At 57.5% G+C, this 224,242-nt stretch carries 221 protein-coding genes, 3 tRNA genes, 1 other RNA gene, 3 pseudogenes and 1 other annotated feature (2 of these 229 only partly in view); of the genes and pseudogenes, 109 read left to right on the top strand and 119 right to left on the bottom strand.

Annotated elements, in window-relative coordinates:
* Positions 1 to 487: the 3' portion of a Sir2 family NAD+-dependent deacetylase gene (gene cobB, locus ABVR31_RS11420; protein WP_372772801.1), read on the top strand. The gene continues 347 nt to the left of window position 1, outside the view; the window shows 487 of its 834 coding nt (coding positions 348–834); its start codon lies off the left edge, out of view; its stop codon occupies positions 485 to 487.
* Between the two features lie 224 nt (positions 488 to 711).
* Here cobB and potD read toward each other — a convergent pair whose 3' ends face one another.
* The 4 genes from potD to potA are packed head-to-tail and all read right to left on the bottom strand — an operon-like array spanning position 712 to position 4,495.
* Positions 712 to 1,755, bottom strand: coding sequence for a spermidine/putrescine ABC transporter substrate-binding protein PotD (potD, locus tag ABVR31_RS11415; protein ID WP_136547106.1), 1,044 nt, complete (start codon positions 1,753 to 1,755; stop codon positions 712 to 714).
* A 10-nt stretch (positions 1,756 to 1,765) separates the two neighbouring features.
* Complete coding sequence (potC, locus tag ABVR31_RS11410) at positions 1,766 to 2,539, bottom strand: spermidine/putrescine ABC transporter permease PotC (protein WP_152391106.1); 774 nt, start codon at positions 2,537 to 2,539, stop codon at positions 1,766 to 1,768.
* Positions 2,536 to 3,387 carry a spermidine/putrescine ABC transporter permease PotB gene (gene potB, locus ABVR31_RS11405; protein ID WP_150058565.1) on the bottom strand — a complete coding sequence of 284 codons (852 nt, stop codon included), beginning with the start codon at positions 3,385 to 3,387 and terminating at the stop codon, positions 2,536 to 2,538. Before potB ends, potC begins: the two co-directional genes overlap by 4 nt.
* Positions 3,380 to 4,495, bottom strand: coding sequence for a spermidine/putrescine ABC transporter ATP-binding protein PotA (gene potA, locus ABVR31_RS11400; protein ID WP_372772798.1), 1,116 nt, complete (start codon positions 4,493 to 4,495; stop codon positions 3,380 to 3,382). The genes potB and potA overlap by 8 nt, the downstream gene beginning before the upstream one ends.
* A gap of 300 nt (positions 4,496 to 4,795) precedes the next feature.
* Here potA and pepT point away from each other — a divergent pair, with 300 nt between their 5' ends.
* Positions 4,796 to 6,022, top strand: coding sequence for a peptidase T (gene pepT, locus ABVR31_RS11395; protein ID WP_372772796.1), 1,227 nt, complete (start codon positions 4,796 to 4,798; stop codon positions 6,020 to 6,022).
* Positions 6,023 to 6,249: 227 nt separating this feature from the next.
* On the opposite strand, the gene ABVR31_RS11390 is transcribed toward pepT, so the two are convergent.
* From ABVR31_RS11390 to rluE, 8 genes are all read right to left on the bottom strand, one after another.
* Positions 6,250 to 7,371: a cupin domain-containing protein gene (locus tag ABVR31_RS11390; RefSeq protein WP_058757604.1), complete on the bottom strand. Its 1,122-nt coding sequence runs from the start codon at positions 7,369 to 7,371 to the stop codon at positions 6,250 to 6,252.
* 57 nt (positions 7,372 to 7,428) lie between these two features.
* Positions 7,429 to 8,889 (bottom strand): two-component system sensor histidine kinase PhoQ, encoded by a 1,461-nt coding sequence (phoQ, locus tag ABVR31_RS11385; RefSeq protein WP_021506378.1) that lies wholly within the window; start codon positions 8,887 to 8,889, stop codon positions 7,429 to 7,431.
* Between the two features lie 3 nt (positions 8,890 to 8,892).
* A complete protein-coding gene (gene phoP / locus ABVR31_RS11380; RefSeq protein ID WP_010617222.1) occupies positions 8,893 to 9,561 on the bottom strand; it encodes a two-component system response regulator PhoP in 669 nt (222 codons plus the stop codon).
* Positions 9,562 to 9,734: 173 nt separating this feature from the next.
* Positions 9,735 to 11,105, bottom strand: a complete 1,371-nt coding sequence (gene purB, locus ABVR31_RS11375) for an adenylosuccinate lyase (protein WP_088517708.1) — start codon at positions 11,103 to 11,105, stop codon at positions 9,735 to 9,737.
* A 44-nt stretch (positions 11,106 to 11,149) separates the two neighbouring features.
* Positions 11,150 to 11,791 (bottom strand): high frequency lysogenization protein HflD, encoded by a 642-nt coding sequence (hflD, locus tag ABVR31_RS11370; RefSeq protein ID WP_021506376.1) that lies wholly within the window; start codon positions 11,789 to 11,791, stop codon positions 11,150 to 11,152.
* A 34-nt stretch (positions 11,792 to 11,825) separates the two neighbouring features.
* Complete coding sequence (gene mnmA / locus ABVR31_RS11365) at positions 11,826 to 12,938, bottom strand: tRNA 2-thiouridine(34) synthase MnmA (protein WP_021506375.1); 1,113 nt, start codon at positions 12,936 to 12,938, stop codon at positions 11,826 to 11,828.
* A 41-nt stretch (positions 12,939 to 12,979) separates the two neighbouring features.
* Positions 12,980 to 13,453: an NUDIX domain-containing protein gene (locus tag ABVR31_RS11360; protein WP_372772792.1), complete on the bottom strand. Its 474-nt coding sequence runs from the start codon at positions 13,451 to 13,453 to the stop codon at positions 12,980 to 12,982.
* A gap of 44 nt (positions 13,454 to 13,497) precedes the next feature.
* The gene (rluE, locus tag ABVR31_RS11355) at positions 13,498 to 14,166 is read right to left on the bottom strand and encodes a 23S rRNA pseudouridine(2457) synthase RluE (RefSeq protein ID WP_150058306.1); all 669 of its coding nucleotides are present in this window, start codon (positions 14,164 to 14,166) and stop codon (positions 13,498 to 13,500) included.
* Positions 14,167 to 14,267: 101 nt separating this feature from the next.
* On the opposite strand from rluE, the gene icd reads away from it, so the two are divergent.
* Positions 14,268 to 15,518, top strand: a complete 1,251-nt coding sequence (gene icd / locus ABVR31_RS11350; protein ID WP_010617214.1) for an NADP-dependent isocitrate dehydrogenase — start codon at positions 14,268 to 14,270, stop codon at positions 15,516 to 15,518.
* 122 nt (positions 15,519 to 15,640) lie between these two features.
* Here the strand turns inward: icd and ABVR31_RS11345 are convergent.
* The 3 genes and pseudogenes from ABVR31_RS11345 to ABVR31_RS11335 all read right to left on the bottom strand — a co-directional run bounded on the left by ABVR31_RS11345 (position 15,641) and on the right by ABVR31_RS11335 (position 17,595).
* Positions 15,641 to 16,896: pseudogene (locus ABVR31_RS11345) on the bottom strand (mechanosensitive ion channel family protein).
* Positions 16,897 to 16,980: 84 nt separating this feature from the next.
* Positions 16,981 to 17,373 (bottom strand): type II toxin-antitoxin system HicB family antitoxin, encoded by a 393-nt coding sequence (locus ABVR31_RS11340; protein ID WP_022548759.1) that lies wholly within the window; start codon positions 17,371 to 17,373, stop codon positions 16,981 to 16,983.
* Positions 17,374 to 17,412: 39 nt separating this feature from the next.
* The gene (locus tag ABVR31_RS11335) at positions 17,413 to 17,595 is read right to left on the bottom strand and encodes a type II toxin-antitoxin system HicA family toxin (RefSeq protein ID WP_059010332.1); all 183 of its coding nucleotides are present in this window, start codon (positions 17,593 to 17,595) and stop codon (positions 17,413 to 17,415) included.
* Positions 17,596 to 17,863: 268 nt separating this feature from the next.
* On the opposite strand from ABVR31_RS11335, the gene ABVR31_RS11330 reads away from it, so the two are divergent.
* Positions 17,864 to 18,061 (top strand): DUF6404 family protein, encoded by a 198-nt coding sequence (locus ABVR31_RS11330; RefSeq protein WP_021506369.1) that lies wholly within the window; start codon positions 17,864 to 17,866, stop codon positions 18,059 to 18,061.
* A 332-nt stretch (positions 18,062 to 18,393) separates the two neighbouring features.
* On the opposite strand, the gene ABVR31_RS11325 is transcribed toward ABVR31_RS11330, so the two are convergent.
* Positions 18,394 to 18,642, bottom strand: a complete 249-nt coding sequence (locus ABVR31_RS11325) for a DUF883 family protein (RefSeq protein WP_021506368.1) — start codon at positions 18,640 to 18,642, stop codon at positions 18,394 to 18,396.
* A gap of 180 nt (positions 18,643 to 18,822) precedes the next feature.
* On the opposite strand from ABVR31_RS11325, the gene ABVR31_RS11320 reads away from it, so the two are divergent.
* A complete protein-coding gene (locus ABVR31_RS11320) occupies positions 18,823 to 19,029 on the top strand; it encodes a DUF2767 family protein (protein WP_021506367.1) in 207 nt (68 codons plus the stop codon).
* 24 nt (positions 19,030 to 19,053) lie between these two features.
* On the opposite strand, the gene ABVR31_RS11315 is transcribed toward ABVR31_RS11320, so the two are convergent.
* Positions 19,054 to 19,602, bottom strand: coding sequence for a hypothetical protein (locus tag ABVR31_RS11315; RefSeq protein ID WP_058757703.1), 549 nt, complete (start codon positions 19,600 to 19,602; stop codon positions 19,054 to 19,056).
* Positions 19,603 to 19,663: 61 nt separating this feature from the next.
* On the bottom strand, positions 19,664 to 19,993 hold the full coding sequence (locus ABVR31_RS11310; RefSeq protein ID WP_021506365.1) for a hypothetical protein: 330 nt from the start codon (positions 19,991 to 19,993) through the stop codon (positions 19,664 to 19,666).
* Between the two features lie 203 nt (positions 19,994 to 20,196).
* On the opposite strand from ABVR31_RS11310, the gene ABVR31_RS11305 reads away from it, so the two are divergent.
* On the top strand, positions 20,197 to 20,376 hold the full coding sequence (locus tag ABVR31_RS11305) for a hypothetical protein (protein WP_031279245.1): 180 nt from the start codon (positions 20,197 to 20,199) through the stop codon (positions 20,374 to 20,376).
* 18 nt (positions 20,377 to 20,394) lie between these two features.
* Here the strand turns inward: ABVR31_RS11305 and ABVR31_RS11300 are convergent, their stop codons facing one another.
* Complete coding sequence (locus tag ABVR31_RS11300) at positions 20,395 to 20,751, bottom strand: DUF4186 domain-containing protein (protein WP_372772787.1); 357 nt, start codon at positions 20,749 to 20,751, stop codon at positions 20,395 to 20,397.
* A 217-nt stretch (positions 20,752 to 20,968) separates the two neighbouring features.
* Between ABVR31_RS11300 and ABVR31_RS11295 the strand changes: the two genes are divergently transcribed.
* Positions 20,969 to 21,352, top strand: a complete 384-nt coding sequence (locus tag ABVR31_RS11295) for a hypothetical protein (RefSeq protein WP_058757612.1) — start codon at positions 20,969 to 20,971, stop codon at positions 21,350 to 21,352.
* Positions 21,353 to 21,373: 21 nt separating this feature from the next.
* Positions 21,374 to 21,787, top strand: coding sequence for a GNAT family N-acetyltransferase (locus ABVR31_RS11290; protein ID WP_058757613.1), 414 nt, complete (start codon positions 21,374 to 21,376; stop codon positions 21,785 to 21,787).
* Here ABVR31_RS11290 and ABVR31_RS11285 read toward each other — a convergent pair whose 3' ends face one another.
* A complete protein-coding gene (locus ABVR31_RS11285) occupies positions 21,788 to 22,450 on the bottom strand; it encodes an MBL fold metallo-hydrolase (RefSeq protein ID WP_021506360.1) in 663 nt (220 codons plus the stop codon).
* A gap of 23 nt (positions 22,451 to 22,473) precedes the next feature.
* Complete coding sequence (gene ldcA, locus ABVR31_RS11280; RefSeq protein ID WP_372772784.1) at positions 22,474 to 23,397, bottom strand: muramoyltetrapeptide carboxypeptidase; 924 nt, start codon at positions 23,395 to 23,397, stop codon at positions 22,474 to 22,476.
* Positions 23,398 to 23,560: 163 nt separating this feature from the next.
* Here ldcA and emtA point away from each other — a divergent pair, with 163 nt between their 5' ends.
* On the top strand, positions 23,561 to 24,190 hold the full coding sequence (gene emtA / locus ABVR31_RS11275; RefSeq protein ID WP_072208977.1) for a membrane-bound lytic murein transglycosylase EmtA: 630 nt from the start codon (positions 23,561 to 23,563) through the stop codon (positions 24,188 to 24,190).
* A gap of 15 nt (positions 24,191 to 24,205) precedes the next feature.
* Here the strand turns inward: emtA and ABVR31_RS11270 are convergent, their stop codons facing one another.
* Both ABVR31_RS11270 and ABVR31_RS11265 read right to left on the bottom strand, forming a co-directional pair.
* Complete coding sequence (locus ABVR31_RS11270) at positions 24,206 to 25,333, bottom strand: mechanosensitive ion channel family protein (RefSeq protein ID WP_141495547.1); 1,128 nt, start codon at positions 25,331 to 25,333, stop codon at positions 24,206 to 24,208.
* 89 nt (positions 25,334 to 25,422) lie between these two features.
* On the bottom strand, positions 25,423 to 26,157 hold the full coding sequence (locus ABVR31_RS11265; RefSeq protein ID WP_058757616.1) for a flagellar brake protein: 735 nt from the start codon (positions 26,155 to 26,157) through the stop codon (positions 25,423 to 25,425).
* Between the two features lie 184 nt (positions 26,158 to 26,341).
* Here ABVR31_RS11265 and ABVR31_RS11260 point away from each other — a divergent pair, with 184 nt between their 5' ends.
* Positions 26,342 to 26,590, top strand: coding sequence for a GlsB/YeaQ/YmgE family stress response membrane protein (locus ABVR31_RS11260; protein WP_021506355.1), 249 nt, complete (start codon positions 26,342 to 26,344; stop codon positions 26,588 to 26,590).
* A gap of 62 nt (positions 26,591 to 26,652) precedes the next feature.
* On the opposite strand, the gene ABVR31_RS11255 is transcribed toward ABVR31_RS11260, so the two are convergent.
* On the bottom strand, positions 26,653 to 28,749 hold the full coding sequence (locus ABVR31_RS11255) for a TonB-dependent siderophore receptor (RefSeq protein WP_222951036.1): 2,097 nt from the start codon (positions 28,747 to 28,749) through the stop codon (positions 26,653 to 26,655).
* 243 nt (positions 28,750 to 28,992) lie between these two features.
* The gene (gene treA / locus ABVR31_RS11250; protein ID WP_058780730.1) at positions 28,993 to 30,669 is read right to left on the bottom strand and encodes an alpha,alpha-trehalase TreA; all 1,677 of its coding nucleotides are present in this window, start codon (positions 30,667 to 30,669) and stop codon (positions 28,993 to 28,995) included.
* A gap of 206 nt (positions 30,670 to 30,875) precedes the next feature.
* Between treA and ghrA the strand changes: the two genes are divergently transcribed.
* From ghrA to ABVR31_RS11235, 3 genes are read left to right on the top strand one after another with little or no spacing between them, the layout of a single operon-like run.
* On the top strand, positions 30,876 to 31,814 hold the full coding sequence (ghrA, locus tag ABVR31_RS11245) for a glyoxylate/hydroxypyruvate reductase GhrA (protein WP_315658397.1): 939 nt from the start codon (positions 30,876 to 30,878) through the stop codon (positions 31,812 to 31,814).
* 19 nt (positions 31,815 to 31,833) lie between these two features.
* Positions 31,834 to 32,571 carry a phosphatase gene (locus ABVR31_RS11240; protein WP_282954174.1) on the top strand — a complete coding sequence of 246 codons (738 nt, stop codon included), beginning with the start codon at positions 31,834 to 31,836 and terminating at the stop codon, positions 32,569 to 32,571.
* 27 nt (positions 32,572 to 32,598) lie between these two features.
* Positions 32,599 to 33,156, top strand: coding sequence for a molecular chaperone (locus tag ABVR31_RS11235; RefSeq protein ID WP_211725091.1), 558 nt, complete (start codon positions 32,599 to 32,601; stop codon positions 33,154 to 33,156).
* Positions 33,157 to 33,160: 4 nt separating this feature from the next.
* Here the strand turns inward: ABVR31_RS11235 and ABVR31_RS11230 are convergent, their stop codons facing one another.
* On the bottom strand, positions 33,161 to 34,522 hold the full coding sequence (locus ABVR31_RS11230; RefSeq protein ID WP_372772780.1) for a CoA transferase: 1,362 nt from the start codon (positions 34,520 to 34,522) through the stop codon (positions 33,161 to 33,163).
* Between the two features lie 46 nt (positions 34,523 to 34,568).
* Positions 34,569 to 35,453, bottom strand: a complete 885-nt coding sequence (locus ABVR31_RS11225) for a DMT family transporter (protein WP_372774028.1) — start codon at positions 35,451 to 35,453, stop codon at positions 34,569 to 34,571.
* Between the two features lie 186 nt (positions 35,454 to 35,639).
* On the opposite strand from ABVR31_RS11225, the gene ABVR31_RS11220 reads away from it, so the two are divergent.
* A complete protein-coding gene (locus ABVR31_RS11220) occupies positions 35,640 to 36,353 on the top strand; it encodes a glutamine amidotransferase (protein ID WP_141495542.1) in 714 nt (237 codons plus the stop codon).
* On the opposite strand, the gene ABVR31_RS11215 is transcribed toward ABVR31_RS11220, so the two are convergent.
* Entirely contained in the window at positions 36,341 to 36,904 is a 564-nt protein-coding gene (locus ABVR31_RS11215) for a class I SAM-dependent methyltransferase (RefSeq protein WP_372772778.1), read from the bottom strand. The two genes, ABVR31_RS11220 and ABVR31_RS11215, sit on opposite strands and share 13 nt — an antisense overlap.
* 272 nt (positions 36,905 to 37,176) lie before the next feature.
* Here ABVR31_RS11215 and ABVR31_RS11210 point away from each other — a divergent pair, with 272 nt between their 5' ends.
* Both ABVR31_RS11210 and ABVR31_RS11205 read left to right on the top strand, forming a co-directional pair.
* The gene (locus ABVR31_RS11210) at positions 37,177 to 38,697 is read left to right on the top strand and encodes an aldehyde dehydrogenase family protein (protein ID WP_021506345.1); all 1,521 of its coding nucleotides are present in this window, start codon (positions 37,177 to 37,179) and stop codon (positions 38,695 to 38,697) included.
* Positions 38,698 to 38,864: 167 nt separating this feature from the next.
* Complete coding sequence (locus ABVR31_RS11205; protein WP_021506344.1) at positions 38,865 to 39,029, top strand: hypothetical protein; 165 nt, start codon at positions 38,865 to 38,867, stop codon at positions 39,027 to 39,029.
* A gap of 70 nt (positions 39,030 to 39,099) precedes the next feature.
* Here the strand turns inward: ABVR31_RS11205 and fumA are convergent, their stop codons facing one another.
* Both fumA and ABVR31_RS11195 read right to left on the bottom strand, forming a co-directional pair.
* The gene (gene fumA / locus ABVR31_RS11200) at positions 39,100 to 40,743 is read right to left on the bottom strand and encodes a class I fumarate hydratase FumA (protein WP_058769655.1); all 1,644 of its coding nucleotides are present in this window, start codon (positions 40,741 to 40,743) and stop codon (positions 39,100 to 39,102) included.
* Positions 40,744 to 40,907: 164 nt separating this feature from the next.
* Complete coding sequence (locus tag ABVR31_RS11195; RefSeq protein WP_372772775.1) at positions 40,908 to 42,419, bottom strand: anion permease; 1,512 nt, start codon at positions 42,417 to 42,419, stop codon at positions 40,908 to 40,910.
* Positions 42,420 to 43,024: 605 nt separating this feature from the next.
* Here ABVR31_RS11195 and ABVR31_RS11190 point away from each other — a divergent pair.
* Positions 43,025 to 45,805, top strand: a complete 2,781-nt coding sequence (locus ABVR31_RS11190) for a flavocytochrome c (RefSeq protein ID WP_372772773.1) — start codon at positions 43,025 to 43,027, stop codon at positions 45,803 to 45,805.
* Positions 45,806 to 45,855: 50 nt separating this feature from the next.
* Complete coding sequence (locus ABVR31_RS11185) at positions 45,856 to 46,821, top strand: FAD:protein FMN transferase (protein ID WP_058776504.1); 966 nt, start codon at positions 45,856 to 45,858, stop codon at positions 46,819 to 46,821.
* On the opposite strand, the gene dcuR is transcribed toward ABVR31_RS11185, so the two are convergent.
* The 10 genes from dcuR to ABVR31_RS11135 form a co-directional block, all read right to left on the bottom strand.
* A complete protein-coding gene (dcuR, locus tag ABVR31_RS11180; RefSeq protein WP_021506339.1) occupies positions 46,815 to 47,534 on the bottom strand; it encodes a two-component system response regulator DcuR in 720 nt (239 codons plus the stop codon). The two genes, ABVR31_RS11185 and dcuR, sit on opposite strands and share 7 nt — an antisense overlap.
* Entirely contained in the window at positions 47,527 to 49,161 is a 1,635-nt protein-coding gene (locus ABVR31_RS11175; RefSeq protein WP_371220953.1) for a sensor histidine kinase, read from the bottom strand. The genes dcuR and ABVR31_RS11175 overlap by 8 nt, the downstream gene beginning before the upstream one ends.
* A gap of 114 nt (positions 49,162 to 49,275) precedes the next feature.
* Positions 49,276 to 49,812: a peptide-methionine (S)-S-oxide reductase MsrA gene (gene msrA / locus ABVR31_RS11170; RefSeq protein ID WP_059010355.1), complete on the bottom strand. Its 537-nt coding sequence runs from the start codon at positions 49,810 to 49,812 to the stop codon at positions 49,276 to 49,278.
* 347 nt (positions 49,813 to 50,159) lie between these two features.
* Positions 50,160 to 50,585 (bottom strand): hypothetical protein, encoded by a 426-nt coding sequence (locus ABVR31_RS11165; RefSeq protein ID WP_223815622.1) that lies wholly within the window; start codon positions 50,583 to 50,585, stop codon positions 50,160 to 50,162.
* Positions 50,586 to 50,973: 388 nt separating this feature from the next.
* A complete protein-coding gene (gene umuC, locus ABVR31_RS11160; protein ID WP_058757630.1) occupies positions 50,974 to 52,242 on the bottom strand; it encodes a translesion error-prone DNA polymerase V subunit UmuC in 1,269 nt (422 codons plus the stop codon).
* Positions 52,243 to 52,467: 225 nt separating this feature from the next.
* Complete coding sequence (locus ABVR31_RS11155; protein WP_371220954.1) at positions 52,468 to 53,337, bottom strand: manganese catalase family protein; 870 nt, start codon at positions 53,335 to 53,337, stop codon at positions 52,468 to 52,470.
* A 36-nt stretch (positions 53,338 to 53,373) separates the two neighbouring features.
* On the bottom strand, positions 53,374 to 53,889 hold the full coding sequence (locus ABVR31_RS11150; RefSeq protein WP_021506332.1) for a ferritin-like domain-containing protein: 516 nt from the start codon (positions 53,887 to 53,889) through the stop codon (positions 53,374 to 53,376).
* A 27-nt stretch (positions 53,890 to 53,916) separates the two neighbouring features.
* A complete protein-coding gene (locus ABVR31_RS11145) occupies positions 53,917 to 54,390 on the bottom strand; it encodes a ferritin-like domain-containing protein (RefSeq protein ID WP_021506331.1) in 474 nt (157 codons plus the stop codon).
* 156 nt (positions 54,391 to 54,546) lie between these two features.
* A complete protein-coding gene (locus ABVR31_RS11140) occupies positions 54,547 to 54,714 on the bottom strand; it encodes a general stress protein (protein ID WP_021506330.1) in 168 nt (55 codons plus the stop codon).
* 317 nt (positions 54,715 to 55,031) lie between these two features.
* Positions 55,032 to 55,523 carry a nicotinamide-nucleotide amidohydrolase family protein gene (locus ABVR31_RS11135; RefSeq protein WP_372772769.1) on the bottom strand — a complete coding sequence of 164 codons (492 nt, stop codon included), beginning with the start codon at positions 55,521 to 55,523 and terminating at the stop codon, positions 55,032 to 55,034.
* A 232-nt stretch (positions 55,524 to 55,755) separates the two neighbouring features.
* Here ABVR31_RS11135 and ABVR31_RS11130 point away from each other — a divergent pair, with 232 nt between their 5' ends.
* The 6 genes from ABVR31_RS11130 (at position 55,756) to ABVR31_RS11105 (ending at position 58,693) form a co-directional block, all read left to right on the top strand.
* On the top strand, positions 55,756 to 56,262 hold the full coding sequence (locus ABVR31_RS11130; protein ID WP_058757634.1) for a hypothetical protein: 507 nt from the start codon (positions 55,756 to 55,758) through the stop codon (positions 56,260 to 56,262).
* Between the two features lie 12 nt (positions 56,263 to 56,274).
* Positions 56,275 to 56,736 (top strand): DUF421 domain-containing protein, encoded by a 462-nt coding sequence (locus ABVR31_RS11125; RefSeq protein ID WP_058757635.1) that lies wholly within the window; start codon positions 56,275 to 56,277, stop codon positions 56,734 to 56,736.
* A gap of 276 nt (positions 56,737 to 57,012) precedes the next feature.
* The gene (locus ABVR31_RS11120) at positions 57,013 to 57,198 is read left to right on the top strand and encodes a general stress protein (RefSeq protein ID WP_072209941.1); all 186 of its coding nucleotides are present in this window, start codon (positions 57,013 to 57,015) and stop codon (positions 57,196 to 57,198) included.
* 474 nt (positions 57,199 to 57,672) lie between these two features.
* Positions 57,673 to 57,918 carry a regulatory protein YcgZ gene (gene ycgZ, locus ABVR31_RS11115; RefSeq protein ID WP_021506325.1) on the top strand — a complete coding sequence of 82 codons (246 nt, stop codon included), beginning with the start codon at positions 57,673 to 57,675 and terminating at the stop codon, positions 57,916 to 57,918.
* Between the two features lie 164 nt (positions 57,919 to 58,082).
* Positions 58,083 to 58,373, top strand: coding sequence for a hypothetical protein (locus tag ABVR31_RS11110; protein WP_058757636.1), 291 nt, complete (start codon positions 58,083 to 58,085; stop codon positions 58,371 to 58,373).
* A gap of 53 nt (positions 58,374 to 58,426) precedes the next feature.
* Positions 58,427 to 58,693, top strand: coding sequence for a biofilm development regulator YmgB/AriR family protein (locus tag ABVR31_RS11105; RefSeq protein ID WP_058757637.1), 267 nt, complete (start codon positions 58,427 to 58,429; stop codon positions 58,691 to 58,693).
* 31 nt (positions 58,694 to 58,724) lie between these two features.
* Here ABVR31_RS11105 and ABVR31_RS11100 read toward each other — a convergent pair whose 3' ends face one another.
* Both ABVR31_RS11100 and ABVR31_RS11095 read right to left on the bottom strand, forming a co-directional pair.
* Complete coding sequence (locus ABVR31_RS11100) at positions 58,725 to 58,925, bottom strand: hypothetical protein (RefSeq protein ID WP_088515891.1); 201 nt, start codon at positions 58,923 to 58,925, stop codon at positions 58,725 to 58,727.
* 193 nt (positions 58,926 to 59,118) lie between these two features.
* Positions 59,119 to 59,418 carry a hypothetical protein gene (locus ABVR31_RS11095; RefSeq protein WP_072208616.1) on the bottom strand — a complete coding sequence of 100 codons (300 nt, stop codon included), beginning with the start codon at positions 59,416 to 59,418 and terminating at the stop codon, positions 59,119 to 59,121.
* A gap of 282 nt (positions 59,419 to 59,700) precedes the next feature.
* Between ABVR31_RS11095 and ABVR31_RS11090 the strand changes: the two genes are divergently transcribed.
* Positions 59,701 to 62,052, top strand: coding sequence for a phosphoketolase (locus tag ABVR31_RS11090; protein ID WP_372772765.1), 2,352 nt, complete (start codon positions 59,701 to 59,703; stop codon positions 62,050 to 62,052).
* A 48-nt stretch (positions 62,053 to 62,100) separates the two neighbouring features.
* Here ABVR31_RS11090 and ABVR31_RS11085 read toward each other — a convergent pair whose 3' ends face one another.
* The 6 genes from ABVR31_RS11085 to ABVR31_RS11060 form a co-directional block, all read right to left on the bottom strand.
* A complete protein-coding gene (locus ABVR31_RS11085; RefSeq protein ID WP_255412066.1) occupies positions 62,101 to 62,223 on the bottom strand; it encodes a hypothetical protein in 123 nt (40 codons plus the stop codon).
* A gap of 78 nt (positions 62,224 to 62,301) precedes the next feature.
* Positions 62,302 to 63,087, bottom strand: a complete 786-nt coding sequence (locus ABVR31_RS11080) for a hypothetical protein (RefSeq protein ID WP_104092842.1) — start codon at positions 63,085 to 63,087, stop codon at positions 62,302 to 62,304.
* Positions 63,087 to 63,284 carry a hypothetical protein gene (locus ABVR31_RS11075; RefSeq protein WP_031279223.1) on the bottom strand — a complete coding sequence of 66 codons (198 nt, stop codon included), beginning with the start codon at positions 63,282 to 63,284 and terminating at the stop codon, positions 63,087 to 63,089. The genes ABVR31_RS11080 and ABVR31_RS11075 overlap by 1 nt, the downstream gene beginning before the upstream one ends.
* Before the next feature lie 186 nt (positions 63,285 to 63,470).
* A complete protein-coding gene (locus ABVR31_RS11070) occupies positions 63,471 to 63,638 on the bottom strand; it encodes a general stress protein (RefSeq protein WP_021506316.1) in 168 nt (55 codons plus the stop codon).
* A gap of 275 nt (positions 63,639 to 63,913) precedes the next feature.
* The gene (locus ABVR31_RS11065) at positions 63,914 to 64,426 is read right to left on the bottom strand and encodes a GNAT family N-acetyltransferase (RefSeq protein ID WP_021506315.1); all 513 of its coding nucleotides are present in this window, start codon (positions 64,424 to 64,426) and stop codon (positions 63,914 to 63,916) included.
* Positions 64,427 to 64,655: 229 nt separating this feature from the next.
* On the bottom strand, positions 64,656 to 65,237 hold the full coding sequence (locus tag ABVR31_RS11060) for a LuxR C-terminal-related transcriptional regulator (RefSeq protein ID WP_372772762.1): 582 nt from the start codon (positions 65,235 to 65,237) through the stop codon (positions 64,656 to 64,658).
* A gap of 287 nt (positions 65,238 to 65,524) precedes the next feature.
* On the opposite strand from ABVR31_RS11060, the gene ABVR31_RS11055 reads away from it, so the two are divergent.
* The gene (locus ABVR31_RS11055; RefSeq protein ID WP_372772760.1) at positions 65,525 to 66,886 is read left to right on the top strand and encodes an esterase-like activity of phytase family protein; all 1,362 of its coding nucleotides are present in this window, start codon (positions 65,525 to 65,527) and stop codon (positions 66,884 to 66,886) included.
* Between the two features lie 288 nt (positions 66,887 to 67,174).
* On the opposite strand, the pseudogene ABVR31_RS11050 reads toward ABVR31_RS11055, so the two are convergent.
* Positions 67,175 to 67,948, bottom strand: a pseudogene (locus tag ABVR31_RS11050) (helix-turn-helix transcriptional regulator).
* Between the two features lie 118 nt (positions 67,949 to 68,066).
* Here ABVR31_RS11050 and ABVR31_RS11045 point away from each other — a divergent pair.
* Positions 68,067 to 68,786, top strand: a complete 720-nt coding sequence (locus tag ABVR31_RS11045) for a type 1 glutamine amidotransferase (RefSeq protein WP_372772758.1) — start codon at positions 68,067 to 68,069, stop codon at positions 68,784 to 68,786.
* 141 nt (positions 68,787 to 68,927) lie between these two features.
* On the opposite strand, the gene ABVR31_RS11040 is transcribed toward ABVR31_RS11045, so the two are convergent.
* Together ABVR31_RS11040 and ABVR31_RS11035 are read right to left on the bottom strand one after the other, a co-directional pair.
* Entirely contained in the window at positions 68,928 to 69,821 is an 894-nt protein-coding gene (locus tag ABVR31_RS11040) for a dihydrodipicolinate synthase family protein (RefSeq protein ID WP_372772756.1), read from the bottom strand.
* 29 nt (positions 69,822 to 69,850) lie between these two features.
* Complete coding sequence (locus ABVR31_RS11035; protein ID WP_372774025.1) at positions 69,851 to 70,537, bottom strand: B3/4 domain-containing protein; 687 nt, start codon at positions 70,535 to 70,537, stop codon at positions 69,851 to 69,853.
* Between the two features lie 43 nt (positions 70,538 to 70,580).
* On the opposite strand from ABVR31_RS11035, the gene ABVR31_RS11030 reads away from it, so the two are divergent.
* Positions 70,581 to 71,183 carry a helix-turn-helix transcriptional regulator gene (locus tag ABVR31_RS11030; RefSeq protein ID WP_058757649.1) on the top strand — a complete coding sequence of 201 codons (603 nt, stop codon included), beginning with the start codon at positions 70,581 to 70,583 and terminating at the stop codon, positions 71,181 to 71,183.
* Positions 71,184 to 71,449: 266 nt separating this feature from the next.
* Here the strand turns inward: ABVR31_RS11030 and ABVR31_RS11025 are convergent, their stop codons facing one another.
* Positions 71,450 to 72,229: an SDR family oxidoreductase gene (locus ABVR31_RS11025; RefSeq protein WP_371220962.1), complete on the bottom strand. Its 780-nt coding sequence runs from the start codon at positions 72,227 to 72,229 to the stop codon at positions 71,450 to 71,452.
* A 205-nt stretch (positions 72,230 to 72,434) separates the two neighbouring features.
* Here ABVR31_RS11025 and ABVR31_RS11020 point away from each other — a divergent pair, with 205 nt between their 5' ends.
* Positions 72,435 to 72,761, top strand: a complete 327-nt coding sequence (locus ABVR31_RS11020) for a helix-turn-helix domain-containing protein (protein ID WP_058757707.1) — start codon at positions 72,435 to 72,437, stop codon at positions 72,759 to 72,761.
* Positions 72,762 to 72,953: 192 nt separating this feature from the next.
* Entirely contained in the window at positions 72,954 to 73,484 is a 531-nt protein-coding gene (locus ABVR31_RS11015; protein ID WP_136547191.1) for a GNAT family N-acetyltransferase, read from the top strand.
* 87 nt (positions 73,485 to 73,571) lie between these two features.
* On the opposite strand, the gene ABVR31_RS11010 is transcribed toward ABVR31_RS11015, so the two are convergent.
* The 4 genes and pseudogenes from ABVR31_RS11010 to ABVR31_RS10995 all read right to left on the bottom strand — a co-directional run bounded on the left by ABVR31_RS11010 (position 73,572) and on the right by ABVR31_RS10995 (position 76,347).
* Positions 73,572 to 74,048: a glutathione peroxidase gene (locus tag ABVR31_RS11010; RefSeq protein WP_372772753.1), complete on the bottom strand. Its 477-nt coding sequence runs from the start codon at positions 74,046 to 74,048 to the stop codon at positions 73,572 to 73,574.
* Positions 74,049 to 74,224: 176 nt separating this feature from the next.
* A pseudogene (locus tag ABVR31_RS11005) lies at positions 74,225 to 74,320 on the bottom strand (glutathione transferase GstA); the annotation flags it as partial.
* A gap of 213 nt (positions 74,321 to 74,533) precedes the next feature.
* Positions 74,534 to 75,337, bottom strand: coding sequence for a class D beta-lactamase (gene blaOXA, locus ABVR31_RS11000; protein ID WP_372772751.1), 804 nt, complete (start codon positions 75,335 to 75,337; stop codon positions 74,534 to 74,536).
* A gap of 719 nt (positions 75,338 to 76,056) precedes the next feature.
* Positions 76,057 to 76,347: a hypothetical protein gene (locus ABVR31_RS10995; protein WP_031279201.1), complete on the bottom strand. Its 291-nt coding sequence runs from the start codon at positions 76,345 to 76,347 to the stop codon at positions 76,057 to 76,059.
* 374 nt (positions 76,348 to 76,721) lie between these two features.
* On the opposite strand from ABVR31_RS10995, the gene ABVR31_RS10990 reads away from it, so the two are divergent.
* Positions 76,722 to 77,375 (top strand): hypothetical protein, encoded by a 654-nt coding sequence (locus ABVR31_RS10990; protein WP_058769674.1) that lies wholly within the window; start codon positions 76,722 to 76,724, stop codon positions 77,373 to 77,375.
* A 105-nt stretch (positions 77,376 to 77,480) separates the two neighbouring features.
* Here ABVR31_RS10990 and ABVR31_RS10985 read toward each other — a convergent pair whose 3' ends face one another.
* On the bottom strand, positions 77,481 to 78,257 hold the full coding sequence (locus ABVR31_RS10985) for a DeoR/GlpR family DNA-binding transcription regulator (protein WP_372772748.1): 777 nt from the start codon (positions 78,255 to 78,257) through the stop codon (positions 77,481 to 77,483).
* Positions 78,258 to 78,389: 132 nt separating this feature from the next.
* Here ABVR31_RS10985 and ABVR31_RS10980 point away from each other — a divergent pair, with 132 nt between their 5' ends.
* Positions 78,390 to 79,295, top strand: a complete 906-nt coding sequence (locus tag ABVR31_RS10980) for a LysR family transcriptional regulator (protein WP_372772746.1) — start codon at positions 78,390 to 78,392, stop codon at positions 79,293 to 79,295.
* Here the strand turns inward: ABVR31_RS10980 and umuD are convergent.
* Positions 79,292 to 79,723, bottom strand: a complete 432-nt coding sequence (gene umuD, locus ABVR31_RS10975) for a translesion error-prone DNA polymerase V autoproteolytic subunit (RefSeq protein WP_058757656.1) — start codon at positions 79,721 to 79,723, stop codon at positions 79,292 to 79,294. The two genes, ABVR31_RS10980 and umuD, sit on opposite strands and share 4 nt — an antisense overlap.
* A 354-nt stretch (positions 79,724 to 80,077) precedes the next feature.
* On the opposite strand from umuD, the gene otsB reads away from it, so the two are divergent.
* From otsB to ABVR31_RS10895, 16 genes are all read left to right on the top strand, one after another.
* Positions 80,078 to 80,866, top strand: coding sequence for a trehalose-phosphatase (otsB, locus tag ABVR31_RS10970; protein ID WP_021506285.1), 789 nt, complete (start codon positions 80,078 to 80,080; stop codon positions 80,864 to 80,866).
* Positions 80,863 to 82,299: an alpha,alpha-trehalose-phosphate synthase gene (gene otsA / locus ABVR31_RS10965; RefSeq protein ID WP_088515882.1), complete on the top strand. Its 1,437-nt coding sequence runs from the start codon at positions 80,863 to 80,865 to the stop codon at positions 82,297 to 82,299. The genes otsB and otsA overlap by 4 nt, the downstream gene beginning before the upstream one ends.
* Before the next feature lie 1,028 nt (positions 82,300 to 83,327).
* Positions 83,328 to 83,678 carry a flagellar transcriptional regulator FlhD gene (flhD, locus tag ABVR31_RS10960; RefSeq protein WP_021506283.1) on the top strand — a complete coding sequence of 117 codons (351 nt, stop codon included), beginning with the start codon at positions 83,328 to 83,330 and terminating at the stop codon, positions 83,676 to 83,678.
* The gene (gene flhC / locus ABVR31_RS10955; protein ID WP_021506282.1) at positions 83,678 to 84,256 is read left to right on the top strand and encodes a flagellar transcriptional regulator FlhC; all 579 of its coding nucleotides are present in this window, start codon (positions 83,678 to 83,680) and stop codon (positions 84,254 to 84,256) included. The genes flhD and flhC overlap by 1 nt, the downstream gene beginning before the upstream one ends.
* A gap of 133 nt (positions 84,257 to 84,389) precedes the next feature.
* Positions 84,390 to 85,277, top strand: coding sequence for a flagellar motor stator protein MotA (gene motA, locus ABVR31_RS10950; protein WP_021506281.1), 888 nt, complete (start codon positions 84,390 to 84,392; stop codon positions 85,275 to 85,277).
* Positions 85,274 to 86,305 (top strand): flagellar motor protein MotB, encoded by a 1,032-nt coding sequence (gene motB / locus ABVR31_RS10945; protein WP_021506280.1) that lies wholly within the window; start codon positions 85,274 to 85,276, stop codon positions 86,303 to 86,305. Before motA ends, motB begins: the two co-directional genes overlap by 4 nt.
* 10 nt (positions 86,306 to 86,315) lie before the next feature.
* Positions 86,316 to 88,307 carry a chemotaxis protein CheA gene (cheA, locus tag ABVR31_RS10940; RefSeq protein WP_372774022.1) on the top strand — a complete coding sequence of 664 codons (1,992 nt, stop codon included), beginning with the start codon at positions 86,316 to 86,318 and terminating at the stop codon, positions 88,305 to 88,307.
* 22 nt (positions 88,308 to 88,329) lie between these two features.
* Complete coding sequence (gene cheW / locus ABVR31_RS10935) at positions 88,330 to 88,827, top strand: chemotaxis protein CheW (RefSeq protein ID WP_021506278.1); 498 nt, start codon at positions 88,330 to 88,332, stop codon at positions 88,825 to 88,827.
* Positions 88,828 to 88,999: 172 nt separating this feature from the next.
* Positions 89,000 to 90,673: a methyl-accepting chemotaxis protein gene (locus tag ABVR31_RS10930; RefSeq protein ID WP_346303309.1), complete on the top strand. Its 1,674-nt coding sequence runs from the start codon at positions 89,000 to 89,002 to the stop codon at positions 90,671 to 90,673.
* A gap of 173 nt (positions 90,674 to 90,846) precedes the next feature.
* A complete protein-coding gene (locus tag ABVR31_RS10925; protein WP_372772742.1) occupies positions 90,847 to 92,508 on the top strand; it encodes a methyl-accepting chemotaxis protein in 1,662 nt (553 codons plus the stop codon).
* A gap of 153 nt (positions 92,509 to 92,661) precedes the next feature.
* Positions 92,662 to 94,341: a methyl-accepting chemotaxis protein gene (locus ABVR31_RS10920; protein ID WP_372772740.1), complete on the top strand. Its 1,680-nt coding sequence runs from the start codon at positions 92,662 to 92,664 to the stop codon at positions 94,339 to 94,341.
* 104 nt (positions 94,342 to 94,445) lie between these two features.
* Positions 94,446 to 95,321 (top strand): protein-glutamate O-methyltransferase CheR, encoded by an 876-nt coding sequence (gene cheR / locus ABVR31_RS10915; protein WP_031279190.1) that lies wholly within the window; start codon positions 94,446 to 94,448, stop codon positions 95,319 to 95,321.
* On the top strand, positions 95,318 to 96,367 hold the full coding sequence (locus ABVR31_RS10910) for a chemotaxis response regulator protein-glutamate methylesterase (protein ID WP_021506273.1): 1,050 nt from the start codon (positions 95,318 to 95,320) through the stop codon (positions 96,365 to 96,367). The genes cheR and ABVR31_RS10910 overlap by 4 nt, the downstream gene beginning before the upstream one ends.
* 39 nt (positions 96,368 to 96,406) lie before the next feature.
* A complete protein-coding gene (gene cheY, locus ABVR31_RS10905) occupies positions 96,407 to 96,796 on the top strand; it encodes a chemotaxis response regulator CheY (protein ID WP_021506272.1) in 390 nt (129 codons plus the stop codon).
* Between the two features lie 9 nt (positions 96,797 to 96,805).
* The gene (gene cheZ, locus ABVR31_RS10900) at positions 96,806 to 97,447 is read left to right on the top strand and encodes a protein phosphatase CheZ (protein WP_058757663.1); all 642 of its coding nucleotides are present in this window, start codon (positions 96,806 to 96,808) and stop codon (positions 97,445 to 97,447) included.
* A 220-nt stretch (positions 97,448 to 97,667) separates the two neighbouring features.
* Positions 97,668 to 99,107, top strand: coding sequence for a YchO/YchP family invasin (locus ABVR31_RS10895; protein ID WP_372772737.1), 1,440 nt, complete (start codon positions 97,668 to 97,670; stop codon positions 99,105 to 99,107).
* Between the two features lie 93 nt (positions 99,108 to 99,200).
* Here ABVR31_RS10895 and ABVR31_RS10890 read toward each other — a convergent pair whose 3' ends face one another.
* Complete coding sequence (locus ABVR31_RS10890; protein ID WP_031279188.1) at positions 99,201 to 100,289, bottom strand: porin; 1,089 nt, start codon at positions 100,287 to 100,289, stop codon at positions 99,201 to 99,203.
* Between the two features lie 870 nt (positions 100,290 to 101,159).
* On the opposite strand from ABVR31_RS10890, the gene ABVR31_RS10885 reads away from it, so the two are divergent.
* The 6 genes from ABVR31_RS10885 (at position 101,160) to spy (ending at position 108,070) form a co-directional block, all read left to right on the top strand.
* Entirely contained in the window at positions 101,160 to 102,380 is a 1,221-nt protein-coding gene (locus tag ABVR31_RS10885) for an aspartate aminotransferase family protein (RefSeq protein WP_215480233.1), read from the top strand.
* Positions 102,377 to 103,408 (top strand): arginine N-succinyltransferase, encoded by a 1,032-nt coding sequence (gene astA, locus ABVR31_RS10880; protein ID WP_021506267.1) that lies wholly within the window; start codon positions 102,377 to 102,379, stop codon positions 103,406 to 103,408. Before ABVR31_RS10885 ends, astA begins: the two co-directional genes overlap by 4 nt.
* Complete coding sequence (astD, locus tag ABVR31_RS10875) at positions 103,405 to 104,874, top strand: succinylglutamate-semialdehyde dehydrogenase (protein WP_372772735.1); 1,470 nt, start codon at positions 103,405 to 103,407, stop codon at positions 104,872 to 104,874. The genes astA and astD overlap by 4 nt, the downstream gene beginning before the upstream one ends.
* Positions 104,871 to 106,199, top strand: a complete 1,329-nt coding sequence (gene astB, locus ABVR31_RS10870; protein ID WP_288422552.1) for an N-succinylarginine dihydrolase — start codon at positions 104,871 to 104,873, stop codon at positions 106,197 to 106,199. The genes astD and astB overlap by 4 nt, the downstream gene beginning before the upstream one ends.
* 45 nt (positions 106,200 to 106,244) lie before the next feature.
* Positions 106,245 to 107,240, top strand: coding sequence for a succinylglutamate desuccinylase (astE, locus tag ABVR31_RS10865; RefSeq protein ID WP_058757667.1), 996 nt, complete (start codon positions 106,245 to 106,247; stop codon positions 107,238 to 107,240).
* Between the two features lie 335 nt (positions 107,241 to 107,575).
* Positions 107,576 to 108,070, top strand: coding sequence for an ATP-independent periplasmic protein-refolding chaperone Spy (gene spy / locus ABVR31_RS10860; protein WP_288422553.1), 495 nt, complete (start codon positions 107,576 to 107,578; stop codon positions 108,068 to 108,070).
* A gap of 78 nt (positions 108,071 to 108,148) precedes the next feature.
* Here spy and cho read toward each other — a convergent pair whose 3' ends face one another.
* The 3 genes from cho to ABVR31_RS10845 form a co-directional block, all read right to left on the bottom strand.
* Positions 108,149 to 109,009 carry an excinuclease Cho gene (gene cho, locus ABVR31_RS10855; protein ID WP_058757668.1) on the bottom strand — a complete coding sequence of 287 codons (861 nt, stop codon included), beginning with the start codon at positions 109,007 to 109,009 and terminating at the stop codon, positions 108,149 to 108,151.
* Between the two features lie 111 nt (positions 109,010 to 109,120).
* On the bottom strand, positions 109,121 to 109,948 hold the full coding sequence (gene nadE / locus ABVR31_RS10850) for an ammonia-dependent NAD(+) synthetase (RefSeq protein WP_021506261.1): 828 nt from the start codon (positions 109,946 to 109,948) through the stop codon (positions 109,121 to 109,123).
* A gap of 117 nt (positions 109,949 to 110,065) precedes the next feature.
* Entirely contained in the window at positions 110,066 to 111,256 is a 1,191-nt protein-coding gene (locus tag ABVR31_RS10845) for a multidrug effflux MFS transporter (protein ID WP_278426496.1), read from the bottom strand.
* Between the two features lie 192 nt (positions 111,257 to 111,448).
* On the opposite strand from ABVR31_RS10845, the gene osmE reads away from it, so the two are divergent.
* Complete coding sequence (gene osmE / locus ABVR31_RS10840) at positions 111,449 to 111,784, top strand: osmotically-inducible lipoprotein OsmE (protein ID WP_021506259.1); 336 nt, start codon at positions 111,449 to 111,451, stop codon at positions 111,782 to 111,784.
* 54 nt (positions 111,785 to 111,838) lie between these two features.
* Here the strand turns inward: osmE and ABVR31_RS10835 are convergent, their stop codons facing one another.
* The 4 genes from ABVR31_RS10835 to hxpB form a co-directional block, all read right to left on the bottom strand.
* Complete coding sequence (locus ABVR31_RS10835; protein ID WP_372772731.1) at positions 111,839 to 112,225, bottom strand: DUF6515 family protein; 387 nt, start codon at positions 112,223 to 112,225, stop codon at positions 111,839 to 111,841.
* Between the two features lie 196 nt (positions 112,226 to 112,421).
* The gene (locus ABVR31_RS10830; protein WP_021506257.1) at positions 112,422 to 113,813 is read right to left on the bottom strand and encodes an L-cystine transporter; all 1,392 of its coding nucleotides are present in this window, start codon (positions 113,811 to 113,813) and stop codon (positions 112,422 to 112,424) included.
* 186 nt (positions 113,814 to 113,999) lie between these two features.
* On the bottom strand, positions 114,000 to 114,587 hold the full coding sequence (locus ABVR31_RS10825) for a metal-dependent hydrolase (RefSeq protein WP_104186796.1): 588 nt from the start codon (positions 114,585 to 114,587) through the stop codon (positions 114,000 to 114,002).
* A 201-nt stretch (positions 114,588 to 114,788) separates the two neighbouring features.
* Positions 114,789 to 115,457, bottom strand: a complete 669-nt coding sequence (gene hxpB / locus ABVR31_RS10820; RefSeq protein ID WP_127833963.1) for a hexitol phosphatase HxpB — start codon at positions 115,455 to 115,457, stop codon at positions 114,789 to 114,791.
* 144 nt (positions 115,458 to 115,601) lie between these two features.
* On the opposite strand from hxpB, the gene ABVR31_RS10815 reads away from it, so the two are divergent.
* The gene (locus tag ABVR31_RS10815) at positions 115,602 to 116,138 is read left to right on the top strand and encodes a YniB family protein (RefSeq protein ID WP_021506254.1); all 537 of its coding nucleotides are present in this window, start codon (positions 115,602 to 115,604) and stop codon (positions 116,136 to 116,138) included.
* 4 nt (positions 116,139 to 116,142) lie between these two features.
* Here the strand turns inward: ABVR31_RS10815 and ABVR31_RS10810 are convergent, their stop codons facing one another.
* Together ABVR31_RS10810 and ghoS are read right to left on the bottom strand one after the other, a co-directional pair.
* Positions 116,143 to 117,036: a fructosamine kinase family protein gene (locus tag ABVR31_RS10810; RefSeq protein ID WP_058757671.1), complete on the bottom strand. Its 894-nt coding sequence runs from the start codon at positions 117,034 to 117,036 to the stop codon at positions 116,143 to 116,145.
* 90 nt (positions 117,037 to 117,126) lie between these two features.
* Complete coding sequence (gene ghoS / locus ABVR31_RS10805; RefSeq protein ID WP_058757672.1) at positions 117,127 to 117,417, bottom strand: type V toxin-antitoxin system endoribonuclease antitoxin GhoS; 291 nt, start codon at positions 117,415 to 117,417, stop codon at positions 117,127 to 117,129.
* Between the two features lie 332 nt (positions 117,418 to 117,749).
* Between ghoS and ABVR31_RS10800 the strand changes: the two genes are divergently transcribed.
* The 15 genes from ABVR31_RS10800 to ABVR31_RS10730 all read left to right on the top strand — a co-directional run bounded on the left by ABVR31_RS10800 (position 117,750) and on the right by ABVR31_RS10730 (position 131,628).
* A complete protein-coding gene (locus ABVR31_RS10800) occupies positions 117,750 to 118,511 on the top strand; it encodes a YdiY family protein (protein ID WP_031279185.1) in 762 nt (253 codons plus the stop codon).
* 246 nt (positions 118,512 to 118,757) lie between these two features.
* Positions 118,758 to 120,686 carry a threonine--tRNA ligase gene (thrS, locus tag ABVR31_RS10795; RefSeq protein WP_372772726.1) on the top strand — a complete coding sequence of 643 codons (1,929 nt, stop codon included), beginning with the start codon at positions 118,758 to 118,760 and terminating at the stop codon, positions 120,684 to 120,686.
* Between the two features lie 4 nt (positions 120,687 to 120,690).
* Positions 120,691 to 121,233 carry a translation initiation factor IF-3 gene (gene infC, locus ABVR31_RS10790; protein ID WP_058757673.1) on the top strand — a complete coding sequence of 181 codons (543 nt, stop codon included), beginning with the start codon at positions 120,691 to 120,693 and terminating at the stop codon, positions 121,231 to 121,233.
* Positions 121,234 to 121,332: 99 nt separating this feature from the next.
* Positions 121,333 to 121,530, top strand: a complete 198-nt coding sequence (gene rpmI / locus ABVR31_RS10785; RefSeq protein WP_006118955.1) for a 50S ribosomal protein L35 — start codon at positions 121,333 to 121,335, stop codon at positions 121,528 to 121,530.
* A gap of 168 nt (positions 121,531 to 121,698) precedes the next feature.
* A complete protein-coding gene (rplT, locus tag ABVR31_RS10780; RefSeq protein ID WP_010616241.1) occupies positions 121,699 to 122,055 on the top strand; it encodes a 50S ribosomal protein L20 in 357 nt (118 codons plus the stop codon).
* A 115-nt stretch (positions 122,056 to 122,170) separates the two neighbouring features.
* Positions 122,171 to 122,296: a sequence feature (Phe leader region), on the top strand.
* Positions 122,176 to 122,220 (top strand): pheST operon leader peptide PheM, encoded by a 45-nt coding sequence (gene pheM / locus ABVR31_RS10775; protein WP_121626058.1) that lies wholly within the window; start codon positions 122,176 to 122,178, stop codon positions 122,218 to 122,220. It overlaps the preceding feature by 45 nt.
* Before the next feature lie 71 nt (positions 122,297 to 122,367).
* The gene (gene pheS / locus ABVR31_RS10770) at positions 122,368 to 123,351 is read left to right on the top strand and encodes a phenylalanine--tRNA ligase subunit alpha (protein WP_021506248.1); all 984 of its coding nucleotides are present in this window, start codon (positions 122,368 to 122,370) and stop codon (positions 123,349 to 123,351) included.
* A gap of 14 nt (positions 123,352 to 123,365) precedes the next feature.
* Positions 123,366 to 125,753 (top strand): phenylalanine--tRNA ligase subunit beta, encoded by a 2,388-nt coding sequence (gene pheT, locus ABVR31_RS10765; protein WP_372772721.1) that lies wholly within the window; start codon positions 123,366 to 123,368, stop codon positions 125,751 to 125,753.
* A 4-nt stretch (positions 125,754 to 125,757) separates the two neighbouring features.
* On the top strand, positions 125,758 to 126,060 hold the full coding sequence (ihfA, locus tag ABVR31_RS10760; protein WP_021506246.1) for an integration host factor subunit alpha: 303 nt from the start codon (positions 125,758 to 125,760) through the stop codon (positions 126,058 to 126,060).
* Between the two features lie 133 nt (positions 126,061 to 126,193).
* The gene (btuC, locus tag ABVR31_RS10755; protein WP_021506244.1) at positions 126,194 to 127,177 is read left to right on the top strand and encodes a vitamin B12 ABC transporter permease BtuC; all 984 of its coding nucleotides are present in this window, start codon (positions 126,194 to 126,196) and stop codon (positions 127,175 to 127,177) included.
* Positions 127,178 to 127,216: 39 nt separating this feature from the next.
* Entirely contained in the window at positions 127,217 to 127,762 is a 546-nt protein-coding gene (locus ABVR31_RS10750) for a glutathione peroxidase (protein ID WP_021506243.1), read from the top strand.
* Positions 127,762 to 128,508 carry a vitamin B12 ABC transporter ATP-binding protein BtuD gene (gene btuD / locus ABVR31_RS10745; protein ID WP_372772718.1) on the top strand — a complete coding sequence of 249 codons (747 nt, stop codon included), beginning with the start codon at positions 127,762 to 127,764 and terminating at the stop codon, positions 128,506 to 128,508. The genes ABVR31_RS10750 and btuD overlap by 1 nt, the downstream gene beginning before the upstream one ends.
* A gap of 64 nt (positions 128,509 to 128,572) precedes the next feature.
* Positions 128,573 to 129,031: an NlpC/P60 family protein gene (locus ABVR31_RS10740; protein ID WP_021506241.1), complete on the top strand. Its 459-nt coding sequence runs from the start codon at positions 128,573 to 128,575 to the stop codon at positions 129,029 to 129,031.
* Positions 129,032 to 129,347: 316 nt separating this feature from the next.
* Positions 129,348 to 130,091, top strand: coding sequence for an EAL domain-containing protein (locus ABVR31_RS10735; RefSeq protein WP_372772716.1), 744 nt, complete (start codon positions 129,348 to 129,350; stop codon positions 130,089 to 130,091).
* A 97-nt stretch (positions 130,092 to 130,188) separates the two neighbouring features.
* A complete protein-coding gene (locus ABVR31_RS10730) occupies positions 130,189 to 131,628 on the top strand; it encodes a YdiU family protein (RefSeq protein ID WP_166718737.1) in 1,440 nt (479 codons plus the stop codon).
* Between the two features lie 6 nt (positions 131,629 to 131,634).
* On the opposite strand, the gene ABVR31_RS10725 is transcribed toward ABVR31_RS10730, so the two are convergent.
* Together ABVR31_RS10725 and ABVR31_RS10720 are read right to left on the bottom strand one after the other, a co-directional pair.
* Positions 131,635 to 132,681: a 3-deoxy-7-phosphoheptulonate synthase gene (locus ABVR31_RS10725; protein WP_336698751.1), complete on the bottom strand. Its 1,047-nt coding sequence runs from the start codon at positions 132,679 to 132,681 to the stop codon at positions 131,635 to 131,637.
* A gap of 150 nt (positions 132,682 to 132,831) precedes the next feature.
* Positions 132,832 to 133,659, bottom strand: coding sequence for a pyruvate, water dikinase regulatory protein (locus tag ABVR31_RS10720; RefSeq protein WP_021506237.1), 828 nt, complete (start codon positions 133,657 to 133,659; stop codon positions 132,832 to 132,834).
* A 448-nt stretch (positions 133,660 to 134,107) separates the two neighbouring features.
* Between ABVR31_RS10720 and ppsA the strand changes: the two genes are divergently transcribed.
* A complete protein-coding gene (gene ppsA / locus ABVR31_RS10715) occupies positions 134,108 to 136,495 on the top strand; it encodes a phosphoenolpyruvate synthase (RefSeq protein ID WP_372772713.1) in 2,388 nt (795 codons plus the stop codon).
* A gap of 140 nt (positions 136,496 to 136,635) precedes the next feature.
* Here ppsA and rprA read toward each other — a convergent pair.
* Positions 136,636 to 136,743: antisense sRNA RprA (rprA, locus tag ABVR31_RS10710), an RNA gene on the bottom strand.
* Between the two features lie 330 nt (positions 136,744 to 137,073).
* Positions 137,074 to 138,186 carry an AI-2E family transporter YdiK gene (gene ydiK / locus ABVR31_RS10705; RefSeq protein WP_021506235.1) on the bottom strand — a complete coding sequence of 371 codons (1,113 nt, stop codon included), beginning with the start codon at positions 138,184 to 138,186 and terminating at the stop codon, positions 137,074 to 137,076.
* Positions 138,187 to 138,390: 204 nt separating this feature from the next.
* Here ydiK and ABVR31_RS10700 point away from each other — a divergent pair, with 204 nt between their 5' ends.
* Positions 138,391 to 141,444, top strand: coding sequence for an FAD-binding and (Fe-S)-binding domain-containing protein (locus tag ABVR31_RS10700; RefSeq protein WP_372772711.1), 3,054 nt, complete (start codon positions 138,391 to 138,393; stop codon positions 141,442 to 141,444).
* Between the two features lie 30 nt (positions 141,445 to 141,474).
* Here the strand turns inward: ABVR31_RS10700 and ABVR31_RS10695 are convergent, their stop codons facing one another.
* On the bottom strand, positions 141,475 to 141,879 hold the full coding sequence (locus tag ABVR31_RS10695) for a hypothetical protein (protein ID WP_021506233.1): 405 nt from the start codon (positions 141,877 to 141,879) through the stop codon (positions 141,475 to 141,477).
* 390 nt (positions 141,880 to 142,269) lie between these two features.
* Here ABVR31_RS10695 and sufA point away from each other — a divergent pair, with 390 nt between their 5' ends.
* The 7 genes from sufA to ABVR31_RS10660 all read left to right on the top strand — a co-directional run bounded on the left by sufA (position 142,270) and on the right by ABVR31_RS10660 (position 148,939).
* Positions 142,270 to 142,644: a Fe-S cluster assembly scaffold SufA gene (sufA, locus tag ABVR31_RS10690; RefSeq protein ID WP_058776260.1), complete on the top strand. Its 375-nt coding sequence runs from the start codon at positions 142,270 to 142,272 to the stop codon at positions 142,642 to 142,644.
* Positions 142,645 to 142,651: 7 nt separating this feature from the next.
* Positions 142,652 to 144,145 carry a Fe-S cluster assembly protein SufB gene (gene sufB / locus ABVR31_RS10685; protein WP_021506232.1) on the top strand — a complete coding sequence of 498 codons (1,494 nt, stop codon included), beginning with the start codon at positions 142,652 to 142,654 and terminating at the stop codon, positions 144,143 to 144,145.
* 39 nt (positions 144,146 to 144,184) lie between these two features.
* The gene (gene sufC, locus ABVR31_RS10680) at positions 144,185 to 144,931 is read left to right on the top strand and encodes a Fe-S cluster assembly ATPase SufC (protein ID WP_021506231.1); all 747 of its coding nucleotides are present in this window, start codon (positions 144,185 to 144,187) and stop codon (positions 144,929 to 144,931) included.
* Positions 144,906 to 146,183 carry a Fe-S cluster assembly protein SufD gene (gene sufD, locus ABVR31_RS10675; protein ID WP_021506230.1) on the top strand — a complete coding sequence of 426 codons (1,278 nt, stop codon included), beginning with the start codon at positions 144,906 to 144,908 and terminating at the stop codon, positions 146,181 to 146,183. The genes sufC and sufD overlap by 26 nt, the downstream gene beginning before the upstream one ends.
* Complete coding sequence (gene sufS / locus ABVR31_RS10670; RefSeq protein ID WP_372772707.1) at positions 146,180 to 147,403, top strand: cysteine desulfurase SufS; 1,224 nt, start codon at positions 146,180 to 146,182, stop codon at positions 147,401 to 147,403. Before sufD ends, sufS begins: the two co-directional genes overlap by 4 nt.
* A 20-nt stretch (positions 147,404 to 147,423) precedes the next feature.
* On the top strand, positions 147,424 to 147,840 hold the full coding sequence (gene sufE / locus ABVR31_RS10665; protein ID WP_021506228.1) for a cysteine desulfuration protein SufE: 417 nt from the start codon (positions 147,424 to 147,426) through the stop codon (positions 147,838 to 147,840).
* A 61-nt stretch (positions 147,841 to 147,901) separates the two neighbouring features.
* Positions 147,902 to 148,939, top strand: coding sequence for a L,D-transpeptidase family protein (locus tag ABVR31_RS10660; RefSeq protein ID WP_372772705.1), 1,038 nt, complete (start codon positions 147,902 to 147,904; stop codon positions 148,937 to 148,939).
* Positions 148,940 to 149,014: 75 nt separating this feature from the next.
* On the opposite strand, the gene ABVR31_RS10655 is transcribed toward ABVR31_RS10660, so the two are convergent.
* From ABVR31_RS10655 to ABVR31_RS10630, 6 genes are all read right to left on the bottom strand, one after another.
* Positions 149,015 to 149,251: a major outer membrane lipoprotein gene (locus tag ABVR31_RS10655; RefSeq protein ID WP_007374746.1), complete on the bottom strand. Its 237-nt coding sequence runs from the start codon at positions 149,249 to 149,251 to the stop codon at positions 149,015 to 149,017.
* A gap of 306 nt (positions 149,252 to 149,557) precedes the next feature.
* Complete coding sequence (gene pykF, locus ABVR31_RS10650) at positions 149,558 to 150,970, bottom strand: pyruvate kinase PykF (protein ID WP_021506226.1); 1,413 nt, start codon at positions 150,968 to 150,970, stop codon at positions 149,558 to 149,560.
* Between the two features lie 344 nt (positions 150,971 to 151,314).
* A tRNA-Val gene (locus ABVR31_RS10645) sits at positions 151,315 to 151,391 on the bottom strand.
* Positions 151,392 to 151,403: 12 nt separating this feature from the next.
* A tRNA-Val gene (locus tag ABVR31_RS10640) sits at positions 151,404 to 151,480 on the bottom strand.
* Positions 151,481 to 151,483: 3 nt separating this feature from the next.
* Positions 151,484 to 151,560: transfer RNA gene (locus ABVR31_RS10635), tRNA-Val, on the bottom strand.
* Positions 151,561 to 151,713: 153 nt separating this feature from the next.
* Complete coding sequence (locus ABVR31_RS10630) at positions 151,714 to 153,087, bottom strand: MATE family efflux transporter (protein ID WP_372772697.1); 1,374 nt, start codon at positions 153,085 to 153,087, stop codon at positions 151,714 to 151,716.
* 198 nt (positions 153,088 to 153,285) lie between these two features.
* On the opposite strand from ABVR31_RS10630, the gene ABVR31_RS10625 reads away from it, so the two are divergent.
* Complete coding sequence (locus ABVR31_RS10625) at positions 153,286 to 153,939, top strand: riboflavin synthase subunit alpha (protein ID WP_127833971.1); 654 nt, start codon at positions 153,286 to 153,288, stop codon at positions 153,937 to 153,939.
* A 48-nt stretch (positions 153,940 to 153,987) separates the two neighbouring features.
* Here ABVR31_RS10625 and cfa read toward each other — a convergent pair whose 3' ends face one another.
* Both cfa and punC read right to left on the bottom strand, forming a co-directional pair.
* Positions 153,988 to 155,136, bottom strand: coding sequence for a cyclopropane fatty acyl phospholipid synthase (gene cfa / locus ABVR31_RS10620; RefSeq protein ID WP_021506223.1), 1,149 nt, complete (start codon positions 155,134 to 155,136; stop codon positions 153,988 to 153,990).
* Positions 155,137 to 155,446: 310 nt separating this feature from the next.
* Positions 155,447 to 156,649: a purine nucleoside transporter PunC gene (gene punC, locus ABVR31_RS10615; protein ID WP_372772695.1), complete on the bottom strand. Its 1,203-nt coding sequence runs from the start codon at positions 156,647 to 156,649 to the stop codon at positions 155,447 to 155,449.
* Positions 156,650 to 156,758: 109 nt separating this feature from the next.
* On the opposite strand from punC, the gene punR reads away from it, so the two are divergent.
* Positions 156,759 to 157,670: a DNA-binding transcriptional activator PunR gene (gene punR / locus ABVR31_RS10610; protein ID WP_059011034.1), complete on the top strand. Its 912-nt coding sequence runs from the start codon at positions 156,759 to 156,761 to the stop codon at positions 157,668 to 157,670.
* Here punR and purR read toward each other — a convergent pair.
* Positions 157,667 to 158,692 (bottom strand): HTH-type transcriptional repressor PurR, encoded by a 1,026-nt coding sequence (gene purR / locus ABVR31_RS10605; protein ID WP_021506220.1) that lies wholly within the window; start codon positions 158,690 to 158,692, stop codon positions 157,667 to 157,669. The two genes, punR and purR, sit on opposite strands and share 4 nt — an antisense overlap.
* Before the next feature lie 272 nt (positions 158,693 to 158,964).
* Here purR and ABVR31_RS10600 point away from each other — a divergent pair, with 272 nt between their 5' ends.
* Entirely contained in the window at positions 158,965 to 159,054 is a 90-nt protein-coding gene (locus tag ABVR31_RS10600; protein ID WP_021506219.1) for a YnhF family membrane protein, read from the top strand.
* A 56-nt stretch (positions 159,055 to 159,110) separates the two neighbouring features.
* Here the strand turns inward: ABVR31_RS10600 and ABVR31_RS10595 are convergent, their stop codons facing one another.
* Positions 159,111 to 159,902: a C40 family peptidase gene (locus tag ABVR31_RS10595; RefSeq protein WP_058757687.1), complete on the bottom strand. Its 792-nt coding sequence runs from the start codon at positions 159,900 to 159,902 to the stop codon at positions 159,111 to 159,113.
* Between the two features lie 366 nt (positions 159,903 to 160,268).
* Between ABVR31_RS10595 and ABVR31_RS10590 the strand changes: the two genes are divergently transcribed.
* The gene (locus ABVR31_RS10590; protein ID WP_021506217.1) at positions 160,269 to 160,601 is read left to right on the top strand and encodes a Grx4 family monothiol glutaredoxin; all 333 of its coding nucleotides are present in this window, start codon (positions 160,269 to 160,271) and stop codon (positions 160,599 to 160,601) included.
* A 52-nt stretch (positions 160,602 to 160,653) separates the two neighbouring features.
* On the opposite strand, the gene rnt is transcribed toward ABVR31_RS10590, so the two are convergent.
* The 5 genes from rnt to eptA form a co-directional block, all read right to left on the bottom strand.
* Positions 160,654 to 161,322: a ribonuclease T gene (gene rnt, locus ABVR31_RS10585; protein ID WP_021506216.1), complete on the bottom strand. Its 669-nt coding sequence runs from the start codon at positions 161,320 to 161,322 to the stop codon at positions 160,654 to 160,656.
* A 108-nt stretch (positions 161,323 to 161,430) separates the two neighbouring features.
* Complete coding sequence (gene gloA / locus ABVR31_RS10580; protein WP_021314698.1) at positions 161,431 to 161,838, bottom strand: lactoylglutathione lyase; 408 nt, start codon at positions 161,836 to 161,838, stop codon at positions 161,431 to 161,433.
* 101 nt (positions 161,839 to 161,939) lie between these two features.
* Entirely contained in the window at positions 161,940 to 163,037 is a 1,098-nt protein-coding gene (locus tag ABVR31_RS10575) for an alkene reductase (RefSeq protein WP_058776267.1), read from the bottom strand.
* Positions 163,038 to 163,086: 49 nt separating this feature from the next.
* Entirely contained in the window at positions 163,087 to 163,683 is a 597-nt protein-coding gene (locus ABVR31_RS10570) for a TetR/AcrR family transcriptional regulator (protein WP_031279165.1), read from the bottom strand.
* A 39-nt stretch (positions 163,684 to 163,722) separates the two neighbouring features.
* Positions 163,723 to 165,360 carry a phosphoethanolamine transferase EptA gene (gene eptA / locus ABVR31_RS10565; RefSeq protein WP_372772691.1) on the bottom strand — a complete coding sequence of 546 codons (1,638 nt, stop codon included), beginning with the start codon at positions 165,358 to 165,360 and terminating at the stop codon, positions 163,723 to 163,725.
* A 220-nt stretch (positions 165,361 to 165,580) separates the two neighbouring features.
* Here eptA and ABVR31_RS10560 point away from each other — a divergent pair, with 220 nt between their 5' ends.
* The 4 genes from ABVR31_RS10560 to ABVR31_RS10545 all read left to right on the top strand — a co-directional run bounded on the left by ABVR31_RS10560 (position 165,581) and on the right by ABVR31_RS10545 (position 167,978).
* Positions 165,581 to 165,820: a DUF1289 domain-containing protein gene (locus ABVR31_RS10560; RefSeq protein WP_021506211.1), complete on the top strand. Its 240-nt coding sequence runs from the start codon at positions 165,581 to 165,583 to the stop codon at positions 165,818 to 165,820.
* Positions 165,821 to 165,885: 65 nt separating this feature from the next.
* A complete protein-coding gene (locus tag ABVR31_RS10555; protein ID WP_104092875.1) occupies positions 165,886 to 166,782 on the top strand; it encodes an aldo/keto reductase family oxidoreductase in 897 nt (298 codons plus the stop codon).
* Between the two features lie 81 nt (positions 166,783 to 166,863).
* Positions 166,864 to 167,382: a superoxide dismutase family protein gene (gene sodC, locus ABVR31_RS10550; RefSeq protein ID WP_021506209.1), complete on the top strand. Its 519-nt coding sequence runs from the start codon at positions 166,864 to 166,866 to the stop codon at positions 167,380 to 167,382.
* A 128-nt stretch (positions 167,383 to 167,510) separates the two neighbouring features.
* The gene (locus tag ABVR31_RS10545) at positions 167,511 to 167,978 is read left to right on the top strand and encodes a hypothetical protein (protein ID WP_372772688.1); all 468 of its coding nucleotides are present in this window, start codon (positions 167,511 to 167,513) and stop codon (positions 167,976 to 167,978) included.
* Here the strand turns inward: ABVR31_RS10545 and ABVR31_RS10540 are convergent, their stop codons facing one another.
* The 3 genes from ABVR31_RS10540 to ABVR31_RS10530 are packed head-to-tail and all read right to left on the bottom strand — an operon-like array spanning position 167,979 to position 171,087.
* A complete protein-coding gene (locus tag ABVR31_RS10540) occupies positions 167,979 to 169,979 on the bottom strand; it encodes an FUSC family protein (protein ID WP_372772686.1) in 2,001 nt (666 codons plus the stop codon). It lies immediately after the preceding gene.
* A gap of 7 nt (positions 169,980 to 169,986) precedes the next feature.
* The gene (locus tag ABVR31_RS10535; RefSeq protein WP_288422578.1) at positions 169,987 to 170,844 is read right to left on the bottom strand and encodes an HlyD family secretion protein; all 858 of its coding nucleotides are present in this window, start codon (positions 170,842 to 170,844) and stop codon (positions 169,987 to 169,989) included.
* A gap of 6 nt (positions 170,845 to 170,850) precedes the next feature.
* A complete protein-coding gene (locus tag ABVR31_RS10530) occupies positions 170,851 to 171,087 on the bottom strand; it encodes a DUF1656 domain-containing protein (RefSeq protein ID WP_021506205.1) in 237 nt (78 codons plus the stop codon).
* Between the two features lie 150 nt (positions 171,088 to 171,237).
* On the opposite strand from ABVR31_RS10530, the gene slyA reads away from it, so the two are divergent.
* Positions 171,238 to 171,675, top strand: a complete 438-nt coding sequence (gene slyA / locus ABVR31_RS10525; RefSeq protein WP_010618966.1) for a transcriptional regulator SlyA — start codon at positions 171,238 to 171,240, stop codon at positions 171,673 to 171,675.
* Positions 171,676 to 171,716: 41 nt separating this feature from the next.
* Here slyA and slyB read toward each other — a convergent pair whose 3' ends face one another.
* Positions 171,717 to 172,184, bottom strand: a complete 468-nt coding sequence (gene slyB / locus ABVR31_RS10520; protein WP_021506204.1) for an outer membrane lipoprotein SlyB — start codon at positions 172,182 to 172,184, stop codon at positions 171,717 to 171,719.
* Positions 172,185 to 172,469: 285 nt separating this feature from the next.
* Here slyB and anmK point away from each other — a divergent pair, with 285 nt between their 5' ends.
* From anmK to pdxY, 5 genes are all read left to right on the top strand, one after another.
* Positions 172,470 to 173,591, top strand: coding sequence for an anhydro-N-acetylmuramic acid kinase (gene anmK / locus ABVR31_RS10515; RefSeq protein ID WP_088515851.1), 1,122 nt, complete (start codon positions 172,470 to 172,472; stop codon positions 173,589 to 173,591).
* Positions 173,592 to 173,600: 9 nt separating this feature from the next.
* Positions 173,601 to 173,930, top strand: a complete 330-nt coding sequence (locus tag ABVR31_RS10510) for an MliC family protein (protein WP_021506202.1) — start codon at positions 173,601 to 173,603, stop codon at positions 173,928 to 173,930.
* A 20-nt stretch (positions 173,931 to 173,950) separates the two neighbouring features.
* The gene (pdxH, locus tag ABVR31_RS10505) at positions 173,951 to 174,607 is read left to right on the top strand and encodes a pyridoxamine 5'-phosphate oxidase (RefSeq protein WP_021506201.1); all 657 of its coding nucleotides are present in this window, start codon (positions 173,951 to 173,953) and stop codon (positions 174,605 to 174,607) included.
* Between the two features lie 139 nt (positions 174,608 to 174,746).
* The gene (gene tyrS / locus ABVR31_RS10500) at positions 174,747 to 176,021 is read left to right on the top strand and encodes a tyrosine--tRNA ligase (protein WP_059011053.1); all 1,275 of its coding nucleotides are present in this window, start codon (positions 174,747 to 174,749) and stop codon (positions 176,019 to 176,021) included.
* Positions 176,022 to 176,074: 53 nt separating this feature from the next.
* Entirely contained in the window at positions 176,075 to 176,935 is an 861-nt protein-coding gene (gene pdxY / locus ABVR31_RS10495) for a pyridoxal kinase PdxY (protein ID WP_222950998.1), read from the top strand.
* Between the two features lie 43 nt (positions 176,936 to 176,978).
* Here pdxY and gstA read toward each other — a convergent pair whose 3' ends face one another.
* The 3 genes from gstA to dtpA all read right to left on the bottom strand — a co-directional run bounded on the left by gstA (position 176,979) and on the right by dtpA (position 180,194).
* Positions 176,979 to 177,584, bottom strand: coding sequence for a glutathione transferase GstA (gene gstA, locus ABVR31_RS10490; RefSeq protein ID WP_031279159.1), 606 nt, complete (start codon positions 177,582 to 177,584; stop codon positions 176,979 to 176,981).
* 73 nt (positions 177,585 to 177,657) lie between these two features.
* Positions 177,658 to 178,566: a LysR family transcriptional regulator gene (locus ABVR31_RS10485; RefSeq protein WP_372772682.1), complete on the bottom strand. Its 909-nt coding sequence runs from the start codon at positions 178,564 to 178,566 to the stop codon at positions 177,658 to 177,660.
* 122 nt (positions 178,567 to 178,688) lie between these two features.
* A complete protein-coding gene (gene dtpA / locus ABVR31_RS10480) occupies positions 178,689 to 180,194 on the bottom strand; it encodes a dipeptide/tripeptide permease DtpA (RefSeq protein ID WP_058757699.1) in 1,506 nt (501 codons plus the stop codon).
* 664 nt (positions 180,195 to 180,858) lie between these two features.
* On the opposite strand from dtpA, the gene ABVR31_RS10475 reads away from it, so the two are divergent.
* A complete protein-coding gene (locus ABVR31_RS10475; protein WP_127834031.1) occupies positions 180,859 to 181,545 on the top strand; it encodes a CTP synthase in 687 nt (228 codons plus the stop codon).
* 45 nt (positions 181,546 to 181,590) lie between these two features.
* Here ABVR31_RS10475 and nth read toward each other — a convergent pair whose 3' ends face one another.
* The 9 genes from nth to ydgT all read right to left on the bottom strand — a co-directional run bounded on the left by nth (position 181,591) and on the right by ydgT (position 188,952).
* A complete protein-coding gene (gene nth / locus ABVR31_RS10470) occupies positions 181,591 to 182,223 on the bottom strand; it encodes an endonuclease III (RefSeq protein ID WP_021506194.1) in 633 nt (210 codons plus the stop codon).
* Positions 182,220 to 182,921, bottom strand: a complete 702-nt coding sequence (locus ABVR31_RS10465) for an electron transport complex subunit E (RefSeq protein WP_058757701.1) — start codon at positions 182,919 to 182,921, stop codon at positions 182,220 to 182,222. Before ABVR31_RS10465 ends, nth begins: the two co-directional genes overlap by 4 nt.
* Positions 182,918 to 183,550: an electron transport complex subunit RsxG gene (rsxG, locus tag ABVR31_RS10460; protein WP_372774019.1), complete on the bottom strand. Its 633-nt coding sequence runs from the start codon at positions 183,548 to 183,550 to the stop codon at positions 182,918 to 182,920. The genes ABVR31_RS10465 and rsxG overlap by 4 nt, the downstream gene beginning before the upstream one ends.
* 2 nt (positions 183,551 to 183,552) lie before the next feature.
* Positions 183,553 to 184,611: an electron transport complex subunit RsxD gene (rsxD, locus tag ABVR31_RS10455; protein ID WP_372772679.1), complete on the bottom strand. Its 1,059-nt coding sequence runs from the start codon at positions 184,609 to 184,611 to the stop codon at positions 183,553 to 183,555.
* On the bottom strand, positions 184,612 to 186,906 hold the full coding sequence (rsxC, locus tag ABVR31_RS10450; RefSeq protein WP_372772677.1) for an electron transport complex subunit RsxC: 2,295 nt from the start codon (positions 186,904 to 186,906) through the stop codon (positions 184,612 to 184,614).
* On the bottom strand, positions 186,899 to 187,477 hold the full coding sequence (gene rsxB / locus ABVR31_RS10445; RefSeq protein ID WP_021506189.1) for an electron transport complex subunit RsxB: 579 nt from the start codon (positions 187,475 to 187,477) through the stop codon (positions 186,899 to 186,901). The genes rsxC and rsxB overlap by 8 nt, the downstream gene beginning before the upstream one ends.
* 1 nt (position 187,478) lies before the next feature.
* Positions 187,479 to 188,060 (bottom strand): electron transport complex subunit RsxA, encoded by a 582-nt coding sequence (gene rsxA, locus ABVR31_RS10440; RefSeq protein ID WP_010618951.1) that lies wholly within the window; start codon positions 188,058 to 188,060, stop codon positions 187,479 to 187,481.
* 123 nt (positions 188,061 to 188,183) lie between these two features.
* Entirely contained in the window at positions 188,184 to 188,627 is a 444-nt protein-coding gene (locus ABVR31_RS10435; RefSeq protein WP_058758460.1) for a DUF2569 domain-containing protein, read from the bottom strand.
* Positions 188,628 to 188,736: 109 nt separating this feature from the next.
* Entirely contained in the window at positions 188,737 to 188,952 is a 216-nt protein-coding gene (ydgT, locus tag ABVR31_RS10430; protein ID WP_010618950.1) for a transcription modulator YdgT, read from the bottom strand.
* A gap of 674 nt (positions 188,953 to 189,626) precedes the next feature.
* Between ydgT and ytfQ the strand changes: the two genes are divergently transcribed.
* The 4 genes from ytfQ to yjfF are packed head-to-tail and all read left to right on the top strand — an operon-like array spanning position 189,627 to position 194,150.
* Positions 189,627 to 190,583, top strand: coding sequence for a galactofuranose ABC transporter, galactofuranose-binding protein YtfQ (ytfQ, locus tag ABVR31_RS10425; RefSeq protein ID WP_021506185.1), 957 nt, complete (start codon positions 189,627 to 189,629; stop codon positions 190,581 to 190,583).
* Between the two features lie 54 nt (positions 190,584 to 190,637).
* Entirely contained in the window at positions 190,638 to 192,158 is a 1,521-nt protein-coding gene (locus tag ABVR31_RS10420) for a sugar ABC transporter ATP-binding protein (RefSeq protein ID WP_021506184.1), read from the top strand.
* The gene (gene ytfT, locus ABVR31_RS10415) at positions 192,151 to 193,167 is read left to right on the top strand and encodes a galactofuranose ABC transporter, ATP-binding protein YtfT (RefSeq protein WP_058758461.1); all 1,017 of its coding nucleotides are present in this window, start codon (positions 192,151 to 192,153) and stop codon (positions 193,165 to 193,167) included. The genes ABVR31_RS10420 and ytfT overlap by 8 nt, the downstream gene beginning before the upstream one ends.
* Positions 193,164 to 194,150 carry a galactofuranose ABC transporter, permease protein YjfF gene (yjfF, locus tag ABVR31_RS10410; protein ID WP_021506182.1) on the top strand — a complete coding sequence of 329 codons (987 nt, stop codon included), beginning with the start codon at positions 193,164 to 193,166 and terminating at the stop codon, positions 194,148 to 194,150. The genes ytfT and yjfF overlap by 4 nt, the downstream gene beginning before the upstream one ends.
* Positions 194,151 to 194,647: 497 nt before the next feature.
* On the opposite strand, the gene araA is transcribed toward yjfF, so the two are convergent.
* Positions 194,648 to 196,138 (bottom strand): L-arabinose isomerase, encoded by a 1,491-nt coding sequence (gene araA, locus ABVR31_RS10405; RefSeq protein ID WP_372772673.1) that lies wholly within the window; start codon positions 196,136 to 196,138, stop codon positions 194,648 to 194,650.
* 11 nt (positions 196,139 to 196,149) lie between these two features.
* Positions 196,150 to 197,835 (bottom strand): ribulokinase, encoded by a 1,686-nt coding sequence (locus tag ABVR31_RS10400; RefSeq protein ID WP_372772671.1) that lies wholly within the window; start codon positions 197,833 to 197,835, stop codon positions 196,150 to 196,152.
* A gap of 366 nt (positions 197,836 to 198,201) precedes the next feature.
* On the opposite strand from ABVR31_RS10400, the gene ABVR31_RS10395 reads away from it, so the two are divergent.
* The 5 genes from ABVR31_RS10395 to ABVR31_RS10375 all read left to right on the top strand — a co-directional run bounded on the left by ABVR31_RS10395 (position 198,202) and on the right by ABVR31_RS10375 (position 203,977).
* The gene (locus tag ABVR31_RS10395; RefSeq protein WP_372772669.1) at positions 198,202 to 199,185 is read left to right on the top strand and encodes an arabinose ABC transporter substrate-binding protein; all 984 of its coding nucleotides are present in this window, start codon (positions 198,202 to 198,204) and stop codon (positions 199,183 to 199,185) included.
* Between the two features lie 174 nt (positions 199,186 to 199,359).
* Positions 199,360 to 200,880: an L-arabinose ABC transporter ATP-binding protein AraG gene (araG, locus tag ABVR31_RS10390; RefSeq protein ID WP_141495492.1), complete on the top strand. Its 1,521-nt coding sequence runs from the start codon at positions 199,360 to 199,362 to the stop codon at positions 200,878 to 200,880.
* A gap of 17 nt (positions 200,881 to 200,897) precedes the next feature.
* Entirely contained in the window at positions 200,898 to 201,884 is a 987-nt protein-coding gene (araH, locus tag ABVR31_RS10385; protein ID WP_021506177.1) for an L-arabinose ABC transporter permease AraH, read from the top strand.
* Between the two features lie 57 nt (positions 201,885 to 201,941).
* Positions 201,942 to 202,859 (top strand): arabinose operon transcriptional regulator AraC, encoded by a 918-nt coding sequence (gene araC / locus ABVR31_RS10380; protein WP_021506176.1) that lies wholly within the window; start codon positions 201,942 to 201,944, stop codon positions 202,857 to 202,859.
* Positions 202,860 to 202,936: 77 nt separating this feature from the next.
* Complete coding sequence (locus ABVR31_RS10375) at positions 202,937 to 203,977, top strand: oxidoreductase (RefSeq protein ID WP_021506175.1); 1,041 nt, start codon at positions 202,937 to 202,939, stop codon at positions 203,975 to 203,977.
* Between the two features lie 62 nt (positions 203,978 to 204,039).
* Here ABVR31_RS10375 and add read toward each other — a convergent pair whose 3' ends face one another.
* The 3 genes from add to malX form a co-directional block, all read right to left on the bottom strand.
* Entirely contained in the window at positions 204,040 to 205,038 is a 999-nt protein-coding gene (add, locus tag ABVR31_RS10370; RefSeq protein ID WP_127834039.1) for an adenosine deaminase, read from the bottom strand.
* 118 nt (positions 205,039 to 205,156) lie between these two features.
* Positions 205,157 to 206,332: a MalY/PatB family protein gene (locus ABVR31_RS10365; protein WP_264239681.1), complete on the bottom strand. Its 1,176-nt coding sequence runs from the start codon at positions 206,330 to 206,332 to the stop codon at positions 205,157 to 205,159.
* A 2-nt stretch (positions 206,333 to 206,334) separates the two neighbouring features.
* Positions 206,335 to 207,921, bottom strand: a complete 1,587-nt coding sequence (gene malX / locus ABVR31_RS10360; protein WP_372772666.1) for a maltose/glucose-specific PTS transporter subunit IIBC — start codon at positions 207,919 to 207,921, stop codon at positions 206,335 to 206,337.
* 177 nt (positions 207,922 to 208,098) lie between these two features.
* Between malX and malI the strand changes: the two genes are divergently transcribed.
* Positions 208,099 to 209,124, top strand: coding sequence for a Mal regulon transcriptional regulator MalI (gene malI, locus ABVR31_RS10355; protein WP_031279152.1), 1,026 nt, complete (start codon positions 208,099 to 208,101; stop codon positions 209,122 to 209,124).
* 276 nt (positions 209,125 to 209,400) lie between these two features.
* Positions 209,401 to 210,726, top strand: coding sequence for a glycosyltransferase (locus ABVR31_RS10350; protein WP_372772664.1), 1,326 nt, complete (start codon positions 209,401 to 209,403; stop codon positions 210,724 to 210,726).
* A 73-nt stretch (positions 210,727 to 210,799) separates the two neighbouring features.
* Here ABVR31_RS10350 and ABVR31_RS10345 read toward each other — a convergent pair whose 3' ends face one another.
* The 7 genes from ABVR31_RS10345 to manA all read right to left on the bottom strand — a co-directional run bounded on the left by ABVR31_RS10345 (position 210,800) and on the right by manA (position 217,677).
* On the bottom strand, positions 210,800 to 211,036 hold the full coding sequence (locus tag ABVR31_RS10345) for a hypothetical protein (RefSeq protein ID WP_058769724.1): 237 nt from the start codon (positions 211,034 to 211,036) through the stop codon (positions 210,800 to 210,802).
* A 62-nt stretch (positions 211,037 to 211,098) separates the two neighbouring features.
* On the bottom strand, positions 211,099 to 212,541 hold the full coding sequence (locus tag ABVR31_RS10340; protein ID WP_372772662.1) for a methyl-accepting chemotaxis protein: 1,443 nt from the start codon (positions 212,539 to 212,541) through the stop codon (positions 211,099 to 211,101).
* Between the two features lie 392 nt (positions 212,542 to 212,933).
* On the bottom strand, positions 212,934 to 213,581 hold the full coding sequence (locus tag ABVR31_RS10335) for an anti-sigma factor domain-containing protein (RefSeq protein WP_372772660.1): 648 nt from the start codon (positions 213,579 to 213,581) through the stop codon (positions 212,934 to 212,936).
* A complete protein-coding gene (locus ABVR31_RS10330; protein WP_372772658.1) occupies positions 213,578 to 214,132 on the bottom strand; it encodes a sigma-70 family RNA polymerase sigma factor in 555 nt (184 codons plus the stop codon). Before ABVR31_RS10330 ends, ABVR31_RS10335 begins: the two co-directional genes overlap by 4 nt.
* Before the next feature lie 43 nt (positions 214,133 to 214,175).
* Positions 214,176 to 214,739 (bottom strand): fasciclin domain-containing protein, encoded by a 564-nt coding sequence (locus ABVR31_RS10325; protein ID WP_372774017.1) that lies wholly within the window; start codon positions 214,737 to 214,739, stop codon positions 214,176 to 214,178.
* A 133-nt stretch (positions 214,740 to 214,872) separates the two neighbouring features.
* Positions 214,873 to 216,372, bottom strand: coding sequence for a YdgA family protein (locus ABVR31_RS10320; protein WP_058769727.1), 1,500 nt, complete (start codon positions 216,370 to 216,372; stop codon positions 214,873 to 214,875).
* Between the two features lie 129 nt (positions 216,373 to 216,501).
* Positions 216,502 to 217,677 carry a mannose-6-phosphate isomerase gene (gene manA, locus ABVR31_RS10315; RefSeq protein ID WP_325923668.1) on the bottom strand — a complete coding sequence of 392 codons (1,176 nt, stop codon included), beginning with the start codon at positions 217,675 to 217,677 and terminating at the stop codon, positions 216,502 to 216,504.
* 197 nt (positions 217,678 to 217,874) lie between these two features.
* Here manA and fumC point away from each other — a divergent pair, with 197 nt between their 5' ends.
* Positions 217,875 to 219,272 carry a class II fumarate hydratase gene (gene fumC, locus ABVR31_RS10310; RefSeq protein ID WP_021506162.1) on the top strand — a complete coding sequence of 466 codons (1,398 nt, stop codon included), beginning with the start codon at positions 217,875 to 217,877 and terminating at the stop codon, positions 219,270 to 219,272.
* A gap of 48 nt (positions 219,273 to 219,320) precedes the next feature.
* Here fumC and tus read toward each other — a convergent pair whose 3' ends face one another.
* The gene (gene tus, locus ABVR31_RS10305) at positions 219,321 to 220,247 is read right to left on the bottom strand and encodes a DNA replication terminus site-binding protein (RefSeq protein WP_372772655.1); all 927 of its coding nucleotides are present in this window, start codon (positions 220,245 to 220,247) and stop codon (positions 219,321 to 219,323) included.
* A 210-nt stretch (positions 220,248 to 220,457) separates the two neighbouring features.
* Between tus and ABVR31_RS10300 the strand changes: the two genes are divergently transcribed.
* A complete protein-coding gene (locus tag ABVR31_RS10300) occupies positions 220,458 to 221,645 on the top strand; it encodes an MFS transporter (RefSeq protein WP_372772653.1) in 1,188 nt (395 codons plus the stop codon).
* A gap of 45 nt (positions 221,646 to 221,690) precedes the next feature.
* On the opposite strand, the gene ABVR31_RS10295 is transcribed toward ABVR31_RS10300, so the two are convergent.
* Positions 221,691 to 221,903: a hypothetical protein gene (locus tag ABVR31_RS10295; protein WP_150058171.1), complete on the bottom strand. Its 213-nt coding sequence runs from the start codon at positions 221,901 to 221,903 to the stop codon at positions 221,691 to 221,693.
* Between the two features lie 520 nt (positions 221,904 to 222,423).
* Between ABVR31_RS10295 and ABVR31_RS10290 the strand changes: the two genes are divergently transcribed.
* Positions 222,424 to 222,909: an Rrf2 family transcriptional regulator gene (locus ABVR31_RS10290; RefSeq protein WP_031279147.1), complete on the top strand. Its 486-nt coding sequence runs from the start codon at positions 222,424 to 222,426 to the stop codon at positions 222,907 to 222,909.
* Positions 222,910 to 223,101: 192 nt separating this feature from the next.
* Here the strand turns inward: ABVR31_RS10290 and oqxB are convergent, their stop codons facing one another.
* Positions 223,102 to 224,242: the 3' portion of a multidrug efflux RND transporter permease subunit OqxB gene (oqxB, locus tag ABVR31_RS10285; protein WP_058758475.1), read on the bottom strand. 2,015 nt of this gene lie beyond the right edge of the window; only the last 1,141 of its 3,156 coding nucleotides appear in the window; its start codon lies beyond the right edge, outside the window; its stop codon occupies positions 223,102 to 223,104.

Here is a 224,242-nt window from a genome sequence, read left to right as displayed (position 1 = left end):
CGAACTGGAGCAGGTGCTGGGCGATAATTTCCTGCTGGTGACACAGAATATCGATAACCTGCACGAGCGCGCCGGCAGCCAGCGTGTGCTGCATATGCACGGTGAATTGCTGAAGGTGCGCTGTGAGCACAGCGGTCAGGTGCTGGCGTGGACAGAGGACGTCGGTCCGGACGATCGCTGTACCTGCTGCCAGTTCCCGTCGCGGCTGCGTCCGCACGTGGTGTGGTTTGGTGAAATGCCGCTCGGCATGGAGGAGATTTATCAGGCGCTGGAACAGGCCGATCTGTTTATTGCCATCGGCACTTCAGGCCACGTCTATCCGGCGGCAGGCTTTGTGCATGAGGCGAAACTGCAGGGTGCGCATACTGTGGAGTTGAATCTGGCGCCCAGTCAGGTCGGTAACGAATTCGCTGAAGCGCATTACGGCTTAGCCAGCGAAGTGGTGCCCGAATTCGTGCATACTTTTTTGCGCGGCTTGTATAAATAGTCAGCGTTCTGCGCGTTTCCCCTCATCCCGGCCTTCTCCCGGCGGGAGAAGGGGAAAAACGTGCTGGATTGAAACTCAGGCTAAATCCAGTAGGGTCGTTCCCACAAGCCGAATCCAGCACGAATGAACCCTCACCCAATGCCGAATCCAGCACGTATGAACCCTCTCCCTCTGGGAGAGGGCAGGGTGAGGGCCAGGCCGCACCGAATCCCCACCCCAGAACCTCACCGCCCCGCTTTCAGCTTCTGGAACAGCGTTTCGTACTGCACGCTGGCGGCACCGACATCGTTCTGCCACTCGCCGTTTTTGATCACGTCAGCCGGCGGATAGAGTGACGGATCGCTGGCCACCTCGGGCGGCAGCAGCTTTCTTGCCGCCAGGTTGGGCGTCGGATAACCGATGGTTTCCGCCACTTTAGCCGCCACATCCGGGCGCAGCAGGAAGTTAATCAGCTTCAGCGCGCCCGCTTTATTTTTCGCATTCGCCGGGATCGCCAGGTTATCCATCCAGAAAATTCCGCCCTCTTTCGGCCAGATAATCTGCAGCGGCGTGCCAGCCTGGCGCGCCACCCAGGCGGAGCCATTCCAGATCATGCCGACGTTGACTTCGCCTTCCATAAACGGATTACCGGGATTATCCGAGTTGAACGCCAGCACGTTCGGCATCAGCTTTTTCAGCTCTTCATAGGCGGCTTCAATCTGTTTTGGATCCTGCGTATTACCGGAGTAGCCGAGCTTGCGCAGCGCCATCTGGAACACTTCACGCGCGTCATCGGTCAGCAGCAGGCTCTGCTTATACTGTGGTTTCCACAGATCGGCCCATTGGGTCAGGGTTTTCGCATCCACCTCGTCGGTGTTTACGCCAATGGCGGTTGCGCCCCAGATATAGGGAATGGAATAGTCGTTGTTCGGATCAAACGGCTTGTTCAGCAGGTCGGGATCGAGGTTGCGGAAGTTGCTCAGCTGTGACTTGTCGATCTTCTGCAGCATGCCCTCGTTGCGCATTTTGGCGATGAAGTAGGTCGACGGCACCACCAGATCGTAAGCGCCTGCTTTCCAGGTTTTCAGCTTGGCGTACATGCTTTCATTGGATTCATAGGTGGAATAAATCACTTTGATGCCGGTCTCTTTGGTGAACTGCTCCAGCAGCCCGGGCGGCACGTATTCGGTCCAGTTATAGAAGTAAAGCGTGTTGTTGTCATCCGCCTGAGCGCTTTGCATACCCAGTGCCAGCGCCCCAGCCGCCAGCCAGTGAGACCACTTTTTCATCGGTTATCCTCTATTTGGTTTTATCACGCAGCAACAGCTGACTGGCTGCCACCAGCAGCAGCGACAGCAGCATCAAAATGGTAGCCAGCGCGTTCACCTCCGGCGACACGCCCACTTTCACCATGGAATAAATTTTCAGCGGCAAAATTTCGAAGCCGGGACCGGTGACAAATGACGACACCACCACATCATCCATCGACAGGGTGAAACTCAGCAGCCAGCCCGCGGCCACTGCCGGCAGCGCCAGCGGCAGCAAAATCTTGCGCAGAATAGTCACTTCGCTGGCGCCGAGATCTTTTGCCGCCTCCAGCATGCGCACGTCAAAGCCTTTCAGGCGCGAATAGACGGTAATCACCACAAACGGCAGGCAGAAAGTGATGTGGGAAAACAGCAGCGACCAGAAGCCGAGCGAAATCCCCAGCAGCATAAACAGCACCAGTAGCGAAATCGCCATCACGATATCCGGCGACATCATCACCACAAATAGCATACCGCTGACAAACGGCTTGCCGCGAAAACGGTAGCGGTACAGCGCCACGGCGGTGAGCGAGCCGATCAGCGTCGCGCAGCTGGCCGACAGCACGCCCATGATCAGCGAATGCTGCGCCGCCTGAATCAGGCTGTCGTTATTGACCAGCAGGCGATACCACTGGGTGCTGAAGCCCTGCCAGTTGATGCCGAAGCGCGAGGCATTGAAGGAGTTGACGATCAGGATGATGATCGGAATGTAGAACCAGGCATAAATCACGGCTATGAAGCCGTAGCGTAATCCGCGCGCCATCATTGCAACGCCGCCTTGTGATTCAGTAGACGCGCTGCGCGCCAGTAAACCAGCAGCATCAGCCCCATCAGCAGCGTCATGACAATGCTGGTGGCGGCACCAAACGGCCAGTCACGAATATTGAGGAACTGGCTTTTGATTACGTTACCGATCAACAGGTTCTTTGCTCCGCCCATTAAATCCGCTACGTAGAACAACCCCATCGCCGGGATAAATACCAGTAGCGCGCCGGCAACGATACCGGGCAGGGTCAGCGGCAAAATGATATGGATGAAGGTCTGTAGCCTGCTGGCGCCAAGATCGCGCGCCGCTTCAAGGCAGGATTTGTCCAGCTTCTCAAGGCTGGAGTAGAGCGGCAGTACCATAAATGGCAGCAGAATATAGATCAGCCCAAGGATCACCGCTTCCGGGGTGAACATGATGCGAAACGGCTTGTCGATGACGCCGAGCCACAGCAGAAATTCATTGAGCCAGCCGCGCGTGCTGAGAAAAATTTTCAGACCATATATGCGAATCAGCGAGTTGGTCCAGAACGGCACAATCAGCAGAAACAGCATCAGCGGACGCAGACGCGCCGGCAGTCTGGTCAGGCACCAGGCAAAAGGGTAGCCGAGCAGCAGGCAGCACAGCGTGGCGATGCAGGCCATGTTGAGCGAGTGCAGCAGCACGTCGGCATACAGCGGATCGAGGAGCCGGCCGTAGTTGTTCAGGGTGAACACCATGCTGACAAAGTGCGCGTCGTCGCGCGTCAGAAAGCTGGTGGCGAAGATCATCAGATTCGGCAGCAACACGAACAGCGTCAGCCAGCCGACGATCAGCGCCACAATGGCTTTCTGCAGACGATTACGCATCCGTTTCATACGGCAGCACCACCTCCCAGTTTGGCACCCAGCTGACCGCCATTTTCTGGTTCAGCGAGTGGTCAAAATCCGGATCGTCCTCATTAAAGAACTCGCTGACGGTGAGCAGCTTGCCGTTCTCCAGTTCGACGGTGGATTCCAGCGTCATGCCTTTATAGTTGCGTTCGCGCACATAGCCGATCAGGTTTTCGCTGCGGCTGTCGTGATCGATCTCCTCGACGCGCAAATCTTCCGGTCGCAGCAGCACATGCAGCCGATCGCCGGGTTTGACCGGGAACGGGCAGTGAATATCACACTCGCGGCCTTCGAGGCGAGCCCGTACCTGCGGCGCGTGCGCGCTGCCGATCACTTCCGCATCAAACACATTGATTTCGCCAATGAAGCGCGCCACAAACAGGTTCGCGGGCTCTTCGTAGATCTCGCGCGGCGTGCCGTCCTGCTCGATGCGCCCGTCGCGCATCACCACGATGCGATCGGACATGGTCAGCGCTTCTTCCTGATCGTGCGTGACAAACACAAACGTGATGCCCAGCTTGCGCTGCAGCGCTTTCAGCTCGTTTTGCATCTGGCGGCGCAGTTTGTAATCCAGCGCGGAGAGCGACTCATCAAGCAGCAGCACTTTGGGCCGGTTGACTACTGCCCGCGCAATCGCCACGCGCTGCTGCTGGCCGCCAGAGAGCTGGTGCGGCCGGCGCGCGGCAAAGCTTTCCAGCTGCACCATCGCCAGCGCCTCGTTGACGCGCTGCGTCAGCTCTGGCGTCGGGGTTTTCTGCATGCGCAGGCCAAACGCGACGTTTTCAAACACCGACATGTGCGGAAACAGCGCGTAGCTCTGAAACACGGTATTGATATGGCGATGCTCGGCGGGCGTTTCAGTGATGTCGCTCTCATCCAGATGGATACGTCCGCTGTCGGCGTTTTCCAGCCCGGCGATCAGGCGCAGAATCGTGGTCTTACCGCAGCCGGAGGGGCCAAGCAGGGTGATAAATTCGCCATGACCGATGGTCAGGTCAAAATCCGGGATGATGGTTTTGCCATCGAAAGCTTTACTGATGCCAGAAAGCGTAACCAGCGCCTGCTGCGCGCGTGTTTGCGTCATTTTAGTCACTCAGTCTGATGAGAATCAGGTTACAGCATAGCCGCCGGCGACAGCTTGCCGTGATGAAGGGCGCGATAATACCTGAAAAATGCGCCATTGCCATGTTCAGACACGGAATAACCTTGAAAAGTCTGCAAATTGCTGGAGTATGCTCATCGGGCCAGCCGGACGGGTGGCTGGCAGGGCGAATTTCAGCGCACGATTGGGCTGAGAGGGCTAACCTGAAGGATAATGATTTGACGCAACATGGCGATAATCAGGCCCCATGATAATAATGCAGGTTCTTTAGAGGGATGACAGATGGATCAATTACTTGAGCGTTTTCTCAGTTATGTGTCAGTAGAAACCCAGGCAAAACCTCAGGCGCGGCAGGTGCCGAGCAGCGAAGGGCAGTGGACGCTGGCGCGTCAGTTACAGGAAGAGCTTATTGCGCTGGGTTTTGTGGACGTCACCTTAAGCGATCATTGCTGTGTGATGGGTACCCTGCCGGCAAACGTCGATTGGCCGACGCCGGTGATCGGTTTTATTTCCCACATGGATACCTCGCCGGATTTCACCGCGAAAAATGTCAATCCGCAGATCATTGAAAACTATCGTGGCGGCGACATCGCGCTGGGCAACGGGGATGAAGTGCTCTCACCGGTGATGTTCCCGGTGCTGCACAAGCTGACCGGGCATACGCTGATCACCACCGACGGTAAAACGCTGCTGGGCGCTGATGATAAAGCCGGTATCGCTGAGATCATGACGGCAATGGCCGAGCTGGCCAAAGGAGATGTGCCGCACGGCGCCATTCGCGTGGCCTTTACTCCGGATGAAGAGATCGGTCGCGGCACGTCGCACTTCGACGTTGAGGGGTTTGCGGCTGACTGGGCTTATACGGTTGACGGCAGCGATCTTGGCGAGTTTGAGTTCGAGAACTTTAATGCCGCGACGGCGCTGGTCAAAATCACCGGCAACAACGTGCATCCCGGCAGTGCGAAAAACGTGATGGTGAACGCGCTGGACCTGGCGATGCGTTTCCACGCCGAACTGCCTGCCAAAGAGAAGCCGCAGTTTACCGACGGCTACGAAGGCTTTTTCCACCTGCACACTATTAAGGGATCGGTAGAGCATGCCGAGCTGATGTACCTGATTCGCGATTTTGATGCCGACAGCTACGAACAGCGTAAGCAGCTACTGCAGGAGATTGGTCGCCGCGTCAGTAAAGGTCTGCAGGCTGAGTGCTCCATCAAGGTGGAGATCAGCGACAGCTATCGCAATATGCGGGAGAAGGTGGAACCGCATCCGCATATCATTGAGCTGGCGCTGCAGGCGATGCGCGACTGCGGTATTGAGCCGAACGTGAAGCCAATCCGCGGCGGCACCGACGGATCGGCGCTGTCATGGAAAGGACTGCCATGTCCGAATCTGTTTACCGGCGGCTACAACTATCACGGCAAGCATGAGTTTGCGTCGCTGAATGTGATGGCGAAGTCGGTTGAGGTGATTGTGCGCCTGGCCGCGCTCGCGGCGGAGAAGAAGTAGGGGCTGAGAAGGGCTTGCCCTCACCCTAACCCTCTCCCGCCCGCGGGAGAGGGGACCGACCGAGCGGGAATCAGGTTTTGTTTATTGCCTTAACTCCTGTTTGTGCCCCTATTTTCTTACGCATCTTGTTGCCGGCGCTTTACTGCAATCGTCGCGCGGTTTTCTCCCTCTCCCGCGGGCGGGAGAGGGCCGGGGTGAGGGAAACGGGCGCAGAGAACCTGCCAGACTCAATCAGCAAAAAACCAGTACCCGCTGTTCACCAGTGCCGCCAGTTGAGCCAGCAGCGAAGGATCGTCCAGCGCATCGCCGAAATCTTCCAGCGTCAATACGTGTTTGTGTGCCAGCGCAGCCAGTACCGACGGATGCGCGCACTCAACGCGCTCACCGTTGACGTACACCGCGTCGCCCAGCGTCAGCACGCGCAGGCCGCCGAGGCGCGTCAGTGCATCACCCTGCTGCAGCGCGTCATAAATCTCATCTGGCTGATACGGCGGTTCCGGCGGAGCCACATCCAGCTCGTGACGTGACTGGGAAATAAATTCGCCAAACCACTGGTTAAACTGCTCCGGCTGATTAATCACATCCAGCATCACCTTGCGGATCCCTTCTACTTCTGACGGCAGAATCTGCGATGGACAATCGCGCGCCGGCACATCCGGATCGCTGAAGCGGTAGCTGCCCAGCTCATGCGCCAGCATGTAATCCGCAAAGCCGCTGATCAACTCGCGTCCGTTGGGCGCGCGGAAGCCGACTGAATAGTTGAGCGCGTTCTCCAGCGAATAGCCTTCATGCGGGAAACCCGGTGGAATATAGAGAATGTCGCCTGGTTCCAGCTCTTCATCGATGATGGCGTCGAACGGTTCAACCTGCAGCAGATCCGGATGCGGGCAGTGCTGTTTCATCGGCACTTTTTCGCCCACGCGCCAGCGACGGCGGCCAGTGCCCTGAATAATAAACACGTCGTATTGATCAAAGTGCGGGCCAACGCCGCCGCCCGGTGTGGCGAACGAGATCATCAGGTCGTCAATACGCCAGTCGGGCAGAAAGCGGAACGGGCGCATCAGCGCAGCAGAAGGTTCATGCCAGTGGTTCACTGCCTGTACCAGCAGCGACCAGTTGCTTTCACCCAGGTGATCGTAGCTTTCAAACGGACCATGGCTGACCTGCCACTTGCCGTTGTTGTGGCTGACGAGGCGGCTGTCCACCTCGTTTTCCATTGCCAGACCGGCCAGCTCATCCGGAGAAATCGGATCAATGAAGTTTTTGAAACCCCGTTTCAGCACCACCGGGCGTTTTTGCCAGTAGCGCTGAATAAAGTCGGGCCAGTTGATGTCGAGCTGATAGTCCATGCGAGGATTCCGGTTAGGGCCATAATTGCTGCCAAGTATAACAGCCCGCGCCCGGTTCTACTCGCGGTGATGTTCAACTTCCTGCCGCTGAAAAATCACCTCCATGCGTGCGCCGCCGAGCGGGCTGGTCGTGGCGATTACCTGACCGGCATACTGCTCGAGAATATCACGCACTACCGCCAGTCCCAGTCCCTGACCGGGACGCAGCGTATCGGCACGCTGGCCGCGCACAAAGATCAGATCGCGCTTGCTTTCGGGAATGCCGGGGCCGTCGTCGTCAATGAACAGATGCAGCGCGTTTTCCGTCTGGCGCGCGCTGACCTCAATAAATTCGAGGCAGTATTTGCAGGCGTTATCCAGCACGTTGCCCAACACTTCCATAAAGTCATTTTGATCGCCGATAAAGGTCAGCTCCGGCGAAATATCCAGCGTGATCTCAACGCCCTTGCGCTGATACACCTTATTGAGCGCGGAACACAGGCTATCCAGCAGGGCCGAGACCGAGTGCAGATCGCGCTGCAGCGGGTTGTGATCCGCCTGCATACTGGCGCGATGCAGGTAGTAGCCAATCTGCTGCGAGATGCGGCTGATCTGCTCGAGCATGACCGGCTCAGCCTGTTCGATGGTCAGCTCTTTGCCACCGCGCAGCGAGCGCAGCGTGCTTTGCAGCACCGCCAGCGGCGTTTTCAGGCTGTGCGTCAAATCCGACAGCGTGGTGCGATAGCGCGTGTAGCGCTGCCGTTCGTTGGTGAGCAACAGATTGAGATTGCGCACCAGGCTGCGCAGCTCCTGCGGCGGGTTGTCATCGAGATTTTCCCGGTGACCGGTTTCCAGCTCGCGCACCTGCGAAGTCAGGTGGCCAATCGGGCGCAGGCTCCAGTGTGCCGCCAGCCACAGCAGCGGAATCACCAGCAGCAGATTGGCTGCCAGCACATAGCTAAACCACGACCACACCACGTCTGAGTGCTGCAGCTCCTGCGGGATCGAGTCCACCACCACAATGGTCAGCGCCGGCAAATTGGTGGTCGCGTCGTAGCGGTTCACTGCCACCGAGTGGGTGAAGGTGTCGTTGCTGTCACTGTCCAGCGCGTGCAGCCGCTGCTGTGCCTGCGGATTGTTACCCATCGCCGCCATACTGGTGCGATTGCTGGTATCGATCTCGTAAAAGTCTGGCTTCATCAGCCAGTCGCGGCGAATGTTTTTGCGGATTTCCGGCACGTCGCGCTGTTGCCACAGCAGCTTACCGCGCTCGTCATAGATGAACACCAGCGTCGGGAAATTGAGCGTCATGCGTTCCGGCTGGGCGATGGTGAGCTTGTTGTCTTTCCACTGCGCGAGGGTGAAAAACAAATTGCTCTCGCCGCGCATCACGCGATAGGTATTTTTATCAAAGCTGACGACATAGCCAATGACCGCCACCATGCCATACGACAGCGACAAAAACAGCACGATCGCCGCCGTCGCCAGCAGGAAACGCGCGCGTAAGGAGAAAGGGCGCTGACGGCGGAGCAGCTTCATAAATCAGAGATCAAAGCGGTATCCCTGGCCACGCACGGTGTTGATCACTTCGGTCGGGTGCAGCGCGAGAATTTTTTTGCGCAGCCGGCCCATCAGTACATCAATGGTGTGGCTTTCGCGCAGTTCCGCATCGGGATACAGCTGCAGCATCAGCGAGTCTTTGCTGACCACTTTACCGGCATTGCGGATCAGTGTTTCAACAATGGTGTACTCAAACGCGGTCAGCTTGACCGGCGCGTCGTTCACCGTAAGCTCGCGGCGCGACAGGTCAACCTGGAACGGCGGCATGGAGATAATTTGCGAGGCGTGTCCGCTGTTGCGACGCATCAGCGCCTGTAAGCGGGCGGCGACCTCTTCAATGTGGAACGGCTTGGTCACGTAGTCATCGGCACCCGCTTCCAGCGCTTCAACTTTCGCCTGCCAGCCTTCGCGCGCGGTCAGCACCAGAATCGGCTGACGAATGGCATCGCCACGCCAGCGGCGAATCAGCGACATGCCGTCTTCGTCGGGCAGGCCGAGATCGACCAGCGCGATATCGGGAATGTGTTCCTGCAGGAAATAGTCGGCTTCTTTGGCGTCTTCGGCGGCATCCACCTGATGACCCATGTCACGTAACTGGACTGCGAGGTGATGGCGCAGCAGGGCATTATCTTCCACAACCAGAACACGCATAGAATTTCCTTACCTTCAACTCAGTGATGATGGCGAAAAGTATACGCTACGCCAGCTAAACCGCAGATTAACACTCCGCTGTGATGCACTGGCAGGGGAACCTCAGCCACCACGTGACGTGCGTGACTGAGGTAACACCAACTTGCCATAGCCTGAGTTTTCAGAGCAAGGAATTACTTCAGGTCGTCAACCATCTGAATCGCGCGGCCGAGGTAGTTGGCTGGCGTCATCTGCTTCAGGCGCACTTTCTCTGCTTCCGGCAGCTCCAGGCTGTCGATAAACGCCTGCATACCGGCCGCGTCCACGCGCTTGCCGCGCGTCAGCTCTTTCAGCTTCTCGTACGGCTTTTCAATGCCGTAGCGGCGCATCACGGTCTGGATCGGCTCAGCCAGGACTTCCCAGTTGTGATCCAGCTCGTCCAGCAGGCGATCGCGGTTCACTTCCAGCTTGGAGATACCTTTCAGCGTGGCCTGATAGGCGATCAAGGCATAGCCGACGCCGACGCCGAGGTTACGCAGCACGGTAGAATCGGTCAGATCGCGCTGCCAGCGTGATACCGGCAGTTTGCTGGCCAGGTGCTGCATCACCGCGTTGGCCAGCCCCAGATTCCCTTCGGAGTTTTCGAAGTCGATAGGGTTAACCTTGTGCGGCATGGTTGAAGAGCCAATTTCGCCAGCAATGGTTTTCTGTTTGAAATGGTTCAGGGCGATGTAACCCCAGATGTCGCGGTCAAAATCAATCAGGATGGTATTGAAGCGCGCGATGCAGTCAAACAGCTCGGCGATGTAATCATGCGGCTCGATCTGCGTGGTGTACGGGTTCCAGCTGATGCCCAGCGAGGTCACAAACTGCTCGCTCAGCTGATGCCAGTCCACTTCCGGATACGCGGCGATGTGCGCATTGTAGTTGCCCACCGCGCCGTTGATTTTGCCCAGCACTTCCACCTTGCTCAGCTGACGCAGCTGGCGTTCCATGCGGTAGGCCACGTTGGCCATCTCTTTGCCCATGGTGGAGGGCGTTGCCGGCTGACCGTGGGTGCGCGACAGCAGCGGAATGTCGCGGTACTCCTGCGCCAGGCCCTTCACGGCGGTGATGATCTGGTTCCAGAACGGCACGATCACGTCGCGGCGTGCGGTTTCCAGCATCAGCGCGTGTGACAGGTTATTGATATCTTCGGAGGTGCAGGCGAAATGGATAAACTCAGACACCGCGTGCAGCGCCGGCACGTTCGCTACTTTCTCTTTCAGAAAGTACTCGACGGCTTTCACGTCATGGTTGGTGGTGCGCTCAATGGTTTTGATGCGCGCCGCATCTTCTTCGCTGAAACCGGCGACAATTGCATCAAGGAAAGCGTTTGCGTCGGCATCAAATGCAGGAACTTCCTTGATCTCTGCGGTCGCGGCCAGTTTCTGTAACCAGCGAACTTCAACCTCAACGCGGAATTTCAGCAAACCGAACTCGCTGAAAATCGCACGCAGCGGGCTGACTTTATCGCCGTAACGACCATCGACAGGTGAGACGGCGGTCAGAGAGGATAATTCCATCAGTGCAACTCCTGAATCGTTAACAATATAGGGCAGGGCGGCGCTTAATACGCCGGACCCAGCCGGGATAAAAGGGTTTTCGCTTCGCGCAGCAGACGCTGGCGCGCAAACATCAGCTGCAGACGACCGCCGCCGACCTGCTGCCACAGCACCGCCGCGCGGATACCGGCCAGCAGCGCAGCGCGAACTTTGCTCTGCACCTGCGAATTCTGCAGCACCTGCGGTGAGCCGGTCACCTGAATGCGCGGGCCGAGCGGGCTAATCACATCAACGTAAATGCCGGCCATGGCGCTGGTGATAGTGTCTGATTCCAGTTCGTAATGCGCCAGCTGACGATCAAGCTGGCCGATGCGCTGCGCCAGGGTGTTTAGCGCGGTTTTGTTACCGTGCAGTTTACGCTCCAGCACCATCAGGCTCAGGGTATAACGCGTCAAATCGGCGCTGGCACCCTGCCGGCTGCCGCTGTTCAGCACCGCCATCAGCGCTTCCAGCCCGGGGCGCAGGTTGGCTTCATCATTGCCAAACACCGCCAGCGTTGAACCTGGGTTCAAATCCAGCAGGCTGCGCAGCGACACCTGCAGCGCCGCGTTGTTGCAGTGCCCCTGGTGTGCCAGCTGCTGCACCAGATGGGCTGCCTGGCAAACGCCGGCCAGCGCCAGCGTTATCTCATAATAGTTTTTAGCCACGCTTCACTCCTGTAGACGCGTCGGCAGTGCCGACTCAGGCCTCTGTCAGCGGCAGACGCTGTTCAATAATACCGCCACCAAGGCACACGTCACCGAGGTAAAATACCGCGGACTGGCCCGGGGTGACGGCCGCGACCGGCTCATCGAAACGCACTTCAATGCGATCGTCGCCGTGCGGAATGATCTCGCAGGGAATGTCGCTCTGACGATAGCGGGTTTTCACCGTGCAGCGTAGCGCAGCGGTCACTGGCTGGCGATCGACCCAGTGCAACTGCTGTGCTATCAGGCCCACCGACATCAGGCGTGGATGATCGCCGCCCTGTGCGACAATCAGCGTATTGCGCGCGACATCTTTGTCGACCACATACCACGGATCGTCATTGCTCTCTTTGCGTCCGCCGATGCCCAGCCCTTTACGCTGACCCAGGGTGTGATACATCAGCCCCTGGTGTTCACCGACCACTTCACCGTCAACGGTTTCGATGACGCCCGGCTGAGCCGGCAGGTAACGACCGAGGAAGTCGCGGAATTTACGCTCGCCGATAAAGCAAATACCGGTGGAGTCTTTTTTCTTCGCCGTAATCAGATCGAGCTGTTCGGCGATGCGGCGCACCTCAGGCTTCTCCAGTTCGCCGACCGGGAACAGGCTCTGTGCAATCTGCTGGTGGCTGAGCGTGTAGAGGAAATAGCTCTGATCTTTGTTGCCGTCGAGACCGCGCAGCAGCTGGCTGGTGCCGTTGACATCGGCACGGCGGACATAGTGGCCGGTGGCAATGTAGTCTGCGCCGAGATCGTCTGCAGCGAATTCGAGAAACGCTTTGAACTTAATCTCTTTGTTACACAGAATATCCGGGTTCGGCGTGCGTCCGGCCTTGTACTCTTCCAGAAAGTGCTCGAATACATTGTCCCAGTACTCAGCGGCAAAATTAATTTTGTGCAGTTTGATGCCGAGCTTGTCACACACGGCCTGTGCGTCGGCCAGATCGTCAGCGGCGGTGCAATACTCCTCGCCATCGTCTTCCTCCCAGTTCTTCATGAACAGGCCTTCAACCTGATAGCCCTGCTGCTGCAGTAACCAGGCGGAAACGGAAGAATCGACGCCGCCGGACATCCCGACGATCACTTTTTTCTGGCTGTTGTCAGACATGACGCACTCTTGATTACGATAAAAACAGGCGGCGCATTCTATCACGCGGAAGCGTTGTGCGCACCCTCATGAAACAGCCACTGATACGGGGCTATCAGCTGCAGCGGATAGCGGGCCCCCTGCTGCCACAGCCGCACGCTTTCGGCCACCAGCGGCGAACGCAGCGTCTCTGCGCTGAGAATCTGCGCGGGCGACAGCCACCAGCAGCAGTCAATATCGCTGTCGTGTGGCGTGGTGGTCACGGTGGCAGGCAGATCGAGGCCAAACAGAAAACGCACAAAAGGTGTATGGTCCGGGGCGATCCACTGCTGCACGCCGAGAAAATAGTCGGGCTGCGCGCTGATGCCGGTCTCTTCGTACAGCTCACGTTGCGCGGCTTCCAGCAGCGTTTCATCGGCCTCAAGATGGCCGGCCGGCTGATTCCAGGTAACGCGGCCGTCAACGCGCTCTTCCACAACCAGTAATTTGCCCTGCGCGTGCACCATACAGGCGACGGTTACATGAGGTTTAAACATCGTTCCTCCCAAATAGTTAACCTGACGTTATCGAAATGTATAAACTACGTCCGGTCGCTGATGTCGCGCCATTCGCCCGGTGCCAAATCCTGCAGCTGGTAATCACCCATGGCAAAACGGATCAGGCGTAACGTTGGAAAGCCAATGTGCGCCGTCATCCTTCGGACCTGGCGATTGCGCCCTTCATACAGCGTGATTTTCAGCCAGCAGGTGGGGATAGCTTTGCGCTCGCGAATCGGCGGGGTGCGCGGCCACAGCCACGCGGGTTCAGGCACCACTTCTGCGCCCGCCGGCAACGCTGGACCATCGTTGAGGGTGATGCCACTGCGCAGGCGGGATAAATCTGATTCCTGCGGCACGCCTTCCACCTGAACGTAATAGATTTTGCCGGTGCGCTTGCCCGGCTGCGTCAGCTGCGCCTGCAATGCGCCATCGTTGGTCAGAATCATCAACCCTTCGCTGTCGCGGTCGAGACGGCCTGCGGCATACACCTCGCTCACCGGCACAAAATCTTTCAGCGTGCGGCGGCCAGCCTCATCGCTGAACTGCGGCAGAACATCGAAAGGTTTGTTAAAGAGTATGACGCGACGCGGACCTTTTGGCCGCGTGTCACGCCGCGCGGGCTGGCGCGCCGGGGCAGCAGGGCGCTTATGCTGGTGAATTCGTTGAGAAGTTTTTCGCATGGGCTTTGCAGTTGGTAACAATCGGCGCATTATAGCGCGAAACTGCGGTGATTGGCGTGGCGGAAATATTCAAGTAGTATTGACGCGCATCTTACAAATCATTAACAAAAAATCGCTCGAAGGAGAGGTTAATGGAAAGCAAAGTAGTTGTTCCGGCGGAAGGTCAAAAAATCACCCTGGATCAGGGCAAACTGAATGTCCCGAATAACCCGATCATCCCCTACATTGAAGGTGACGGTATTGGGGTTGACGTTTCCCCGGTGATGCTGAAAGTGGTTGATGCCGCTGTGAAGAAAGCCTACAACGGCGAGCGAAAAATTTCCTGGATGGAAATTTACACCGGCGAAAAATCCGTCGAACTCTATGGCCAGGATGTCTGGCTGCCGCAGGAAACCCTCGATTTAATCAAAGAGTACCGCGTAGCCATTAAAGGCCCACTGACTACCCCGGTAGGTGGCGGTATTCGTTCCCTGAACGTGGCACTGCGCCAGGAACTGGATCTGTACGTGTGTCTGCGTCCGGTACGTTACTACAAAGGCACGCCAAGCCCGGTTAAACGTCCTGAAGATACCGACATGGTGATCTTCCGCGAAAACTCCGAAGATATCTATGCCGGTATCGAGTGGAAAGCCGGTACGCCGGAAGCGGACAAAGTGATCAAATTCCTGCGTGAAGAAATGGGCGTGAAGAAAATTCGCTTCCCGCAGCAGTGTGGTATTGGCGTGAAGCCGTGTTCAGAAGAGGGCACGAAACGTCTGGTGCGTGCCGCGGTTGAATACACCATCACCAATGACCGTGATTCCCTGACGCTGGTGCACAAAGGCAACATCATGAAGTTCACCGAAGGCTCTTTCAAAGACTGGGGCTACCAGCTGGTGAAAGAAGAGTTCGGCGGCGAGCTGATCGATGGCGGTCCGTGGATGAAGTTCAAAAACCCGAACACCGGTAAAGAGATCATCGTTAAAGATGTGATCGCCGACGCCTTCCTGCAGCAGATCCTGCTGCGTCCAGCCGAGTATGACGTTATCGCCTGTATGAACCTGAACGGTGACTACATTTCTGATGCCCTGGCGGCACAGGTAGGCGGCATTGGTATCGCACCGGGCGCCAACATCGGTGACGAGTGCGCACTGTTCGAAGCTACCCACGGTACGGCACCGAAGTATGCGGGCCAGGATAAAGTGAACCCAGGTTCCGTGATCCTGTCTGCAGAAATGATGCTGCGTCACCTGGAGTGGTTCGAGGCGGCTGACCTGATCGTTAAAGGCATGGAAGGCGCAATCGCTGCCAAAACCGTGACCTACGACTTTGAGCGTCTGATGGACGGCGCTAAACTGCTGAAATGTTCAGAGTTTGGTGACGCGATCATCGCGAATATGTAATTTGCCCTGAGCAAATGCAACATGAAAGGGAGCCGCAGGGCTCCCTTTTTTTATGCTGGCAGCGGGAAGGACGTCATGTCATCACCGGTTTGCCATGCATGACGACCGTGCGATGCGTGGCTTTATTCCGCCGGAGGCTGTAACTGAGCGATCTGGCTATCGCGCGCCTGCGACAAACGCCAGAAATCATTGCCGGCAGGATGCTGGTAAATCCGCAGCGAAAACTGACCGACAATGGCGTAGATGAATTCAAATATCGCCGACTGGGAATTCTCGTAATCAACCCACAGCACCGAGGAGGTAAAGCAATAAACCTCTACCGGCAATCCCTCCGGTGAGGGTTTCATCGCGCGCACCACGATATACATATCTTTTTTAATATCGTCGCGCTGTGCCAGCCAGGCGGTGAGATAGTGACGGAACACCGTGAGGTTGGTAATGCCGTTTTCGGCAAACCAGCGGTCACCGACCACGCTGCTATCGCGGCCATCCATCAGGATTGAAAGCTGCTCACTGACGCCGCGAATCTGGCTCATCTGCTGCACCATTTGCTGATCGAGAAAGCGAATCGAGGTCTGGTCGAGATGAAAGCTGCGCATGATACGCCGTGCGCCGGAGGAGAACATCGCCTGCCAGTTGGTGTAGGTTTCGGTCAGGAAATTTTTGGTCGGGATCCGCGACAGCGTATTGTCCCAGTTGCGGATGGTAATGGTATGCAGAGCGATATCAATCACTTCACCGCTGATGCCGTTATCCGGCATTTCAATCCAGTCGCCAAGCTGCAGCACATCGTTCGATGACACCTGAATATTGGCCACCAGCGACAACAGGGTGTGCTGAAACACTAACATCAATACCGCCGCGACCGCACCCAGACTGGAGATGATAATCACCGGCGATTTGTTCGACATGATAGCCAGAATCATGATGGCGGAAATGATGTGCACCAGGATCTTACCGATCTGGATATAGCCTTTTATCGAGTGGTTCTTACGCTTCGACTTACGCGAATAGGAGTTATTAACGATCTCCAGCACTTCGTTAAAGAACAGCGACAGATAAACAAAAAACAGAATGCCGCAGATGGTTTTCACCGCGATCAGCAGATGCTCGGGCAGGTCCGGCATAAACTGCAGCAGGTAATAGACGGTGATCACCGGAATAAAATTCGACAGCTTTTCTGAGAGCCGGACGTCTTTATCCAGCGGCACCTGGTTTTTATGCGTGCTAAAGAACACGCGGCGCACCACTTTTACCACGAAGAATTGCAGATCAGATGGGTGACCATGCCGGCAACCAGTAACAGCAGCAGGCTGAAGGTGGCGGAGAGCACCGTATTGCCTTCAATAAACGTTTGTATGTCGCGTAAGTAATTCATTTTAACCACATGCCGGCCGGTTGAGGCGGGAATTCAAACATAAAGCGGCCACGGACGATAAGCGACGCGTGCGCAATAGTGTTGCTACGAGACCAGCGCTTTGCGCGCCGCCTCGGCAAGAAAATGGCTGCGGCTGCTGTAGCGCGCATTATTACTGACCATCTTATCGATCTTCTCAATCAGCAGATGCGGCATAGTGATATTGATGCGCTCGGATTTGCCCAGATAGCGGGTGACATCAATATCAACGTAGATCCACACGCCAGGCTGGCTAAATTCCTGCTGCCAGTGCTGCGCCGGCTCGGGAATCAATAAGCCTTTCTCCGCCATCAGTTCAAAGTGGGCATGCAGCGCAGATTGCGCATCCTGCAGCGTTTGCTCGGGCGTATCACCGGCAAAATAACAGCCGGTGACATCCGGGAAATAACCACTGGCCGAGCCGTCAGCGTCAATCTCTACCAAAGCGGGAAACAGCATCATGTCACCTCTGAGCAAGCGGAATAAAACCAGCATGGATCAATCCAGCCTGGCGTCTTTCAGAATCTGCATCAGCGTGCCTGTCTTCATATCCTTCTGCGGATGCGGCACGGTGATCAGATGAGCTAAATCCGGATGTGAGAACTGATGATGACTGCCGCGTATGCGCTCCAGCTTCCAGCCATTCTTTTGCAGCAGTTTAATCAGCGTCGCGCTCTTCATCGGACTTCCTGTAGGTGAAATTATACACACAATACACACTTATGCAAGGCGGTCTCTGCCATCACATCGGCGGGTCATGGCCAAACTAACCGGGACGGCCGTGACAGGCACCCGTTGATGCTGCGTTCTGCGTGCTGTTTTCCACGGCTTTTTCCCGCTGCGATAGTGGTTTGCGTAAAACTTTGAAACAGTTAACATCCCGGCACCGGCGCGCGTGCCATTTGCTGGCTGAACCGCTATCTTCAGCCTTCATCAATCCGGAGGTGCTATGCAAGGTGTGATCAAGTTTGTAAAAGGCTGGCTGATTTTTTCCCTGCTATGGGGCATTTTCATGTGGTTTGTATCCTGGCAGGCACAGGGCAAAACGCCGGGCATGATGATTGTCATGAGCCTGTATGCTGGTTTGATTTATCAGGCATTAATGACCATGGTGGCGCGTTACAAAGCGCGGCGCGCACAGGCCTGATTATTCACAACTGCCGACATAGCTTTGCGTCGCGCTGACGCTAATTTGCATGACATCCGGCAAGCTGAGCGCTCACTAATCAGCGTATAAGGCGGGCAGGATGGGAAGAACGTTACTGACGGGATGGTTTTTATTGCTGCTATCACTGGCGGCCAGTGCACAATTACCGGTAGGGCCTGTGGTGATAGCGGGGCAGCATGGGCGCCACCTGGCCGGGCACAGCAGTACGGCAGATGTCGCCGAGACGCCGGATGAACATATTCAGGAACGACGGGACGGCGTGCCGCAGCGGCATTGAGTATCGGGGCCGCACGGGCCCCGATCGCCGGGGATTATTTACGGCCCAGCAGGAAGCCAACAATCACGCCGATGCTGGCGGCAACGGCCAGCCCGGTCGCCGGGTTGTCGCGTACCGATCTCACCACGCAGTCTGCTGCATCCTGCACTGCATAACTGGCCTGCGCCGGATAGCGTCGCGCGGCACCGCGTGCCTGATGGCGGCGTGAACCGGTGAACTCGCCAAATTTTTCCTGTACGGCACCCGCCGCTTCATTCAATTTTGCTTCCGCTTTATCGGTCATATTGACTCCCTGAGAGTGGTGAATGTCTCTTTCAGAGTAGACAGAGAAGTGCAGACCAGCAACCTGGTGGCTTTTCAGGATGTAACAGTGGTTTGCAGGAATCGGCATTGCTGTCCATACCTGGTAAGGACCACGTTAAGCTGCACCAACCTCACGCAGCGCTCACTGAACGGAGGAGAAATGAAACGCGATATCCTGAATGAAGACGATTACGATGAAGTTTGCCGGGTGATTGGCGATGCGGTGATTGTCCTTTCCGAGTGCGGTCATGAAACCAGACGGGAGGAGATTGCCCGTTTGCTGCAGCGTACGCGCCACGATCGCGCCCACGACGAACGCGATGAACAGCGTATGCTGGAGCACGCGATTCGTCTGGTACGACCGTAGGCGCAGGGCGTCACGCGGACGCCCTCACTGCTGGTCGCGATACGCCGGGTACCAGCTCACCAGGAAGTGGCGCAGATGATCAAAACACCATTCGGCATCGTCCGCCTGCTGGCAGTAATAGCGAATGGTGACCTTCTCATAGCGACGATGGCGCTGCTGCAGCGGCGACCAGCTCCAGTCCAGCACCGCGCGCGCATAGTTGACCAGCGCGTCACGCGGCATGCTGTGCTGCTGCTCCTGGCGGCGCAGATACATCTCAAAGAACTGATCGAGGCTCTGTGTCTCTTCGCTGCTACAGTCCAGCGTGGGGCGGAACGCCACATCGAGAAAGCCGCACACGCCATCTGCGCGCTGCTGCCAGTCACAGGCCAGCGTCATAAACAGGCCATCCTGCAGATTGACCTCTTCCAGCAGACGACGCAAATTCTCAGAATGTTTACCAGCGGCGATCTCATCAATGCGATCGGTTTCCAGCGTCAGGTCAAAACCGCACGGGTTGACCGAGCCATCCGCGTCTCGGGTGGCCGGAAAGGGGAAATCGATATAACCGTTATTGTCCAGACTCTTTTCCATAATGCAGGTCCGCAGCATGACAAACGCTGACAATAAACCATCTGCGCGCGCCACGCACGGCTTATGGACACGTCCAGGTAATCATGGTGTTACGCGCCGGATTGATCAGGCGGAACTGCTTGTCGCTCAGCCGCTGTGCATAAAAGCCTTCCGGCGTCACGGCAGAAGGGACATAGCGGAAACGGTCGGTGGAGTGCAGTGCGCCGCTGCTCAGCGTTACGCCATCGCGCGCCACCGAAAACGAATTCACCAAATCGAAAATGCGCCCTTCGGTGTGGCCCAGCGACTGACCATAGAGCGTTGCGACCTCGCCGGGGCAATCGACGCCTTTCGGCGTGGAGCTGCAGCCAGCCAGCAGGATAAGTGTGAGTAGAAAACTGAGTCTTAACATGGTCCTGTTCCTGGTGCATTCCCTGATTTATGCTGGCCTGACGATGCGCGCCACTGATCCGATCATAGCATGTCTGATGCCACTGCCCATTTGCCATTTGTTTAATCGTTAAGCGGTAAGCATGTAAAGGGGTGACTTTGCTAGCAGATAAACGTTATTCTTGCCAGCGTTGCGCACCAGGTAAGCAAAACAAGGGTAAATCCATGAGAGAAGAAGAAGCCAGTTTAATGATTCTTCAGCACGCGATTGATAAGTTAGACGCCGACAAAAAACAGCAGGTGATGAACTGCGTGACGGCGATCCATGAAGTTATGCAGCGTTTCGATCCAGACGATGCCGGACTGGCGCTGATGCTGGTGGCCGCGCAGGTCGCGGCAGAGTAGTTCCATCCCATCCCGGTCTTAACCATTTATTTCACCCACCAGCCAGCGGTGAATCACCCGCACCATATATTGCTGCTGCTCTGCCGTTAACGGCTGATGCGCAGCAATGCCGTGCCATTTTGCCAGACAGCCGCGGCAGCAGGTTGCCGTGGCGTGCTGGGCGATAAACACCGGATGGCCGCGCATTGGCGTCTGTTTGCCATCATTCTTTAGTTCGGCTGCGGCCAGTCTTTGCTGGATAAAATCGGCCGCGTGTTGGTCGATCACCGCCGGGCCTTTCTCAATACAGTACTGTCGCTCTTTCGCGCCTAAATGGAAGCGGCGGCGAAACGGCGATTGCGCCAGCCGCGCGAATAATGCCTGTTCATCTCGCATAACATCCTCCTGACGCGATCTTAGCGCATTTTACTTAACTCGTTACAAAGATATCCCGATCGCATAAAACCTCACAAAATCAGCGATGTGGAGGCGTTCTTCCTGCCCGCAGTGGCTGACCCGCGGTCGCAGATTACCGCACCGGCGGCGGTTGTATGTTACCCTCTGGCCAATTAAATTCCTGTAAAATCATGATCTAACCTCAGTGGAGAACCCCATGAAGGCGATAACCCTTGCCGCGCTCCTGATGGCTTGCCAGATTGCCCCCGCGTGGAGCGAAAGCGAATTCCAGATTACCTGCCCGGGCCGCCCCACCATGACGGTATCGCGTGCCGCCTACGGGCTCAGCACGCTGATGTGGCCAACCCGGCATTTCCAGATTGCCGCCGGGCAGCAGCGCACGCGTCTGCAGGACGGCGATAAGGTCGCCATCACCCGTTTCCGCAATGGCGATCAGCTGATCGTGAATAAAAACAGCGGCGAAACCTTTTTCGTCTACGCCGACAGCGATAAGCTGTTGCCCTGCAACCGCACGGAAAAACGCGATGCTGATATTCTGTCGCTGGAGCGCTACGACGACCGCCAGCACCCCTCTTCATAATGCCGCCACAAGGAGCCGACCATGCAATTAAGCGTTACGGATAGCGTCACGCATCAGGATCTGGATGAAATGCGCCTCGGCCTGAACGCCTTCAACAGCCGCTTTATTGACATCAATGAGATGAAAGCCATTGGTGTGTTCATTAAAGACGGCGCCGGGAAAAAGCTGGCGGGGCTGACGGGCTCAACCTATGGCAACTGGTTACGCATTGATATGCTGTGGGTCAGCGATGGATTACGCGGGCAGGGCGCCGGCAGCCAGCTGATTCAGGCTGCCGAACAGGAAGCCCGCGCACGCGGCTGCCGTTACGCGCAGGTGGATACCGCCAGCTTTCAGGCGCGGCCGTTTTATGAAAAGCTTGGCTATACGCTACGTTTTAGCCTTGATCACTATCCGCGCGAACATCAGCGTCACTATCTAAGCAAGACGCTGTAATCACAGCAGTGGCTGCTGGCGCAGGTCCAGCGGCGACTGTTCCGCTTCATCAATCGCGGCCAGCCAGCTCTGTAAATCGACCTTCGCCCAGGAGAGATGCCCGCGCGTGGTGCTCATCAGCACCACATCCGGACGCAGCGAGCGGTACAGCTCCAGCGACTGCTGCAGCTCCGCAGGATTACTGTCCGGCACCAGCACGCTAATCCAGCGATGGTAATCCCGCGTCAGGGTGTCGCCGACAAACAGGTAGGTCTGGCCGAGCGGTGAGTGATACAGGTAGCTGCAGCTGCCCGGCGTGTGGCCCGGCGTGGGCAGCAGGTGAAAGTCGCCAAAGTGCACGTCCTGATGCGTGAAGGTTTCGTCCGGCTCAATCACCAGGCTCACCGGGCCGAGCGAGCGACTGTGGCAATACAGCGCACTATTGAAGCGCTGCTGAATGGCCCGCGCGCCCGGCGCGGCTTCGTGCCAGTGGGTAAAATAGTGGCGAATCACGCCGCCCGCGTCCGCGAGCACTTCATGATCCAGCAGCTGCTCAACGCGGCCAATCAACAGGTTGCCGCGCGGATGGCGCAGCATAAACCCGTGCATCATTAAATCATTAGCCGTCTCTTCGGCGGGAAATTCCGGCGTGGAGATCCACAAGTCTTCGTACAGCGGCTTCAATAGCGGTCTCCTGCGGCAACACGTCAGCGCAACGTCGGATGGCCGGTAAAGGCTAACCGCGCGGCGCCCTGGTCAATCTCAAGCGTGGCGCTGGCGCCGAGCGGCAGCGTCACGGTATCGGCATCATGGCCAAACGGCAGATCGCTGATCACCGCAATCTGGTACTCGTCACGCAACCGCTGCCACACCGTGGCGAAATCAAAGCCGTTGTCATAATCGGACAGGGCGGTGCTGGTAAAGCTGCCGGTGACAATGGCGCGCTGGCGCGCCAGAATACCGCTCTGCTGCAGCTGAATCAGCATACGCTCAATGCGGAACGGATGCTCATTCACATCCTCGATCACCAGAATGCCGTCTTCAATCTGCGGCAGCCACGGCGTGCCAATCAGGGAGCAGATCATCGCCAGATTGCCGCCCCACAGCGTGCCCTGCCAGCGGCCGCGATCCGGACTGGCGCTGCGCCACGCCAGATTGACTGTAGGAGATGTTAGCGCCTGCCAAAAGTGGCTGACGGTAAATTCAGATAAAGCCTCCGCGCCAAAATTGCCGGCCAGCATCGGTCCGCTGAAGGTGATCAGCCCGGTTTGCGCCAGCAGCGCCAGCTGAATAGCGGTGAAATCACTGTGGCCGCACAGCGCGACAGGCTGATTAAGCAGGCGACGCTGCAGCGCCACATAGTCGAGGTGATCGAGCAGGCGTGAGGCACCATAGCCGCCGCGCACCGCCAGTACGATATCCGGCAGCGACGCCAGCGACGCCAGCGCATTCACATCCTGCAGGCGCTGCGCGTCATCACCGGCAAAACGCTGCCAGCGGCGCGTAATGGCTTCCGGGTTTTGCAGTTGATGGCCTTCCGCCTGCAGGCGCTCCACCGCGCGGCGGGCGGCATCCTGATTGTGGCAATAACCGGAAGGGGCGATGAGGCGTATTGAACGAGGGGCGAGCATAACTTCCATCCTGCTGTCTGTTGGCCTGCCGATGATGACGAAATGCGTTACCGAAGTCACGGTAGCACAAGGTTTTTTACGTATTTAGGATAAACGGTAATTTTACCTTTTACCGTCATGGTTATGATAGCTTGCGCCAATCCTATAGCGGAACCAAAAATCAGTGAAAATTCGACTACTTATGCTGTCTGCTTTGCTGCTGGCTGGCTGTGCCAGCGAGCCGGAAAAACCGGTGACGCCGGAGAAGAATACGCCATTAACCCAGGCGCCGCCGTCGAAAGTGAATGATGCATGGTCACTGTTTACCGAAGATGCCGCCAGTCATTATGGCGTTGATGAGAAGCTGATCAGCGCCATTATTAGTGTCGAATCCGGGGGCAACCCAACCGTGGTAAGCCGTTCTAACGCGGTCGGGCTGATGCAGATCAAAGCCGCCACCGCCGGGCGCGAAGTGTATCGCGCACAGGGACGCCACGGCCAGCCGAGTAACTCCGAACTGCGCGACCCGGCGAAAAATATTGATATCGGCGCGGCCTATATCCGGATTCTGCAGGATTCCGCACTGGCGGGCATTCGCGATCCGCTGACGCTGCGCTATGCCACCATTGTTTCCTATGCCAACGGCGCCGGCGCGCTGCTGCGCACCTTCTCGCGCGACCGCGATCGCGCCATTGCTATGATCAACGCCATGACGCCGGATGAGTTCTACCAGCACGTGCAGAACAAGCATCCGGCCGCCCAGGCGCCGCGCTACCTGTGGAAAGTCACCACCGCCTATCGCACCATCGGCTAATGCCGCTGGCGGGGCTCAGTGCTGTGCGCGCTCAGCCGCAGCCTCATTTGAGGCATCGCTGAGGCTAATGCGCGGCAGCACGCCGCCAGTGAACTCCACGCGGCGCATCGGGAAGGCGAAACGAATCTGTTTCTGCTCCAGCTGCGCCATCAGTTGCAGGTTAATCTCCTGCTGAATGTCCATGTATTTGTTGTAATCGGCGCTCAGCACGAAATAGACCACCTCAAACGTCAGCTGCGATTCGTCAAACGACAGGAAATGGGCGCGATCAAAACGCGTGTCCGGCACGCCTTCAATGATGCGTTGCACCATGCCGCCAATCTGCCGCACTTTCTCCGCCGGCGTGCCGTAATTAATCCCGAACTTAAACACGATGCGTCGCTGCTGCATGCGTTTGTAGTTGTGGATGGTTTGCTGCAGCAGAATAGTGTTGGAGCAGACAATCTGTTCGCCGCCGAGACTGCGCAGCCGGGTGGTTTTCAGGCCAATGTGCTCAATGGAGCCAGCGATGTCGCCGAACACAATAAAGTCGCCGTGCTCAAAGGGCTTATCGAAGCCAATCGCCAGCGAAGCGAACACATCGCTCAGCACCGTCTGAATCGCCAGCGCGATGGCGATACCGCCGACGCCGAGGCTGGCCACCAGCGCGGTGATATTGATCCCCATATTGGAGAGGATCGCCAGCAGCATCATCACCCACACCACGACGCGCAGCAGAATGCCGAGGATCACCGTGGTGACCGGATTGCGCACGTGCAGCGGATCGCGCAGCAACGAGTGCAGCCACAGGCGAATGCCGCCGTCGATCCACAGCGTGAGCTGCAGAATCAGCGCCAGGAACCAGCCGTGGGCGATGGCGACGCTCCAGCTGTCCGGCAGATCGACAAATTTCAGCGTGATTAGCAGCGAGAAGATCAGCAGCAGCAGCTGACTGGTGCTGCGCAGAATCTCCACCAGAATGCCGGTGAAGCGCACGTGGCGCTGTTCGCTGTAGTGGGCGATACGGTTAGAGACAAAGCGAATGACGGTGCGCAGCAGCCAGTAAACAATCAGCGTGCCGAACACAATGATGGCGCTATTAATCCAGAAGTTTTGATTGAGAAAGATAAGTTGCAAATGGTGGGCAGAAAGCCAGTTTTCCATTGGGGAGCATCTCCTTGCTGGGAGCCGGTGAAAAGAAAGTGCAAGGAGAAAGCATAGACTACGCTGGCGTCGCGCGGGACGCCGGCGGTTTACTGGAAGCGATTGGCCTTGTCGCGCGCCAGCCGCTCCAGCGCAAAAATCACCTGCTGCAGCTGACGCTCCTGCACCGGTTCGATGGCGGTAAAACGGAAGCTGAGCCGCGGCGTGATGCGGGTTTCGTTCTTGCTGGTCACGGTGCTGCGCTCGCCGATGTGCAGCAGCTGTGCGGTCACTTCGAACTGGCCATATTCGCCCAGCTCAACGCGCAGCTTTTTGAAGGTATCGCCACGGTTAAGACCTTCCGGCAGCGCCTCATCCAGCAACACGCCGACGCCGCCAAGCGACAGATCCTGCAGGCGAAAGCGCGCGGTGCTGCCGTCCGGCCACTGGCTGTGGCAGTAGAATACTGGTTCGAGCGGCGCGTTGACGCGAAAGAACTCCCGGCGCTGAATCTGCCACACCAGGTCGGGCAGCGCGGCGGCAAAGGCGGGCAGGCCGTCATAATCGATGCGGGTTAATCCCTGCAGCCCAAACTCCACTTTGGCACCGTGGGTTTCGGCCGCAATATTCACTTCGCCACCCTGCAGTGCCAAATCATTGTCCAGCGCGTTGCTGCCGAGATCAAAAATCACCCGATCTTCATCCGCGGCCAGCAGCCGGCTGATGAACTGACCACGGGAGAAATTGACCATCAGCAGGGTTTGATAACGCAACAAATCCTTCATCACGTTCAACACCGCTAGCGTACCGCGCTTGAGATATTGTTCTTTATCGGCGTCTTTCACGTCCTGCTCCACCTGTCCGATTGCTATTTTACGAGTGCCACTGCTCTTCGTCGGTTATCGACCGGGGCGGTAAAAGCTTTAGCCGGCGTGAACGAATTCATCATGATGTTGATGTAGCAGAGAAAAAATTCCCGGCTATACTTAGCGCGATGAACACCTTGATTCATAACGTAAGGAGCAGCAAATGGGTATTCTTTCATGGATTATTTTTGGTCTGATTGCCGGGATTATCGCTAAATGGATCATGCCAGGTAAAGATGGCGGCGGATTTATTTTGACCGTGGTACTCGGGATTGTCGGTGCGGTGGTGGGCGGCTGGATCAGTACCCTGTTCGGCTTTGGCCGGGTTGACGGCTTCAACTTTGGCAGCTTCGTGGTCGCGGTGATCGGTGCCATTGTGGTGCTGTGGATCTACCGTAAAGTCCGCAGCTGACGCCAAATCACGATTCAACAAGATCCGCAGTCCCGTCCGGGGCTGCGGATTTTTTTATGTCGTCAGAAATCGTAGCCGATTGTGGCGGTCAGCGTCCGCTCCGCGCCGCGATAGCAGTAACCGGTGCCGTAGCAGGCTGCCAGATACTTTTTATCCGTCAGATTGCGGGCATTCAGCTGCAGCCAGGCACCTTTCAGATTCGGCTGCCACGCGCCTAGATCGGCGCGCAGCGAGGCGTCAAACAGGGTCACCGACGGCAAACGGGTGGTGTTTTCGTTATCGGCCCACTGGCGGCCAATATAGCGCACCCCGGCACCCGCGCTCAGGCCGTAATCAAACTGATAATGCCCCCACAGCGACGCCATGCTATTTGGCGTGACGTACGGCGTATGGCCATCGTTGCCGTCCACGGAATCCTTAAAGCGCAGATGGTTGAGCGTATAACCGGCAATGGTGCTGAACCGTTCGGTCAGCTGGCTGCGCGCCTCCAGTTCAATGCCCTGTGCATGCACTTTGCCGGACGGGGTGTAGGTGCCGTCCTGCACGTTACGGTTGGCCACATCGTTCTGTGTCAGATCGTACAGGGCCACGCTGTAGAGATCGCGCGTGCCGTTCGGCTGGTATTTCACCCCGGCTTCATACTGTTCTGAGGTGGTCGGTTTTAGCTGATTTCCGTCGGGATCGGTCAGCGAAGCCGGGGTAATCGCCTGGCTCCAGCTGACGTACGGCGACACGCCGTTATCAAAGGCGTACAGCAGCGCGGCGCGGCCGCTGACGTGATCGTCCTGACGACGACTATTGCCATTCTCTGACACGATGCGGTCATAGCGACCAGACAGATCCAGATGCCAGCGCTGCCACGCCAACTCATCCTGCAGATAGAGGCCGCTCTGATAGTAGCGGCGCGTCTGCGCTGTCCAGAGGTAATCCGGCTGGCTGCCGATGGCCTCGCCGCTCCAGGCATTCAGCGGTGAGGCAGCGCCGCTGGCGTCGCTCAGATCATTTTTGTAGCGGTGATACTCCGCGCCGAGCGTGACGCGATGCTGCAGCGCACCGCTGGCAAACTCCGCCTGCAGCTGATTATCAGTCGCCCATGCGCTGAGCGAAGAGCGCTCACCGGAGTAGTAGCGGTTGAGCAGGTCCGGATTGTCGCTGTTCCAGCCAATCTGGTACACCTGGTCGAGCGCCACGCTGGAATGGCTGTAGCTGCCGGTGCTGTGCACCGACCATACCTCATCGAAACGGTGCGAGAAGTCGTAGCCGTAAATCTGCTCATGACGTTTGAACTGATCCAGCGCGCTGTCGCCCTCATAAAAACCGTCGCTCAGCCAGCGGCCATTGTGGCTGTACAGCGTGCCTTCCGCCGGCACCGAGCCGTGATAGCCGCCTGAGGGATCTTTTTGCAGATAAGCACGCAGCAGCAGGCTGGTGTCTTCATCCGGCTGCCATAGCAGCTGGGGTGACAGCGCGTATTTCTCTTCGCGCGTGTGGTCGTACTGGGTATCGCTGTTGCGCGTGATGCCGGTCAGGCGGTACGCCCATTGATCGTTAATCGCGTCGGTGTAATCAAAGGCGGCGCTGTTACTGGCATTGCTGCCGGTGGCGAAGCGTAAATGGCCCTGCGAAGCAAACTGCGGCCGCTTCGTGACCATGTTCACCAGCCCGCCCGGCACCGTCTGACCATAAAGGGCAGAAGAGGGGCCTTTAATTACGTCGATGCGGTCAAGGAACCAGTTATCCACCTGCAGGATGTTGAAGCTGCCGCCGTCGCTCATCACGCGCAGACCGTCAAGGAAGGTGTTGTCGACGTCACCGCCGTGGAAACCGCGCAGCGAAATGGTGTCGTAACGCGTGGCCGCGCCACCAAAGTTGGTGAAAACCCCCGGGGTATAGCCCAGCGCCTGGTTCAGATCCTGCGCGCCCTGATCGTCAATCTGCTGACGCGTCACCACGGAAATGGACTGCGGCGTGGTGACGAGTGGACGATCGCTTTTCGTGGCGCCGCTGCGGGTGGCGAGATAGCCCGCCGTGGGCGAGGTGGCGCTCTCCTGCGGCTGTGCGGTGACCACCAGAGAGGGTTCGGCTACGCCGAGTGCCGGAAACGCCAGCGCCAGCGCGCACAGCAGCCGGCCACGGTTGAGGGGGAACAGCGCGGTCATAATGATTCCTTTGGCAGAGAATAAAAGCCGCACCACACCAGCGCGGCGGTTAATAATGAGAAAAATAGTCATTTTAAGATTGAGAATTATTATCTTTTAGTGAGGGGTGTTTCAAGATGTAAAAGATAAGTAATGGAAAAGTGTGATGCGCAGGGGATGCCGCAGCGCCGGGCATGGTCATCGCCTGGCTGTGGCATCGGGCCTGAGAAGCAGGTGCGCACGGCGACGCACCTGACGTCAGGGTTATTTCGCCGCGTTTAGCGTCGGCATTGAGGGGATGTCGCGCGTGCTATTACAGGTTTTATCTTTCGGACAATACTTATCCAGCAGCTTCAGCGTTACGCCGTTGGTCCAGCCAAAACCGTCCTGCAGCGGATACTCACCGCCGCCACCACCGCCCAGTTGGGCACCGTCGACCACATACTTCTCAACCAGCTTGTGTTCGCGATCGTAAGTTTGCTGCACATTTTGCAGGAAGCGCTGACCGATCTGCTGCGCCAGCTGGTTCTGCTTGTAGTGCTCCAGACCTTCGACCGCTACCCACTGCAGCGGGGCCCAGCCGTTAGGCGCATCCCACTGCTGGCCGTTGTTAACCGTCGTGGTGACCAGCCCGCCCGGTTTCAGCAGCTGTTTTTCCACGGCGGCGGCGGTGCGTTCCGCCTGTTTGTCGCCCGCCAGCTGCATATACAGCGGGAACAGCGTGGCGGCGGTGAGCTGATTGTGCACCTGCTTTTTCTGGAAATCGTAGTCGGCATACCAGCCCTGTTTGTCATCCCACAGGTAACGATTGATCGCCGCCTGGCGCTTCTCTGCATCCGCCGCAAACTGCTGCGCTTTGTCATTCTGCTTTGCCAGCTTCGCGGCTTTCGCCAGCGTCTGCTCCAGGTGGAACAGCAGGCTGTTGAGGTCCACCGGGGCCAGCTGGGTGGTGCGAATCGAGGCCAGATTGTGCGCATCGGTGAACCAGCGTGAGCTGAAGTCCCAGCCCGAGGCGGCGCCCGCGCGCAGATCGCGATACACCTGCTGTTTATTGCGCTCAGGCGCTTTTTTCGCGGTGTTGACATCGTCCAGCCAGGATTCGGTGCGCGGCACGTCACGGTCATCCCAGTAGCGATTGAGCAGGGTGCCGTCGCTCAGCTTCACCACGCGCTTGCTCGCCTGGCCGGCAGCCACCTTGTCGCTGTCCGCCATCCAGTAGTCATACTCTTTTTGCAGCTGTGGCAGATACTGGCGGTAGACATCATCTCCCTTGTGGCTGGCCAGCAAATCCACCATCAGGCTGAAGAACGGCGGCTGCGAGCGGCTGAGATAGTAGCTGCGGTTGCCGTTGGGGATGTGGCCGTACTTGTCCAGCTCGCTGGCGAAGTTGTCCACCATATCCTGCACCCGATCCCAGTGGCCGCTCTCTGCCAGCCCGAGCATGGTGAAGTAGCTGTCCCAGTAATAGACTTCGCGGAAACGCCCGCCTGGCACCACGTACGGTTTCGGCAGTGGCAGCAGCGAATCGTACTGGCTGGCCGTTGGCGTGCTGCGCGTCAGCACCGGCCACAGGCCATTAATGTGCGCGCGCAGGCTCTGGCCGGCGGGCGGCACGTATTTATCCTGCGCTTTGGGCAGGATGAAGTTGGTGTCCACGAAGCGCCTGAGATCGAAATTACGCTGATTTTTCTGCATCTGCCAGTCGGCGAGAATCGACGCCGGGTCATATTTGGGGACCGCATCGGCAAAGGTTTTCTGGTCCGGATAAAATCTGGCCTGCTGCACGGCACTGAATAGTGGGCCGAGTCGCACATCCGGCGGCTGCGGCTGGGCGCTGAGCATGCGGCTGTTATCCTCAGCGTGCACAGCAGACGCGCTCAGCAGCGCCGCGCTGAGCAACAGGGTAAGACGCGCAGGCGTAAACACTACATTTTTTATCATCGGTTTTTCTCCTTGTCCGAAAAGGTGGTGCGCTAACGCATTGACCACCCGAACAACTTTAGACGTTAACGCGCCGCTTAGCCTTTTGCAGCGGCGGAAATGTGAAGCCTTCGCGATTAATCGCCGGAAAATTGCGGTGCGGCGCGGGTTTTTACTTGCCCTGCGCCGCTATTTGACTGAGGCTGAAAGAAAAAAAGGAGAGCAGTATGGAAATCATCTGGTATCACCCGTCACTGAATCCGCAGCCGTGGCTGGACGGCATGCGCCAGCGCCTGCCGGCGGTGCGCATCCGCCAGTGGCAGCCGGGCGACAGTGCGCCCGCCGACTACGCCATTGTGCGATCGCCGCCGGTGGAGATGCTGGCGGGACGGGCGTTGCGTGGCGTATTCGCCATGGGGGCCGGCGTGGACGAAATTTTGCGACAGCTGCGCACGCACCCTGAGATGCTGGCTGACGCGGTGCCGCTCTACCGGCTGGAAGACACCGGCATGGCACGCCAGATGCAGGAGTATGCGAACTGGTGCGTGCTGGGCTGGTTCCGCCGCTTCGCCGACTATCACCAGCAGCAGCGACAGGCGCTATGGCAGCCGCTGCCGGACCGCGAACGTGCTACTTTTACCATTGGCGTGCTGGGGGCGGGCGTGCTCGGCCTCAGCGTACTGGAGAGCCTGCAGCAGTGGGGCTTCCCGCTGCGCTGCTGGAGCCGCTCGCCGAAGCAGATTGCCGGTGTCACCACCTTTCACGGTCGCGACCAGCTGGCGGATTTTCTCGCTGACAGTCAGGTATTAATTGATTTGCTGCCCGCCACGCCGGAAACCAGCAACCTGATCGATAGCGCGTTTCTTAGCGCGCTACCGCGCGGCGCCTGTTTCCTCAATCTCGCGCGCGGTGCGCACGTGGTGGAGGCCGATCTGCTGGCGGCGCTGGAGAGCGGTCAGCTGGCCGCCGCCGCGCTGGACGTATTCCAGGTGGAACCGCTGCCAGCCGCGAGTCCGCTGTGGTCTCATCCGCGTGTCATGATTACCCCGCATAATGCCGCCACCACCTTGCCGCATGAAGCGATGGACTATATCGCCGGTGCCATCACGGCACTGGAGCAGGGCCAACAGCCGCGCGGTCTGGTCGATCGCCAGCGTGGCTATTAATTCAGCAAAGGAGAAGAGGATGTATCCCGTCGATTTACATATGCACACCGTGGCCAGCACCCATGCTTACAGCACGCTGCACGATTACGTCGCGCAGGCGAAACGGAACGGCCTGAAGCTGTTCGCCATTACCGATCACGGTCCGGACATGGCCGATGCGCCGCACTACTGGCATTTTGTGAATATGCGCATCTGGCCGCGCGTGATTGACGGCGTCGGCGTGCTGCGCGGCATTGAAGCCAACATCAAAAATCAGCAGGGTGAGATTGATTGCAGCGGGCCGATGCTGGATGCGCTGGATCTGATCGTCGCTGGCTTCCATGAGCCGGTCTATGCGCCGCGCGACAAGGCTCACCACACCGAAGCGATGATCGCCACCATGGCCAGCGGACTGGTGCACATCATCAGCCATCCGGGCAACCCTAAATTCCCGGTGGATATTCGCGCCATCGCGGAAGCCGCCGCGCACTACGATGTGGCGCTGGAGATCAACAACTCGTCGTTCACCCATTCGCGCCCGGGCAGTGAACCTAACTGCCGCGCGATTGCGGAAGCGGTGCGTGACGCCGGTGGCCGGCTGGCGTTTGGCTCCGATTCGCACACCGCCTTTACGCTCGGCGATTTCGAGCACTGCCTGCGTATTACGCGCGAAGTGGATTTTCCGCAGGATCGCGTGTTAAATGTCACGCCGCGTCGCCTGCTCGACTTTCTCGAACAGCGCACCGGCAAACACATTGCGGAATTTGCCGACTTTTAACTTTTTTGCCTCAAGGAATTCTGTTGCATGAATGAGTTTTCCATTCTCTGCCGCGTCATCGGCTCGCTGTTTAATCGCCAGCCGCAGGACCCGCTGCTGGTGCCGCTGTTCACCCTGCTGCGCGAAGGCAAACTGAAAGATCAGTGGCCGCTGGAGCAGGATGAACTGCTGACCCGGCTGCAGCAGAATAGCGATCCGCAGGCGCTGGCGGCGGATTACAACGCGCTGTTCGTCGGCAGCGACTGCAGCGTGCCGCCGTACGCCTCACAGTGGCCGAACGGACCGCAGGAAGCCGGGGTGCGGGCGTTTTTAACCTCACGCGGTATGCCACTGAGCGAGTCGCCGGCCGATCACTTTGGCGTGCTGCTGCTGGCGGCCTCCTGGCTGGAAGATCAGTCTGCGGAAGATGAGGCGGCGGCCCAGCTGGCGCTGTTCGATGACTACCTGCTGCCGTGGTGCGGCGCCTTCCTCGGTAAAGTGGAAGCCCACGCTACCACCGCGTTTTATCGCACGCTGGCGGCGCTGAGCCGTGAGGCGATTCAGGCGATGTATGACGAACTGCGTGAAGAGGGCGACGACGCCTGAGTCGTCACCAGCAGGGATGGCTGCTGCCGGGCAGCTGCGCCGGTGCCGCGCACAGCATCGGCGTACCGGGCAGATAAGCCGCGGCGCGCAGGCGCTCGCCAATCCCCCAGCGATTGATCTCCAGCGCGCTCAGCGCATCGTGCGGCTGCGGCGTAATGCCACGCTGTTCGCCTTGTGGCGCTGCGCCGTGCTGCTGAAGCAGCAGCGCGGTACGCGCCAGCGACAAACGCGCCTGCCAGCCGGTGCCGTTAACGCGGCGCTGGCGTAATCCTTCCAGCACCGCAGCCGCCATCATATAGCCGGTGGCGTGATCCAGCGCCTGCACCGGCAGCGGCGTCGGTTTAACGCCTGCCTGCCAGCGCATACCCTGTTCGGCGATGCCGCAGGCCATCTGCACCAGGCTGTCAAAACCGCGCCGGTTGCGCCACGGCCCGTTCCAGCCCCAGGCGTTGAGGCTGACATCCACCAGCCCCGGCGCCAGCCGCTGACGGCTCTCCGCATCCAGCCCCAGCTTTTCCAGTGCGTCCGCGCGGTAGCCGTGCACCAGCACATCCGCATGCTGTAGCAGCGTAATCAGCCGATCGCGCCCGGCGCGGGTTTTGATATCCAGCTGCGCGCAGCGTTTGCCGCAGTTGATCTCCTCTTCCAGCGTCGGTTCACGCCAGCCGGGCGGATCGATGCGCAGTACCTGCGCGCCGAGGCTGGCCAGAAAGCGGGTCGCTACCGGTCCGGCAATGATGCGCGTCAGATCTAGCACCCGCACGCCCAGCAGCGGCCGCGCCGGCAGCAGCGCCCAGCCCGTCGTGGGCGCTTCGCCGGTTGCCCGTTGGGCAATCAGCGCTTCTTCGCTTACCGCCAGTCCCTGCGCGTGCTGCTGCCACTGCTGTGCGCTGCGCATCCAGGCGGCACAGCCGCCGGCGTCGACCACGGCCTGCTCCAGCGCGTGTCCCTGCCAGCGTGCCACCATCGCCGCCAGCGATGACCGATCGGCGTGCTCGCCCAGCACGCGCGCCATGGCGGCGCGATGGTGTGGTGCGTTGGTGTGCAGGCGGATCCAGCCATCCTCGCACGCATAGTCACCGGCCAGCGCATCCCACTGGGCGGCTGGCGGACGGTTCAGCGGCGTCAGGCTGTGCTGAAACCAGCGCGAGGCCAGCCGGACGTTGACGCTGACCGGGGCCGGACGCTCCAGCAGATCGCTCAGCGCCTGGCTGGCGAGGCCGATGCTGGTGGCGGCGAGTTCGCTAACGGCAAAAGCCGAGGGGAAGCTGTCGGTCTGAAGAAAGTGGATCGTCGGCGCGTGTTCCGCACCCCGCAATCCCTGCCACAGTTGCTGCCACAATGCGGCAGCGCGTTGAGAATCCATGCTAAACCTCCGGAAAACACGCAAGCTTCAAGCATAGCAGAGTGGATCAGCGGCGGCGCAGGCGCGGAAAGCGGGCATGCATGCGCAGGTTACGCAGGTTAATCACCGCAATCGCCGTCCCCAGCACCACCAGCGACGCACCCAGAATTTTGAAGCTGTTCATGCTGTCGCCCAGCACCAGCACGCCCATCAGTACCGCCAGCACCGGCGTCAGCAGCGAGTAGGGCATGATCAGGTTGACGTTATATTTTTTCAGCAGCGCGTACCACAGCGTATAGGCGACAATCGATGAGGCGAGGGCGCTGTACAGGATGCCAAACCAGCCGCGCCAGCCGGCGTGGCTCAGCGCGGTAAACTGCTGCGATTCAGTCAGCCACGAGGCCGCGCCGACAATCGGCACCGCAAGGAAGGAGATCCAGCCGGTAAGCGTCAGCGGTTTAATCGGCGGTGACTTTTTCACAATCATGTTGCTCACCGCCCAGCCGGTGGCGCTGCACAGCAGAATACACAGCACCCACCACGCCGGAATTGTCGGGCTGCCGGAGAGCACCGCCACCCCGGCCAGCGAGATGGCGATACCGCACAGCTGCACCAGCCGCAGTTTCTCCTTCAGCACCACCATCGCCAGCAGCATGGCAATCGGTGTGCCCAGCTGGACCACAATGGCCCCGGTGCCGGCATCGGTATAGCGCATGCCGACAAACAGCAGCGAAAAGTGCATGAAGCCAAAGGTAAACGCCAGCGTCAGCAGCCACGGCAGCTGGGCGCGCGTGATGCGGCAAAACGGCACCAGTACGATAGCCACCACCACAAAGCGCATCCAGGTCAGAAACAGCGGCGGAAGCTCCAGCAATCCCCACTTTATCGCCACGTTATTAAACGCCCAGATGCACACCACCATCAGAACCAGAAAAAAATGCCGCACCGCCACGCTGCTGTCCTTTGTTTTATCGATGTTGTCACCGTCTAATGATGGCACGAAGGCGATCGGTTGGCGCACGCGGGCGACGCTTTTTTTCGTAATGGCATTAGCTTATGCCGAAAAATCCAGGACAGAGAGCAAATTTACTGTCAGAGTGGATGTCCGAAACACGATCATTTGAGGACCGTATTCGGCATGACACAGATCCGCACCTTACCCCTTGCTCTGATTCAACTCGAAACGCCGCCGCCGCAGGTGGTGGCAAAAATTGGTGAACAACCACAGTGGTTTATTGAAGCCCTGGCGCTACAGCCGGATGATTATGTCATTGTGCGGCCGCATCTCGGGGAAGAGCTGCCGGCTTTCTCTGGCATCAGCGGTGCGATTTTCAGCGGTTCGTGGGCGATGGTGACCGATCACGCCGACTGGAGCGAGCGCACCGCCGCCTGGATTCGTGCGGCCATCGACGCGCAACTGCCGCTGCTCGGCGTTTGCTATGGTCATCAGCTGATGGCCTATGCGCTGGGCGGTAAAGTGGGCGATAACCCGAACGGCTGGGAGCGCGGACTGAAAACCCTGACGCGCACTCCGCACCGCGATCCGTGGCTGGCACAGTTGCCGGAGGCCTTCCCGGCGTGGTTGTCGCACCGCCAGTCGGTGCTGGTACCGCCGCCGCAGGCGCAGGTGCTGGCGCGTTCAGCGCTGGATGGTTGTCAGATCCTGCGCTATTCGCCGCAGGCGCTGTCGGTGCAGTTCCATCCGGAGTTCGACCATAACATCATGACCGCCTGTCTGCCTTCCGGCGTTAGCGATGATGGCGCGCAGCTGTCAGGCGAAGACTGGGCGCGCGAGCTGCTGCAGCGTTTCTGGCAGCAAACGCGCCCGCAGGCGCAGGCTCAGGGCGCGTAATGCCGCGTGCAGCGATAAACCCAGGCGGGTGGCATATTTTTCAGCACCCGCTGGCGCTGCCAGGTGAAGTAGCGTGACAGGCTGGGCTGCGTCAGCGAGGTGTACTGAAACTGGACAAACACGCCGCGCGGCCCCAGTCCTTCATGCACTGCGCTGAGAATGGCGTCGCGCGTTACGGGCGGCAGCGACAGCAGCGGCAGGCCGGAAAAAATCACGTCGTACTCCCCGGACAGATACTCTGCGGAGCAGGCGCGCACCTGCATGCGCGCATCGTTCCAGCGACGTAACCCTTTCACCAGCTCGGGACTGATTTCAAACACATCCAGCTGCGCCTGCGGTGCCATATGTGCCAGCAGATGACGGGTCAGCACGCCGTCGCCGGCGCCCAGCTCGGCAATGCGCAGGCTGTGCTCCCAGTTGACCGTTTCACACATGGCGCGACACAGGGCGGCTGAGGAGGGCGTGATGCTGCCCATTTTGCGCGGATTGCGGATAAATTGCTGAACGAAGTTCGCTTTGGCGCGCATTGCCATCAGGGCTGAAGCCAGCATCTTGTTCTCCTGTTCACGGGTCTGCTTCATATTGACCGCACAAATCGCACATGTTCCGCTTTTCATCACGCTTATGGCCAAACTCGGAATTATCTGTCTGCGACAGGCGCAGGTTATGGCGTGACGGCAGGGCAGTTTCTTAATGCCCTCTTTTCCTTCGATGCGGTCACAGTTTCCCGCTGAGCGATCTGACAGGCTGGCATTGTTCGCTCAATGTTAATAACAAGTTTAAATGTTGTTAATCGCCACTCTGTCCCGCAAGGAGAAACACCATGCGTTACGCTGCTCCGGGAGAAACCGGTTCTCTCATCCACCTGCAATCGCGTTATGGCAACTTCATCAACGGCGAATTTGTTCCGCCGGTAAACGGTAACTATTTTGTTAACACCACGCCGATCAACGGCTCGACCATCGGCGAATTCCCGCGCTCGGATAAACAGGATATCGACAACGCCGTCGCCGCCGCACAGGCTGCTGCGGACGCATGGGGCAAAACCTCGCCGCAGGCGCGTTCGCTGCTGCTGCTGAAAATTGCCGACCGGCTGGAAGCCAATCTGGAAGCCATCGCGGTCAATGAAACCTGGGATAACGGTAAGCCGGTGCGTGAAACCCTGGCGGCTGATTTACCGCTGGCGGTTGACCACTTCCGCTACTTTGCCGGCTGCGTGCGCGCCCAGGAAGGCACCGCGGCAGAGATTGACGAGTTCACCGCCGCCTACCACTTTCATGAGCCGCTTGGGGTCGTCGGACAAATTATCCCGTGGAACTTCCCGCTGCTGATGGCGGCGTGGAAACTGGCGCCGGCGCTGGGTGCCGGTAACTGCGTGGTGCTGAAGCCCGCTGAACAGACGCCGCTCTCCATTACCCTGTTGATGGAGCTGATTAAAGACCTGGTGCCGCCGGGCGTGATTAACGTGGTGCACGGCTACGGCAAAGAGGCCGGCGAGGCGCTGGCTTCGCATCCGGGTATCGCCAAAATCGCCTTTACCGGATCGACCGCCACCGGCGGCCACATTCTTGAGCTGGCGGCAAAAAGCCTGATCCCGTCCACCGTCGAGCTGGGCGGCAAGTCGCCCAACATTTTCTTCGAAGACATCATGCAGGCGGAGGAGAGCTTCATCGAAAAAGCGGCCGAAGGCGTGGTGCTGGGCTTCCTTAATCAGGGCGAAGTCTGTACCTGCCCGTCACGCGCGCTGGTGCAGGAGTCGATTTTTGAGCCGTTTATGGCGGCGGTGATGAAGCGCATTCAGACCATTAAGCGTGGCGATCCGCTCGACACTGAGACCATGATCGGCGCGCAGGCGTCGCAGCAGCAGTTCGACAAAATTCTCTCTTACCTGGAGATTGCTCAGCAGGAGGGCGCGCAGGTGCTGCACGGCGGCGGGGTGGAGAAAATCGGTGAGGCGTTTGCCAGCGGTTACTACATACAGCCGACGCTGCTGAAAGGTGATAACAGCATGCGCGTCTTCCAGGAGGAGATTTTCGGACCGGTGGTCGGCGTGCTGACCTTTAAAGACGAAGCGGAAGCGATTGCCATCGCCAACGATTCGATTTACGGCCTCGGTGCGGGCGTGTGGACGCGCGATATTAACCGTGCTTACCGCGTAGGTCGCGCGATCAAAGCCGGTCGCGTCTGGACCAACTGCTATCACCTCTATCCGGCGCACGCCGCGTTTGGCGGCTATAAAAAATCCGGTATTGGCCGTGAAACCCACAAAATGATGCTCGATCACTATCAGCAGACCAAAAATTTGCTGGTCAGCTACAGCACGCAACCTCTCGGCTTTTTCTGATTTAACCGGCAGCGGTGCGCGCCGCTGCCGCCTTCATGGCAACGTCACACAGCCCTGTCACAGTGCTGACAGAAAAAACAGATTATTCCCCCTGTTATTAAGACGCGTCTTGTCGATATTAAGAGACGTGAGTTTATACAGTAACGCACCGTTTTTAAGGAGAGAAGATGAACACCCTGTACCACTTTCAGGAGCAGCACGACGAAGTGCTGGATGCGGTCGAAGAGAATATCATTACCGTAAATCTGCCGGGCCGCCAGGCGATCTACGTGATTGGCCAGAACGACGACGATGCCGATCTGTTGCTGGACGTGCAGCTGCGCGGTGTGTGAGCGCCGCAGGGGCTGGCAGACAAAAAAATCCGCAGCTTTTACGCCGCGGATTTTTTTATTGCAGGCCGGCTTATTTCACGCAGGCAGCACACTGGTTGTGGATTTGCTGGAAGAAGTCATTGCCTTTGTCATCCACCAGGATGAACGCCGGGAAGTTCTCCACTTCAATTTTCCAGATCGCTTCCATGCCCAGTTCGGCATACTCCACGCACTCCAGACTCTTAATGCTTTGCTGCGCCAGCACCGCCGCCGGGCCGCCAATACTGCCCAGATAGAAGCCGCCGTGTTTATGGCAGGCATCGGTGACCTGCTGGCTGCGGTTACCTTTGGCCAGCATCACCATGCTGCCGCCGTTAGCCTGCAGCAGATCGACGTAGGAGTCCATGCGGCCGGCGGTGGTCGGACCGAGTGAACCGGACGCGTAACCTTCCGGCGTTTTCGCCGGGCCTGCATAGTACACCGGGTGATCTTTGATGTACTGCGGCAGACCTTCGCCGTTGTCGATGCGCTCTTTCAGTTTGGCGTGCGCAATATCACGCGCCACGATGATGGTGCCGTTCAGCGACAGACGCGTTGCCACCGGGTAAGCGGAGAGCTGGGCGAGGATCTCGCTCATCGGGCGATTGAGATCGACGCTGACCACTTCGCCTTCGCCCTGCTGACGCAGCGCTTCCGGGATATAGCGACCTGGGTTGTCTTCCAGCTTCTCGATCCAGATGCCTTCGCGGTTAATTTTGGCTTTGATGTTGCGGTCAGCCGAGCAGGAAACGCCCATGCCTACCGGGCAGGATGCGCCGTGACGCGGCAGACGCACCACGCGGATATCGTGAGCAAAATATTTACCGCCAAACTGCGCGCCGAGGCCGAGTTTCTGCGAGGCTTCCAGCAGTTCCTGTTCCAGCTGCACGTCGCGGAACGCCTGACCGTGTTCGTTACCTTCGGTCGGCAGCGAATCGTAATAGTGGGTTGACGCCAGCTTCACGGTTTTCAGCGTGCTCTCAGCGGAAGTGCCGCCGATGACAAATGCAATGTGGTACGGCGGACAGGCCGCCGTGCCGAGCGACATCATTTTATCGATCAGGTAGTTTTTCAGCTTCGCTGGTGTGATCAGCGCTTTGGTTTCCTGATACAGATAAGTTTTGTTAGCAGAACCGCCACCTTTGGCGATGCACAGGAATTTGTATTCGTCGCCGTCAACGCTGTAGAGATCGATCTGCGCCGGCAGGTTGGTGCCGGTGTTGACCTCTTTGTACATATCGAGCGGCGCATTCTGCGAGTAGCGCAGGTTATCTTCGATAAAGGTGTTGTAAACGCCCTGAGACAGCGCGGCTTCATCGCCGCCACCGGTCCAGACGCGCTGGCCTTTTTTACCCATGATGATGGCGGTACCGGTGTCCTGGCAGGTCGGCAGCACGCCCTTAGCGGCGATTTCCGAGTTGCGCAGGAACTGCAGCGCCACGTATTTGTCGTTCTGGCTGGCTTCATCGTCCGCCAGAATTGACGCCACCTGCTGCTGATGTGAGGCGCGCAGCATAAAAGAGGCATCGTGGAACGCCTGCTGCGCCAGCAGCGTCAGCGCTTTCGGGTCGACTTTCAGGACTTCTTCGCCGTCAAAGTTGGCCACCGAAACATGGTCGCGGCTCAGCAGATAGTACTCGGTATCATCTTTGGCGAGAGGAAAGGGATTCTGGTAGTAGAAGGGTTTGTTCGACATGTTGGCTCACTTAGCTTCGTGTTGCCCGCCAGCATGACGGGCGACAAATTAGGCGATCTGTTATTCGATTTTCTCTCGCCAGTCCGCGGCAAGAGCTGACTGGCGAGTATCATACCACTTTAACGTTGTTACGCGGCTGCGTTTTTAACATCAAAGCAACATCATCAGAACATCATCACCATCCACGGGTAGGCAATGACCATCAGCGCCACTAGGAACAGGGCACCAAAGATGGTACCGAGACGCCAGTAGTCTTTGGTTGGCAGGTAGCCGCTACCGTAGTAAATCGGGCTTGGGCCCGTGCCGTACGGGGTGATAATGCCCATCACACCCAGTGAGGTACACATCATCAGGCAGAACACCGGCATGTTGATGCCCGGAATCGAGGCGGCAATGGTCAGCATGGCAGGCAGCAGGGCGGTGGTGTGCGCCGTGGTGCTGGCGAACAGATAGTGCAGCAGGTAGAAGGCGACCAGCAGTACCACCGCAGACACCTGCGGGTCGTAGCCGTGCAGCAGCAGCGCCCCCTCTTTACCCAGCCAGGCGATGAAGCCGACGCGCGCCAGTCCATCAGCCAGCGCGACCAGCGTGGCAAACCAGGCAAAGGTGTTCCAGGCGGCTTTGTTGCTGGTGATGTCGTTCCAGCTCAGCACGCCGGTCCACAGCATCAGCACGATAACCAGCAGGGCGGCCATCGCCGGTTCAATCCACGCAGTGGCGAAGATCCACATCATCAGCGCAGCGACCACGAACACCAGCAGCAGAATTTCATTGCGCGACAGCGGACCCAGTTTCTCCAGCTCGGCTTTAGCCCAGCGTGGCACTTCGTCATTCACTTTTACTTCTGGTGGATAGAGCCAGTAAGCCAGCAGCGGCATGGTCAGAATCAGCAGGATACCCAGCGGCAGGAAGGCGAGGAACCACATGCCCCACGAGATATCAAAGCCAACCACGCTTTTTACCAGCGCCAGCGCCAGCAGGTTAGGGGCCAGCGCGGAGAGGAACATTGAGCTGGTGATACAGGCGGCGGTGATAGCAACCCACATCAGGTAAGAACCAATTTTGCGCGCGCTTGGGTCGTTAGGTTTAGAACCGTACAGCGGCGGCAGGTTGGCAATGATGGGGTAGATCGTCCCGCCGCTGCGCGCGGTGTTGGACGGCGTAAACGGTGCCAGCAGCAGGTCGGCAAAGGTGATGGCATAGCCGAGCGTCAGGCTGCGACGGCCGAGATATTTCACCAGAATCAGCGCCAGGCGGCGACCAAACTGGGTTTTATCGTAGCCGGCGGCAAACATGAAGGCGCCGAAAATCAGCCACACGGTGGAGTTGCCGAAGCCGCTCACCGCCCATTTAAACGCCTGTCCGGCCGTTTTGAACTTCGGATCGGCCAGTTCTGCCGGACTGAACAGCACGTATTGGCTGAACAGCGCGATGACCACCACGCCGGTCAGGCCGATGACCGCGCCCGGCAGCGGTTCGAAGATCAGGCCGACAATCACCCCGACGAAGATGGCGAAGAAGTGCCATGCATACGGCTCCAGCCCGGCAGGGGTAGGTACCAGCAGCAACAGCACGGCAACCACGATCGGCAGGCACAACATGACTAGCCGGTTCTTTTTCCCCGGTGCGGCAGGTGGCGCCTTTAGGGGTTCACTCTGGGTTGTTTGTGTATTCATAGTTTTGGTCTGCAAGTTATGGGAATGCGATTGACGGCCCGGTCGGGTTGATTTTTTTAGTTACGAAACGCTTGTAGCAGATCAACCGGGACGTTTTAAAGTGTCTTTTACATGAATCTTCGTTATTGCAATTTTGCTTCGCGAATTATCAATTGAATGACGCTATGATGCGATTAATTAAAATATCTATTTTGATCTGGATCAATAAAATTATTAGCGGGTTTTTTGTTTTAACGTTTTGCGCCGTAATAAATGAACCAACAGGTGTAAAATATGTGTTAAAAGTGAACGGAACGGCAAAAATACCGCCAGAATCGGGCGAAGGGTTCCTTTTATCTCTTTGATATTACTTTATTTGTTTTAAATGTAAGGAAAAAGTTGATTTTTGTCAAGTCTTGGTTAAAACTTAGCGGAGCGCGGATTTCAGCAATGAGCAATAAAAAGTATTTTCACGCGTAAAACTTATATAACTAACATTCTGGGTTATGTAACTAAATAAAATGGTATATTTATACCATGAAGTCGGACCACTTAAATTAATTATAAAGACCTCCGAACTGCCAAAGAATTGAATACACGATTTCTTAATTCTGGAGTTGCTCATCATGAATACGCTCACCCCGATTCTTAATCCGCTGACATTACCGAAAGGGGCGGTGCTGAAAAACCGCCTGGTGATGGCCCCGATGACCACCTGTACCGGCTATTACGACGGCGGCGTGACCAGCGATCTCGTTGAGTATTATCGCGTGCGTGCCGGCAGCATCGGCACCGTGATCGTCGAGTGCGCCTTTATCGATAACCGCGGTCCGGCGTTCCCGGGCGCTATCGGCATCGACAGCGACAACAAAATCTCTGGCCTGGCCAGAATCGCGCACGCCATCAAGTCCCAGGGTTCCAAAGCCATTCTGCAGATTTACCACGGCGGCCGCATGGTTGAGCCCGCGCTGATCGGCGGGAAAACCCCGGTCGCGCCCAGCGCTATCGCCGCGCCGCGTGAAGGTGCCAGTACCCCGCAGGCGCTGACGGCGGAAGAAGTGGAAGTGATGATCACCAAGTTTGGTGATGCGGTTAACCGCGCCATCAAAGCCGGCTTCGACGGCGTGGAGATCCACGGCGCTAACACCTACCTGATTCAGCAGTTCTACTCGCCTAACTCTAACCAGCGCGACGACAAATGGGGTGGCAGCCGCGACAACCGCGCGCGCTTCCCGCTGGAAGTGCTGGAAATCACCCACAAAATGGCGGAGCGCTTCGCCGCAGCGGATTTCATCATCGGCTATCGTTTCTCGCCGGAAGAGCTGGAAGTGCCCGGTATCCGCTGGGACGACACGCTGTACCTGCTGGAAAAACTGGCGGCGCGCGGGCTGGATTACGTGCACTTCTCCGTCGGCCAGCTGCTGCGTCCGTCGATTGTCGACACCCAGGATCCGACGCCGTTAATCAGCAAATACATTGAACAGCGCTCGGCGACGCTGGCGAAAGTGCCGGTGATTGGCGTTGGCGGCGTGGTGAACAAAGAGGATGCCGAACTGGCGCTGGCCTCGGGCTTCGATCTGGTGGCGATTGGTAAAGCCTGTATTGCCTATCCGGACTGGGCCGATCGCATCATCAAAAACGAGCACATGGATCTGTACATCGACAGCACCAAACGCGAAGCGCTGACCATTCCGGAACCGCTGTGGCGCTTCTCGCTGGTGGATGCGATGATCCGTGACGTCAGCGATGGCCATCGTAAGTACAAAGCCGGCGTTTACCAGGCGAAAGTAGAAGCCGAAGCGCTGAAGCTGAAAATCAACGTGACGCTCGACACCGACCGTATCACCGATATCTCGCTGGTGCCGGATCCTAACCTCGACGTCGATTTCACCAGCACCTTTGAAAGCCTGCGTGAACGTATTCTGGTGGCGAACAGTCCGCACGTCGATGCCATCACCGGTGCTACTACGCAGAGTGAGGCGCTGAAGAAAGCAGTATCGCGCGCGCTCACTACCTCCAGCAAAGAGTATGTGATTGAAGAGGGCGGTAACCCGAATGCGCCGGTCAATTACGATGTAGTGGTGGTGGGTACCGGCGGGGCCGGTCTGGCGGCGGCGATTCAGGCGCACGATGACGGCGCGCGCGTGGTGATCATTGAGAAGATGCCCACCATTGGCGGTAACACCATCAAAGCGTCGGTGGGGATGAACGCGGCGGAAACCCGTTATCAGAAACTGAAAGGCATTGAAGACAGCAAAGAGCTGTTCTACGAGGAAACGCTGAAAGGCGGCAAATTCAAAAACAACCCGGTGCTGCTGCGTGAGTTCGTTGAGCGTGCGCCAGAAGCCATTGAGTGGCTGGCGGCGAAAGACATTGAGCTGAGTGATATCACCATCACCGGCGGCATGAGCATTGACCGTACGCACCGTCCGGAAGATCGCTCGGCGGTGGGCGGCTTCCTGATTAGCGGCCTGGTGAAAAACGTCAATCAGCGCAACATCGAAGTGCTGCTGGAAACCTCGGTGGCCGAGATCCTGTTTGAAAACGGTGCGGTGACCGGCGTGAAAGTGGTTGATGAGTACAACGACAGCCGCATCCTGAATGCGAAAAGCGTGATTGTGGCCACCGGTGGTTTTAGCGCCAACCGCGAGATGGTGGTGAAATACCGTCCGGAGCTGGATGGTTTCGTTACCACCAACCACAAAGGCGCCACCGGCAGCGGTATTGCCATGCTGCAGAAAATTGGCGCCGAGACCGTCGACATGGGTGAAATCCAGATTCACCCAACCGTTGAGCAGACCACCTCGTACCTGATTTCCGAAGCGATGCGCGGTGGCGGGGCGATTCTGGTCAGCCAGGCCGGTAAGCGTTTCTACAATGAAATGGAAACCCGTGACAAAGTTTCTGCCGAGATTATCGCGCTGCCGGAAAAAAGCGCGTGGATCGTGTTCGATGAGCAGGTACGTGCCAACAACAAAGCGGCGGACGAATACATCGCCAAAGGCTTTGTGATTAGCGCGCCAACGCCACACGAGCTGGCGGTGAAACTCAACATGGATCAGGAAACGCTGCAAAGCACGCTGGGCCGTTACAATGAGTTTGTGATTAACCAGAAAGACGAAGACTTTGGCCGTGCCACCGCGCTGCGTCATCCGCTCAATCAGGGGCCGTTCTTCGCGATTCGTATCGCTCCGGGCGTGCACCACACCATGGGCGGCGTGACCATTAACACCGAGACCGCGGTGCTTGACGCGCAGAAACAGGTGATTGCTGGTGCCTGGGCGGCGGGTGAAGTGGTCGGCGGCATCCACGGTGCGAACCGCATTGGCGGTAACGCCGTCGCCGATATCATTATCTTTGGTATCAAAGCGGGTCGTAATGCCGCTAAACTGGCGTTAGGTAACTAAGCTATCACGATGCCCGCGCCCTGCGGGCATCGTTCTCTTGCGGGGCCACAATGACAAGCGACGCTGGCGTCCATTCCTATTCTGCCGTCCTCATGGGTTCGCCCATTCTGCTTAAACTATTCGAAGACAATCCCACGCTGGCCAGCCAGGTCTTTCGCCTGATCAAACAGCAGGAAAACCTGTTTACCGTCAACCGCGCCGAATCTGAAGTGATGGCCATTAATCAGGCAGCCGGACGCCATCCGGTGGTGGTGAGCGCGCCGGTTTTTGCGCTGATTAGCGTGGCGCATGCGGTGAGCATCCTGCCGGACAGCGCGTTTAACTTCACCATCGGTCCGGTGGTGAAACGCTGGAAGATTGGTTTTCAGGGGCGTGAAGTGCCGCCTGCAGCGGAGATTGAGGCGCTGCTGCGCCTGACCGATCCACATCAGGTGGTACTGGATGCCGAACAGCACTCGGTGTTTCTGCCGCTGCCGGGCATGGAGATCGATCTGGGCGCCATTGCGAAAGGCTACATCGCCGATGTGGTGCAGGCATTTCTGCGTCAGCAGGGTGTTGCGCAGGCGCTGATTAATCTCGGTGGCAATGTGCAGACGCTCGGCAGCCCGCCGCATCAGCCGCAGGGCTGGGGTATCGGGCTCAAAAAACCGTTTGGCCGGGACGATGAGCTGCTGGGTACGCTGCAGGTGCAGGGCAAATCGGTGGTGACGTCCGGGATTTATGAGCGCTACTTTGAACGCGACGGCCGCTGCTGGCATCACATCTTTGATCCGCGCACCGGCTATCCGCTGGACAATGCGTTATTGAGCGTGACGGTGATTGCCGATCGCTCGCTGGATGGCGATATCTATACCACGCTGCTGTACGGCATGGGCGTAGAGCAGGGGCTGGCGTATCTCGCCGGCCAGCCTGATATCGACGCGGTGTTTGTCACCCGCGATCGGCAGATTATCTGCTCGCCGGCGCGCCATTTCCGCTTCAGCCAGCTGGATTTCAGCTGGCAGCTGCGTCACTGACAGTACTGCTGTAGCAGCGAATGGTACTCCGGCTGCAGGCGATAGCGATACACCGGACGGCCGGTGGCACCGTAGTGAATGCTGGTGAACAGAATATTAATCTGCGCCAGCCAGATCAGGTATTTGCGACATGAAACGCGCGAAATGTTCACTTCGGCCGCCAGCTCGTCGGTGGAAAACTCATGGCCGGGATGGGCGTCAATCCACTGACACAGCGTGCGCAGCGTCTGCGGCGTTAAGCCTTTCGGCAGCCGTTTGTTGTCGTGCTGGGTGGCCGGGCTGCCGTGCATCAGCAGATCGAGGTCCGACTGCTGATAATAGTGCTGGTTGTCCATCAGCGATTTTTTCTGCCGCCAGCCGGTCAGCGCCTCTTCAAAACGCGGGAACTGGAACGGTTTGATCAGGTAGTCGACCACGCCGTAGTGCAGCGAGGTTTTGATGTTCTCCGCGTCGGCCGCTGACGAAATAATGATCACTTCCACTGAGCTCTGCGCCTGGCGCAACTCCGGCAGCAGATCGAGCCCGTTCTCCTGCTGCATATAGATATCCAGCAGCACCAGGTCGATCGGCGTTTCGCTATTAAACAGGAACTCGCGCGCCTGCTGCAGCGTCGCGGCGGTACCCACGCAGTGAAAGCCCGGCACCTGGCCGATAAAGCTGCGGTTCAGCTCGGCCACCATGGCGTCATCGTCGACCACTAACACGTTAATCATGCGGTTTGGTTCCTCCATCCCACGGAAGTTGGACTAAAAATTGGGTAAACACGCCGGGCTCGGACTCCACGCTGACGCTGCCGCCGAGGTGCTCCGTCTGCTGTTTCAGCAGGAACAGGCCGACCCCGCGATCCTCGCCTTTGGTGGAGAAGCCCTTGTCGAACACGGTTGCCAGATGCTGCGGCGCAATACCCGGTCCGTCATCGCTCACTTCACAGGTCAGCCAGCCGTTCTGGTAGTGCAGCATGACGTGGATTTCGCCCTCGGTCTGCTCGCTCATCGCATCCAGCGCATTCTCCACCAGGTTGCCGACCACGGTGATCAGCGCCGCCATCTGCTGCTCGTTGCCGCTATCCGGCAGGTAACTGGCATCGCTGATGGTCAGGCGATGGCCGCAATCAGAGGCGCGGTTAATTTTGCTGAGCAGAAAACCGGCAATCACCGGTGATTTGATCTTCTCCAGCAGGAAGCCGATTTCCGTCTGATAGTTATTGGCGGTCTTCAGAATATAGGCTTCTACCTGCGCATAATTTTTCATGTGCAGCAGGCCGAGGATCACGTGCAGCTTATTCATGAACTCGTGCGAGCGCTCACGCAGGGCATCAACATAGTTTACCATGCCGGTCAGGCGCTGCATCAGCTGGCTGATTTCGGTCTTGTCCCTGAAGGTGCAGACCGCGCCGATAATGCGTCCCTGACTGCGCACCGGCACGGTGTTGCTCAGCAGCAGTCGGCCATTGACGTTGAGCTCCTCATCGCGCCGTGCGCGACCGCCGTTGAGCACTTCCTGCAGATGCTGGTCGATCACCGAGGCATCATAAATGCGCGCGGTACTCACTACGCTGCTGCCCATTTTATCGCTCAGCAGCTGGCGCGCCGCCTGATTGACCAGTGTCACCTCGCCCTGATCGTCCATCGCCACCACGCCTTCCTTGACGGAGTTAAGGATCGCCTGGCGCTGCTCAAACAGGGTGGAAATTTCGTATGGCTCGAGGCCGAACAGGATACGCTTCAGCACGCGCACCAGAATGAAGGTACCAACCGCGCCGGCAAAAGTACCGATCAGAATGGTCCACAGAATGCTCCAGCGACTCTGGTTGATCTGGTCGGTGACCGCTTCCAGCGAGATGCCAATGGCCACCACGCCAATCTGCCGCTGCTGGGCGTCATAAACCGGGGTAAACACGCGCAGCGATTTGGCCAGCGAGCCCTGATTCACGGAGACATTCTCGTTGCCGCGCAGCGCCGGTTCGATGTCCGGGCCGATAAAGTGTTTGCCCACCAGCTCCGGATTACGGTGTGAGTAGCGGATGCCATCCATGTTGGTGATGCTGATAAACAGCAGGTTGTTGCTCTCTTCCACCGCTTTGGCGATGGGCTGGATAGCGGCCCGGTCGGGCGGCAGGCGCAGCGCCTGCTGAATTTCGGGTGATTTCGCCAGCGTGCGCGCCACCGCCATGGCTTTATCCTCCAGCTGGCTGCGCGTCGCGGCGCCAATCTGGAAGAAATAAAACATGTGTACGCTCAGCAGCACCAGCACAATCACCGCGCTGAGCATCAGCGTTACCAGGGTGTTGAGCTTCATCGGTCGCCTGCGCACCGGCGTGGCTTGCTGTGGTGAGATCATGGTCGTGCTCTGCGGAAAACGGGGGGCTATTATGACGGATAATCCGCAGCGGGTCGCGCTAAATGCAGGAAGGCCGTCAGCGATGACGACCTTCCGTGGGGGAGAGCGGGCGGGTTAGGCCTGTTTCACCCGGTTCGCGAAGCTTTTACGCAGTTTCTGCAGCTTCGGCGGGATCACCGCCAGGCAGTAACCGTTGCGCTGACCCGCGCCATCCCAGTAATCCTGATGATAATCTTCTGCCGGGTACCAGGCTTTCAGCGGCTCGATGGTGGTCACCACCGGCTCGCTGTGATCTTCCTGCGCGCGGGCAATCGCCGCAATCGCTTCGGCTTCCTGCTCCGCGTTAGCCGGGAAAATCGCCGAACGGTACTGGGTGCCGACATCATTACCCTGACGGTTCAGCTGGGTAGGATCGTGGGTGGCAAAGCTGATGTCCAGCAGATCGCCGTAGCTCACTTTCTCCGGATCGAAGCCTACGCGAATCGCTTCGGCGTGGCCGGTCGCGCCGCTGCACACCTGCTCGTAGGTGGGATTAGGACGTTCACCGCCGGTGTAACCACTTTCGACTGACTCGACGCCAATCACATCTTTGAATACTGCTTCGGTGCACCAGAAACAGCCACCCGCGATAATCGCATATTCGGTTGCCATTGTTTTACTCCTGTCAGGGCGAAAGCGTTAGAGTGGGGGTTCAGCACGCTGAATTCAAGCCGCTTTCTGTTAACATTTCTGGCGCAACCTGGCGCGGCTTAGCCCGTAGCGGCTTGCCATTGCGCGCAGACGATCTGCGCCGCACGGGTGCAGCATTGATGCAAACGCCAGCCGATCTGCCAGCGGCGCTTTTACCTGCGCGATAAAACGTTATTCAGCGGTGAAATGTCGTGGTTTATTTTGCGCGTAATAGCCCGGCGGATCCGAAGCAGATAATATTCTTGTTTAAATAGAATAACGCGGCTCAGCTGAGCCGCATCAGGTAAATGACTTTCTGTCGGTGCGGATTAACGGATACTCCAGTAGTCTACAATATCGCTATTATTAAAAGTGATATAGAGTCTATTACCGTGTATTTCGGTATTTCCACTACGTTTATCTGCCATTTTGCCTGCCGTAGAGGATACTTCACTTGCTGAGTTTGCCATACCTAACGCGCCGGATACGGCTCCCGCTCCCGGGATGTAGCCCAGCAGCGAAGAGGCGCTGCTGTAATCCGCATTTTTCTCGTAAATCCAGGTGGTGCCCTGAGAGGATTTTTGATTATCATCCGGGACACCATAAAGCTGCTGCACTTCCGCCTTGGTGGTTTTCCCTTCTTTAATGTGTGACTGAACGTAGGTCGCGCTGTATTTATCCTCACCCCCCGTCGACGAACATCCACTTAACAGGATAACGAGCATCACCATCAAACCCATAAGGTTAATTTTCATTTTTCCCTCTTTGTAAGTTTATTGTAAAGTCCAGATTTAAATATCACGGCATTAATGGTTGCGCAATATTATAATGGTGCGCTTTATCTCATTTTGCTGATGCGGCAATTTTAATTATGGCTAACCTTTTGATATGGATTTGTTTTTGTTGTGATGCGCCGGCAATAAATTTTCAGTGATTTAAAAATAGCGCCGGCTATTCAGGGTAGTGAAGTTTAAGCATTAAGTGCTGTATTCGTTAGCGCCCGATATTGATCAATTATCTGTAAATTAATTTCATCATTAATCGCGTATCGATTGGTGTGAATTATCAATTTTCTCTCCCGCCGCCTTGCGATTATTCCGCGCAGCGTGACAGGTTCAGGGTTGTCGCAGGGGAGAGGTTAAGTCACTTTGCCTTCACGCGCGGCACGTCACTAATACGCGTGGTGTAAGCCGGAGACAGCATGTCGCGTTTCATCGCCCAGGGTTTCTGGATGCCCTGACCGGCAAACCACAAGGCACCGCGCTGGTGAGCGTTGATCTTATCCATCAGCGCCATCAGCTGATCGCTGTTACGGCGCGGCTGATAGTCAGCAAACAGATCAAGCTGCGCCACCCCGTCGCTGAAGAAGTCTCCCAGCATCACGCCGCCTTTCAGGTAGCGCTTGCCGGGGATCCAGATGCGATCCAGGCAGTTGAGCGTGGCCTGAATGATGTCGCGGCTGTCGGCGGTAGGGGTAATCAGCGTCTGGCTGGCGGCATTGGCATAGTAGGGCTGATGCGGATCGTGCGGGCTGGTGCGGATAAAGGTGCCGATGTAGCGGCAATACTGGCGCTCGCTGCGCAGTTTCTCCGCTGCGCGTGCCGCATAGCTGGCGATGGCTTCGCGCATATCCTGATAATCGGTAATGCGATCGCCAAACGAGCGCGAGCAGAGGATATTTTGCCGGTGCGGAATCACCTCTTCAAACGCCAGGCAGGGTTCGCCGCGCAACTCGCGCACGGTGCGCTCCAGCACCACACCGAAATGCTTGCGGATCAGCGCAGTGGGCGTCTCCGCCAGCTGCAGGGCGGTTTGAATGCCCATCAGGTTCAGCTTGTTCGATAAACGGCGGCCGACGCCCCACACTTCCTCTACGCCTACCCGCTGCATCAGGCCGCGCTGGCGTGCCGGATCAGAGAGGTCCATGACGTTTTCGGCTTTGGTCCAGCGTTTGGCCGCCCAGTTAGCCAGCTTGGCGAGGGTTTTTGTTGGCGCGATGCCGACGCCCACTTTCAGGTGCGTCTCTTTCCACAGGCAGTCACGTACCTGCTCTCCAAAGCGCGTCAGCGAGGTGTAGCCTTCAATTCCGCTGACATCAAGAAAGGCCTCGTCAATCGAATAGACGTCTACGCGCGGCGCCAGCCGGTCGAGCGTCTCCATCACGCGCGCCGACATGTTGCCGTACAGCGCATAGTTAGATGAAAACACCACCACCTGATGACGCATCAGCTCGTCGCGATGTTTAAACCAGGGCGCACCCATTTTGATGCCGAGCGCCTTCGCTTCGCGGCTCAGCGAGATAATGCAGCCATCATTGTTTGACAGCACCACGATCGGCCTGCCGCGCAGATCCGGGCGAAACACGGTTTCGCAGCTGGCGTAGAAAGAGTTTACGTCGACCAATGCATACATCATCGGCACCCTGAAAATACTGTATATAAAAACAGTATAGGTCAGATGCAGTAAAAATGAGAAGCAGAAATCGATCTGTCCGGCCAGGTTGCTGGTGGGGAAAAGAACAGGGTGGTTACAGATAGCAGGACGAAAAAAACGGCGTTCCCGTCAGGGAAACGCCGTGGGCCAGGGGCCAGTTACTGCGCGAGAAAAAAACGTGTCACTGCCTGGCCTGACTGAACGTCAGGGCGCCTTCTTGCTGCCCGCTTCTGCCCCGGTGATCGGATCGATCAGCGGATCGGACGCGGTGCGTGCGGCCAGCGCATCGATGTCGCGCTGCTCATCCGGCGACAGTGTCACGCAGGGCAGACCATCGCCGCCATCCACCGCCGGTTGCGGATCGGCCACATAATCGAAGTTGTCATCGGAGTTCCAGCTACCACGCACGTCATCACCTTCTGACATGTTGTAGTAGTTGTGCGCATACTGCTCAATTGGCGGCAGCTTGCCCGGTGGGAAGTTGTCGCGAATGGAGTAAAGCGCTTTCTCAAATGAAAGCTGGTGCGCGGCTTCACGCGTCATCAGGAAGCCTAACGCATCCTTCACGCCGACATCGTCAGTGACGTTGATCAGGCGTTCATAGATGATTTTGGCGCGCGCTTCGGCGGCGATATTTGAACGCAGATCGGCCGTCACTTCCCCGATAGTATCCACGTAAGCCGCGGTCCATGGCACGCCGCCGGAGTTGGTCAGCGGCGGACCACCGCCATAAAGAATCGAAGTCAGATGGCTATCGTTACCGGCACCCGTGATTGAGCGATACAGTTCGCCTTCCTCTTCAGTGCCTTCGGCCAGCTTGCCTTTGGCGCCTTTATTGAGCATGCCAACCAGCGAGCCGATAATCTCAAGATGGCTGAGCTCCTCGGTAGCGATATCCATCAGCAGGTCGCGACGTCCTAAATCCTCATCGCCGAGGCCCTGGGTAAAATAGCGCATGGCCGCAGCCAGTTCGCCCTGCGGACCGCCAAACTGCTCTAACAGCAGATTGGCCAGGCCCGGATTCGGCGCACTGACGCGCACCGTGTACTGCAGTTTCTTAACGTGTCGAAACATAGCTCACCTCAAAAAGTCTCTTACGAAAAGAGAAAATCAGCGTTTCGCTTTCGCGTCCGGGTCTTCGCTGCGCAGCAGGAACTGATCGGTCAGTTCAGGCATGTGCGTTAACATCCAGTCCGCCATCGCGATCTCCTGCTCACAGATCTGTTTGAGAATGGCCACGCTCTCCTGATCCCCGGCACGCGTGGCGGCGCTGATCAAGCTGGTGTAGCTGCCAATCTCGGCATTCTCGAACACGTAGCCGCTGATAGCGCCTTTCACCACTTCGTCTTCCGCGAAGGTACCGCCGAAGGCCTGGCCCATGGCAGCCATTTTCCCCATGACGTCTTTCACGCTGGAGTGGGAGATGCCGTGACGGTCGAGAATGGATTCCAGCAAAGACTGCTGCTGACGGGTTTCTTCGATGTGCTGCTCAATGCGTGCACGCAGCTGCGGGTAGTTTTCCAGGCGTTTTGCCATCTGCTCAAGCATGGTTTCGGCCTGTTTTTCCATGGCGTGAGCGTCGCGCAGCCAGTCGTGATAATGCGAAAGTGCGGATGTGGTCGTCATATCTACCTCCGTTGTACGGCAGTCGCGTTACTGCTTTTCCGCGATATCCGTGAGTTTTTCATCGGTGGATTTTTCTTCGGCTAATGTGGCGGCCAGCAACTCTGCAGCCTGGTTAAGCTCCAGCTTTTTCGCCATGGCCACCAGCGTGCCGTAAGTGGCGATTTCATAGTGCTCAACCTTCTGCGCCGCGCCGATCAGGCCAGCATCGCGCACCGGGCCGGCTTCGGTGGATTCAATCAGCTCCTGCGCTTCTTCTACCAGGCCTTCCAGTGCATGGCACTTCATACGCATGATGCGCAGCTCATCGTGGCTCTCTACGACCTGATCGAGGCGCTCAATTTGTCCCTGGGTCTCTTCCAGATGTTGCTGAAAAGCGTTTTTTAAACTTTCATCGGAGGCTGCCCGGACCAGTTTGGGTAACGCACGGGTGATCTGTTTCTCCGCGCTGTAAACGTCCGAAAGATCGTGAATAAAAAGATCAAGTAGCGATTTAACTTTCATGGAATATTCTCCGAATCGGTGATTAACGGGAGGCTGAAGCCATTAAGTGATAACGCGATTAAGAGAGGGAATGAAACGAAGCAATAAATCCCTGTATCCTGTTGATGACGGAGCATTCCCTGCTCCGAGACATTCCTTACTCTGCGTTACAGCGCATCAGGAATCGCGATGGCTATTCTGTCCGCCTTTTTTGCCGGCTTCGGACGCTTTCTCACGGTCGTTTTTGAAATTACCGCCGCTGTTTTGTCCGCCTTTTTTACCCGCTTCAGATGCTTTTTCTTTGTCTTCTGCGAAATTACCTGAACCGCCTCTATGCTCTGTCATACTATTACCTCGTGATGAGTAATAAATAACATGACGCATCTGCCGCCATGCATGTTTTGCACACTTAATACTAATGCAGACTGCCTCACTGACAAGCGCGACGGTTATATTTTTCACGCCTCGCTAACGCTATATTAATGAGAAGGCTGGAGATTGTGGTGTAAAATAACCACGCTATTTTTAGCGAGCCGGTCCATATTACGGTCTCGCTTTTAACCCGCCTGATGATTATTTATGCTCAACACATTTTCCTCCGGTGGGAATTTTATCCGCCCGGCTTATTTATTTACGTTTAATCATTGAACGGCGAAGCGGCGCTAAATAGCGTCGAGCAGACGGTTCAATTCCGCCAGACTAAAAAGGGTTGCTTTGCGCACCACTTCTTCACCTTCACCTGAAAACCACTGCCGGCTGGTGTGCACGCTGCCATCTGCCAGACACCATGCAAACCACACGGTGCCGGCTGGCGTGCCGTCCTCACCGCCGTCCGGGCCGGCATAGCCACTGACGGCAAGAGCCAGCGTATCCCCGGAGAGCTTTTTCGCGCCGCAGGCCATCTCCCGTACCGCGGCTTCACTGACGGCGGTATCACGCGCCAGCGTCTCTGCGCTGACGCCCAGCACGCGCTGCTTCGCCTGATTGGTGTAAGTAATAAAGCCGCTGCTGTAAAAGCGGCTACTGTCGCTGGCGGCCGCCAGCGCGGAACCGACCCAGCCAGAGGTGCAGGATTCGGCGGTGGTGACGCTCAGGCCGGCGGCCAGTAATTTATTACCCACTTCGGTCGCTAAATTAACCAGTTCTTCATCCATATTCTGTATCCCTTGTCAGAGTGAAATTAATAAACGCCGTCTCTGCCGCTGCTCATATGCATTGCCAGCGGCGTGCATCCGAATTATAGGAGTAATTTCTGCACCGCTGCTCAGCCGAATTAAACTGTTACCGAAGCTCCCGGCGTTTACCGCTAAGCTTAAAACTCAGAACGAAGAGGGAATAACCGGAGCGACATGATGTCAGCTAATTAACTGCAAGAGGAATAACACCATGAAGAAAGATGAGTTAGCCAGCCGTGATTATCCGGTGCAGGAGGATATGCGCTGGCAACGCAGGGAGAGTGTTATACAGCGTATCGGTGAATACGTGCTGATGGTGATTGTGATCCTGGGTGCCTGCGGGCTGTTTTCCAAAGGCATATTAAGTGACGGGCAGGCGCAGTCGGCTGATGGTTCCGTCAGCCTGCGCTATGAACGTTTTGGTCGCATCAACAGCAATATGAACCTGCGGATTCGCGTGGCACCGCAGAGCGGCGAACGTTTCACCGTCACGCTGGGCAGCGGCGCGTTAGACGATTTGCAGATCCAGACGCTACAGCCACAGCCACAACAGGCCATCACGCGGGATAACACGTTGCAGCTGACTTACGCCGGCGAGGCGGCAGAAGGCCATGTGATCTGGCTGGGAATCCAGCCGCAGGCGGCGGGGCGGGTGGCGCTGAGCGTGCACGTCAATCATCAGGTACCGGTAAAGGTATCGCAGTGGATTTACCCGTAAAAGGAGAACGTTATGGAAACGGTATTACGCGCAGCCGCCATTTATCTGTTGTTAATGGCGGTATTTAAAATTGCCGGTCGACGCACGCTGCTGCAAATGACCTCATTCGATTTGATTCTGCTGCTGATTATTAGCGAAGCCACACAGCAGGCGTTGCTGGGTGATGACTTTTCCGTTACCGGTGCCAGCCTCACCATCATTACCTTAATCACCATTGATATTGTGCTGGGCAAACTCAAAGCGCGCTTTCCGCTATTCGAACAAATGGCGGAGGGAGGGCCGCTGATTCTGGTGGAACATGGCCGGATATTAACGCAGCGGCTAAAAATGTCGGGCATCAGTCGGGAAGATATCCTCGAAGCCGCCCGTTCAGGGCAGGGGCTGGAACGCATCGATCAAATTAAATACGCGGTGCTGGAAGTGAGCGGTCATATTTCCATCATCCCGGAAAATTCAGATAAAACTGAAAAATAGCAAGAATCTCTCAATACTTGTTTGTGATGTGGATCACATTTTTGTTAATTAATTGATTTTATACCACTAAAATTATTTTGTACAAGTTTGAGAAAAAAATCTTTACAAGCAACCCGCTATAAGCGCAGCGGTGAAAATAACCATTTGCGCATGGCTTTTTGTCAGCGCAAATATGCATATTAAATGTTGTTTTATCTCCAATCCCATCCATATTGTTTCTGTGTGGAGATATTCTGTCGTTTAACTGCTTAATTATTTTAATCAATGGGGTGACATATGACACAACGACGTGGTGGTGCAGGTAATTTTGCAGAAAATACCGAGCGTGCTCGCGAAGCGGGTAAAAAAGGCGGCAGCGTCAGCAGCGGGAATTTTAAAAATTGTCCTGAAAGGGCAGTAGAAGCGGGCAGGCGCGGTGGAAAAGTGAGTCGCCGCGGCAAAACCGCAACGGCGGAAGCTTAAACCGCCTTCTTTAAGGTAAATGCAGTCAGCGTAATCCTTAAGCTGCCATGCAGGCAGTCTTAATCGCTAACGCAGCGGCGCAATTCAGGGAGTGAACCATTGCGCCGCACGCATTTTATATTATCAGCGGCCGCGCCGCAGGGTACTAAAGAATGACATGCGGCAGTGCATATTAAGCGCAACGGCTGCAACCACCAGTAACGATTATCAGCGCGAGAGGAAATAAGCGAAAGGCAGATTTGGTAGCACTGATAATGACGAAATACGCCAGCGACTCATTATTTGTGTGGACCTGATCGGGCAGCGGCGATGTTAAAAAATTTCACTTTATGCTCGGTTTAATAACTTTTCGGTAGCACTTTTTGCAACAAAAATCCCTCATTCAGTTGTTTATCCTCTTGTACAGATTTTGAAAAACTTGTACAACTTAGCCAGAACATTTTTCTGACAACTTAATGTTAACGGGAGTCACTTATGCGCCAGAACGGATACACTCCGAACTCAGTCGAGGCGATTGCCAACTATTTTAGCAAAGCCACGCTGCCTTCGCAGCAGGAGACGCTGGGCCAGGTCGTGGTCGAAATCCTGCGTGAAGGCCGTAATCTGAACCGTAAATCGCTGTGTACTAAGCTGCTGCGTCGTCTGGAGCTCGCTTCTACTACGGAAGAAGAGCACCACTATCACCAGCTGATTGGCCTGCTGTTTGAGCGCGAAAGCTGAGAGCGAAGCGTAAGCGTCCAGGTTGTACACACGAAAACGCCATTCTGATAACGTATCACTGCATGTATGACTTGTGACGGGCTGTATCGCGCCGCAGGATAGCGGCGCTGTTTTTCTGTCGCGTTCCCGGTCGGGGCAGGCAGCATGCAGAGATTTATTATGATATGAACAGAAGCGAATACCAGACTCTTATTGATGAGATCATCGGCGAAGCGGCGTTAACGCTGCTGCAGCGTTCCGGGCCAGTCACCACCCAGGCGTTGCTGGATGAGCTCCATATTATGCAGCAGCAGGCCAGCGATGATGCGCAGGCGGCTGCGATTCGCACGGCAATCGATGAAGTCCGGTCGAGCATGACGGCTGGACAAAAGCGGCGTGGCGAACAACCGGACCGCGATAACGTGCATCCGCTGTTTGGCCACAACGGTCAGGCTGGCGGCAGCCGCAAGCATTAACTGACCGTTAAATTATAATCTGACTGTATTGCTCACAGTACGGGAAAAGAACGATGTCGGAGAATCACTCTCTCTATTCTGCGCTGCCGGACACGGAACTGGCGGCGCATTTTCGCGATGCCGGAGTGGCATTGAGTGAAGAAGCTGCGGTACTGAATGATATCATTCGTAGCGTGCTGGCCAGCGAAGGCCGCGTCAGTAACAAATCCATCATTCTTTGTCTGATTATGGCGCTGGAAGCGACACAGGATGAAGCGCAGGCAAGTGTGCTGCGCAGAACGCTGGAAATTGTGGTGGGTTATACGCCAGACGACGCCTGACGCAGAGGTCCCCGCGCAGGCGGGGATCGGTTCAGTGCATAAGATCTGCCAGTAGCCTTATTGCGGCATCGCAGCGATGCCGGAAATCCTCATCACGCGCGTCTGCTTTCATCGTATGCAGCACCTGCGTCACGTCATGTATCCTGAACACCCTACCTTCCCTGATAAATTCCGTCACCGCGATGCCTATCAGCGCATACAGATCCGGTGCAGGACGGTTAACTTGTTTCACGTCACCTCCGGGACTTGTATATCCGTACAGTGTTACACAGGTGATAACAACCCAACACCTTTTTCTGCTGTCAGTGAGAATGGCACTGGTTATTCGTCAGACACATTGCCAGGTGTTATCACGCTGCGCGAATAGTAATACGCTGCTGTAGCAGATTCATGCAACTAAAAAATGGTTGAGCGTGCCGATAACTCTATTTTAGCGCTGCGCTTATTGCGCCCGGAACATTCACCGACACGCTGCGCGGCGGGCGGGAATTATCGCGCCTGCTGCGACCGAGATTGAATTTATGCAGCCAGCTGCGGTACTGTCTGATTAATTCCTGTGCATTTTTTTCGTCACTGGCGCGACAAATAAACAGCTGGCTCATGGTCTGGTGCTCAGCCGCCGTGGCGTAGATCTCGCAGGTCATCTCGCGTTGCTGCAGTTCAATCGCCGTAAAATGTAACTGCGGCCACTGCTGCAGTCGGTTAGCGAACATTTTATAGTCCATTTTAGGATCCTTTTATTTTTCTATTTTCTACTGGTATTACCTGTAAAAGGCACAATAGACCAAAAGTGAAAAAGCGCCAGTTTTGCGGGTCACGACCCATTAAATAGTGCACAAAATGAAAAAAATATTTACGTGTACAGCTTTTACCGCTGCGCTTATATTTGCGTGAAAGATTGAATAAGCGCAGCGGCTAATAGCGACAGTGCAGAAATACCGTCTGGCTCGCAGCATCGCCTATCCTCTATTAGGGTTAACTGATGGCTAACCAAAGGAGAAGAGGGCATGACCAATCCGAGTGCCGCCGATGAACTGGCGCTGATCGATCGCTACTGGCGCGCCGCCAATTATCTGTCCGTCGGGCAAATCTACCTGATGGCCAACCCGCTGTTACGCGAACCGTTGCAGCCCGGGCATATCAAGCCGCGACTGCTTGGCCACTGGGGCACGACGCCCGGCCTGAACTTTATCTATGCGCACCTCAACCGCATCATCCGCCAGCGCGAGGTGGATCTGCTGTACGTCTGCGGTCCGGGGCACGGCGGACCGGGCATGGTGGCGAATAGCTGGCTCGAAGGCAGTTACAGCGAAATCTATCCGCACGTCAGTGAAGATGCTGCAGGCATGCAGCGCCTGTTTAAGCAGTTTTCATTTCCTGGCGGCATTCCCAGCCATGCGGCACCGGAAACGCCGGGCTCGATTAATGAAGGCGGCGAGCTGGGCTATTCGCTGTCGCACGCGTTTGGCGCGGTTTTCGATCATCCGCAGCTGATCGTACCCTGCGTGATTGGTGACGGCGAAGCCGAAACCGGGCCGCTTGCCGCCAGCTGGCACGGCATCAAATTCCTCAATCCGCAGCGTGATGGTGCAGTGCTACCCATTCTGCATCTGAACGGCTACAAAATTGCCAACCCGACGCTGCTGGGGCGCAGCAGTGATGACGATCTGCAGCAGCTGTTCAGCGGTTACGGTTATGAGCCGCTGTTTGTCTGCGGGCACGAGCCGGCCGACATGCATCAGCAGATGGCGGCAGCGCTGGATAACGCGTTTGATAAAATTGCCGCTTATCAGCAGCAGGCGCGCAGCGGCCAGACAGAGCAGGCGATCCCGCGCTGGCCGATGATTGTGCTGCGCAGTCCGAAGGGCTGGACCGGCCCGAAAGAGGTGGACGGTAAAAAGGTGGAAGATTTCTGGCGTGCGCATCAGGTGCCGGTGGCGGCATGTCGCGAAGACGCGTCGCATCGGCAGGTGTTAGAGCAGTGGCTGCGCAGCTATCAGCCGGACGATCTGTTTGACGAGGCGGGTAAACTCAGGCCGGAACTGCGTGCGCTGGCGCCGCAGGGGGATAAACGCATGAGTGCCTCACCCTATGCCAACGGCGGACGGCTGCGCCGCACGCTCAACACGCCGGACATCCGCGAGTTTGCGCTCGACACGGGCGCGCCGGGCAGCCAGCGCGGCGAAGCCACTAAGCAGTTCGGCCACTACCTCAGCGCGATTTTTCAGCGCAACGCCGATAACTTCCGTCTGTTCGGGCCAGATGAGACCGCCTCGAATCGCCTGACGCCGGTCTTTGACGTCACCAGCCGCAGCTGGATGGCAGACATCGAACCGTATGATGAGCAGCTGGCGCGTGACGGTCGGGTGATGGAAATTCTCAGCGAGCATCAGTGTCAGGGCTGGCTGGAGGGCTATCTCCTCACCGGACGACACGGGCTGTTCAACTGCTATGAAGCCTTTATTCATATCATCGATTCGATGTTCAATCAGCACGCCAAATGGCTGAAGGTGACGCGCAAGCTGGGCTGGCGCCAGCCGATCTCCTCGCTCAACTATCTGTTGTCTTCACATGTCTGGCGCCAGGATCACAACGGTTACAGCCATCAGGATCCCGGTTTTATCGATCACGTGGCGAACAAAAAGGCGGATATCGTGCGCATCTATCTGCCACCGGACGCGAACACCCTGCTGTGGGTGGGCGATCACTGTCTGCGCACCTGGGATCGCATCAACGTGATTGTCGCTGGCAAGCAGCCGTCACCGCAGTGGCTGGACATCGACAGCGCCATTGCCCACTGCGAGGCGGGTATGGGCGAATGGCGCTGGGCGAGCGATGACGGCGAGCCGGACGTAGTGATGGCCTGCGCCGGCGATGTGCCCACCATGGAGACGCTGGCGGCGGTGGATCTGCTGCGAAACTACCTGCCCACGCTGCGCATTCGCGTAGTCAACGTGGTGGATCTGCTGGCGCTGCAGACGCAGCAGCAGCACCCGCACGGCAAGTCGGAAGAGGATTTCGATGCGCTGTTTACCCGCGACAAACCGGTAATTTTCGCCTTTCATGGCTATCCCAGCCTGATTCATCGTCTGACCTATCAGCGCAGCAATCACGCCAATTTCCACGTGCACGGATTCAACGAAGAGGGCACCACCACCACGCCGTTTGATATGACGGTGCTCAACGAACTGGACCGCTATCATCTGGCGCAGGCGGCGATTTTGCACGTGCCGGGCCTGGCCGATCGCCATCCTGAATTGCTCGACGACCTACAGCAGCGCATCGCGGAGCACCATCGCTATGTGCGCGAATACGGTGAAGACGTGCCGGAAGTGCGTGACTGGCTGTGGCCGGGCTAACCCCGACCCGGGCGCGAAAAAAAACCGCCTGAGAAGGCGGTTTATGGTTTATTCGGCCTGTTTATCCCCGGATTCAGGCGCGCTGGTTTCGTCATCTTTCGGCTTCTGGTCGGGGCTGTTTTTACGCGGATCGTAATCCGGCTGGTCGCCGTGAACGGGACGATCGGTCATTGTATACTCCTTAACGGTTACCATGTGAACCCGCGCCACCGTTGCCAGCTGCGCGGATGTAAAGGGTGGCTGCGCGGCTCAGCCCGGAACATTCTGCCGCTTCTCTGTGTGCTGAGGTTTCCCCATAGCCAGTGCGCTGGCGCTGGCCGGATCGAACAGCGACAGGCTTTCAATCTGGTCGACCATCAGCACCTTACGGAACTCCAGCGCGCTTTTGGGTTTGGAGACAAAGCTAATCTCGTGCTGGTGATACCAGCGACTGTAGTTATGCTCAATCGCCAGATTCAGCGTGCGCGAATCGCGGTAGCCGCTGAGCATCGGAATCAGCACGATATTGGCGGTGCTGGGATATTCAAAGGTGGCAGCGTGAATCATGCCGATGTAGATACGGCGCGATTTCAGCGTGACCCATGCCAGTTCGCCTTCTTCCATGCAGTGCAGCAGCAGTTGTTCAATACCGTTAGAGCGGGACAGGCGCTGATATAGCTCTTTGCGACTGCCGGCGGTCAGCCGCGCGCTGCCGGAATTGGAACGATACACACAAAACAGCACGGCAAACGCCAGCATGATCACCACCGGTGCCTGAATGCCGAGAAAACTCCATGTCATGAAATCGACGTGCCAGCGCGCATGGAGATCGGCAGACAGCGCCAGGCTGTTATTGATGGCCGAGGCCGCCAGCAGTAGCAGCCAGACCAGGCCGGTGGCGACCACGCCCTGAACGACAAAAATGCAGCCGTACAGCGCAATGAGAAAATAGACGTCCCAGCCAAAGGAGCGTTTTATTTTCAGGCGGCTGGACATATCGCGACTGGTGTACCAGTAGCCGCAGACCATCAGCACCATAAATATCGCGGTTCCCATCAGATATCCTTTAAGCGCTTAATATGATCGGCGAAGTCCTGCTGTACCTGCGGACTGAGGGGATTAACCGAAGCGTTACCGTCTTCGTCAATAATAATTCGGTCACCTTCCTGAATGGATTCACGAATATCCTGGCGGCTCATCACCTGCAGTAATGATTCCGGACTGGAAAAAAGAGAGGTAAAATAGCGCAATATCACGTCAGGCTGTTCCTGTAAGGCAATAAATAGTTAATTGATCATATAACGTTTTCTGCCAGATTCAGGCGGTTTCAGAGTTATCTGTTAAACGTGAGGAAAGTCAGCGCAGGGTAAGACAATAATCCGGGGGGTAACGGCGCGCTCCCTGCGCCATGGCCGCCTCATCCTGTGCTGGCCGGCTAATCACGAGCCGCGATTGCTGCTCTGACCGCCTTTTTTACCGGCTTCGGACGCTTTTTCGCGGTCGTTTTTAAAGTTGCCGCCGCTGTGCTGTCCGCCTTTTTTACCGGCTTCTGATGCTTTCTGTTTATCTTCTGCGAAATTACCTGAACCGCCTCGATGCTGAGTCATAATATATCCTCTTCATGAGTAATAAATAACATGACGTTGTTGCGCTGTCATGTGCGTGTTGCGTATTTAATACTAATCGCTGGTGCTATTTCTGCAAGCGTGACGGCGCATAAAAAGGGCGTTTTTATTTTTTATCTTAGTTTGTTGAAATAACAATAATTCTGCGCTGTCGCTGCGCTTATTTAAAACTTTTGCGGCGGTGAAGTAATAAAATGAAACACTCCAGTGCACCCAACCGGCCGGGCCAGACAGTTGACCCGGCGCCGTGAGCCACGCTAAATAACCATGCCTAAAATCTGCAGGATGCTCTGCTGCGAAGCAGTAATAAAAGGAATGTCTTTGATGTGCTGCATGCCAAAGGCTTCATAGAATTTGCGTGCGCGCACGTTCTCGCCCATCACTTCCAGCCACAGATAGCCTTCCTGCTTATCGCGCGCGGCGTGGATAATGCTTTCGAACATGCGCCGGCCATAGTTTTTACCGGTTTCCTGCGGGTTGAGGTAGAGCTTATTCAACTGGGCACCACTCATGCCGGAGTCCGGTACCGGCGTGTTCCAGGTCACTTTGGCAAAGCCGATGGGTTTGTTGGTTTCGGCAATCAGCCAGCTCTCGTTGGGCGCCACCAGGCTGCTGCGCAGTTCGGCCAGGCCGTACTCTTTATCGATGAATTCATCCAGCTCGGCTTCGGATACCCACATATGTTTGAAGTGGGCGCTGTAGGTCATGCGCCCCAGCTGATGCAGCAGTTCGGCATCATCAGGCTGCGCGTTGCGTATGGTGAATTCCATGCCAGTCTTCCTTCAGTTTTTATGTTTTATCCTGCGTTACGGCAGAGTGGGGGGTGTCAGCGGGCATCCTGCCCGTACAGGTGACCCGTCATTATGCGCGAATCAAACCGGGTGTCATCCCTTTTGCGGTAAGGATGTTGGCTGAATGTCTTGATTTTTTAACAGGAAAGGAGGCAGGCGCAGGATGTCCAGCGGGCTGAACATCCTGAATTGAGGCGGGAGGCGCGAATCAAAAGCCGTAGCTGGTGAGGCGATGGTAAAAATCCATGTGGTTTTTACAGCCCAGCTTGCGTGAGATGGTGTTCTTGTAGTGGCTGATGGTCTTATTGCTGAGGTGCAGCGCATGTCCTATCTCCGTCATGCGGCGCGGACCCGCCAGCCAGCGCAGCAGCGTGAACTCGCGCTCGGTCAGCACATCGGCGTTGCCGTGCGGTGCGGCGACGGCGGCAACGTTTTCCGGCGTCAGCACCGCACTGACCAGTGTCGCCAGCGGGCATTTTTTACTCAGCATCCGCGCTTTTTTCAGGTGGCGGGCCACGTAATTCAGCACGGCTTCATCGCTGATGTCGGTGAGAATCACCAGCTCGACGCCCGGTGTTTTGAGCTGTATCAGCAGCAGACTACGCAGCGTCTCTTCCAGATTTTTACTGGCAAAATGCAGTTCGCTGATCACCACGTTACGCCCGCGTCCGGTAGGGATCGGGTCATCCGGCGAGGTGAGCGTCAGGCAGCTTATCATCTGCCCGGAAAAGTAGAGGCGCAGACCTTCCGTAATCCAGCGGTCGCTATCCATAGTGAAGATGTTCAGCATTGTTTCCTCCTGTACTCGCGGTTAACCCATTTGAACGGAAACCGCGCTGAGCCGATATCAGACGGCCTGCGTCAGGTTGTAGGAAAAGGCTGAGAAATGTCTGGGATGGCTGAGCTGCAGGGGGACAACAGGCAAGCCGGTTCCTGATGAATGAAGCAAAACCGGTACGGTGGCGAACCGGGGAGATCGCCCGGGATGATGTCAGCTGCCACTGTTGCTCTGCCATTTCATTTTCCTGTCATTTTTAGTCTTTACGGTGTCAGCTCCTCTGTATGGACATGAATAATATGAAAAGAAAAACGCTTCCCCTGGTTCTCGGTTGTACCCTCTCGTTATCCACGCTGGCGGCGCAGCCGCCAACCGAACGCTATAGCGTCACTTTTCCTCAGGGGACGCGCGTCAGCTACAGCGGTGCGTTCGCCAGCGCGTTTCCGGAGGGTTTGCCGGTAGGCATCGGTTCCGGTTTGCTGTTTACCGGCAGGCAGGGAGATACGCTCAACTTTGTGACCGTCACCGATCGCGGACCGAACGCCGACTCGCCTGACATGGGTAAACAGGAGTCGAAAATTTTCGTCACGCCGGACTTCGCGCCACTGCTGATGAATATCCAGGTGAAGAACGGCAAAGCCCAGGCGACGGACGCCCGACCGCTGCACGACGCAAAGGGCAATATTAACGGCCTGCCGCTGCAGAATGGCGTCATCGGGTCAACCAATGAAATCGCGCTAAGCGATAAGTTGCACGTGCTGCAGGGCGATAACCGGGGTCTGGATACGGAAGGCATTACGCTGGACGGGAAGGGCGGATACTGGCTGTGCGATGAGTATGGTCCGTTCCTGATTAACGTTGATAAGCAGGGCAGGATTCTGGCGATTCACGGGCCGCAGGCCATGGAAGGGGAAAAATCGATCGCAGGTGGCCTGCCGAACGTTCTTAAATGGCGCCAGCCAAATCGTGGCTTTGAAGGGATCACGCGCATGCCGGATGGACGCATCATCGCCGCGGTGCAGAGTACGCTGGATATCAACGGGAAAAGTAAAAAGCAGGCACGCTTTACCCGCCTGGTGAGCTTCGATCCGGCCACCGGGAAAACCGCGATGTATGGTTACCCTATCGACAGTGAGGCGTACAGTAAAAACAGCGACGCGAAAATTGGCGATATCGTGGCGATCGATAATCAGCACATCCTGCTGATTGAGCAGGGCAGCGACAAAGACGACGCGATGCGTAACCTTATCTATAAGGTGGATCTCAGTCAGGCCACCGATCTGGCCACATTCGATAAGGCCGGTGACTACCCGGAGTTTGACGACGCAAAAACGCTGGCGCAGCGCGGCATCGTGCTGGCAACGAAAACGCGGGTGGTGGATCTGCGTCAACTCGGCTGGCAGCAGGAGAAGGCCGAAGGGCTGGCGCTGATCGACAGCAACACGCTGGCGGTCATCAATGACAATGACTTCGGCGTCAAAATGGTGCTGCAAAATCCGGTGGAAGGTAAGAAGCGCAAGCATTATCGGGTCAACGACCAGGGGAAGCTGACCGTAGATGATAAGCCGGTTGCCACCACCATCAGCGTGAAGCCGCTGGATAAAGCCAGCTCGGACAGTGAGTTGTTTATCATAACGCTGGCGGAACCGCTGCAACCGTAGAGGCTGCCGTGCTGGCGCTGAACACCGGTGCCAGCCCGAAAATGCTAAAGGCTGAATGCCCCCCCGTTGTGTCATCGGGGAGGTCATCGCGGCCTCGTGTTTAACAGGATGTGGAAACTCAGGGTGGCTATTGCTCAGGTGATTAAGAGACATCGCCTGATAAATTTACCCTGACACAGCGCGCAGCCATTAAATGGCCTGAAACGGCAGCGTCAGTTCCTGGGATAAGGCAGACTGACTCACAGGAAAATGTCTGTCTGGAGTGAGAAGCAGGCATTGATTCATAGATTAAGGCAAATAATCGCGCGGCGTTGCATTCAGGATGGAACGAAAAGCAGCGGTATAGGCAGCCGGACATGAAAAACCGAGCTTATAAGCGACCTGTTTGATAGGGATGTTATTCGCAAGGAGATCTAACGAAGCATAAATTCTTGCTCTTTGCTTCCAGGTTCTGAAACTAAAACCCGTATCCTTAATAAACAATCGCGAAAAAGTACGTTCAGACATTGACGCGATAAAAGCCAGATCGCTCAGTGGTATTTCCCAGCGATGATTTACCACAAGTTCTCTGGCCGCAGAGAATAATCGCTCATCACGTGGCATTGGAAGTTCCGCAGTAAGAGAAGGCGCTTCGCTGAGTATTTCCAGAAGCAACAGTGCCATTTTCCGCTGGCTCGGTCTGTTGTAGTTATCACTGAACAGACCGGTTATCAGTTCTTTCACCAGTGGCGTAGCCGTAATGACATGCACCTAGTCACTCTTCGCAAAATTTGTACATTCCGCGATAAGGCTGCCACTGAAATAGACGGCCCTGAGATCTGTGTGAGACAGCAGATTGTAACTATGTATCTGCAGAGGCGGTAGCCACAATGCACGCTGAGGGGGGATAACCCAGCGGTTGTTTTCCGTTTCGACCAGCATAACGCCTCTGGTTGCATAGAGGAGTTGCCCTTCAAGGTGATGATGAGGAGGATCGGTTTCTCCTCGCTGATAGCTAATCGCTGTGCCGGACCAGCCAGTGGATGCTTCATGTCTTGGCGCTTTATCTATACTACCTGGCATTTCAGATTAGGGTCCTGCAACTATGATGCTGCCTCGAAACCATCCGGTGTACCAACTCACTGGATGAGTGTGTCGTTTATCGGTCAGATTATCACAGGTATAACAGGAGCCTATCCTTATGCGGGTACACTTTATCGTACATGAAAGTTTTGAAGCGCCAGGGGCTTATGAAACATGGGCCAGAAATCAAGGTCATAAGGTGACTTACTCGCGTGTATACGCAGGCGATGAGCTACCCGTGGACGCCGAAGGTATTGATTTCCTGATCGTGATGGGCGGTCCGCAGGACCCGTCCACGACCCAGAGAGAGTGTCCGCACTTCGATGCGAAAGGCGAGCAGGCGCTGATTGCTGCTGCTGTTAAAACCGGTAAAGCCGTTATCGGTATCTGCCTTGGCTCACAGCTGATCGGTGAGGCGCTGGGCGCGCCGTTTGCTCACAGCCCTGAAAAAGAGATTGGTAAGTTCCCGATCACGCTAACTGAAGAGGCTCGCGAGGATGCGTTGTTTTCTCACTTTGCGAAGTCGCTTGAGGTCGGTCACTGGCATAACGACATGCCGGGCCTGACCGCGGATGCAAAAATCATCGCCTACAGCGAAGGCTGTCCCCGCCAGATCGTTTCCTATTCAGATCGCGTCTTTGGTTTTCAGTGCCACATGGAACTGACGCTGGATGTTGTAGAACGGCTCATCGCTTATTCGCAGCAAGACCTGAGCCGAGCCGCAGAGTATCGCTTTGTTCATACGCCAGAAGAACTTCGTGCGCACGATTACAGCGAAATGAATCAGGTACTTTTTGGCTTCATGGATAAGCTCGAAGCGCGTTACAAATCAGCTTAAACACCGCTTTATGCCCGGAGATGTTTATCTCCGGGCATTCTTTATCAGAAGCTGATACATGCAGGCACCATGACCTTTTGTGCACCCTTCAAACCCTACTTTCTATCAACGTCCTGGTGCAGGACCGATTCCGCCGGCGCGTTACTTCAGGTCCAGAGCGGCTATCACTGCTGCTACTTCTGCCACCTCTGCGGCCGATAAGGGTAACAGGGGGCGAGGCAGACAGTCTGCTTCGGTCAGCCGCAGTATGCCTGCTGCCGCTGCGATCACGCGGAGACTTCCGCCATGCTTACGGAACAGATCCCATAAAGGTTTAAGGCGGTGAGTTAAGGCAGTAACGCGTTCAGCGTCGTTAATGGCTGCGGCCTGCGTAATTTGTTTAGCGGTTTCCGGGAAGATACCGCCGCAAACGGAATACCAGACTTCGCAACCGGCGTTCAGCCCCAGCCCGGCACTGGCGTCACCACTAATACCCAGGGTCACGCCAGGACGAAGATGTTGTCGTAATGCAGCAACGCGTTCAGCTGCAGCGATGGGGGTATCCGGTACTCCCGGAATTTTAATTGAGCGAATCCCTTTCAGTGACGACAGCTGCCCGAGCAGTTCATCGGTAAAACGGAAATGCGTGGTTCCGGGGTTGTCATAAACACAAACCGGTACTGAAGCATGGCGGGTAACCGTCTCAAAGAGGGCATGCACCTCTTCATTACGCAGCGGCTGGTAACTCATCGCCGGCAGCAGCAGCGCATCCGCGCCTGCGGACTGCGCATCTTCAGCCAGATGCAGTACGGCATCGGTGCTTATAGCACCCACGCAAACCATCACGGGAATCTCCCCGGCAACCTGACGGGCCAGCGTTGCGCTGCGTTTGCGCTGTTCCCTGCTCAGGTAAGCATAGCTGCCGGTTGAACCCAGAACACCCAAAGAATCGACACGGGCTGCCGTCAGGCGAGCCAGGATCTTCGTGAATCCCTGTTCATCGACACCACGCGCGGTGACAGGCGTTAACGGGAAAGCAGACAAGCCGGTGAACATGCAGAGTCTCCAGAACTGAGTTAAAGGTGTTAGTCGCCGATGAGGGTGACGTTACACTGCCGTCCGGGCATCATTTCTTCCAGGCCGTTGGTCAGCATCTTTCCTGCTTCATGCAGCTGCTCAGGCGGCATCTGCGGCAGACTTTCCAGAATAAACCACATGTGTTGCGCTTCAACGCTTAAGCGAGTCCTGATTCCCTGCCGCCAGTTCCAGCGACGGCAGGTTACGCCGGCATCATCACACCAGACGACTTCGCCAGGCGCAGGATACTCCACCGCCAGAACTCCTTCTTTCATGGTATCAAAGGGTTCCGTGCCTGTTGCCACCGTCAGGCGAGGTGCACCCTGGTACGTGGCAATATTTTCTCCCCCTACGGGCACGGCATAACGCAGACTGACAGCGTTATAAAGATCAACGACCGGATCAAGCGCGGGCAGGGTGCCATCGCGAAGCACGCGTTTGCGTAGCGCCTCAGCAGAACAGGGCGTGCGTTTGGGTTTGGCACCAAATCTCTGAAACACATCGGCCCATGCAGCCAGATGAGATTCAGCCCAGGCGGGGGAATCTGACAGCACCGCCTCACAGGCCGCCTTCAGTGCCGTTACCCCGGCGTGCGGATTCACCACAGGCGCTGCCTGTACACTGATGCTGAGCGCCCGAAAACCGGGGGCGATTTGATAGACTTCAGGGGAAATTGACGGGGAAACGATTAACACGCGATAATCCTGTAATGACCATTTTATCTCATAATAGCGACCAATGACCAAAAAAGTCAATTTAGTGACCTTCGCCGGCGCAGATGTCAACACGGTTAATGAAGCCGTATCCCTGCGGATTAAGCAGTTTCGTAAACAAAGAAAAATTTCTCTCGATGAGTTATCCCGCAAAGCCAGTGTCAGTAAGGGGATGCTGGTTGAGATAGAAGGGTGCAAGGCTAATCCCAGCATTGCGCTGTTATGCCGGCTTGCTGCTGCCATGGGCGTGTCCGTGGCGGATTTTGTTGATGTCAGCGCCAGGCCTGATGTGCACATCATCGCTGATACGGACATCCCCGAACTCTGGACAGGAGACAAAGGGGGAAGCGCCAGGCTGCTGGCCGGCTCAGGTGGACCCGATATGCTTGAGCTGTGGCTGTGGGAAATGCGGCCAGGCGAAAAGTTTGAATCACCCGGGCATACCTCAGGCACGCTGGAGCTACTGCACGTAAAATCCGGAACCCTCACGCTTGGCGTGAAAGAGAGCGTATTTCAGGTAACGGCGGGATCCTCCGTTACAGCCAAAACCGATGTTCCACATTTCTACGCAAACCAGGGAGAAAACACGCTGAACTTTATCATGACGGTAAATGAAAAAGCGTCATAAACGTTTTTCAATGGACGGCCAAAGAAGCCCTGATTTGTGCGCAAATAATTATCCTTTGTTTTCGCTATTCATGTCCGTTTCTGCCACCAGGCGGACTGTGTATTCGCCATGAGCGAGGAGCGAATATTAGCGACAAAGAGTCGGGGGAATATCACACAGCGGCCAGGTCGATATCGCACATGGCTTGATCTAATAGCCGCTGGCGCCTTATTAAGGTATATAAAATATCCGGATCGCTACCCGAATGGATCGATGAGGATATCTGACTACACCGTTGGAATAGTACCGCCATCAATGACAAATTCAGTACCGGTGATCGCGGCAGCATAAGATGATGCGAGGAAGACAATGAGATTAGCTACCTCAATGGGTTGGGAAGGGCGTCCCAGCGGAATACCGCCAAGTGCCTTCATGATGATCTGCTTACCACCTTCGTAATCTGTTCCTGCCTGCTGCGCCAGCCGTTCCGCCATGGCCACGGAAGCTTCGGTTTCGATCCAGCCGGGTGCCACGCGAACCACCCGAACCCCCTGCGACGCAACCTCTTTCGACAGGCTTTTACTGTAGGCTGACAGCGCCGCTTTCGCTGCTGCATAACCCGTGGTTGATTCTGGTAAGGGCAGTTCTCGCTGGATAGAAGTGACATGGATGATCACTCCGCCCTCCTGCTGCAGCATGGCAGGCAACAGCGCACGATCTAAACGTACCGCGGGCAAAAGATTAAGATTGAGCTCCTGTTGCCACTCCTCTTCACCCAATGCTGCAAAGCCACCACCGGGTGCGGTAGAACCGCCGGCCACATGAACAATGATATCGACGCCTCCCAGATGTGTCTGAACGGCTTCCGCGACTGAGTTACACCCTGTAACCGTGGTCAGGTCTGCCGTTACGAAGGCGTCTGCCCTACATTCTGCGGATGCGTGGCGTGCGGTTGTTAATACTGTTGCACCCAGCTGTTTGAATAGCCCAACTACCGCTTTACCCACACCTTTGGTACCCGCAGTGACCAATATGCGTTTACCGTGGAAATCGAGATCACATGGCATTGGAGAATCTCCGGTCTGTTGATGTGGCAGTACAATAATCAGTAATGCTGGCAATATCGCCACCCTTGCTGAGCGCGAAGTCGTCATAAATAGCAAGCCGTAATGTGAATGGCATAGACCTGTACTCCCTTTGTTTACAGTACGGTCATATTCCACATAGACTGTTAAATTGACAAGTACGCACAAAAAAGTGAGTTACTGAATGATGAGTAAGTTATACAGTCCGGAATCAGCCGCAAGCGGAGTGGAGCAGGTTATTCAACTGCTGGAAGGGCGCTGGAAATTAATCATCCTTTTTCATCTGTTCGACGGCAAAGTACAGCGCTATTCAGATTTTGAAAAATTAATTCCCGGTATTTCGCAGAAGATGCTGGCGCAACAACTGAGACAGCTGGAAGCCGACGATATAGTGTCGCGGATGGTGTATCCTCAGGTGCCACCCAAAGTGGAATATCGACTCACTGAATGGGGACAGGCACTTTGTCCTGCTCTTGATGCCATGCTGAAATGGGCGGAAAAACGCCCGACTTAACCAGCCAGGACGCTGAGCCTGATCAAATTTAACCTGTTCAGGCTGGTGTTTAGGGTATAAAGCGTGCTTTTATTCGTCGTGACTGAGAATTTCATAAAATTAAATTTAACGTCCCTGTTATGAACCCGGGATTGCCCCGCGATAAAATAGTAAGAAAACGTGGCTTATAAACGGTAAGTTCAGGAGGTTTCTTTGCAGGCAGATACGACACGACTTCATCTACGAACGGTAATTGAATCTGACGCTGATGATCTTTTCAGAATTTATGGCGACCCTGCTACAAATACCTTCAATCCCGCAGGTCCGTATCCCGATATTGATTATGCACGTCAGGTGTTGGCTCGCTGGCTTCAGCACTGGGAAACGTACGGTTTCGGTAATTGGGCGATCGCGTTGACGGACAATCCGGGGAGAGTCATTGGTTTTGGCGGACTCAGCATCAGGAGCTATGCCGATTTATCAATCAATAACCTTGGATATCGCTTCTCTACAGAGGCATGGGGAAAAGGGCTGGCGACAGAGTTTGCTAAGTATACGGTCGACTATGGTTTTGGTGAAATAAAGTTGGCTGAAATATCTGCTGTAGTACGGGCAAATCATCTGGCCTCGCAAAAAGTTCTAACCAGGGCAGGATTGCAGTACTTACGAGAAATTCATGATGTGAAAAGTGCGCCCCCAAGCTTGCTTTTCACCTTGACTCAGGACAAGTGGAATAAAAAATAAATATGCGGGGCACACTGTCTCCCGCCGGATACCATTAATTTCCGCTGTGCTCTAAAATTAATGCTGCGAATCCGGTAACGCTCCACCTTAAAGTGCAGCGAGTATCGCGGCTTCCATTTTCTCCGGGGACGTGATCGGTGCAAAGCGTTTCAGCGGCTGGCCGTCGCGTCCGATGAGAAACTTGGTGAAATTCCACTTAATCCGTCCGCCCAGCACGCCGGGGAGTTCCGCTTTCAGATAGCGAAATAGCGGGTGCACTGCGCTGCCGTTAACCTCGACTTTGCCGAACATCGGGAAGCTCACCCCGTAATTAACATGACAGGTTTGTGAGATGTCATCAGCGTTTCCCGGTTCCTGCTTACCGAATTGATTGCAGGGATAGCCAAGCACCACCAGACCCTGTGCGGCATATTTCTGATAGAGCGCTTCAAGGCCGGCGTACTGGGGCGTGAAGCCGCAATGACTGGCGGTATTCACCACCAGAACCACTTTGCCAGCGTAGTCGGCCATAGAGATAGGTTGACCGGTCAGGCTGGTGGCCGAAAACTGATAAAAAGGGGGCATGTCAGTGTCCTCAAAACAGCACAGGTTCGATGTTGATGTTGCCACGCGGGCCCAATAGCGGGCTGCATAGCCTGGCGCGCACAGCATAACTTTCTGCGCGCCGTTGTCACAATAACACTGACATCTAACCTTGCAGACAGAGCCTGATCGCCGGCACAAAACTCTGTCTGCCAGTCTCACTCAGACGCCTCTGCCAGCAACGCCGTCTGCACAGCAGGGCGCGCATTGATCCGTGCCATATACGCCAGTAGCGCAGGCCAGCGATTCACCGTCAGTTTGGACTGGTGTGTTCGCCATCCGGTCAATCTTCTGTTGCTGCGCAGTCACTGCTGACGACGCTGCGTAAAGAAAGATAAGCGGCGGTCCGGAGGTCAATTTATTTGCTGGCTAACCGTCAGTTTCATAATGAAGGGCCTCGCCGCAATCTGTCAGCCGCATGAAAACCGGGAGGTTAATAAAATCCGTGACATCCATGTGTTATGCCATCACGGCGCAATGACCGCCGACATCTGCTTCAACACTTCGTCACGTGCTCTCAGGCCAGCATTCGGCGTTAACACCTGTTCATCCTGAATCAGTTTGGCAAAAACAATTTTTTTCCTGTCTTTGGTCGCCCAGCCGACATACCAGCCATAGGCATGGTGCGGATCGTATTGATTATTTTTCCCCGGTGAGCCGGTTCCTGTTTTGCCGTGCACCGTCCAGCCCTTAACGCTGACGTCGTAGCGGGTAATATTATCTGTCATGTCATAGGCATGCTTGTTTACGCGCAGCTCACGGTTAACGACTTTCCTTAAAAAGCCAATCTGCTGAACCGGTGAGATCTGCAGGGATGACATAACCCACACCCCATTCTGACCGGGGGCGCTGACGTCAACGGCGGAAACATCTTCGTTTCCGTAAGCAAACGCCTTTACATAGTCTTCAAAGCGATGTTGCCCGATTTTTTTAACAACCTGCTGCGAATACCAGAAGACCGAATATTTTAGCCATGCCGTGGGATCGATTTTATTCATCCAGTTTTTACCGCCCCAGTCCGGGTATCCTTGTTGGTAATCCCAGGCGGGTTCCTTTTCATTTTTCAGCACGCCGGCATCAAATCCCATCAGGCTGATGGCTATTTTAAAGGTGGATACGGGTGTGACTTCTCTACTGCAGTCGTTGCCACTCTCCAGCAGGACTTTGCCTGACTCAGCGTCAACAATCAGGGTGCACAGGTTTTTGGCGAATGCCTGCTGTGAAAATAATATCGCAGCAACAGAGGCCATAACGGCCAGACGGGTTTTCATTGATGATTGGATCCAAAGTTAAATGCTAACGTAATTTACACCCTGAGAAAGGGCACTGAACGCGGTCTGGCCGTGCATCAAGAGACTGGTCACGCCACATCCCTTTATCATCTGCAAATTATCGCGTCCGGTGTGCTTATTAATAACCCTGAGCGGGGATAAATAAAAACGATTTAATCTGCGCCTGTTTTTTAGGAAAACTAAACGATGCGAAACCGTATTTCCGGATGACAAACGGCGCGAAAAAGACGCTATTGCGATCTGCACACCTGCGGCATTTTTCGTCTCGACGGCGATATAAGCGGTAATTAATGGGATGTAGTCCTGCGCCTACACAATCGGTAAGCACATCCGATGGTCAGGGATATTAATACGTGACAAGCTTATCCTCAGTTCACGGCAATCCTCTGCCAGGCATAATGAGAATGTATTTTCAGGAGTGGTTATGCAGCCGGTTAAACGTTGGCAACGCGATATCTGTCATTTAAATACCCGGGCATTAACCTGGGTGGCGGCGGGCGCATTTTGCGCGGGCTGCTGGTTATTGATCAGCGTGCTGGTGCTAACCCTGTAACGCGTAGCCAGTGTGAAGAGAATTAGCGCCAGCCGGAAGGGAATCCGCACCAGGGCGTCAGGGATGAAATTTTTGTAGTGGTTGGGGGCGCGTTGCCCCCTTTTTTGCCTGCAGACAGGGGTAATGCCATGCGCAGCCCGTGCGATTACGGCCCGAGACGCAGCGTTTCGGCGCGTTTTGCTGTCTCGTAAACGTATTGCAGCATCGGTTCTAAATCGGCATCCGGTCCGGCGCTGATAATTTTGCCGCGCAGCCATTCAATTTCACTGGTGATATCAGGATGAAAGATGGTGTTGTTTTGCGCGTTGCGTAACCACTTCAGCAAAAAGTTATTTTTCCCGCGTACGCCGCCGGACTTCTTGCTGTTCACATAGAGTTTTAACGCAACCAGAATGCAGTAATAGAAATGGACGCGCTGACTATAATTCTGCAACATCTCTTGGCTCTTCATCTGCCGTTTTTCACGCCCGCCAGTGTGCATTGATGTGAAAAGCAGGTCAAACACAATTGGCCGCGCGCCTGTCACAATTGCGAGCGCAACCAACATTTTAAGAATTTCTTTAGCAGCTGATAAATTGCGCCCGCCAGCAGCTGGATGCTTTGCCGGGCAGAATAGCCTGTGATTATTTGTTAATAATCACAAAAAAGCACAGCCGTATCTGATAATTAGATAGATCCGATTCTCTAAATGAATTTCCCCTCCGTATCGCCATCTGCAACTCTGTTCTCCGCGCTGGCCACCCTTGCGTTTTACCGGCCGGTAAAATTTTTATTTGCATCAACATGGCTGTCATAAACAGGAGGTGAATTATGACAAAACCTGCTCTGGCGTTCGCTGCGGCCTTACTGGCGCTCAATGCCACCGCATCCGTTGCGGCTCAGCCGCATCACGTTTATACCAATAAAGATTTCTATAAAAATGGCGTCTTCCAGAAAGAGGTGGCGAAAGATGCAATAGCGCAACTGCTCGCTTCTTACGGTCATACGCTGACGCCGGCCATGCGCCAGCAGCTGTGGGTCAATGATTTCGGGCTGGGCGATTATCAGCATGTTGGCCTGGCCAGCATCACCTGGGTCAATAATCTGGATTACGGTTATTACGCCATGACCATGTATCTGCTGCCGAATCAGATGATTCCGGAGCATCGACACATGCCGATTAGCGCGCCGCCGGCACGTCCGGCAAAACATGAATCGTGGCGCGTCCTCGATGGCTGGGTATATAACTTCTCAGAGATTGGCGCCGCATCAGCGGATATTCCGCCGACGCCGAAAAGTTTTGGTCCGGTGCAAAGCCACAATGTCGTCATTCAGCATCAGGGCGAAACGCTGTCGCTGAAAAAACTGGAGAGCTATCATTTCCTGATGGCCAACAGTAAAGGGGCGATTGTTGATGAATATGGCAACTGGCAGGATCGCCGCGGCTGGTTCAGCTCCAATCCTAAAGTCGCCCCTACGCCGTAAACCGTGCCCCATAATAAATAGTTGATGTGATTTCCCTGTAGCCACCGGAGGCATTCGCGCCTCCTTTTTAATTAATGCTATTTACCGGGATGCGCAAAGAGCCGCTCAGCCGCGGCGATTTACCCGGTGCAGACGAATACCACGCTGTTTCATCTCCTCAACGGCAGCACAGGGGCAATCGTCATCGGTGATCACACCGTCCAGCTGCTGCAGCTTACACACGGAATACACGCTGTAACGACCATATTTGCTGCTGTCAGCCACCAGATAACGCTGCGCTGAGGCGGCCAGCACCGCCTGATTCACCAGCAAGGTGTCTTCGTCGGGTGTCGAGAGGCCGTGCGTGACATCCCACGCGCTGGCGCTGAGGAAGGCCAGATCAATATTGAACGCGGCAAGGGCGGTCGCTGCCATGGCACCCACGCTGGCAATATGCCGTTTATCGACTTTGCCACCCGTATGAAATAGCGTGATGTGGCTGTGACGCATCAGCCAGGCGGCAATCGTAAAGTCGTTAGTCAGCACGGTGAGACTTGCCTGATCGCCTAACGCACGCGCAATTTCATAGCTGGTGGTACCGGCATCGAGGTAGACAACCTGGCCATCCTGTACCAGCGATGCGGCATAACGGCCAAGGCTTTGTTTGGCGTGCACGTTCAGCTGTGCCTTCTCCACATACGGCAATGCCTGATGGACCACGGCAGGCAGCCTGGCGCCGCCGTGTATGCCGACCACCAGGCCGGCGTCCTGCAGGAATTTAATATCGCGGCGGATGGTCATCGCCGACACCGCCATCAGCGTGGCCAGTTCGTGAATGGTGGCCGATCGTTTCGCAAACAGGTAGCGATAAATAGCGTCTTTTCGGTCTTCGGGCAGCATCATGAGCTCGGGGTTAAAAGTGACGTTTTGCCTGCCGTGCCACGCGTGCATAGCGTCCGGTACGGCAGCTTCGCTATGATAGCTCATCTAAAGTTGAATCAGATTCAACGAGGCAATGAGTCAGGAGACACGAAAATGCCCGCCCTGCAACGTAATGAACTGGCCGATCTGAATGTTTTTCTGCTGATTTGCCGGCGCAAGAGCTTCCGCCTCGCCGCGCTGGAACTGGGGGTCACCACGTCGGCCATCAGCCACACGTTGCGCAGTCTTGAAGCGCGTCTTGGCGTACGCCTGCTCAACCGCACCAGCCGGGCGGTGGTGCCGACGGACGCCGGTGCCGCTTTTTTGCGCCATCTGGAAACCGGCTTTGCGCAGATTGAGCTGGCGCTGAACGATCTGCACCTGTACCGCGAATCACCCAGCGGCCGTCTGCGGCTGAACATCCCGCGTGATGCCGGGCAGCTGCTGTTTCGGCCGATCCTGGCGCGCTTTATGGCGACCTATCCGGAGCTCAGTCTGGAAATTACGGTGGATAACAATCTGGTGGATATCATCGGCAGCGGCTATGACGCCGGGATCCGCTACGGCGCCAGCGTACCGAAAGATATGATCGCCATGCCGCTGACGCCCAAACTGCACTGGATCGTGGTGGCGTCACCCGATTATCTGCGCGACGCGCCGCCGCTGCAGCATCCGGACGATCTGCGCAACCATCGCTGTATTCGCATGCGCCTTGGCAATGGCACGCTGTATAAGTGGCCGCTGGCGCAGGGCAAGGTGGCGTATGAGGTCGATGTGCCGGGCACGCTGACGCTCAATGAGAGCGACATGATTATTGATGCGGTCGCCGGCGGTTACGGTCTCGGCTACTGCCCGGAGCGCTACGTACAGGCACAGCTGGCGAGCGGGCAGCTGGTGCGCGGGCTGACGGACTGGTGCAGTGAAGACGAACCGCTGGTGATGTATTACCCCGACCGACGCCAGCTGCACCCGGGTTTACGCCGGCTGATTGAGATGATCCGTGCCGAAACGATGCGCTAACGCTGGATGCGTGCGGCGTAAATAATAAACGTCACCACGCCAAAAATTTCCAGCTCCTCCTCTTCACGCAGCCGGATGGGCTGATAGCGCGGATTCATCGGCATCAGCTGTACGCAGGGATGCGTCTGCAGCCGCTTGACGGTGAACTCGCCGTTGATGGCGGCGATCACGATGTCGTCGTGCCGGGCATTGAGTGAGCTGTCGACCACCAGCAGGTCGCCTTCGCGGATATTGGCATCGCGCATCGAGTCGCCTTCGACGCGCACAAAATAGGTGGCGCTCGGGCGGGTCACCAGCAGCTCATTGAGATCAATCTGGCGCTCGATGTAGTCCTGAGCGGGCGAGGGGAAACCGCCGTGCACCGCGTCAAGGAATAGCGGGCGGGAGCGCGAAGGCGGTGAAAGCTGTGGCAAAAAGAAACGCGTCATAGCGAATATTCCATAGATACTGTTTTTATATACAGTATCAGGCGATTTTTGCTATGATCAAGTCTGCCTGCGGTAAAAAAAGCGAAGCGTATGAAAAACAGCAGAATTCAGTTTTTTGCCGCGCAAACCGCTGAAAAGTGCACTCTTCGCTAAGCACTCTGTGCGCCCGTCTGGCGAAACTTCAATTGTTGTCTACACTTAATGTTGCCGATGTTCGTAGTGCGGTTGCAGTGTTGATGAAAATTTCGTTTAGTTCTGGAGCGTTACCCTTTCGATTCCCGTGTTTACGGAAAAACCTCCTCACTTCCTGCCTGCGAACAGACTGCCCGTTTACGTTCAGATACAGGAGGAGACGTGACCCCTGCGGTTAATGAGAACAGCACCCTGCCGTCGCTAAGTGGCGGACTTTACGCCTTCTTTTTTGATGTTGACGGCACGCTGGCCGCGCTTCAGTCGCAGCCCGAGTCGGTTTCCATCCCCGCATCGGTGCGCCAGCATCTGCAACAAATTTCTAATTTAAGTCACGGCGCGCTGGCGCTGGTTTCCGGCCGTCCGATCAGCCAGCTGGATGAGCTGGTCGCGCCGCTGGAAGCCCCGGCGGCGGGCGTGCACGGCGCTGAGCGCCGCGATGCCAGCGGACATCTGCATCGTCAGTCGCTGCCCGATGAGGTGGCGCAAACGCTGCAGGTTGAACTGCAGCAGACCCTTGACCAGTGGCCCGGTACGCTGCTGGAAGTGAAAGGCATGGCCTTTGCGCTGCACTACCGCAACGCGCCAGAGTATGAAAACGCCATCATGCAGCTGGCCGAAGAGGCGGTAACCCGCTTTCCGGCGCTGGCGCTGCAGCCAGGTAAATGCGTGGTGGAACTGAAACCGCAGGGCATCGATAAAGGTGCTGCGGTACGCGAATTTATGCAGGAAGCGCCATTTACCGGTCGCATTCCGGTATTTGTGGGCGACGATCTGACCGATGAGAAAGGCTTTCTTGCAGTCAATGCCATGCACGGCATCTCGGTCAAGGTCGGTGAAGGTCCAAGCCAGGCGCGCTATCGTCTGCCCGATGTGGCAGCGGTCTGGCACTGGCTGGAACAACTATTATTACAACTAGAACATGACAACGTCGGTAAGGAGTTTAGGTTATGAGTCGTTTAGTCGTCGTATCTAACCGTATCGCTATTCCTGATGGAAGCAAAACCAACGCAGGCGGTCTCGCCGTCGGCATTCTGGATGCGCTGCAGACCACCGGAGGATTGTGGTTTGGCTGGAACGGAGAGATCAGTGAGTTTTCCGGTGAAGAAGATGAGGAACTTACCCAGATCGAACAAGACGGCATTACCTATGCCTCATTCCCCCTCAATCAAAACGATTACGATCAGTACTACTGCCAGTTTTCGAATACGGTGATCTGGCCCGCGTTCCATTATCGCCTCGATCTGGTGCAGTACCAGCGTGAAGCCTGGGAAGGCTACTGCCGCGTGAATACCCTGCTGGCGCAGCGGCTGAAACCGCTGATCAAGCCGGACGATATCCTGTGGATCCACGATTACCACCTGCTGCCGTTTGCCGCTGAACTGCGTAAACAGGGCATCAATAACCGAATCGGATTCTTTCTGCATATCCCGTTCCCGACGCCGGAAATTTTCAATGCGCTGCCGCCGCATCAGGAACTGCTGGAAATGCTGTGTGAATACGATCTGCTGGGTTTCCAGACAGAATCCGATCGCGTGGCGTTTCTCGACAGCCTGAGCCAGCTGACGCAGCTGCAGAATAAAGGCGAGAAGAAGCATCGCGCCTTTGGCAATACCTTTATGACCGAGGTTTACCCTATCGGTATCGAGCCGGACAGCATTAAAGAGATGGCGGAAGGGCCGCTGCCACCGAAGATGGCCGCGATGAAGCGTGAGCTGGGCGATTTGCAGAACATTATCGCCTGTGAGCGTCTCGACTATTCCAAAGGCTTGCCGGAGCGTTTCCTTGCCTATGAAGCGCTGCTGGAAAACTTCCCGCAGCACCGCGGCAAAATCCGCTACTCACAGATTGCGCCGACCTCGCGCGGCGACGTGCAGGCCTATCAGGATATTCGTCACCAGCTGGAAACAGAAGCGGGGCGCATTAACGGTAAATACGGCACGCTGGGCTGGACGCCGCTCTTCTATCTCAACCAGCATTTTGATCGCCGCCTGCTGATGAAGATTTTCCGCCTGACCGACGTGGGGCTGGTTACGCCGCTGCGTGACGGCATGAACCTGGTGGCGAAAGAGTATGTCGCGGCGCAGGATCCGGACGATCCGGGCGTGCTGGTGCTGTCGCGCTTTGCCGGAGCGGCTAACGAGCTAACTTCTGCGCTAATCGTTAACCCGTACGATCGTGATGATGTGGCGGCGGCGCTGGACCGCGCGCTGACCATGCCGCGCACCGAGCGTATCTCGCGCTATAACGACATGATGGCCGTGCTGCGTAAGCAGGACATTTCGCACTGGCGCGAAAGCTTCCTGAACGATCTGAACACGCTGCCGGCACGCAGCGCCAGCCACGGTAGCGATAACAAGGTCGCGACGTTTCAGAAGCTGGCGTAATTAGCTCCGCAAGGCGCGATTTTCCCCTCAGGCAATGCCTCTCCCGTACGCGGGAGAGGTATCCGTCAGACGACGCAGGCAGGACCGTGCTGCGTAGCGTTTTCACGCGATATCCTCACCGAATGAAATCGATTTCATTTTGTTAAGCGCTAACCCGCTGACCCGGCACCAAAAAACGCACGAATTGGTTAAAATTAAGCCAGTTAAGCACTGAAACGCTGAATTTTTCCTTCCGACCCTAAAGATTTGGCTGGCCAGGCCGATAGTTCTAATACATCAGTGTGTTAGTTAGTCAATTCATTCATATCGCTAATGTAACGTGCTGTTACATCCCTTGTGACTCGCTAAACCCTCCCTACAAACTCTTTACACACCACAAGCGCGCTGCATCCACTCTTCACGCTTCGCTAGCACAGCGCCATTAGTCCTGCTTGGCAATATTCCCTGTAAGTGATTAATTTAAAAGCGAATAATTACGGCGATTTTTGGTGTTTTATGCTGCCTTTTTGGTTTATTTCGGGGCCTTGTCTTTGCCTAAAGCCAACGTAGCAGATAAAAGATCGTCCCATGGCGGCGATCTGCGACACACTTCAAAATTCAGACTTTTCCTGTGAAATATTAGCGAAACGTTTCAAAATCGCTCAAAAAAAGAACAACAGAAAAGCATTACTGAAGCTTCACTTGAAAAATTTGCCTTAAAAGTGTGACGCAGATCACACTTTATCTAAAATTTCATACCAATCACGTTGTATGTCGAAATCAGACGATATAGATTTGCCTTGTTTTCGGATTAGTCTTAAAAAACTGTAAGCAGACGTCACGGAAGATGGTTACAACTCAAGAAAAGATTGGCCTGGAGTTTTGACTACTACTGATCAATATCCCGGTGGGAAGTGAAACAGTTCAGTACGCGTTGGCTTATGCCTGATTATTTTTTGCCATCTTTAGATTTACCAACCAGCAACCCGAACCATAGAACACATAATTCTGTGGCCGTATATATGTCGCGTCTATCAGGATGGAAAAAAATGGGTACATCAGAATTACTAAAACACATATATGACATCAATCTGTCATATTTATTGCTTGCACAGCGTTTGATAAACCAGGAAAAAGCTTCAGCAATGTTTCGTTTAGGTATCGATGAGCCAATGGCGGATGCATTGCAGCAATTGACTTTACCTGAGATGGTAAAATTAGCGGAAACCAATCAACTTGTTTGCCAGTTCCGCTTTACCGATCACAATCTTATTAACCGTTTAACGCAGGAATCACGTGTGGATGATTTGCAGCAAATCCACACCGGTATTTTATTATCCAGCCGTTTATTGCGCAGCGCATCGAAAGATGATGTCTCTGCTAAAAAGAGGGCGGTGTAATGACCGAAAAAAGTATTGTTCAGGAAGCGCGTGATATTCAGCTGGCAATGGAGCTGATTACCCTGGGCGCACGACTGCAGATGCTGGAAAGTGAAACCCAGCTGAGCCGCGGTCGCCTGATTAAACTGTACAAAGAGCTGCGTGGGGCACCACCACCGAAAGGCATGCTGCCATTCTCTACCGACTGGTTCATGACCTGGGAACAAAATATTCATGCGTCGATGTTCTGCAACGCCTGGCAGTTTCTGCTGAAAACCCGGCTGAGCAGTGGCGTAGAGGCGGTTATCAAAGCGTATCGCCTGTATCTTGAGCAGTGTCCGCAATCGGACGAGGGCCCGCTGTTGGCGCTGACCCGCGCCTGGACCCTGGTGCGATTTGTTGAAAGTGGCATGCTGGAATTGTCTGACTGTAAATGCTGTGGCGGAAGCTTCATCAACCACGCGCATCAGCCGCCGGGCAGCTTTGTTTGCAGCCTGTGCCAGCCGCCATCACGTGCCGTAAAAAGACGTAAACTTTCTGCAGATTCTGCCGATACCTTTCCACAACTGCTGGATGAACAGGTTAAACGCGCCGTTTAAGTTTGTTCGCATCGTGGAAAGCATCCAGCAGCGGTTAATACCGCTGCTTTTTTTTTGCCCACACCCTGTGAATAACACCTGCGGCTCTCTGGCTTAACTTCCACCAACACGTTACGGACGTAAGGATGTTTTTGTGCTGATTATTGTGGGTTATATCGTAGTCCTCGGTTCCGTGCTGGGCGGTTACATGATGGTAGGCGGCCATCTGGGCGCGCTTTACCAGCCGTCGGAGTTGCTGATTATTGGCGGCGCCGGCATAGGTGCGTTTCTGGTGGGCAACAACGGCAAATCGATTAAAAAGACGCTAAAAGCGCTGCCCTTGTTAATGCGCGGCTCAAAATATAACAAAGCCGTATACATGGATTTAATGGCGCTGCTGTATCGCCTGATGGCGAAATCACGTCAGCAGGGCATGCTGTCGCTGGAACGCGATATTGAAGATCCCAGCCAGAGCGAAATTTTCGCTAACTATCCGCGTATTTTGTCCGATAAACCTTTAGTGGATTTTATTACCGACTATTTACGGCTGATGGTGAGCGGAAATATGAATGCTTTCGAGATCGAAGCCCTGATGGATGAAGAGATCGAAACCTATGAACACGAGTGCGAAGTACCAGCACAAAGCTTAGCGGCAGTCGGTGATGGCCTGCCGGCGTTTGGTATCGTCGCCGCGGTAATGGGCGTGGTGCACGCGCTGGCCTCAGCGGACCGCCCGGCGGCAGAACTGGGCGCGCTGATTGCGCACGCCATGGTGGGAACCTTCCTCGGTATTCTGCTGGCTTACGGCTTCATTTCGCCGCTGGCATCCGTGCTGCGCCAGAAGTGCGCGGAAACCACCAAGATGATGCAGTGCGTCAAAGTCACGCTGCTCTCCAGCCTGAACGGTTATGCGCCGCAGATCGCCGTCGAGTTTGGTCGTAAAACCCTGTATTCCACCGAGCGTCCGTCCTTTACCGAGCTGGAAGAGCACGTGCGTAACGCGAAAAACCCGGCTAAGCAGACTTCGGATACGCCTTCATGAAGCACGGTAATCGCCCGATTGTGCTGGTCAAACGGCGCAAACATAAAAAGCATGAAGGCAGCCATGGCTCATGGAAGATTGCCTATGCCGACTTTATGACGGCGATGATGGCGTTCTTCATGGTGATGTGGCTGATCTCGATCGCCAATCCGCAGGAGCTGGTGCAGATTGCCGAATATTTTAAAACGCCGCTCAAGGTCGCCCTGACCGGCGGTCAGCGTAGCAGCGACAGCGAAAGTCCGATTCCCGGCGGCGGCGATGATCCGACGCAGAAGAAAGGCGAAGTGCAAAAACAGGTCGATATGGATGCGCAAAAGCGCCAGCTGGATGACATTCGCCTGAACCGGCTGCGTGAAAAACTCGACCAGCTGATTGAGGCCGATCCGCGCCTGAAAGCGCTGCGTCCGCATCTGATCATCAACATGGTGGAAGAGGGGCTGCGCATTCAGATTATCGATAGCCAGAACCGCCCGATGTTTAAAACCGGCAGCGCCGAAGTAGAGCCGTACATGCGCGATATCCTGCGCGCCATTGCGCCGCTGCTGAATGATATTCCTAACAAAATCAGTTTGTCCGGCCATACCGATGACTTCCAGTACGCCAGCGGCGATCGCGGCTACAGCAACTGGGAACTGTCGGCGGATCGTGCCAATGCCTCACGCCGTGAGCTGGTGGCGGGCGGGCTGGACGGCGGCAAAATGCTGCGCGTGGTCGGCATGGCCGACACCATGAAACTGAAAAACCGCGGCGCCAACGACGCGGTGAACCGTCGTATCAGCCTGCTGGTGTTGAACCATGACACCGAAGCGGCGATTGAAAAAGAGAATGCCGAGAGCGATGCCGTTCAGGTGAGTGACCCGGCGCAGATTTTACCTAGCATTACCGCACCGGCTGGTCCGGCGGCGCCAACTGCCCCCACGGGTTCTACCGCAGCACCGGCCACACCGGCAGCCGCGGCGAATCCGCCGGCAGCGGCACCGCCCGCCGCCAGCGCGGTGACACCAGACCAACCCTCACAGCCGAGGTGATCCCGTGAGCATGGACATCAGCGATTTTTACCAGACGTTTTTTGATGAAGCCGATGAGCTGTTAGCGGATATGGAGCAACACCTGTTGGGACTGGATCCCCAGGAGCCCGATTCCGAGCAGTTGAATGCCATCTTCCGCGCCGCCCACTCCATTAAGGGCGGAGCCGGTACGTTTGGCTTTACGGTTTTACAGGAAACCACCCACATCCTGGAAAACATTCTGGATGGTGCGCGCCGTGGCGAAATGCAGCTCAGCACCGACATCATCAACCTGTTTTTGGAAACCAAAGATATTATGCAGGAACAGCTCGATGCCTATAAAACCGCGCAGGAGCCAAACGCAGAAAGCTTTAACTACATCTGTGAAGCCCTGCGCCAGCTGGCGCTGGAAGCCAAAGGAATAGCCCCGCAAGCCGCCGCACCGGTGGTGGCGCTCGCCGACGTGGCAGCACCTGCCGCGCCCGCCAGCAGCGGCCTGCGCCTGCAGCTGATCAATCTGAAAGAGAAAGAGCCGGATCTGCTGCTGGAAGAGCTGGGCAACCTCGGCACCCTGACCGATGTGGTGAAAGGCACCAGCTCGCTGGAAGCCACCATCGACGGTGTCGGCAAAGACGATATCGTGGCGGTGCTGTGTTTCGTGATTGATGAAGCGCAGATTCAGTTCCCGCAGGACGCCGCACCCGCCGCCGTTGCCGCCGCGCCAGTCGCAGAAGCCGAAGCCGCAGCGCCAGTGCAGCAAACGGCGACCGTCACCGACATTACCCCGGCGGTGAAGCGTGAGAGCAAGCGTGCCGCCGCGCCCGCCAAAAGCAGCGAATCCAGCAGTATTCGCGTGGCGGTGGAAAAAGTTGACCAGCTGATCAACCTGGTTGGCGAGCTGGTGATTACCCAGTCAATGCTGGCGCAGCGCTCCGGTGCGCTGGATCCGGTGGCACATGGTGACCTGCTCAACAGCATGGGTCAGCTGGAGCGTAACGCCCGCGACCTGCAGGAATCGGTGATGTCGATTCGTATGATGCCGATGGAGTATGTGTTCAGCCGCTTCCCGCGTCTGGTGCGCGATCTGGCCAGCAAGCTGGGCAAAGAGGTGGAACTGACGCTGCTCGGCAGCTCAACCGAACTGGATAAGAGCCTGATTGAACGCATCATCGATCCGTTAACGCACCTGGTGCGTAACAGCCTCGACCACGGCATCGAAACGCCGGAAAAACGGCTGGCCGCCAGCAAAACGGCGGTCGGCAATCTGACGCTGTCCGCGGAACACCAGGGCGGCAACATCTGCATCGAAGTGATCGATGACGGTGCCGGCCTCAACCGTGAACGTATCCTGGCGAAAGCGCTCTCGTCCGGCCTGCCGGTCAGCGACAGCATGAGCGATGAAGAAGTCGGCATGCTGATCTTCGCGCCAGGCTTCTCGACCGCCGAACAGGTGACCGACGTATCAGGCCGCGGCGTCGGCATGGACGTGGTGAAACGTAATATCCAGGAGATGGGCGGTCACGTCGAAATCTCCTCGAAGCAGGGCAAAGGCACCACCATTCGCATTCTGCTGCCGCTGACGCTGGCGATCCTCGACGGGATGTCGGTGCGCGTGGCAGACGAAGTATTCATCCTGCCGCTGAACGCGGTGATGGAGTCACTGCAGCCCACGGCTGAAGAGCTGAAACCGCTGGCCGGGGGCGAGCGCGTACTGGAAGTGCGCGGCGAGTACCTGCCACTGGTTGAGCTGTGGAACGTGTTTGACGTGCAGAACGCCAAAACCGACGCCACGCAGGGCATCGTGGTGATCCTGCAGAGCGCAGGACGTCGCTATGCGCTGCTGGTTGATCAGCTGATTGGTCAGCATCAGGTGGTGGTGAAGAACCTGGAAAGCAACTACCGCAAAGTGCCGGGCATTTCCGCCGCCACCATCCTCGGCGATGGCAGCGTTGCGCTGATTGTCGACGTATCGGCACTGCAATCATTGAACCGTGAGAAGCGTGTGGCCGGTGCCGCAGCGTAACAGATAACGAAAGGGTAAAAAAATGACTGACATGGCAACCGTGACGAAAATCGCCGGCGAAACCGTCGGCCAGGAGTTCCTGGTTTTCACCCTCGGTGACGAAGAGTACGGCATCGATATCCTTAAAGTGCAGGAGATTCGTGGTTACGATCAGGTAACGCGAATCGCTAACACGCCGGAGTTCATCAAGGGCGTGACTAACCTGCGTGGCGTGATTGTGCCGATTATCGACCTGCGCGTGAAGTTCTCGCAGCCGGACGTGGAGTACAACGAAAACACCGTGGTGATCGTGCTGAATCTTGAGCATCGCGTGGTCGGCATCGTGGTGGATGGCGTGTCTGACGTGCTGTCGCTGACGCAGGATCAGATCCGTCCGGCACCGGAATTTGCCGTCACCATGTCGACCGAGTACCTCACCGGTCTCGGTGCGCTGGGCGAGCGTATGCTGATTCTGGTCGACATCGAAAAACTGCTGAGCAGTGAAGAGATGGCGCTGGTGGATACGCTGCGTAGCGCATAATCGCTCGCAGAGAGTCACGGGTCGCTGATGCGGCCCGTGACTATTACATCCTTTATTAAACCGTTATAAATCAATAACAAAGCCCACAAATATTTCCTGCCCTCGCTCAATATTCCCGCCGTCAGGTCGATAACTGTATTGCACGATTTTTCTTCATTTCCCAGGGCAAACTATGTTTACGAAAATCCGCGTTGTGACCAGCCTGTTGCTGGTGTTGTTGGTGTTTGGCGTACTGCAGCTGGCTTCCGGCTCGCTGTTTTTCAAAGCGCTGAGTGACGACAAAAAAAGTTTCAATACCTCTCAGCTGGCGAGCAAAAACATTGCCGCCATCAATGATGCTTACATGAGCCTTAACCAAAGCCGCGTGATCCTGACGCGTATCCAGCTGCGTATTGCCACCAGTAAACTGACCGGCACCGAAGCTGACATCAGTACGCTGTTCGGGCAGAGCAGCACGTTCCAGCAGACGGCGCAGGACAAATTCACGCTGTTTAAAAACACGCCGGACACGCCGGGCCAGAACCTGCAGCTCAATCAGCAGCTGGAACAGACCTATAAAGCTTACGCCAGCGCACTGGCTGAGATGCAGCAGGTACTGCAGCACAACGATACCGCCGCAGCCGGCAAAGTACCGGTGGCCCCGACGCAAAGTGCCTTTCTGGAAAACTACACCCAGTGGCGCGCCGATCAGGATCGTCTGACGGCGGCCGGCGTGGCGGCGAACAGCGCCGCTTACGAGCACATGATGTGGCTGCTGGGGCTGGTACTGGCGCTGGTGGTGGGCGTGATCGTGCTATGCTGGTTCGGCCTGCGTAAGGTGCTGATTAAGCCGCTCAACGACAGCATCCAGCACATTGAACACATTGCGCAGGGCGATTTAACCCAGACCATCACCGTCGAAGGACGTAATGAAATGAGCCAGCTGGCGAGCAAGCTGCAGGAGATGCAGCAGGCGCTGGTGCGCACCGTCAGCAACGTGCGCGACGGCTCGGACGCCATTTTTACCGGCGCCAGCGAAATCTCCGCCGGCAATAACGATCTCTCGGCGCGTACCGAACAGCAGGCAGCGTCGCTGGAACAGACTGCGGCCAGCATGGAGCAGCTCACCGCCACGGTGAAGCAGAACGCCGAGAACGCGCGGCAGGCCTCGCAGCTGGCGCTCAGCGCATCGGAAACCGCGCAGAAAGGCGGAGAAGTGGTGGAAGGCGTGGTGCGCACCATGCACGATATCGCCGGCAGTTCGAAGAAGATTGCCGACATTACCAGCGTGATTGACGGTATCGCTTTCCAGACAAACATCCTCGCGCTCAACGCCGCAGTCGAAGCGGCGCGCGCCGGAGAGCAGGGCCGCGGCTTCGCGGTGGTGGCCGGTGAAGTGCGCAACCTTGCCCAGCGCAGCGCGCAGGCGGCGAAGGAGATCAAAGGGCTGATTGAAGACTCGGTGCGTCGCGTTGACAGCGGCTCACAGCTGGTCGGCACGGCGGGCAATACCATGGGCGAAATCGTCAATGCGGTGACGCGCGTCACCGACATCATGGGCGAGATCGCCTCGGCGTCAGACGAGCAGAGTCGCGGTATCGATCAGGTCGGCCAGGCGGTGACCGAGATGGACCGCGTCACGCAGCAAAACGCCTCGCTGGTGGAAGAGTCGGCGGCGGCGGCGGCCTCGCTGGAGGAGCAGGCCAGCCGTCTCAGCCAGTCGGTGGCGGTGTTCCGCATTCCACGAGGCGCTCAGCCTGCCAGCAGCACGGGCGTGCGCCATCCGCAGATCGCCCCCCCGCAGGCCAGTGCGCCACGCAAAGCGCTGACCGCGCCAGTCAGCGACGCCAACTGGGAAACGTTCTAAGCTGAAACGGGAGCGGACAACGCGCCGCTCCCTCATCGCCTGCTTTCTTTACTTATAAAACGCTGTAAAAAAGCTTTAATTCAGCATTATCCCTCGTAAAGTCCGGTAAACCCTCTCAAATATTCAGCGCAGCGGTCGATAAACAGGGCGCAACCCCCCTTTTTGGAGACACCATGTTAAAACGAATCAACGTCGTCACCAGCCTGATCGCCGTCCTGCTGGTGTTCGGTGCTATGCAATTACTGTCCGGCGGGCTGTTCTGGTCGGCATTACAAAAAGATAAAGAGGCGTTTGCTGTGGCACAAACGTCAAGTAATAACGTCGCTGCCATGTCCGATGCCTGGATTGAACTCAATCAAACCCGTACCGTGCTCAACCGCGCCATGCTGCGCATGCAGGGCAGCATGGCGTCACAGACCAACGGCGGTCAGCTTAACGCACTGATCGCGCAGACGGAGAAGCAGCTCGACACCGCGGCCGGCCACTATCAGCGCTATTACGATTTGCCAGCGACGCCAGGACTGTCTGATGCGCTGCGCGACCGGCTGGAAGCGGATTATGCCGCGTTCAATAACGGCCTGAAGGCGATGCTGGCCCGGCTGAAAGCCAACGATCTGCAGGGCATGTTTGATCAGAACATTGAAGCCAAGCAGGTCAAAATGAAAGCCACCTATGAAGAGTGGCGCAGCGCGCAGAGTGCTTTAGCCGCTGAGGGCGTGGCGCAGAACCAGCGTGCCTTCCACACCATGATGTGGCTGCTGGCGATCGTCGCAGTGATGGTGATCGCGGTAATTGTCGCCTGCTGGTTTGGCCTGCGCACGGTGCTGATTCAGCCGCTGCATCAGTTGCTCGGTCACATTCGCCATATCGCCGCAGGCGATCTGACGCAGACCATCACCGTTGAAGGGCGTAACGAAATGAGCCAGCTGGCCAGCAGTCTGCATGAAATGCAGCAGTCGCTGGTGCACACCGTCGGCAACGTACGCGACGGCTCGGACGCCATCTTTACCGGCGCCAGCGAAATCTCCGCCGGCAACAACGATCTTTCGGCGCGCACCGAGCAGCAGGCGGCGTCGCTGGAGCAGACCGCAGCCAGCATGGAGCAGCTCACCGCCACGGTGAAGCAGAACGCCGAGAATGCCCGGCAGGCCTCGCAGCTGGCGCTCAGCGCGTCGGAGACCGCACGCAAAGGTGGCGACGTGGTCGAAGGCGTGGTGCGCACCATGCATGACATCGCCGGCAGTTCGAAGAAGATCGCGGATATCACCAGCGTGATCGACGGCATAGCCTTCCAGACCAACATCCTGGCGCTTAACGCGGCGGTCGAAGCGGCGCGCGCCGGTGAGCAGGGCCGTGGTTTTGCTGTGGTCGCGGGCGAGGTGCGTAACCTGGCGCAGCGCAGCGCGCAGGCGGCGAAGGAGATCAAAGGACTGATTGACGATTCGGTCAGCCGGGTTAACGCCGGTTCGCAGCTGGTCGGCACCGCAGGTGACACCATGCAGGATATCGTCGGTGCGGTGACGCGCGTGACTGACATCATGGGCGAAATCGCTTCGGCCTCGGATGAGCAGAGCCGTGGCATCGACCAGGTGGGCCAGGCGGTGACCGAGATGGACCGCGTCACGCAGCAGAACGCCTCGCTGGTAGAAGAGTCGGCCGCCGCCGCGGCCTCGCTGGAGGAGCAGGCCAGCCGCCTGAGCCAGTCGGTGTCGGTGTTCCGCATTCCGCGCGCGTCGGCAGCGATCGCCGTGCGTCCCCCGGTGACCACGACACCGCCGGCGGTGCGTAAAGCCGCTACGGCCCCGGTGAGTGACGGAAACTGGGAAACGTTTTAATCATTGCCTGAATCGTCCCCTCTCCCGCAGCGGGAGAGGGGCACGTGGCGGGCCCTTCCCCGGTTTGCTGCTGGTCTTACCCCTTTCACCTCACATAAAGATCCGCGCCTGCGCGCCGATAACACCAGCGATCCGCCAATTAATGAGGTGTTTATGTTTAGTCGTGTTCGAGTGGTATCCGGCCTGCTGTGCGTGCTGGCGTTATTTGCCTTACTGCAGCTGTTTTCCGGAGGAATGTTTTTTTCAACGGTGAAAGCCGATAAAGATAATTTTGCGTACAACCAACGTCTTAGCACCCTGCAGCGGGCGATGGGCACCTCATGGGTTTCGCTGGTACAGGCGCGTAACACGCTGAACCGTGCCGGTATCCGCTATCTGCTGGACAGTCAGCAGGCCGGCTCCGGTGCCACGGTAAAAGATCTGGTGGCGCTGGCCAATACGGAGCTGAAAACCGCCGATCAGAGCTTTGCCGAGTTCAACGCTAACCTGTCGGAAAAGGGCAAAAGCGCGGAGAACGTGCTGACGCTGCAGGCCAACTACAACGCGTTTCGCGGGGCGCTGGCCGAGCTGATTGATTTTCTCAGTGCCGGTAACTTTAAAGGCTTTGTCGATCAGCCAACGCAGGGTTTTCAGGACAAATTTGAAAAGGATTACAACGCCTGGCTCGCCTACAACATTGTGCTGGCAAAACAGGGCATTGACGCCAACGAGAGCGCTTACCAACACGCGATTATGCTGGTGGTCGGCACGCTGCTGGTGACGCTGCTGGTGATTGCGCTGGTGTGGAGCGGTATGCGTACGGCGCTGATCCGTCCGCTGCAGCAGAGCATTGAGCACATCCGCCATATTGCGCGCGGCGATCTGACGCAGCCGGTCGATCTCAGCGTACGCAACGAAATGGGCGACCTGCTCAGTTCGCTGCGGCACATGCAGCAGGAGCTGACGCGCACCGTACGCATCGTGCGCGACGGTTCCGACGCCATCTACACCGGCGCCAGCGAAATCGCCATGGGCAACAACGATCTCTCTTCGCGTACCGAACAGCAGGCCGCATCGCTGGAGCAGACCGCGGCCAGCATGGAGCAGTTGACCGCTACCGTGAAGCAGAACGCGGAAAACGCCCGTCAGGCGTCGCAGCTGGCGCTGAACGCGTCCGAAACGGCGCAGCAGGGCGGCAAAGTGGTCGATGGCGTGGTCAGCACCATGAAGGACATCGCCGGCAGTTCGAAGAAGATTGCCGATATCACCAGCGTGATTGACGGTATCGCCTTCCAGACCAATATCCTCGCGCTGAACGCTGCGGTGGAAGCGGCACGCGCCGGTGAGCAGGGGCGTGGTTTCGCCGTGGTCGCGGGCGAGGTGCGCAGTCTGGCCCAGCGCAGCGCGCAGGCGGCGAAGGAGATCAAAGGCCTGATTGAAGATTCGGTCAGCCGCGTCAATACCGGCTCGGTGCTGGTAGAGAGCGCGGGCGAAACCATGAGCGAGATCGTCAACGCGGTGACCCGCGTGACCGACATCATGGGCGAAATCGCCTCGGCTTCCGATGAGCAGAGCCGCGGTATCGACCAGGTTGGCCTGGCGGTGAACGAGATGGACCGCGTCACCCAGCAGAACGCGGCGCTGGTGGAAGAGTCCGCGACGGCGGCGGCGGCGCTGGAAGATCAGGCCAGCCGACTGAAACAGTCGGTGGCGGTGTTCAATATTGGTAAAGAATTTGTCGCCCAGGCCGTTAACGTAACTACAGCGCCAAAAATTGCGCGTCCGTCTGCACCGCAGGCGCTGGCGCAAGCGGCAGGAGCTCGTGGCGCTGACGATAACTGGGAAACCTTTTAACCCTTGTGGCCGCCGCAGGGCGGCCCGTGTGAATGGTGTGCACTGGCAGCACAGTAGCAACCGCAGTATCACAATTTAATCAGTTTGTTGCCGGGTGACCCGAAATGAAGAAATCGACGTTATTGGATCAAAATGAAGCCACGACGCTGCTCTCACAAATGGTGCAGCGCCTGCCGCTTTCCGATACACATTTTCGTCGTATCAGCCAGCTGATCTATCAGCGTGCGGGCATCGTGCTGGCCGACCACAAACGCGAGATGGTTTACAACCGTCTGGTACGTCGGCTGCGCATGCTGAATATTGATGATTTTGGTCGCTATCTGGCGCTGCTGGAGCAGGACCCGAACAGTGCCGAGTGGCAGGCGTTTATTAACGCACTGACCACCAACCTGACCTCATTTTTCCGTGAGGCGCACCACTTCCCGATTCTGGCAGAGCATGCGCGCAAACGCAGCGGCAACTACAGCGTGTGGAGCACCGCCGCTTCAACCGGTGAAGAGCCGTACTCGATTGCCATGACGCTGGCGGAGACGCTGGGCACCGGACCGGGGAAATTTTCCGTCCACGCCAGTGATATTGATACCCAGGTGCTGGAAAAAGCGGTAGCGGGCGTTTATCGCCAGGAGGAGCTGCGCACCTTATCGCAGTCGCAGCTGCAGCGCTTCTTCCTGCGCGGCACCGGTCCGCACGCCGGCATGGTGCGCGTGCGCAGCGAGCTGGCCAACATGGTGAACTACGCGCAGCTCAATTTACTGGCGCACGACTGGGCATTGCCGGGGCCGTTCGACGCGATTTTCTGTCGTAACGTGATGATCTATTTCGATAAAGAGACGCAGGAACAAATTCTGCGCCGTTTTGTCCCCCTGCTAAAGCCGGGTGGTCTGCTGTTTGCCGGGCATTCGGAAAACTTCAGTCAGATCAGTAAAGAGTTCTGGCTGCGTGGACAGACTGTCTATGGACTGACCAAGGAAAGACGATGAGCAAAATCACCGTGATGTGCGTGGATGATTCCGCGCTGATGCGCCAGTTGATGACGGAGATCATCAACAGCCATCCCGATATGGAGATGGTCGCGACGGCGCCGGACCCGCTGGTAGCGCGGGATTTGATCAAACAGTACAACCCGCAGGTGCTGACGCTGGATGTCGAAATGCCGCGTATGGATGGCCTCGACTTCCTCGAAAAACTGATGCGCCTGCGGCCGATGCCGGTGGTGATGGTTTCGTCGCTGACCGGTAAAGGATCGGAAGTGACGCTGCGTGCGCTGGAGTTAGGCGCGGTGGATTTCGTCACCAAGCCGCAGCTCGGCATCCGTGAAGGCATGCTGGCCTACAGCCAGATGATCGCCGACAAGATTCGCGCCGCCGCGCGCGCCAAACTGCATGCGCGTGCCGCCACGCCGCAGCCGGTGATGCTGAAAGCGGGGCCGCTGCTGAGCAGTGAAAAGCTTATCGCTATCGGCTCCTCAACCGGCGGCACCGAGGCGATTCGCCATGTGCTGCAGCCGCTGCCGGCCACCAGTCCGGCGCTGCTGATTACGCAGCACATGCCGCCCGGTTTTACCCGCTCGTTTGCCGAGCGGCTGAACAAGCTGTGCCAGATCACCGTGAAAGAGGCGGAAGACGGCGAGCGTATTTTGCCCGGTCACGCCTATATCGCGCCGGGCGCGATGCACATGGAGCTGGCGCGCAGCGGTGCCAACTACGTGGTGAAACTGAACGACGGACCGCCGGTGAACCGCCATAAACCGTCGGTGGACGTCCTGTTCCGCTCGGTTGCGGTCAACGCCGGGCGAAATGCAGTGGGGGTCATTCTGACCGGCATGGGCAACGACGGTGCGGCCGGGATGCTGGAAATGCACCGCGCCGGCGCGTGGACCATCGCCCAGGATGAAGCCAGCTGTGTGGTATTTGGTATGCCGCGCGAAGCGATAGCGATGGGCGGCACCAGTGAAGTGGTCGATCTGGGTCACATCAGCCAGCATATGCTGGCCAAAATTAGCGCCGGACAGGCATTGCGAATTTAACGAGCCGGTCCTGCCGGACAAGACAACACAGGAGTAGATATGGCTGATAAAAATATGCGCTTTTTGGTAGTGGACGACTTCAACACGATGCGTCGTATCGTCCGTAACCTGCTGAAAGAGCTGGGATTCAATAACGTGGAAGAGGCCGAGGATGGCGTCGACGCCCTGACCAAACTGCGTGCAGGCGGCTTCGATTTCGTTATCTCTGACTGGAACATGCCGAACATGGACGGTCTGGAACTGCTGCAGACCATTCGTGCCGACGCCACGCTGGGCAAACTGCCGGTGCTGATGGTGACCGCCGAAGCCAAGAAAGAGAACATCATCGCCGCCGCGCAGGCCGGTGCCAGCGGTTACGTGGTGAAGCCTTTCACCGCCGCCACGCTGGAAGAGAAGTTGGGCAAAATCTTCGAAAAACTGGGTATGTAAGGAGATGTGATGAGCGACCTTCCGAAACCAACTGAAGAAGCTTCGGCACACGAGATTATTGCCCGGATTGGCTCTCTGACACGTATGCTGCGTGACAGCCTGCGCGAACTGGGGCTGGATCAGGCCATTGCCGAAGCGGCAGAAGCGATTCCGGACGCGCGTGACCGTCTGGATTATGTGGTGCAGATGACCGCACAGGCAGCGGAACGTGCGCTGAACTGTGTGGAAGCGGCGCAGCCACACCAGGACCAGATGGAAGCCGGCGCCACCCAGCTTAAAGGCCGCTGGGATGCCTGGTTTGAAAACCCGATCGAGCTGGCGGATGCACGCGAGTTGGTTTCGGATACGCGCCAGTTCCTTGACGACGTTCCGTCTCACACGGCGTACACCAACAAGCAGCTGCTGGAAATCATGATGGCGCAGGATTTCCAGGACCTGACCGGTCAGGTAATCAAGCGCATGATGGATGTGATCCAGGAGATTGAACGTCAGCTGCTGATGGTACTGCTGGAGAACATGCCGGAAGCCAATGCGGCGGCACGTAAAGAGGGCAACAGCCTGCTGAACGGTCCGCAAATCCATGCTAACGCGCCAGGTGTGGTTTCCAGCCAGGACCAGGTTGACGACCTGCTGGACAGTTTAGGTTTTTAATGCTGATCGGGTGTTCAACCCGCATCCGAACCCTCTCCCGCCCGGGAGAGGGGAACGCACGACGTGTTTTCCCGTCTGATCGCCCTGCATGCCCGCGGGTGGCGTAAATTCTGAAACATAGCAAGACAAGTCCTACGTTGGCGCGAGGATATGTTAAGGTAACCTCGTACAGTTTTGTGAGCTACTTCAAATTCTAAACTGAAACGACTACTCTTTTGCTATGCTGCCATTGGTTCTGACCCGCAAAATTTTCGCTGCTGTAACCTTAGGGGCCCCTGTACTGGCGGCCGTTGCGCCTGCGCAGGCCTTCACCGACAACAGCGACGTCTCCGCAACACCGTTTGCCGATCCGGCACGTTTCCAGAAAATTGCTGATGAATTACCGGCGCTGGGCTATCAGGACGATACGTCGGCGTTCAGTAAAAAGCTGGCGGGTATTGCCAAAAGCATCGGTGAGGCCAGCCAGAACAGCGACAGCGATACCACGCTGGGTCAGCAGGCCGGAATCTGGGCGTTTAACCATTTTCGTGATGAGGTTGCTACCCGGGTTGCGGATGAAGGGCAGTCGCTGCTGTCGCCTTATGGCCAGGCACAGATCGATCTCAACGTCGATATGGAGGGCAACTTCAGCGGCAGCGGGGCTTCGCTGCTGACGCCATGGGCCGATCGCTACAATTACCTCACGTTCAGCCAGCTGGGCGTGCACCAGACCGATGATGGGCTGGTGGGCAATGCCGGGCTGGGACAGCGCTGGGTGGCCGGCAACTGGCTGCTGGGCTATAACGGCTTCGTTGATCGGCTGTTTGACAGCGGCTTGCAGCGCGCTTCGCTGGGCACCGAGGCCTGGAGCGACTACCTGCGCTTATCCGCCAACTACTACACGCCACTGTCCGGCTGGCGCAATCGCAACCCGTTCCAGCAGCAGCGGCTGGCGCGCGGGTATGATGTCACTACCCAGGGCTATCTGCCGTTTTACCGCCAGCTGGGCGTGTCGGTCAGCTGGCAGCAGTATCTCGGCAACAATGTCGATCTGTTTAATTCCGGCAACAGCTACCACAATCCTTCAGCGCTGACGCTGGGCGTCTCCTATACGCCGGTGCCGCTGGTTACCGTATCGGCCAGCCACAAAACCAGTAATGAAGGCGAGAGCCAGGATCAGCTCGGCTTACGTCTTAATTACCGCTTTGGCGTGGCGCTCAGTCAGCAGCTCAATCCGGATAACGTCGCCGCCGCGCGTTCGCTGCGCGGTAGTCGCTATGATTTGGTCACGCGCAGCAATACGCCGGTGCTGGAGTTCCGCCAGCGTAAAACCCTGTCGGTATTCCTCGCCACGCCGCCGTGGCAGCTCAATGCGGGCGAGAGTTTGCCGCTGAAACTGCAGATCCGCAGTGCTCATCCAATCAGTAAAGTCAGCTGGCAGGGCGATACGCAGGCGCTGAGCCTGACGCCGGGAGCCGATCCCAACGATCCACAGGGCTGGAGTATTATTATGCCCGCGTGGGATGCGTCGCCTGAGGCGAACAACAGTTATCGCCTGTCGGTGACGCTGGAGGACAGCAAGCAAAATCGCGTGACTTCCAACTGGATTACGCTGCAGGTGCAGCCGCCGGTGATGCTGGATCAGGGGGGCGAAAACCGCTTCGACCTGCTGGCACCATAATCAGCGCGGCACCAGAGAAAAAGGGCAGCCGGAGCTGCCCTTTGCTGCATCCTCAGCCGACACTTGCCGGGATGCCATGAGGGTAAATCATCATCAGAACTGGTACACCAGACCTACCGCGGTAATATCGTCGGTTTTCAGGCGCAGCGCGTTGTCATCTTTCAGCAGGTTGATGCGGTATTCGCTGTAGACCGACATGTTCTTGTTGAAGTAGTAGGTGGCACCCACGGACGCGTATTTGAACAACCAGGCGTCGCCGACGTTTTCAATATTTTTGCCCTTTGAGCTCACGTAGCCCAGCGACGGACGGAAACCGTTCAGGAACTGATACTGCGCCACGGCTTCAAAGTTCACCGCTTTGTTGGCGAACCCGCTGTTACCGATTGGCGTGGCGTTGTGGGATTCGCCGTAGATGGTCGCCAGATAGAGCTGGTTAGCATCATATTTCACCCCGGTTTCCCAGTGTTCGGCTTTCTCACCTCTGCCGTAGGTGGCAAGGTTTTGCGCGCTGACGCGATTGAGGCTGGCATAGGCGGCAACCGCGCTCAGGCCAAAGTCGGTGTCATACGAGGTGGAAAGCGCGAAACCATCACCGTTGGAGCGGCGTACCGCCAGGTTTGGCGTTGCCGCGCTGTCGCTGCGCTCGTTTTTCCCTTCGTACTGCGCTGCGACGTTCCAGCCTTTAACCAGACCGAAGAAATCTTTGTTACGCCAGGTCAGCACGCCGGTGGAGCGACCGGACAGGAAAGCATCGACATAACCGGAATCACCGCCGAAGAAAGGCAGCATATCGGTATAGCCCAGCACGTCATAAATCAGACCATAGTTACGGCCATAGTCGATCGAACCAAACTGCGCAAACTTCAGACCCGCATAGCCGAGGCGGGTTTTGTTACCGGCCTGCGCATCGGCACCTTCCGTGTTACGCAGGCTGAACTGCGATTGCCAGAAACCGTAGCCGGTCAGCTGATCGGTAATTTTGGTTTCGCCCTTAAAACCGATACGGACATACGATGAGGTATCACCATCATTGGTGGTGTCATCGGAGAACAGGTGCGACACGTTGATTTTGCCGACCAGATCCAGCTTGTTACCATCCTTATTATAGATTTCAGCGGCCTGAGCCACAGAAAATCCCAGCAGCAATGGCATGACCGCTGCCAGTAAAGTACGCTTCATCATTTATATTTTTACCCTGTGTTATTTTTTAATTTTTTAAGCCCCTGGTGGGGTGACAAGAAAATGACACAAAAGGATAAAGATCAGTAGTGCAATATTTGTAACAAATAATTTCTTATTGGCTATTTGTGCGATTTTCATACGGCAATTCCATTATTCGGAAATGGAAATCGCTTTTACTTATCATGATTAAGTGAGCATTTAATCGACGATTAATATTTATATTATTGATAAATAATGATTAAACTAAGAAGGGTATGACTTAATAAAAATAGCGTTTTATTGCCTTAAATAGCACAAGCCTATGCCTTAAAGTTCAATGCTTATGAATCAAAGCAGGCTGATAGTCACCCCGTAAATTATCCGCATTGACGCGCTGTGTCGGTTTATTTCAGGCTAAATAATATCCCGATCTTTAATACGTTTAATTACCGGCCAGCCTGGCACAGGGTAGCCAAAATAAGTTAATCAGTTGTTACTAATAAGCGGCCGACATGCACCACGCCGATGCCTGAACCGGGCTGTCACTTGCACCCGCTAAGCGCAGTGCGCCCCAAAATGGCGCAACAGACGCCTCATTTTGGCGAAATATCTGCTGTGCGATCACAAAAGCAATATTTCATTTTGCGAATGCATAAATCCGCTAAACAAATTACTACGGTGCCGCTGTCATCGGATGGTTATTCACTTTTTATGCATTAATTGTGCATAGAGAAAGGGTGTAACTTATTGATATTTCGTTGCTGAACCTGATTTATGCATTTTTTCCTCTGGCTGGCACGTTAACTGCACTCTATAGTCGAGCTGCAACTCAGCAAATTTTAACAATTTTAAAACAAAAGCTTCACCCGAAGTGAGGCAGGAGAAATGGCTATGTCACTGCAGGTTTCACGTCACGATTTCGATCAATGGATGATGCCGGTTTATGCCCCTGCGGCTTTTGTGCCGGTGCGTGCCGAAGGTTCTACGCTGTGGGATCAGCAGGGCAAAGAGTACATCGATTTTGCCGGTGGCATCGCGGTGAACGCGCTTGGCCATGCCCATCCCGCGCTGCAGCAGGCACTGACCGAGCAGGCCGGTAAACTGTGGCACACCGGCAACGGCTACACCAACGAACCGATTCTGCGCCTGGCGAAGCAACTGATTGATGCCACCTTTGCCGACCGCGTGTTCTTCTGTAACTCCGGGGCGGAAGCCAATGAGGCCGCGCTGAAGCTGGCGCGTAAAGTGGCACACGACCGTTTCGGTGCCGAAAAAAACGGTATCGTCGCCTTCACCAATGCCTTCCACGGCCGCACCCTGTTCACCGTTTCAGCCGGCGGACAGCCCGCCTATTCGCGCGATTTCGCCCCGTTACCGCCAGCCATTCAGCATGCCACCTTTAACGATCTGGCCTCGGCGGCGGCCTTAATTAATGACCAGACCTGCGCGGTCATCGTCGAGCCGATTCAGGGCGAGGGCGGTGTATTACCGGCCGATCCGGCGTTCCTGCGCGGACTGCGCGAATTGTGCGACCGCCACCAGGCGCTGCTGATTTTTGATGAAGTGCAGAGCGGCGTCGGCCGTACCGGCTCGCTGTATGCCTATATGCATTACGGCGTCACGCCGGATGTGCTGAGCACCGCCAAGGCGCTGGGCGGCGGTTTCCCCATCGGTGCGATGCTGACGCGTGAAGATCTGGCGCAGGTGATGGGCGTCGGCACGCACGGCACCACCTACGGCGGCAACCCGCTGGCCGGTGCGGTGGCCGGTAAAGTGATGGAGCTGATCAATCAGCCTGAGTTTATGGCTGGCGTTGCCGAGCGGCACCAGTGGTTTGTCACGGCGCTGCAGGAGATCAACCAGCGGCTGCCGGTGTTTAAAGAGATTCGTGGCCTGGGCCTGCTGATTGGCGCGGTGCTGAATGACGATTTTGCCGGTAAAGCCAAACAGTTCAACCTGACGGCGGCGGAAGAGGGCGTGATGGTACTGATCGCCGGTGCCAGCGTGGTGCGCTTTGCCCCGGCGCTGAACATCAGCGAGCATGAAGTAAAAGAAGGGCTGGCGCGCTTCGAACGCGCCTGCGCACGCGTGCTCAAAGGAGCCACATCATGATGGTGATTCGCCCCGTCGAACGTGACGATCTGCCGCAGCTGCTGGCGCTGGCGGGGAAAACCGGCGGCGGTCTGACCTCGCTGCCCGCTGACAGCGAGACGCTGAAGGCGCGCATTGAGCGCTCGCTGCAAACCTGGCAGGACGCGCTGCCGCGCGCTGAACAGGGCTACGTGTTTGTGCTGGCGGATAGCAGTGACAATCGCGCCGTCGGCATCTGCGCCATTGAAGTGGCGGTAGGTTTGCAGGATCCCTGGTACAACTTCCGCGTCGGTACCCAGGTGCACGCCTCGAAAGAGCTGAACGTCTACGCCAGTTTGCCGACGCTGTCGCTGAGTAACGATCACACCGGCAGCAGCGAACTGTGCACGCTGTTCCTCGATCCTGACTACCGCGACGGTAAAAACGGCCATCTGCTGTCCAAGTCGCGCTTTCTGTTTATGGCGAATTTCCGCGAGCGCTTCATGAAGCACGTGGTTGCGGAGATGCGCGGCGTCAGCGACGAGCAGGGACATTCGCCGTTCTGGGACAGCGTGGGCAGCCGTTTCTTCTCCATGGAGTTTCGCCAGGCCGATTTTCTCAGCGGCACCGGGCAAAAAGCTTTTATCGCAGAACTGATGCCCAAGCATCCGCTGTATATCCACTATCTGTCGGAAGCGGCACAGCAGGTGATTGGTGAAGTCCACCCGAAAACCGCGCCGGCGCGCGCGGTGCTGGAAGCCGAGGGTTTCCGCTATCTCAACTATATCGACATCTTTGACGGCGGCCCGACGCTGGAGTGTGAGATCGACCGCATCCGCGCCATCCGCAAGAGCAAAGTGCTGACCGCCAGCGAAGGCGAAGCTGAGGCGCACTGGCCGCTGTGTCTGGTGGCGAACTGCGACTATCAGCAGTTCCGCGTGGCGCTGCTGCCGGTCGATGTCGCATCCGGACAGGTTCTGATTAATCAGCAGCAGCGCACCGCGCTGCGCTGCGACTATGGCGATTCGCTGCGGGTGGTTACCCTGGGTCGCGAGGAGAATAACGCATGACGCATTTTATCAACGGTGAATGGCAGCCGGGCAGCGCAGAGACGCTGAGTAAACACAATCCGGTGAGCGGCGAGATCTTATGGCAGGGCAACGCTGCTTCTGCGGCGCAGGTGGCGGCGGCCTGTGAGGCGGCTCGCGCGGCGTTCCCGGCATGGGCACGTCTGCCGTTTGCTGCCCGCCAGGCGCGGGTAGAGGATTTTGCCCGTCTGCTGGAGCGGGATAAAACCGAGCTGGCGGCGATCATCGCACGTGAGACCGGCAAGCCGCGCTGGGAAACGCTGACCGAAGTGCAGGCGATGATCAATAAAGTGGCCATTTCGATTAAGGCTTATCACACCCGCACCGGCGAGCAGGCCGAAGGTGAGAGTTCACTGCGCCACCGGCCGCACGGCGTGCTGGCGGTGTTCGGCCCGTATAACTTTCCCGGCCATCTGCCGAACGGACATATCGTGCCGGCGCTGCTGGCGGGCAACTGCGTGTTGTTTAAACCGAGCGAACTGACCCCCGCCACCGCAGAGAAAACCGTGCAGCTGTGGCAGGAAGCGGGCCTGCCGGCGGGTACGCTGGCGCTGTTACAGGGCGGACGTGATACCGGCCAGGCGCTGGCGCAGGCGGAGCAGATTGACGGCCTGCTGTTTACCGGTAGCGCGGCCACCGGCTATCACCTGCATCGCCAGTTCGCCGGACAGCCAGAGAAAATGCTGGCGCTGGAGATGGGCGGCAACAATGCGCTGATTGTGGAAGATCCGGCCGACATTGATGGCGCGGTGCATATCGCTATTCAGTCGGCGTTCATTACCGCCGGCCAGCGCTGCACCTGCGCGCGTCGTTTGCTGGTGAAACGCGGTGCGGCGGGCGATGCCTTCCTGCAGCGCCTGGTCGAGGTGAGTGCGCGCCTCAAACCGGCAGCGTGGGATGCCGAACCGCAGCCGTTTATGGGCAGCGTGATTTCGCCCGCCGCCGCCGGGCAGATCTTCGCCGCCTGGCAGCAGCGGGTTGCGCTGGGTGGCAAGGTGCTGCTGGCGATGCGCTGGCCGGATCGCGACAGCGCGATTATTACGCCCGGCATCATCGACATGACCGGCGTCGCCGGACTGCCTGACGAAGAGGTGTTCGGACCGCTGCTGCAGGTCATTCGCTACGACCATTACGCGCAGGCGATTGGCCTCGCCAACGACACGCGCTACGGATTGTCGTGCGGGCTGGTGTCACCGCAGCGTGACCAGTTTGATCAGCTGCTGCTGGAAGCGCGCGCCGGCATCGTGAACTGGAATAAACCGCTGACCGGCGCCGCCAGTTCGGCACCGTTTGGCGGCGTGGGCGCCTCCGGTAATCACCGTGCCAGCGCCTGGTACGCGGCGGATTACTGCGCCTGGCCGATGGCCTCGCTGGAGAGCAGCAGCCTGGCGCTGCCAGGCAGCCTGTCGCCAGGGCTCGATTTTGCTGCTTCAGGAGCGACATCATGAAGGCGTTTGAAGCAAACTTTGATGGTCTGGTCGGCCTGACGCACCACTACGCTGGCCTGTCGTTTGGCAACGAAGCCTCCACGCGCAATCAGCTGCAGCCTTCCAATCCGCGGCTGGCGGCCAAACAGGGGCTGCTGAAAATGAAGGCGCTGGCCGACATGGGCTATGTGCAGGGCGTTATCCCTCCGCACGAGCGGCCCAACCTGCCGCTGCTGCGCCAGCTGGGATTCAGCGGCAGCGATGCGCAGGTGCTGGCCAAAGCGGCGCAGCAGGCACCGCAGCTGCTGTCAGCGGCCAGTTCGGCGTCGGCGATGTGGGTGGCCAATGCGGCCACGGTTTCGCCATCGGCCGACAGCGCCGACGGCAAAGTGCATTTTACCGTTGCCAACCTCAACAATAAGTTCCACCGGGCGATTGAAGCGCCGGAAACCGCCGACCTGCTGCGCGCCATCTTCCGCGATGGCCGCCACTTCAGCGTACACGACGCGCTGCCGCAGGTGGCGCTGTTTGGTGACGAAGGCGCAGCCAACCATAACCGCTTCGGCGCTGACTATGGCGCGCCCGGCGTTCAGCTGTTTGTCTACGGCCGCGACGGCCAGCAGCAGGGCAGCGCACCGGCGCGCTATCCGGCGCGCCAGACGCGTGAAGCCAGCGCGGCGGTGGCGAGACTGCATCAGCTGGATGACGCGCGCACGCTGTTTGCTCAGCAAAATCCGGCGGTGATCGATCAGGGGGTGTTCCACAATGATGTAATCGCCGTCAGCAATCAGCAGGTGTTTTTCTGCCACGAAGAGGCGTTTGTCGACCAGCCCCAGCTGCTGCAACAGCTGGCGGATCAGGTGCCGGGCTTCCAGCCGGTTGTGGTGCCGCGCGATCGCGTGTCAGTGGCCGATGCGGTGAACACCTATCTGTTTAACAGCCAGCTGCTACAGCATCCGGACGGCGGCATGCGGCTGGTGCTGCCGGAAGAGTCGCGCCAGCATCCCGGCGTGTGGCGCTACCTGAGCGAGCTGGTGGAGAGCGGCGGCCCGATTCGCGCGCTGCAGGTGTTTGATCTGCGTGAAAGCATGTGCAACGGCGGCGGACCGGCCTGCCTGCGTCTGCGCGTGGTGTTAACCGAGGCGGAGCGTCAGGCCGTCAATCCGGCCGTGCTGATGAACGATCGCCTGTTTACGCGTCTGAATGACTGGGTGGATCGTCACTATCGCGACCGCCTGACGCAGGCCGATCTGGCCGATCCGCAGCTGCTGAGCGAAGGGCGAAGCGCGCTGGACGAGCTGACACAGCTGCTAGACTTAGGCAGTGTCTACGCGTTTCAGCGTTAACGCCGGGGGCAAATATGTTGCCCCCTGTGTCAGAAAGGAGTGAACATGCAGGACTTTTTACAGCAAACCTTGTCAGGCAGGCCGCCCGCACAGCGGCAGGGCAGTAACGCCCACCTGCACTGGCAGTGGCATGATGAGGGCATACTATCCCTGACACCGCATACGCCTACGCAGCAGGCGCTGGTTCTCTCCGCCGGGATTCACGGCAACGAGACCGCCCCGGTGGAGATCCTCAATCTGTTGCTGACGCCGCTGCTGCAGGGGGAAAAACCGCTGGCCGTGCGCCTGCTGGTGATCCTCGGCAACCCGGCGGCGCTGCGCAGCGGCAAACGCTACCAGCATTATGATATCAACCGGCTGTTCGGTGGCCGCTGGCAACAGGTGGCCGACGTGCCGGAGGCGCAGCGCGCGCTCCAGCTGGAGCAGGCGCTGGAGAACTTCTGGTGCGAGTGCCTCGATCACGAAATTCGCTGGCATCTCGATTTGCACACCGCGATTCGCGGTTCGTGGCATACGCGCTTTGGCGTGATGCCGCTCAACAGCCAGCCGTGGCCAGCAGATTTTTTACACTGGCTGGCAGCGGCCGAACTGGAAGCGCTGGTGTTTCACCGTGCGCCGGGCGGCACCTTCACCCACTTCAGCTGTGAACACTACGCGGCAGCCAGTTGTACGCTGGAGCTGGGAAAGGCGCTGCCGTTTGGCGAGAACGATCTCACGCAGTTCAGCGGTGTGCAGCGTGCGCTGGCGGCGCTGCTGTACGGTGAGGCGCTGCCGCCGGTGCGCGAGACGCCGCGCCATTATCGCGTGGCACAGCAAATCACCCGGCACGGCGAGCAGTTTGTTCTGCACATGGGCCCGGAAACTCTCAACTTCACGGCTTTCCCGCAGGGCACGCTGCTGGCGGAAGAGGGTGAGCGGCGCTATTACGTGCAGCAGGCGCGTGAATATGTGCTGTTCCCCAATCCCAACGTGGCACCGGGCCTGCGCGCCGGGCTGATGCTGGTGGAGGAGAGTGAGCAGACCCAGGCGCTGGAGTTGTAATCCGAAAGCTTTACCCGGCAATCCCTCCTCTCCCTGTAACGGGAGAGGTCACGGATGAGCAGAGAACGTGCGCAAATTAACGACATTTTCCCTTCCGCAAAACCGACAAAGCCATTACACTCCTCCTTAATTCCTGCGCTTTCCCCTTGATCGTCATACTCTTTTGCAATTCCTCACGCATTTCTTCGCAATCTCTCCATGATTGCCCGATAACTGTCTTTTATGCTTGCAGGGCTTTACTCAGCCTCTGAGTAGTTGACGTTCAGCGTCGTATGCTTGTTTCCGAAGACGCGACACAGGCTGTCGTCATTAAACTGAAAAGTAAGGACAATATTATGCGTAAACTGACCTCCCTGTTTCTGGCTACCGCAATGGCTTTCGGCGCCGCCAATATCGTCCATGCTGCGGCTGACAACCTGACGCCGCCGCCAGCGGGCAGTGAAAAACCGATGCACAAGCCGATGCGCCACCACGGCATGGACATGATGTTCAAAGACCTCAACCTGACCGACGCGCAGAAAACCCAGATTCGCGACATCCTGCGTGACAGCCACAAAGACATGAAGCGTCCATCGCTGGAAGAGCGTCGTGCTAACCACAGCATCATCGCATCCGATACCTTTGACCGTGCCAAAGCAGAAGCGCAGGCAAACAAAATGAGCGCCAATGCGAAAGAGCATGCGCTGAAGATGCTGGAAACCCAGAACAAGATCTATAACGTGCTGACGCCAGACCAGAAGAAGCAGTACAACGCCAACTTTGAGGAACGTCTGACAGAAAAAGGCCCGCATGACGGTAAAATGCCGCCACCGCCGGCTGATGGCGAATAAGCCGTTTAGCTCACCGGTTTGAGACCGCCGACGTTGTCCATTGCACACGCTGCTTTGGGCAGCGTCGGCGGTTTTGCGTTACAGCTCAATCAGCGGATAAACGCCGGACAGCAGCGGTCGGCAGAGAATTTTGTAGCCGTCATGGTCGAAGCCGTGACGCGCACGCTGCAGCTGACGCGCTTCCTGCTCACTGCTGACCGATCCCAGCCAGAACCAGTGATCGATGACGTGAATCTGCGTCATCTCCGTCCCGCGCTCCACCATACCCACCGGGCCCTGCCACGGCCAGCATACCACGCGCAGCTGCTCCAGCCCTGCCAGCAGGCGCTGCTGATGCGCCGCCAGCGGTTCCGCCCCGCAGCAGGCACCGGCACAGCGTTTAAGCGCCGCGCGGAAACAGCCGCGCCCCGGCTGCAGGCGCTCTAATCCCAGCAGGCCGTGACACAGGCGCAGCTCATCGGCGAGGCTTTTCAGCTTCTCTAACGCGGCAAAGCGGCTGCGGAATAACCCGTACAGGTCAGGCGAGGAGGAGAAATCGAGATCGCGTGCGTACACCACCTGCGGTGCGCCATCGCCCAGCTGCAGCGAGCACAGCTGGCGGTTTTTGCGCAGGCGCTTATTGAACAGCGGCTGCTGTGTTTTGATCATCTGCGCTTCGAGCAGCTGTGCGCCCACGTCCCCGGCGGTGGGGATCCAGCTGACGCGGCGCGCCTGGCGCAGCATGCTGGCTTCATCCGCCGTGCGAAAATGGGCCATCACCCGGCTGCGCAGGTTGATACTCTTGCCGATGTACAGCGGCAGGTTGTCGTTATCACCGTGGAAAGTGTAAACGCCTGGCTGATTAGGCAAGCCTTCCAGCCACTGACGCAGATGTTCGGGATATTGATAGATAGCCGCCGCATCAAATTCGAGGCGATGGCGGTTTGCTCGTCTGACCAAAGAACGCTCCGCTTACTGGTTGTGCATACAGTATATCAGCGTGCGCGTTTTCTCGCCAGCGGGGACGTGAAGAGGCTGGCTTCCCGCCGGGGGAGCGGGAAGCCGCAGGGATTACTTCTTCCAGAAGTCGTCGAACACGGTGATCGGCGGACGACGTTTATGCTCGGTTTTGGTGTACCAGCCTTCAATGATTTTCGCCGCGTCGGCGTCGATGGTTTTGCCTTCAAGGAAATCATCAATCTGCTGATAGGTTACGCCCAGCGCCACTTCATCCTGCAGACCGGGACGATCGTCCTCCAGATCGGCGGTGGGGTGTTTGAGATAGAGGTGTTCCGGGCAGCCGAGCGCTTTCAGCAGCTGTTTGCCCTGGCCTTTGTTGAGGCGGAAAATCGGGTTGATGTCGCTGCCGCCGTCGCCGTACTTGGTAAAGAAGCCGGTCACTGCTTCTGCGGCGTGATCGGTGCCGACCACGACGCCTTTGGTCATGCCGGCAATGCTGTACTGGGCTTTCATGCGTTCGCGCGCTTTCTCGTTGCCGCGCACAAAATCCGACAGGGCAATGCCCGCCTCCTGCAGCGCGCGCTCGCTGGCCAGTACCGCTTCTTTGATGTTGACCACCAGCGTGCGATCCGGCTGGATAAATGCCAGCGCATCCTGACAATCCTGCTCGTCAGCCTGCACGCCATACGGCAGGCGCACGGCGATAAAGCTGTAGTCGTGATCGCCGGTCTCTTCACGCAGTTCAGTGATAGCAGTCTGCGCCAGCTTGCCGGTCAGCGTTGAGTCCTGACCGCCGCTGATGCCGAGCACAAGGGTTTTGATAAACGGATGGGCTTTCAGATAGGACTTCAGAAAATCGACGCTGACGCGGATCTCCTGCTGCGGGTCGATAACCGGTTTAACACCCAGGGCCTGAATGATTTCCTGCTGCAGTGACATGAACCTCTCCTCAAGTCGGTAGCCTGACGGCACAATGCGAATCATGTGCTAAAGCTAACGCCTCCGCAGAAAAACAACAAGCCGAACGGCTTGTTGTCCGGTGTTTCTGTTGGCAATTCAGGCGCTTTTTGGTTTCTGCGCCAGCAGCATGAACATCACGATGGCCAGCATAAAGCAGCCAAAGATGGTGGCCGTCATGCTGATGACCGAGGTGCCGCCAAGGCCGGTGATCGGTACGCTGAGCGCGCCGAGCGAGAACATCGCAACGCCGATCACCGCCGAGGCGCTGCCGGCGCGGTGGCCCTGGCTCTGCATCGCCAGCGATGACGCGGTGGTGGCGATCACGCCGTTACTGGCGATGGTGAAGAACAGCGCCACCAGCACCAGCGGCAGCGGCGCGCCGCTCACGCCGGCCAGTAGCAGGCAGCTGGAGGCGACAAACGCCAGCGTCAGGCCGCCCTTCAGCACGCGATATTCGCCCCACAGCGGACAGAGCCGGGCGCTGGTCTGGGAAGCAATCACCAGGCCAATACCGTTCGCCGCAAAGCACAAGCTGAACGCCTGCGGTGACAGGCCGTAAATCTGCTGCAGCACAAACGGCGAGGCGCCGATATAAGCAAACATGCCGGACATCATGAAGCCCTGCGTCAGGCAGAAGCCCATAAACGGCCGGTGGGTGATGACCTGGCCGAGCGCCGCCCAGGCGGAGAAGATCGATCCCTGGCTACGGCGTTCGGCCGGCAGGGTTTCGCGCAGCTTCCAGCGCGCCAGCAGAATCAGCAGCACGGCAATCGCGCCCAGCACTACAAAGATGCCGCGCCAGTTCAGCACCGTCATCAGCGCACCGCCCAGCACCGGCGCACCAATCGGCGCCAGGCCATTCACCAGCATCAGCAGGGCAAAAAAGCGCGTCAGCTCATGGCCGCTATACATATCGCGGGCAATGGCACGCGACAGCACCGCGCCGCCGGCACCGGCCAGCCCTTCAAACAGGCGCGCCACCAGCAGAGCGTGAATATCCTTCGCCAGCGCACAGCCAATCGAGGCGATGAACAGCAGCGCCAGCGACAGCAGCAGCGGACGAATACGACCAAACTTATCGCTCATCGGTCCAAACAGCAGCTGACCGGCGCCCAGCCCCAGCAGACCGGCGGTCAGACTTAGCTGGGCAGTAGCGGTTTCGCTACCGAGGTCGCGCGCCAGTTCAGGCAGGGCAGGCAGATAGAGATCGATACAAAGCGGCCCGAGCGCGGCGAGCAGGCCGAGCGTGATGGCATAAACCAGCCGGTTAGGGGGTGCAGGTGTCATTGATCCTCTGTGTTATTTTTGGCTTTAAGATGTATCTTGCGCCGCGATTATACGGAGCCGGTGACGGCAACACAGCATCTTTACGTAATCCTGACGCTTCAGAACTGACCGAAAGCACCGCCATTGAGTTGATAAATCTGGAATTATGTTCCAGGCTTAGTGGGACATGGACAAAGTATGAGGAACAACAAGATGAATAAAGTGCTGGGATGTATCGCTGCCGCTATGACGCTGGCAGCCCTGTCTGGTTGTACAACTTACGATCGTGCGGAAAGCTACGTGACTAAGCCTGTGGTGAAGGATGTGAAAAAAGGCATGACGCGTGAACAGGTGCGCCAGATTGCCGGACCGGCGTCAACCGAGATTACCATGGTTCACGCACGGGGTACCTGCCAGACCTACGTGATTGGTGAGCGTGATGGCAAACAGCAGACTTATTTTGTGAGCTATAACGACACCGGTCGCGTCATGAACTACGGCTTCCAGAGCTGTAAGGATTACGATACCGATCCGCAAGCCGCGCAGTAACGGTAGCAGAATAACAAACGGCCCGTCTCAGACGGGCCGTTTTTCTTTGTGCGCTTACAGCCCATACGGCCGCGGCACCTCAATGTAGCTGCCGCTGATCTCGCGCTGATAGTAGTGACCATCCTGCACGTAATAGCGTTTGCCGTTGTAATCCAGAACGCGCATGGCGCTGGTCGGTGGGCCATCCGGTGGCTGGACCACCACGTAGGTGTCGCCCTGCCGCTGGTAGTAGCTACCGTTCAGCAGGTAGTAGGTCAGTCCGCCAATCAGCACGGCGGTCGCGGCCTCCGGCAGAAAACGCAGCGGTCCGGGATGTCCCCAGCGGGGTCCCGGACCACCCCAGTGCGGGCCGGGTCCCGGACCCCAGCCATACGGATGAGCAAAACTTACAGTTGGCGCTATCAGGGTTAACGCCAGCATTGAGGCGATAACGTTTCTCATGGGGGTTCTCCTGCGGTAACTCCCCGCAGCATTCGCCTTTCAGCGCGCAAACTCAAGCAAAAAACCGTCGATTTTGCCTCCGTTTACCATGCTTAACGTTTTCCTGACGTTAGCGCCATGATTGCGGAAAAAAGTGCAGAAAACGGCAAAAAAAACGGCAGGCTTTGCGGCCTGCCGTTACGGGAAAACGGGTTACTTAGCGGTGCGCCAGTTCCGCGTGTTCGTCGCTCTCCAGCACTTTTTTGTCGGTCATACCCAGCCAGCGGCTGGTCAGTGAACCGGCGGTCATCGAGCCGTTAACGTTGAGCGCAGTACGGCCCATATCAATCAGCGGCTCGATGGAGATCAGCAATGCCACCAGCGTGACCGGCAGTCCCATCGCCGGCAGGACGATCAGCGCGGCAAAGGTCGCGCCGCCACCGACGCCCGCCACACCGGCTGAGCTCAGCGTGACAATACCGACCAGCGTGGCGATCCATACCGGGTCAAACGGGTTGATACCCACGGTCGGCGCTACCATCACCGCCAGCATGGTGGGATAGAGGCCGGCACAGCCGTTCTGGCCGATGGTCGCGCCAAACGAGGCTGAGAAGCTGGCAATGGATTCCGGAACGCCCAAACGACGCGTCTGTGTCTCCACGTTCAGCGGAATACTGGCGGCGCTGGAACGGCTGGTGAAGGCAAAAGTAATCACCGGCCAGACTTTACGGAAGAAGCGCAGCGGGTTGATACCGTTGATTGACAGCAGCAGCGCGTGAACGCCAAACATGATTGCAAGGCCGAGATACGAGGCCACCACAAAGCCGCCCAGCTTGATGATGTCCTGCAGGTTGGAACCGGCAACCACTTTGGTCATCAGCGCCAGCACGCCGTACGGCGTCAGCTTCATGATCAGACGGACCAGCTTCATCACCCAGGATTGCAGGGTGTCAATCGCTACCAGCACGCGCTCGCCTTTGGCTTTGTCATCTTTCAGCAGCTGCAGCGCCGCCACGCCGAGGAACGCAGCGAAAATCACTACGCTGATGATCGACGTAGGATTGGCACCGGCCAGATCGGCAAACGGGTTTTTCGGGATAAAGGAGAGCAGCAGCTGCGGCGTACTGAGATCCGCGACTTTACCAACGTAGTTGCTCTGGATGGCGCTCAGACGCGCGGTTTCCTGCGCGCCCTGTACCAGTCCCTCGGCGCTGAGGTGGAACAGGCCGGTCACCAGCACGCCCACCAGTGCGGAAATGGCGGTGGTAAACAGCAGCACGCCGATGGTCAGCACGCTGATTTTGCCCAGCGACGAGGCGTTATGCAGCCGCGCCACCGCACTGAGGATCGAGGCAAACACCAGTGGCATGACAATCATCTGCAGCAGCTGAACATAGCCGTTGCCGACGATGTTGAACCAGCCAATCGACTCTTTCACCACCGGGCTGTTTTCGCCATAAATGGCCTGCAGTGCCAGGCCAAAGATCACCCCCAGCACCAGGCCGGTCAGCACACGCTTCGACAGGCTCCAGCTCTGGTTGCCGACGCGGTTTAACGCAATCAGCAGCGCGACAAATGCCACGATATTGATGATCAGAGGAATATTCATTGTTGACTCCTGAAGGTCGCCACGCGATCGCGCCGCGTAACCGAAAATAGCAGAGGGATCCTCTGTAACTGTCGCGGCATGGTACCAGTTGGCCCTGCGGGAACAATATATCTAAATAGTCTGGGTTATAACTAAATGGAATTTAAGGCGATTATTTCAGCAATTGCTGGCAGAAGGATAAATACATCAGCGCGTACTGCCGTTCACCAGCCGGCCAATGCCGTTCTGCAGATTGTTGAACAGCTGCTCCGGCCAGCCGTTGGCGCCAAACGACGGCATGCCGGGCGGAAACCACAGCGCATAGCCCACCAGAGCGAGGCACAGCGCGCGCTCCAGTTGATTACCTTGCTGGCTGTTGAGGATAGGCAGGCGAAAGCGCCAGCGGCACGGCCACAGCAGCGGCACGCCGGCGGGCGTCAGCATATCGGCGACAATGTGGCTCAGATAGCCGAGCGTCATGCCCTGCAGGACATCCGCTGGCAGGAACCAGTCAGCCGGCACGTTAATCTGAAACAGCCACAGGCTGACCGCCACCGCCAGCAGGCTATGGGTAAAGCCGCGATGGCCAAAAGCGCGGGCTATTGGCTGCGACAGCCACTTTAGCCGCTGGCCCAGCACCGATTTAGGGTGATCGATATCCGGCAGCAGGCAAGTCAGCAGCGCAGCCGGCACCAGATGCCACCAGTCGGCACTGGTCATCACCGGCGTCAGTTCGGCGCGTTTGGCAAATATCGCACTGGCGATGGCAAAAATGATATGGCCTTCGGCCGTCATGATGGAACCTGGCTGCAAAAACTGTCGATGCATCCAGTATAGGGATTTATCCAGTAAATGAGAACGGTGACGCTGTAACGAAGAGTGAATTTTTTGCTGACCCGCGCCTGAAAAAAGCGCGGGAAATTAACGGTCTGGCTTACTTTTGCACCTGGCAACCGGGCGAAACCTCAGCCAGGCGTAACGCGCAATGCACAGCGATCAGTTAAACAGATGTTCCGCCTGCAGCTGCGTCAGGTTTTCCAGTTGCACATTGGCCAGTGCCCAGCGCGCATCGTGGCGATGTTCGGCGGCAGGCACCACGATGGAACGCATGCGCGCGGCTTTACTGGCGATCATGCCGTTGAACGAGTCTTCCAGCGCCACGCAGTTGAGTGGATCAACCCCCAGCTTTGCCGCAGCATCCAGATACACCTGCGGATGCGGTTTGCTGTAAGGCAGCGCTTCAGCCGAGGCGAGGGCGCTAAAGTAGTGACGCAGGTTGAACATCTCCAGCACGCGTTCCAGCATCGCCAGCGGGGACGCCGAGGCCAGCGCAATCCCCAGGCCCTGTTGCTGACACAGCTGCAGCGCCTGCTCTACGCCGGGCAACAGCGGCCGGGTCTCTTCGACCAGCGCCAGCGCACGGGCAATAATACGCTGAGTGACTTCGGCCTGATCCGGTCCGTTCCACGGCAGCGCCTCGTACCACATGCGTACGGTTTGATCGATGCGCAGGCCGAGTGTATCCGGCAGCTCGTGGCGGCGGCTAATATCCACATTCAGGCTGGCAAACACCTCCAGCTCGGCGCGATCCCATAGCGGTTCAGAATCGATCAGTAAGCCATCCATATCAAAAATAGCGGCCAGCACAGGGCGACGATAGGTCATACAACAGCTCCATTGACAGTTTGCCCTACCTTAACATGGGCGGCGGCGAAAACCGACTTACGGCAGGTTACGCATTTTTCAGGAAAATTTGCTGTAGTGCAGGTAGACTTAGGGCAAAACTACTGTTTGTGAAGGGAAGACACCATGACGTATCAACAGGCTGGCCGCATCGCCATCCTCAAGCGAGTGGCTGGCTGGGTGATTTTTATTCCGGCGCTGTTATCCACCCTTATCTCCATCTTAGGCTTCATGTTTAAACACAGCGAAAAGCAGCCCGGCATTGACGCCGTGATGCTTGACTTCGTGCATGTGATGGTGGATATGATTAAGTTCAACACGCCGTTTCTCAATGTGTTCTGGAACAATTCGCCGGTGCCGGAATTCAACGGCGGGGCCAATATTGGCTTCTGGCTGATCTATATCCTGATATTCGTGGGCATCGCTTTGCAGGCCTCGGGCGCACGCATGTGGCGTCAGGCGCGCCATATCAAAGAAGGCATTGAAGACCAGATGATTCTGGAACAGGCGAAGGGCAGCGAAGGGCGCACGCGGGCGCAGCTGGAAGAGAAAATCCATGTGCCGCGCCACACCATTTTGCTGCAGATTTTTCCGCTGTACATTCTGCCGGTGATCATCGCCGTGGCCGGTTACTTCGTGTTGAAACTGCTCGGCATGCTGTAAGGCGTCAGGCCGGTCTGACCTGGCGCTGGCCCAGCGCATCCTCCTCCAGCAACTGGCCGATAGCGAATTGCGCTTCGCCGGCCCAGTTGCCGCCAAAGACGTTGGCGCGGTTGAGCAGATAGTAGAGCTGATACACCGGCTGACGCTGCGAGAAGCCTTCCGGCAGCGGCCACACTGCATGATACCCTTCGTAAATCTGGCGCGGCAGATCGGCGTAGTAACTTAGCATCGCCAGGTCGCATTCGCGATCGCCCCAGTAGCAGGCGGGATCGAACAGCCACGGGCCACTGGCGCTGCCGGCGCAGTTGGCCGGCCACAAATCACCATGCAGTAACGACGGTTGCGGATGGTGATTAGCGAGGCTGCGCTGCACGCAATCCACGATCAACTCCATGTCACCGTAGTGCACGCCTTTCTCCGCCGCCAGCTGCAGCTGCCAGCCGATGCGCTGTTCGGCGAAAAACACCGACCATTTGCGTAACCAGCTGTTGGGTTGCGGCGTGGTGGTAATGTTGTTGTCGAAGTCGAGACCAAACTGCGGTTGCTCGCTCCACTGGTGCAGATGGGCCAGCTGCTGGCCGAGCTGGAATGCGCTTTGGGCGTCGAGTGGCTGCGGGGGAATGTATTCCAGTAGCAGAAAGCTGGTGTCACGATCGTTACCGACGCCGTAGACCTTCGGCACGCGTACCGTGTGGGTGCGCGCCAGCAGATCAAGCTGGTCGGCTTCCCAGCTGAACAGCGTCAGCATGTCGCGCGTGTTGCATTTGACGAACACCTCCAGTTCACCGTAGCGCAGGCGCCACGCCGGATGAATATCGCCACCGGGCAACTCATGACGTTCCGTGATTTCGGCATCGCCGGCGTACTCGCTTAACAGACGACTAATGGCTGACCACATCGGGTAATCCTCTTTATTCGCTGCGTAAGGTCGATTGTAACGCGCAAAACTTGCACAACTCCAGCGGCAATGCGCAATTTGCGTATTGCGTCAGGCTTGCGCTTTGAGAAACGCTTCCAGCGTGGTGACATCAGCGTCCGGCTGCTGATCAAGCGCCACTGCCGCCAGCCCGGCGGCGTGTTCCGCCAGCGCCTGCTCCTCCAGCGCACTGACAATGCCAAAGCTGTTGGTGCCCAGCTCGTGCGGATGGCCGTCCGCATCGTGTAACGTGGTGCTATAACCGCCGTTAACCATCGCGCTATTCAGCGCCTGCAGATCGCCGAGACCCCTTTCCTGATAACGGAAGGTGACAACGTAACGCTTGAGATCATGATCGCTCATCTTTTCACCTCATTGTTATCGAACAGATTTCAGCGTAGACCAGCGCCTGCGATAGAGCGAATTCTGCACAATCGCCCGGCGGCGCACAGCGTAAAGTCCTGTCAGGGTCGGCAGAAAATTCTTGTAGCATTTAAGCTGTTATTTGGTTATTTGCCGCCTATAATGCGCGCCGGAAATGGGAAGATTCCCAATCCACAAGCGGTGCCAGCGCAAAACCTGGCGATTCTGGTGCTTTCATACTTTTTTACAAAACTTACCGTAAATTGCATTGATTGCCCGGGAAAATTCTCCAGACTCATCTCTTTTTCAACTGTCGTACGGGTTACCTTTTAATGAAAGCCTTCAATAAGCTGTCCGCTGTTTTGTTGCTCTCCGCCGGAGCATTTTGTCACCAGGCCTTTGCAGATAACGCTGTCTTCACCTCAATGGATGACCCTTCTACGGCAAAAAAACCGTTTGAAGGCACCGCGTCAGCCGGTTACCTGGCACAGACCGGTAACACCACCAGCTCATCGCTGACCGCGTCAACCAGCATGACCTGGTATCAGACCTCAACGGCGTACAGCCTGTGGGGTAACGCCGCGAATACCTCATCCAACGATGAGCGCTCGTCGGAAACCTATAACATCGGTGGCCGTAGCCGTTACAACCTCAACAGCGCTGACTACCTGTTCGGTCAGGCGAGCTGGCTGAGCGACCGCCTGAACGGTTATGATTCACGCGATGTCCTGACCGCCGGTTACGGTCGTCAGATCCTCAACGGTCCGGTGCACTCGCTGCGTGCTGAATTCGGTCCGGGTGTACGTTACGATGACTTCCACGATGGCGGCCACGAAACCAAAGCACTGGGCTACGGCGCGCTGAGCTACCAGTGGCAGCTGACTGACACCACCAAATTCATCCAGGGTGTGTCGGTGCTGAGCAGCTTTGGTGAAGACACCACGCTGAACTCCGAAACCGCACTGCAGGTGGCGATCAACGACCACTTCGCGCTGAAACTGGGCTACAACGTCACCTGGAATAACAATCCGCCAGAATCTGCGCCAGACCGTACCGACACCAAAACCACGGTCCAGCTCTCTTACGCGATGTAAACCAGAGCGCATTGTTACACCGTCGCCCGGCCTGTGCCGCGCGGCGTTTTTTTTTGATCTCTCTTTGGCTTAGCGCATTTCTTCGCGGGTTTTGCTCACTGCGGAAAGCTGTTATCATCGTTGCCGCTTTACGCGCCTGGCGTCATTCCGACAGTGTGGGTCTGACATCGCGCCAGGTTAACCAAACAAAACTCAGTGTTGCATGTAGGCTTTCGTGTGGCTTACCACTGCAATTAAGGATATGAAATGCCAGTAATTACTCTTCCTGATGGCAGCCAGCGCGTATTTGACCGTCCGGTCAGCGTGATGGACATTGCGCTGGATATCGGTCCGGGTCTGGCGAAAGCCTGCATTGCCGGTCGCGTCAATGGCGAACTGGTGGATGCGGTTGATCCGATCACCAGCGATGCGCAGGTCGCCATCATCACCGCGAAAGATGAAGCCGGTCTGGAAATTATTCGTCACTCCTGTGCGCACCTGTTAGGGCATGCGATCAAACAGCTGTGGCCGAATACCAAAATGGCCATCGGTCCGGTTATCGATAACGGCTTCTATTATGATGTCGATCTCGACCATACGCTGACCCAGGAAGATCTTGAGCTGCTGGAAAAGCGCATGCACCAGCTGGCTGAGACCAATTACGACGTCGTGAAGAAGAAGGTGAGCTGGCAGGAAGCGCGTGACGTGTTTGCCGCGCGGGGCGAAAGCTACAAAACCACTATTCTTGACGAAAACATCAGCTATGACGATCGTCCTGGCCTGTATCATCATGAAGAATACATCGACATGTGCCGCGGTCCGCACGTGCCGAATATGCGTTTCTGCCATCATTTTAAACTGCAGAAAATCTCCGGAGCCTACTGGCGCGGCAACAGCGACAACAAAATGCTGCAGCGTATTTACGGTACGGCCTGGGCAGATAAGAAACAGCTGGCGGCGTATCTGCAGCGTCTGGAAGAGGCCGCGAAGCGCGATCACCGTAAAATCGGTAAGCAGCTCGATCTCTACCACATGCAGGAAGAAGCACCGGGTATGGTATTCTGGCACAATGACGGCTGGACCATCTTCCGCGAGCTGGAAGTGTTTGTGCGCACCAAGCTGAAAGAGTACGACTACCAGGAAGTGAAAGGTCCGTTCATGATGGACCGCGTGCTGTGGGAAAAAACCGGGCACTGGGATAACTACAAAGAAGCGATGTTCACCACCTCTTCAGAGAACCGTGAATACTGCATCAAACCGATGAACTGTCCGGGTCACGTGCAGATCTTTAACCAGGGTCTGAAATCGTACCGCGACCTGCCGCTGCGTATGGCGGAGTTCGGTAGCTGTCACCGTAATGAGCCGTCAGGTGCGCTGCACGGTCTGATGCGCGTGCGCGGCTTTACCCAGGATGACGCCCACATCTTCTGTACTGAAGATCAGGTGCGTGATGAAGTGAACAGCTGCATCCGCATGGTCTATGACATGTACAGCACCTTCGGTTTTGAAAAAATCGTGGTGAAACTGTCGACGCGCCCTGAGAAGCGCATTGGCAGCGATGAGATGTGGGATCGTGCCGAAGTGGACCTCGCCGAAGCGCTGAAAGAGAACAACATTCCGTTCGAATATCAGCCGGGTGAAGGCGCCTTCTACGGCCCGAAAATTGAGTTTACGCTGCACGATTGTCTTGACCGCGCCTGGCAGTGCGGCACCGTTCAGCTAGACTTCTCCCTGCCGAAACGTCTGGACGCCACCTACGTGGGCGAAACCAACGACCGTCAGACGCCAGTGATGATTCACCGTGCGATTCTGGGTTCGATGGAGCGCTTCATCGGGATTCTGACCGAAGAGTTCGCCGGTTTCTTCCCGAGCTGGCTGGCGCCGGTACAGGCAGTGGTGATGAATATCACCGACGGCCAGGCAGAATATGTCAGTGAATTGACAAAGAAATTGCAGAATGCTGGCATTCGTGTCAAAGCAGACTTGAGAAACGAGAAGATAGGCTTTAAAATCCGCGAGCACACATTACGTCGCGTCCCTTACATGCTGGTCTGCGGTGAGAAAGAGGTGGAAGCAGGCAAAGTTGCCGTGCGCACCCGCCGTGGTAAAGACCTCGGGAGCATGGACGTAGATGTGTTTGTTGAGAAGCTGCAACAAGAGATTCGCAGCCGACATCTTCACCAATTAGAGGAATAAGGTTATTAAAGGCGGAAAACGAGTACAACCGACGCGTCCGAACCGTATCAACGGCGAAATCCGTGCCACCGAAGTGCGCTTAACTGGCGTAGACGGCGAGCAACTTGGCATTGTCTCACTGCGCGAAGCGATTGAGAAAGCAGAAGAAGCTGGCGTAGATTTAGTTGAAATTAGCCCGAACGCCGAACCGCCGGTTTGCCGCATTATGGATTACGGCAAGTTCCTTTATGAAAAGAGCAAATCTTCTAAGGAACAGAAGAAGAAGCAAAAAGTTATCCAGGTCAAGGAAATCAAATTCCGTCCTGGTACCGATGAAGGCGACTATCAGGTAAAACTCCGCAGCCTGATTCGTTTTCTGGAAGAGGGCGATAAAGCCAAAATCACGCTGCGTTTCCGTGGTCGTGAGATGGCGCACCAACAGATCGGTATGGAAGTGCTTAACCGCGTGAAAGAAGATCTGAATGAACTGGCAGTGGTCGAATCCTTCCCGACGAAGATCGAAGGCCGCCAGATGATTATGGTGCTCGCACCTAAGAAGAAACAGTAGGCTTTCAAGTAATAATGCCGCGTAGCGTTCGCGCTGCGCGGATTTTTATTCGCCTGTCTGGTTCATTTTATTAACAATGCGAAGTGGATATTTGTAAAAATGCCAAAGATTAAAACTGTACGTGGCGCCGCAAAGCGCTTCAAGAAGACCGCTTCTGGCGGCTTCAAGCGTAAGCACGCAAACCTGCGTCATATTCTGACTAAAAAGTCTACTAAGCGTAAACGTCACCTGCGTCCAAAAGGCATGGTGTCTAAAGGCGATCTGGGTCTGGTTGTTGCCTGCCTGCCCTACGCATAAGTTAACCCTTTTTTAATTCCCCGATAGATTTCGGGTTGCAGTCAGGCGGCAACGGAATGAATCCTGGAGCTTACATCAGTAAGTGACTGGGATGAATGAAGGCAGCCAACGCCACTGCGGCACGAGAGATGATGGGGAAATCACAGAATATGATATAGGAGAGCTCACATGGCTCGCGTAAAACGTGGTGTAATTGCTCGCGCACGTCACAAGAAAATCTTAAAACAAGCTAAAGGCTACTATGGTGCACGTTCACGTGTTTACCGCGTTGCCTTCCAGGCTGTTATCAAAGCTGGTCAGTATGCTTACCGCGACCGTCGTCAGCGTAAGCGTCAGTTCCGTCAGCTGTGGATCGCACGTATCAACGCTGCGGCGCGTCAGAACGGTATCTCTTACAGCCGTTTCATCAATGGCCTGAAAAAAGCGTCCATTGAAATCGACCGTAAAATCCTCGCTGACATCGCTGTATTCGACAAAGTGGCATTCACTGCACTGGTTGAAAAAGCAAAATCAGCTCTGGCGTAAGTCAGGTAAAAAAGGGAGCTTGCTCCCTTTTTTATTGCCTGCAACCCACGCAAATGATTGACATTTTAGCCGCAGGGCATTTCAATAGTGCGGTTTCTATCAAGACAAGGTAACGCAAGCATGCACGCTGCTATTTTCCGTTTCTTTTTTTACTTTAGCGCCTGATCGTCAGGGGCTTTTGCGCATAAGAAAAGAAACGAAAAATCGCGCTGAAAGCCTCCCTCGTGGAGGCTTTTTTGTTTCCGGCGACACTTAATCGGATCGCACGATCCCAACGAGAACTGACCAGCCCGGCTGGAAGAAGAGGAAATCATGTCCCAACTCGCAGACCTGGTGGCCCGTGCCACGGCCGCCATCGACGAGGCGTCGGATATCGCCGCCCTGGACGCCGTGCGCGTCGAATTTCTGGGTAAAAAAGGGCACCTGACGCTGCAAATGACCACCCTGCGTGAACTGCCGGCGGAAGAGCGCCCGGCGGCCGGTGCGGTCATCAACGACGCCAAACAGCAGGTACAGGACCGTCTCAACGCGCGTAAAGATACGCTGGAAAGCGCGGCGCTGAATGCCCGCCTGGCGGCTGAGACTATCGACGTGTCGCTGCCGGGACGCCGTATCGAGAACGGCGGTCTGCATCCGGTGACCCGCACCATCGATCGTATCGAAACCTTTTTCGGCGAGTTGGGTTTCGCGGTGGCGACCGGTCCGGAAATTGAAGACGATTATCACAACTTTGATGCGCTGAATATTCCGGGGCATCACCCGGCGCGCGCCGATCACGACACCTTCTGGTTCGATGCCACGCGCCTGCTGCGCACCCAGACTTCCGGCGTGCAGATCCGCACCATGAAAAATCAGCAGCCGCCGATTCGTATCATCGCGCCGGGCCGCGTATACCGTAACGATTACGATCAGACGCACACCCCGATGTTCCATCAGATGGAAGGTCTGATTGTCGATAAAGACATCAGCTTCACCAATCTGAAAGGCACGCTGCATGACTTCCTGAACAACTTCTTCGAAGAGAACCTGCAGATTCGCTTCCGCCCGTCCTATTTCCCGTTCACCGAACCGTCAGCGGAAGTGGACGTGATGGGTAAAAACGGTAAATGGCTGGAAGTGCTGGGCTGCGGCATGGTGCATCCAAACGTACTGCGCAACGTGGGCATCGACCCGGAAATCTACTCCGGCTTCGCCTTCGGTATGGGCATGGAGCGTCTGACCATGCTGCGCTACGGTGTGACCGATCTGCGCGCCTTCTTCGAAAACGATTTACGTTTCCTCAAACAATTTAAATAAGGGCAGGTTATCCAATGAAATTCAGTGAACTCTGGTTACGCGAATGGGTAAATCCAGCCCTGGACAGCGCCGCGCTGTCTGAGCAAATCACCATGGCCGGTCTGGAAGTCGACGGCGTCGACCCGGTGGCAGGGGCGTTTCATGGCGTCGTGGTGGGTGAAGTGGTGGAGTGCGGCCAGCACCCGAACGCCGACAAACTGCGCGTCACCAAAATCAACGTGGGTGGCGACCGCCTGCTGGATATCGTCTGCGGCGCACCAAACTGCCGTCAGGGGCTGAAAGTGGCGGTGGCGACTGTTGGTGCCGTGCTGCCAGGCGATTTCAAAATCAAAGCGGCAAAACTGCGCGGTGAGCCGTCAGAAGGCATGCTGTGCTCGTTCTCCGAGCTGGGGATTTCTGACGATCACAACGGGATTATCGAGCTGCCAGCCGATGCGCCGGTGGGCACCGATATTCGCCAGTACCTGCAACTGGATGACAACACCATCGAAATCAGCGTGACGCCGAACCGTGCCGACTGTCTGGGCATCATCGGTATCGCGCGTGACGCGGCGGTGATTAATGGCCTGCCGCTGCAGGCGCCGGTCATCGAGCCGGTTAAAGCCACCATTAACGACACCTTCCCGATTCGCGTTGACGCCACCGATGCCTGCCCGCGCTACCTGGGCCGGGTGGTAAAAGGCGTAAACGTGAAAGCTGAAACGCCGCTGTGGATGCGCGAAAAACTGCGCCGCTGCGGTATCCGCTCGATCGATCCGGTGGTGGATATCACTAACTACGTGCTGCTGGAGCTCGGCCAGCCGATGCACGCCTTCGATCTCGACCGCATTGACGGCGGTATCGTGGTGCGCCTGGCGAAAGAGGGGGAAACCCTGACGCTGCTCGACGGCAGCGAAGCGACCCTCCACAGCGATACGCTGGTGATTGCTGATCACCACAAAGCGCTGGCGATGGGTGGCATCTTCGGCGGTGAGCACTCCGGCGTCAACGAAGCGACGCAGAACGTGCTGTTTGAGTGCGCGTTCTTCGATCCGCTGGCGATCACCGGTCGTGCGCGTCGTCATGGTCTGCATACCGATGCTTCCCACCGCTACGAGCGCGGTGTCGATCCAGCGCTGCAGCATAGGGCGCTGGAGCGCGCCACTCAGCTGCTGCTGGCGATTTGCGGCGGCGAAGCCGGACCGGTTATCGATCAGACCGATGCCAGCAAACTGCCGGCGCGCGCTACCATTACGCTGCGCCGTGAGAAGCTGGACCGCCTGATTGGCCACGTCATTGCGGATGAGCAGGTGACCGATATCCTGACCCGTCTCGGCTGTGACGTCACCGTCGGCAACGGCGAATGGCAGGCCGTCGCCCCGAGCTGGCGCTTCGATATGGCCATCGAAGAAGACCTGGTCGAAGAAGTGGCGCGCGTATACGGCTACAACAATATTCCGGATGTGCCGGTGAAAGCCAGCCTGCTGATGACCCAGCACCGTGAAGCCGATCTGTCGCTGAAGCGTGCCAAAAACCTGCTGGTGGATAAAGGCTACCAGGAAGCGATTACCTACAGCTTTGTCGATCCGAAAGTGCAGCAGCTGCTGCATCCGGGCGAAGAAGCGCTGATTCTGCCCAGCCCGATTTCCAGCGATATGTCGGCGATGCGCCTGTCGCTGTGGACCGGTCTGCTCGGCGCCGTGGTGTATAACCAGAACCGTCAGCAGAGCCGCGTGCGCCTGTTTGAGAGCGGTTTACGCTTTGTGCCTGATACGCAGGCCGATCTCGGCATCCGTCAGGATCTTATGCTGGCGGGCGTGCTGAGCGGTAACCGCTACGAAGAGCACTGGGATCTGGCGCGCCAGACGGTTGACTTCTATGATTTGAAAGGCGATTTAGAGTCGCTGCTGGATTTGACCGGTAAACTCGACGCGATTTCGTTCCGTGCAGAAGCCAATCCGGCGCTGCATCCGGGACAGAGTGCAGGCATTTATTTAGCCGGCGAACGAATCGGATTTATCGGGGTGGTTCATCCGGAGCTGGAACGTAAGCTGGATCTTAACGGCCGCACCTTAGTGTTTGAACTGCTTTGGAATAAGGTCGCAGACCGCGTCCTGCCTGACGCGCGCGAGATCTCACGCTTCCCGGCAAACCGCCGTGACATCGCTGTGGTAGTGGCTGAAAATGTGCCCGCAGCAGATATCATCGCGGAGTGTAAGAAAGTTGGCGTAAATCAGGTAGTTGGCGTAAACTTGTTTGACGTGTACCGTGGTAAGGGCGTAAACGAGGGTGAAAAGAGCCTCGCGATTAGCCTGATTTTGCAGGATACCAGCCGGACACTCGAAGAAGAGGAGATTGCTGCGACCGTTGCCAAATGCGTTGCAGCATTAAAAGAGCGATTCCAGGCAACCTTGAGGGATTGAACCTATGGCGCTTACAAAAGCTGAAATGTCAGAGTACCTGTTTGAAAAACTCGGGTTGAGCAAACGCGATGCCAAAGAGTTGGTAGAGCTTTTTTTCGAAGAAGTTCGCCGCGCGTTGGAAAACGGAGAACAGGTAAAACTGTCCGGATTTGGTAATTTTGATCTGCGTGACAAAAACCAGCGTCCGGGCCGTAACCCGAAGACGGGGGAAGATATTCCAATCACCGCCCGCCGCGTGGTGACATTCCGTCCGGGGCAGAAGTTGAAAAGTCGCGTGGAGAACGCGTCACCCAAGGATGCTGACTGATTTCAGTATGACAAAAAGGCCGCTCAGCGGCCTTTTTTATGCGCGCAATCCCGGCAGCACGCTGCAGGCGCGGCTTTCTTTTTAGCGTAATCTCTCTACAATCAAATCTCTGTTTTCTCTGCCAATCTTACTTATGACTCTGCTGGATCAGCTGGCCCAACAGGCCGACCGTCGCAGCCGGCGCTGGCTCGGCGCGCTTACTGCCGCAGTGCTACTGCTGCTGGTGCTCAGTCTGTGCACGGGCGACAGCTGGATTTCTCCGCTGCAATGGTTTTCTGCCAGCGGCGATCTGTTCGTCTGGCAGCTGCGCCTGCCGCGCACTCTGGCGGTGCTGCTGGTGGGCGCGGCGCTGGCAGTCTGCGGCGTGGTGATGCAGGCGCTGTTCAACAATCCGCTGGCGGAGCCCGGGCTGCTGGGCGTATCGAACGGTGCCGGCATTGGCCTGGTGCTGGCGGTGCTGCTGGGTAACGGCGCACTGTGGAGCCTGGCGCTGGCAGCGATGGCGGGCGCGCTGCTGATCACGCTAATCCTGCTGCATTTTGCCCATCGTCAGCTGTCGGCCAGCCGTCTGCTGCTGACCGGCGTGGCGCTCGGCATTATCTGTAGCGCCATCATGACGTGGGCGGTGTACTTTAGCACCAGCCTCGATCTGCGCCAGCTGATGTACTGGATGATGGGCGGCTTTAGCGGTATCGACTGGCGCTACGGCTGGATGATGCTGGCGTTGCTGCCGGTGACGCTGGCGCTGCTGGCCAGCGCCCGGACGCTTAATCTGCTGGCGCTGGGGGAGGTGTCGGCGCGGCAGCTCGGCCTGCCACTGCTGCTGTGGCGCAATCTGCTGGTGCTGGCGATGGGCTGGCTGGTGGGCGTCAGCGTGGCGATGGCCGGTGCGATTGGATTTGTCGGACTGGTTATCCCCCATCTGCTGCGCCTCAGCGGCCTGAGCGATCATCGCTACCTGCTGCCGGCCGCGGCGCTGGCGGGCGCGGCAGTACTGCTGGCGGCGGACATTCTGGCACGGCTGGTGCTTACCTCGGCCGAGCTGCCAATTGGGGTGGTCACTGCCACGCTCGGCGCGCCACTGTTTATCATGTTATTAGTGAAGTCTTCGCGCTAGCTGCGGCTGGCACAGTGCAATCAACAACGGGAATCGACGATGAGCCTTTATCAGACAGAACTGGTTACGCTGGACGGTGAAAAAACCACGCTGGCACAGTATCAGGGCAAGGTGCTGCTGGTGGTTAACGTAGCATCAAAATGCGGCCTGACGCCGCAGTATGAACAGCTGGAGTCGCTGCAGAAGGCCTGGCAGGACAAAGATTTCAGCGTGCTGGGCTTCCCCTGTAATCAGTTTCTTGAGCAGGAACCGGGCAGCAACGAAGAGATCAAAACCTTCTGCAGCACCACATACGGCGTAACCTTCCCGCTGTTCGATAAAACGGACGTCAACGGCGAGCAGCGTCATCCGCTGTACCGTCAGCTGGTCGCCGCGCAGCCGGAAGCCGAACGCCCGGCAGGCAGCGGTTTCCTTGAGCGCATGGAGAGCAAAGGCCGCGCGCCGAAAGCGCCGGGCGATATCCTGTGGAATTTCGAAAAATTCCTCATCAACAAACAGGGTGAGGTGATCGCGCGCTTCTCGCCGGACATGACGCCGGACGATCCGATCATTCTGAAGCGCATTGAGCAGGCGCTGGCGGCGTAATGCTGCTGCAGTGCCACGGCCTGCGCGTGCCCGGACGGCTGAGCGCGGGGGAACTGACGCTCTGCCGCGGTGAGCGCGTGCACGTGGTCGGCCCTAACGGCGCCGGCAAGAGCACGCTGCTGACTGCGCTCGCTGGCCTGCTCGACGCCGAAGGGCAGCTGACGCTGGCCGGCCAGCCGCTGCAAAGCTGGTCGGGTGCCGCACTGGCACAGCAGCGCGCCTGGCTCCCGCAGCAGCAGCCGGCGCCTGCGGCGCTGCCGGTGTGGCACTATCTGCGGCTGCACAGCCCGCCGGGCGGCATCAACGCGCAGGCGACGCTCACTGACCTGCTGCAGCAGCTTGGCTTGCAGGATAAGCTGACGCGTCCGCTGGCGCAGCTCTCCGGCGGTGAGTGGCAGCGGGTGCGCCTGGCGGCGGTGGTGCTGCAGATCCATCCGGCAATTAATCCGCGCGGTGCGTTACTGATTCTGGATGAGCCGCTCACCGCGCTCGACATCGCACAGCAACGCGCGGTGGATAAGCTGCTATTGCAGCTCAGCGAGGCCGGCATCGCCATTGTCGCCAGCGGACACGATCTCAATCACAGTCTGCGCCATGCCGATCGCGTCTGGCTGATGCATCAGGGTCGTGTAGTCAGTCAGGGCGGGGCGCGCGAGGTGCTGACCGCCGAGCGACTGGCACCGCTTTATCAGGCCGAATTCGTGCAGCTGGAGACGCCACAGGGGCCGCTGCTTTATCTTCCCTGACTTGCGCGCCGCGCCGCTTTGTCGCTACAGTGTCAGCCGGACGACGTTTTTAAGGACTATTCTGATGCGGCTGACCCTGTTTCTCCTCGTGTTGCTGCTGGCGGGCTGTAGCCATCATGCGCCGCCGCCCAATGGCCGTCTGTCTGACTCCATTACCGTGATTGCGCAACTTAACGATCAGCTCAGCCGCTGGCGCGGTACACCTTATCGCTATGGCGGATTAAGCCGTGGTGGCGTGGATTGCTCTGGCTTTGTCTACCTGACCTTTCGTGACCGATTTGACCTGCAGCTGCCGCGCTCAACGATTGATCAGACTGATATCGGCACGCGCATCGATAAAAGCGATCTGCTGCCCGGCGACCTGGTATTTTTCAAAACCGGCAGCGGCGAAAATGGCCTGCACGTGGGCATCTATGACACCGACAACACCTTCATTCACGCCTCCACCAGCCAGGGCGTGATCCGCTCCTCGCTGGATAATGTTTACTGGCGCAAAGTATTCTGGCAGGCGCGTCGCATCTAATCCACTTAACCCATTAGTGTTAAAAAAAGGCGTAATAATCAGGTGGGTTTTGATCCGATTTATTTGTTTTTTTCTGCCAGATATAACTCTCATTTAAAATGGCACTTTACCGCAATCGGGTTTGCGACTAAAAATAGACGTCAGTGAATTTAATCAGTATGGACATTAACCTGGATCATTTGGCTTAAGTATTATTTGATGCAGAAAAGTCGGTAATTAGACAGAAAACGGCGTCTCTTCTAACGTTTGGTCCTATTGCCTGACCGTTTTCATTGATATACGATGCGCCAATTGCCACTGCATCTGGCTGTAAAAAATGAAAGTCCATTTATCTGCCGACTATCAGTCGGAAACCTGGTTTTATCCTGCCTATTCTCTGGCGGGCCAGCTGACTGCGGTTGAGCTGGTCACCCAGTTTGTTCACGACAGTGCGCCGATTACGCTGCCGCAGGACTTGCTGTTGCCGCAGCTTGACGATGCCCAGCAATTACGTTTGCTGCAGAGCCAGTTAGTGCTGCTGGAAAAGTACCGTGACTTTTTTGAGTTACATCAAATTATCGCGCTGGTTCGTATTGATGAATCTATGGCCACAACGCTATTGGCCAGTGAGTTTCTCTTAAGGAAATTTAAACAACATCCCTTTATTGTTTTGGATATCAGTGAAACGTTTCCGCAATTATCGGCTGGTAAAAAGCAGCCGCTGTTAGCACGCCTGCAACAGGAATTTCGCTTATCGCTTTCTCAATTTGGGGCAGGAAAAGCACCGGCTACGGCAGTATACGAAAATCTGTTTAGCGTGTTAAAAATGGACAAAGCGTTTATTCATGCGCTGGCGAAACGTGCCTCATTTACGCCATTTATTCAGACTGTTATCGATAATTTTTCCGCTTACGCCCCGCAAATAATTATTTGTGGCGTTGACGATAATGCCCTGCTGGAGAAAGTCAGTTCCCTGAGCGGCGCGCAGCTGCAGGGCAGTCTGTTCCCGGTGGTTAAAGCGGAGCGGTTAAGCGATCTCATCTATCCGCACGTCACGCTCACCACGCTTTCACAGCAGTAACCTTTCATCTGTCTTCTCCGTCACCCCGACGGTAGACTACGCTTTATCTTTAAACGCAATGCGGGTGGCGCACCGTTGCGCACCTTCCGGAGTGTCGATGCAATTTATTAATAGCTGGCAGCAGACGTTGCCGGGATTCTACACCGCGCTGGACCCAACGCCGCTTGCCGGCGGGCGGCTGTGTTATCACAATGCCGCGCTGGCGCAGGAGATGGGCCTGGATGCTGCGCTGTTTGCTGGCAAAGGCCACGGCGTGTGGTATGGCGCAGCGTTGCTTCCCGGCATGTCGCCGCTGGCGCAGGTCTACAGCGGGCACCAGTTTGGCGTGTGGGCCGGTCAATTGGGCGACGGACGCGGTCTGCTGCTGGGCGAACAGCAACTGGCCGACGGCCGCAAACTTGACTGGCATCTGAAAGGCGCGGGCCTGACCCCCTATTCACGCATGGGTGATGGCCGCGCGGTGATCCGCTCCAGCGTGCGCGAGTTTCTCGCCTCGGAAGCACTGCACCATCTTGGCATCCCGACCACGCGCGCGCTGGCGCTGGCCATTGGCGACGAACCGGTCCAGCGTGAAACCCGCGAGCGCGGCGCGATGCTGATGCGCATCGCCGACAGCCATCTGCGCTTTGGTCACTTCGAGCATTTCTATTACGGCGGCGAGCCGGAGAAAGTGCGCCAGCTGGCGGACTACGCGATTCATCATCACTGGCCGCAGCTGGAGCAGGAGGCCGATCGCTACCTGTTGTGGTTTACCGATATCGTCAAACGCACCGCCAGCCTGATTGCCCAGTGGCAGAGCGTCGGCTTCGCGCATGGCGTGATGAACACCGATAATATGTCGATCCTCGGCCTGACGCTCGATTACGGGCCTTACGGTTTCCTTGATGACTACGATGCGGATTTCATCTGTAATCACAGCGATTATCAGGGGCGCTACGCCTTCAGCAACCAGCCGATGATCGGCTTGTGGAATCTCAACCGCCTGGCGCATGCGCTGTCCGGTTTGCTGAGCACTGAGCAGTTGAAACAGGCGCTCAGCCATTACGAGAACGAGCTGATGCGGGTGTGGGGCGAGAAAATGCGCGCGAAGCTCGGGTTGCTGACCGCCGATGCAGGGGATAACGCCATTCTCACTGACCTGCTGGCGCTGATGACGGCAGAGCACAGCGATTACACCCTGACGTTCCGCCTGCTGAGCGAGACGCAGCAGGCAGAGACGCGTTCACCGCTGCGCGATGAGTTTATCGACCGTGATGCCTTTGACCGCTGGTATCACGGCTATCGCCAGCGCCTGCTGCAGGATGGCGTCAGCGATGCGCAGCGTCAGGCAGTCATGAAAGCGGCTAACCCGGCGCTGGTGTTGCGCAACTATCTGGCCCAGCAGGTGATCGATGAGGTTGAGCAGGGGGAAACGGCGGCGCTGGCCAGATTACATCTGGCGCTGCAGCAGCCGTTTAACGAGGCGGCCATCAGTCCGGAACTGCGCCAGCGGCCGCCGGAGTGGGGAAAAACGCTGGAGGTAAGCTGCTCCAGCTAGCAGGCATCAGAAGCGGCTGTCCACGGCAGCCGCCAGCAGCGCCAGCACCTCCGCGCTGTCATCCCAGCCGAGGCACGGATCGGTAATCGACTGGCCGTAGGTCAGCGGCTGGCCGCTCACCACTTTCTGATTCCCCTCCTGCAGGAAACTCTCAATCATTACCCCCGCCACTGCCCGTGAACCGGCCTGGATCTGCGCCGCCACGTCCTGCGCCACATCGCGCTGGCGGCGATGCTGCTTCAGGCAGTTGCCGTGGCTGAAGTCGATCACCAGCTGTTCCGGCAGGTTGAAGTCGCGCAGGTTGGCGGCCGCAGCGGCGACATCTTCAGCGTGATAGTTCGGCTGACGCCCGCCGCGCAGGATCACGTGACCGTGCGGGTTGCCGCTGGTCTGATAAATCGTCATCTGTCCGGTTTTGTCGGGTGACAGGAACATATGGCTGACGCGCGCAGCGCGAATCGCATCAACCGCGATCTGCACGTTGCCGTCGGTGCCATTCTTGAAGCCCACCGGGCAGGAGAGCGCCGAGGCCATTTCACGGTGAATCTGGCTCTCGGTGGTGCGCGCGCCAATCGCGCCCCAGCTGATCAGGTCGGCAATAAACTGGCCGATCACCATATCGAGGAATTCCGTGGCGGTTGGCATGCCGATGGCGTTGATATCCAGCAGCAGCTGGCGCGCGATAGCGATGCCGCGGTTGACGTCGAAGCTGCCATCGAGATCCGGATCGGAAATCAGACCTTTCCAGCCGACTACGGTGCGCGGCTTCTCAAAGTAGGCACGCATCACAATTTCCAGCCGGTCCTTGTGCTGTTCACGCAGCAGATTGAGACGCTCTGCGTACTCCAGCGCGGCCTTTGGGTCGTGCAGCGAGCAGGGGCCGATAATCACCAGCAGGCGTGGATCTTCACCGGTCAGGATGCGCGCGATGCGCTGACGCGCGGCGGTAACGTTAGCGGCAATCGCCGCCGAAATGGGGTGTTGTTGCGCCAGCGCGGCCGGCGTCAGCAGCGTGCCGATGCGCGCGGTGCGCAGTTCATCAGTTTTGTTCATTGGGATTCTCAAAAATCTGTTCTTCGCAGCGGTGAAATACCGGGAAGTGATGATGATCACAATAAACCATTAGCCCGTGAATTCAACCAGCTAAATCAAAAGGCTATTCATTACTGACGGCAGCCAGGCTTTACAACCTGGCAGGTAAGGTCAGTACATGCTGCGGCGCAGGCCCATGATGTCGAGGATTTTGGTGGCGATCTCTTCGACAGAGTAATTGGTGCTGTTGAGATAGCGAATCTGATGGGTGCGGAATAGCGCTTCCACTTCACCGACCTCCAGCCGGCACTGACGCATCGACGCATAACGGGTATTTTCAGCGCGCTCCTGACGAATCGCCGCCAGCCGTTCCGGATCGATGGTCAGGCCAAACAGCTTGTGCTGATGGGCGCGCAGCGCAGGCGGCAGCTTCAGATTATCCATGTCATCAGCGATGAACGGATAGTTAGCCGCGCGGACGCCAAACTGCATCGCCAGATACAGGCTGGTCGGGGTTTTGCCGCAGCGCGATACCCCCAGCAGAATCACCTGCGCATCTTCCAGCCCACGCAGCGAAATACCGTCATCGTGCGCCAGGGTGTAATCAATCGCGGCGATGCGGGCATCGTATTTGCCTAAGTTACTGGCGGTCAGGCCGTGGGTACGGTGCGCCACCGGCATCGAGGCCACGCCCAGTTCGCTCTGCAGCGGTGCCACCAGCGCCTGCACGATGTCCTGGCAGAAGCCTTCGCTCTCCAGAATGATGTCGCGCACCTCTGGTGTGACAATCGAGAAAAACACCAGCGGACGCACGCCGCTCTGCTGGTAGAGCGCATTGATCTGGGCTTTCACCGCCTGGGCGCGCTGCACATTCTCCACGAACGGCAGCGTCACGCTGTTGGTATTCACCGGAAACTGCGACAGCACCGCGTGGCCCAGCACTTCCGCGGTGATGGCTGTGCCGTCAGAGATATAGAATACGCTGCGTTCAGTGCTCATGGTTGACCTCATGCTTTTGTTTACTTTTGCGTAACATTATCACCTAAAATATTTCATTTTCACTAAGGGTAAAATGAAATATCCATATCTGGCCGGCGAATAATCTATTTTTACGCTGCGCTGATTACCCATCATAGATGAAATGCCAGCTTATTCAGCGCTAATTTCTCGCTTTTGCCCGCGCGGGCGCAAAATAAAAACGGCAAGCGTTGCGCAACAAAAAACGCGGCTAACCTCATGAAAAAGTGAAAAATATCGCATTGCCAATAGGTTGGCAAAAAATAGCTCCGTTGCGCAACAAGGCGCTTTTCGGGGAGTAATCCGATTTTAACGCTGATTTTCTGCTTTAACGATTCAACACTTAGTCTTTATTAATTGATTGTGCCAGGCTGATTTGGCGAATAGCAAAATGTTCCATGTGCTCCAATCATTTAAAAGGATAATCTCAATGTCCAATCAAGACCAACAGTCGCTAGTGCTCTGGTACAACCAGCTTGGCATGCATGATGTTGATCGGGTAGGGGGCAAGAATGCTTCCCTGGGAGAAATGATTACCAATTTGTCGTCGCTCGGGGTATCCGTGCCAAACGGCTACGCGACGACATCTTACGCTTTTAATCAGTTTCTCGACCAAAGCGGACTGAACCAGCGTATTTATGCATTGCTGGACAACACGGATATTGATGATGTTGCAGCGCTGGCGCAGGCCGGCAAACAGATTCGTCAATGGGTGGTGGATACGCCTTTCCAGCCGGAGCTGGAAGCGGCGATCCGCAGCGCCTATGAACAACTTTCTGCTGATGACGCCGAAGCCTCCTTTGCGGTGCGCTCTTCGGCCACCGCCGAGGATATGCCCGATGCCTCGTTTGCCGGCCAGCAGGAAACGTTCCTTAACGTGCAGGGCTTCGACGCGGTGCTGGTGGCCGTGAAGCACGTATTCGCCTCGCTGTTTAACGATCGCGCCATTTCATACCGCGTGCATCAGGGCTACGACCACCGTGGCGTGGCGCTCTCGGCCGGTGTACAGCGCATGGTACGTTCCGATCTCGCCTCCTCCGGCGTGATGTTCACCATTGATACCGAATCTGGCTTCGACCAGGTGGTGTTCATCACCTCGGCGTTTGGTCTTGGCGAAATGGTGGTGCAGGGCGCGGTCAATCCGGATGAGTTTTACGTGCACAAACCAACGCTGGCCGCTAATCGCCCGGCGATTGTGCGCCGTACCCTGGGCTCGAAGAAGATCCGCATGGTGTATGCTGATTCGCAGGAGCACGGCGAACAGGTGCGCATTGAGGACGTGGAACAGGAACAGCGAGACCGCTTTAGCCTGACCGATGAGGAAGTGCAGGCGCTGGCGCGCCAGGCGGTGCTGATTGAGCAGCACTATAAGCGTCCGATGGATATTGAGTGGGCCAAAGATGGCCACACCGGCAAACTGTTCATCGTGCAGGCGCGGCCGGAAACCGTGCGTTCCAACGGACAGGTGATGGAACGCTACAGCCTGCAGGGCAAAGGCAGCGTGCTGGTGGAAGGCCGGGCCATCGGCCATCGCATCGGTGCGGGTGAAGTGAAGGTGATTCACGACATCAGCGAGATGCACCGCATCGAAAAAGGCGATGTGCTGGTCACCGACATGACCGACCCGGACTGGGAACCGATCATGAAGAAGGCGTCGGCGATCGTCACCAACCGTGGCGGGCGGACCTGTCACGCGGCAATCATTGCGCGCGAGCTGGGCATTCCGGCGGTGGTGGGCTGTGGTGATGCCACTGAGCACCTGAAGGACGGTCATAAGGTCACGGTGTCATGCGCCGAAGGCGATACCGGCTATGTGTATAACGATCTGCTGGACTTTGAAGTTACCAGTTCGCAGGTTGATACCATGCCGGATCTGCCGCTGAAAATTATGATGAACGTCGGTAACCCGGATCGCGCGTTTGACTTTGCCTGCCTGCCAAATGAAGGCGTTGGGCTGGCGCGTCTGGAGTTCATCATCAACCGCATGATTGGCGTGCACCCGAAAGCCCTGCTGGAGTTTGATCAGCAGACGCCGGAACTGCAGGCGCAGATTGGTCAGATGATGAAAGGCTTTGACGATCCGGTGGAGTTCTACATCGCGCGGCTGACCGAAGGGATCGCCACGCTGGGTGCGGCCTTCGCGCCGAAGCGGGTGATTGTGCGGTTGTCGGATTTCAAAACCAACGAGTATGCCAACCTGGTCGGCGGCGAGCGTTACGAGCCGGAAGAGGAAAACCCGATGCTGGGCTTCCGCGGCGCCGGACGCTACGTGGCGGACAGCTTCCGCGACTGCTTTGCGCTGGAGTGTGAAGCCGTGAAGCGTGTGCGCAACGACATGGGGCTGACCAACGTTGAGATCATGGTGCCGTTTGTACGCACCGTCGATCAGGCCGAAGCCGTGGTAGCCGAGCTGGCGAAGCAGGGCCTGAAACGCGGCGAGAACGGACTAAAGGTGATCATGATGTGCGAGATCCCGTCCAACGCGCTGCTGGCAGAACAGTTCCTGCAGCACTTTGACGGCTTCTCTATCGGCTCCAACGACATGACGCAGCTGGCGCTGGGGCTGGATCGCGACTCCGGCGTGGTGTCGGCGCTGTTTGATGAGCGTAACGATGCGGTGAAGGCACTGCTGTCGATGTCGATTCAGGCAGCGAAGAAGCAGGGCAAATACGTCGGCATCTGCGGCCAGGGGCCTTCAGATCATCAGGACTTTGCTGCCTGGCTGATGGAGCAGGGCATCGACAGCCTGTCGCTCAATCCGGATACCGTGGTGGAAACCTGGTTGAGCCTGGCTGAGCTGGACGCGGCCAAAGCGTAATCTGTTATACCTGCCTGGTGCCCGGCAACCGTCGGGCACCTGTCCCATATCCCATTCCACTTTTCATCACTTAAGATTGCCATAAACCCAGCGCTGACGGCGTTCGCCGCCGGACCGCGCTGTTTATCGCTGAATTGCAGGCAAAAAAAAGCCCATCACAGGGGATGGGCAAAGACTACACACAGCAATTCTTCACTTTACTCAGGGGAAAAAGGTTGTTTAAAAATCAGTGGCTTGATTTAAAACATAGTGAACATGTTATTCACCGCCGCCGCTGGCGTCTTTAAGAATCCTCTTATTAGTTTAAAGCTGATAATCTTTCATTACGTTTTATGACCCATCCGGCACAGGAATCAGTGCGAAAAATAATCATTTTATCGGTACGATCGGGCTTAAACGCTGAAAAGTGCGTTTTTTCTTAAAAATCACTAATGGAAAAAATTATTGTGCCGCGAAATTAAGTGGTACGGATTAATGAGTGTTAACCACGGCTGACTAATGCAAATCGCGTTGGATGATGTGAGGGAAAAGCGGTTAAGCAAACCGGGCCTGGGGCCCGGTTATGCGCCGGAAGCGCGTTACGGCTGCGGCTCTTCGTGTTCGGCCAGTGCTTCGATGGCCGTTTCCGGATCGTCATCCGGCGCCGGCGCTTCATGCATCCACACCGAAACCAGCCGGTAAGAGACCGCCAGCACGACCGGACCGATAAACAGTCCAATCATACCGAAGGCGATCAGCCCGCCGATGACGCCGGAAAGTATCAGAATCATCGGTAAATCGGCGCCCATGCGAATCAGCATCGGACGCAGCACGTTATCCAGCGTGCCGACCACGCAGCTCCACACTAACAGCACCGTGCCCCAGGTGGTGTCGCCGCTCCAGTAGAGCCAGATAATTGCCGGCACCAGCACAATCAACGGTCCAAGCTGCACCAGGCAGGTAAGAATCATTAATACGGTCAGCAGCGTGGCATACGGAATGCCGGAAATCGCCAGGCCGATGCCGCCCAGCACGCCCTGCACCAGCGCAGTCACCACTACGCCGAGCGCCACGGCCCGGATCGCCTGACCGGCCAGCAGCACGGCGGCGTCACCGCGCCGTCCGCCCATGCGGTAGGCAAAGTGACGGATGCCGAGACCAACCTGCTCACCGCGCCAGTACAGCAGCACGCTGAACAGCAGCATCAGGGCAAGGTGCAGCATGAAACGGCCAAAGTGTCCGGCCTGGGCGACAAAGAAGCCGGTGGTGCGGCCAATATAAGGCTGGACCTGGCTCATGATCGCCGCGCCGCCGCCGTCGATGAGTTTATGGTAGCTGGAATAGAGTTTGCGTCCGGCATAGGGAATATCGCGCAGCCAGGCGAGATCCGGCAGCACCAGATGGCGCTGGGTCGCCCAGGCGATGACCGGCGCGCTGTTATCAATCAGGCTGCTGACCAGCAGCGCGATAGGAATAATAAACAGTAGCAACAGCAGAATCGTCATGGCGATCACCGCCAGCGAACGGCGACCCCACAGCAGTTGCTGCAGACGAATCATCAGCGGCCAGGTGGCAATCACCACCATGCTGGCCCAGGCGAAGCCGAGAATGAACGGCTGCACCACCCACAGACAGGCAATGATCATCAGCAAAATAAACATCAGCGAGAACAACATTTGCGGTAGATCCACACCGCGTTGCAGGCTTTTCATCACAACACAGACCTCAGTAATCCTTCAGGAGGGCGCTCCGCGGCGCCTTCACAATGATGATCTATTTCCTGAAAATTAAACAGAAAAAGCAGCGCGCCGCGGCCGTTTTCCTGAAAAAACAGCGGGCGGCAAAAAAATGTGATACAACCAAGAGCTGAAAAAAATTAACCACGCAAACGTTTACAACATCCCGGTCACGAAATAATGATCCCACAGATTTCTCAGGCGCCAGGCCTCGTTCAACTGGTGCTGACATTCCTGCAGTCGCTGAAAGAACAAGGTTTTACCGGCGACACCGCGACCAGCTATGCCGACCGCCTCACGCTCTCCACCGATAACAGCATCTATCAGCTCCTGCCCGATGCGGCGCTGTTTCCGCGTTCAACGGCGGACGTGGCGCTGATCGCCCGACTGGCTGGTGAGCCACGTTTCAACAGCCTGGTGTTTACCCCGCGCGGCGGCGGTACCGGCACTAACGGGCAGTCGCTCAACCAGGGCATTGTGGTCGACATGTCGCGCTACATGAACCGCATCCTCGAGATCAACACCGAGCAGGGCTGGGTGCGGGTAGAAGCCGGCGTGGTGAAGGACCAGCTCAACGCCTGGCTCAGGCCGTACGGCTTTTTCTTCTCTCCGGAGCTGTCGACCAGTAACCGCGCCACGCTGGGCGGCATGATCAATACCGATGCCTCCGGTCAGGGATCGCTGGTGTATGGCAAAACCTCCGATCACGTCGAAGGCCTGCGTGCCGTGCTGCTGGGCGGCGAAATTCTTGATACGCGCGCCATGCCCACCGCGCTGGCGGAACAGCTGGCCACGACGCCGACCGCTGAAGGGCGCATCTATAAAGAAGTGCTTAACCGCTGCCGCGAGCAGCGTGAACTGATTCTGGCAAAATTCCCCAAACTGAATCGCTTCCTCACTGGTTATGACCTGCGCCATGTGTTCAGTGATGATTTGCAAACTTTCGACCTGACGCGCCTGTTGTGCGGTGCCGAAGGCACGCTGGCCTTTATCACCGAAGCCCGGCTGGATATCACACCTATTCCCAAAGTGCGCCGGCTGGTGAACATTAAGTACGATTCGTTCGATTCCGCACTGCGCAATGCGCCTTTTATGGTCGAGGCGCAGGCCCTGTCGGTGGAGACGGTGGATTCGAAAGTGCTGAACCTGGCGCGCGAGGATATCGTCTGGCATTCGGTCAGCGAGCTGATCACCGATGTGCCAGGTAAAGAGATGCTCGGCCTGAATATTGTCGAGTTTGCCGGCGACGATGCGGCGCTGATTGCGCAGCAGGTGACCACGCTGTGCGCGCGGCTGGATGAGCTGATGGCGCAGCAGCAGGGCGGCGTGATGGGCTATCAGCTGTGTGATGATCTGGCGGGCATTGAGCGCATCTATAACATGCGTAAAAAAGCGGTGGGTCTGCTTGGCAACGCCAAAGGGCGCGCCAAACCGATTCCTTTCGTGGAGGATACCGCCGTGCCGCCGGAGCATCTGGCGGATTACATTATGGATTTTCGTGCGCTGCTCGACAGCCATGGCCTGAGCTACGGCATGTTTGGTCACGTGGATGCCGGCGTATTGCACGTGCGTCCGGCGCTGGACATGTGCGATCCGCAGCAGGAGATGCTGATGAAGCAGATCTCGGACGAAGTGGTGGCGCTTACCGCGCGCTACGGCGGTCTGCTGTGGGGCGAGCACGGCAAAGGCTTCCGCGCCCAGTACAGTCCGGCGTTCTTTGGCGAAACGCTGTTTAATGAGCTGCGTCGCATCAAAGCGGCGTTCGATCCGGATAACCGTCTCAACCCCGGCAAGATCTGTACGCCGCTGGGTAACGACGAACCCATGATGCAGGTCGATGCGGCCACGCGCGGCAGCTGGGATCGCCAGATTCCGCTGACGGTACGCAATGACTGGCGCGGCGCGATGGAGTGTAACGGCAACGGACTGTGCTTCAACTTTGATGTGCGCAGCCCGATGTGCCCGTCAATGAAAATTACCCGCAATCGTATCCATTCGCCAAAAGGACGCGCCACGCTAACGCGTGAGTGGCTGCGCCTGCTGGCGGAGCAGGGCGTTGACCCGCTTAAGCTGGAGCAGGCCTTGCCAGCACAGGGCGCCAGCCTGCGCAGTCTGATTCAGCGCACGCGCAATTCGTGGCATGCGAAGCAGGGCGAATATGACTTCTCGCATGAAGTGAAAGAGGCGATGTCCGGCTGCCTGGCGTGTAAAGCCTGCTCGACGCAGTGCCCGATTAAAATCGATGTGCCGAACTTCCGATCGCGCTTCCTGCAGCTTTATCACACCCGCTATCTGCGCCCGGTCAGCGACCATCTGGTGGCGTCGGTTGAAAGCTATGCGCCACTGATGGCGAAAGCACCGCGGGTGTTCAACTTCTTCCTGAAACAGCCGTGGATGCGCGACCTCAGCCAGCGCCACATCGGCATGGTGGATCTGCCGCTGCTCTCCTCGCCGAGCCTGAAGCAGCAGCTGAGCGGACACCCGGCGATGCGGGTCACGCTGGAGCAACTGGAGGCGATGGATGCGGCCCAGCGCGAACAGCACGTGCTGGTGGTGCAGGATCCCTTTACCAGCTATTACGAAGCGCAGCTGGTGACCGATTTCATCCGGCTGATTGAAAAACTCGGCTACCGGCCGGTGCTGCTGCCGTTCTCACCTAACGGGAAAGCGCAGCACGTGAAAGGTTTTCTGCAGCGCTTTGCCCGCACCGCCGGCAAAACCGCTGAGTTCCTCAACCGGGTGGCGCAGCTCGGTGTGCCGATGGTCGGTGTCGATCCGGCCACGGTATTGTGCTATCGCGACGAATATCAGCAGGTGCTGGGCGAGCAGCGCGGCACGTTCAGTGTGCAGCTGGTGCATGAATGGCTGCACGGCGCGCTGGCCGGGCGCGACGCGCAGATCGCCAGCGGCGAAGCCTGGTATCTGTTTGCCCACTGCACTGAGGTCACGGCGCTGCCGTCAACGCCTAATCAGTGGCAGGCTATTTTTGCCCGTTTTGGCGCGAAGCTGGAGAACATCAACGTGGGCTGCTGTGGCATGGCCGGCACTTATGGTCACGAGAGTAAAAACCTGGCGAACTCGCTGGGCATTTATGAACTGTCGTGGCATCCGCAACTGCAGAAGCTGCCGCGTCAGCGCTGTCTGGCGACCGGCTTCTCCTGCCGCAGCCAGGTGAAACGCGCCGAGGGCAACGGTATGCGCCATCCGCTACAGGCTTTGCTGGAATTGATGTAAACAAATTGTAGGAGCCGTCACAAAGCTGGATTAGAATATCCAGCCTGCGTGGCGGACGAAATCACTTTGCAGGCGGGTCGCCTGGTCCCAGTCGCCGCTGAGCGCCAGTTGATGACACAAACGGGTCAGCGACAGGCGCGCCAGCTGGTAAGCCTGAATACGGAACAGGCGATCGCGATCGGCATTGCCCATCTCCTGTACTAAGCGGTGGTGCAGCTTGCCCATCGCGTGCAGGTAGCTGTGATCGTCGCCGTTCAGCTGGCAGATTTCGGCCATGTCGAGACAGGTATCGTTAAAACGACGCAGTTGTTCAATGGAACAATCGGTGCGGTTGAGCTTTGCCTGAGCCAGATAGAAGTCGACGGTGATATCACGGACCGAAAACTTATATTCGTCGATTTTGTGTTGTAACCAGGCTGAGACGGAAAGCGTCATGTCGCCACCCAAAGTAGGTTAATGATAATCATTATCATATTAAACCGCGCCAGGAATGCAATTCCCGCCGTGAAATTTTATTGATTTCCTTTGCCTGTTACAAAAATCGGCAATAACAATCTCTTTACATTCAGCAAAGGCGTAACCTATCAATCAGAGCATAAACGTAAAAAGCGAACTGGAAAATTTACGGCTTATGAACAGGTTACGTTCTGACGGCGCGCGCGGGAATGGCGCGCACAAGCTGGTGGGAAGGGACTATGCTTAATAAAGCAGCAGTAAAAAACAGCACGAGATGATTATCCCTGCAAAACAAGAGGTTGAAGTGATATCTGATATCACTACCATAGGGGGATAGCCTGAAAAGGCCCAGACTTACGAGGTAGCACTATGTCATCAGTAAATGCAGCGTCTTTTTCACCTGACGATTTCGTCTGGAAAGGGCTCACGCTGACCGAGTCGGCAGCGAAACAGATTCTCAGCCTGGTGGAACAGGACCCGGAAGTTAAGGGCCTGAAGCTGGGTGTGAAACAGTCCGGCTGTGCCGGTTTTGGGTACGTTATGGACCTGGTGAAAGCGCCTGCCGATGACGACCTGCAGTTCGAGCAATATGGCGCAAAACTGTTTGTGCCGCTTCAGGCGATGCCGTTTGTTGACGGTACCGAGCTGGATTATGTCCGCGAAGGCCTGAACCAGATTTTTAAATTCAACAACCCTAAAGCTCAGCACGCCTGCGGGTGCGGTGAAAGCTTTGGCGTCGAGTAAGTGAAATATGTCACGACACAGCGAAGCATCTGACGATGTACAAACCTGGGAAGGCAGCCTGAACTATAAAGAAGGCTTCTTCACCCAGCTGCAAACCGACGAACTGGCACACGGCATCAATGAAGATGTGGTGCGTGCCATTTCGGCCAAACGTAACGAACCCGAGTGGATGCTGGAGTTCCGTCTCAAGGCGTTTCGCGCCTGGCTGGAGATGGAAGAGCCACACTGGCTGAAAGCGCACTACGACAAACTCGATTATCAGGATTACAGCTACTATTCCGCGCCGTCCTGCGGCAATTGCGATGACAGCTGTGCCTCTGAACCGGGTGCCACCCAGACGTCCGGCAGCGTCGCCTCCAGCGATTACCTGACTAAAGAAGTGGAAGACGCGTTTAACCAGCTGGGCGTGCCGGTGCGTGAAGGCAGAGAAGTGGCGGTGGACGCCATTTTCGACTCGGTGTCCGTGTCGACCACTTATCGTGACAAGCTGGCTGAGCAGGGCATTATTTTCTGCTCCTTCGGTGAAGCGATTCACGATCATCCGGAGCTGGTACAGAAGTATCTTGGCACCGTGGTGCCGCACAACGATAACTTCTTTGCTGCGCTCAACTCGGCGGTGGCGTCCGACGGTACCTTCGTCTACATCCCGAAAGGCGTGCGTTGCCCGATGGAGCTGTCGACCTATTTCCGCATCAACGCGGCGAAAACCGGCCAGTTCGAACGTACCATTCTGATTGCTGATGAAGACAGCTACGTCAGCTACATCGAAGGCTGTTCAGCGCCGGTGCGCGACACCTACCAGCTGCACGCAGCGGTCGTCGAAGTGATCATCCACAAAAACGCCGAAGTGAAATACTCCACGGTGCAGAACTGGTTCCCGGGCGGTGAAGGCGAGGGCGGTATCCTCAACTTCGTGACCAAGCGTGCGCTGTGTGAAGGCGAGCACAGCAAGATGTCGTGGACGCAGTCCGAGACCGGCTCAGCCATCACCTGGAAATACCCGAGCTGCATCCTGCGCGGTGATTACTCAGTGGGCGAATTCTACTCCGTCGCGCTGACCAGCGGTCGCCAGCAAGCCGATACCGGTACCAAGATGATTCACATTGGTAAAAACACCAAATCGACCATCATCTCGAAAGGTATCTCAGCCGGTAAGAGCCAAAACACCTACCGCGGCCTGGTGAAAATCATGCCGACTGCGACTAACGCGCGTAACTTCACCCAGTGTGACTCGATGCTGATTGGGCCGGACTGCGGTGCGCACACCTTCCCATACGTGGAAACGCGCAACAACAGCGCGCAGCTTGAGCACGAAGCCACGACGTCGCGCATCGGTGAAGATCAGATGTTCTACTGCCTGCAGCGCGGCATTAGCGAAGAAGATGCGATCTCGATGATCGTCAACGGCTTCTGTAAAGACGTTTTCTCCGAGCTGCCACTGGAATTTGCCGTGGAAGCGCAAAAACTGTTAGCGATCAGCCTTGAGCACAGTGTCGGCTGATGCCACACGCGTTGCCGGAAGCAATGTGAAGGAAAGAGTATGTTAAGCATTAAAGATTTACAGGTTAGCGTTGAAGACAAAGAGATTTTGCGCGGTCTGAACCTTGAGGTTAAGCCGGGCGAAGTGCATGCCATCATGGGCCCGAACGGCTCCGGCAAGAGCACCCTGTCTGCCACGCTGGCCGGTCGTGAAGATTATGAAATCACCGGCGGTTCCGTGACCTTTAAAGGCAAAGACCTGCTGGAGCTGGAGCCGGAAGAGCGTGCCGGTGAAGGCATCTTCATGGCGTTTCAGTACCCGGTCGAGATCCCGGGCGTCAGCAACCAGTTTTTCCTGCAGACTTCGGTCAATGCGGTGCGTAAATACCGTGAGCAGGAAGAGCTGGACCGTTTCGACTTCCAGGACTTCATCGAAGACAAGATCAAGCTGCTGAAGATGCCGGAAGATCTGCTGACCCGTTCCGTCAACGTCGGTTTCTCCGGCGGTGAGAAGAAGCGTAATGACATCCTGCAGATGGCGGCGCTGGAGCCTGAGCTGTGCATCCTCGATGAAACCGACTCCGGTCTGGATATCGATGCGCTGAAAATTGTTGCAGAAGGCGTGAACAGCCTGCGCGACGGCAAGCGCTCATTCATCATCGTAACGCACTACCAGCGCATCCTGGATTACATCAAGCCAGATCACGTGCACGTGCTGTATCAGGGCAAAATCGTGAAGTCTGGCGACTTTACGCTGGTGAAACAGCTGGAGGAGCAAGGCTATGGCTGGCTTACCGACCAGGAGTGATAACGCGCTGCAGCAGTGGCATCACCTGTTTGAGTCACGCGGCGAGCAGCGTTCGCTGCAGGCACAGCAGCACTGGCAGCAATTGATGCGTGTCGGCCTGCCGACGCGCAAGCATGAAAACTGGAAATACACCGCGCTGGACAGCCTGCTGGCACAGCAGTTCGTGCAGGCGGACGCGCCAGGCGTGAGCGCTGAGCAGGTGGCTGCGCTGGCGCTGCCGCTGGACGCGATTTGCCTGGTGTTCGTCGACGGCCGCTTCCAGCCTGAGCTGAGCGCGCGTGACACCGGTCTGTTTGACGTGCAGCACAGCCGTGCCGCTGAGCGACGTCCGTTACCGGCTGCGGTACAGCCGGAGGTGTTCCTGCACCTGACGGAAAGTCTGGCGGAAGAGGTGACCTCGATTCGTCTGCCGCGCGGCAAAGCTGCGGCGCAGCCGCTCTATCTGCTGCACATTACCAGCGGCCAGGCGGATGCGCTTAACACGGTGCATCATCGTCACCATCTGGAGCTGGAGTCCGGCGCGGAAGCGCAGGTGATCGAGCATTACGTGACGCTGAATGGCAGCGCCCACTTCACCGGCGCGCGCTTTACCTTTGCGGTGGGCGACAATGCGCAGCTGAAGCATACCAAGCTGGCGTTTGAAGAGAGCAGCAGCTATCACTTTGCGCACAACGACATCGTGATTGGCCGTGACGCGCAGGTGAGCAGCACCAGCTTCCTGCTGGGTGCCGGTTTGTCGCGTCACAACACCAGCGTGCAGCTGAACGGTGAGAACACCCAGCTGTCGCTGAACAGCCTGGTGCTGCCGGTAGGCAGCGAAGTGGCGGATACGCGCAGCTATCTGGAGCACAACAAAGGCCACTGCCTGAGTCGCCAGCTGCACAAAACCATTTCGCGTGACAAAGGGCGCTCGGTGTTTAACGGCCACATCAAAGTGGCACAGCACGCGCTGAAAACTGATGGCCAGATGACCAACAACAACCTGTTGCTCGGTCGCCTGGCGGAAGTGGACACCAAGCCGCAGCTGGAAATCTACGCCGATGACGTCAAGTGCAGCCACGGCGCGACTATTGGTCGCATCGACGACGAGCAGATGTTCTACCTGCGCTCGCGCGGCATCGCCGAGGACGCGGCGCAGCAGATGATCATCCATGCTTTCGCCGCTGAACTGACGGAAGCGCTGGAAGATGACGCGCTGCGCCAGGTGGTACTGCAACGTATTACCGACCGTTTCCCGGGAGTTGAGTCATGAGTTTCGATCTCGAACGAGTCAGAGCGGAGTTTCCGATTCTGAGTCGTGAGGTCAACGGACATCCGCTGGCCTACCTTGACAGCGCGGCCAGCGCACAGCGCCCGCTCGCGGTGATCAACGCGGAAAGTCACTTCTATCAGCACGGCTATGCGGCCGTGCATCGTGGTATTCACTCGCTGAGCGCGCAGGCGACCAGCGACATGGAAAACGTGCGCGCCCAGGCGGCGCGTTTTCTGCATGCTGCCGCGCCGGAAGAGATTATCTTCGTGAAAGGCACCACCGAAGGCATCAATCTGGTGGCCAACAGCTGGGGCGGCAGTCAGCTGCAGCCGGGCGATAACCTGATCGTCACTGAGATGGAGCACCACGCCAATATCGTGCCGTGGCAAATGGTGGCGCAGCGTACCGGTGCGGAAATCCGTGTGCTGCCACTTAACGACAACGGCGAGCTGGCGCTGGAGCAGCTGGCGGGGCTGATTGACAGCCGTACGCGCCTGCTGGCCGTGACGCACGTTTCCAACGTGCTCGGCACGGTTAACCCGGTGAAAGCTATCGTGGCGCAGGCGAAAGCCGCGGGCGTGGTGACGCTGGTAGACGGCGCTCAGGCTGTGATGCACCACCCCGTTGACGTGCAGGATATCGGCTGCGATTTCTACGTGTTCTCCGGCCATAAAATCTATGGGCCGACAGGGATTGGCGTGCTGTACGCGCGTAAGGCGCTGCAGGAGATCATGCCGCCGTGGGAAGGCGGCGGTTCGATGATCGATCAGGTCATGCTGCCCACCGGCACCACCTGGAATGGCGCACCGTGGCGCTTTGAGGCCGGCACGCCGAACACCGGCGGCATCATTGGCCTTGGCGCGGCGCTGACGTGGATCAGCGAACTCGGTCTGGAAACGATCCAGCAGCACGAGAACCAGCTGATGCGTTACGCGCTGGACAAGCTGGCGTCGGTGCCGGACCTGGTTATCTACGGCCCGGCCGAGCGCAGCGGCGTGGTGGCGTTTAACCTCGGTAAGCACCACGCGTTTGACGTTGGCAGCTTCCTTGACCAGTACGGCATTGCCATTCGCACCGGCCACCACTGTGCCATGCCGCTGATGCGTCATTATGCGGTGCCCGCGATGTGTCGCGCCTCTTTCGCGCTCTACAACAGCGAAGAGGAAGCCGATCGCCTGGCGGCTGGCCTGACGCGCATTCATCGTCTGCTGGGCGGTTGAGCAGATTTCAGGAGTTATGCATGGCAAACCTGCCAGAAAAAGAGAAACTGGTGCGCAACTTCAATCGTTGCGCCAACTGGGAAGAGAAGTACCTCTACATCATTGAACTCGGGGCAAAATTACCAGAATCCTCTGAAAGCTTGCATCAGCCGCAGTACGTCATTTCCGGCTGTCAGAGTCAGGTATGGATTCGCATGACCCCACAGGCTGACGGCACCATTGCTTTTGAAGGTGACAGCGATGCCGCCATCGTTAAGGGCTTGATTGCCGTGGTATTTAGCCTGTATCAGGGTCTGAAAGCGCCAGAGATTCTGGCACTGGATGTCGCCCACTGGTTTGGCGAACTGGCCCTGACGCAACACCTCACCCCTTCGCGTTCGCAGGGGCTGGAAGCGATGATTCGCGCGATCCGGCATAACGCACAGTCTCTCAGCTAAGTTACACTCTCCAGACCCCGGCCATGACCGGGGTCTGTTCCATCCGACAAAGAGAAAATGCATGAAACCTGCGCTTCGTTTAGCCGGTGCATTGCTGTTGTCCTGTTTCGGACTGTCTGCACCTGCGTTTGCTACGGAATACCCCCTGCCAGCCGCTGATAGCCGTTTGATTGGCGAAAACACCCTGACCACCGTCCCGGATGACAAACGGCCGCTGGAGAGCATTGCCGCGCGTTATAAGATAGGCATGCTTGGCATGCTGGAAGCCAACCCGGGCGTCGACCCCTGGCTGCCGAAAGCCGGAACGCAGCTTACCGTGCCGCTGCAGATGCTGCTGCCGGATGCGCCGCGTGAAGGCATCGTGATCAACCTGGCCGAACTGCGCCTCTACTACTATCCCAAAGGGGAAGATCGCGTCGTGGTTTATCCGATCGGCATCGGCCAGTTGGGTGCTGCCACGCCGAGCATGGTGACGAGTATCAGCCAGAAAATCCCTAACCCCACCTGGACGCCCACCGTCAATATCCGCAAACGCTACGCCAAAGAGGGCATCACGCTGCCCGCGATGGTGCCTGCCGGGCCGGATAACCCGATGGGGCTGTTTGCGCTGCGTCTGGCGCGCGGCAGCGGCCAGTATCTGATTCACGGCACCAACGCCGACTTCGGCATCGGGATGCGCGTCAGCTCCGGCTGTATTCGTTTGCGCCCGGACGATATCGAAGCGCTGTTCAACAGCGTGCCGCAGGGTACACGCGTACAGGTGATTAACCAGCCGATCAAATATGCCATCGAACCCGACGGCAAACGCTACATCGAGGTACACCAGCCGCTGTCGCGTAATGAACAGGACGATCCACAGACCATGCCAATTGCGCTGAGCGCGCCGCTGAAAGCCTTTATAAAGAGTGCGAAGAGCGACAGTGCGCTGATTAAGGCGGCGATTGAACGTCGTTCAGGCATGCCGGTGCTGGTGAGCAGTGGGGAACCGGTGAGTGAGGCGACGCCGCTGCCGGCAGTGCTGCAGACGCAGCAGGGGGCAACAGGCGGTGCGCAAGCCACCATCAGTCAGGCGCAGGGCGAAGCCGCTGCGACACCGTGATTCAGGGCCAGCGGACGGCAGAATCCGGACAAAAAAAATGGTGCCACAAGGGCACCATTTTTCAAACCAGAACTCTTACTTACGGTAAGAGTGAGCCTGGTTGTCCAGACGCTGGTTAGCGCGAGCTGCGTCGTCTTTAGCAGCCTGAACGTCAGAACGGATTGCGTTCACGTCGTTGCTCAGCTGGTCAACTTTAGCGTTCAGAGTCTGAACGTCTGAAGACAGCTGGTCGATTTTAGCGTTGCTTGAGCAACCAGCCAGCAGAGTTGAACCCAGGATTACCGCGCCCAGTACCAGTTTAGTACGATTCATTATTTATACCCTCTAGATTGAGTTAATCTCCATGTAGCGTTACAAGTATTACACAAAGCTTTTTAAGTTGAGAATAAATTTTTGATGAGAACATGCTTAAATTTGATCGTTCGCTCAAAGAAGCAGCGTTTCACAGAACATGATGAAAATATTTAGCGAAAACAGAGAGATTTAATCGGATTAACCTTAATTCTGCGGGATATTGAATAGTTATTATCGATTGGAATTTTCCGCTTTCTGTCTCAGGCGCGGAATAAAAAAAAGCGCCCCGAAAGGCGCTCTTTTAAATAAACATCACCGGCTCGATCAGAGTACGTGCACCGACGCGGTGTTGGTGGTTCCGCTCGGTACCAGCGCACCCGAAACCATCACCACGACATCGCCTTTCTGCGCGTAGCCACTCTGCAGCGCCATCTCTTTGCCGATGCGGTAGAAATCATCGGTCGAGGCGATTTCGCTCACCAGACGCGTTTCAATCCCTTTGCTGAGGATCAGCTGACGCGCAGTGGTCTGGTTAGTGGTCAGGGCCAGAATGGTGGCATCCGGGAAGTATTTACGCACGGATTTAGCCGACTTACCGCCTTCGGTCGCCACCACAATCACCGGCGCTTCCAGTTTCTCAGCGGTCTCAACGGCGCCACGGCACACTGCTTCAGTGATACGCAGCTTGCGCGAATCCTGCAGGGAATCGATGCGCGATTTCATCACGCGATCGGTACGTTCGCAGATGGTCGCCATAATGGTGACCGACTCCAGCGGGTATTTACCCTTGGCGCTCTCACCGGACAGCATCACCGCGTCGGTGCCGTCGAGGATGGCGTTGGCCACGTCGCCGGCTTCAGCACGGGTAGGGCGCGGGTTCTTGATCATCGAATCCAGCATCTGCGTCGCGGTGATTACCACTTTGCGCGCTTTATTACACTTCTTGATCATCATCTTCTGCGCGAAGATCACTTCTTCAACCGGGATTTCCACACCGAGGTCACCACGCGCGACCATGATGCCGTCAGAGGCTTCCAGGATCTCGTCGAAGTTGTTCAGGCCTTCCTGATTTTCGATCTTGGAGATGATCTGAATGTGCTCACCGCCGTGAGCTTTCAGGTGCTCACGGATTTCCAGCACGTCAGAACGTTTACGGATGAAGGAAGCCGCAACGAAATCCACGCCCTGTTCGCAGCCGAAGATCAGATCACGCTTGTCTTTTTCCGCCAGCGCTGGCAGCTGAATGGATACGCCCGGCAGGTTGACGCCTTTGTTTTCGCCAAGGTCGCCATTGTTCAGCACTTTACACACCACGGTGTTTTCCGTGACTTCGGTCACTTCCATGCCGATCAGACCATCGTCGACCAGCACGGTGTTACCAATTTTCAGGTCTTCGGTGAAACCGGCGTAAGTAACGGCAACGCGCTCGCTGTTACCAATCACTGACTGATCGGTGGTGAAGGTGAAGGTCTGGCCAGCTTTCAGGGACACATCATTGCCACCGTCCAGTTTCATGGTACGGATTTCCGGGCCTTTGGTGTCCAGCAGAATCGCGGCCTGGCGACCGGTTTTTTCCATGACGGCACGCATGTTGGTGATGCGCTGACCATGTTCGGCATAATCCCCGTGAGAGAAGTTCAGGCGCATGACGTTCATGCCTGCTTCCAGCAGTTGAGTCAGCATCTCTTCGGATTCGGTTTTCGGACCGATAGTACAAACGATCTTGGTCTTTTTCATGTCAGATTTCTGTAAGTTGTGATGGATGATAAAGGTCGGGGTTCGATGCGCCTGGCACCGAAGTAAAAATCTGTTTGGTGTTGGTACGTTTGCCACAGAAGTAAGAATAGGTGACGACGGCTAAGCGTGCAGAGAAGTTATGCGCCGGGCGGAGAGACCGTAGCGACGGCGTTGCGCAAATGATGTAAGTGGCTGGCATAGGCACGTTAGCGCTGAAACCTTTCAGGTGGAACAACGCGGCATAGTATAGTCGCTAAGTATGCGAAAACCAATATAAAAGCAGAGGGAGAAAACCGACTCAGATCAAGGAAAGGCGAGTTGCGCAAGGGAGATAACAGCAAAAGTGGTGCGCTCTAATGGACTCGAACCATCGACCCCCACCATGTCAAGGTGGTGCTCTAACCAACTGAGCTAAGAGCGCATTTCAGAAATCTGGTGCGTCCGAGTGGACTCGAACCACCGACCCCCACCATGTCAAGGTGGTGCTCTAACCAACTGAGCTACGGACGCACTTGGTGCGCTCTAATGGACTCGAACCATCGACCCCCACCATGTCAAGGTGGTGCTCTAACCAACTGAGCTAAGAGCGCAACACGCTGTCAGGGCGACAGCGGGGACGAATATTAACGGCAGGCCGTGATGCTGGCAAGCGGAAAAGTGATTTTTCCTGACGACTGACCAGCAACTGTGCTATGCGTCGTTTTTTTCGCCATTGCGGGCCAAATAAACGCCCGCTCAGCCACTTAGCGCGCGGCGCGCGCCAGAATCACCTGCGCCGGTAAACGCTGCAGACGGCGGATGCGCCAGATCATCATCACCGCCGCCGACGTCAGACCGACGATAAATCCGCACCAGAAACCGGCCGGCCCCAGCGGTGCCACCACCCAGTCGGTCAGCGCCAGCACGTAACCCACCGGCAGCCCCAGCACCCAGTAGGCGATCAGGGTAATAAAGAAGATCGAGCGCGTGTCCTTATAGCCGCGCAGGATACCGCTGCCGATCACCTGAATCGAATCCGAGAACTGATAGATGGCCGCCAGCAGCATCAGCTGTGCCGCCAGGGCAATCACTTCCGGATTAGCGGTATAGAGCGCGGCAATATCGTGGCGGAAGGTCACGGTAAACAGCGCGGTGATCGCCGCCATGGTAATACCCACGCCCTGACCGGTCCACGCGGCGATGCGGGCCTGTTCGGCCGAGCCCTGGCCCAGACGGTAGCCGACACGAATGGTGGTGGCGACGCCGAGCGACAGCGGCAGCACAAACATCAGCGAACTAAAGTTGAGCGCGATCTGATGACCAGCGACTTTCACAATGCCGAGCGGCGACACCAGCAGCGCCACCACGGCAAACAGCGTGACCTCGAAAAACAGCGCCAGCGCGACCGGTAATCCCAGCGTGAACAGGCGCGTCAGGATGGCGCGCGACGGTGGCGACCAGCGGTTATGCATGCGGATATCGCGCATGGCCGGCATGCGCTTCAGCCAGAAGCGCATCACCAGATACATCACCCAGTAAACCGACGCGGTGGCGACGCCACAGCCCACGCCGCCCAGCGCAGGCATACCGAAATGGCCGTAAATAAAAACATAGTTCAGCGGAATGTTGGTCAGCAGGCCGAGGAAACCCAGCAGCATCGCCGGCTTAGTCTTCGATAGCCCTTCACACTGATTACGTGCCACCTGGAAAAACAGGTAGCCCGGTGCGCCCCACAGCAGCGCGTGCAGATAACCTTCTGCTTTGGCCGCCAGCTGAGGATCAATGTCATGCATGGTGTGAATCAGGTAGCCGGCGTTCCACAGCACCACCATAATCAGCAGCGCCACGCCCGCCGCCAGCCAGTAACCCTGGCGCACCTGTTCTGCGATGCGTTCGCGTCGCCCGGATCCGTTGAGTTGCGCAACGGTTGGCGTCAATGCCAGCAGCAGACCATGACCAAACAAAATGGCGGGAAGCCAGATAGAGGTGCCGACAGCAACGGCGGCCATATCCGTGGCGCTCACCGCACCGGCCATTATGGTATCCACAAATCCCATCGCGGTCTGTGCCACCTGAGCAAGGATGACCGGGATCGCGAGGGCCAGCAATTGACGCGCTTCTGTTAAATACTTCTGCACGTATCACCTGCGTAATTTAAGAAGAGAGCGGGGTGAAATCCCCAAAGAATGCGCGACCTAGTGTAGCGGTAGCCCGCACTTCCGCCAAACATTGATCGCATTTGGTTGCGCCATTTGTGTAAAGTTTGCGCGCCGGCAAATTAAACCTTGCGGCGCAAGCTGTGATAAACTGCCACAAACTTCGCAGAGGCTGAAATTATGTTTACCGGAATTGTGCAGGGCACGGCAGAAATTGTCGCCATTGAAGAAAAAGAGTTGTTCCGCACCCACACCGTGCGCTTGCCTGCTGAGCTGCTGCCCGGCCTGGCGCTGGGCGCCTCGGTAGCGCACAACGGGTGCTGCCTGACGGTGACCGCCATTGACGGCGATCGCGTCAGCTTCGATCTCATCAAAGAGACGCTGCGCATCACCAACCTCGGTGAATTACAGGTTGGTGACATCGTGAATATTGAGCGCGCCGCGAAATTCAGCGATGAAATTGGCGGACACCTGATGTCCGGCCATATTATGACCACCGCCGAAATCTGTAAAATTATCCAGTCAGAGAATAACCGCGAAGTGTGGTTTAAATTACAGGACGCTGAGCAGATCAAATATATTCTGCATAAAGGATTCGTCGGCATCGATGGTATCAGCCTGACAGTCGGTGATGTCACCAAAAGTAAGTTCTGCGTGCATCTGATCCCGGAAACGCTGGAGCGCACCACGCTGGGCGCGAAGAAGCTGGGGCATCGGGTCAATATCGAAATCGATCCGCATACCCAGGCGATTGTCGACACCGTCGAACGTGTGCTGGCGCAGCGTGATGCCGCGGCCGCGCTGGCGGCACAAACGCTGCCGGACGCGGAGTAATCGCGAATAAAAAAGGCGCGGTAAGCGCCTTTTATCCTGGCTCGGAAATTAACGCGCCACGCGCAAACCGCCTTCGGCGCCGCGGCTGAAAACTACCTGCCACAGCTGAATATCCCGCGCGCGAAACGCACCGGCGCAGGCGTTGAGGTAATAGCTGAACATCCGTTCGAAACGCTCGCCATACTTCTCCGCCAGCTGCGGCCATGCCGCCTGGAATCGCTCGTACCAGGCCATCAGCGTAGTGTCATAATCCGCGCCAAAGTTATGCCAGTCTTCCATGATGAAGTGAGATTCGCTGGCATCGGCAATCTGCCGTACCGACGGTAAACAGCCGTTGGGGAAAATGTATTTATCGATCCACGGATCGACGTTCATGTCGGTTCTGATCGCCCCAATGGTGTGCAGCAAAAACAGGCCTTCCGGTTTCAGGTTACGATCAACCACATCGAAGTAGGTGGCATAGTTTTTCGGCCCGACGTGTTCGAACATGCCCACCGACACGATGCGGTCAAACTGCTGGTTCAAATCACGGTAATCCTGCAGCAGAATGGTCACATCCAGACCGGCACAGCGCTGCTGCGCCATTTTCTGCTGCTCGGCAGAGATAGTCACGCCATGCACTTTTACCCCGTAATGACGCGCGGCGAATTCCGCCAGTCCGCCCCAGCCGCAGCCGATATCCAGCAGCGTCATGCCCGGCTCAAGCTGCAGCTTGCGGCAGATCATATCCAGCTTGTCCTGCTGTGCCTGCTCCAGCGTTTCCGCGCTTTTCCAGTAGCCGCAGGAGTACTGCATAAACGGATCGAGCATCAGTGAAAACAGGTCGTTGCCAAGATCGTAGTGCTCTTTACCAACAATCCAGGCGCGTTTCTTTGACTGCAGATTGGTGAGGCGCGCCGCAGCAATGCGCAGCGTGTCTTTAAAATGGTGCGGTAACTGCTTATCCAGATGATGTTTCAGCACACGGTGGAAGAACATATCCAGACGTTCACACTCCCACCAGCCGTCCATGTAGCTTTCACCGAGGCCCAGCGATCCCTCCTGCAGGACCCGTTTGAAAAAATCCGCATGTCTGACCTGAATATCCCAGGGGCGTGTGCCGTTGATGTGAATGTCCGCCCGCTCCAGTAATTCATGGGCGATACGAAACCATTGGTTTTCTTCAAGGCTCACTTCTTCTATACACGATGAACTCATAGCTTCTCCATCACCTTTCCGATTTGAACCTGAGAAAAAGAATAGTCAAATTCCTCAGGCCTGTGAGAGAACTCACGGAAAATCCGTGCGCCAGATAGCCGACGTACTACAGAGGTATGAATCTGAATAGAAATGTCTGCCACAACTCCGGAGGTGAATATCGTGCAGACGCCATCCCAGCGACAGTGTCGCTAAAAAATACGCTCATTATGTTATTGATTTGTTGCAGAAATGCTGACCCACTGAGTATATGCTCACGCAGGTCAGTATTCAATGGCTTATCGTTAGTTTGCTAACGATAATCGTTGCCTTAGCAATTATCTTCGCAGGGACGGGAAGCGTGAGCAATATCACTTTGTGCGCTGGCGCTGCGCTGCCACAGGAAACCGGCCCAGGCGAGGATCACCGTGGCGACCATGACCAGCGTGGTATGTAACAGCGCCTGCTGCAGACCGGCGGATACAATCAGGCTGGCGAGGAAGCATAAGCCCAGCTGCAGCAGATTCTGCAGGCCGGCCGCTTTGCCGGTGGCCTGCGGGAACGGGGCGAGGGCGCTGGACACCACAATCGGGTAAATCGCGCCATTGGCCAGCGCCATGCCGCAGAACGGCAGCAGCAGAGCCACCAGCGGCGGCGTAGTCATCAGCGCCACCGCAAACAGGCCCAGAATGCTCAGGCTGTAAATCATCAGCAACCACGGCAGCAGCTGCGCACCCTGAAAGCGATTCAGCAGTGCGCGACAGCCAAATCCGCCTAGCAGGAAGGCGATGGTCTGCGGAATATAGCTCAGGCCAATGTCCGCCGGGCTCAGACCCGCGGCGGCGAGGATAAACGGCGAGCCGGTCAGCCAGGCGAAGAAACTGGCGGAGCAGGCCGCATAAATTAGTACGTTACCGCTGTAAATACGCGTCGCCAGCAGCGTCAGCCAGCCCGGCTGTGGCGCGCTGTCGTGGCGCGCACGCGACGCGCTGGCCAGTTTCAGCGTGCCGAACAGCAGCACCAGCGTCACCAGCGTGAGCGCGAGGAAGATGGCGCGCCAGTGAAAATGGGCCATCAGCCAGGCGCCCAGCAGCGGCGCCAGCGCCGGTGACAGCGCCACCAGCGGCATAATCGTGGCAAACACTTTGTTGGCTTTGGCCTGCGGATAGCGGTCAACCACCAGCGCCTGCCAGCTCACTGCTGCGGCGCACACGCCTACCGCCTGCACAAAGCGCAGCACCAGCATCAGCCAGACGTTAGTCACCCACAGCATGGCAAGACAGCTCAGCGCAAACAGGCTCAGGCCCGCCAGTAAAATCGGCTTACGGCCGAAGCGGTCCGACAGCACACCCCACAGCACCTGCGCACAGGCAAAGCCGCCCAGAAACAAGCTCAGGCTGGCGCTGATGGTGCCCGGTGCGGAAGCAAAGTCGCGCTGCATGGCGCCGAAGGCGGGTAAATACATATCGGTGGCCAGGAAGCCGAGCATGCTCAGCACGGCAAGGTAAGGCAGAAATCCTTTGGATGACAGCATGGTTTTTCTCATTCGGCAGGTTGAACGGCGGGGAGTGTAAAAGGGTGCAGCGGGCTTTGTGAAACGCTAATATTTGCAGGGTGCTGTTAAAATTTTTGAAGGGAAAATTATGTGGTCAGAATATGCGCTTGAAGTGGTGGACGCGGTAGCGCGCACTGGCAGTTTTAGCGCGGCGGCGCAGGAGCTGCACCGCGTGCCCTCTGCCATCAGCTATACCGTGCGCCAGCTGGAAGGCTGGCTGGCGGTACCGCTGTTTGAGCGGCAGCATCGCGAAGTGGTGCTGACGGCAGCAGGCGAGCATTTTGTGCGTGAAGGGCGTTCTGTTATCAAAAAAATGCTGGCCACGCGCCGTCAATGTCAGCAGCTGGCTAACGGCTGGCGCGGTCAGCTCAGCATCGCGGTAGATTGCATCGTCAAACCGCAGCGCACCCGCCAGCTGGTAAAGGATTTTTACCGCCATTTCCCCGATATGGAGCTGATCATCAGCTACGAAGTATTTAACGGCGTGTGGGACGCGCTGGCTGATGGTCGTGTCGATGTGGCGATTGGCGCCACCCAGGCCATTCCGGTCGGCGGCCGCTTCGCCTTTCAGGATATGGGCGCGCTCAACTGGCGCTGCGTGGTGAGTCCGCAGCATGCGCTGGCCCACAGTCCGCAGCTGGATGACGAAACCCTGCGCGCCTGGCCGTCGCTGGTGCTGGAAGATACGTCGCGCGCGCTGCCGCGCCGCATGACGTGGACGCTGGATAACCAGCGGCGGCTGGTGGTGCCGGAGTGGGAAACCGGGCTGGATTGCCTGCAGGCCGGATTGTGCGTGGGCATGGTGCCGGGCCACCTGGCGCGCCCGCTGCTGGACAGCGGCGCGCTGGTGGAACTGGCGTTGCCGCAGCCGTTTCCGGACAGCCCATGTTGCGTCAGCTGGTCTGAGCAGCGTGCGTCACCGGCGCTGGCGTGGTTGCTGGAATATCTGGGCGATGCGGAAACGCTGAACCACGAGTGGCTCAGCGAGAAGGCGGCTTAACGGCGGTAATCGCGGAACGGGCCATCGGCCACGGAGCGGCGCTCAATCAGCGTGGGCTGCACTTCAATGGTCTGCGGTTCTTCGCGTTTGCTGGTGATGCGGTCCAGCAGCATCTCCAGTGCCTTTTCCCCCAGCTGCGCTTTCGGCTGGTGCACGGTTGTCAGCGCCGGGGTGAAGTAGCGCGCGTTGCGCACATTGTCGTAGCCAATCACCGAAATATCCTGCGGCACGCGCAGTCCCATCTCGTCGGCCGCGCAAATCGCGCCCATCGCCATGATATCGCCGCCGCAAAACACCGCCGTCGGGCGCTGTTTCTGGTTCAGGATCTGCTGCATTGCCTGATAACCTGACTCCGGTTCGAAGTCACCCTGCACAATCCACTCGGGACGGACGCTGATGCCCGCTTCCTGCATCGCCTGCAGAAAACCCGCATGACGACCGCCACCGGTGTTGCGTTCCATCTGGCCAGGGATAGCACCGATATCGCGATGGCCGCGCTCAATCAGGTATCGTCCGGCGAGGTAACCGCCGTGGAATGCATTGTCCTGCACGGTATCGGTAAAGTCCCCGCGCGATTCGCCCCAGTCCATGACCACCATCGGGATATTGCGGTTCTCTTCCAGCATCTGCAGCAGATCGTCGGGATATTCGGAGCACATGACCAGCAGGCCATCGACGCGCTTTTGCGCCATCATCGACAAATAGGCACGCTGTTTTTGCAGATCGTTGTGCGCGTTGCCGAGAATCAGCGTGTAGCCACGCTCAAAGCAGTGATTCTCCACGGCTTCAATAATTTCGGCGAAGTAGGGCGCTTCGCTGGAGGTCGCAAGCAGGCCCAGCGTCTTGGTGTGATTCACCTTCAGGCTGCGGGCCACCGCGCTCGGTGAGTAATGCAGCGCTTTAATCGCTTCCCATACGGCGTTACGCGTCTCTTCCGCGACAAAACGCGTTTTGTTGATGACATGCGAAACCGTGGTGGTTGAGACCCCGGCGCGTTTCGCCACATCTTTAATGGTTGCCATGAAATGGTACTCCTGGGCTTATCGCAACTTACTGATAAGTATATTGTTAAACGTTTGCGTCTGCTAATGGTTTTGCGCCCTGAATATCAGGGCTAATCTGCTTAATCGGGCAGGGAAACATCCTTCAGCAGGCTGTCAATGCAGCATGCGCTAAATCTGTTGCGCAACGAAAGGCGGCGATTCTAGCAAGCCGGGGCGGATAACACGAGATTTTTGCCCATCACTGTGCGAAAATTATTTAACCATGCAAACTGTGTGACTAAGGAGTTGTGATGAGTACCGATTTAAAACTGGCATTGACCACCACCGCCGCTGCTCTGCTGATGATTATTGCCTTTAGCTTTACCGCCATTCTGCATTAATAAAAAAGCCGGTGCTGCTGAACAGCCACCGGCTTTTTTGTTGCGCAACACTGAGATTAGCGCACGGTTTTCGGCGTCATCATACGGCGTGCGCCAACGTAATGCTTCTGCCAGTAATCCTCGCCCAGCGCGCTAATCTGGATATCCTTCCCGGTGCGCGGAGACTGAATGAATTTACCATTGCCCAGATAAACCCCGACATGGTCGGCGGTGCCGCGGTTGTTGATGCGGAAGAACACCAGATCGCCTTTCTCCAGCATCTCGCGCTTGATCGGCGCGGCGTCGCGCAGGTGATACATCTCATTAGCGGTACGGGGAAATTTAAACTTCACCAGATCTTTGTAGGCGTACCACACTAAACCACTGCAGTCGAAACCGGTGTGCGGTGAGGTGCCTCCCCACTGATACGGTTTACCCAGCTGGCCCATCAGTTTCGTCATCGCGGTTTCGCGCGCTTTTTGATAGCGCAGGCGGTGGGCCTTGCTCATTTTAATGCCGCTCAGCTGCTGCACTTCATCATCAACGGCAACGTCACGCGATTTTTTCGCCAGCCGCTGATGACCATATTTTTTCGCACTGAGCTTAAGTGAGGATTTGCGCTGGGTGGTGTGCTGAAGTACCGTTTCGCTTTTCTGCTGTTTTTTCAGCCTGAACTTCTGTACCGACGTCAGGCGTGACTTTTTGCTGGTGGTTTTCACCGGGCGTCGTTTGCGACGCTCATCTTCACGCGCGTTCTTTTTCTCCGCTTTCTGCAAACTGGCATTAACCGGCGCATGCGGAGAAGCCGCCGCCACATTAAAGAACAGTTGGGCAAAAGCCAGTATGAAAAGCGTAATCAGTAAACGCATAGTCCGGTTACAGGTTAAGCCGTCGGCAGGAAGCCAGACCGCGGTAAAGTTAGAAAAATCTGATCGACGATCAGCACCGGGGCAATTCTAATCCACTTTTTTTGCAAAAGGTAAGGTCTTTTTCCATTAATCTGTCACGGTACTGAAAGTGGGGCAAAAATGAGCGATTTCAGCTGCTTAACCCAGCGGAATTATTGCTAATTATTAATTGATTAATGCTTATTAATGATATGAAAATGTTATTCGTGGCGCGCGAACTTAACAAACATGGCGATATGCGCCGGCTAAGGCAAAATCCCGTTTTCAGTCGCGGGGCGAAGTCGCTACAATAAACAAACACGAAGTGAAGGATTAAGGAAGGCAAAAATGAGTACTGTTGAAAAAATTCAGCGCCAGATCGCAGAAAACCCGATCCTGCTGTACATGAAAGGTTCGCCGAAACTGCCAAGCTGCGGTTTCTCTGCGCAGGCGGTACAGGCGCTGTCTGCCTGTGGTGAGCGCTTTGCGTACGTAGACATTCTGCAAAATCCGGATATCCGCGCTGAGTTACCGAAATACGCCAACTGGCCAACTTTCCCGCAGCTGTGGGTGGATGGCGAGCTGGTCGGCGGCTGTGACATCATCGTTGAGATGTTCCAGCGCGGCGAACTGCAACCGCTGATCAAAGAGACCGCTGAGAAGCACAAAGAAGCAGAATAAGCAAAAGGCCGACAGCAGTGTCGGCCTTTTTTTGGCTGCGGTCTGACGGGCCTCAGGCTGAGGCATCGTCTTCGGCCGGCTCTTCACTCACCGCCAGCGGCCAGCCGCCGAGGCGTTTCCAGCGATTCACCAGTTCGCAAAACAGCGTGGCGGTCTGTTCGGTATCGTACAGCGCCGAGTGCGCCTGAGTGCTGTCAAAATCTATCCCCGCCGCTTTACAGGCCTTCGCCAGTACCGTTTGTCCCAGCACCAGCCCGCTCAGCGCGGCGGTGTCAAAGGTGGCGAACGGGTGGAACGGGTTACGCTTCATGCCGGTGCGCTCTGCTGCCGCCATCAGAAAATTATGATCAAAGGTGGCATTGTGCGCCACGATAATCGCCCGGTTACAGCCACTGTCTTTGGTACCTTTGCGCACCATTTTGAAAATGGCGTGCAGCGCCTCATATTCACTCACCGCGCCGCGCAGCGGATTGCTGGGGTCGATGCCGGTAAACGCCAGCGCTTCGGGATTTAGAATCGCCCCTTCGAACGGCTCCACGTGGAAATGCAGGGTTTCATCGCGGTGCAGCCAGCCATCCTCATCCATTTTTAACGTGGTGGCGGCGATTTCCAGCAGCGCATCGGTTTGCGCATTAAAACCGGCGGTTTCAACGTCAATCACCACAGGATAAAAACCACGGAAGCGTTGATGGAGAGCGTTTAAGGCGTTCGATTCAGACATCAGGATCTCATTGCAGGAAATGGGGCAGCGCGCATTATGGCAAAAATCGGCGCAGGGTGCAGCAGGAGAGGGAAGTCAGCCCGCAAATTAGCAGGCTGACTAACGGCATTAGTTGCCGAGGCCGTGACCGGCGTGTTTGTTTTCGATCAGCTCGATTTTGTAGCCGTCCGGATCTTCCACGAAAGCGATGATGGTGCTGCCGCCTTTGACCGGGCCGGCTTCACGCGTGACGTTACCGCCCGCCTGACGAATGCGGTCGCAGGTCGCCGCGACATCATCCACGCCCAGCGCGATGTGGCCGTAGGCATTGCCGAGGTCGTATTTATCCACGCCCCAGTTGTAGGTCAGCTCAATGACCGCACCTTCGCTCTCTTCGGTGTAACCCACGAAAGCCAGGGTGTACTTGTATTCGGTGTTTTCGCTCTGACGCAGCACGCGCATGCCCAGCACGCGGGTGTAAAAATCGATGGAGCGCTGCAGATCGCCAACGCGTAACATAGTGTGAAGTAAACGCATAACATCCTCTTTTCAAAAGTCATCAGGGAACCCGCTTAGTATAGCGAGGGAATGCCCTGAAGAAAGCACGCGGCCGCACATCCGCTGCGGCCGCGTTTGACTTACAGTGTTGGGTAGTCGGTGTAACCTTCCGCGCCGCCGCCGTAGAAGCTCTCCGGGCGCTGCGGGTTAAGCGGTGCATCCTGCTGCAGGCGCGCTACCAGATCCGGGTTGGCGATGAAGTCACGGCCAAAGGCCACCGCGTCAATCAGGCCACGCGCAATCAGATCGTCCGCTTTTTCCACGGTGTAGGCACCGGCACCGATAATCACGCCCGGGAAGGCGGCACGCACTTTCTGGCGGAACTCATCGGTGTAAGGCTTACCGCCCGCCCAGTCTGGCTCAGACAGGTGCAGGTAGGCGAGGCCGCGCTTGCCCAGTTCGCTGATGTACCACAGTGCCGCTTCTTCTTCATCCGGACCGTTTTCCAGATTCTGGAAGGCGCCGATGGGCGAGATGCGGATACCGATGCGATCGGCTGACCAGTTAGCAATTGCCGCATCGACCACTTCCAGCGCGAAACGGCCGCGCTTCTCAATCGAACCGCCGTATTCATCGGTACGCTGGTTAGAACCGGGTGCGAGGAACTGATGCATCAGATAGCCGTGCGCAGAGTGCAGTTCCAGCAGGTCAAAATCAGCGTCGCGCGCATTGGCTGCCGCCTGGCCGAAGTCTTTAACGATCTGCTGAATTTCTGCCACGCTCAGTTCACGCGGCATGGAGGTATCTTCGCGGTATACGCTGCCGTCGGCGGCGCGCAGCGAGGTGCGGGTGCCAGCGGCGATCGCGGACGGTGCGACCGGCGCTTTGCCATCCGGCTGCACGCTATTATGCGAGATGCGGCCGGTGTGCCACAGCTGAACGGCGCTGTGACCGTGCGCGGCGTGAATACCTTCGTTAATCATTTTCCACGCAGCAATCTGCTCTGCGGTGTGCAAACCCGGCGCACCGGCGTAGCCTTTCGCCTGGAACGAAACCTGGGTGGCTTCGGTAATGATCAGACCCGCGCTGGCGCGCTGCTGATAATACTCCGCCATCAGCGGGGTAGGAATATCGCCCGGTTCAATGCTGCGCAGACGCGTCAGCGGCGCCATAAATACACGGTTAGGTACGGTAATCGCGCCCACTTTCAGCGGGGTGAACAGCTGTTTACTCGCCATGATGACTCCTGTAATAGACCGGTCGTCTAGAAATTGCCGTTTTTAAAAATCAGCGGTGATTAAGCCACTGTTCGATGGTGTCGAGCGCCAGGCTAATCGGCCCGGGCTCACGTGAAATCTTGCTCTGCAGGCTGGCACCCAGCCACAGCAGATAACAGCGTTGCGCCAGCTGCTGCGGGCTTTGCCCATAGGGCAGCGGCTGTTCGGCTGCGACCTCCGTCAGACAGCGTGCGTAAGCCGCCGTAATGGCCGTGGCACCGCGCTGCAGCGCATCGCGCATCGGCTCTGACAGATCGCACACTTCGCCGGAAAGCTTAACGCCCAGACAGCCAACAATGTGACCCTGCTCAATAAATAGCCGTTCCGCGTAGCGAAAATGCTGCAGTAAGCGTTCGCGTGCAGTAACGCCGGGCTGGGTCAGCTGCTGTTCAACCTGCTGCTGATAGTTGACGAAATAGCGCTCGAGCAGCGCCACACCGAACGCTTCTTTCGAGCGGAAGTAGTGGTAAAACGAGCCTTTCGGCACTTCCGCCAGCGCCAGCATTTCGCTCAACCCCATGCCGGTGAAACCGCGCTGCAGGCAGACCTGCTCGCCGGTGGCGAGCAGATGTTCACGGGTTTCGTTGCGTTGCACTGTCTTGTTCATGGCAGGCAGAGTATTAGACCAGTCGGTCTAATGCAATCCTCAGACGCGATTCTGGCACGATTTGATCATATCCAGCTGCGGCTGATACTGCTGCGTCTGGATATTGAACAGGCCGAGCACCGTGTGGAACAGATTATCCTGCGACACCGCTGTCTCTGCCGCCTGCTGGCGCAGACAGGCCTGATCAATGTGATACGCCGCGGCGTAGCCCGGCGACATCCACAGCAGCAGCGGGATGTGCGTCTGCTGCGACGGCGCAAACAGGTACGGCGCACCGTGCAGGTACATGCCGTGTTCGCCCAGTGATTCGCCATGGTCGGACAGATACACCAGCGCCACGTTAAAGCGATTGCTCAGGCCCTTCAGCTTATCGATGGTGCGACTCAGCATATCGTCGGTATACAGCAGCGAGTTATCGTAGGTGTTGACCAGCGCCTGGTGATCGCAATCCTGTATCTGATTGCTGTCGCAGGTCGGCGTAAAGCGCTGGAACGCGGCCGGATAGCGCTTAAAGTAAGCCGGACCGTGGCTGCCCATCTGGTGCAGTACGATGATGCCGTCATTGTGCAGACTGTCGACATAGTTATCAAAGCGATGCAGCAGGACGTCATCGAGGCAGAAGCCATCGTGGCAGTACTGTGGCAGCTGCCACTGCGTCATATCGGTATGCGGCACGCGGTCGCAGGCACCCTTGCAGCCGCCGTCGTTTTCGCGCCACAGCACGCTGACTCCCGCATGGGCCAGCACATCCAGCACGCCTTCCTGATGATGGGCGAGGTTCGCGTCATAGTGCTCGCGCGGCATATTCGAGAACATACACGGCACCGAAATGGCAGTTTCTGTGCCGCAGGAGCTGGCGTTGGGATAATAAATCACCTGCTGCTTTTTCAGCTGTGGGTTGGTGTCGCGCGCATAGCCGCCGAGGGAGAAGTTCTCCGCGCGCGCAGTTTCGCCCACCACCAGCACCACCAGCGTCTTCTTCGGCCCGGCGGTGATTAGCGGTCCTTTCTTCGCATCTTCGCCAATCTTCACCAGCGCCTGGCTGCCCTGCAGATAGCGCTGATCGACATAATGGCCGGTGCCACTGACAATATTGGCAGGGGTGATCATCTTCACCAGCCCTTTGTTATTGCGGATCAGCGAAGCGTAGTCTTTGTAGAACAGCACGGCCATCAGCAGAATCACCAGTACGGCACCGAGCGCACTGGCGAGGCGCTGCAGCAGGTTCCACCACCAGCGCTGGCGATTGCTGATACGGACGCTGCACACCAGCGCGACCGGAAGAATGCCCATCAGCAGCATCCAGATGACATAGTTGCGGCTCATCAGCGCGCCGGTTTCCTGCGCATTCGACTCAAACACGTTTTCGATCATGTTGGTGTCGATGACCGTACCAAAGCTGTGCATAAAGTAGTTGGCGGCGGCGCTGGCGAGAATCAGCACAATCAGCAGCGGTTTGCGTATCCACGGCCAGGCCAGCAGTGAAAAGAGCAGATAAAACGCCGCGACCAGCACCACCGGCATGCTGGCGGCGAACAGGTAATCGTGCACGCGGGTGTAGGGAATAATTTCCCACGCGCGCAATAAAAACAGGGCATTGAGAACAAAGGCAAAGAACAACGCGGCCAGTAAATTAAAACTGTTTTCTTGACACTGTAACTTAGAGATCAGTTTCATGGAGACTCATCGGAATAACGGAATATGACAATCGTATGAATTGAAGATGAGGAAAACCTTAACCGCGTCTCCTTACCTGATTGATTCCCTGACTATTGCCACGGTGACGGAAGCTGGCGTGGTTGTCGCCGTGTACAGTACCAGTAATAACGGTTTATGCCTTGCACTATGTCACTAAGCTGTTATCAATAAGAGTGGATAGGTTCATTGCGGAGGTGATGTGGCTGAGCAATTAGAGTTTTTTCCGGTTCCGAGCCCCTGTCGCGGTATCTGCCAGAGCGATGCGCGCGGCTATTGCCGTGGCTGTCTGCGCAGCCGGGAGGAGCGCTTCAACTGGATGAAATTCAGCGATGCGCAAAAACGCGAGGTGCTGCGCCTGTGTCGTCAGCGCCTGTTGCGCCTGCAGCGTCAGCAAAAAGTGGATGAAAATCCTGATCCACAGCAACCGGAGCTGTTTTAAGAAAACGCGCCGTGCGCATTTGGTTATACTCGCGCTTTCGCTATTGCGCAGAAGGGAGTTTAACCATGTTACAACCGCACGCTATTGCCCCGCAGGGACCCGCTTTTTCGCCGCTGATTGCCGGTTACTGGCGGCTGATGGAGTGGGGCATGACGCCGCAGCAGCTGGTGCAGTTTATTGAGCATCATCTGGCATTGGGCATCACCACCGTTGACCACGCCGACATCTATGGCGACTATCGCTGTGAAGCCGCGTTCGGCGAAGCGCTGCGCCTGGCACCGCAGCTGCGCCAGCAGTTGCAAATCGTCACCAAGTGCGGCATTGCCACCCGCGCGAAACCGGAACATAAAATCGGTCACTACATCACCGAAGCCAGCCACATCCTGCACAGTGCGGAAAATTCCCTGCGCCACTTTGCCACCGATTATCTCGATCTGCTGTTGATTCACCGTCCGGATCCGTTAATGGATGCAGATGAAATCGCTGAAGCCTTCCTGCAGCTGCATCAGAGTGGCAAGGTGCGTTATTTTGGCGTGTCCAACTTTACCGCTGCGCAGTTCACGCTGCTGCAATCCCGTCTGCCGTTTAGCCTGGTCACCAATCAGCTGGAAATCTCACCGCTGGAGCAGTCGGCGCTGCTCGACGGCACGCTCGACCAGTGCCAGCAGACGCGTATGCGCCCGATGGCGTGGTCGTGCCTCGGTGGCGGCCGCCTGTTTAACGATCCGCACTACCAGCCGCTGCGCGATGAGCTGGAACAGGTGCGTCAGGAGATCGGTGCCAGCAATATCGAGCAGGTGGTCTATGCCTGGGTAATGAAGCTGCCCAGTCGTCCGCTGCCGATTATCGGTTCCGGTAAAACTGCGCGCGTGAGCGACGCGGTGAAAGCCTGTGAACTGACGCTGGATCGCCAGCAGTGGTTCCGCATTCGCAAGGCGGCACTCGGCTACGATGTGCCCTGAAGCGTAAATCTGCGTCAAACTACGGCAGCCTGGGCAAAAGCGGTCCAGGCTTAGAGGGAATCTGAACCGTAAGGAGACGTTATGAAAAAAACCATTATGGCCGTGCTGACGCTGGTGTGTGCTGCCGGTGCACACGCGGCGTCAGAAGACGTGACGCTGCATCAGGTGACGGCGCAGGGTATCGGTGAGTCGATCGGTAAGGTGACCATCAGCGAAACCCCGTATGGCCTGCAGTTCGCGCCGGCGCTGAGCGGGCTGAAACCCGGCATTCACGGCTTCCACGTCCACGCCAAAGGCAGCTGTGAGCCCGGCGAATCCGCCGGCAAAACCGTGGCGGCCGGCGCGGCGGGCGGTCACCTCGATCCGCACAACAGCGGCAAGCACCTCGGTCCGTACGCTGACGGTCACCTCGGCGATTTGCCCGCGCTGTATGTCACCGACGACGGCAAAGCCAGCTATCCCGTGGTGGCGCCTCGTCTGAAATCGCTAAGCGAGATCAAAGGCAAAGCGTTGATGGTGCACGTCGGCGGCGATAATCATGCTGACCATCCGCAACCGCTTGGCGGTGGCGGGGCACGTCTGGCCTGCGGCGTGATCTGAGTACCGGGCGGCGACGGGCCTGACCCGCCGCCGCCGCGCAGAAAAATTCTGACCCATTTTCCTGCTACTCAGCGGCAACATTCCATCCTATGATGTTGATTCAGGAACGGAACCGCTCAGGGGCAGGCATGAAAACGCGTGGGATTTTGCTGTTGTGTTTAGCGCTGGTGGGCTGCGATCGCCCGAATGATACCCAGCTGCGACTGGAGGCCAGCCGTCAGCTGCAGCGCGATATAGATACCAATCCGCTGCGCGCCAGTTGTGAAAATATTGCCCGCGGCCGCGAATGGCTGACGCAGCATACCCTGCAGCGGCTGCAAGCCAAAGGCTGTCAGAACGTCCTGCGCAGCGCCACCGAAACCAATTTCACCCATACCGAAATCCGCCGTCACACCATCACCGTGGTGTGCGGCGGCATTCAGGGCACCAGTTTTACCGGCAGCACGCTGGCGCGGCGCTTTATCTACTCGTCGGACGAGAAAGCGCTGGTGATCGAACCGATGTCCGAGCAGGATAAAACCCGCTTTGAAGGGCAGAAGACCCTGCAACAGCTGCACGATGACTTTAATCGGCAGTTTACCCAGTACTGTGAATGATCAATCCGGCACCGCCTGACGCAGCTGCGCCAGCGAACAGCGCAGGCGCCACAAAATACCCGCCAGGGTATTCGCGTCGCTCTCCGGCTGCCCCTGAAGCTGATCAATGGCCTGCTGCAGCGTATCCAGCGCGGTCTGCAGCGAGTCGTGACGCACACCGCGCAAACTCATAATACGCTGCAAATCCTGCAGACTGCTGTCGCGCAGCTGCGCCAGCGCCGGTGAGCGGGGTTGCCAGGCGCGCAGCTGCCAGACAATGTGCGAACAGTTCAGCAGCACCACGCCCCAGCGCAGCAGCCACAGGCGCGCCTGCTCATCACGGCTGTGGCTCAGCTGGCTGATGTGATGATAAATCTGCGATTCAAACCGGCTTTCACTCAGACGCGGCTGGCGACGTAGCTGATCGAGAAAAGCGTGGCGCAGCGCCCGGATATGGCGCCGGCTGCGGCGCGCATCAGAACCCGGCTGTAACACCTGAAACGCCAGCCACGCCAGCAGGACGCCACACACTTTTGCCAGGTTATCGTTAAGGAAGCTCTGGAAATCCCAGTCTGGCGGATTACTTACCGCGATAAACGATCCCATAAACACAATAAACTGGCCCCACAGCGCGGCGCGTTGCTTCTGTTGCAGCTTAAACAGTTGCAGCGTCAGCAGCAGCGGGAACAGCAGCAGCAAAAACTGCCACAGCGCGCTGATTTGCACCATCAGACCAAACTGCAGCACAAAGCTGAACAGCGACAGCCACAGCAGCGTTTTCAGCAGCAGCGACACGCTGCCGCCGGGCGAAGGCGATGACGAGTAGAGCACGCAGGCAATAGCGGTAAGCGTCAGCGCGGCGGCGCCAGCGTCCCACTGGGTACCGATCCAGAACGCGCAGCCCAGCATGATCACGCTAAACGTGCGCAGCGCACTCCAGCCAGCTTCGGCACTGTCGCTGGCACGTGCCAGTGCCGGCGCGTACGGTGGCTGGAAACGGGTGTCAGCGTCGGCGCGCTCGATCAGGCGAATCCAGCGCTCCACATTCAGCCACACCCAGCAGAAGTAGCGCAGCCGCTGGACAAAAGCACGCTGGCGGAAATCACCGTGCACGTCCGGCGTGATGCCGCGCAGAATCTGCGCCAGCCGGTATTTATCACACTGCGGCTGCGCCAGTTCGTGCAGCAGCTGTTGCATTGCGCTGTACAGCGCCGGCGGCGCGTCGGGCCAGTTAAGCAGCATGCGCCGCAGGCTGGAGAGCACGCTGGTCAGGCGCAGCTGCTGATGCAGCACGTAGTTAAGCACGTTATTTTGCCGGCGGAAGCGATAGTGGCTCCAGAAGGCCTGAATGCGCAGCAGATTCATGGTGAGGATTTGGCTGATCACCGTTTCGTGGGCGGTGCGCACATTTTCCGTGCTGCTCTGCTGCAACAGCAGCACCGCGTGGTCAAGCAGGCGGGTGTGCATCTGGCGCAGCGATAGCATCAGTGCGCTGCCGTCCGAGGTGCTGGGCAGGATCATCATCATCAGCCCGGCACAGAGAATCCCGACGATCACTTCGCACACGCGCGCCTGGGTGATGTCCCACAGCTGGCTGACGTCGCTAACGTTAACGCTGCTGAAGGCGATAATCGCGGCGGTGTAACCGGCCAGTGAAAAGGCGTAGGCCACATTGTTCTGAAAATGGCTGGCGACCCAGGTGCAGAGCGCCAGCCAGCCGGCCATGAAAAAGGCAAACAGCCACGGTTCGTTGAGCGTATGACCGGCAATCAGCAGCGCGGCGCTGGCACCGAGCAGGCTGCCGACGATGCGGCCAAGGCTTTTGCTGATGGCACCGCCGACGGTGGGGAAACTCACCACTGCGGCGGACGTCATGGCCCAGTAAGGCTGATCCAGCTGCAGCGCATACGCCAGGGTGAGCGCCAGACACATCGCGATTGCGTTACGCAACGCATAGCGCCACTCGCCGCCGGTTGCCTTTATCCACGGCAGATTGTGCCAGGCCAGCCACTGCAGATTCATGCCGGCCTCAGTGCGCGACAGTGATGGTGCAGGTGGTACCGGCTACCAGCGGCACATTATCCGGTACCGCGTTTAGCCGGATACGCACCGGGACGCGCTGCGCCAGCCTGACCCAGGGCACGTTGGGTTTGATATCAGGCACCAGACCGCCGTCGCTGGCGATGCTTTGGTCGTAAATGGCCCGCCCGATACTCTCCACCTGGCCCTGCAGTCGTGCGCCGTTGCTATACAGCACGATTTGCGCCGCCGCGCCGGGCTGGATATGGCGCAGTTTGGTCTCTTCGAAATAGCCCATCACATAGTAAGAGTGGCTGTCGACCAGCGCGAACAGTGGCGTACCGGCGGTCGCGTAATTGCCGGCACGCAGCGTCAGGTTACTGACCCAGCCGTCGGTCGGTGCCGTCACCGTGGTTTGCTGCAGGTTCCAGCGCGCCTGATCGAGCATCGCCTGTGCGGCTTTCGCTGTGGCGGCCGCCGCATTCGCGTTGAGGCGCGCCGCGTCCATATCTTCAGCGGAGATCACGTTACGCGGCAGGCTGGCACGGCGATCCGCCTCATGCTGCGCTTTGGCGAGGTCGGCCTGCGCCTTCGCCAGCTGGGCCTGCGCATTGGTCAGCGCAATCTGCCACGGCACCGGATCCAGCGTCAGCAGCACCTCGCCTTTATGCACAAACTGATTGTCGCGCACGGCCAGCGTGCTGATACGGCCGGAGACCTCGGGCGTCACGTCCACCAGTTCAGCGCGCACTTTGCCATCGCGCGTCCACGGGGCCTGCATGTAGTAGTTCCACATCCACCAGCCTGCGAGCAGCGCCAGGGTAAACACCACAAGGGTAGAAAAGTACTTAAAGGGGTTGAATTTCATGGTGATTTATCCGAGGCTCAGTATCCACAGTGCGCCGCTCACGCACAGAACAAACAGTGAGAGATCCATTAAGGTGGGGTGCCAGACATCGCCGGAGTAGATCCAGCCGCGCAGCAGCGGATGAATCAGCAGCCAGAAAAAGAAGCCCAGCAGCACCGCTTTGAACAGCGGCGGGAAGAACAGTGAGGCACCGAACACCAGATCGGTCAGCGGCGCTGTCGCGGTGAGCGCGAAGATTGACACGTGGCATCATCCTTTTTACCCGGGCACGGTTAAATCAAGTGTAGACAGCGGGCGTGCCGTCTGGCCCGGGATTTGTAATTTGTCCTGTAAACTCGCAGAATAGTGTAAAATCTGGCTTGATAGCTAGCAAGCTAATTATAAGGAGATGAAATGGATACGCCGCTTGGAACAGATCTGTCTCGCCTGGTGCGCATCTGGCGCGCGTTGATCGACCAGCGTCTGAAGCCGCTTGAGTTGACACAAACCCACTGGGTGACGTTGCACAATATTCATCAACTCCCGCCAGAGCAGTCGCAGATTCAGCTGGCGAAAGCCATCGGTATTGAGCAGCCGTCGCTGGTGCGTACGCTGGATCAACTGGAAGAGAAGGGGCTCATCACCCGCGCCACCTGCGCTAACGATCGCCGCGCCAAGCGCATCAAGCTGACCCGCCAGGCTGAGCCGATCATTGAGCAGGTCGAAAACGTGATAGACGCGACGCGTGACGACATCCTCTCCGGCATCAGCCTCGAAGAGATCAATCAGATGGTGACGCTGATTGCCCGGCTGGAAAAAAACATTCTCGAGTTGCAGAACCGCGAGAAATAAAAAAACCGACGCACTGGCGTCGGTTTTTTTTATCTGTGCGCTTAGCGCGGAGAGACGGTGACCTGGCTGCCGTTGGAGGCCATCACCACGCGCTGGCCGACTGAGTAACGGCTGGCGGACTGCTTCTGCACCACCATAATGGTATTGCCGTCATCCTTACGGATCTCCAGCTCTACGCCGTCAGATTTGTTGAGCGCACCCTGCACGCCCTGACCGGCTACGCCGCCCAGTACCGCACCGCCGGCTGTTGCCAGACTGCGCCCCGCGCCGCCCCCGATGGTGTTTCCGAGGAAACCACCCAGCACCGCACCGCCAATGGCACCGATCACATTACTGTCATCGCCGCCCTGAATTTTTACCGGACGCACGGAGACCAGCGTACCGTATGAGACGCTTTGAACCTGTTTGGCTTCGCTGGCGCTGTAAACATCGCCGGAAAGGGTATCGTTATTAACACAGCCAGCCAGCGTGATACCCGCCAGGGCTACGGCTACGAAACGCTTAATCATGAGAAAGCTCCTTAATGCAAAAAAACGCCATATTCTCGTCCTGTACTGCAACAGTATAAGTCAGAAAATGGTCAATTGACGCGATGTCCGAACAATATGCGGCTGGGCCGAAGCATAGACCACCGCCCATCAACAAAAATTCAATTGCCGGATGAAAATAGTTTGCTGCCGGAATGCGTGTCGCAGCGCAGTTGAAAAGCGGAAATTTATCATAGAATTAGCCCCGGTAATTTGCCAGGCTAAACACAGATGCATTGCAGGCCCGCAAACGGGTAAGGAAGCGCTATGAAATCAGGACGCTATATCGGCGTGATGTCCGGCACCAGCCTGGACGGCGTAGACGTCGTGCTGGCCGCGATCGACCAGCATATGGTGGCGCAACAGGCCAGCTACTGCCATCCCATCCCGCTGGCGCTGCGTCAGCAGGTGCTGGAAATTTGTCAGGGACAGACGCTGACGCTGTCGCAGCTCGGTCAGCTTGATACCCGGCTCGGCCAGCTGTTTGCGGAAGCCGTACTGACGCTGATGCAGCAGCAGGCGCTGGAGGCCAGCGATATCATGGCGATTGGCTGCCACGGCCAGACGGTGTGGCACGAGCCGCAGTCGGCGGCACCGAATACGCTGCAAATTGGCGACAATAACCAGATCGCTGCCGCGACCGGCGTCACGGTGGTGGGCGATTTTCGCCGCCGCGACATGGCGCTGGGCGGCCAGGGCGCGCCGCTGGTACCGGCTTTTCACCAGGCGTTGCTGATGGACAGCGTTGAACGGCGCATGGTGCTGAATATTGGCGGCATCGCCAATCTGTCGCTGCTGATACCCGGTCAGCCGGTGCGTGGCTTTGATACCGGACCAGGTAATATGCTGATGGATGCGTGGATCTGGCGCCACAAAGGCCTGCCGTTTGATAAAGATGCCGGCTGGGCGCGCAGTGGCCAGGTCGTGCCCGCGCTGCTGGAGCAGATGCTCGGCGATCCGTGGTTTGCGCTGCCGCCACCCAAAAGCACCGGTCGGGAATACTTCAACCTGGGCTGGGTGGAACAGCAGCTGCAGCGCTTCCCGGCGCTGGCCCCGCAGGATGTGCAGGCAACGCTGTGCGAGCTGACCGCGCTGACCATCGCCCATCAGGTACAGCTCAACGATGGCTGCGATCGTCTGCTGGTGTGCGGCGGCGGCAGTCGCAATCCGCTGCTGATGGCGCGGCTGGCCGCGCATTTGTCTGGCACTGAAGTGGGCACCACCGATCAGGCCGGTATCAGCGGTGATGATATGGAGGCGCTGGCCTTTGCCTGGCTGGCGTTCCGCACCCTGTCCGGGCTGCCGGGCAATCTGCCGGCGGTAACCGGCGCGCGCGAAATGAGCGTGCTGGGTGCCATCTATCCCGCCAATCCCCACGCAATACGTTAAGGAGCAAACATGAAAAAGATGATCGTGCTGGCCGGCACCCTGACCTTACTCAGCGGCTGTGGTATCTGGCATAAACCCGCACCCGCGCCAGAGACGTTACATTACCAGTGTGGCACGCTGCCGCTGACGGTCACTCTGGACAACGCGAAGCAGCAGGTAAGCTTTATTCTGGACGGCAAACCGCTCACGCTGACCCAGACGGTGTCTGCCTCCGGCGCGCGTTACAGCGATGGGACCTACGTTTTCTGGTCAAAAGGCAATGGCGCCTTTGTTGAACGCAACGATAAAATCGTGATTAATGATTGTGAACTGCAGAACGCGGATGCCTCCGCACAGTAAGAGAGAACCGGGATACCAGCATGAGCGACAGTGACAGCTTGCAACACATTGCCCACCTGCGTCGGGAGTACACGCGCGGCGGGCTGCGGCGCAAAGATTTGCCAGATACGCCTCTGGCGCTGTTTGAGCAGTGGCTGCAGCAGGCGTGCGCCGCGCAGCTGCCCGATCCCACCGCCATGACGGTGGCGACGGTGGATAGCAGCGGCCAGCCCTATCAGCGCATCGTCCTGCTTAAACACTACGATGAGCAGGGCATGGTGTTTTACACCAACCTCGGCAGCCGTAAAGCGCTGCAGCTGGCGGACAATCCGCGTATTTCCCTGCATTTTCCCTGGCACTTCCTTGAGCGTCAGGTAATGGTGCTGGGCGAAGTGGAGAAACTGTCGCCGCTGGAAGTGCTGAAGTACTTCCACAGCCGTCCGCGAGACAGCCAGATTGGCGCCTGGGTATCGAAACAGTCGAGCCGGATTTCCGCGCGCGGCGTGCTCGAGGGCAAATTCCTTGAGCTCAAGCAGAAGTTTCAGCAGGGGGAAGTGCCGCTGCCGAGTTTCTGGGGCGGATTCCGTGTCAGATTCCACACCATGGAGTTCTGGCAGGGCGGCGAACATCGCCTGCATGACCGCTTCCTTTATCAGCGTGATGGCAGCGGCTGGACAATCGACCGTTTAGCACCGTAAAACTGCGTTTTATCCCCTTTCAGCGCTGGCGCACGGCTCGTCAGCGCTTTATGCTATAGCCCTCATTTTTTTCGTATCCGCACGTCAGCGGACAGCTGTGTACCAGCATAGGTGCAGTCTGATCAATTTGGAGTCAGTGATGACCAGCAGTAACCTGATACAACAATTGCAAGAGAGAGGCTTAGTAGCCCAGGTAACGGACGAGGAAGCGTTAGCAGAGCGGCTGGCGCAAGGGCCAATTGCACTCTATTGCGGCTTTGATCCCACCGCTGATAGCTTGCACTTGGGCCATCTGGTGCCGCTGCTGTGCCTGAAACGTTTCCAGGATGCCGGCCACAAGCCGGTGGCCCTGGTCGGCGGTGCCACCGGCCTGATCGGCGATCCCAGCTTTAAAGCGGCCGAACGTAAACTCAATACCACGGAAACTGTCAACGAGTGGGTAGAGAAGATCCGCAAACAGGTTGCGCCTTTCCTCGATTTTGACTGCGGCGACAACAGCGCCATCGCGGCCAACAACTATGACTGGTTTGGCGGCATGAACGTGCTGACCTTCCTGCGCGATATCGGTAAGCACTTCTCGGTCAACCAGATGATCAACCGTGAAGCGGTGAAGATGCGCCTGAACCGTGAAGATCAGGGCATCTCCTACACCGAGTTTTCCTACAACCTGCTGCAGGGTTACGACTTTGCCGAACTGAACAAGCGCTACGACGTGGTGCTGCAGATTGGCGGCTCCGACCAGTGGGGTAACATCACCTCCGGCATCGATCTGACGCGTCGTCTGCATCAGCAGCAGGCGTGGGGACTGACGGTGCCGCTGATCACCAAGTCGGACGGCACCAAATTTGGTAAAACCGAAGGTGGCGCGGTATGGCTGGATGCGAAGAAAACCAGTCCGTACAAGTTCTACCAGTTCTGGATCAACACCGCCGACGCCGACGTCTATCGTTTCCTGAAGTTCTTCACCTTTATGAGCATTGAAGAGATCAATGCGCTGGAAGAAGAAGACAAAACCAGTGGCAAAGCGCCGCGCGCGCAGTATGTGCTGGCAGAGCAGGTGACGCGTCTGGTGCACGGCGAAAGCGGTCTGAGCGCGGCGAAGCGCATCACCGACAGCCTGTTCTCCGGCAGTCTGAGCGACATGACCGAAGCGGACTTTGAGCAGCTTGCTCAGGATGGCATGCCGACCATTAGCCTGAAGGCGGACGACGATCTGCAACAGGCGCTCGTGGCGGCGGAACTGGTGCCGTCACGCGGCCAGGCGCGCACCATGATTGGCTCCAACGCGGTGTCTGTCAACGGTGAGAAACAATCTGATGCCGAGTATCGTTTCAGCGACAGCGACAAACTGTTTGGTCGTTACACGCTGCTGCGTCGCGGCAAAAAACACTACTGCCTGATTAGCTGGCAGTAAGGTGCAAGGGCCGGTCTCCGGCCCTTTTTTATGGCAAGCAGTACAGGGCAATAATGAAAAATATCCTCGCAATTCAGTCTCACGTGGTTTATGGCCACGCCGGTAACAGCGCGGCCGAATTCCCGATGCGACGCATGGGCGCCAACGTCTGGCCGTTAAACACCGTGCAGTTTTCCAATCACACCCAGTATGGTCACTGGACCGGCACCGTGATGCCCGCCACCCATCTGACCGATATCGTCAGCGGGATCGCCGCCATCGATCGTCTGAAAACCTGCGATGCGGTGCTGAGCGGCTATCTCGGCTCGGCGGAGCAGGGCGAACAGATCCTGGAAATCGTGCGTATGGTGAAGGCGGCTAATCCTGACGCCTGGTATTTCTGTGACCCGGTGATGGGCCATCCGGAAAAAGGCTGCATCGTCGCGCCCGGCGTAGCGGAGTTTCACTGCAAGCAGGCGATGCCGGCCAGCGATCTTATCGCGCCGAACCTGCTGGAGCTGGAGATGCTCAGTGGCCAGACGGTCGCTAACGTGGAGCAGGCGGTGGTTGCCGCTCGCGCATTGATTGCGCAGGGGCCGCGCGCGGTGCTGGTGAAACATCTGGCGCGCGCCGGACGCCGTAGCGATCGCTTTGAAATGCTGCTGGCCACCGCCGATCAGTGCTGGCACATCAGCCGTCCGCTGGTGGATTTTGGTGTGCGTCAGCCGGTGGGGGTTGGCGATCTGACCAGTGGCCTGCTGCTGGTTGACCTGCTGCACGGCAAATCGCTGCAGGATGCGCTGGAACATGTGACGGCGGCAGTATATGAAGTGATGCTGAAAACCCACGAGATGGGCGAGTATGAACTGCAACTGGTGGCGGCGCAGGATGCAATTGCGCAACCCACGCAGCACTTTGCGGCAGAACAGCTGTAATCGCTGTTAATTAACAGGCCGGCCAGCATGCCGGCCTATGGCGTCAGACCAGACCTTCAGCCTTCAGTGCGGCCTGAACCGCCGGCCGCGCGGCCACCCGCGCAAACCATGCCTCCAGCGCGCTCAAACCTTCGAGATTCAGTTTGATGGCTTTTGCCCAGCGCGTAACCACAAACAGATAGACATCGGCGACGGTGAAGCGTAACCCCATCAGCCACTGTTTATCCTGCAGCGCATCGTTAACGCGCTGAAATTTTTGCTCCAGCTGTGCACGCACTATGGCTTTGTACTCTTCCGGCGTATCCGGACGGAACAGCGGGGAAAAGGTTTTGTGCAATTCGCTGCTGATGTAGCTTAGCCACTCCAGCGTGTGGTAGCGCGTCAGGCTGCCGGTCGGTGCCAGCAGGTTGCGATCCGGCTTGAGATCCGCCAGATACTGCACAATCGCCACGCCTTCCGTCAGTATGCTGCCGTCATCAAACTGCAGCGCGGGAACCTGTCCTTTGGGGTTTATCTGCCAGTAATCTTCTCCGCGCTCGGTGACTTTCTTCTGCAGATCGACATTGACCTGCGTAAAATCCAGCCCGCATTCGCGCGCAACGATATGCGGCGAGAGCGAACAGGCACCGGGCTTACAATAGAGTTTCATCATGGCCTCTCCTGATGAGTTGTTGTGATGACAGCAGCATAAAACTGCCAGAAATTTTTACCAGTGACAGCGATCAGGAATTGCGGGCGGGCGCGGGAAATTCAGCGGCCGCCTGCAGTCGCGGCGGCAGTGCCGTGAGCGCGAAATCCCAGAAACAGCGTACCTTGGGCGCCATGTTTTTCACCCGCTGCGCCACCAGATGCACCGGCAGCGGTGCCGGCTCCCACTCGCTCAGCAGGCGGATCAGCGTGCCAGCCTGCAGTTCATCTATCACCTGATAAGACAACAGACGGCCAATGCCCTGGCCACTGCACAATGCATCCAGCTGGCTGGCGATATCATTGACGCGCAGGCGTGGGGTGATGCGCACACGCAGGTCGTGCGCGAAGCGCCACTCACGGGTATGGCGTACGCCTGCCACCAGCGCATGCATGCTGAGCTCAGCCGGATGGGCCGGGATTCCGGCCTGGCGAAGGTAGTCCGGGCTGGCGACCAGCATCGAGCGTACGCTGCCGACGTTGCGCGCCACCATCGACGAATCCTGCAACTCGCCAATGCGCACCGCAATATCCAGCCCGTTTTCAATCAGGTCCTGATAGCTGTCGCTAAGGATCAGTTCGATTTGCATTTCCGGATGCTGTTGCAGAAAGGCATTAACCAGCGGCATCACGTGGCGACGGCCACACATCACCGGGGCGGTGATGCGCAGCAGGCCTTGCAGTCCGCTGTGGTGGGCGCTGTCGAGCGCGCTCTGGTAATCGTTAAGCAAGCGCTGCGCCTGCTCAAACAGCTGCCAGCCGCTCTCGGTGGGCGCCAGCTGGCGCGTGGTGCGTTCAATCAGGGTGGTGCCGAAACGTGCTTCCAGCGCATTCAGCGTGCGGGTAATGACCGGCGGCGAACGCTGCAATACGCGCGCCGCGCCAGCCAGGCTGCCCTGCTGAATCACCGCAACAAACACCTGCAGCTCGTCAAATCTGTCCATGAGCCATTCCCGATCTCAGCCGTGCAAGGCGAGCATAAAAAGCGTGTTGCTTAAACTACAGCGGAAAGCGGGGGTTGTGAAGGGGGATAAAAAAAGCCGGGCTTAGCCCGGCTCAGAAACGATTACTGGTTAGCGCTGGCGCGCTTCAGTTCTGCCTGCGCATCATCCTGCGTCATGCGGTTGAGCAGCGGGGCGGTAATCAGCATCAGCAGGGCGATTACGCCAGTGGCGATACCAATCTGCTGGAACACCTGGCTATACACGGCCAGTGAGGCGTGAGGATCGGTGACGTTTTCCGGCACCGCCATCAGGTTCGCTACCTTACCGGCAATCATCGCGGCGCCAGCGGTGGTGAGGAACCAGGAGCCCATAATGAAGCCCATCAGACGTTGCGGCACCAGCTGCGCCACCATCGCCAGTCCGAGACCGGAGATCATCAGCTCACCGATACTCTGCAGCGCGTAGCTCAGAATCAGCCAGTTCACCGAAACGATACCTGCCTGGTTCGCGAATTTCGCGCCAAACGGCAGCACCAGGAACGCTGCAGAGCACAGCACCATGCCAATGGCAAACTTGTGCGGCATCGGCAATTTATCGCCAAGCTTGTTATAGACTGCCGCCAGAATCGGGCTGGCCACCATGATCCAGAATGGATTGAGCGCCTGGAACTGTTCCGGCTCAAAGGTGATACCGAGAATCGCGTGCTCGACGTTACGGATGGCGAAGAAGTTCAGCGAGGTTGGCATCTGCATGTACAGCACGAAGAACACAATAGCTTCGACCATCAGCAGGAATGCAACGATCATTTTGCGGCGTGCCGCACCGTGCAGCGCAAAGGCTTCTTTGGCAAACACCAGCACGATACCGATCGCGATCACGCCCAGCGTCATGCGGGCAATGCTCTGATGATGCAGCAGCCAGGTGGCCAGCGCGATCAGCGCAACCACGCCGACAAGGGTCATCAGCAGCTTACCGACCTGCAGCGGCGCAAAGTCTGGTTTGGAGCCGTAATTCTTCACCAGGCGCTGGCAGAACAGGAAGTTCAGCAGGGTGATCACCAGGCCCACCACCGACAGCGAAAACGCCGCGCCCCAGCCATATTTGGCCGCCAGCCACGGAGTCAGCATCATGGAGAACAGCGAACCGATGTTGATCGACATGTAGAACATGGTGAAAGCACCGTCGATGCGCGGATCGTCTTTCTCGTAGCAGGTCGACAGCAGTGAAGAAGGGTTAGCCTTGAACAACCCGCTACCCACGGCGATGGTCGCCATGCCGACATACACCATGGTGGTGTCATGACCGGAGAAGGCGATCATCGCATAGCCCAGCGCCAGCACAATGACGCCGAGAATAATCACGCGTTTGGTGCCGAGCACTTTGTCGCCCAGCCAGCCGCCAATGGCAACCAGGCCGTAAACCAGTGCGCTGAACGAAGTGAACAGGGTGATGGAGTCCGCTTCGGACATCCCCAGCTGTTTCACCAGATAGACCGCCATGATGGCTTGCAGACCGTAGTAGCCAAAACGCTCCCACAGTTCGATGGAGAAGATCAAATAGAACGCTTTCGGCTGACGGAAGGCGTTAAGGCTTACCGCCTCATCAGTGTGTTTGTTTGCAGTTGACACGTATACCTCAGTTTATACATCGCCTGTTTTACAACAGGAATTAAGTCTGCGTCGGGCTGGGTAATCCCGCGCAACATTGTTATTAGAAAGGAAAAACGGCGCCTAATTTGGCTGAATCAGGCCAACAGGGCAAGCATTTTCTGCACGCTGAAATACTTGTTACAGGCAGGGTTATAACCAGGATAATAACTTGTAAATCAGTGTTAAATATCACTACGTGACATTATAGCAGGATAATTGTTCTTGTTGCAGATCGGTTGATGGATTTTCCTGAGATAAACTGCTTTTCCTGCTCCGGGCAGGACATAATATTATCCAGCCTGTTCAGATGGATGATTCCCCTGATTTTTGCCGAAGAAGTAAGCGCAATTGTCTGATTGTTGAGCACAATAAGTAGCTGACGGTTCGCCGCAGGCTAATTTGTTGATCCTGCGCACAAAATTATCAATTAATTAGAAATGTAAAAAAAGAAAACGATTGCTGCTCTCCCGTTTGCCGACAATTTCACCACTTAATCGCGGCTTTCATTGTATAAGCTCTGCAACGCCCCCGGCGGCAGTGACCAGTTGCGCCAGGCAGGGGGAGGAGGGATTGCCGATCACCAGCCCTTAGACAGCCTGAAGAAATTGCTGTAACCTCGTTTTTTCCCTGCAAGGAACTCATCATGAAGCAGTCCGTTCGTGTCGCTCTCGTGGGCGATTACCGTGCCAGTGCCGTTGCGCACCAGGCTATTCCTCCCGCTGTTCAGCTTGCCGCAACCTCTCTCTCACTTAACGTAACCGCCGACTGGATCGCGACGCCGGAAATCGATCTGCCGCGTCTGCACGACTATGATGCCGTTTGGGTAGTGCCTGGCAGTCCCTTCCTGAATGATGCCGGCGTGTTCGACGTCATTCGCTGGGCGCGCGAAAGCGGTAAACCCTTTTTAGGCTCGTGCGCCGGCTTTCAGTATGCGGTGGTGGAGTACGCGCGCAACGTGCTGGGCTGGGAAGATGCTGGTCATGCCGAGACCGACCCTGACGCGCGTTGGGTGATTGCGCCACTGGCCTGCTCGCTGGTCGAGCAGCGCGGTGAGGTCACGTTTGAGCCGGGTTCGCGTATTGCTCAGGCCTACGGCGCGCTGCAGAGTAACGAAGGCTATCACTGCAACTTTGGCGTTAACGCTGAGTTCAGCGAGGCGCTGGCCACGCGCAATCTGCGTATTACCTCATGGGATCTGGAGGGGGATGTGCGCGGGGTAGAGCTGACCGATCATCCGTTCTTTGTCGCCACGCTGTTCCAGTCTGAACGCGCCGCGTTACAAAACCGGCTGTCACCGCTGGTCGTGGCGTGGCTGCAGGCGGCGCAATAACGGTTAATAAGCGATCTACGGCGCGCAGCGTCGCGCCGTTACCGATCAGTCGGTCTTTTCCGTGAACTCACACAAATCTTCAATCAGGCAGGAGCCGCAGCGCGGTTTACGCGCCACGCAGGTGTAGCGACCGTGCAGAATCAGCCAGTGATGGCAGTCAACCTTAAAGTCGGCAGGCACCACCTTGAGCAGCTTCTGTTCTACTTCCTCAACGTTTTTACCCGGCGCAAAGCGGGTGCGATTGCTGACGCGGAAAATGTGGGTATCCACGGCAATGGTGGGCCAGCCAAAGGCGGTATTGAGCACCACGTTGGCGGTTTTACGCCCGACGCCGGGCAGGGCTTCCAGTGCCGCGCGGTCTTCCGGCACCACACCGCCGTGCTGCTCCAGCAGGATGCGGCAGGTTTTGATGACGTTTTCTGCTTTGCTGTTAAACAGGCCAATGGTCTTGATGTACTCTTTAACGCCTTCCACGCCGAGCGCCAGCATTGCCGCTGGCGTATTGGCCACCGGATAGAGTCGGGCGGTGGCTTTGTTGACGCTGACATCGGTTGCCTGTGCCGACAACAGCACAGCGATCAGCAGCTCAAACGGTGAGCTGAAATTCAGTTCTGTGGTCGGATGAGGATTGGCGTCACGCAGCCGCGTGAGGATCTGCAGGCGTTTATCCTTATTCACACAGCCTTCCCGGTTTCGCCCTGCGGCGCGGCAGCAGCAGCGTCCAGCTGACGTGCGGCGCGCTGCTTCATTTTCTGATCGATCAGGTATTTGCCGGCCAGCAGCATACCGAGGCCGATAAACGCACCCGGCGGCAGCATCGCCAGCAGCATCGGTGAATCAAAATGCACCACTTCAATACGCAGCGCTTTAGCCCATGGCCCCAGCAGCTGATCAGCGCCGTTGAACAGCGTGCCGTTACCAATCAGTTCACGAATCGAACCCAGCGTCACCATCGCGCAGGTTGCGCCCATACCGATGGCAAAGCCATCCAGCGCGGAAAGGGGAATGCTGCTTTTCGATGCCACCGCTTCCGCGCGTCCCACCACAATGCAGTTGGTGACGATCAGCGGGATAAAGATGCCCAGCGACTGATACAGGCCATAGGCATAGGCGTTGATCAGCATCTGCACGCAGCTCACCACCGAGGCGATGATCATCACGTAGATCGGAATACGAATCTCACCCGGCACCCAGCGGCGCGAAGCGGAAATCGCACTGTTGGTGATGGTCAGTACCAGCGTGGTTGCCAGTCCGAGGCCCAGTGCGTTAGTGGCGGTTGAGGTCACCGCCAGCAGCGGACAGAGCCCCAGCAGCTGCACCAGCGCCGAGTTATTCTTCCACAGTCCGCCAATCAGTAAATTTTTCGCTTCACTCATGGTGCATCTCCACATTCAGGCAGCGAAGCGAGCTTCGCTGGCAGCGTTTCAATCAGCAGCGCCGTGCGTTTGGTGGCGTTGACCACCGCGCGCGGCGTGATGGTCGCGCCGGTAAACTGGTCAAATTCGCCACCGTCTTTTTTCACGGCAAAGGCTTTATCGTCGGCACCGTGCACCACTTTGCCGTTAAAACTGTTAATCCAGTCGGAAATTCGCAGCTCGATTTTATCACCCAGACCCGGCGTCTCATGATGTTCAATCACGCGTACGCCCAGCACTTTGCCGTGGAAATCGGCGCCGACCAGCATCTGTATCGCGCCAGAATAGCCGTCAGGGGCGGTGGTCTCAAGTGCGGCGGCCACCGGGTGATCCCCTTTGCGCGCCACATACAGATGATGCGGTTTTTCGTTGCCGAGCGCGCGGGCATCGGTCACCAGCAGACACTCCTGCTGAATATTGTTGTCGTACAAATCGGTGGGCACCACCTGGTCGAGCAGGTTTTTCTGCTGCAGCGCGGTCTGGTGATCGACCGTCGGTTTGGTGACATAGTTGACCACCGCCGTCACGCCGGTGGTGATCACGGCAAACATGCCCAGCGTGAACGCGTTTTTACGAATGGTTTCGATCATCATCAATCCCTGCGATGTCCATACACGCGCGGCTGCGTGTAGTAGTCAATCAGCGGCACGCAGATGTTGGCGAGCAGCACCGCGAAGGCGACGCCATCCGGATAGCCACCGAAGCTGCGAATCAGCCACACCAGCAGGCCAATCAGCGCACCGTAAATCAGCCGGCCACGGTTGGTGGTGGACGCGGTGACCGGATCGGTGGCAATAAAGAACGCACCGAGCATGGTCGCCCCGGAGAACAGATGCACCAGCGGCGAGTTCAGCGACTGCGGCGCGAACAGCCAGCCGAGCGTGGCGCACATCGCCAGCGACAGCAGGAAGCTGAACGGGATATGCCAGCGAATGGCGCTCTTCGCCAGCAGCAGCATGCCGCCGAGCAGATAGCCGAGATTGACCCACTGCCAGCCGAGGCCGGCCAGTACGCCGCCGTAAATCGGCTGGGCCAGCAGCTGTTCGGCGCTGTGCCCGGCGCGCAGGCCGGTTTTAAAGGTATCCAGCGGCGTGGCCTGGCTCACGCCATCCACACCCAACTGCAACTGCTGCATGGTGTCACCGGCCAGCGTGTGGCCGGTAAAAATCATACTGAGTGAGTCCATCAGGCCAGGTTTAATGGCCTGCAGGACATCCGGCGGCAGCCAGCTGGTCATCTGCACCGGGAAGGAGATCAGCAGTACCACATAACCGACCATGGCCGGATTGAACGGGTTCTGGCCGAGGCCGCCGTACAGTTGCTTGGCAATAACCACGGCAAATACGGTACCGAGCACCACCAGCCACCACGGCGCCAGCGGCGGCAGGCTGATGCCCAGCAGCAGCGCCGTCAGCAGGGCAGAGTTATCCGCCAGCGTGGGCACTACCGGCGCGTGACGCAGGCGCAGAATCGCGCCTTCGGTGATCCATGCGGTAGCGACCGCCAGCAGCACCTGAATCAGGAAGCCGATGCCAAAGAAATACCACTGTGCCGCCATGCCGGGCAGCGCGGCCAGCACCACCAGCAGCATGATGTTGCCAGTGCTGCGGCGGTTATGGGTATAAGGCGAACTTGCAATACGAAAAGCCATTTAGTCCTCAGTCGTCGAAGGCTGCTGCTGCGCTTTACGCGCTTTGGCACGGGCGACCGCTGCGGCAATCGCCGCTTTGCGTGGGTCGGCGGAGTCAGGAGAGGCAGCAGCCTCCACTTCAGGGGATGCGGCGGGTGCGTCGGCAGTCTGCTGCGCTGCTGCCGCGGCTTTCTTCGCTTTGGCTCGGGCAATTGCCGCTTCTACCGCCGCTTTGCGCGGATCGACCTCAGCCGCTGGCGTTTCCGCTGCCGGCTCAGCGTCCGTCGGCACCTGTGCCGCCGCCGCTTTCTTCGCTTTGGCACGGGCTATCGCCGCTTCAACCGCCGCTTTGCGTGGATCGACCTCAGCCGCTGGCGTTTCCGCTGCTGGCTCAGCGTCGGCCGGCGTCTGCGCGGCCGCAGCTTTCTTCGCTTTGGCACGGGCGATAGCGGCTTCGACTGCGGCTTTGCGCGGATCGATGTCTACCGCTGGCGCTGTTGCTGCCGGCTCAGCGTCGGCCGGCGTCTGCGCCGCCGCTTTCTTCGCTTTGGCACGCGCAATAGCGGCTTCAACTGCCGCTTTGCGCGGATCGCTTTCTGCGGTCGTGGTGTCAGCGGCTGGCTGCGCCGGCGCGGCCACTTTTTTCGCTTTAGCACGCGCAATGGCGGCTTCCACGGCGGCCTTGCGCGGGTCAATGGCCTGGCGGCTTAGCGGTTCGGTTTCAGCCTGCTTCTCGGCCTGCTGCGCCAGCGCCTGCGCATGGCGCGCTTCGCGTTCGGCGGCTTCCTGTTCCGGCGTCTTCGCCTGACGCGCTTTTACGCGCCCGGTTGCCGCTTCCAGCTCGGCTTTATCGCTGCGCGCAACCCGCTGTTTGGCCTGCTCGTGGCGCGCTTCCCGCGCCAGTTTTTCCCGCTCAAGGCGTGCCTGACGCGCTTCAAAGCGTGCTTTGGCTTCGGCGGTGCGTTTGGCCTCCAGATCGATGGCGCGCAGTTCGGCTTTTTCCTGACGGTAATACTGCACCAGCGGAATATTGCTGGGACAGACATACGCACAGGCACCGCACTCAATGCAGTCATCAATGTGATGGGCGCGCGCTTTGTCATGATCGCCACCCTGGCTGTACCAGTACAGCTGCTGCGGCAGCAGTTTTGCCGGGCAGGCGTCAGCGCAGGCGCTGCAACGGATGCAGGACTGTTCTTCCAGCGGTTGCCCCATCTCGCTGGCCGACGGTGCCAGAATACAGTTGGTGATCTTCACCACCGGCACGTTGAGGGACGGCAGGGTAAAGCCCATCAGCGGCCCGCCCATGATCACCATCTGGCGCGCACCCGGCGTGAAACCAACCTGTTGCAACAGATGGCTTACCGGGGTACCGAGACGGCCCCAGACATTACGTGGCCGGGCAATGGCCTCGCCGGTCAGCGTCACCACGCGTTCCGTAATCGGTTCGCCATCGACAATGGCGCGCTTCACCGCCCAGGCGGTGCCGACGTTCTGCATCAGCACGCCAATGTCGGTGGAGCGTCCGCCGTGCGGCACTTCCCGCCCGGTGAGAATTTTGGTCAGCTGTTTGGCGCCGCCGGAAGGGTACTTGGTTGGGATCACCCGCAGCTGCAGCTCGCGGTCACCGGCCAGCGCCTGTTTCAGCGCGGCAATCGCCTCCGGCTTATTGTCTTCAATGCCAATCAGCACGCGCTCCGCCTGCAGCACCCAGGCGAGGATGCGGCAGCCCTCCAGCACTTCCGCCGCACAATCCTGCATCAGGCGATCGTCCGCCGTGATGTAAGGTTCGCACTCGGCGGCGTTGATGATCAGCGTGTTGACGCCGCGCAGTCCGCCGCGCAGTTTGGTGGCGGTCGGGAAGCCCGCGCCGCCGAGGCCTGCAATACCGGCTTCGTGGATGCGTTTCACTACCGCGTGCCGACCCAGCGCGCGATAGTCCGGCTGCGGATCGAGCGGCATCCAGCGGTCTTCGCCATCGGCGCGCAGGAAAACGCACAGCTCGGACAGGCCGGAAGGGTGCGCCGTCATGTGTGGCGCGATGGCTTCAATGGTGCCGGAAGTGGGCGCGTGCACCGGCAGCATCCGGCCGCTGCCAAAGGTCAGCGGCTGGCCGCGCAGTACCTTATCGCCCGGCGCCACACAGATTTCGCCTTCGTGGCCGATATGCTGTTTCAACGGAATAATGAACTGTTCAGGCAGCGGGAGCTGGCTGAGCGGCGTGCCGCTGGACTGGGTTTTCATTTCCGGCGGGTGAATGCCGCCTTCGAAATCCCACAGCTTCTCTTTGCGCAGCAGCGATAACAGATTAAGCATGATGTTCTACCGGGATCACCCGTACAGGTATGGTGTCGAGATCCCACTTCCAGTTGGCCGTGGTGGTGGCAACCGGGCGCATCTCAATACAGTCGGTGGGACAGGGCGCGACGCACAGGTCGCAGCCGGTGCAGACATCGCTCAGCACGGTGTGCATGGCGCGCGTCGCACCGACGATGGCGTCAACCGGGCAGGCCTGAATACATTTGGTGCAGCCAATGCAGTTGGCTTCGTCAATCCACGCCACGGTGCGAACCGGCGTCAGCACCTCCGCGCCGCCGTCCAGCGGCTGCGGTTCAACGTTGAGCAGTTCGGCCAGCTTCAGCATGGTCTGTTCGCCGCCCGGCGCACATTTATTAATGGCTTCACCGTTATTGCCCACCGCATCGGCGTACGGACGGCAGCCGGGATAGCCACACTGGCCGCACTGGCTCTGCGGCAGAATGGCATCGATCTGCTCAACAATCGGGTCTTCTTCTACTTCAAAGCGGCGCGAGGCGTAGCCCAGCAGGGCACCAAACACCAGTGCCAGCGCCGCCAGAACAGCAATAGCAATCCAAATCGCGGTCATATCAGAATTTCACCAGACCGGTAAAGCCCATGAACGCCAGCGCCATCAGGCCAGCGGTGATCAGGGCAATGGAGTTTCCTTTGAACGGTGCCGGCACGTTGGCCAGCACCAGACGTTCACGCATGCCAGCGAAAAGCACCATCACCAGCGAAAAGCCGAGTGACGCACTGAAGCCGTACAGCGCCGCCTGCAGGAACGTGTGGTTGAGGTTGACGCTCAGCAGCGGCACGCCCAGCACTGCGCAGTTGGTGGTGATCAGCGGCAAAAAGATACCGAGCAGGCGATACAGCGACGGGCTGGTTTTACGCACCACCATTTCGGTGAACTGCACCACTACCGCAATCACCAGGATATAGGCCATGGTACGCAGGTACACCAGATCGAGCGGCAGCAGAATCAGGTGATTCACCAGCCAGGCGCAAATCGACGCCAGCGTAATGACGAAAGTGGTGGCAAGTCCCATGCCAATGGCCGTTTCCAGTTTTTTTGACACGCCCATAAAAGGGCAAAGGCCGAGGAATTTGACCAACACGAAGTTGTTCACCAGCACTGTGCCAATAAAGAGCAGTAAGTAATCGGTCATTTTTTAACCTGGGAAGCCGAAAGGCGTTTATTATCCGGAATTGAGAGGTGCATCTCAACCTTTGCGCGATTCGTGCGCTGGCTGAGAGCACTTAGGATTAAATTCCTGACGAAAAGAGCGTCATCAGGGCTGAATAAAGGTCTGTTTTACCCGCTGTGAGCGTTTGAAGTAGGGCACAAAGACTGCCGCCGAGAGCAGGGCCAGCAGCAGTGTCTGGATCGCTTTCCCATCGGCCACCGGCGTAAAAGCGAAGGTTTTCAGCGCCAGCAATACGGTCATCAGCAGCCAGAGAATGTAGTGACGTGGCAGACGGCGCGAACGCTGACAAAAGATCCAGCACACCCAGATGCTGTACAGCCACACCGCGGCGGCGGTGAGTAAGGACACCAGCCACTGCGTCATTAAAATACTGGCGTGAGAAAACAGCGTGGTGCGCAGTTCCGTGTCAAACAGCGGCCGCAGATAGAGCGCCACCACCAGCGCGCTGGTCAGCATCGTCATAATCAGCCAGGCAAGCGGCAGCAGCAGCCAGCCGGCAATACGCGGCGGGTTTACCGATTCGGACATGTTGTTCATCCTGATGTAAGAAAAAAGACGAGGCAGAGCGTACCATGTCCAAACGGGTCACGCCCGATTCGGACAGCGCACCAGGGGCAGAAACAGAGATAAGCGCGCTTTACACCACGTAGCGCCAGACGGATTTCGGCACACAGCCGAGGTCATACAGACGGCCACCTGAGGCGAGTTCAGCACGGCGGTGATCGGCGGCGCGGTACATATTAATGATCTCGTTATCATCAGTGAGCGAATAATTGAGGTGATCGTAGAGTTTTTCCAGACTCTCAAGATTATTCACTTTACGAAATTTCAGCAGGTAATCGAGCGCAGTCATGATTGCCATAAAAGATAGAGAACGGGGAAGTGCTCAAGTATAGGGAGCACGCGGCCAGAGTCCAGACACCGCGGTTAAAAAAATTCAAAATTCAGACAACGTGCGCTAATTCGCTCATCAAAAGGGACTTTTTTACGCTTTTATCTTTTTTAACGCGCATTTTCCTGCGCGTCAGGCGCGTTTTTGGCCCCGTTAACCGGGGGCTGGTGAGAAAATTTAACAGCTGCCTTAAACGGTATTCCAGACGCTATTTTTCGCACTTTTGTTGCGCTTATTTTGAAACGCAGCAGGCGCGAAAAAGCGATTTATCGGTAACGGGTGACGCACAAGGGTGCAGCTGTGATGAAACGTCAAATCGCAAGTGTGCGAATTATCACAAAACAGAACATTGCCTGCCGCCCGCATGAATAACCATTCTTTACGTGTCCGTTGTAATCGTTTCCAGTGCCTGCGGTCATAACCGCTTCTGTTTATTACAGTTATTTAACCTCCGCTGACATAAAGTTCAGGCGTTTTGTCCATAAGCTGAGTCAGCTGTCTGACACGCTGATACGCGTAACCCCTTTAATTCATTCTGTTTTGTGAGGTGTGTCGCGCTTGTTTTAGCGCAATTGCGCCAGGCTTGAAGCGCGTTTGTACCCCTACAGCACACTCCCTTCAGAGGAATGAAAATTATGTGGAAACGTTTACTCTTGACCACCATGGTCAGCGCCGCACTCAGCACATCGGTTCTGGCTGCCGACATGACGGTGGGCTTCTCGCAGGTCGGTTCTGAATCCGGCTGGCGTTCGGCCGAAACCAACGTGGCAAAAAGTGAAGCGCAAAAGCGCGGTATCACCCTGAAAATTGCCGATGGTCAGCAGAAGCAGGAGAACCAGATCAAAGCGGTGCGCTCGTTCATCGCTCAGGGCGTTGATGCCATCTTTATCGCGCCAGTGGTACAGACTGGCTGGGAACCGGTGCTGGAAGAGGCCAAAGACGCCAAAATTCCGGTGTTCCTGCTGGACCGCGCCATCGTGGTGAAAGATAAATCGCTGTACATGGCGGTGGTGACGGCCGACAACGTGCTGGAAGGCAAACTGATTGGTGACTGGCTGGTGAAAACCGTCGGTGACAAGCAGTGTAACGTGGTGGAACTGCAGGGTACCGTTGGTGCCAGCGTAGCGATCGACCGTAAGAAAGGCTTTGCCGAAGCCATCGCCGGCCACAACAACATCAAAGTGATTCGCTCGCAGTCCGGTGACTTTACCCGCAGTAAGGGTAAAGAGGTGATGGAGAGCTTCATCAAAGCCGAGAACAACGGCAAAAACATCTGCATGGTGTATGCGCATAACGATGACATGGCGATCGGCGCCATCCAGGCAATTAAAGAAGCCGGCCTGAAACCGGGCAAAGATATTCTCACCGGTTCGATTGATGGCGTGCCGGATATCTATAAAGCGATGCTGGCCGGTGAGGCTAATGCCAACGTTGAGCTGACGCCGGACATGGCCGGCCCGGCGTTTGATGCGCTGGAGAAATTCAAAAAAGACGGCACGCTGCCGCCGAAAATCATCAAAACCGAATCAAAACTGTTCTTACCGGCTGACGCTCAGGCGGAGCTGGATAAGAAAAAAGGCATGGGTTACTGATCCCCGCAACCGCCCTTCGGGGCGGTTTGTATGACGTAAGCGAGGCAGAATCTGATGAGCAGCTACGATGAAACACCCCTGCTGAGCCTCAACGGCATCAGCAAAGGCTTTCCCGGCGTCAAAGCGCTGGATAACGTGTCGTTCAGCATCCGCAAGGGCGAAATTATGGCGCTGCTGGGTGAGAACGGCGCGGGGAAATCGACCCTGATTAAAGTGCTGACCGGCGTCTACACGCGGGATGCCGGCACCATTACCCTCAACGGCGCGGTAATTGCGCCGCACAGTACCGCCGATGCGCAGCAGATGGGCATTGGTACCGTTTATCAGGAAGTGAATCTGCTGCCGAATATGTCGGTGGCGGATAACCTCTACATTGGCCGCGAGCCGCGCCGCTTCGGCATGATCGATCGCAAGCGCATGGTGCGCGACGCCGATGCGCTGATGCGCAACTACGGTTTTGCGCTGGATGTGACGCGTCCGCTCGGCCACTACTCGGTGGCGATGCAGCAGATCATTGCGATCTGCCGCGCAGTCGATCTCTCCGCGCAGGTACTGATTCTGGATGAACCGACTGCCAGCCTCGATGCCAGTGAAGTGGAGATGCTGTTTACCCTGATGGCGCAGCTGAAAGCCAAAGGCATGAGCCTGATTTTCGTCACCCACTTTCTCGACCAGGTGTACCGCATTACCGACCGGATTACCGTACTGCGCAACGGCCAGTTTATCGCCACGCGGGACACCGCCTCGCTGCCGCAGATTGAGCTAATTAAGCTGATGCTGGGGCGAGAGCTGCTGGAAACCGCACTGCAGCGCCAGGGCAGTACGTTACGCAGCAATCAGCCGGTGGTGTCATTTGAGGATTACGGCAAGAAAGGCACCATTGAACCGTTTAGCCTGCAGGTACGGCCGGGTGAAGTGGTGGGGCTGGCCGGACTGCTCGGCTCCGGGCGCACCGAGACCGCCGAGGTGCTGTTTGGCATCCGCCGCGCCGATCGCGGTACCGCCACCATCAAAGGCAAAGTGCAGCATATCCGCACGCCGGCCAAAGCCTCGCGTCTCGGCATGGGCTTCTGCCCGGAAGATCGTAAAACTGACGGCATCATCGGCGCGGCCTCGGTGCGGGAAAACATCATTCTGGCGCTGCAGGCGCAGCGTGGCTGGCTGCGGCCGATCAAACGTCGTGAGCAGCAGGCGATAGCCGAGCGTTTTATCAAGAGCCTGGGTATTCGTACGCCGCACGCCGACCAGCCGGTGGAGCTGCTGTCGGGTGGCAACCAGCAGAAGGTGCTGCTGTCACGCTGGCTGGTGACTAAACCACAGTTTCTGATTCTGGATGAGCCGACGCGCGGTATCGACGTAGGCGCCCACGCCGAGATCATTCGGCTGATAGAATCCCTGTGCGCCGACGGACTGGCGCTGCTGGTCATCTCCTCTGAACTGGAAGAGCTGGTGGGCTATGCCGATCGCGTGCTGATCATGCGCGATCTGAAGCAGGTCGCCGAAATTCCGCTGGAGCAGCTGTCGGTGGCGTCGATCGTCAACGCCATCGCGGACGGAGGAGCACAACATGCTTGAATCGCCTATGACACACGAAAAACCGGAACGGCGGAAGCCGAAGCTGCCGCCGGGCATGCCGCAGATCGTCGCGCTGATTCTGGTGCTGCTGATCGACAGCCTGGTGGCGAATAACTTTTTTGCTATTCACATTCAGGACGGGCGGTTATTCGGCAGCCCGATTGACATTCTCAACCGCGCCGCGCCGGTGGCGCTGCTGGCGATTGGTATGACGCTGGTGATCGCCACCGGCGGGATCGATTTGTCGGTGGGCGCGGTAATGGCGATTGCCGGCGCGACGGCGGCGACGCTGACGGTGGCGGGGCACAGCCTGAGTTTTATTATTCTGGCTACGCTCGGGACCGGGCTACTGTGCGGCCTGTGGAACGGCGTGCTGGTAGCGCTGCTGAAGATTCAGCCGTTTGTCGCCACGCTGATTCTGATGGTGGCCGGGCGCGGCATCGCGCAGCTGATCACCCAGGGACAGATCGTCACCTTCAACAGTGACAGCCTCGCGTGGTTTGGCAGCGGTTCGCTGTGGCTACTGCCGGTACCGGTGTGGATTACCCTGCTGGTGGCGGTAGCGGTATGGCTGCTGACGCGCAAAACCGCGCTTGGCCTGTTCATCGAAGCAGTAGGCATCAACCTGCGCGCGGCGCGCAATGCCGGGGTGACCGGCTGGCTGGTGGTGATGTCCACCTACGCCATCAGCGGCGTGTGTGCGGCGGTAGCCGGGCTGATTGTCGCCGCTGATATTCGCGGTGCCGATGCCAACAATGCCGGGTTGTGGCTGGAGCTGGACGCCATTCTGGCGGTGGTGATTGGTGGCGCCTCGCTGATGGGCGGGCGTTTTAACCTGGTGCTGTCGCTGGTTGGTGCGCTGATTATCCAGTCAATGAATACCGGCATCCTGCTGTCAGGTTTTCCGCCGGAGCTGAACCAGGTGGTGAAAGCGGTAGTGGTGATGTGCGTACTGCTGCTGCAGTCGCCGCGCTTTATCGCCATGCTGAAGGGGAGACGTAAACCATGATCAAGCGTCATTTACCGTTAATGATTACCCTGCTGGTGTTTGTCGCAGGCTACCTGTTCTGCCTCAGCCAGTTCCCCGGCTTTGCCTCAACGCGGGTGATTTGCAACATCCTCACGGATAATGCGTTTCTCGGCATCATCGCCGTCGGCATGACGTTTGTGATTTTGTCCGGCGGCATCGATCTGTCCGTTGGCGCGGTGATCGCCTTCACCGGCGTGTTCCTGGCGCGCATCATCGGCGACTACCATGTCGATCCGCTGCTGGCCTTTGCATTGATTCTGGCGGCAGGCGCGCTGTTTGGTGCCATGATGGGCTGGCTGATTGATGCATTAAAAATCCCGGCCTTTATCATTACGCTCGCCGGGATGTTTTTCCTGCGCGGCTGCAGCTATCTGGTGTCGGAGAACTCGATTCCTATCGATCATCCGCTGTATACCACGCTGTCGAGCCTGGCGTGGAAAATTCCCGGCGGCGGACGTCTCAGCCTGCTGGCGGTGATTATGCTGGTGGTGGTGGCGGGGGGCATTCTGCTGGCGCACCGTACGCGCTTCGGTAATCAGGTGTACGCCATTGGCGGCAATCTGACGTCGGCTCAGCTGATGGGCGTGTCGACGCGCGCCACCACGATTAAGATTTATATGCTGTCGACCACGCTGGCGACGCTGGCAGGCATCGTATTTTCCATTTACACCTCGGCCGGCTACGCGCTGGCCGGGCTGGGCGTCGAGCTGGATGCCATTGCTTCAGTGGTGATTGGCGGTACGCTGCTGTCGGGGGGCGTCGGTACGGTGCTGGGCACGCTGTTCGGGGTGCTGATTCAGGGGTTGATTCAGACATGGATTAACTTCGACGGCACGCTGAGTTCGTGGTGGACCAAAATCGCCATCGGTATTCTGCTGTTTGCCTTCATTGCGCTGCAGCGTCTGCTGACGGTGATGTGGGACCGCCAGCAGAACGCGCCGGTTAAGCGTTTGACGTCTTAGGCGTGATCGCATGTGTGTTAAGAGGTGCGCAAACTGGCGCACCTTTTTTTATGCTCAGATTCGTGAATGTTTGGTGAGGTTGCTGTTTTAGCGCTAAGAGTCGTGAAAGTTTGGTGGGTTTGCTGTTAATTGGGTGCCCGGCCCCATTAAGGCCAGCCCGATCGCAAAGAAACCCCGCATCCATGCCGATCGGCCGCGCCATCCCTGGCGCGGACGCTTTGCTATTCGGGCTGGTCTTGATGGGACAGTTAAGTTGTTCATCGCTGTAATTAATGCGCTGCGCGGCGTTTAAATCTGACCACTCGCAGCACACGGATATGAAGGAAATAAAAGCGGGCAGTGGAGTAAAGCGTACGCCGCAGGGATGCGGCGGTCGAGGCGACAGGGAGGTATTCACGCCGGCTTTACATAACGCCTGCCTTTGTTGACTGGACCGCACGTTTTAAGCCCAAAAAAAGCCGCGATACACTCGCGGCTTACTTCAACATCTCAGGCAATTAACGTTGCAGGCGGTAGTACGCGTCGTTCCAGCGCAGCGCATCTTTGAAGGCCGGCAGGCGCGTCTCGTCATCAATCACCAGTACTTCGATGCCGTGCAGTTCGCCGTACAGGTACATATCCTCAACATCCAGCGCCTGGCTGAACACCGTATGGTGTGCGCCGCCCGCCAGGATCCACGCTTCAGAAGCGGTGGCCAGCGACGGCTGTGCGCGCCACAGCGCGCGTGCCACCGGCAGCTTCGGCAGCGCCTGCGGCTGTTCAATGGTATCGACCACGTTGACCAGCAGACGGAAGCGGTCGCCCATGTCGATGACGCTGGCGTTCACCGCGCGACCCGCCGGCGTCGAGAAAATCAGACGCGCCGGATCGGCTTTGCCACCAATGCCGAGGAACTGCACATCAATCAGCGGCTTCTCTTCTTTGGCGATCGACGGGCACACTTCCAGCATGTGCGAGCCCAGTACCAGCTCGTTGCCCGGCGCGAAGTGGTAGGTGTAATCCTCCATAAACGAGGTGCCGCCGGCGCGCGTGCCGGCCTGTACTTTCAGGATGTGCAGCAGCGCGGCGGTTTTCCAGTCGCCTTCACCGGCGAAACCGTAGCCCTGAGCCATCAGGCGCTGAACCGCCAGACCGGGCAGCTGGGTCATACCGTGCAGCGTCTGGAAATTGGTGGTAAAGGCTTTACAGCCTTCGCTATCGAGGAAGCGCTTAAGGCCCAGCTCAATGCGTGCGGCATCCAGCACATTCTGCCGCTTGTCGCCGTTTACAGACGCCGCTGCGCTGAACAGATACTGGCTCTCGTATTCGTCGACCAGCGCGTTGACATCACCGTCGCTGACGCTGTTCACCACCTCAACCAGATCGCCGACGCCCCAGCCGTTAACCGCATAGCCAAACTGAATCTGCGCTGCCACTTTATCGCCTTCGGTGACCGCCACTTCGCGCATATTGTCACCGAAGCGCGCCACTTTCAGCTGCTGGCTGGCCTGCTTCGCCAGGGCGGCATTGATCCAGCGCGCAATACGCTGCTGGCTGGTTTTATCCTGCCAGTGACCGGTCACTACGCTGTGCTGCAGACCCATGCGCGCGCCAATGAAGCCGAACTCACGGCCGCCGTGCGCGGTCTGGTTCAGGTTCATGAAGTCCATGTCCATGCTGTCCCACGGAATTTCCGCATTGAACTGGGTATGAAACTGCAGCAGCGGTTTATGCAAAATACTCAGTCCGCCAATCCACATTTTTGCCGGCGAAAAGGTGTGCAGCCAGGTAATGATACCGACGCACTGACTGTCGTGATTGGCCTCGCGGCACAGCGCAAGCGCTTCATCCGGTGATTTCACCAGCGGCTTCAGCTCAAGCGGCACCGGCAGCGTACCGGCCTGGTTGAGGCCGTTCATCACCTGGCGCGCATGCTGCTCAACCTGGCGCAGGGTTTCCGCTCCGTAGAGATGCTGTGTACCAATCACAAACCAGACTTTCTGTTCCATTCATCGCTCCTTTACTTAGCGGATGCGGCGCGCGCGGCGTACTGCGGTTCAGCCACCTGGCACCAGTGTTGATAACGTTGATAAAGCTGCTGATAAGTCGCCACGCGCGCGCTGTCCGGCTGCAGGGTGACGGCAATCGGACTGGCCATCACCTGCTGCGCCGCCGGCACATCGGGGTAAACGCCGGCGGCAACGGCGGCAAAAATCGCCGCGCCCAGCGCGCAGCACTCATCGGAAGCGACAATGTCCAGCGGCCGGTTCATCACATCGCAGCAGGCCTGCATGATGGCAGGGGATTTGCGCGCAATGCCGCCGAGCGTCAGGATGTTCTGCACCGGAATCTGCTGCTGCTCGAAGCACTCCATGATGGCGCGCGCGCCAAAGGCGGTGGCGGCAATCAGGCCGCCGAACAGCGCCGGCGCATCGGTGCCGAGGTTGAGGTCGGTAATCACGCCTTTCAGGCGCTGGTTGGCGTCCGGCGTGCGGCGACCGTTAAACCAGTCCAGCACCACCGGCAGGTGATCGAGTTGCGGATTTGCCGCCCAGGCGTCGGTCAGCTGGCGGATCAGATCCTGCTGCAGCGCGGCCAGCTGCGGCTGTAATTCAGGATGGCGCTGCGCCGCCTGCTGTAAGGGCCAGCCGAGCAGGCGACTGAACCAGGCATAGATGTCGCCGAACGCCGATTGTCCGGCTTCACAGCCGATGGCGCCCGGCATCACGCTGCCGTCGACCTGACCGCAGATGCCTTTGATCGCGCGATCGCCAACCTGTTCGCTGTCGGCGATCAGGATGTCGCAGGTCGAGGTGCCGATCACTTTCACCAGCGTGTACGGCTGTGCGCCCGCGCCAACCGCGCCCATGTGGCAGTCAAAGGCGCCACCGGACAGCACCACCTGTTCTGACAGGCCAAGACGCTGCGCCCATTCGCCCGACAGCGTGCCGACCGGCACATCGGCGGTAAAGGTATCGCTGAACAGCGGCGAATCGAGCTGTTCCACCAGCATGGGGTCGAGCGCGCGAAAGAACGCCGCCGGCGGTAAACCCTGCCACTCCGGATGCCACAATGATTTGTGCCCGGCGGCGCAGCGTCCGCGCCGCAGATCGGCCGGTGCGGTGGTACCGCTCAGCAGCGCGGGCACCCAGTCGCACAGTTCCACCCACGAAACCGCCGCCTCTCGCACCGCGGCATCGGCACGCGACACGTGCAAAATTTTGGCCCAGAACCATTCGGAGGAGTAAACGCCGCCGATGTAGCGGGTATAGTCGGTGAACTGGCCGCTGCGGCACAGGCGGTTAATCTCTTCGGCTTCTTCTATCGCGGTGTGATCTTTCCACAGCACAAACATGGCGTTGGGATTGCTGGCGAATTCCGGACGCAGCGCGAGGACGTTGCCGTCGCGATCGATGGGGGCCGGCGTCGAGCCGGTAGAATCGACGCCAATACCCACCACCGCGGCGCGCTGCGCCGGACTTAACGCCTGCACCACGCTGACCATGGCCTGCTCCAGCGCATCAATATAATCCTGAGGATGATGACGAAAGCGGTTGGCGTGGGCATCGCAGAAGTCACCCTTTGCCCAGCGCGGATAGTTGACCACCGCCTTTTCCAGCTCTTTACCGCTGTGGCACTCCACGGCCAGCGCCCGTACCGAGTCACTGCCGAAATCCAGCCCAATTGTTATGGCACCCGCGCTCATCGGGATTCTCCTGTGTGAGTTGTCTCGCTCTATCCTGGAATGGGGCGCGGGCGGCGGTTAGTCATCAGCGGCTGAGAATATGCACTTTTCTGTCATCGGCGGGGTTGTGTGATCGACAGCAAAAGTTAATGTCCGGTTAATTTTGCTGAATATATGGAGGATTTAGTCATCGTTTTGGGATGTGATACCGCTCTACATTTTTCCGCGCTTTTCCCGTTACAACTAGCCCAGCGTTTGCACAGCCTTTGTACAAACTTTGAGCTAACGCGCTGATTTTGCGCTGTACCCGAACGTGAAATCTGATTGGTAGCGTTTACACCGATTCGTTGATAACAGCGATAAAACACCATTGTGCCGGAGAGCATCATGCATAAATTCACTAAAGCACTGGCGGCCGCAGGCCTCGCCGCGCTTATGTCACAATCCGCTATCGCCGAGACCATCAAGCTCGGTTTCCTCGTCAAACAGCCGGAGGAACCCTGGTTCCAGACCGAGTGGAAATTCGCCGATAAGGCTGGCAAAGATCTCGGCTTTGAAGTGATCAAAATTGCCGTGCCGGACGGTGAAAAAACCCTGAACGCTATCGATAGCCTGGCGGCGAGCGGCGCCAAAGGCTTTGTCATCTGTACCCCGGATCCCAAGCTGGGCTCGGCTATCGTCGCCAAAGCACGCAGCTATGACCTGAAAGTGATTGCCGTGGACGATCAGTTTGTCACCGCCAAAGGCAAGCCAATGGATACCGTACCGCTGGTGATGATGGCTGCGACCAAAATCGGCGAGCGTCAGGGCCAGGAGCTGTACAAAGAGATGCAGAAACGCGGCTGGGATGTGAAGCAAACCGCCGTGATGGCGATTACTGCTAACGAACTGGATACCGCACGCCGCCGCACCGGTGGCTCGATGGCCGCGCTGAAAGCCGCCGGCTTCCCGGAGAAACAGATTTATCAGGTGCCGACCAAATCCAACGATATCCCGGGCGCGTTTGACGCCGGTAACTCGCTGCTGGTGCAGCATCCGGAAGTGAAGCACTGGCTGATTGTCGGCATGAACGACAACACCGTGCTGGGCGGCGTGCGCGCCACCGAAGGCCAGGGCTTCAAGGCACCGGACGTGATCGGCATCGGCATCAACGGCGTGGATGCGGTAAGCGAGCTGTCAAAAGGCGCGCCAACCGGCTTCTACGGTTCCCTGCTGCCGAGCCCGGACGTGCACGGCTATAAGAGCAGCGAAATGCTCTACAACTGGGTGACCAAAGGGCAGGAGCCAGCGAAATTCACCGAAGTGACCGACGTGGTGCTGATCACCCGCGACAATTTCAAAACCGAGCTGGCGAAGAAAGGGCTGATGTAAGTCGGTTTTAAGCCGTCCTCAATGTGATGTTAATTAACAGGCAGCCGGCATAGTTCGTGCTGTAGCAAGGCGGCAGGCACGTTTGTCCCCGGGAGCTTACTGAGGTCAGTGACCGGGGTAAATGTGCGCAGCCAACGCTGCTACGGTGCGAAACATAGAGGCTCAGGAGTTCCCATGAACACGGATCCAGCATTTCTGTCATTTCATGGCATCAGCAAAACCTTCCCTGGCGTGAAAGCGCTGCAGGATATCTCTTTTCAGTGCCGCGCCGGGGAAGTGCACGCGCTGATGGGAGAAAACGGCGCGGGCAAATCCACGCTGTTGAAAATCCTTAGCGGCAGCTATCAACCCAGCGGCGGCGAAATCCGCATCAAAGGCACAGCGAAAAGCTTCAGCAATACCGTTGATGCGCTGGATGCCGGTGTAGCGATCATTTACCAGGAGCTGCATCTGGTACCGGAAATGAGCGTGGCGGAGAACATCTATCTTGGCCAGCTGCCGCACAAGCGCGGGCTGGTTAACCGCAAGCTGCTGCGCTACGAAGCCGGTCTGCAGCTGAAAAATCTTGGCATGGATATCGATCCCGACATGCCGCTGAAATACCTGTCGCTCGGTCAGTGGCAGATGGTCGAAATCGCCAAAGCGCTGGCGCGCAACGCGCGCATCATCGCCTTTGATGAGCCGACCAGTTCGCTGTCGGCGCGCGAAATTGAGCATCTGTTCCGCGTGATTCGCCAGCTGCGCGAGCAGGGCCGGGTGGTGCTGTATGTGTCGCATCGCATGGAAGAAATTTTCGCGCTGAGCGATGCCATTACGGTGTTTAAGGATGGGCGCTACGTGCGCACCTTCACGGATATGGCCAATACCCACCATGACGATCTGGTGGAGGCGATGGTCGGACGCAACCTCGGAGATATCTATGGCTACGCGCCACGTGAGCTGGGCCCCGTGCGTCTGCAGCTGGACAAGGTGGAAGCGAAAGGCGTGCGGATGCCGATATCGCTGACGGTGCGCGCCGGAGAAATTGTCGGTCTGTTTGGACTGGTCGGTGCCGGCCGCAGCGAACTGATGAAAGGGCTGTTTGGTGCCACCCGCCTGCGCGCGGGCACGGTCACGCTGGACGGTAAGCAGCTCAACATCCGCGAACCGATTGATGCCATCCGCGCCGGCATCATGCTGTGCCCGGAAGATCGCAAAGCCGAAGGCATCATCCCGGTGCACTCGGTGCGCGAGAACATCAATATCAGCGCGCGCCGCCACAACCTGAATGCCGGCTGTCTGATCAAGCCGGGCTGGGAAGCGAAAAACGCGGACCACCACATTCGCTCGCTGAACATCAAAACGCCGGGCGCGCATCAGCTGATCATGAATCTGTCCGGTGGCAACCAGCAGAAGGCAATTCTGGGCCGCTGGCTGTCGGAGGAGATGAACGTGATCCTGCTCGACGAACCGACGCGCGGCATTGATGTCGGCGCCAAACATGAAATCTATAACCTGATTTATCAGCTGGCGAACAAAGGGATCGCGGTGCTGTTTGCCTCCAGCGATCTGCCCGAAGTGATGGGACTGGCCGACCGCATCGTAGTGATGCGCGAAGGTGAGATTGCCGGTGAACTGCCCCACGACGCCGCCACGGAGCAGCTGACGCTGAGCCTGGCCATGCCGAAAACCACTCAAGCGGCCGCCGTGGCCTGAGGTAAAGGAGAGTAAAAATGGCTTCATCTACCACGTCCAATACGCCACCGGTGCAGCGCAGTGGCCTGCAGCTCGGGCGCATCTGGGACAACTTCGGCATGCTGGTGGTGTTTGCGCTGCTGTTTATCGTCTGCGCCATCTTCGTGCCTAATTTTGGCACCTTTATCAACATGAAAGGGCTGGGCCTGGCGATGTCGATGTCCGGCATGGTGGCGTGCGGCATGCTGTTCTGCCTCGCCTCCGGCGATTTCGACCTGTCGGTGGCGTCGGTGATTGCCTGCGCTGGCGTCGTCACCGCCGTGGTGATCAACATGACCGAAAGCCTGTGGATCGGCGTCGCCGCCGGCCTGCTGCTCGGTATGGCCACCGGCTTCGTTAACGGCTTCGTGATTGCGCGTCTCAAAATTAACGCGCTGATCACCACGCTGGCGACCATGCAGATTGTGCGCGGCCTGGCCTATATCTTCTCCGACGGTAAAGCGGTGGGGATTGAGGATGAGCGCTTTTTCACCCTCGGCTACGCCAACTGGCTGGGCGTGCCGGCACCGATCTGGCTGACCATCGCCACCATGATCGTGTTCGGTTTCCTGCTGAACAAAACCACCTTTGGCCGCAACACGCTGGCGATTGGTGGCAACGAGGAAGCGGCGCGGCTGGCCGGGGTGCCGGTGGTGCGCACGCGCATCATCATCTTTATCCTTTCCGGGCTGGTATCAGCAGCCGCCGGCATTATCCTGGCTTCGCGCATGACCAGCGGTCAGCCGATGACCTCGCTCGGCTATGAGCTGATCGTTATCTCCGCCTGCGTGCTGGGCGGCGTGTCGCTGAAGGGCGGTATCGGCAAGATTTCCTACGTGGTCGCCGGGGTGTTGATTCTGGGTACCGTCGAGAATGCGATGAATTTATTGAATATCTCGCCATTCTCACAGTATGTGGTGCGCGGTTTGATACTGTTAGCGGCGGTGATCTTTGACCGTTACAAACAAAAAAGCAGAACCGCCTGATCCCGCGGGCGCAGCCGCAACGCTGCGCCCCAACGTCACGCGAACCGGGAGATCCTTATGTACCACCGCGAAGCGCCGAGTGAACAGCAAAATCCGTTACTGCCGGGCTATCCGTTTAACGCCTGGCTGGTAGCCGGACTGACGCCGATCAACGCCGGCGATCAGCTCGATTTTTTTATCGATCGCCCGCACGGCATGAAAGGTTACATCCTCAATCTGACCATTAAAGGCCAGGGACGGGTGTTTGACGGGGCGTCAGCGTTTGACTGCGAGCCAGGCGACCTGTTGCTGTTTCAGCCGAAAACGCCGCACTACTATGGCCGTGCGCCGGACAGTCCGTGCTGGCACCATCGCTGGGTCTATTTCCGTCCGCGCGCCTACTGGACCGACTGGCTGCAGTGGCAGGATCAGAACCAGGGCGTTGGCCGGCTGCGGTTGCCGGATGCGCTGCGCGCCGAATTTGACCGCCTGTTTGCCAGCATCGAACAGACGCATAATTCCGGACGCCGCTTCGCCGAAGAGCTGGCGATGAATCTGCTGGAACGCCTGCTGCTGCGTGCGGTAGAAGAGGATCCGCGCAGCCATCAGCAAATTCGCGATCCGCGCGTGATTGAAGCCTGCCAGTACGTCACCAATCATCTGGCCAGCGAGGTGAAAATCGAGGAAGTGGCGCGCCACGTCTGTCTGTCGCCGTCGCGTCTGGCCCACCTGTTCCGCGAGCAGATGGGAATCAACCTGTTACGCTGGCGCGAAGATCAGCGGGTGATCCGCGCCAAGCTGCTGTTGCAAACCACTCAGGAACCGATCGCCTCGGTGGGGCGCGAGGTCGGCTACGACGACCAGCTCTACTTCTCGCGCGTGTTCCGCAAGCGGGTGGGCGTCAGTCCGAGCGATTTCCGCCGCCGCAGTCAGGATGCGCACGACGCGCTGGTGGCCCAGGAGAGCTGGCAACCGGCACGGAGTGCGATCTCCTGAGCTTTCAGGTGATTCCGCCTTGTTCTTACTGACTGATTCGTCTTAAATCAGTCAGGTCACGAACAAGAGGAATGAGAATGAGCGATAAACTACGTGTCGGCCTGATCGGCTACGGATTTGCCAGCAAAACCTTCCATGCGCCGCTGATCGCCGGTACGCCAGACGTTGAGCTGGCGGCGATCTCCAGCAGCGATGCCAGTAAAGTGCACGCTGACTGGCCGTCGGTGCAGGTGGTGGCCGATCCTCAGGCACTGCTGGATGACCCGACGCTGCACCTGATTGTAATTCCTACCCCGAATGACACCCATTTCCCGCTCGCCAAAGCGGCACTCAATGCCGGCAAGCATGTGGTAGTCGATAAACCGTTTACCGTGACGCTGTCACAGGCGCGCGAGCTCGACCAGCTGGCCAAAGCCAAAGGGCTGCTGTTGTCGGTGTTCCACAACCGCCGCTGGGACAGCGATTTCCTGACGCTGAAAACGCTGCTGAACGACGGCACGCTGGGCGAGGTGCGCTATCTGGAGTCGCACTTTGACCGTTTCCGTCCGGAAGTCCGTCAGCGCTGGCGCGAAATGAAAGGCCCGGGCAGCGGGATCTGGTTCGATCTTGGACCGCACGTACTGGACCAGGCGTTGCAGCTGTTTGGACCGCCGGTGGCGATCAACGTCGACATGGCTGAACTGCGTCCGGGCGCGCAAACCACCGATTACTTCCACGCGGTGCTGACTTATCCCACCCGGCGCGTGGTGCTGCACGCCAGCATGCTGGTAGCGGCGGAATCGGCGCGTTTTGTGGTGCACGGCACGCGCGGCAGCTACGTTAAGTACGGGCTCGATCCGCAGGAGGACCGTCTGAAAGCCGGTGAACGTCCGCCGCGTGAAGAGTGGGGCTACGACATGCGCAACGGCACGCTGACGCTGGCCGAGGGCGACGTGATGGTGGAGAAAGAGCTGCTGACGCTGCCGGGCAACTATCCGGCCTATTATGCGGCGATCCGCGACGCCATTGCCGGTAACGGTGCCAACCCGGTTACGGCGGAAGAGGCGATTCAGGTGATGGAGCTGATTGAGCTTGGCCTGCAGTCGGCGGAGAAACGCCAGACCTTGTCACTAAAGTAAACCGGACGGCGTTATCGCCAGCCGATCAACAAGGAGCGCAATCTGCGCTCCTTTTTTATGGCTTATGCCGCCACGCGCTGGCGCAGCGCGGCTTTCTCCGCCTCGGTTAAAAAGGCGATGGCAATACCGTTTTCCTGCGCCTGGCGAATCTCGGCGGCGCTCAGGCCCGCCTGTGGCGCAGCCACCTCATATTCATGCGCCAGCTCAATGCCCTGTACCGCCGGATCGTCAGTGTTGATGGTTGCCAGAATACCGTGCTGCAGGAACGCCTTCAGCGGATGGCTGGCCAGCGAGGCTACGGTACTGGTCTGAATGTTCGACGTCAGGCAGGATTCAATGCCAATGCGCTGTTCGGCGAGGAAATCCATCAGCGCGCGGTCTTCAATCGCTTTGACACCGTGACCGATGCGCTCAGCGCCCAGCTCGCGGATCGCCTGCCAGATGCTCTCCGGTCCGGCGGCTTCACCGGCATGCACGGTGATGCGGAATCCGGCATCGCGGGCGCGGTTAAAGTGGCTGAGGAATTCGCTGCCCGGGAAGCCCAGTTCATCGCCGGCCAGATCGACGGCAGTGATGCCGTCGCGGTGCGCCAGCAGACCTTCCAGCTCGCGCAGGCAGGCTTCTTCGCCGAAGGTGCGGCTCATGATGCCAATCAGCTTCACATCAACGCCATACTGCTGTACGCCCGCGCGCACGCCATCAATTACCGCTTCCACCACGCCGGCAATCGGCAGCTGATGGTTCATCGCCATGTAGCCCGGTGAGAAGCGCAGCTCAGCGTAATGGATACCGGCCTGCGCGGCGTCAGCGACGTTTTCCAGCGCAATGCGGCGGCAGGCGTCGAGATCGCCCAGCACTTTGACGCCCCAGTCAAGCTTCTGCAGGAAGCTCACCAGGTCCGGCTGGTTGGCGGTCACCTGCACGTGTGGACGCAGGGTATCCAGCGTATCGGCGGGCAGCGCAAGATTGAACTGACGACCTAAATCAAGGATGGTCTGGGCGCGGATATTGCCATCGAGGTGGCGGTGAAGGTCGGTGAGGGGAAGTTTCGCATCAATCATGTCGCACTCGCTGAATTAACGTAAAGTGCAGACCATTATAAAAACTTCTTGCGCAACCGCGCCAGTGATTTGCGCAAAGCGGATAGCGGATGCTGAATTAATCAGCATCCGCTGTGGTTCAGAACGATTGCAGTGCGGCAATCAGCCGGTCCAGCCCGTCATCCAGCTTGCTGCGCGGGCAGCCAGCGTTGAGACGCAGATAGCTGCGGCTGGCGCTGCCGTAGGTGCTGCCTGGCATAATCGCCACCTTATGCTGCTGGATCAGCCGCTGCTGCAGCGCGACGTCATCAATGGCCAGCGGCGCGGTGTCAATCCATGCCAGATAAGTGGCCTGCGGCGGTTGCCAGTTGAGCCCGGCAAACGCCGCGTTGAGCCGTTGCGCAATGTGCTGCATATTGGCACGCAGATAATCGCGCAGCGCGTCGAGCCAGGGTGCGCCGTGACGGTAGGCGGCAATAGTGGCAGCCAGCGCCATCACCGCCGGTGACGACAGCCCGTCCTGCTGCTTCAGCGCGTGAAACCACGCCCGGCGATCGTCCGCGTCCGGAATAATGCCCCAGGCGCCGGTCAGCGCCGGAATATTGAAGCTCTTCGAGGCCGAGGTAAACAGCGCCCAGCGGCCTTGTGCCACCTCGCACCACGGCGTGTGGCGCGCCTCGCTCAGCACCATATCCATATGGATTTCGTCGCTGATCACGCTCACGCCATGCCGTTCGCACAGTGCCGCCATCTGCTGCAGCTCTGCGCGCTGCCACACTTTACCGGTGGGATTGTGCGGGCTACACAGTAACATCACCTTACAGCGCGGCCGCGCCAGCAGGGTTTCCAGTTGAGCCATATCACAGCGCCATGTGTCGCCAGCGCGCTGCAACGGTAACTCCAGCACCCTGCGCTGATTCCCGATGATTGTCTGGTAAAACGCATCATAGGCGGGCGTGTGAATCAGCACCTCATCCTCCGCCTGCGTCCAGTGGCGCAGCAGCTGCGCCACCATATAAATCACCGACGGGCCGTACACCAGCGACTCTGCCGCGACCTCGCTGGCAAAGCGGCTGCGCATCCAGTGCTGCAGGGCGGAAAGGAAATCCTCGTGCTGCCAGCGGCTGTAGCCCAGCACGCCGTGATTCAGCCGCTGCTGCAACGCGTCAATGATGCAGGGAGCGGTGGCGAAATCCATGTCCGAGATGGTGAAGGGCAGCAGATCTGGCACGCCGAAGCGGTCGGCGACAAAGTCCCACTGCGTGCACCAGCTGCCGTGGCGATCCACTACCCGATCAAAATTAAACGCCTGCATCTTTACACCGTCGCGCTCATCAGATGGGCCATTTCATCTTTGACCGACTGCACCTGCGGGCCAATGACTACCTGCAGATTGTTCTGGTTCAGGTGCACCACGCCGATGGCGCCGTTGGCTTTCAGCGCGGCATCGTCGACCTTGCTCATGTCGGCCACCGACAGGCGCAGGCGCGTCAGGCAGTTATCCAGCGAGGTGATGTTGTCAACGCCACCCAGCGCCGCGAGAATCGCTGGCGTGTTGTAGCCGGATTTGCCCACGCCGGCGCGGCTGACCTGCTGCTCAACGCGGCTGGTTTCTGCTTCGCGGCCCGGTGTTTTGATGTTGAAGCGGGTGATGGCGAAACGGAAGATGGCGTAGTAACCCACAAACCACACGGCGGCAATCACCGGCACCCAGTACCATTTGGTAGAAAGGCCGTGCAGCACGCCAAACACGAAGAAGTCGATCACGTTACCGTCGGTATTACCGATGGTCACGCCAAGCATCGCCATCACGGTGAAGCCGAGACCGGTCAGCAGCGCGTGGATCAGATACAGTACCGGTGCGACAAACAGGAACAGGAACTCGATCGGTTCAGTGGTGCCGCCGACCACGCAGGCAACCACGCCCGAAATCAGCAGGCCTTTAATTTTGTGTCGGTTTTCCGGGCGCGCGCAGTGATAAATCGCCAGCGCTGCCCCCGGCAGGCCGCCAAGGAATGCCGGCATTTTACCCTGCGACAGGAAGCGGGTAGCGCTTTCCGCGAAGCCGTGAGTTTCCGGACACGCCAGCTGCGCCTGGAAGATGGTCAGCGCGCCGCTGACGCTGTGACCACACACCTCCATGGTGCCACCGGCATCGGTGAAGCGAATAATCGCCACCAGAATATGCTGCAGGCCAAACGGCAGCAGCAGACGTTCTCCGGTGCCGAAGATCATCGGGCCGAATTCGCCCGCGCTGTTGATCATCCAGCCAAGACCGGTGATCGCGCGCGCAAAGAAAGGCCAGATCAGCGGTACCACCAGCCCCAGCAGGCCCATCACCACGGTGGTGATAATCGGCACAAAGCGCGTGCCGCCGAAGAATGCCAGCGCATCCGGCAGGCGAATATTGTGAAAACGCTCGTGCAGCCAGAACACCACAATGCCGACAATCACCGCGCCGAGAATACCGGTGTCGATGGACTGAATGCCGAGAATGTTCTGCACGTTATTGGCTTTCAGCACCGCCGCATCGGTAGTCGGCAGAATCCCGTTGATGTTCAGCCAGAAGTTAACGCTGAGATTGAGCACCGCAAAGCCGACGAAGCCGGCAAACGCCGCCACGCCTTTGTTTTCCCGCGCCATGCCCAGCGGGATGGCGATGGCAAACATCACCGGCAAATAGCTAAAGGCAAAGGAGCCGATTTTTGCCATCCAGATAAACAGGTATTGCAGGAACGGCTGGTCGAGCAGCGGAATCAGCGTTAGCACATCATGGCTGCTGAGTGAACTGCCGATCCCTAGCATGATGCCGCAAAACGACAGCAGCGCCACGGGTAGCATGAAGGTTTTCCCCAGGCTCTGGAAAAATTCCCAGAGCGACATTTTGGGTTGGCTGTGAGGCATAGTCTCTCCTGGCTAAAAAGTAACAAGCGGGTAAAGTGGTGGGGGATGATAAAACGTTTTATCACGGCTTTTTGTGGTGATAATCACAAAGCGTGACTAGCATCAGGCTTTATTTTTATGCGAATCAGTGTAACGTTTTACCTCTTTGAATTTTCCGGCAACGAAAAGCGTCACACTATGTCCCAGCAGAAAATCACCATCCATGATGTCGCGCAGGCCGCTGGCGTATCGGTCAGCACGGTATCGCTGGTGCTGTCCGGCAAAGGGCGCATTTCACCTGCCACCGCCGCGCGGGTGAATCAGGCGATTGAGCAACTCGGCTATGTGCGTAACCGCTCGGCCTCCATGCTGCGCGGCGGTGAGAGCGGGGTGATTGGCCTGATCGTGCGCGATCTCAGCCAGCCCTTTTATGCAGCAATGACGGCGGGACTGAGTGAGGTGCTGGAGCAGCAGGGCAAAGTGCTGGTGCTGACGCAGAGTGGTCAGCACGGCCAGCATCTGCAGCGCTGTTTTGATTCACTGGCGGCGCAGGGTGCCGATGGCATTGTGCTGGGCGGCGCGGTGGCGCAGGCGGAATCGCTGCGGCTGCAGGCGCAGGAGCAAAATATTGCGCTGATCTGCGCCGCGCGCGCCAGCAGTCTGGAAAAAGTCGATTCGCTGCGTCCGGATAACAGCCAGGCGGCGCGGATGGCCACCGAGTATCTGATCAAACAGGGACATCAGCGCATTGCCTGGGTCGGCGGTCTGGGGTCCTCACTGACACGCGCCGAACGTATCGGCGGCTATTGCGCCACGCTGCTGCAGTACGGTTTGCCGTTTCGCCCGGACTGGATTATTGAATGTGACGATCGCCAGCAGAGCGTCTCTGCGCTGACGCAGGCGCTGCTGCATCAGCATCCGCGTATTACCGCTATTCTGGCCCACAATGCCAGCACCACGCTCGGCTGCTATTTCGGCGCGCTGCGCAGCGGCCGCACCCTCGGGGAAGATGCCGTGGACAGTTACTACACCCAGCAGCTGGCGCTGGTCGGCTTCAACGACGATCCGCAGCCTGAGCTGAACGATCCGGCATTGACGTTTGTCAGCAGTGAAGCGCGCATCGTCGGGCGGCGCGCGGCAGAACGCATATTACAGCGCCTGGCGCAGCCACAGGCCGATGTGCAGACGTTAATCGTGCCGCCGCAGCTGGTGCAGGGCCGCTAAGCCTGTCGCCCGCCCGGCGTCAGGTCATTATTCGCCACGTTTCTGTTACCGCTGCTTACCGATTGTCAGCCGGCCTGTGATCATCGTTCTGCTTATGCATTGCGGGCCAGCAGAAAATAAAGATTAAGCTTTAGCATCAAATATTGACACGAAACTGTCATAATATGGCCAGCGTTAAATGAAAATCAACGCGTTAGCCATTTTTCTGAATTCCGCGAATTTTGTATTGATTAATATTCTTTACCGGCCGCGCCTGTATTTTATTCAGGCTGGCTGATGTTATTACCTGTCACAAAATGTGTATTTTCTTATTGTTTAGCGCGGGTTTACTTGCTCGCTGGATTTGTGACTGGCGAGGAATATACTGCCAGCTATGCTTATTTTTCCTGTGCCGGGGCACGTATGAAAATAATCGTAAATGGGAAAGGTTATCCGGAAAAGAGAAATATCATCGTCAACGATTCACACCATTATCTCAATCTGAAATATAAAAATATCTGGTTTTATCGTAACGCCGTCAGGCAGAAAATCCGCAAAGCCAATAAGTTGTTTATTTTCGCGCCGCTACCGTTCTCGGTGCCGGACGATGCACAAATCATCCATCTTTTTAATGAAGTGGCCTGCACAAAAAAACGCTGGATGGCGACATTTGAAACCGAAATTCCGCGCGTGCTGCCGGTGCCGGGCATGGCCAAACTGCATAATCCACAATTGCAGAAACAACTCAAACTGATCGCGGCACCGCAGTGTACGGCGCTGCTGGCCATTTCCGACGCGACGAAAAAGATTCAAATCAAGCTGTTACAGGCGTTTCCGCAGCAGGCTGCAGCCATTTTACCCAAACTGCACACCCTGCATCCGCCGCAGGCAATTATCTGTGATCGGGTCAGACCGGTGAATCAGGCGAAGCTGACGTTCAGCTTTGTCGGCAATGAGTTTTATCGTAAAGGTGGGGCGGAAGTGGTGCTGGCCTTTAGCGAGTTGCTGGCAGAAGGCATCATTCACCCCGACAGCGTGCAGGTGAATTTAACGGGCAACCTGAAGCATCGCTATAATATCGCGCACGGCGCGCAGCAGGATGACGCGCAATTTCATCAGCGGATTGAAGACCTGATTAATCAGCAGGCAATCTTCAGGCATGAAACATTTTTGCAAAATGATCGGCTGATGAAAATGCTCGAACAGACCGATGTGGGATTATTACCGACCTGGCAGGATACCTACGGCTTTTCAGTGCTGGAAATGCAGGCGTGCGGCTGTCCGGTCATTACCACTAATGTGCGCGCACTGCCGGAAATAAACCCGGCTTCGGCCGGCTGGCTTATTGACTGTCCGCTAAATGATATGTTTGAAATCACCATCGCTTCAGCGCAGGAGAAACAGGCGATCAGGGCCAGAATTATTGCGCAGCTCAAACAGATCATCACGCAGATAATGGCGCAGCGCGAGGCGATCAGCACCCGCTCGGCGCGGGCGCTGCAAAGAATTAAAGACCAGCACGATCCGGCGCGCTTTCGCGCCAGCCTGGACGCTTTTTATCAGTTAGCTGGCGAGGCCGATCGGGCCTCAGGCGTGAACGCACCAAAGCGAGTGGATATATGACCGGCCGGTTTAGCCGCTTCTCATCAACCCTGGGGGCAGAGCGGCGCTGGCCTGACGGCCAGCGCCAGGTGAGTTAACGTGCTTTCGTCGTCAGATCAAGAAAGGGATGTTTGCCCGCCAGCAGCAGCAAAAACTCATATTCTCCCTGACTGAGCGGGGAGGGTTTTGCGGTGGACTCCTTCATCTGCCAGACGCGCAGGCTGAGGTCGAAGCGCTCCGCGGCAAGCAATTGTGTCATGCCTGCGGCAATACGCAAGTCGCGGACATCGGTTTGAACCGGTACAAGGTGCTGCAATAATTGATGACTCATAAATTTTTCTCTTATTGTGGCCTTTCCCTGGCGGTGTTGTTATGTGCTGCACGCAGCGTCGGTCAGAGGCTGGCAAGGCTGGCCGCAACAGCAGCGGTGCCGGTGCCGGATGTTGTTAACCCGGATTGAGCCCCGGGCGGTGGGCTGTCAGAAAAACGAAAATGGCTGATGACCGCAGCCAGCGTTCCGGTACGGCCATTCAGGCTGCCGGCCGAGGCGGCAATCTCTTTCACCAGGGCGGCATTCTGCTGGGTGACGCGATCCAGATCGGTCACGGCCAGCGTAACCTGGGCAATGCCTTTGCTCTGTTCGTCTGACGCCAGCGCAATCTGGCCAATCAGCGACGTGACGGCGGAAACGCTTTGCGTGGCGCTGTCCATGATGGCGCCGGCGCGCTGCGCGGTCTGCGCTCCCTCGCCAACGCGCGTCACGGTGCCATTAATCAGCCCTTCGATCTCCTTCGCGGCGCTGGCGCTGCGTTGTGCCAGCGTGCGCACTTCAGCTGCCACCACGGCAAAGCCGCGTCCCTGCTCACCGGCGCGAGCGGCTTCAACAGCCGCGTTCAGTGCCAGAATATTGGTCTGAAATGCGATGCTGTTAACCGTGGCGGTGAACTGACGGATTTTATCGGCTTCGGTGGCGATATCGGCCATCATCGCTGACACGCTTTTGACCAGCGCTTCGCCGTCGCGCGTGGTGCGCGCCGCATCCTCAGCCAGCTCGCGCGCTTCGCCCGCGCTGTGGGCATTTTTCTCTACGGTGGCGCTAAGCTGCTCCATGCTGGCCGAGGTCTGCTCGAGCGCAGCCGCCTGGCGGGTGGTGCGGTCGGACAGATCGGCATTGCCGCTGGCGATATCCGCAGACTCCTTGCGTAGCACGTCGGTGTTGTCATGCACGGCACGCACCGTGGTCAGCAGGCTCTGCTGCATCAGCCTGACCAGCGGAATCAGCTGACCCACACAGTTGCGGCCAAAATCCTGCGGTTCCCGCGTAAGATCGCCAGCGGCGATGCCGCGGAAATGTTCCCGCAGCGCCCCCAGCGGCCGTACCAGATGCGTGACCAGAAAACGGTCACAGAACAGCAGCAGCGCGAGCATCAGCAGTGCAGCAATGCCAAAGGCCATTTGCAGACGCTGGCGATCGGACTGGTCGGCATGGTTATTCGCTGCGATGTCGCGCTGCAGGAAATGCAGGCGCTCAGCCGCAGGCACCGCAAAGTCAGCCGGCGATGCGGTGAGGGCGGCACGCAGCGGCACCCAGTCGCTATCGGCCGGGGCATCGGCCGCTACAGCCGCTTTCGCCGCCGTGGTTCCCGATGCCATCACTAAACTTGCGCGATTGAGAAACAGCAGCTGGCTGGTCAGGGTGGCGTTATGCAGTTCGCGCTGATGCATGTCGCGCAGCACCGTGCTGCCATAGATCCCGGCCAGCGCCACAATCAGTAGCGCCGCGACCAGGATGCACTGCACAACCCGGCGAATGGTGAAGTTTTTAAGAAATTGCATGGTGAGTTTCCCCGGTGTCGTTTAAGACACAATGGTGTCGAGCGTTATTATTTATTGTTCGCGATAATATCGCGTACTATGGTTTAGCGTTTTAAGCATGGCAGGGAATTCTGAAAAAGAAAATGAATCGTCGATAAAATATTTCTTTCCCAAAGATATGCCAGATTAATTTACAAGAGGGTTATTTCGCCTGGCCGCGGCAGTAAAGCTCGCCGGCGGATAAATAAACTTTCATTGTTTTTGCCGTTTGCTGAAATTGAGCGTTAAGTGCCCGTTAATTTAGCTTAAGTCACGCCGCAATGATTAACAGCACTCCGCCTGCAACACGCTGGGCGTCAACAAATAATAAACGCTGCCGTGTTAACGCTAATTTCACCCGTGACCATCACCGATTATAAATTCACGCTGTAAAGCACCGGACCCGTTGGACGTCCGGTTGGCGAACCGCCGTGCGGCTCGAGACTGATCGCCAGCGTCGCCTTAACCAGCGACTGCTGTTTCTCAATCGGATACTGCTGCGGCGCACTTCCGGTGACCAGACCGAGTGAAACGGGCGCCCGGCCAGGCGGAATCAGCCACAGTTCCAGACTCTGATCCGCCCTGACCGCGCTGACCTGCAGCGGCGCCAGACTGATCACGTCCTGCCGGCGGCTGGCGCTCACCACCCATTGCTGACTGTGTTGCGCATCGGTCAGCACCGCCAGCGGTGTCATCACCGGCTCGCGCAGCCAGTAAGCCGACAGCGCTAAGCCCAGCGCGACGCAGGCGGCAGCCAGCCACGGCAGCGTCCGGCGTGCGGGCGCGACGCGCTTGTCGGGCGGCAGGGAAAGGGCAATTTTTTTCCACAGCGTTTCCGGCGGCGTGACGGGCGGCTGAACCTGGTCGAGACCCGCCAGCAGCGTCTGCCAGCGGGCGACCTGCGCCGCCAGCGCCGGCTCGGCCTGCAGTCTGCGCTGAAAGCGCAATCGCGCGCTGCCGCGCAGCGTGCCGAGGGCGTACTCCGCCGCCAGGGCGTCATCCCGCTGCACCTTGTCACTCATCGTCCTACACACTCCCGCAGATGGTCCAGGCCACGTCGAATCCAGCTTTTTACCGAGCCGACCGGCTGCTGCAGCCACCCGGCAATGTCGCTATGTGATAAGCCCTGATAATAGGCCAGCGTGATCGACTGGCGTTGTTCACTGCTCAAATGCTGCAGACAGTGGTGCAGGCGGGCAACCTCGCGATCGTGCTGTTCGTCCAGACTGGCGTCACCCGGCGTGCTGCTCAAATCGTCGAGCCAGGCCTCGTCGGCATGGAATTGTCTGGCATAGCCGCTGCGCAGCCAGTCAATACAGCGGTTGCGTACAATGTGCGTCATCCAGGTCAGGGGAGAACTGAGCGCGCTATTAAATGACGCGGCGTTGTGCCAGACCGTGATGTAGCATTCATGCAGAATCTCTTCCGCCCACGCCCGCTGGCGTAACATGCGCAGCGCTACCGCAAACAGATGCGGGGAAGTCAGCCGGTACAGCTGTTCAAAAGCCAGGCGATCGCGCTTCGCGACCGCCTGTATTAAGGCTATTTGTTGCTCAGCCTGAGAGGCGTCCATAATACTCCTGGCCGGTTTGTTTAACCTTACCGAGTATAGACAGTTATTCAGGCATTAAGACGGTATCAATAACGTCAATGACGCCATTTTTCTGGTTTACATCATAAGTGCTGATATTTGCCACATTACCCTGACCATCTTTCAGCTGAATATTGTGTGGCCCGTTGCTCATAATCCACAGCGGCTGACCATTCACCGTTTTCAATTCGGCTTTACCGCCACCCTGTTTAATTTTTTGCTCCAGCGCTTTCATATCATATTTACCGGCGACCACATGGTAGGTCAGCACGCTGGTGAGTTTGGCTTTGTTTTCTAGTTTGAGTAGTGCATCAACGGTGCCGGCAGGCAGTTTGGCAAAGGCGGCGTTAGTCGGCGCAAACACCGTAAACGGGCCTTTGCCCTGTAAGGTATCGACCAGACCCGCGGCTTTAACGGCAGCGACCAGCGTAGTGTGATCCTTCGAGTTCAGGGCGTTTTCAATAATGTTTTTTTGTGGATACATTGCCGCGCCGCCTACCATCACCGAATCGGCGTGCATGGCCGCCATCGCAGCGTTCGCGCCAAGCAGGGCGGCAGACAGGACGGCATAACTGATTAACTTTTTCATCATATATCCTCATTGAAAGAGCAGAAGGGTGCTCACAAAGGGATATACGTACGGTGCGGCTGAACGGATGCAGAAAAGGGTGAAATTTTTTTGCCGGGGGAAAACGGCAGCCCGGAGCGGGCTGCCGCGGGGATTACTCTGGCATGCCTTCGCTGGTTGGCGCGCCTAACATGTAGCGCGACAGGAACTGCTCCAGCGTCATTTTGTCGCCATTCATGGTGACCTGACCGTTAGCGTATTGCAGGCTGGTGGTGATGTTATCGTCCTGCTGCTGCGTCAGACGGAACATCTGGCCCATTGCCGCCAGACCTTTCACCTGCTGATCGGCCAGCTTCTGCGCATCATCACCCTGATAACCTTCCGCCAGCCCGACGTGACGCATCACTTCGGTCGCCATCGGCATATTGATGCTCAGCTTGCCATCGAGCGTTTTCAGCACGCGATCCACGGCGGCACCCAGACTCTGCGGTTCACCGGTGACGGTCGCCGGATCGTTAAAACCGACGTTAAGGTTGAACGTGCTCTCGCCCTTGTCATTTTTCCAGCTCAGCGGCGCCACGCTTACGGTCGGCGAACCTTTCAGCAGGGTCGGCAGGTTATTTCTCAGAATGGTCTGCACGCTGGCCTGGTAGCGGATAGGATCGTCCACCACGCCAGGCTGGTTCAGCAGATCCTGCATCTGCGCATTGTACTGGTCAGAGAAGGTTTTCACCGCCTGAGCATCAAACTGCGCAAATTTCATCGCCAGTTTGGCTTCGCCGAACGGCTGTTTCTGCAGGCTGATGCTATCGACCTGATAATCAATCTGGCCGCCAATCTTACCGTCTTTGTTGTCGAACGAGGACTTCCCGTCCAGCTTCTCCAGCGTCAGGCCTTCCTGACCGTTGATGCTGGCGTCGAGCTTATCCAGCGTGATGGTCTGGTCGCCGACGCGCACGCCTTCCGGACTCAGGTGGGTGTCACCGCCCAGCTTCAGACCATTAAGGGTAAACAGCACCGGCTGCTGCAGCTGGTTTTTGCTGGTGACGGCGATACTCGAGAAGTCGCCCTGCAGACTCACTTTGTCGCCTTTGCTGTCCGCGCTGACGTTGAGCGTGCCGCCGTTAGTGGCGAGGCGATCACCGGTCTGCGCATTGCTGTAATCCACCGGCAGCAGGTGCAGCGCGGTATCGGTCGCGCCGCTGTAACCAACGCGGGTATCGGCATTAACCAGCGATTTGCCCTGAGTCAGTTCAAACAGTTTCTTCACCGCATCGGTGTTTTCCAGTTCGGTGTGCACCGAGGCCATGCTGGGGATCAGGTTGCCGCGCTTCAGCTGAGCAAACGGGAAAGGACCGTGGTCGATGGTTTCGTTGAGCACGATGCTTTGACCCGGCTTCAGCAGCGGATTGTCTTCGGTCTGCGAACTGGCCTGAATCACCAGTTTGGTTTTGCTGCTGAATACGCCACGCTGGTAATCCTGATAGCTGAGCGTCAGACGGCTATTCGGCGCGTACGCGTTGATCTGGCTGTTGGCATTTTGCAGCATCTCATCCATGTGGCTTTCCAGCTGTTTACCGGTAAACCACGCTGCGCCAGTCCAGATTACGCCGAGCGCCACAATCACACCTACGGCAACCTTGGTCTTTTTCATCGCTGAGTCGTCCTTATCCTTGCGTGCGCATACCGTTGGGCCGCGCGACGGGTGAAGAAAAACGCCCGCAGGCGTTTTTTAATTAATAGTTTGAAATAATAGCAGTTAATGCTGCAGGCGTCAGCCGCCTCACGTCAGCGCGTTGTACACCCGCGCCAGACGGCCAGTCCCCGCCGCGCTCACCGGCGACTCGCTGGCTGCGACAAAGCAGGATTCGCCCGGTTGCAGTACCAGCTGCTGCCCGGCCTTTTCAATCACCGCCTGGCCTTCGATGCAGAACAGCAGGGCGGCACTGTGCTGTGCCAGCGTTAGCGGCGTGGCCGAAAGCGTATGGATGGCGAAGGCAAAATCCTCTACCGGAATCGGGAAGTTGAGGCTGTCGCCCTGCATCTGCGGCTGCGTGAGCAGCGTCGCCGCCGGTTTGGCCTCGAACTTCAGGTTGGCCAGCAGTTCCGGAACATCAATGAATTTCGGCGTCAGGCCGGCGCGCAGCACGTTATCCGAATTGGCCATCACTTCCAGCGCCACGCCTTTCAGATAGGCATGCGGCGTTTCGGCGAACAGGAACATCGCCTCACCCGGTTGCAGGGTGATGACATTCAGCAGCAGCGGTGAGAACAGGCCATTATCGTCCGGATAGTCGCTGGCGATCGTTTTGATGGTCTGCCACGGCTCGCCTTCGCGCGCGTTCAGCGCGGATTTCAGCACGCCGAGCGCGCGGGTTTTGCTTTCGTCTTTCAGCGACAGCAGGGTAGCGAACAGTTTAGCCAGTGCGGCTTCGCTGGCGTTTTCGAGGAAATGGGCGATCTGCGGATGCGCGCCCGCGACCGGCTCCAGCAGCGAGACAATCTCAGGCAGTTCGCGAAAGCCGTTCATCGCCTGGAACGGCGTCAGGGCATACACCAGTTCGGGCTTGTGGTTAGCATCTTTATAGTTGCGCTCGGCGGCGCTGAGCGGAATGCCCGCCGCGTTTTCACGCGCGAAACCGGCTTCTGCGGCGGTTTTACTGGGATGCACCTGAATCGATAACGGCTGATCGGCGCACAGCACTTTAAACAGAAACGGCAGCTCACCGAAACGCTGCGCTACCGCGGCACCCAGCGTCGCGACCTGATCGTCATTAATCACGTCACGCAGCGAACGGGTGATGCCATTCACTTCAACGGTAGAGGGGCTTTTGGGGTGCGCGCCCATCCATAATTCCGCCATCGGCAATCCCTGCGGGTTTTCGATGCCGTAGAGTTCGGTCAGCGCGGTTTTGCTGCCCCATGCATAATTTTGCAGCGAATTGTTCAATTTTTGCATCGTTTACCCTTAATAACGGTAAGTAAATAAGCGTATTAAAGCAGAAAGTGCCATAGAAAATACACGAACAAGTGCAATAAACGCGATGGGCTCGCATAATGTTAATTTCTTGTATGTGACAATCTTGCTCGCTCTAAGGCGTCGCGGGAAGACGACTTAGGCGGAAACCTCAAAATCTGAGCTAAGGAGACGTAGTCATGGCAGCCAACCGCATTGAAAAAGATTCAATGGGTCCGATCGAAGTTCCGGCAGATAAGTTGTGGGGCGCACAAACGCAGCGTTCGCTGGAGCACTTCCGTATCTCCACCGAGAAGATGCCCGTGGCGCTGGTGCACGCGCTGGCGCTGACCAAGCGCGCCGCCGCCCAGGTTAACCGCGATCTGGGGCTGCTGCCGGCTGAACGGGCCGGGGCGATTATCGACGCCGCTGACGAGGTGCTGGCCGACCAGCACAGCGACGAGTTCCCGCTGGCCATCTGGCAGACCGGCTCCGGCACCCAGACCAACATGAACATGAATGAAGTGCTGGCTAACCGCGCCAGCGAACTGCTGGGCGGCGAGCGCGGCATGTCGCGCAAAGTGCATCCGAATGATGATGTTAACAAGAGCCAGAGCTCCAATGATGTGTTCCCGACGGCGATGCACGTTGCCGCGGTGATTGCGCTGCGCGAACAGCTGATTCCGCAAATTGAGGTGCTGAAAAATACCCTGAGCGAGAAATCCGCCGCGTTTAAAGACATCGTTAAAATTGGTCGTACCCACCTGCAGGACGCCACACCGCTGACGCTCGGCCAGGAGATTTCCGGCTGGGTTGCCATGCTGGAGCACAATCTGAAGCACATCGAACACAGTATTCCGCACGTCGCCGAGCTGGCGCTGGGCGGTACCGCAGTCGGTACCGGCCTGAATACCCATCCGGAATATGCGGTGCGCGTGGCGAAAGCGCTGGCCGACCTGACGCAGCAACCCTTTGTCACTGCGCCCAACAAGTTTGAAGCGCTGGCGACCTGCGATGCGCTGGTGCATGCGCACGGCGCGCTGAAAGGACTGGCCGCGTCGCTGATGAAAATCGCTAACGACGTGCGCTGGCTGTCATCCGGTCCGCGCTGCGGCATCGGTGAAATCAGCATTCCGGAAAATGAGCCCGGTAGCTCGATCATGCCAGGCAAAGTCAACCCAACGCAGTGTGAAGCGCTGACCATGCTGTGCTGCCAGGTGATGGGCAATGACGTGGCGGTGAACATGGGCGGTGCATCCGGTAACTTCGAACTCAACGTCTACCGGCCAATGGTGATCCACAACTTCCTGCAGTCGGTACGGCTGCTGGCCGACGGCATGGACAGCTTCAATCACCATTGCGCGGTGGGCATTGAGCCCAACCGCGAGCGCATCGATCAACTGCTCAACGAGTCGCTGATGCTGGTTACCGCGCTGAATACTCATATCGGCTATGACAAAGCGGCGGAAATTGCCAAGCAGGCGCACAAACAGGGGCTGACGCTGAAAGCCTCGGCGCTGCAGCTCGGCTACCTGACCGAAGCGCAGTTTGACGAATGGGTGCGGCCGGAAGAGATGGTTGGCAGCATGAAGCAATAGCTTTACTGCCGGACACTACAGCGCGACCTGTCGCGCTGTTTTTTTGCCTTACAGACGGTCACTCCATAAATGCAGCCGCGGGATGATCAGATGCAGCGGCTGCGCCAGCGGCTTGTAACGGTGCGCGATGTTTTCAGCATCGTAATCCAGCAGTTCACCCAGCGTCGGCACCTGCGTACGATCGCGGCACAACACCAGCAGCGGCGAAGGGCAGGCCAGCTGCAGCTGTTTTTTCTCGCTGGCGCGCCACAGCCGCGCGATAGGTTGCACTTTAACCGGCCGCTTGATCTTCAGTTGCGCGCCGTCGGGTAATGACTGCACCCGCTCCAGCTCCTGCTGCACTTTCTCTGCCCACTGTTCGCGCGTCCACGGCGCCTGCGCGCGGTTCGCCTTCAGGCTGCGCTCCAGCTGCTCGACGATGGCCTCGCGCGTCACCTTCTTGATGATGTTTTTATTCGCCCAGCCAAAACGCAGCGTATCCGGCGCCTGCAGTAGCGTGACGCTGCGGTAGGCGTTGAGGGTGATCAGGCCACGCAGATGCTGGTGCACAAACTCAAAACGCGCCTCGCTCGGCAGGCCGGAGTCGACGGTGATCAATTGCTCCAGCCGCTGTTTAAGGGTGTTGATGGTCGTGACCTGTTGCTCCAGTCGCTGGCTGGCCGCCTCATCCGCCTCAATGCAGAGGGCGCCAGGCAGACGCACCGCCGCTTTGGTGCTGAGTTTTTCTGACTGATGCTGCATAAACAGGCGACAGTAGTGGGCGAGGGCCAGTTCGCGCGCGCGTTTACCGAGATGCTGGGTCACCGCGATGCGGTTGATTTCATCATGCTCTTTGCCTTTCTCGATCTCAGGCAGGCTGAACACGCGCGCCAGCAACAGCGGCTGCTGTTCAACCGACGCCCGCAGTGCAGTGAGTTCGCGCTCCAGCGTATTCACGCATTCATGTAAATCAGCCACCAAATCATAGCGAGCCATCGCGGTTCTCCATAGTTACAACATACCTAAGGGTGGCACTGAATGATGCGGCGGGCAAGCAGGCATACTAGTTACAACATACTATTATAAAGTTTATCCACCCAATCGCTGAAATCCCGGCGTGGAATTCGGCTTAACAGGGCGCGCGGGCATTTTTCCTGTCGGATGAACATGTTATAACCGTGATTTACCTGTTAACGGATATTAGCTGTGGAGTATCAGCCAAAACCGGGCGCGCCCGCTATCGTCACGCTCGGCGCCGTGCAGATCCTGTCATGGGGCGGATCATTTTATCTGATGGCCGTGATGGCTAACCCAATCATCGCGGAAACCGGCTGGTCGCAGCAGTGGGTGTATGGCGCACTTTCGCTTGGCATTCTGGTCTCCGGCCTGCTGGCACCGCTGTGCGGCCGGCTGATTGCCCGCGCACACGGTCGCCGGCTGCTGGCGGCGAGCGGGGCGGTGATGGCGCTCGGGCTGGTGATCATGGCGCTGAGTCACAGTTTGCCGCTGTTTCTGTTCGCCTGGCTGATTATCGGCGCGGGCATGGCGATGGGCCTGTATGACGCGCTGTTCGCCACACTGGGCACCTTATATGGCGGCCAGGCGCGTGGCGCGATTACCGGTATTACGCTGATTTCAGGATTCTGCACCTCGCTGGTGTGGCCCGGCATCGCGCTGCTGATCCACTGGCTGGAGTGGCGCGGCGCCTGTCTGGCCATTGCCGCGCTGCTGTGCCTGGCGGTGCTGCCGGCTTACCTGTATGCGCTGCCAGCGCCGCGCACGCCATCCAGACCAAAAGCCACGCAACAGCATACCGCACAGAATTCGCTGGCCCCCACGCTGTTCTGGCTGCTGTGCAGCATCTTTACCCTCGCGTCGGTGATCATGACGGCGATATCGGTGCAGCTGATTACCCTGCTGCAGGCGAGCGGGCATTCGCTGAGCGCCGCGCTGGCGATCAGCACGCTGCTGGGGCCGTGCCAGGTGGCGTCGCGCATTGTCGATATGGCGTTCAAACGCGGCCATCCCATCTGGACCACTTTCTTCTCGGTCGGACTGGTGGCGCTGGGATTACTGCTGCTGGCCTGTTATCCCGCGTGGGCGCTGGTGAGTATGGTGCTGTACGGTGCAGGAAATGGCTTGCGGGCTATCGTGCGCGGTACGTTGCCGCTGGCGATGGTAAAACCGGAAGAGTACGCCATTGTGGTTGGCCGCATGGCGCGACCGGCGCTGATTGGTCAGGCGCTCACGCCGCTGATTGGCGGCTATATTTTCCAGCATTCCGGCGCGCAGGCTACGCTGTGGCTGTTATGCGGGCTGGCGCTCATCAACGTGCTTTTGGTGGTGGTGCTGAAGCGGAAATTGCCGGCAGGCGCTCCGGAATCCGCAGGTTGAAATCGCCACTGACGGCTAACGGGCAGAGATGGCCGCTGCTGCGCTTTAGTGGCGATCCGTCAGATATTGCAGCAGGCAACACAACGCGCTTAACAGCAGAGTGCAGCCAGCCGAGACAACGAAAGGCAGCGGTGCCATCCGCACGCATTGCCATAAGGTTGGCGCGTTCAGGCAGCTGGTTGCCGCCGTGATGATGCCCACCATCAGCGGGAGAACGGTCAGCAATAACGCGCCGACGACCGGGGATAATACAGACATTATTTCGCGCCTCGAAAATAGTAACGGCGCGCATTTTGTGCAAAAAATAGCAAGGGAATCATGACCCTGATCAATATTATTCCTTTCAGAAACCGGTTAATCGACCCTGACGCAGCCCCTTCGCCGGTGTGTTTTTGTTTCTTACACAGAAACAATGGCTTGTCTGAAGGTCGGTTGCGCACACGGCGCGACACCCGTGCAGAAATAATCGTACCTTTGTCACAACGTCCTTCACCAGCCCGCAGCTACAGCGGTGGGGGCAAAAAAGTGACACGTCGCGCATATTGTTGCGCAAGGCTCAGAGTGCTAAAGCGGTCAGTGGCATGTCATACTGGAATATTTTCATATAAATTCAATAACTTAAATCGATATCAAAGCGAGTATTAGCGCAGGTTAGTCACGGGTGGAAAGCATTTTCGGTATTCTAAAAAGCAACAGTGTTTGTTATATTTATTGCTCATTGATTATTCACTGCCGCGGTATGAAAACAAGAAGATAGGCCGCAACTCAGGAAACAGAAATGCTAGATTACCGCTTCCCGACAGCTTTGCAGATGGTTTTGAGCGTAGCGATGGCGGAGCAATTGGGTAAACGCTCGACCAGTGCCATTCTGGCGTATGGTCTTGAAGCGAACCCCAGTTTCATTCGGAAACTCATGGTTCCGTTAACGCGCGATGGCATCATTGTCTCGACGCTTGGCCGTACCGGCTCGATCCATCTGGGTCGTCCGGCCGCTGAGATCACGCTGCGCGATATCTACACTTCAGTGATTGAAGACAAAAAACTGTGGGCGTCGCGCCCCGATGTCGCACCGCGCTGCCTGGTCAGCGCCAACCTGTGCTGGTACTTCAAATCGATCGCGGAGCAAGCGGAAGAGGCGTCGCTTAAAGTGCTGGAAACCCGCACCGTCGCCGATGCCCTTAACGAGCTGAAAAAGCACGATACCAGCAACTGCGAACCGCTGCCCGACCTCGAAATCGCCGAACTCTGCAAAAAAGACCGCTAACCTCGCGTGCGCATCGCTGATGCGCACCTTTCCATTCCGCTTCTGCACGCGCAATCTACCCCTGTAAATCCTGTGAAATCCCGCTGCTGTGCTCTGGCGCAGAGGCGCGCTGTTGCTGTGTAACATCGTCTTGCTGCGTCAGGCAAAAAAAATCCGGGCACGGTGGCCCGGATGGGTTTTACTCCTTAGCGTTTACACCGTCTGCGTCTCAACCGCCGGCTGCTGTTTGCGCGTCACCAGCTTACGCAGCGTCACGTAGAACACCGGCGTCAGAAACAGGCCAAACAGCGTAACCCCCAGCATGCCCGAGAACACGGTGATGCCGGTGACGCCACGCACTTCGGCGCCCGCACCTTCGCCCAGAATCAGCGGCACGGTGCCGGCGATAAAGGCGATGGAGGTCATAACGATAGGGCGCAGACGCAGGCGACAGGCTTCCAGCGCCGACTCCACAATCCCTTTGCCCTGCATCTCCAGTTCGCGGGCGAACTCGACGATCAGGATGGCGTTCTTACATGCCAGCCCCATCAGCACCACCAGACCGACCTGGACAAACACGTTGTTATCGCCGCCGGTCAGCCACACGCCGACCAGTGCGGAGAGCATCGTCACCGGTACGATCAGGATCACCGCCAGCGGCAGCGTCCAGCTCTCATACAGCGCCGCCAGTACCAGGAACGCCAGCAGCACCGCCACCGGGAACACGATAAACGCGGTGTTGCCCTGGGTTGCCTGTTGATAGCTCAGGTCGGTCCATTCGATATTCATGCCGTTCGGCAGCACCTGGCTGGACATCGCCTCGAGTTTCTCCATCGCCTGCGCGGAAGAGAGCACGCGCGGATCGGCATCGCCAATCAGGTCGGCCGCCGGATAGCCGTTATAGCGAATCACCGGGTCCGGACCGTAGGTGGTGGTGATGTTCACCATGCTGCCAATCGGCACCATCTCACCGCGATCGTTACGGGTGCGCAGGTTCGCGATATCCTGCACGCTGTCGCGGAAATCCCCGTCAGCCTGCGCCATCACACGCCAGGTACGACCAAACTTGTTGAAGTCGTTGACGTAAGAGGAACCCAGATACACCTGCAGCGTCGTGAACAGATCGGTCAGCGATACGCCCTGCGCTTTGGCTTTGTCGCGATCAACCTGCACATCCAGCTGCGGCACGTTGGCCTGATAGGAGGAGATCGGGAACATCATGCCAGGCGTCTGCATCACCGCACCGGACAGCGTATTAATCGCGGTTTGCAGTGCGCCATAGCCCAGGCCCGCACGGTCCTGCACATACAGCGAATAGCCCGATCCCTGGCCCAGACCGAGGATCGGCGGTGGC

It is taken from the genome of Pantoea sp. WEP, assembly GCF_041678305.1.
Taxonomy (GTDB): domain Bacteria; phylum Pseudomonadota; class Gammaproteobacteria; order Enterobacterales; family Enterobacteriaceae; genus Pantoea; species Pantoea dispersa.
Note: the sequence above shows the minus strand (reverse complement) of the source record. Positions and strands in the feature narration are given on the sequence as shown.

What these genes read in the sequence shown, in the direction of transcription:
- araA (WP_372772673.1), bottom strand. Translation starts at nt 196,138, where the DNA reads ATGGAACAGAAAGTCTGGTTTGTGATTGGTACACAGCATCTCTACGGA.
- potA (WP_372772798.1), bottom strand. Translation starts at nt 4,495, where the DNA reads ATGACGCAAACACGCGCGCAGCAGGCGCTGGTTACGCTTTCTGGCATC.
- eptA (WP_372772691.1), bottom strand. Translation starts at nt 165,360, where the DNA reads ATGAAACTGATCTCTAAGTTACAGTGTCAAGAAAACAGTTTTAATTTA.
- umuC (WP_058757630.1), bottom strand. Translation starts at nt 52,242, where the DNA reads ATGTATGCATTGGTCGACGTAAACTCTTTCTACGCCAGCTGCGAAACC.
- ABVR31_RS11340 (WP_022548759.1), bottom strand. Translation starts at nt 17,373, where the DNA reads ATGCTGTTTCCCGCTTTGGTAGAGATTGACGCTGACGGCTCGGCCAGT.
- ABVR31_RS11060 (WP_372772762.1), bottom strand. Translation starts at nt 65,237, where the DNA reads ATGCTGAACATCTTCACTATGGATAGCGACCGCTGGATTACGGAAGGT.
- ABVR31_RS11030 (WP_058757649.1), top strand. Translation starts at nt 70,581, where the DNA reads ATGACCAAAAAAGTCAATTTAGTGACCTTCGCCGGCGCAGATGTCAAC.
- ABVR31_RS10290 (WP_031279147.1), top strand. Translation starts at nt 222,424, where the DNA reads ATGCTAGATTACCGCTTCCCGACAGCTTTGCAGATGGTTTTGAGCGTA.
- sufB (WP_021506232.1), top strand. Translation starts at nt 142,652, where the DNA reads ATGTCACGACACAGCGAAGCATCTGACGATGTACAAACCTGGGAAGGC.
- ABVR31_RS11295 (WP_058757612.1), top strand. Translation starts at nt 20,969, where the DNA reads ATGAAGGCGATAACCCTTGCCGCGCTCCTGATGGCTTGCCAGATTGCC.
- ABVR31_RS11055 (WP_372772760.1), top strand. Translation starts at nt 65,525, where the DNA reads ATGAAAAGAAAAACGCTTCCCCTGGTTCTCGGTTGTACCCTCTCGTTA.
- tyrS (WP_059011053.1), top strand. Translation starts at nt 174,747, where the DNA reads ATGACCAGCAGTAACCTGATACAACAATTGCAAGAGAGAGGCTTAGTA.
- rsxC (WP_372772677.1), bottom strand. Translation starts at nt 186,906, where the DNA reads ATGCTTAATCTGTTATCGCTGCTGCGCAAAGAGAAGCTGTGGGATTTC.
- gloA (WP_021314698.1), bottom strand. Translation starts at nt 161,838, where the DNA reads ATGCGTTTACTTCACACTATGTTACGCGTTGGCGATCTGCAGCGCTCC.
- add (WP_127834039.1), bottom strand. Translation starts at nt 205,038, where the DNA reads ATGATTGATGCGAAACTTCCCCTCACCGACCTTCACCGCCACCTCGAT.
- ABVR31_RS10365 (WP_264239681.1), bottom strand. Translation starts at nt 206,332, where the DNA reads ATGCAGGCGTTTAATTTTGATCGGGTAGTGGATCGCCACGGCAGCTGG.
- ABVR31_RS10825 (WP_104186796.1), bottom strand. Translation starts at nt 114,587, where the DNA reads ATGACGGCCGAAGGCCATATCATTTTTGCCATCGCCAGTGCGATATTT.
- ABVR31_RS11315 (WP_058757703.1), bottom strand. Translation starts at nt 19,602, where the DNA reads ATGGAAAAGAGTCTGGACAATAACGGTTATATCGATTTCCCCTTTCCG.
- ABVR31_RS11290 (WP_058757613.1), top strand. Translation starts at nt 21,374, where the DNA reads ATGCAATTAAGCGTTACGGATAGCGTCACGCATCAGGATCTGGATGAA.
- ABVR31_RS11125 (WP_058757635.1), top strand. Translation starts at nt 56,275, where the DNA reads ATGGAAACGGTATTACGCGCAGCCGCCATTTATCTGTTGTTAATGGCG.
- ABVR31_RS10990 (WP_058769674.1), top strand. Translation starts at nt 76,722, where the DNA reads ATGACAAAACCTGCTCTGGCGTTCGCTGCGGCCTTACTGGCGCTCAAT.
- sufD (WP_021506230.1), top strand. Translation starts at nt 144,906, where the DNA reads ATGGCTGGCTTACCGACCAGGAGTGATAACGCGCTGCAGCAGTGGCAT.
- phoP (WP_010617222.1), bottom strand. Translation starts at nt 9,561, where the DNA reads ATGCGTGTTCTGGTTGTGGAAGATAATGCCCTGCTGCGCCATCACCTC.
- yjfF (WP_021506182.1), top strand. Translation starts at nt 193,164, where the DNA reads ATGATCAAGCGTCATTTACCGTTAATGATTACCCTGCTGGTGTTTGTC.
- ABVR31_RS10545 (WP_372772688.1), top strand. Translation starts at nt 167,511, where the DNA reads ATGAAAACGCGTGGGATTTTGCTGTTGTGTTTAGCGCTGGTGGGCTGC.
- phoQ (WP_021506378.1), bottom strand. Translation starts at nt 8,889, where the DNA reads ATGAAGCTGCTCCGCCGTCAGCGCCCTTTCTCCTTACGCGCGCGTTTC.
- rluE (WP_150058306.1), bottom strand. Translation starts at nt 14,166, where the DNA reads ATGCGCCGATTGTTACCAACTGCAAAGCCCATGCGAAAAACTTCTCAA.
- ABVR31_RS11185 (WP_058776504.1), top strand. Translation starts at nt 45,856, where the DNA reads ATGACAAGCGACGCTGGCGTCCATTCCTATTCTGCCGTCCTCATGGGT.
- pdxY (WP_222950998.1), top strand. Translation starts at nt 176,075, where the DNA reads ATGAAAAATATCCTCGCAATTCAGTCTCACGTGGTTTATGGCCACGCC.
- ABVR31_RS11105 (WP_058757637.1), top strand. Translation starts at nt 58,427, where the DNA reads ATGTCGGAGAATCACTCTCTCTATTCTGCGCTGCCGGACACGGAACTG.
- ghrA (WP_315658397.1), top strand. Translation starts at nt 30,876, where the DNA reads ATGGAAATCATCTGGTATCACCCGTCACTGAATCCGCAGCCGTGGCTG.
- ABVR31_RS10400 (WP_372772671.1), bottom strand. Translation starts at nt 197,835, where the DNA reads ATGAGCGCGGGTGCCATAACAATTGGGCTGGATTTCGGCAGTGACTCG.
- ABVR31_RS11175 (WP_371220953.1), bottom strand. Translation starts at nt 49,161, where the DNA reads ATGATCTCACCACAGCAAGCCACGCCGGTGCGCAGGCGACCGATGAAG.
- ABVR31_RS11330 (WP_021506369.1), top strand. Translation starts at nt 17,864, where the DNA reads ATGCAAGGTGTGATCAAGTTTGTAAAAGGCTGGCTGATTTTTTCCCTG.
- umuD (WP_058757656.1), bottom strand. Translation starts at nt 79,723, where the DNA reads ATGACGCGTTTCTTTTTGCCACAGCTTTCACCGCCTTCGCGCTCCCGC.
- ABVR31_RS10330 (WP_372772658.1), bottom strand. Translation starts at nt 214,132, where the DNA reads ATGGACGCCTCTCAGGCTGAGCAACAAATAGCCTTAATACAGGCGGTC.
- slyB (WP_021506204.1), bottom strand. Translation starts at nt 172,184, where the DNA reads ATGATTAAGCGTTTCGTAGCCGTAGCCCTGGCGGGTATCACGCTGGCT.
- anmK (WP_088515851.1), top strand. Translation starts at nt 172,470, where the DNA reads ATGAAATCAGGACGCTATATCGGCGTGATGTCCGGCACCAGCCTGGAC.
- ABVR31_RS11090 (WP_372772765.1), top strand. Translation starts at nt 59,701, where the DNA reads ATGACCAATCCGAGTGCCGCCGATGAACTGGCGCTGATCGATCGCTAC.
- ABVR31_RS11110 (WP_058757636.1), top strand. Translation starts at nt 58,083, where the DNA reads ATGAACAGAAGCGAATACCAGACTCTTATTGATGAGATCATCGGCGAA.
- ABVR31_RS11320 (WP_021506367.1), top strand. Translation starts at nt 18,823, where the DNA reads ATGAAACGCGATATCCTGAATGAAGACGATTACGATGAAGTTTGCCGG.
- ABVR31_RS10895 (WP_372772737.1), top strand. Translation starts at nt 97,668, where the DNA reads ATGCTGCCATTGGTTCTGACCCGCAAAATTTTCGCTGCTGTAACCTTA.
- rsxA (WP_010618951.1), bottom strand. Translation starts at nt 188,060, where the DNA reads ATGACCGATTACTTACTGCTCTTTATTGGCACAGTGCTGGTGAACAAC.
- potD (WP_136547106.1), bottom strand. Translation starts at nt 1,755, where the DNA reads ATGAAAAAGTGGTCTCACTGGCTGGCGGCTGGGGCGCTGGCACTGGGT.
- ppsA (WP_372772713.1), top strand. Translation starts at nt 134,108, where the DNA reads ATGTCCAATCAAGACCAACAGTCGCTAGTGCTCTGGTACAACCAGCTT.
- ABVR31_RS11135 (WP_372772769.1), bottom strand. Translation starts at nt 55,523, where the DNA reads ATGGATGAAGAACTGGTTAATTTAGCGACCGAAGTGGGTAATAAATTA.
- ABVR31_RS10830 (WP_021506257.1), bottom strand. Translation starts at nt 113,813, where the DNA reads ATGAATATTCCTCTGATCATCAATATCGTGGCATTTGTCGCGCTGCTG.
- sufA (WP_058776260.1), top strand. Translation starts at nt 142,270, where the DNA reads ATGTCATCAGTAAATGCAGCGTCTTTTTCACCTGACGATTTCGTCTGG.
- ABVR31_RS11145 (WP_021506331.1), bottom strand. Translation starts at nt 54,390, where the DNA reads ATGAAAGTTAAATCGCTACTTGATCTTTTTATTCACGATCTTTCGGAC.
- astB (WP_288422552.1), top strand. Translation starts at nt 104,871, where the DNA reads ATGAAGGCGTTTGAAGCAAACTTTGATGGTCTGGTCGGCCTGACGCAC.
- ABVR31_RS10375 (WP_021506175.1), top strand. Translation starts at nt 202,937, where the DNA reads ATGAGCGATAAACTACGTGTCGGCCTGATCGGCTACGGATTTGCCAGC.
- osmE (WP_021506259.1), top strand. Translation starts at nt 111,449, where the DNA reads ATGAATAAAGTGCTGGGATGTATCGCTGCCGCTATGACGCTGGCAGCC.
- ABVR31_RS11310 (WP_021506365.1), bottom strand. Translation starts at nt 19,993, where the DNA reads ATGTTAAGACTCAGTTTTCTACTCACACTTATCCTGCTGGCTGGCTGC.
- ABVR31_RS11150 (WP_021506332.1), bottom strand. Translation starts at nt 53,889, where the DNA reads ATGACGACCACATCCGCACTTTCGCATTATCACGACTGGCTGCGCGAC.
- ABVR31_RS10570 (WP_031279165.1), bottom strand. Translation starts at nt 163,683, where the DNA reads ATGAACAAGACAGTGCAACGCAACGAAACCCGTGAACATCTGCTCGCC.
- ABVR31_RS10295 (WP_150058171.1), bottom strand. Translation starts at nt 221,903, where the DNA reads ATGTCTGTATTATCCCCGGTCGTCGGCGCGTTATTGCTGACCGTTCTC.
- ABVR31_RS10845 (WP_278426496.1), bottom strand. Translation starts at nt 111,256, where the DNA reads ATGACACCTGCACCCCCTAACCGGCTGGTTTATGCCATCACGCTCGGC.
- ABVR31_RS10335 (WP_372772660.1), bottom strand. Translation starts at nt 213,581, where the DNA reads ATGAGTGACAAGGTGCAGCGGGATGACGCCCTGGCGGCGGAGTACGCC.
- ABVR31_RS10720 (WP_021506237.1), bottom strand. Translation starts at nt 133,659, where the DNA reads ATGAGCACTGAACGCAGCGTATTCTATATCTCTGACGGCACAGCCATC.
- pykF (WP_021506226.1), bottom strand. Translation starts at nt 150,970, where the DNA reads ATGAAAAAGACCAAGATCGTTTGTACTATCGGTCCGAAAACCGAATCC.
- ytfQ (WP_021506185.1), top strand. Translation starts at nt 189,627, where the DNA reads ATGTGGAAACGTTTACTCTTGACCACCATGGTCAGCGCCGCACTCAGC.
- ABVR31_RS10740 (WP_021506241.1), top strand. Translation starts at nt 128,573, where the DNA reads ATGCGGCTGACCCTGTTTCTCCTCGTGTTGCTGCTGGCGGGCTGTAGC.
- astD (WP_372772735.1), top strand. Translation starts at nt 103,405, where the DNA reads ATGACGCATTTTATCAACGGTGAATGGCAGCCGGGCAGCGCAGAGACG.
- ABVR31_RS11260 (WP_021506355.1), top strand. Translation starts at nt 26,342, where the DNA reads ATGGGTATTCTTTCATGGATTATTTTTGGTCTGATTGCCGGGATTATC.
- ABVR31_RS11010 (WP_372772753.1), bottom strand. Translation starts at nt 74,048, where the DNA reads ATGCCCCCTTTTTATCAGTTTTCGGCCACCAGCCTGACCGGTCAACCT.
- ABVR31_RS11190 (WP_372772773.1), top strand. Translation starts at nt 43,025, where the DNA reads ATGAATACGCTCACCCCGATTCTTAATCCGCTGACATTACCGAAAGGG.
- ABVR31_RS10930 (WP_346303309.1), top strand. Translation starts at nt 89,000, where the DNA reads ATGTTTACGAAAATCCGCGTTGTGACCAGCCTGTTGCTGGTGTTGTTG.
- ycgZ (WP_021506325.1), top strand. Translation starts at nt 57,673, where the DNA reads ATGCGCCAGAACGGATACACTCCGAACTCAGTCGAGGCGATTGCCAAC.
- ABVR31_RS10595 (WP_058757687.1), bottom strand. Translation starts at nt 159,902, where the DNA reads ATGCGTTTACTGATTACGCTTTTCATACTGGCTTTTGCCCAACTGTTC.
- cheR (WP_031279190.1), top strand. Translation starts at nt 94,446, where the DNA reads ATGAAGAAATCGACGTTATTGGATCAAAATGAAGCCACGACGCTGCTC.
- ABVR31_RS10590 (WP_021506217.1), top strand. Translation starts at nt 160,269, where the DNA reads ATGAGTACTGTTGAAAAAATTCAGCGCCAGATCGCAGAAAACCCGATC.
- icd (WP_010617214.1), top strand. Translation starts at nt 14,268, where the DNA reads ATGGAAAGCAAAGTAGTTGTTCCGGCGGAAGGTCAAAAAATCACCCTG.
- ABVR31_RS11255 (WP_222951036.1), bottom strand. Translation starts at nt 28,749, where the DNA reads ATGACCGCGCTGTTCCCCCTCAACCGTGGCCGGCTGCTGTGCGCGCTG.
- ABVR31_RS10700 (WP_372772711.1), top strand. Translation starts at nt 138,391, where the DNA reads ATGATCCCACAGATTTCTCAGGCGCCAGGCCTCGTTCAACTGGTGCTG.
- ABVR31_RS11045 (WP_372772758.1), top strand. Translation starts at nt 68,067, where the DNA reads ATGCGGGTACACTTTATCGTACATGAAAGTTTTGAAGCGCCAGGGGCT.
- punC (WP_372772695.1), bottom strand. Translation starts at nt 156,649, where the DNA reads ATGCTGTCATCCAAAGGATTTCTGCCTTACCTTGCCGTGCTGAGCATG.
- ydgT (WP_010618950.1), bottom strand. Translation starts at nt 188,952, where the DNA reads ATGACTGCGCTCGATTACCTGCTGAAATTTCGTAAAGTGAATAATCTT.
- ABVR31_RS10660 (WP_372772705.1), top strand. Translation starts at nt 147,902, where the DNA reads ATGAAACCTGCGCTTCGTTTAGCCGGTGCATTGCTGTTGTCCTGTTTC.
- ABVR31_RS10540 (WP_372772686.1), bottom strand. Translation starts at nt 169,979, where the DNA reads ATGAATCTGCAGTGGCTGGCCTGGCACAATCTGCCGTGGATAAAGGCA.
- spy (WP_288422553.1), top strand. Translation starts at nt 107,576, where the DNA reads ATGCGTAAACTGACCTCCCTGTTTCTGGCTACCGCAATGGCTTTCGGC.
- cheA (WP_372774022.1), top strand. Translation starts at nt 86,316, where the DNA reads ATGGACATCAGCGATTTTTACCAGACGTTTTTTGATGAAGCCGATGAG.
- manA (WP_325923668.1), bottom strand. Translation starts at nt 217,677, where the DNA reads ATGCAAAAATTGAACAATTCGCTGCAAAATTATGCATGGGGCAGCAAA.
- ABVR31_RS11140 (WP_021506330.1), bottom strand. Translation starts at nt 54,714, where the DNA reads ATGACAGAGCATAGAGGCGGTTCAGGTAATTTCGCAGAAGACAAAGAA.
- potB (WP_150058565.1), bottom strand. Translation starts at nt 3,387, where the DNA reads ATGCGTAATCGTCTGCAGAAAGCCATTGTGGCGCTGATCGTCGGCTGG.
- ABVR31_RS11165 (WP_223815622.1), bottom strand. Translation starts at nt 50,585, where the DNA reads ATGAAAATTAACCTTATGGGTTTGATGGTGATGCTCGTTATCCTGTTA.
- astE (WP_058757667.1), top strand. Translation starts at nt 106,245, where the DNA reads ATGCAGGACTTTTTACAGCAAACCTTGTCAGGCAGGCCGCCCGCACAG.
- ABVR31_RS11390 (WP_058757604.1), bottom strand. Translation starts at nt 7,371, where the DNA reads ATGGACTATCAGCTCGACATCAACTGGCCCGACTTTATTCAGCGCTAC.
- ABVR31_RS10625 (WP_127833971.1), top strand. Translation starts at nt 153,286, where the DNA reads ATGTTTACCGGAATTGTGCAGGGCACGGCAGAAATTGTCGCCATTGAA.
- ABVR31_RS11305 (WP_031279245.1), top strand. Translation starts at nt 20,197, where the DNA reads ATGAGAGAAGAAGAAGCCAGTTTAATGATTCTTCAGCACGCGATTGAT.
- rsxD (WP_372772679.1), bottom strand. Translation starts at nt 184,611, where the DNA reads ATGGCTTTTCGTATTGCAAGTTCGCCTTATACCCATAACCGCCGCAGC.
- treA (WP_058780730.1), bottom strand. Translation starts at nt 30,669, where the DNA reads ATGATAAAAAATGTAGTGTTTACGCCTGCGCGTCTTACCCTGTTGCTC.
- rsxG (WP_372774019.1), bottom strand. Translation starts at nt 183,550, where the DNA reads ATGATCGAAACCATTCGTAAAAACGCGTTCACGCTGGGCATGTTTGCC.
- malX (WP_372772666.1), bottom strand. Translation starts at nt 207,921, where the DNA reads ATGCCTCACAGCCAACCCAAAATGTCGCTCTGGGAATTTTTCCAGAGC.
- ABVR31_RS11335 (WP_059010332.1), bottom strand. Translation starts at nt 17,595, where the DNA reads ATGAAGAGCGCGACGCTGATTAAACTGCTGCAAAAGAATGGCTGGAAG.
- ABVR31_RS10510 (WP_021506202.1), top strand. Translation starts at nt 173,601, where the DNA reads ATGAAAAAGATGATCGTGCTGGCCGGCACCCTGACCTTACTCAGCGGC.
- ABVR31_RS10695 (WP_021506233.1), bottom strand. Translation starts at nt 141,879, where the DNA reads ATGACGCTTTCCGTCTCAGCCTGGTTACAACACAAAATCGACGAATAT.
- ABVR31_RS10340 (WP_372772662.1), bottom strand. Translation starts at nt 212,541, where the DNA reads ATGCAATTTCTTAAAAACTTCACCATTCGCCGGGTTGTGCAGTGCATC.
- ABVR31_RS10435 (WP_058758460.1), bottom strand. Translation starts at nt 188,627, where the DNA reads ATGTCCGAATCGGTAAACCCGCCGCGTATTGCCGGCTGGCTGCTGCTG.
- ldcA (WP_372772784.1), bottom strand. Translation starts at nt 23,397, where the DNA reads ATGCTCGCCCCTCGTTCAATACGCCTCATCGCCCCTTCCGGTTATTGC.
- ABVR31_RS10730 (WP_166718737.1), top strand. Translation starts at nt 130,189, where the DNA reads ATGCAATTTATTAATAGCTGGCAGCAGACGTTGCCGGGATTCTACACC.
- ABVR31_RS11120 (WP_072209941.1), top strand. Translation starts at nt 57,013, where the DNA reads ATGACACAACGACGTGGTGGTGCAGGTAATTTTGCAGAAAATACCGAG.
- hxpB (WP_127833963.1), bottom strand. Translation starts at nt 115,457, where the DNA reads ATGACCTATCGTCGCCCTGTGCTGGCCGCTATTTTTGATATGGATGGC.
- ABVR31_RS11270 (WP_141495547.1), bottom strand. Translation starts at nt 25,333, where the DNA reads ATGGAAAACTGGCTTTCTGCCCACCATTTGCAACTTATCTTTCTCAAT.
- ABVR31_RS11230 (WP_372772780.1), bottom strand. Translation starts at nt 34,522, where the DNA reads ATGGATTCTCAACGCGCTGCCGCATTGTGGCAGCAACTGTGGCAGGGA.
- rsxB (WP_021506189.1), bottom strand. Translation starts at nt 187,477, where the DNA reads ATGACCGCGATTTGGATTGCTATTGCTGTTCTGGCGGCGCTGGCACTG.
- tus (WP_372772655.1), bottom strand. Translation starts at nt 220,247, where the DNA reads ATGGCTCGCTATGATTTGGTGGCTGATTTACATGAATGCGTGAATACG.
- ABVR31_RS10600 (WP_021506219.1), top strand. Translation starts at nt 158,965, where the DNA reads ATGAGTACCGATTTAAAACTGGCATTGACCACCACCGCCGCTGCTCTG.
- fumA (WP_058769655.1), bottom strand. Translation starts at nt 40,743, where the DNA reads ATGTCGAACAAACCCTTCTACTACCAGAATCCCTTTCCTCTCGCCAAA.
- ABVR31_RS10995 (WP_031279201.1), bottom strand. Translation starts at nt 76,347, where the DNA reads ATGTTGCAGAATTATAGTCAGCGCGTCCATTTCTATTACTGCATTCTG.
- ABVR31_RS10345 (WP_058769724.1), bottom strand. Translation starts at nt 211,036, where the DNA reads ATGAGTCATCAATTATTGCAGCACCTTGTACCGGTTCAAACCGATGTC.
- ABVR31_RS11025 (WP_371220962.1), bottom strand. Translation starts at nt 72,229, where the DNA reads ATGCCATGTGATCTCGATTTCCACGGTAAACGCATATTGGTCACTGCG.
- purB (WP_088517708.1), bottom strand. Translation starts at nt 11,105, where the DNA reads ATGGAATTATCCTCTCTGACCGCCGTCTCACCTGTCGATGGTCGTTAC.
- flhD (WP_021506283.1), top strand. Translation starts at nt 83,328, where the DNA reads ATGGGTACATCAGAATTACTAAAACACATATATGACATCAATCTGTCA.
- ABVR31_RS10420 (WP_021506184.1), top strand. Translation starts at nt 190,638, where the DNA reads ATGAGCAGCTACGATGAAACACCCCTGCTGAGCCTCAACGGCATCAGC.
- araH (WP_021506177.1), top strand. Translation starts at nt 200,898, where the DNA reads ATGGCTTCATCTACCACGTCCAATACGCCACCGGTGCAGCGCAGTGGC.
- slyA (WP_010618966.1), top strand. Translation starts at nt 171,238, where the DNA reads ATGGATACGCCGCTTGGAACAGATCTGTCTCGCCTGGTGCGCATCTGG.
- potC (WP_152391106.1), bottom strand. Translation starts at nt 2,539, where the DNA reads ATGATGGCGCGCGGATTACGCTACGGCTTCATAGCCGTGATTTATGCC.
- ytfT (WP_058758461.1), top strand. Translation starts at nt 192,151, where the DNA reads ATGCTTGAATCGCCTATGACACACGAAAAACCGGAACGGCGGAAGCCG.
- ABVR31_RS10835 (WP_372772731.1), bottom strand. Translation starts at nt 112,225, where the DNA reads ATGAGAAACGTTATCGCCTCAATGCTGGCGTTAACCCTGATAGCGCCA.
- ABVR31_RS10815 (WP_021506254.1), top strand. Translation starts at nt 115,602, where the DNA reads ATGACGTATCAACAGGCTGGCCGCATCGCCATCCTCAAGCGAGTGGCT.
- dcuR (WP_021506339.1), bottom strand. Translation starts at nt 47,534, where the DNA reads ATGATTAACGTGTTAGTGGTCGACGATGACGCCATGGTGGCCGAGCTG.
- ABVR31_RS11220 (WP_141495542.1), top strand. Translation starts at nt 35,640, where the DNA reads ATGACACAGATCCGCACCTTACCCCTTGCTCTGATTCAACTCGAAACG.
- ydiK (WP_021506235.1), bottom strand. Translation starts at nt 138,186, where the DNA reads ATGAAAAGCCTGCAACGCGGTGTGGATCTACCGCAAATGTTGTTCTCG.
- rpmI (WP_006118955.1), top strand. Translation starts at nt 121,333, where the DNA reads ATGCCAAAGATTAAAACTGTACGTGGCGCCGCAAAGCGCTTCAAGAAG.
- ABVR31_RS10325 (WP_372774017.1), bottom strand. Translation starts at nt 214,739, where the DNA reads ATGAAAAAGTTAATCAGTTATGCCGTCCTGTCTGCCGCCCTGCTTGGC.
- pepT (WP_372772796.1), top strand. Translation starts at nt 4,796, where the DNA reads ATGGATCAATTACTTGAGCGTTTTCTCAGTTATGTGTCAGTAGAAACC.
- ABVR31_RS11070 (WP_021506316.1), bottom strand. Translation starts at nt 63,638, where the DNA reads ATGACTCAGCATCGAGGCGGTTCAGGTAATTTCGCAGAAGATAAACAG.
- pdxH (WP_021506201.1), top strand. Translation starts at nt 173,951, where the DNA reads ATGAGCGACAGTGACAGCTTGCAACACATTGCCCACCTGCGTCGGGAG.
- flhC (WP_021506282.1), top strand. Translation starts at nt 83,678, where the DNA reads ATGACCGAAAAAAGTATTGTTCAGGAAGCGCGTGATATTCAGCTGGCA.
- ABVR31_RS10985 (WP_372772748.1), bottom strand. Translation starts at nt 78,257, where the DNA reads ATGATGCTGCCCGAAGACCGAAAAGACGCTATTTATCGCTACCTGTTT.
- ABVR31_RS10735 (WP_372772716.1), top strand. Translation starts at nt 129,348, where the DNA reads ATGAAAGTCCATTTATCTGCCGACTATCAGTCGGAAACCTGGTTTTAT.
- cheW (WP_021506278.1), top strand. Translation starts at nt 88,330, where the DNA reads ATGACTGACATGGCAACCGTGACGAAAATCGCCGGCGAAACCGTCGGC.
- btuD (WP_372772718.1), top strand. Translation starts at nt 127,762, where the DNA reads ATGCTGCTGCAGTGCCACGGCCTGCGCGTGCCCGGACGGCTGAGCGCG.
- araG (WP_141495492.1), top strand. Translation starts at nt 199,360, where the DNA reads ATGAACACGGATCCAGCATTTCTGTCATTTCATGGCATCAGCAAAACC.
- fumC (WP_021506162.1), top strand. Translation starts at nt 217,875, where the DNA reads ATGGCAGCCAACCGCATTGAAAAAGATTCAATGGGTCCGATCGAAGTT.
- sufS (WP_372772707.1), top strand. Translation starts at nt 146,180, where the DNA reads ATGAGTTTCGATCTCGAACGAGTCAGAGCGGAGTTTCCGATTCTGAGT.
- otsA (WP_088515882.1), top strand. Translation starts at nt 80,863, where the DNA reads ATGAGTCGTTTAGTCGTCGTATCTAACCGTATCGCTATTCCTGATGGA.
- sodC (WP_021506209.1), top strand. Translation starts at nt 166,864, where the DNA reads ATGAAAAAAACCATTATGGCCGTGCTGACGCTGGTGTGTGCTGCCGGT.
- ABVR31_RS10810 (WP_058757671.1), bottom strand. Translation starts at nt 117,036, where the DNA reads ATGTGGTCAGCCATTAGTCGTCTGTTAAGCGAGTACGCCGGCGATGCC.
- astA (WP_021506267.1), top strand. Translation starts at nt 102,377, where the DNA reads ATGATGGTGATTCGCCCCGTCGAACGTGACGATCTGCCGCAGCTGCTG.
- ABVR31_RS11080 (WP_104092842.1), bottom strand. Translation starts at nt 63,087, where the DNA reads ATGGGAACCGCGATATTTATGGTGCTGATGGTCTGCGGCTACTGGTAC.
- ABVR31_RS10395 (WP_372772669.1), top strand. Translation starts at nt 198,202, where the DNA reads ATGCATAAATTCACTAAAGCACTGGCGGCCGCAGGCCTCGCCGCGCTT.
- ABVR31_RS10555 (WP_104092875.1), top strand. Translation starts at nt 165,886, where the DNA reads ATGTTACAACCGCACGCTATTGCCCCGCAGGGACCCGCTTTTTCGCCG.
- sufE (WP_021506228.1), top strand. Translation starts at nt 147,424, where the DNA reads ATGGCAAACCTGCCAGAAAAAGAGAAACTGGTGCGCAACTTCAATCGT.
- ABVR31_RS10910 (WP_021506273.1), top strand. Translation starts at nt 95,318, where the DNA reads ATGAGCAAAATCACCGTGATGTGCGTGGATGATTCCGCGCTGATGCGC.
- ABVR31_RS10920 (WP_372772740.1), top strand. Translation starts at nt 92,662, where the DNA reads ATGTTTAGTCGTGTTCGAGTGGTATCCGGCCTGCTGTGCGTGCTGGCG.
- ABVR31_RS10475 (WP_127834031.1), top strand. Translation starts at nt 180,859, where the DNA reads ATGAAGCAGTCCGTTCGTGTCGCTCTCGTGGGCGATTACCGTGCCAGT.
- ABVR31_RS10725 (WP_336698751.1), bottom strand. Translation starts at nt 132,681, where the DNA reads ATGAACAAAACTGATGAACTGCGCACCGCGCGCATCGGCACGCTGCTG.
- ABVR31_RS10465 (WP_058757701.1), bottom strand. Translation starts at nt 182,921, where the DNA reads ATGAGTGAAGCGAAAAATTTACTGATTGGCGGACTGTGGAAGAATAAC.
- ABVR31_RS10925 (WP_372772742.1), top strand. Translation starts at nt 90,847, where the DNA reads ATGTTAAAACGAATCAACGTCGTCACCAGCCTGATCGCCGTCCTGCTG.
- blaOXA (WP_372772751.1), bottom strand. Translation starts at nt 75,337, where the DNA reads ATGAAAACCCGTCTGGCCGTTATGGCCTCTGTTGCTGCGATATTATTT.
- pheT (WP_372772721.1), top strand. Translation starts at nt 123,366, where the DNA reads ATGAAATTCAGTGAACTCTGGTTACGCGAATGGGTAAATCCAGCCCTG.
- ABVR31_RS11065 (WP_021506315.1), bottom strand. Translation starts at nt 64,426, where the DNA reads ATGGAATTCACCATACGCAACGCGCAGCCTGATGATGCCGAACTGCTG.
- mnmA (WP_021506375.1), bottom strand. Translation starts at nt 12,938, where the DNA reads ATGTCTGACAACAGCCAGAAAAAAGTGATCGTCGGGATGTCCGGCGGC.
- thrS (WP_372772726.1), top strand. Translation starts at nt 118,758, where the DNA reads ATGCCAGTAATTACTCTTCCTGATGGCAGCCAGCGCGTATTTGACCGT.
- cfa (WP_021506223.1), bottom strand. Translation starts at nt 155,136, where the DNA reads ATGAGTTCATCGTGTATAGAAGAAGTGAGCCTTGAAGAAAACCAATGG.
- ABVR31_RS11235 (WP_211725091.1), top strand. Translation starts at nt 32,599, where the DNA reads ATGAATGAGTTTTCCATTCTCTGCCGCGTCATCGGCTCGCTGTTTAAT.
- ABVR31_RS11205 (WP_021506344.1), top strand. Translation starts at nt 38,865, where the DNA reads ATGAACACCCTGTACCACTTTCAGGAGCAGCACGACGAAGTGCTGGAT.
- cheZ (WP_058757663.1), top strand. Translation starts at nt 96,806, where the DNA reads ATGAGCGACCTTCCGAAACCAACTGAAGAAGCTTCGGCACACGAGATT.
- rplT (WP_010616241.1), top strand. Translation starts at nt 121,699, where the DNA reads ATGGCTCGCGTAAAACGTGGTGTAATTGCTCGCGCACGTCACAAGAAA.
- ABVR31_RS10800 (WP_031279185.1), top strand. Translation starts at nt 117,750, where the DNA reads ATGAAAGCCTTCAATAAGCTGTCCGCTGTTTTGTTGCTCTCCGCCGGA.
- ABVR31_RS11215 (WP_372772778.1), bottom strand. Translation starts at nt 36,904, where the DNA reads ATGCTGGCTTCAGCCCTGATGGCAATGCGCGCCAAAGCGAACTTCGTT.
- ABVR31_RS10655 (WP_007374746.1), bottom strand. Translation starts at nt 149,251, where the DNA reads ATGAATCGTACTAAACTGGTACTGGGCGCGGTAATCCTGGGTTCAACT.
- rnt (WP_021506216.1), bottom strand. Translation starts at nt 161,322, where the DNA reads ATGTCTGAATCGAACGCCTTAAACGCTCTCCATCAACGCTTCCGTGGT.
- ghoS (WP_058757672.1), bottom strand. Translation starts at nt 117,417, where the DNA reads ATGAGCGATCATGATCTCAAGCGTTACGTTGTCACCTTCCGTTATCAG.
- ABVR31_RS11195 (WP_372772775.1), bottom strand. Translation starts at nt 42,419, where the DNA reads ATGAATACACAAACAACCCAGAGTGAACCCCTAAAGGCGCCACCTGCC.
- ABVR31_RS10890 (WP_031279188.1), bottom strand. Translation starts at nt 100,289, where the DNA reads ATGATGAAGCGTACTTTACTGGCAGCGGTCATGCCATTGCTGCTGGGA.
- purR (WP_021506220.1), bottom strand. Translation starts at nt 158,692, where the DNA reads ATGGCAACCATTAAAGATGTGGCGAAACGCGCCGGGGTCTCAACCACC.
- motB (WP_021506280.1), top strand. Translation starts at nt 85,274, where the DNA reads ATGAAGCACGGTAATCGCCCGATTGTGCTGGTCAAACGGCGCAAACAT.
- ABVR31_RS11155 (WP_371220954.1), bottom strand. Translation starts at nt 53,337, where the DNA reads ATGTTTCGACACGTTAAGAAACTGCAGTACACGGTGCGCGTCAGTGCG.
- ABVR31_RS11130 (WP_058757634.1), top strand. Translation starts at nt 55,756, where the DNA reads ATGAAGAAAGATGAGTTAGCCAGCCGTGATTATCCGGTGCAGGAGGAT.
- ABVR31_RS10575 (WP_058776267.1), bottom strand. Translation starts at nt 163,037, where the DNA reads ATGGCGAGTAAACAGCTGTTCACCCCGCTGAAAGTGGGCGCGATTACC.
- ihfA (WP_021506246.1), top strand. Translation starts at nt 125,758, where the DNA reads ATGGCGCTTACAAAAGCTGAAATGTCAGAGTACCTGTTTGAAAAACTC.
- ABVR31_RS11020 (WP_058757707.1), top strand. Translation starts at nt 72,435, where the DNA reads ATGAGTAAGTTATACAGTCCGGAATCAGCCGCAAGCGGAGTGGAGCAG.
- ABVR31_RS11360 (WP_372772792.1), bottom strand. Translation starts at nt 13,453, where the DNA reads ATGTTTAAACCTCATGTAACCGTCGCCTGTATGGTGCACGCGCAGGGC.
- pheS (WP_021506248.1), top strand. Translation starts at nt 122,368, where the DNA reads ATGTCCCAACTCGCAGACCTGGTGGCCCGTGCCACGGCCGCCATCGAC.
- ABVR31_RS10980 (WP_372772746.1), top strand. Translation starts at nt 78,390, where the DNA reads ATGCCCGCCCTGCAACGTAATGAACTGGCCGATCTGAATGTTTTTCTG.
- ABVR31_RS11085 (WP_255412066.1), bottom strand. Translation starts at nt 62,223, where the DNA reads ATGACCGATCGTCCCGTTCACGGCGACCAGCCGGATTACGATCCGCGT.
- gstA (WP_031279159.1), bottom strand. Translation starts at nt 177,584, where the DNA reads ATGAAACTCTATTGTAAGCCCGGTGCCTGTTCGCTCTCGCCGCATATC.
- ABVR31_RS10750 (WP_021506243.1), top strand. Translation starts at nt 127,217, where the DNA reads ATGAGCCTTTATCAGACAGAACTGGTTACGCTGGACGGTGAAAAAACC.
- msrA (WP_059010355.1), bottom strand. Translation starts at nt 49,812, where the DNA reads ATGGCAACCGAATATGCGATTATCGCGGGTGGCTGTTTCTGGTGCACC.
- ABVR31_RS11325 (WP_021506368.1), bottom strand. Translation starts at nt 18,642, where the DNA reads ATGACCGATAAAGCGGAAGCAAAATTGAATGAAGCGGCGGGTGCCGTA.
- malI (WP_031279152.1), top strand. Translation starts at nt 208,099, where the DNA reads ATGTCCCAGCAGAAAATCACCATCCATGATGTCGCGCAGGCCGCTGGC.
- ABVR31_RS11210 (WP_021506345.1), top strand. Translation starts at nt 37,177, where the DNA reads ATGCGTTACGCTGCTCCGGGAGAAACCGGTTCTCTCATCCACCTGCAA.
- sufC (WP_021506231.1), top strand. Translation starts at nt 144,185, where the DNA reads ATGTTAAGCATTAAAGATTTACAGGTTAGCGTTGAAGACAAAGAGATT.
- punR (WP_059011034.1), top strand. Translation starts at nt 156,759, where the DNA reads ATGTGGTCAGAATATGCGCTTGAAGTGGTGGACGCGGTAGCGCGCACT.
- ABVR31_RS10485 (WP_372772682.1), bottom strand. Translation starts at nt 178,566, where the DNA reads ATGGACAGATTTGACGAGCTGCAGGTGTTTGTTGCGGTGATTCAGCAG.
- btuC (WP_021506244.1), top strand. Translation starts at nt 126,194, where the DNA reads ATGACTCTGCTGGATCAGCTGGCCCAACAGGCCGACCGTCGCAGCCGG.
- ABVR31_RS10320 (WP_058769727.1), bottom strand. Translation starts at nt 216,372, where the DNA reads ATGAAAAAGACCAAGGTTGCCGTAGGTGTGATTGTGGCGCTCGGCGTA.
- araC (WP_021506176.1), top strand. Translation starts at nt 201,942, where the DNA reads ATGTACCACCGCGAAGCGCCGAGTGAACAGCAAAATCCGTTACTGCCG.
- ABVR31_RS10535 (WP_288422578.1), bottom strand. Translation starts at nt 170,844, where the DNA reads ATGAAATTCAACCCCTTTAAGTACTTTTCTACCCTTGTGGTGTTTACC.
- ABVR31_RS11040 (WP_372772756.1), bottom strand. Translation starts at nt 69,821, where the DNA reads ATGTTCACCGGCTTGTCTGCTTTCCCGTTAACGCCTGTCACCGCGCGT.
- ABVR31_RS10350 (WP_372772664.1), top strand. Translation starts at nt 209,401, where the DNA reads ATGTTATTACCTGTCACAAAATGTGTATTTTCTTATTGTTTAGCGCGG.
- ABVR31_RS10885 (WP_215480233.1), top strand. Translation starts at nt 101,160, where the DNA reads ATGTCACTGCAGGTTTCACGTCACGATTTCGATCAATGGATGATGCCG.
- cheY (WP_021506272.1), top strand. Translation starts at nt 96,407, where the DNA reads ATGGCTGATAAAAATATGCGCTTTTTGGTAGTGGACGACTTCAACACG.
- ABVR31_RS11240 (WP_282954174.1), top strand. Translation starts at nt 31,834, where the DNA reads ATGTATCCCGTCGATTTACATATGCACACCGTGGCCAGCACCCATGCT.
- nadE (WP_021506261.1), bottom strand. Translation starts at nt 109,948, where the DNA reads ATGTCACTGCAGCAGGAAATCATTCAGGCCCTGGGTGTTAAACCGGTT.
- ABVR31_RS11300 (WP_372772787.1), bottom strand. Translation starts at nt 20,751, where the DNA reads ATGCGAGATGAACAGGCATTATTCGCGCGGCTGGCGCAATCGCCGTTT.
- ABVR31_RS11095 (WP_072208616.1), bottom strand. Translation starts at nt 59,418, where the DNA reads ATGGACTATAAAATGTTCGCTAACCGACTGCAGCAGTGGCCGCAGTTA.